The sequence below is a fragment of the Microbacterium gorillae genome, assembly GCF_050990725.1.
GTDB classification, from domain to species: domain Bacteria; phylum Actinomycetota; class Actinomycetes; order Actinomycetales; family Microbacteriaceae; genus Microbacterium; species Microbacterium gorillae_A.
Window position 1 is genome coordinate 3,140,257 of record NZ_CP158844.1, and the last position, 225,626, is coordinate 3,365,882.

Genomic DNA, 225,626 nt, shown 5'->3' on the forward strand with positions numbered 1-225,626 from the left:
TGACCCCGCCGCCGCGTCAGTCCCGCGGTGCGTGGAATCGCTGCTGGGCGGCGAGCAGTCCCTCGTCGACCGTCATCTCCACGGCATCGGCGGCGTCGGCAACCAGCATCGCGAGCTCCTGACGCTGCGATGCGGGGAAGGGTGAGAGCACCCAGTCGGCCGGATCCTGTCGTCCGGGCGGACGGCCGATGCCCACCCGCACACGCGGGAAGTCGGGCGTGCCGAGAGCCTTCGCGACATCGCGGACACCGTTGTGACCGCCGTGGCCGCCGCCCACCTTCAACTTCACGGAGTCGAAGGGGATGTCCAGCTCATCGTGGATGATCACCACGTGATCCGGCGCGATGCCGTAGAACTTCGCGAGCGAGGACACGGGTCCGCCGGAGACGTTCATGAAGGAGTTCGGCTTGGCCAGAATGAGCTTCGCGGCACCGGGCCGCAGCCAGGTCTCGGACACGCGCGCGCCGGCCTTGTGCGCGCTGAAGCGCTCGCTGCGGCGTGCGGCGAGTTCGTCGATCACCATCTGCCCGATGTTGTGCCGGGTCGCCTCATACTGCGGTCCCGGATTTCCGAGCCCGACGATCAGCCAGGTGTCGGCCATGTTCCCTCCCCGAATAGCGCGGATCCAGTCTGTCAGCACGCGGTGCCGACGGAAAAACAGAGGGGGTGCGCGATGCGCACCCCCTCTGCGTGAACCGAAATTACTCGGCGGACTCCTCGGCGGTCTCCGCCTCGTCGGTCGCCTCGGCAGCCGGGGTGGCCACGGCGACGATCAGCGTCTCGGGGTCTGCGATCAGGGATGCCCCCTTCGGCAGGGTGAGGTCGGCGGCGGTGATGTGCGTGCCGTCCTCCAGGCCCTCGACGGAGACCTCGACGCTCTCGGGGATGTGCGTGGCCTCGACCTCGAGCGAGATGCTGACCGCGTCCAGGTTGGCCAGCGTGCCGGGAGCGGACTCACCGACGAGCACGACGGGGACGTCGACGGCGATCTTCTCGCCCTTCTTCACCACGAGCAGGTCGATGTGCTCGATGATCTGGCGCACCGGGTCCTTCTGGACGTCCTTGACCAGCGTCAGCTGGTCCTTGCCGTCGACCGACAGGTCCAGCAGGGCGTTCGCCTTGCGGATGATCAGGCTGACCTGGTGACCCGGCAGCGCGACGTGCACCGGCTCGGTGCCGTGGCCGTAGATGACGGCGGGGATCTGGCCGGCCGCACGCAGACGGCGGGCGAAGCCCTTGCCGAAGTTGGTGCGGAGCTCCGCGATGACCTTGTTGTCCTCAGACATAGTGGTTCTCCTTCAAGCACACGGAATCGTGTGGTGGTCTGTGTTGGAGCCTCGACACGGGGGAAGCGGTCGTGGAGGCGTCCCGGGAAGGGCCACTCACCACGTCGATCACGGACGCACGAATGCGTCCCTCGCCGAGGCCGATTCACTATCTTACCCGACGAGCCGGTAGCGTGGAAACCACACCGAACCTGGAGGAGTGCGCATGACTGCCGCTGACGTCACCCACATCGTCTTCTGGGCGATTCTCGCTCTGACCGGCCTCGGCATCGTGGGCGCAGTCGGCGCCATGTTCTCGATGGGCCGCTCGAGCTACCGCAAGGACTGATGACAACGCCACAGGCCGCCGTCGACGACGGCGGCCTGTGGCGTTTCCACGTCAGCGCAGGTCTCGGATGACGCGGTCGATGAGCGTGTCGACGGGCTCCGCGACGTCGACCACGCTCGCGTGTTCGTCGACGTCCGGCCGCTCCAGGGTGTCCAGCTGAGACTGCAGCAGGGCGGGTGGCATGAAGTGCCCCGTACGTGCGGCCGCGCGCTCGGCCAGCAGCTCGGGAGATCCGTCCAGCAGCACGAAGTGCACGTCCGGCGCGATCGCCCGGATGCGATCGCGATACACACGACGTAGCGCGCTGCACGCGATCACCACACCGTCGCCGGCGTGAGCGGCGAAGGTCTCCCCCACCACGTCCAGCCACGGCCAGCGATCATCGTCGGTGAGCGGCGTGCCCGCGGCCATCTTGCGACGATTGGCCTCGGGGTGAAGGTCGTCGCCGTCGATGAAGGGGATACCGAGCTCGGTCGCGAGGAGCGCACCCACGGTCGATTTCCCCGACGCAGACACCCCCATCACGCACACCTGCGGAGTTGTCACCAGTCGTGCACCGTCCCATCGGCCAGTCGGTTGAACGGCAGGTAGGCCTGCTCGTAGGGGTACTTGCCCGCTTCATCCTGGTTCAACTCCACGCCGAGACCGGGCTGGTCACCGGGGTGAAGCAGACCGTCCTGCCAGGTGAACGACTGCTCGAACACCTGGTCGGTGGCCTCGGAGTGCTGCATGTACTCCTGGATGCCGAAGTTGTGGATCGCCAGTCCCAGGTGCATCTGCGCGGCCATGCCGACCGGCGAGATGTCGGTAGGGCCGTGGAAGCCCGACTTGATCTGGTACATCGCCGCGTAGTCCACCGTCTTCTTGAGGGGGCTGATGCCGCCCATGTGAGTGACGGCACCTCGAACATAGTCGATGAGCTGATCGCGGATGAGGTCCTTGAAGTCCCACACCGTGTTGAAGATCTCACCGATCGCCAGCGGGGTGGTGGTGTGCTCGCGCACCAGACGCAGGGCCTCCTGATTCTCCGCGGGAGTGCAGTCCTCCAGCCAGAACAGATCGTACGGCTCCAGCGACTTGCCGAGCTTGGCCGCCTGAATCGGCGTCATCCGGTGATGGCCGTCGTGCAGCAGCGGCAGGTCAGGCCCGAACTCGTTGCGGACGGCCTCGAAGACACCGGGCAGGTGGCGAAGATAGGACCGCGTATCCCAGTCCTCCTCCACCGGCTTCGCCCCCCGTCGCGCCGGCTCGTGGTCGTAGCGCGCATCGCCGCCGCCGGCATCCGCGGACTGCGAGGCGATGCCGTAGATGGCCTTCAGCCCGGGAACGCCGGTCTGGACGCGAATGGCACGGTAGCCCTGCTCCTGGTGCGCGCGGATCGAGTCGAACAGTTCCGGGATGTCGGTGCCGGACGCGTGTCCGTACGCGAGCAGCCCACGCCGCGAAGCTCCCCCGAGCAGCTGGTACAGCGGCAACCCGACCGACTTGGCCTTGATGTCCCACAGAGCCATGTCCACGGCGGCGATCGCCGCCATCGTGACGGGTCCCCGGCGCCAGTACGCGCTGCGGTAGAGGAACTGCCAGGTGTCCTCGATGCGATGCGCATCGATCCCCTGCAGCAGCGGCACGACGTGCTCGGTGAGGTAGGCGACCACGGCGAGCTCACGACCGTTCAGGGTCGCATCCCCGAGACCCGTGATGCCGTCGTCGGTGGTGAGCTTGAGGGTCACGAAATTGCGACCCGGGCTGGTGACGATCACTTCCGCGCGATCGATGATCATGTCAGTCTCCTTCTGCTGCGAAACGGCGCAGCACCTCGGTGCGTTGAGATGCGGACGGCAGCGCCCGCAGGTCGGTGGCGAGCGCGGCGGCCGCGTCGTCGGGCGGGGCGAGCTCGACGATCGAGCGCACCCAGGTGTCGATGGCGTGCAGCTGAGCGTCTCCCGCGGCGATGCCCGCGCGTTCGCGCACCCGTAGCGGAGTCAGCAGGCGCGGGCCGATCTTGTGCTCGCTCCCCCGCGCGATCTGCTCCAGCCTGTGGGAGATCCGCGGGTTGTCGAAGCGGGTGCGAAGCTCCTCGAGCCAGGCGTCGATGTCGTCGGCGGCAAGATCGATCGTGACCCGCTGCTCGGCCCACAACGCCTCGGTCTCTGCACGCAGGATCGGATCCGCGAATGCCTCGTCGACGGTCGCGAAGCCGGCGAGGCGACCGGCGGCGGCGAGATACGTGTGGCCGGCGTTCAACAGCCACAGCTTGCGCTCCTCATACGGCGTGACGTCCGCGGCGATCACCGCTCCCGCGTTCTCCCAGGCCGGTCGGCCGGCGGCGAACGCGTCGGCGATGACCCACTCGGAGAAGGGCTCACAGACGACGGGAACCCTGTCATCCTCGCCGGTCAGCGTGCGCACAGCGCGGATATCGTCGTCGGTGACTGCCGGGGTGATCCGGTCCACCACGGTGTCGACGAAGGAGACGTTCTCCGCGATCCACCCGGCCTCATCCCCGGCCGCTGCGAGAACCACGAGGCGCAGCGCGCGCCCGTTGCCGAGCAGGTTGTCGCAGCTGACGATGCTGAGCGGACCTCCACGCGCCCGGCGCCGGGCCGTCAGCCCTGCGGCGATGCGTGTTGGGGCCAGTGCGCCCGCGGCGTACCCGGCCTCGGTCACGGTGACGGTGAGCACCTCGACATCGCCGTTCGCGAGGGTGTCGACCCAGGACTCATCGGCCGCCACACCCGTGGCCGTGATGGACTCGATGACCGTCGCCGCATCGCCGTCCGCCGAGCGCTCCAGCAGCGTGTACACGCCGTCCTGCGCCCGGAGCGCCTCGGCCAGTTCCCTCGAGCGCGCACCGAAAGATGCGATACCCCAGCCGTCGCTCGCGATGGCCTCATTCGCCCGCTGGGTGTACCAGGCCTGGTGAGACCGGTGGAAGGCACCGAGGCCGAGGTGCGCGACCCGGAGCGGTGGCCTGCTGTCGCGCGCCCTCATGCGGCATCGGCGAGCTCGTCGCGCAGCGCGTGGAACAGGGCAAGCGAGTCGCGCAGGCGATCCGCCAGCGGAAGGTCCGTCGTGAAATCCTCCAGCGTCACCCAGCCGTCGTAGCCGAACTCGCGCAGCGCACGGAAGTAGTCCGGAACGCTGGCCTGACCGCCGCGCAAGGACGCCCACTCGGCTGCCCAGCGCACGTCACCGTGCGGTCCGACCTCGCCGGTGGGCTTCCACACCGCGTTCTTCACGTGCACATGGGCGAGGTGCTCGCCGAGGATCGACAGTGCGGCGCGGGTGAGTTCGTTGCCCTCGATGATGAGGTTGCCGAGGTCGTGAATCACGCCGATGTGCGCCGGATCGAAGCCCTCGATGATGCGCATCGCGGCAGAGGCCGAAGGGGTGATCGTCTGATGGTGCAGCTCGATGAGCACCTTGACGCCCAGCTCCGCGGCCAGCGCCGTGTGATCGGCGAGCTCTCCGCGCGTGCGGTCGGCGACGACACGGTAGTCGGCCACGTCGTTCGAGGGCATGGTGACGCGCACCTGACCGGCGCCCAGGGCCGCGGTCGCACGCAGCATGCGCTCGACATCGGTGGCGTTGGAGGACTGCGCGTAGCCGCCGAGGCCGCTGATCGCGAGCCCAGACTCCGCGGTGATCCGGCCGATCTCCGGCAGCGCCTCCTCCAGACCGGTGAGCGGCCAGGTGGAGCGGTTCCCCGCCCAGAAGCCCGGAGGCGTGGCGTCCTGCTGGTCGGTGATGCGCCACTCGATCCCGTCCCAGCCCTGGGCCGCGATGTTCTGTGCCGCCTCCTCCGGAGTCCAGTCCGGCGTCGATGCGGTGAAGACCGAGAACCTCACGCGATCACCCCTCCGGTGCGAACATCCTGGTCGCTGAGCTCCCCGCTGAGGATCGCGTCGATTCGAACCGGCTGGCCGCTCGTCGCCGACACGTACATCGCGCGAACGACAGCCAGAGACAGCAGAGCCTCCGGGACGCCGACCCGCGGGGCGCGCTTCTCGCGGATCGCCGCGAGGATGTCGCGGTACTGCCGAGCATGTGCCTCGGCGAAGATGTCGGCGGGCTTCTCATCCCCCACGCGCTCGCCCGCGGGCACGGCCTCGGCACGGCGGTCACGGTCATCGCCGTCCGTGTAGAAGGCGCCGAGCTGGTCGTCCTCGACGGTGCCGGATCCGGCTGATCCGTAGACCGAGACGCGCACGGGAGCATGCGGGAACGCCGCGGTGGTCGCATGGAACACCGCGAGCGCACCCGACTCGAACCGGATGGTGGCCGTGGCCACGTCCTCGATCTCAATGCGCTCGTGCGCGAGCAGGCCGGTCTGCGCGAAGATCTCGACCGGTCGGCCCAGGAACCACACCAGCAGATCAACCGTGTGGACGCCCTGGTTCATCACCGCGCCCCCACCGTCCAGTGCCCAGGTTCCGCGCCAGGCACCGGAGTCGTAGTACTCCTGCGAGCGCCACCAGGGAACGCTGGCCACGGCGCTTGTCACCCGACCGAAACGGCCCGAGTGCGCGGCCTCCGCTACGACCATCGCCGCCGGGTCATGGCGGTGCTGGCTGATCACGGAGACGATCAGTCCGCGCTCGGCTGCGGTTTCGGCCGCACGTGCAAGGCGCAGGCCGCGCTCCATCGACACGTCCAACGGCTTCTCCAGCACGACGTGAGTGCCGTGCGCGAGGGCGCGCTCGGCGAGGTCGACGTGCGTGCCGCTGGGCGTGCAGATCGCGACGAGATCGACATCGGCCGGCAGGTCCTCGATCCGGGCGAACTCGGCCGGGCGATGCCCGACCTCCGCCTCGATCTGGTCCGCGAGCGCGGTCGCCATCGCGGGAACGTCGTCCACGAGCGCGGTGACTCGCAGTCCGTCCACGCGAGCGATCGCCTGGGCGTGGTTGACGCCGATGATGCCGCAGCCGACGATGGCGACAGACAGGGGTGTGGGGGTGGTCATGACAGCGTGACTCCGATCCGATCGGTGAGGGCGCGGAAGGCGCGACCCGCGCGACCGAAGGCCGCGGGGCCGGAGAAGCCGCCCAGCGCGTTGTAGTCGGCGAGGTGGGGCTCGAGGGAGGCGAATCCGGTGAAGCCGTCGTCGCGCAGCGCCGTGACGGTCTCCAGCAGCTCGCCGTCTCCTTCCCCGGCAGGCACGACGACACCGGTCGCGGCGATCGCGTCCTTCACCTGCAGGTACTCCAGGTGGGGGCGGAGCATCGCATAGCCGTCGCTGAACGGACGAACGCCCACCTGTACGAAGTTGGCGTTGTCCCACGCCACGCGCAGCCGGTCCGAGCCGACCGACTCGATCACGTCGAGCACCCGCTCGGGCACATCGCCGTAGATGTCCTTCTCGTTCTCGTGAACGAGCGTCACGCCCTCGCGCTCGGCGACGGCGGCGAGCGCCGCCATCCGCACGAGCACGTCGTCGCGAATGCTCTCCGCCGTCCGGTCCTCCGCACGGAAGAAGGAGAAGATGCGGATGTAGGGAGCCTCCAGCACGCGTGCCGCGGCGATGGCGCGCTCCAGGCGCGCCACCTCGTGCTCCGCGGGAAGGGAGATGTCGACCTTGCCGATGGGCGAAGCGATCGCCGACACCCCCATGCCGCGATCCACGAGCACGGTGCGCAGCTCGTTCAGCTGCTCGGCGGAGAGGTCGACGATGTTGACGCCCCATGCGCTGCGCACCTCGATGTGACGTGCGCCCAGCGCCTGCAGCACGCCGACCTGAAGCACGGGGTCCGCATCGATCTCGTCGCCGAATCCCGAGAGGGTCCAGGCGGGTGAGGTTTCGGTCATTTCACTCCTCCAGCGGTGAGGCCTCCGACGAGGTAGCGCTGGAACACGAGGTACAGCACGACGACGGGTGCGGCGCAGATGAGGGAGGCGGTCATCATCTGTCCGTACAGGGGAAGGGCGCCGGTCTCCTGCGTGGCGCCGAAGGTCTGCAGCGCCACGGCGGCGGTGCGGGACGTGGAGTTGGTCATCACCGAAGCGAACAGCACGTCGTTCCAGCCCTGCAGGAACGCGAAGATCGCGGAGACGACGATGCCGGGCCAGCTCAGCGGCAGCACGATGCGGGTGAGGATGCGGATGTTCCCGGCACCGTCCATGCGCGCGGCGTCCTCGAGCTCGCGCGGCAGACCGCGGATGTAGGTGACGAGGACCCACGTGGAGAACGGCAGAGCGAACGTGAGGTAGGTCACGAACACGGCCCAGTGCGTGCCGATCGTGGGGATCCGCAGCGCGGCGGACATCGTCGAGAACACCACGAACACGGGCAGCAGCATGAGCGTTCCGGGGACCGACTGCAGACCCACCAGACCGCGGAGGATGGTGATTCGGCCGATGAAGGTGAAGCGCACCAGCACCCACGCCATCGACAGTGAGACCGCGGCGCAGACGAGAGCGACGGCGCCGCAGATCAGCAGGCTGTTCGCCAGTCCCGTGCCGAGGTCGACGGACGACCACACCTTGATGTAGTTGTCCAGGCGCAGCTCGCGCGGCCAGAACTCGCCGGCAGCCACCGAGACGTCGGAGTTGATCGAGGCCAGCACCATGTAGAGCACGGGCCCCAGCACCACGACGCACAGCAGCGTGTTGACCACGGCCAGCAGCGGGGTGGGCAGCAGGCGCGTGATGTGGGACGAGCGGGGCGAGCGTCGCTGACGCGGATTGACCTGGGCGATGGTCGTCGTTGCGCTCATGACTTCGCCTCCTCACCGGTGTCGAGTCGGACAGCGCGGAGATAGATGAACAGCGGGATGGCGACCAGCGCCAGGGAGGCGACCGCCATGGCCGCGGACAGACCGAAGCGGAAGCTCTGGAAGCTGGTCATGTAGGTCAGCACCGGCAGCACTTCGATGTCCTTCGGTGCCGGAATGCCGAACAGCACGAACGGCATCGTGAACGCGTTGATGTTGTGCAGGAAGGTGAGCAGGAATGCCAGCAGCACCGATCCGCGCAGGTACGGCAGCACGACGCGGCGCAGTTTGATGCCCCATCCGGCACCGTCGATCGCTGCCGCCTCGTGGACCTCGGGATCCACGGCCTGCAGACCCGCGAGGGTCAGCAGATAGATGAACGGCCAGCTCACCCAGAGCTGTGCGATCACCAGCGTCCAGTAGCTCAGCGGCCCGTTCAGCCACAACCCCGGCTCCACGCCGATCAGGTTGAACATGTGATCCACCGCGCCCGCCGGCTGGAACATCGTGCGGAAGACGCTGGCCACGACGAACGCGGGAAGGATGTACGGGATCAGGTAGACGGAGCGGACCAGGCCCCGACCGCGGAAGGCGTTCTGGGTGGCGAGGGCGGCGAGCACGCCCACCGGCACACTCAGCACCGAGACGATGAGGGCGACGCTCGCGCTGATCGCGATGCCGTGCAGCAGCGGCGAGGAGGTGATGGCCTCGATGAAATTCTGGATGCCGATGAACGGCGCCGCGGTCCATTGCCGGATCGTGTACTGATCCAGATCCAGCAGGCTGATCCAGAAGGCGATGGCCAGCGGCACCAGGATCACCAGCGCCATCAGCAGGCCGCCGGGGGTGAGCATCCAGAGCGGACGCGGACGCTCCGCCGGTGGCACCTGGGAGCGACGCACGCGTGGCGTCGAGCCGCGTCGCGACGAGACGGTGACGGCGGCCGCCGTGTCGGCAGGGCTCTCCCCTGCCGACACGGGTGTCGCCGACGTGTCGGAGACGGTGTTCATCTCGAACTTCTCACTTGGCCTTGTCCAGCGAGGACTGCGCCGCCGAGTTCGCATCGGCGAGCGCGGCGTCGATGTCCGCGTCGGACACGCTGCCGGACTGCAGCTTCGGAAGGGCCTGCACCACGACGTTGGTCAGCGCGAGCTGGGTGTCACCCCATGCACCGGTGAACGGGGTGCCGACGGACTTCGCCGCGGCGTCCAGCAGGGGTGCCAGGCTCGGGTTGTCCTTCTGCACCTGCTCGGCCGCAGCAACCGTGGTGGGCATCTCGCCGAAGGTGGCGAAGTACTCCAGCTGGGCGTCCGGCTCCGTGAGGATGCGGATCAGCTCGAACGCCAGATCCTGGTTCTGGGAGTAGTTGGCCACCACCCAGTTGTCACCAGACAGGATGCTCGCGGCCTCGACGCCGTCGGCGGGACGTGCCGACTCCCCGGGCGGAACCGTGGGCAGCACCGCGTAGGCGTAGCTGTCCTTCACCGCCGAGGCGTCCAGTGCCACCTTCGAGCTGGCCGAGACCATCGGGAGGAATGCCGCCTTGCCGTCCGCGAACGCGGCGACGGCGTTGGAGTTCTTCCATCCGATCGACGCCGGATCCACGGAGCCGTCGCTGTACCAGCCGAAGTAGGTCTCGTAGGCCGCGGCCACGGCCGGGTCATCGATCGTGGCCTTCTTGTCCTTCAGGTCCAGGATCGGGTTGCCCGCCTGCTCGGCCATCCCCCAGATGAACTTCCACGGGTCGTAGCCGTCGGCGTATCCCACGGCCAGGCCGTAGACGCCGTTTCCGGTGAGCTTCTTCGCGTCCGCGGTGAGGTCATCCCACGTGGTCGGCGGTTCGGTGATGCCGGCCGCCTTCAGCAGCTCGGTGTTGTAGGCCATCACGAACGGGCGGCTGGCGAACGGGATGCCCACCTCCTCGGACTCGCTCGGACCGGAGATGCCCAAAAGCGATTCCACGAACTTGTCGCGACCGCCCAGCTTCTCCCATTCGGCGTCGCCGAGCGTGACGAAGGCGCCGGTCGAGAACGCGGTCGGCGTGAAGGTGGTGCCGAGGCCGTAGATGTCCGGCCCCTGACCGCTGAGGACGGAGGTCTGGATCTTCGTCAGCTCGTCGTTCGCGGAGGCAAAGGTCTCGAAGGCAACCTTCGCACCGGTCGCCTCTTCGAACTTGGCGCTGACGGATTCGAACCACGCCTTCTGCTCCTCCGGGTACAGACCATTCGCGCCGACCAGGACGTTGAGGGTCTTGCCGGTGCCGTCGATCTTCGTGGTGCCGGACGAGGCGGCGTCCCCGCTTCCGGACGTGTTCGGATCGCTGGATCCGCTGCAGCCGGTGAGCGCGAGCGAAGCGATCGCGAGACCGGCGATACCGGTCACGGTGTGCCGCAGAACATGCCGTTCTTTCATCGGAACTCTCCCTTGAGTGTGCGAGTGCTGTGCCATCACAGTACGAACATGGCAAGCATGCCGCAAGCGCTTGCCAAACTTTGCCACCGTGTGGTTATGTGTTCGCATGCCCACCGAATCCGCCGGTCAGCGAGGCCCGCGCGCGACTCTCGCCGACGTTGCCGCGGCCGCCGGAGTCAACGCCTCCACCGTGTCTCGCGCGCTCGCAACGCCCGGGCGCGGCAACCCGGAAACACGCGAACGGATCATCCGGATCGCCGAAGAGCTGAACTACACCCCCAGCCCCTCCGGACGCGCCCTCGCCTCGGGACGGACCAGCGCGGTCGCCGTCCTGGTGTCGGATGTCACCAACCCCTTCTACTTCGGGATCATCCGCGGCACCCAGCACGAGCTGCGCACCGCGGGCTACTCGCAGCTGCTGGTGCACACGGAGGAGGACCCCGGCATCGAGGAGAGCACGCTCATGCGGATGCGCGGCTCGTTCGACGGCGCGATCCTGGCCGCGCCGCGTCTGTCGGACGCCCGACTGGCCGAGTTCGCGGCAGAGATCCCGCTGGTCGTGATCAACCGCCCCACCGCCGGCGTCCCGTCGGTGTTCATCGACACTCCGCGCGGATTCGAGCAGTCCATCGAGCACCTGGTCTCCCTCGGACATCGACGCATCTGCTACGCCGCTGGCCCGACGAACAGCTGGGCCAGCGACATCCGCTGGCGTGCGGTGCGTGCCAGCGGGGAACGACTGGGGATCGAGACCATCCGCATCGGTCCTTTCGAGCCCCGCACCCGGTTCGGAGGGGCTGCCGCCGACGCCGCGCTGAACACCGGGGCGACGGCGTGCGTGGCGTTCAACGACCTCCTCGCCATCGGCATGCTGTCCCGATTCGCCGAGCGCGGCGTTCGTGTGCCGGAAGACATGAGCATCGTGGGATGCGACGACATCTTCGGTGCGGATTTCTGCTCCCCGCCGCTCACGACTCTCACCGCTCCGATCGAACGGGCCGGTCGCGTCGCCGTGTCGATGCTCATGGAGATGATCTCCCCCACCGCCCCGCAGGCCCCGGCACGCACCGGCGTCCTGCTGGCCACGCACCTCACCATCCGTTCCTCCACCGGCCCCTACACCCCGACCGAACAACCCACCCCGTCTGGAGCGTCATGACAACGCTGTCCCCGCACCCCGACCGCCTCTTCCCCGCGGACGTCGCCACCCGAGATCTCGCTCGCAGGCTCTATGAGTCGGTCCAGGCGGCGCCGATCCTCTCGCCGCACGGACACGTGGATGCGGCGCTCCTGGCCGACAACAACCCCTTCCCCGATCCCGCGACCCTGTTGATCACCCCCGATCACTACGTGCTTCGACTCCTGCACGCCACCGGCGTCTCCCTCGACGCGCTGGGTCGCGGCCCTGCCCCCGCCGACCCCCGCGAGGTATGGCGAGCGTTCTGCGCGAACTGGGACGTCTTCCTGGCAACGCCCGTGCGCTTCTGGTTCGAGAGCACGTTCGCCGATGTCTTCGGCATCGACCAGCACCCCTCCGCGGCGAACGCCGACGAGCTGTACGACCACATCGACGCGCTGCTGCAAACCGACGCGTACCGTCCGCGCGCGCTGTTCTCCCGGTTCAACATCGAGGTGCTGGCCACCACGGATGACCCCGCGGACGATCTCGAAGCGCACGCCCGACTCGCCGCCGACCCGACATTCGCCGGCCGTGTGCTGCCGACATTCCGGGCCGATCGCTACATGACGCCGACCGCTGCGGATTGGCCTGCGTCGCTGGACCGACTGGCCGCGAGCGCGGGGATCGCGTGCGACACCCACGCCGGACTTCTCGCGGCCCTGCGCGCGCGACGCGAGGCCTTCCGCGCCGCGGGTGGAACGGCCACAGACACCGGGGTCGCCGATGCCGGATCCGAGCCGCTCACCGACGCCGAAGCCGAGCGCATCCACGCTGCCGCGCTGCGGGGTGAGGCAACGGCGGCCGAGGGTGTCGCGTACCGACGCAGCATGCTCTACCGCCTCGCGGAGATGGCGGCCGAGGACGGCCTGGTCATGCAGCTGCACCCGAGCGTGATCCGCAACCACCACGAACCCACGTTGCGCCGCTTCGGGCCCGACACCGGACATGACCTGCCCGACGTGGCGTCGTACACCCGACCGCTGACGCCGATTCTGCGTGACTTCGGCACATCGGAGACGTTCCGCCTGGTGCTGTTCACGGTGGATGAGACCTCGTTCAGTCGGGAGATCGCTCCGCTCGCGGGGTTCTATCCGAGCGTGTATGCGGGCGCACCGTGGTGGTTCATCGACACCCCCGACGCGATCCTGCGCTATCGCCGAGCCATCACCGACAGCGCCGGCTTCACCAAGACCAGCGGTTTCATCGACGACACCCGGGCTTTCTGCTCGATCCCCGCACGTCACGACATGTCGCGTCGCGTGGATTCGCGGTATCTCGCCGAGCTCGTCGTGGAGCACCGACTGGACGAGGAGACCGCCTTCTCCGTGGCGCGCCGACTGGTGGACGACATCCCGCGCACCACCTTCCGCCTGTGACGGGCGGGCGTCACATCACCCGGCCCGCACCGGCGGGCGCGGTAGCCTGAAAATCCACCTTTCACGTCTGGAGCAATTGCGTGCCTGAAACCACTCCTCGTGCCAACATCGGCGTCGTCGGCCTGGCCGTCATGGGATCGAACCTCGCGCGAAACCTCGCCAGCCGCGAGGGGAACACGGTCGCCGTGTTCAACCGCAGCTACGAGAAGACCGCCGACCTCATCGAGACGCACCCGGAGGCCGGTTTCATCCCGGCGAAGGACTACGCCGAGTTCGCCGCGTCCCTGCAGACCCCGCGCACCGCGATCATCATGGTCAAGGCGGGCCGCCCCACCGACGCGGTGATCGAGTCGCTGCTGGAGGTGTTCGAGCCGGGCGACATCATCATCGACGGTGGCAACGCGCTGTTCACCGACACGATCCGTCGCGAGCATGCGGTCCGTGAGACCGGCGTGCACTTCGTGGGCATGGGCGTCTCCGGCGGCGAAGAAGGCGCTCTCAAGGGCCCGTCCCTCATGCCGGGCGGCTCCGACGAGTCCTGGATCACCCTGGGCCCGATCCTCCGCTCCATCGCGGCGGTCGCCGAGGGCGAGCCGTGCGTCACGCACGTGGGGCACGACGGCGCGGGCCACTTCGTGAAGATGGTGCACAACGGCATCGAGTACGCCGACATGCAGCTCATCGCCGAGGCCTACGACCTGATTCGTCGCGGCACCGGCAAGACCCCGGCGGAGATCGCCGACGTGTTCGCGGAGTGGAACACGGGTGAGCTGGAGAGCTACCTGATCGAGATCACGGCCGAGGTGCTGCGCCAGGTCGACGCCGCCACCGGGCAGCCGCTCGTCGATGTGATCGTGGACGAGGCCGGCGCCAAGGGCACCGGTGCCTGGACGGTGCAGACCGCACTGAACCTCGGCACCCCGGTTTCGGGCATCGCGGAGGCGACCTTCGCGCGCTCCCTGTCCTCGCACCGCGAGCAGCGCGACGTCGCGGGCGTGCTGCCGAGCTCGGCAGAGCCGCTGACCATCGATGACGACGCCGCGTTCATCGAGGACGTCCGCCTGGCGCTGTACGCCTCGAAGATCGTGGCGTACTCGCAGGGGTTCGACGAGATCCGCGCGGGTGCCGCCGAGTACGACTGGAACATCGACCTGGGCGAGATCGCCAAGATCTGGCGCGGCGGCTGCATCATCCGCGCGCAGTTCCTGAACCGGATCACCGACGCGTACCGCTCGGGTGAGGACCTGCCGGTTCTGATGACGGCGCCGTACTTCGTGGAGGCCCTGGAGCGCGCTCAGGCGGCCTGGCGCCGTGTCGTGGTGGCGGCAACCCAGTCCGGCATCCCGGCGCCGGCGTTCTCCTCCTCCCTGGCCTACTACGACGGCCTGCGCGCCGAGCGCCTGCCGGCGGCCCTGATCCAGGGCCAGCGCGACTTCTTCGGCGCGCACACCTACCGCCGCACCGACAAGCCCGGCACCTTCCACACTCTGTGGTCCGCCGATCGCTCCGAGGTCGAGGCCGAAGACACGCACTGACCCGGCCCCGCCACGACAGGACCCCGGCGAGTCCGAGAAACCCAAGCAAGTCCGAGAAACCCTGCACCGCAGGGTTTCTCGGACTTGTTTGGGTTTTTCGCGTACTCGATATCCGCGTGAGAACACCCTCATGCGGGAACTCGTGCCATATATACGAGGCCTTGCTAATGTTCCTGACACCCCATCCCACGCATCCACGGAAACACCTATCAAGGGAGATAGCCATGTCCACAGCGGATGTGAATGACCGAATTTCCACAGCGATGCTGGAGGCGATCGTCGGGGGCGAGATGAGGGTGCACCGCTACCTCACCGTCCGCCAGGACCGCGCCGTCTGGCTGATCATCATCGCCATCGCCGTCGTCATCCTGATGGGGCTCATGGCCGCGTGGTTCGCCTACTGCCGTTGGCAGGGCGGCTGGCCGGCGCTCAGCATGCCCAGCTGGACCACCGGCGGGGTCTGGAAACTGTACTGCGCGAACTGATGCGAGGTGATGACGTGGTGGCAGCGGAAACGCGATCCGACCCGATCCTGCACGTGCGAAGCATCGGCAAGAGCTATCGGCGTGCGCCGGTGCTCGTCGACTTCTCCCTCGAGGTCGCCGCCGGTGAGATCCACGGTCTGCTCGGTCCGAACGGATCCGGCAAGACCACCTGCCTCCACGTCATCACCGGACTCATCGCGGCCGATACCGGATCTGTCACGATCGGCGGCATCGGCGTCGCCGACAAGCGCAGTCGGCACAGCTTCGGCTTCGCACCGGATGACCTTCCCCTCCCGGAATCCCTCACGGGTCGCGAGTTTCTGACGTTCCACGATGCGCTCCGTGGCCGCGACGACCGGGACCGAGCCGCGGAGTTCGCCGAACTGCTCGGGCTGGACGAGGCCCTCGATCGGCCGGTGGCGGAGTACTCGCACGGCATGCAGCGGAAGGTCCAGCTCATCGCCGCCACCATGCACGATCCGGACCTTCTGATCCTGGACGAGCCTTTCCGCGGCCTGGATCCCGAGGCCTCCGCCACGCTGCGCACCCTGATCACCGCCTTCGCCGCGTCCGGCCGTGCCGTCCTGATCGCCACGCACGACATGCTCCGCGCCGAGCGCGACTGTGATCGGGTCACGATCCTCTCCACAGGCCAGACCGTCGCCGCCGGTTCTCCACAACAGTTGATCCGCGCGCACACGGGTGCGGTGACATTGGAGAACGTGTTCATGGCGGCCACCGGACGAGCCGAGACCGCGACCCAACGTGCCGCGGCGATGTCCATCGCCTTCCGACAGAAAGAGACCAGCAGATGAGCACCGCCCTCCGCATCATCTCGCACGCCATCGCCGGTGTCGTCATCGGGTTCAGCAGCGTGTTCATCGCGGTGGCCGCCTGCCTGGTGGCCGCCTTCGTCGGCAACACCCGAGTGGTGCTCCCAGGAATTATCGACGCTTGGACCACCACCGAGAACGGTGCCGCGGCCATCAACATCGATCCGAATTTCGCCGGGATGCTCATCGCCGCACTCGTCATCGCGGCGCTGTACACGGCGCTGAGCGCCGCTGCAGTACTGCGGCGAGCACGACGGACACCGGAAGCGCCATGAGCGCGCGCACCGCGACCGGAGCGGTGGCTCGAGCCACCCTCACGCTGTGGCTCCGCGACGTGGCCCGTGTGACGCACTCGTCGACGCGTCAGGTGATCATCGGAGTCACCATCTCCGGAGTTCTGGCCGCCGCCCTCGGCGCAATGCTCGCCCTGATCGCCGCCGGCCAGGTGGTCAGCGATGTGCCGCCAGAGCTGCGCACCTCGATGCTTCGCAGCTCGTTCGGCGGCGGCACCATCACGGCAGCCGCGATCGCCGTGGCCGTGGGAGCTTCCGCCCCACCGCGAACAGCGCTGCAGAATCTGATGGATCTGCTGCCCGTGAGCAGGGCGCAGGCGAGGCTCGGTCAGCTGATCCCCACGTTCGCCATCAGTCTGGCCTACACCGTTGCGCTCTCGACCAGCGGCGGACTCGTGCTCGTCCGACTCAACCCTGAGCCCGCCATGCGAGTGGCCGCGATAGCGCTGTACGGAGTGATGCTCGTCACCGCCCTGGTGCTCTCCACCGCCCTCATGGCGCTGCTGTACAGCGCAGCGGGCGCCCTGCGACTGCCCCATCAGTACAGCATCGCGATCGCGGGTGCCCTCACCCTGGGTGCCGCGATGGCCGCCTCCATTCCCGACATCTTCGCCACGCAGCCAGCGGATCGAACCCTGCGAGACCCACTGGATCTCCTTCCGCATCGTGCCTTCGCGAGCCTCGCCGACGGATTCGCTTTCTTCGATGCTGTGCTTCCCGCACTGTGGGTCGTCGCCGCCGGCGGGCTGATGTGGGCAGCATCGCGCACCCGGACGGTCGCCGCGGCATCGAAGCGCCCGGCACTGCCCCGTGGCACCCGGCCGCCGATGCTGACGCCGTTCTGGGGACATGTCTGGACGGAATCGCTCATCGCCATGCGCAGCCCGCAGTTTCTGACAGTAACCCTGCTCGCACCGGTTGCGATGGCGGGGCTCTGGGCCGCTGCGCGGCACCCTGTCGTGGCGATGCTCGCGCCGTCACTGTCCGCCGCGATCGTGGTGCTGCCGTTCATGCTCGCTCTCTACGCGGTGGGACGCACCGCCCCGTTCGGATGGATCGCCCGTGCCGCAGGGGCGGGAGCGGGGGCCCACCTCGGCGCACGGCTGGTCGCCTCCCTCGCAGTGCCGGCCCTGCTGGCCGTGCCGCTCACGATCATCGCGGCAGCGGCGGGCCTGTTGCCGCTCGAGAACATCGCGACCACTGCACTGCGGTGCCTTCTCGCAACCGTGGCTGCGCTGGTGGCCGGCTCACTGGTTCCCTACAGCGAGCAGCAGCCGCTGTCGGCCACCGCCGGCGGGTTCGTTCTGGCCGTGATGTACCTCCTGGTCTCACTGGGCATCACCTGGGTGTCCACCGATGTCCTCCCCGGTGCGGAGCTCGGCCTCACGCTCGCCGCCATCGCCCTGTTCGCCGGAGGGTATGTGTTGCTCGCGGACCGCGGCCGGGGGATCCATGAGCTGCGTGCGTCGTGACCACGTCCTGACCGCCGGAGTGCAACACGTCGATGGACAGCTGGTCCATGCGGGTTGGGGAGTCCGCTTCCCCGACGAGACTGCGCTCGCGAGAGATCTGGGGCTTGTCTCGACTGTCATCCGAGTGAGGTTCGGTTCGTGGTGGCTCCGGCTGCCGCCCTGGTGGCATGCCGCCGCCCGCCCGCTTCCCGCAGGCTGCGCTCAAGCCGTGCTGGCGTCGATGGCGCACAATGCGTCCGGTATGGCACCGCTGCTGGTGCTCGCCGTCACAGCCGCGGTGGTCGGGAGCCTCACCTCGGCCACCGCATTGCTCGCCCTGGGAACGGTGGCTCTGGTGTGCCTCGGCTCTGTGCTGATCCACGAGGCAGGACACGTCGCCGCGTTGCGCATTCTCCTCCCCCGCGATACGCCGGGGATCCTCGTCGTCCGCGGTCTGTCCTGCCGTCTCGTGCGACCCAGCGGAGGCAGCGCCCGTGACGTGGCGATCGTGGCCGCCGGGGCCGCAGCGCCGATGGTGGTCGCCGTGATGCTCCTGCCGGCCGTCGCGCTCGCTCCGCTCCTCGTCGCCTTCGCCGTGATGGTGGCGCTCGCTCATGCCGCCGCGCTCCTCATCCCCGTCGGCGATGGTGCCGCGCTGCGTTCCGCGATGCGCGCCGGGCGCAGATCAGAGCCAATCGTGACGCTTGAAGACCGCATAGAGCCCGGCGCCGACGCCCACCATGAGCAGGAGCGCCGCCGGATATCCCCACGGGAAGGCGAGCTCCGGCATCGTGTGGAAGTTCATGCCGTAGATGCCGGCGATGAGCGACGGGGCGAACCCGATGGCGGCCCACGATGAGATCTTCTTCACCTGATCGTTCTGCCGGATGGAGAACTCCGTCATCTTCGCCATCTCGACGTTGCTCTGCTCGCCCACGAGCGTCGCATGAACCGACAGCGCGTTGTCGAGGGTCTGCCGGAACCCCACCACCCGACCATGCGCGTGCTGCGCGTGATCCGACGACGACCGGAAGGCCGAGCGCAGGAACGCCGCCTCCTCCGGCACGGAGTCCCCGAGATCGTCGAGCATCTCGGGGACGGGAGACGAAGCGTGCTGCAGGCGGATGAGTTCGCGCTGCAGCGCGAAGATGCGCCGCGAAACATCGGTCGCGTCCGCCGCGAACAACTGCTCCTCGATCTCGTCGATGTCCTGCTCCACGCCCTCGATCACCGGAGCGCTGCCCGCGAGCACCGTCTCGCAGATTCCCCACGTGATCCCGTAGGGCCCCGCGCCGGCGGCAACGGGATGGGCGGCGAGGAAGTCCCGGGCGGCGCTGACGTCCACCCAGTCCGCACCGCGAAGAGTCACCACGCTGGCGGGGCCGATGACGATGGCCAGGCTGGACAGTTCCACCTCTTCGGTGTCGTCCAGGTATCGCGCCGGCAGCAGGACGAGCACGGTGGCCGACTTGGTGTGCTCCAGCTTCGCCCGTTTATGCGCCTGTCGCAGGGTCGCAGGAATCACCTCGTGCCATCCGAGGGCGGAGGCGACGTCCGTCAGCGCATCCTCGTCATCGAGGAGCAGATCGGCCCAGACGACCCCCTTGCCCGCGCTGGCAGCCGCAAGGGCGTCAGCGTAGTCGTCCGCGGCCTGGGCCACACCGTCAATGTAGGTCTGCACGTCGAGCATGGGCACACCCTACGCGCCCTCGACGGAGCGAATCGAAGGGTGGGGGTGCCCGCCGGCGCCCCCACCCTTCGATTCAGCGCGTGATGTCGCGCACCACGCCGTTCTCCAGCCGCAGCCGCCGCGTGGCGCGGCGGGCGACGGCGGAGTCGTGCGTCACGACCACGAGGGTGAGCCCGTCGCCGTGCAGGCGCTGCAGCACGTCGAGGATCTCGTCACGCATGCTCTCGTCAAGGTTCCCCGTGGGCTCGTCGGCCAGCAGCACGCGCGGGCTTTTCACGATCGCCCGCGCGATGGCCACACGCTGCTGCTGACCGCCGGACAGTTCGCTCGGCCGGTGATCCGCCCGCTCGGCGAGACCCACATGCTCCAGTGCCTCGCGCACCCGCTGCTCGCGCTCCGCCGACGGCAGGTGCAGGGGCTCGAGCGCCATGTCGACGTTCTCGTGGGCGGTGAGGGTGGGGATCAGATTGAAGGCTTGAAACACGAAGCCGATCTCCTGGGCCCGCACCTCGGTCAGTCGTCGATTGTTGGCGCGAGCGACCTCCGCTTCTCCGATGCGCACCTCGCCGGTGGTCGGACGATCCAGCGCTCCCAGGATCTGCAGGAAGGTGGACTTGCCGCCTCCGGTCGGCCCCTGGATGGTGACGAACTCCCCCGCGGCGATCTCCAGATTCGTGCTGCGCAGCGCCGTGATCTCGCGCTCCTTCTGACGGTAAGTCCGGCTCACATCGGTGAGGCGGAACATCGGGCGCGGAAGCTCGACCGCGGTGTCCGAGGTGGTGGTCTGGGTCATGGTCATGATGTGCTCCTGAAGAAGTGACGGTCAGTTGACGGCGCGGAGCGCCTCGGACGGGCTGAGACGGGCGGCACGCCATCCGCCGAAGACTCCGGCGACCAGGCCGCCGAGGACGGCGACACCCACGGCCGCGAGAATCACCCACAGCGTGATCGGTGCGGACAGCGTGATCTCCGAGGCCGTCTGCGCGGCACCCGGAAATCCGCCCCCGCCACCGGGGAAGCCGCCCTGGCCGCCGGGGCCGCCCATGCCGGTCGTGGTCGCCGGTGCGGAGGAGATCGTGGGCGAGATCACGTTGATCGTGATGATGGCTGCCAGGCCGAGAACGATGCCGATCGCCCCGCCGATCAGACCCTGCACCAGGGATTCGCCCGCGACCTGCGACACCACGCGAGCATCGGACCAGCCGATGGCCTTCAACGTGCCGAACTCACGCGTGCGGCGGGTGACGCCGCTCACGGTCAGCAGGACCGCCAGCAGCAGCGCGACGGCGAGGACCAGGATCGACAGCCAGAGACCGAGGTTGGTGATGAGCGACGTCGCGCTGGAGAGCGATCCGCTCACCGTCTCCGCGAGGTCGGACTGGGAGTTGACGGTGGCGTCCGGGAGTGCGGCCGCGAGCGCGGTCTGCACCGTGCTGATCTCGCTCGCAGAGGCTGCCTGCACGTAGACGGTGGAGACCACGTCGCCGGCTTCGGAGAGAGTCTGAGCGGTGGTGAGCGGCAGAAAGACGTCGGCGGCCGTCTCGGCCTCCGAGGAACCCGAGGCGACGATGCCGACGACCTCGACGTCGGTGCCGCCGACATCGATCGTGCTGCCGACGGTGATCTCGTTCGACGTCGCGTAGGTGGCATCGACCACGGCGACGTTCGCGTCATTGTCGTCCGTGGTGAGCAGTCGGCCATCGAACAGGGTCACGGAGGACAGCGGGCCCACGGTCGTCGCCGCAGGGTCCACACCGAGGACGCTGAAGCTGTCGACACCGAAGCTGCTGCCGCCGGCGCCGTCCGGACCACCCTGCGGCGGCGTTCCACCCTGGGGCGCCTGACCCGCGCCGGCATCGCCGCCGGTGGTGCCGTCGCCCTGGTTCTGCTGCATCTGCGAGAAGTCGGGAAGCTCACCGCTGAACGTGGTGTTGGTGAGGCTCAGGGTGCCGGTCGCTGCGGCCACTCCGTCAGTGTCCGCGACCGTCGTGACGGTGGACGCGTCGAGCGTCCCCCGCATCATGTCCGTCATCAGTCGTGACGAGCTGAGGGAGGTGGTTCCGTCAGCCGTCTCCCCCGCGCCGGAACCGAAGTCGAACCGCTGTCCGCGCTGGCCCTCGCCGGGCTGCGCGGCGGCACCCGTGACCGTGAGGTCGGTGCCCACGCCGTAGACGCTGGACAGCGCCTGCGCCTGTGCTTGGCTCACGCCTCCAGACAGGGCATTGACGACCATCACCAGCGCGATCGCGACGGCGAGTCCGATCGCGACGATGACGCTCTGCTTCTTGCGCCCACTGAGTTCGCGGCGCAGGTACGTGAAGTACATCGTTCTCCATCTCTGCTTCTGCGCCTGCTGTGATCCGGCGCCCTTCGACGCTAGGGATCCCTCTCATGCGTTCCGCCAGCGCCCGTTATGAGAGACCTATGGATGTCGTTCGTCCCACTCACAGCGAGGACATAGGCTGCTCCACAGGAATCGCATAGGTTGGCGCGCAGAATACCCACATGGCACACACGACTTCCGCACTCACCCGGCCCGACGGCTCACCGGTCCGCGTCGCCGTCGTCGACGACGAACAGATGCTCACCGACCTGCTCTCCATGGCGCTTCGCATGGAGGGTTGGGACGTCAAGACGGCCGCATCCGGCCTCGAGGCACTCACGCTCGCTCGCGATTTCACCCCGGACGCCATGGTGCTCGACATCATGATGCCGGACCTCGACGGCATGGGCGTGCTGCAGCGCCTGCGCCAGTCCGGCAACGAGGTGCCGGTGCTGTTCCTCACCGCGAAGGACGCGGTCGGCGATCGCGTCGCGGGTCTCACCGCGGGCGGCGACGACTACGTCACCAAGCCGTTCAGCCTCGAAGAGGTGGTCGCGCGGCTCCGGGCGCTGATGCGTCGCGCCGGCACCGCGCTGTCTGCCGAGGCCGAACCGATCCTCCGCGTGGCGGATCTTTCTCTCAACGAGGACAGCCACGAGGTCATGCGCGGCGACGACGAGATCGAGCTGACGGCGACGGAGTTCGAGCTGCTGCGCTTCCTGATGCGCAACCAGCGCCGCGTCGTCTCCAAGGCGCAGATCCTCGATCGCGTGTGGAACTACGACTTCGGCGGCCGCTCCAGCGTGGTGGAGCTGTACATCTCCTACCTGCGCAAGAAGATCGACGCGGGCAAGGAACCCCTCATCCACACCGTTCGCGGCGTGGGCTACATGGTCAAGGCACCGCAGTGAGCACGACCGACGCGGCACAGCCGCGGGCCACGGCGCCGCGTCGGCACTGGACTCTCCAGACGAGGCTGATGGCCACCGTGCTGAGCATCGTCTCGGTGCTGCTCATCCTCGTCGCCATCGTCGTCAGTGTCGTGCTCCGCGCCACGCTCGACCAGCAGCTCAGCGACCGGGTGAAGAGCACCTCGGATCGCACCTCCGGCCAGATCGCCAGCGCGATCTTCCAGGGATACACCGACCCCGCCCAGATTCTCGCCGGCGTGCACGCCCAACCGGGCACCCTCCTGATCCTTCCCGACCCCGACGGATCCTCGTACAACGGTGCCGTGGTCGGCGAGGAGAGCATCACCACGCTGGATCCTGAGGCCGTCACCAGCGGTATCCGCGATGCCGTCGCTCGCCTGATGTCCTCGGATCGCCCGCAGCCACGCAGCACCGTCGACGTCCACATCGACGGTGGGGGCAGCTATCGCGTCACCGCGATCCTCATCCCCAGCGCACAGGTCAGCGGTCTCATCGGCCTATCGGTCTCCAGCGTCGACGAGCAGGTCACGATCCTGCTGTGGGCCGTGGCGATCGTCACGATCGGCGGGCTCATCATCCTCGCTCTCGCCACCGTGCTCGTGATCCGCTCCGGGCTGCGGCCGCTGCGCGAGGTGGTGGCCACCGCCGAGCAGGTGGCCCATCTGAAGCTGGACGAGGGTCGCGTCGCGATCACCGATCGCGTGGCCCCGGAATCCGTCGACGATCACACGGAGGTCGGCCGCGTGGGTGCCGCGCTGAACACGATGCTCGACCACGTCGACGCGTCGCTCCAGGCCCGTGCACGCAATGAGGAGCTGATGCGACGGTTCGTCGCCGACGCCAGCCACGAGCTGCGTACCCCGCTCGCCTCCATCCGCGGCTACTCGGAGCTGTCGCTGCGCTCAGCCGAGAATCCCGAGACGACCACGGCGGCGCTGGAGCGGATCCAAGCGCAGTCGGTGCGGATGACCACCCTCGTCGAGGACCTGCTCCTGCTGGCCCGACTCGACGAGGGTCAGGAGCTCGTCGTCGGTGAGGTGGACCTCACGCCGCTGGTGATCGATGCCGTCTCGGATGCCCGAGCCGCCGGCCGCGATCACGTCTGGAGCGTCGACGTGGAAGGGGAGTCGGTGATGGTGAGGGGCGACGCGGGACGCATCGCCCAGGTCATCACCAACCTCCTGGCAAATGCGCGAACGCACACGCCGGAGGGCACGGCCGTCGCACTCGGCCTGCGCCGCGAGGGACATGAGGCGGTGATCACCGTGCACGACAACGGCCCCGGTATCGATCCGGCGGTGCGCGATGAGCTGTTCGAGCGCTTCGCCCGGGCCGACCGCTCCCGCGCACGCAAGACCGGCGGCACCGGGTTGGGGCTGTCGATCGCCCGAGCCATCGCCGATGCGCATCATGGTTCGCTGTCGGTCGCGAGTGAGCCGGGCGACACCACGTTCACGCTGCGTCTGCCGCTGGTTCCCGTCACCGGCACCAGCGTCGCTCCTCCGGCTTCGCTCGCCGACTGACCCGCGCCACCGTCCCCCGCGTCAGCAACGCTCCACCGGCCCCTGCGTTAGCAACGCTCCGCCGTCCCCTGTGTCGGCAACGCTCCACCGCCCCCCGCCAATCCCGCGTGCCGTCCCCGCGATGGATTCGATCCGCCACGATGCGTTCGCGATCGCTCTCTCGCGGCCCCGATTCGGCGCCGGTGGATCCCGCGAGACTTCCGTCTGTGGGTGAGAATCACCGCAACGCGACGTTTGTCGCCCACAGACGGAAGTTTCGCGATGGGTGGCGGGGCGGATTGGGCAGCGGCCCCCTTGCGGCGGCGGACCCGTCGCGCGGGGGGCACCGGCGCTGCGGCGCATCGGCACTGCGGCGCACCGGCGCCACGGCGCACTGCCCGCGGAGGCGGGCGCACGGGGGCCGGTAGGATCGAGGGGGCGCGGGGACACCGCGCCGCAGAGAAAGGACAATCGTGCTGCGCACGCATGACGCGGGAACCCTCCGCGCTGAGCACATCGGACAGACCGTCACCCTTGCGGGTTGGGTTGCCCGTCGCCGCGATCACGGCGGAGTCGCCTTCCTGGATCTGCGCGATCGTTCGGGCATCGCCCAGATCGTGGTCCACGACGAGTCGGTGTTCTCGCCGCTGCGCAATGAGTTCGTCATCTCCGTCACCGGAACCGTGTCTCGTCGCCCCGAGGGCAACGAGAACGCCGATCTGCCCACGGGCGAGATCGAGATCAGCGCCGACGAGCTGACGGTGCTCAACACGTCCGCTCCGCTGCCGTTCCAGCTGGACGACCACGCGGAGATCGGCGAGGAGACCCGCCTCAAGCACCGCTACATCGACCTGCGCCGCGCGAAGCCGGCCGCCAACCTGCGCCTGCGCTCCGAGGCGAACCGCGTCGCTCGCGACTTCCTCTACGAGAACGGCTTCCTTGAGGTCGAGACCCCCACGATGACCCGCTCGACGCCCGAGGGCGCGCGCGACTTCATCGTGCCGGCGCGACTGGCTCCGGGCAAGTGGTACGCGCTGCCGCAGTCGCCGCAGCTGTTCAAGCAGCTGCTGCAGGTGGGCGGCGTGGAGAAGTACTTCCAGCTCGCCCGCTGCTACCGCGACGAGGACTTCCGCGCCGACCGCCAGCCGGAGTTCACGCAGCTGGACATCGAGGCCTCGTTCGTGGAGCAGGACGACATCATCGCGCTGGGCGAGGAGATCGTGAAGCGCCTGTGGGCGCTCATCGGCGTCTCCATCGACACCCCGATCGAGCGCATCACGTACCACGAGGCGATGCGCCTCTACGGTTCGGACAAGCCCGACCTGCGCTTCGGTCTGCCTCTCGTGGAGCTCAAGGACTTCTTCAAGGACACCGAGTTCCGCGTCTTCCAGTCGCCGTACGTCGGCGCCGTCGTGATGCCCGGCGGCGCATCCCAGGCACGTCGTCAGCTGGACGGCTGGCAGGAGTGGGCCAAGCAGCGCGGCGGCAAGGGCCTCGCGTACGTGCTGGTCCAGGAGGACGGAACGCTCACGGGCCCCGTCGCGAAGAACCTCACCGAGTGGGAGTCGGCGAACATCGTCGAGGCCGTCGGTGCCGCCCCCGGTGACTGCATCTTCTTCGGTGCGGGCGAGGCGAAGCCCACCCGCGCGCTCCTCGGTGCCGCCCGTGTCGAGATCGGTCACCGCACCGGCCTCATCAAGGACGGCGACTGGGCGTTCGTGTGGGTCGTCGACGCGCCGATGTTCGAGCCCGCCGCTGACGCTGTCGCCTCCGGTGACGTGGCCGTCGGTGCCGGCTCCTGGACGGCGGTGCACCACGCGTTCACCTCTCCCAAGCCGGAGTTCTACGACACCTTCGACACCGACCCGGGTTCCGCGCTCGCGTACGCATACGACATCGTGTGCAACGGCAACGAGATCGGCGGTGGATCTATCCGTATCCACGACCGCGAGCTGCAGGAGCGTGTCTTCACGATCATGGGCGTGACCGAGCAACAGGCCACCGAGCAGTTCGGCTTCCTGCTCGAAGGTTTCAAGTACGGCGCTCCCCCGCACGGCGGCATCGCGTTCGGCTGGGACCGCGTGGTTTCGCTGCTGGCCGGTGAGGACTCGATCCGCGAGGTCATCGCGTTCCCGAAGACCGGCGGCGGCTACGACCCGCTGACCGCTGCCCCGGCCCCGATCACCGAGCTGCAGCGCAAGGAAGCTGGCGTCGACGCCAAGCCGGACGAGGCGAAGGCCGACAAGGCCGCAGCCGAAGCCTGATTCCGCAGTCACGACGAAGGCCGGGTCCCTCAGGGGCCCGGCCTTCGTCGTGCACGGGCGCTGCGCGGCGGTGGGGCCGGCTGCATCCAGCCACCACGGTCATCGCCGCTGGACGCCTCACGCGCCGACGCCTGTCGGCCGTCGGAGGCCGGTGCCACCGAGATAGGACAATGACCTCAGGTGAGGCCCGTCACCCGCACTCGGCCCTACGCGGACGACAATCCCCTACGTTCACGACGCACGCCGCGCGCCGGCACCACCCAGGCCACGCACCCGGTGTCCGGCACCAGGCACGACACCAAAGTAGGACGACGACGCCAAGCGAGGGCGCTCGTGAGCACCGGGCCCTTGGCAGACTGCACTCTCCTACCTTCACGACGCGCGACCCACGCTGCTCCGACCACACCGACCAGGCCTGCGCGCGGCGCTTGCCACCGCAGGACACCGAAATAGGACAATGACGCCGGATGAGGCCTGTCACCACCACTCGGCCCTACGCCGACGACAATCCCCTACCCTCACGACGCGCGACCCACGCTGCTCCGACCACACCGACCAGGCCTGCGCGCGCGGCGCTTGGCACCATGCACGGCACCGAAATAGGACAATGGCGCCAGATGAGGCCCGTCACCACCACTCGGCCCTACGCCGACGACAATCCCCTACCCTCACGACGCACGCCACACCACGCTCAGCCCGCACCGCCCCAGCCACGCACCAGGCACCGCACGGCACGGCACGGCACGCACGGCACCGAAGTAGGACAATGACGTCAGGTGAGGATCGTCACGAGCACTTGGCCCTACGCAGACGGCACGCTCCTACCCTCACGCCACTCGACGACGGCGGGAAGGGTTGCACACGCGGCTCGGGGATCGGAGGCGGACGGAATTCAGTACCCGGCGAAGGCGTCGGTGCGGACGGAGCGAGCGTCCGAGAGCGCCGGCGCCAGCTCCGCGATCAGCCGCGGCGGACCCGAGATCATCGCGTGGCGCAAGCCCAGGTCGCTGACCAACGCCGGCAGAGACGCCGCGGTGAGCCGTTCGGTCACCGTCTCCCACCCCGCCGGAACCGTGCCTGTCGACGCATCGCGCGCCACCACGATCACCCGCGCACCTGTCGCCGCGAGCTCCTCCGCATAGGCGAGCTCGCTGACCGATGAAACCACGTACAGCAGCACCGCATCGCGCCGAGGCTCACTGCGCAGCTGCGACACGAAGGGGGTGACGCCGATGCCCGCCGCCACGAGCAGCACGGGTGTATCACCTGCGGGCAGCGTGAAGTCACCGTGCACGCCCGTGGTCGCGACGCGTGCTCCCGCATCGAGAGCGCCCAGCGTCCGCTTGAACGACGACTGCCGACCGTCCGGAACGCGGTACGCGATGCGCACGTCCTCCCCCGGCAGGGAGACGATGCTGAACTCCCGCCGCGTGCCGCGCGCGTCCGAACGACGATGCGGCACCTCCAACTCCAGGTACTGACCCGGAACGAAGGAGATCGGTGTGCTCGGGTGCAGCACGACCTCCTCGATGGACGGCGTGACGCGTCGTCGGGAGGCAAAGGTGAGCCGCACGCCGCGACGAGCGCGGAACGCCAGGGCGAAAGCCAGCAGGTTTCCGACCAGGATCGCCACTTCGGGGAACATCACGAACGATCCGAGCGCGAACGGCCACCCGGCGAGCGCGCCCGCGACGACCGCCACGATGATCTGATCGCGACGTCGAGACGGCAGGGTCAGCGGCTCCGTGATCATGAAGAGCCCCGCGAACAGGACGGGCGAGGATGCCACGGCGGTCCAGATGATCTGACTGGGCGTCTGTGCGAGCCCGAACTGCGCGGCCGTGATGAGGCCGCGGACCGACCCCACCACGATCGCCACGACGATGAAGAGCAGAGCGATGCGCAGCTTCTCCGCCCGCCACACGACGATGAGCCCCAGCACGAGTACCGCGATGGCCAACTGCGGAGTCCCGACCCACCACATCGACGACCCGAGTCCCGTGACGGTGACGAGGGCTGCACCGAACGCCGCCGGGTTCAGCAGATGCCGCCCCCACGGCGCGAGGACGAACTTTGACGCACTGGCCGCCGCGCCCGCCAGAGCGAGCACCGCGAGCCCCGCCGGATCGGTAGTGGGAAACAGCACGAACAGCAGGATCAGGGCGGTGATGGCACCGGATTCCAGCCGCAGCGGCCGACGGATGATCGCATGACCGATGACATCGACGACACCGACCGACACCAGCAGCACGAGCGCCGACAGCGCCAGGGAGGCGGGGGTCGCCACCACGCGGCCGGTGAAGGAGACCGCGAAGGCGATGGCCGTGAGCAGGATCAGGGCGAGCAGGACGAGGCGGTACATACCGACCCGTCCCAGCACCGCGAGGATCCGCGTGCGGACGGAGGCGAGGAGTGCTCTCATGGGGGCTCCTGAAGGATCAGCGGAAGAGTTCGATGTTCGCGTCGGTGAGCTGGTATTCGGCGCGCCCGTCGGAGAGCACGCGGATCCACTGTGCGCCCCACGCCTGAGCCAGCTCCGGCCCGCCGTCGAAGAAGAGCGCGGTGGCAAGCGCGTCGGCGTGCATGGCGTCCGGCAGGAAGGCCCAGGTCGCCACCACGACATCGACGGGGAGTCCGGTTCGGCCGTCCAGCACGTGATGAAGGCCGTCACCCCATGCGCGCCGGTTGGTCGCGGAGGCACACACCGCGCCGGTCGTCAGGGACGCGACACCGATCGCCCGAGTGGGATCGTACGGATGCTCCAGCGCGATGCGCACGGGTTCGCCCGCGCAGTCCAGACGGACGTCGCCGGACGCGTCGACCACCACAGCCCCCGACAGCCGGGAACGGAGGAGGTCGAACACGCGGTCCGCCAGGCGCCCCTTGCCGAGCGCACCGACGTCGATCACCGCGGGCGCGGACAGGACGAGGTCGTCGTGCCAGCGCAGGGTGTCGCGCCACGACGGCGCCGGCGCAGGCGCACCGGACGCCACGGGCCGCGCGCCGTACCCGAGCGCTTCCAGCGATCCACCGATCAGCGGTGTCACCGCGTCGTCGGTCGCGTCAGCGAGTTCCCGATACACGTCGAGCATCGCCGCCGTGTCGACGGGAGCCGGTGCTTGTCCGCCGCTCGCCAGCGACGACACCAGCGAATCTGCGCGGAACCGCGACCACTCCCGATCGAACGCGTCGATCAGGCCCAGCACGTCACCGCGCAACTCCGCAGGGACATCCTGCTCGGTGTGGACGGTCCACGTCGTGCCGATCGCGTCGAATCGCCACGACGCGTCCGCGCTCATGCTGCGGCTTCCGCCTCGATGGCGTCGACCGCCTGCATGAAGCCGCCGCTGGTCAGCGACGATCCGGAGACGACGGTGACGTTGAGCTCGTCGATCTTCTTGCCCACGACCTCATCGGAGATGCCGCTGATGAACAGGCCCTGGTACTGAGCGCTCTCGGCACCGTCGGTGGTTCCCGTCACGTCGACGGACTCGATGGTCCCATCGGCGGTGATCGTCATGCTGACGTGCACCTTCTCGATGTTTCCCCGCGGGTTGGAGTAGCTGCCGTCGCCCTCGTAGGTTCCGGCGACATAGGCACCGGTCGCGGAATCGCTGTTCCCGGAGTCAGTGGTCGCGGCCGCCGTGGGCTCGGTCGTGGTCGAGGTACTCGTCGACGTGTCGCTGGTGGTCGCCGTGTCGGCTTCGGCTGCGCCTGCGGAGCAGCCGGCGAGCAGCGCGATGCCGGCGACCGACGCCAGCGTGGCGGCGGTGCGGACAGGTCGGTTCAGGTGGAGCGGGGTACGGGCCATGGGGTCCTCCTCAGGTCTTCTCCCTCAGATTAGGGATCGGAGCACTCCGCTCCCCCTGAACGACCTATGCGTCTGCTGTGTTTCTCAGGCCGCGCCGTCGAACATGCTGGTGACGGAACCGTCTTCGAAGACCTCCTGGATGGCGCGCGCGAGCAGCGGCGCGATCGGGAGGATGGTCAGTCCCGGGAAGACCTTGTCCGCGGGCAACGGCACGGTGTCGGTGACGACGACCTCGTCGATCGCCTCACTCTGCAGGCGCTCGACGGCGGGGTGGGAGAAGATCGCGTGGGTGGCCGCGACGATGACGCGCTCGGCACCGTTGGCCTTCAGAGCCTCGGCCGCCTTCTGGATGGTGCCACCGGTGTCGATCATGTCGTCCACCAGCAGGCAGACGCGGCCGTCCACCGAACCGACGATCTCGTGCACCGAGACCTGGTTGGCCACCTTCGGGTCGCGACGCTTGTGGATGATCGCGAGCGGCGCGTTGAGGCTGTCGGACCAGGTGTCGGCCACGCGCACACGACCCATGTCGGGCGAGACAATGGTGAGCTTGTCGCGGTCGGCTGCCGACAGCGTGCGCTCGAAGTAGTCCAGCAGCACGGGCTTGGCGAACAGGTGGTCGACGGGACCGTCGAAGAAGCCCTGGATCTGGGCGGCGTGCAGGTCCACCGACATCACGCGGTCGGCACCGGCGGTGGCCATGAGGTCGGAGACGAGGCGGGCGCTGATCGGCTCGCGACCGCGACCCTTCTTGTCCTGACGCGAGTAGGGGTAGTACGGAGCGACCACGGTGATGCGCTTGGCCGAAGCACGCTTGAGGGCATCCAGCATGATCAACAGTTCCATGATCTGCTTGTTGACCGCGCCCTCGAAGGACTGCACCACGAAGACGTCGCAGCCACGCACCGAGACCTCGAAGCGCGTGTAGAGCTCACCCGACGCGAAGGTGCGATGCTCGGTTGGGGCCAGCTCCGTGCCGAGCTGGGTGGCGACCTGCGCGGCGAGCTCGGGGTGCGAGCTTCCGGAGACGACCACCAGACGCTTCTTGGTCTTTACCTCGAGACCGGGCGCGATGTCGTTTTCGCGATCGAGATTAACGGTCTTCTTCTTGCCCTTGCCTGCCATCTGCAGCCTTCTGTGCGTTTCGGGCGTCCTCGGCTGCCGCCGCGGCACGGGTGCCCTGCCTGTTCTTCTCGACCCAGCCCTCAACGTTGCGCTGCGGCGCGACACTCAGGGCCAGCGCGCCCGCGGGGACATCCTTGCGGATGACCGCCCCAGCTCCGGTCTTCGCGCCTGCTCCAATCGTAACGGGCGCGACGAACACGTTGTGCGAGCCGGTGTGGACTTCATCGCCGATCACCGTGCGGTGCTTGGTGATGTCGTCGTAGTTGGCCGTGATCGCGCCGGCGCCGAGGTTGACGCCGGTGCCGATCGTCGTATCGCCCACGTACGACAGGTGCGGCACCTTCGATCCGGCACCGATCTGCGAGTTCTTGATCTCCACGAAGGTGCCGATCTTGCCGTCTTCCGCGAGCGTGGCACCGGGACGAAGGTACGACCACGGCCCCACGGTGGCGCGATCGCCGATGACGGCGAGCGTCGCATCGGTGCGCTTGACGACGGCGTCCTCGCCCACCTCGCAGTCGACCAGCGTGGTGTCGGGGCCGATGGTGGCGCCCTCGGCGATGGAGGTGGCACCGAGCAGGTACGTGTTCGGCAGGATCGTGACGTCCTGCGCCAGCGAGACCTCATCGTCGATCCAGGTGGTCGCCGGATCCATGATGGTCACGCCATCGCGCTGCCAGCGGCGCACGATTCGCGCGTTGAGGATGCGCGCGACGTCGCTCAGCTGCGCACGGTCGTTCACGCCGAACGTGACGCGAGGGTCGCCCGCGACCTCCGCCGAGATGCGCTCGTTCGCTTCCCGCAGCATGCCGATGACGCTGGTGAGGTACTTCTCGTTCTGCGCGTTGTCGGTGCCGATGCTCGGCAGGGTGCGTCGCAGGGCCGCGGCCGAGAACACGTAGACGCCGGCGTTGGTCTCGGTGACGGCGGCTTCCTCCGGGGAGGCGTCCTTCTGCTCGACGATGCGGGACACGGAACCGTCCACGTCACGAATCACGCGGCCGTAGCCGGTGGGGTCATCGAGAATCGCCGTCAGCAGCGTGGCGGCGGCGTGGGTGGCGCGGTGCGCCTCGACGAGTTCGCGCATGGTGTCGGCCTCAAGCAGCGGGACATCCCCCGAGAGCACGAGCACATCACCGTCGAAGCCCGCGGGCAGAGCGTCCACGGCGACCTCGACCGCGCGGCCAGTGCCCGGGATCTCGTCCTGGTCGACAACCGTGACGCTCGGGAAGAGGTCGGCGAGGTGGGCGACGATGCGATCGCGCTCGTGACGCACGACTACCTCGACGTGCTCCGCCGCGAGCTTCTCCGCGTTGACCACGACGTGGGCCAGCAGGGAGCGTCCGCCGATCTCGTGGAGCACCTTGGGCGTCCGCGAGCGCATCCGCGTCCCCTGCCCTGCCGCGAGGATGACGATGGCGAGATTGTTCTCCGACATGCTCCGCCGCCAGGACTCGAACCTAGACCTCACAGCTCCAAAGGCTGTCGTGCTGCCATTACACCACGGCGGATCCGCGACGTACGTCGCGGGTCCAGTCTGCCATGCGCGGCGACCTCCGACTGCGCATGGCTGGCCCATAATGGACGGATGACGGGCAGCACAGACGAGGTGGATCGCATCGTCGACGCCTGGCTCGGCCAGCGCCCGGATCTCGATTTCTCTCCGCTTTCCGTGCTCTCGCGGGTCGATCGACTCTCCAAGCATCTGGATCGCGCACGGCGGGAGGCGTTCCGTCGCAGCGACCTGGAACCCTGGGAGTGGGATGTGCTGTCTGCCCTGCGGCGCGCGGGCGAGCCGTTCCAGCTCAGTCCGAAGCAGCTGCTGCAGCAGACCCTCGTGTCGTCCGGAACGATGACCAACCGGATCGACCGGCTCGTGGGCCGTCGCCTGGTGCGTCGCGAGGCCGATCCCGGAGACGGTCGCAGTGTGCTGGTGACGCTCACCGACGACGGACGCATCCGCGTCGACGCCGCGATCACTCGGCTCGTCGACGCGGAGGCTCACATCCTGTCGGTGCTCACACGTGCTGACCGAGAACGACTGGCGACTCTGCTTCGGAAGCTGAATCTGGAGTTCGACTCGGAGTGACGCCCTGGGCGGCGCGCCGACGTTCCCGCACGCGCGACACCAGATCGACGCCGAGTCCGAGCACGAGCGACAGGACGATCCCGACCCCTGCGGCCAGCAGCGGCGAGTGGCCGAACCAGGTGGCGGCGAGCACCGACAGCAGCAGGCACATCGCCGACCACAGCACCGCGCCGACAATGCTGATCGGCAGGAAACGACGGTACGGAAGTCGTGTGGCTCCGGCGGTCATGTTCACGGCGACGCGCCCGATCGGGATGTAGCGGGCCGTCAGGATCAGCAGTGCCGGGCGTGCCGCCATGCGCGCACTCGCCCAGGTCAGTGCCGCCTGAACCCGCGGGCGACGCATCCACGCCCACCGATCGGTCCCGCACGCGCGTCCGATCGCGTAGGCGATCGAGTCGCCAGCGGCGGCACCGATCGCGGCGGCGAGGAGCACTCCGGCGAGGAAGAGCGGGTTGCCGCCCGAGGCGAGACCGAGGGTGACGGCGGCGATCACGGCCGTCTCGCTGGGCACCGGCGGGAAGAAGCCGTCGAGCAGGCAGAACACGAGCACCGCGAGTGGCACCCAGGGAGCGGTGCCGACGGCGGTGAGGATCTCGACGAAGTTCATGATTCCACGCTAGGAATCGCGGCCCGCGTGCACGTCCGACCAGGGTAGGTGCACACCCCCTACTGGAGGATGATTCCTCCCGTAGGTGGGAGGATGGGACGATGCCCATGCCCTCTCCCCTGCCCGTCCGAGACGGCGTCGGAGCCACCCGACTGCATGTGCCGATGACCGGTCCGTGGTCGACGATCGCCGACCACATGGTGGAGCGGTTCGGGCATCTGGATCCGGAGGGGCTGTATGCACGGTTCGATCGCGGTGAGATCGTCGCCGCGGACGGCTCCGCGGTGTCGCGCACCGCGCCGCTGGGCTCCCACGAGTTCGTCTGGTACTACCGGGAGCCTCCCGTGGAGAAGGAGATCCCCTTCGCCGTGGACATCCTGCACGTCGACGACGACCTGGTCGTCGTCGACAAGCCCCACTTCCTGCCGACCACGCCGGGCGGCAAGTACCTGCAGAACTCCGCGCTGGTGCGCCTGCGAAACGCGTTGGACAATCCCGAGCTCACCCCGATCCACCGGCTCGACCGGGCCACCGCGGGGCTGCTGATGTTCTCCGCACGCCCGGCAACGCGCGGTGCGTATCAGCTGCTGTTCGAGAACCGCGTGGTGCGCAAGACGTACGAGGCCGTGTCACGATTGACCGGCGCGGCACCCGAGTTGCCGCTCACCTATCGCAACCGCATCGACAAGCTGCGCGGCAATGTGTGCGTGCAGGTGGATCCCGATGCGGAACCGAACTCCGAGACCCTCATCGAACTCATCGCGTCCGGCGAGAGTCGGGGTACCGATGCGGGAACCCGGGTGATTCATACGCTGCTGCACCCGCACACCGGGCGGATGCATCAGCTGCGCGTGCATCTGGCGGCTCTCGGCATCGGCATCATGAACGACGGCTTCTACCCCGTGCTGCTGCCCGAAGTTCCCGACGACTTCTCACGGCCGCTACAGCTGTTGGCGCGCGAACTGCGCTTCACCGACCCCCTGAGCGGCGACGAGCGCGTGTTCCGCACTCGTCGCACGCTTCAGGAGGCGCCGCTCAGCTGAGCCGGCGCGTCAGTCGATCTCCTCGACGCCGCGGAGCTTCACCTCGACCAGGTCCAGCTGGCCCTGGATGCGCCAGGCCACGAGGTCATCGATCGTGCCCTCCCGTCGCAGACGCAACAGCACCTCACGGCGACGGTCCATCAGTGCCAGCCGGAGCCGCGTGGTCTCCTCTCGCAGCGTGATCGGCGAGAGGGCGATCGTGTCGATGTCGGAGCTCACCGCGAGCATCTGCAGCCCGCCGCTCGCCGCACCGCCGTCGTCGAGGACGCGCCCCGGGGGCACCTGATCGTTCGTGGCCGCCACATCGATCATCGTCTCCAGCTCCGCGTCCTCGCTCAGCTCGGTGCCAATGTCAGCCGCGTACACGAGTCCGCGCTGACGTGCCAGCGCCCGGGCGTTGGCGTATTCCAGCATCTCGTATCCCTCGGCGCGGACGCGGTCCCGAACGGTATCGCTGACACCGTGCTCGAGGGCGAGGTCGTCGATAGCCGCCAGCGCGGCACCCGAGATCGCGCGCTCCGCGATCTCGTACTCCTCATCGGCCGCCGTATCCGCCGGCAGCTTCGCCCAGCGGGCGATCGCCGGCAGCATCGGCCCCTGCACCAGCAGGCTGAACATGATCACACCCGCGGTGATGAAGATGATCTCGTCACGAGCGGCGATCGACTCCCCCGACGCGTTCACGAGCGGAACGGACAGGGCGATCGCCAACGACACGGCGCCACGGAAGCCGGCGAAGGTCGACACGATCCACATCCGCAACGGCATTGTGCGATCCCCCGTGCTGGTCGCGGCGCGCAACGCACCACGGGGCAGCGTGAACGGGGCGGAGAAGAGCTGGAAGAGCAGACGCACCGCGATCAGGACCACCCACACGGCCACGGTGATCATGACGAGGCGGCCGACCTGACCCCACGAGCTCTCGAACAGCACGTGCATGACCTCCGTGCCGATGAGCACGAACAGCGCACCGTTGAGGATGTACGTGAGCACGGGGTAGACGGACTCCGCCTGACGACGAGATGCCGGCGTCGTGATCCGTGGCGACACCCAGGCGACGATGAGACCGGCGATCACGACGGCGAGCACCCCGGATGCACCGATCAGCTCCGCGATCAGGAAGGCCACGAAGGGCACCAGCAGCAGGGTGAGATTGATCTCCAGCGTGCCGCTCAGCCGGCGCAGCAGCAGGTAGGCGAGCGCCGCCACGACCACTCCCGCGAGCGCACCGCCGAGGTAGGAGTTCACCACGGTCCAGGTGACCGACAGCGGCGACACCTGGTCCCCCACCGCCAGCGAGACCGCGATGGCGTAGAGCACGAGCGCCGTGCCGTCGTTGGTCAGCGATTCCGCCTTGAGCTTCATGAACATCCGCTGCGGCAGCATGCGGCCGAGAGCGGCCACGGCCGTCGCATCGGGCGGAGCGACAGCGGCGCCGAGGATGAGAGCCGCCTCCCACGGCAGCCCGAACATCACGGCGACTCCGGCGACGGCGAATGCCGACGCCACCACCAGAAGCGTGGACATCGGCGCGATGTAACGCAACGAGCGGCGAATCGCCCGCAGCGACGTGGTCATCGACTCCCAGAACAGCATGACCGGGAGGAACAGCAGCAGCACCACCTCCGGCGGCAGCTGGATCTCCCGTGCCTGTGGCACGAATCCGATCACCAGGCCCAGTACCAGCAGCACCAGCGGCGTCGCGATGCGCAGACGCGGTGCCAGCACCGTTCCCACGAGCACCGCCATCCCCAGCAGAACGGTGACTTCAAGCCCTTCCATACGGCTTCCTCTCCCCGGAGCGTCCGCGTGATGCGAACCGTGCGCAGCTCAGTCTGCGCTTCCTCGGCCCCAGACGGAACAGAAATTTCCGCGGGGCGACGCAGGGATGCAACGTCGAACGGCCCCGTCGTATTCCCGAACCCGATACATTCGAATCGAATCGATTCAGCTTCGACCCTCCAAGGACACCCCCACCGCCATGGACGCCGCCCTTCGCCGCCGCCGCATGTCCCTGTTCGTGCTCTTCTTCGTGCCCGGCATGATGTTCGCCTCCTGGGTGACGCGCACGCCCGATGTCCGCGACCTCCTGGAGGCGTCGACGGCCACGATGGGACTCGTCCTGTTCGGGCTGTCCGTGGGCTCGATGATCGGAATTCTCTCCTCGGGTGCGCTCACTGCGCGCTTCGGCACCCGCCCCGTGATCATGGTCGGGATCTCGCTCCAGCTGCTCGCGACCCCCACGATCGGTGCCGGAGCGGCCATCGGCAGCGAGTGGCTCACGGCGGTCGGCCTCGGGCTGATGGGACTCGGCATGGGTGGCGCGGAAGTCGCGATGAACGTGGAGGGTGCCGAGGTGGAGCAGCTCGCGAACGTTCCCGTGCTGCCGGCACTGCACGGGTCGTTCAGCCTCGGCACCGTCGCCGGCGCGGTGATCGGCCTCGGCGCCGTGGCGCTCCAGCTTCCCATTCTCTGGCATCTGCTGGCTGTGACCGTGATCGCCGTGCTCGGCGCGCTGTGGGCGCTGCCGGGCGTGCCGCGGTCGGCTGCCGCCGGCACCGTGGAGAAATCGGCGGATCACACGCCGGTGTGGCGCGATCGACGACTGCTGATCATCGGTGTCATCGTCCTGGCGCTCGCGCTGGCGGAGGGCTCGGCGAACGACTGGCTGCCACTGCTGATGGTGGACGGGCACGGATTCGACCCGGCGTGGAGTTCTGGGCTGTTCGCCGTATTCGCCGCGATGATGACGATCGGTCGTTTCTCCGGCGGCCCGCTCATCACCCGGTTCGGGCGCGCCGCGGTGCTCGGCGGGAGCGCCGCGCTCGGCGCCATCGGCCTCGCCCTCGTGATCTTCGCCGACAACCCGGTGATCGCCGCGTGCGCCATCCCGCTCTGGGGTCTGGGCGCCGCTCTCGGCTTCCCGGTCGCGATCTCGGCCGCCGGCGATTCCGGCCCGAACCCCGCCGCGCGCGTCTCCCTCGTCGCGACGCTCGGCTACGTCGCCTTCCTCGCCGGCCCGCCTGCGCTCGGCTTCCTCGGCGAGCATTTCGGCCTGCGCCTAGCGATGATCCTGGTCCTGGTCCTCGTGGCGCTCGCGGTCACGCTCACTCCGGCGCTGCGCGGCATCGGCACCCCCGAGCCGGAGGACGCCGCTCGGGCGTGAAGATGGAAAACGCAGCTCCGAACCTCGTCGGAGCTGCGTTTTCCATCTTCTGAGCGGATCAGCCGAGGGACTCGGCAAGCTCCAGCCAGCGCATCTCGAGCTCGTCGGCCTCGCCCTCCCAGCCGGAGATCTCGGTCATTCGGTTGCCGAGTGCGACGTAGTCGGACTGGTCCATGTCCGCGAGCTTCGCGCGGGCGTCCGCGGCGGTCTGACGCAGCTTCTGGACGCGACGCTCCAGCGAGGCCATCTCCTTCTCCGCCTCCCGCGCCTCCTTGCCGGTGAGGCCGGTCGGAGCCGCGGCGGCGGGAGTCGACGAGGCGGACGACGTGCCCTGCGCCGCCCGACGCTTCAGGTACTCGTCCACGCCGCCGGGCAGGTGACGCAACTGCTGGTCGAGGATCGCGTACTGCTGATCGGTCACCCGCTCCAGGAAGTAGCGGTCATGGGAGACGACGATCAGGGTGCCAGGCCACGAATCGAGCAGATCCTCCAGCGCTGCCAGCATGTCGGTGTCGAGGTCGTTCGTCGGCTCGTCGAGGATCAGCACGTTCGGCTGATTGAGCAGGATCAACAGCAGCTGGAGGCGGCGCTTCTGGCCACCCGAGAGGTCCTTCACCGGGGTCGAGAGCTGCGCGCTCTGGAAGCCCATGCGCTCCAGGAGCTGGCCGGGAGAGAGCTCCTGTGCCTTCGATCCCGCTCCGAAGGTGTACGTGGTCTGCAGTCGCCCGACGACCACACGCACCGGCTCGTTCAGGTGTTCTTCCAGCTCATCGAGACGCTGGGTGAGGGTGGCCACGTGCACCGTCTTGCCGCGCTTGACGGTGCCCGACGTGGGCTGGGTGGTGCCCGCGATCAGACCGAGCAGCGTGGACTTGCCTGCGCCGTTCACACCGAGGATGCCCGTGCGCTCGCCCGGGGCGAGTCGCCACTCCACGTCCCGCAGCACGACCTTGTCACCGTACGAGACGCCGGCGTCGAGGAGGTCGACCACGTCCTTGCCGAGTCGCGACACCGCGAGAGCCGACAGTTCGGTCTTGTTGCGGATCTCGGGAACATCGGCGATCAGGGCGTTCGCCGCGTCGATGCGGAACTGCGGCTTGCTGGTGCGGGCAGGGGCGCCGCGGCGCAGCCAGGCGAGTTCCTTGCGGGCGAGGTTCTGACGCTTCGCTTCGATGGTGGCGGCCTGGCGGTCGCGCTCCACGCGCTGCAGGATGTATGCCGCATAGCCGCCCTCGAAGGGTTCGACGATACGGTCATGCACCTCCCACGTGTTGTTGGCGACCTCGTCCAGGAACCAGCGGTCGTGCGTCACGACGAGCAGCCCACCCTGATTCGCCGGCCAGCGTCGCTTCAGGTGCTCGGCCAGCCACGCGATCGCCTCGACGTCGAGGTGGTTGGTGGGCTCGTCGAGGAAGATCACGTCGTGGTCGCCCGCGAGAAGATGTGCCAGCGCGACCCGACGCCGCTGCCCACCGGACAGGTCACCGACGCGGGCGTCCCACGGCAGATCGCCGAGGAGACCGGCGATCACGTCGCGGATCTTGGCATCGCCCGCCCACACGTGCTCGGGGGTGTCCCCCACCACCGAGTGCGCGATGGTCTCGTCGTCGTCGAGCACGTCCTCCTGGCTGAGCACGCCGATCCGCGTGCCACCGCGGACCGTGACACGACCGCCGTCGGGCTCGACGAGACCGGCCAGCATGCGCAGCAGGCTCGACTTGCCGTCGCCGTTGCGACCGACGATCCCGATCCGGTCGCCCTCGTTCACGCCCAGCGAGACGGAATCGAACACGACTTTGGTCGGGTATTCCAGGTGCAGGGCCTCGGCCCCGAGAAGATGTGCCATCCCCTCCAGGGTACGGGGTGCGCCCGTGTGCCCGCCGGTAGGCTGGGAGCGCCGATCGGCCCGACGGAAGGAATCCCATGCCCACCGCTCACATCAGCGCCCAGCCCGGTGACTTCGCTCCGTCGGTCCTCATGCCCGGCGACCCCCGTCGCGCGCGCCGCATTGCCGAGACGTTCTTCGACTCCCCACGGCTGGTCACCGAGGTCCGCGGCATCGAGGGATGGACCGGAACCTGGAACGGGCACGACATCTCGGTGATGGCCTCCGGCATGGGTATGCCCTCGATGAGCATCTACGCCACCGAGCTCATCCGCTTCTACGGCGTCAAGCGCCTCGTGCGCGTCGGAACGGCGGGCGGCATGGCCAACGAGGTGCAGCTCGGCGAAGTCGTCATCGCCAACGCCGCCCACACCGACTCCTCCATGGCCGACTTCCGCGTCCCGGGGGTGCGCTTCAGCGCCGTCCCCAGCTACGACCTGCTGGAGCGCGCCGTGGCGACCGCGCGTTCGAAGGGGCTCGCTCACCGCGTCGGTCCGCTGTTCAGCTCGGACACCTTCTACTCCGACCGACCCGAGCAGACGAAGGGCCTCATCGAGCACCACACGCTGGCCGTGGAGATGGAGGCCGCCGCGCTGTACGGCATCGCCATGCGCGAGGGTGTCGAGGCGCTCGCGGTCTGCAACATCAGCGATCACATCATCCGCGGCGAGGAGATGAGCTCCGACGAGCGGGAGACCCGCTTCGGGCCGATGGTGGAGGTCGCGCTCGGCGCGCTGTTCAGCTGAGACGTGCCACCGCGCGCCCGTGAGGTCACGCGCAGATCACGAGGTCGTCACAGGTTCATCACGGGTACCTGAGCCGGACCTGTCCGCCGCGATCGGCCTCGTATGCTCGTGGTTCCGGTGGACTTCCCCCGCCGGTCGCGACGCGTCGTTCCCCCTGACGACGCGGAGATGACACGAACTTGCCCGCACAGTGCGGTGCCCGACGCGGAGGCCCTCCACTCCATGCGACGACCCATCCGACACGCCCTCGCGATCTCCGCGCTCTTGCTCGGCATGGCGCTGACCGGCTGCGGGGCACAGGCGACGGCCAGCACGGCTGCACCGACGAGCACCACGAGCACGATGGATGCCTCCAGCGGAGCGTTGCTCGACGTGCCCACGCCGTCCGCCACCCCGGTGGTGACGTTCGACCTCCTCGTCGACACCGAAACCAAGACCGTGCTGGGGCTGGATTGTGATTCGCTGGCTGCTCTGACCGGTGTCGAGTCGGTGCCGGGTGAAGAGGACACGGTGGCGGCGGTGCTGACGGACCCGAAGACATGGCAGGCGCACGACGCCACAACCGCTTATGCCGACGCCATCGCGGAAGCGGCGATGACCGAGACACAGCCGATTCGTGCGGCCCTCACCAACATGAGCACGGACGACACCGCCATCCTCAAGCTGATCATCACCCACACGCCGGCAGTCACCGAGGTGCACCTCGGCGTCGGTACCGCGCCCTAGCGAGCGTCGGCACCAGCGCATCAGGACTTCCTCCGGTGGGGCGGCGCTCTCACCAGCCCGCTGCGCAGGCCGGCACCAGCGCAGCGCGAACGCCGAACGGCGTCCGCGCTGCGGGACTCAGTACCAGAAGGTGAGACGGGGAGTCACGGCGCCACGGAACAGCGCGTCGGCTTCCTCCACCGCGTCGGCGCGAACACGTCCGGCGGCAGCGAGCGTTTGCACCCGTACGCCTCCGAGGTAGATGGCCGACAGTTCGCCGATTCCCAGCGCGAGCACGGGAGCGGCGTTCGTCGTCTCGCTGTCCGCGAGAACCCGGACGCGCGCAGCACCGTCATCCGCCGCCTCGAGGAGGTAGCGTCCGGACGTGATGCCCAGCGGGTCGGTGACATCCAGGATCACGGAGCCGGCGACCTCATAGTGGCGAGCCTCCAGCGCGGCCACCACGTCCACGATGCGGACGTACTGGTGATCGCGCAGCTTGATCTCCGCGGCACGCTGATCGGCGACCAGCCACCACAGCGGCTCGTCGATCGCGCGCTCCGTGGCCACGACCGTTCCCACCAGATCGTGCTCCAGGAGGAAGCGCCAGAGGGCGGCGTACGCGTGGTCGGTGGCCGCGTGGAGGAAGATCACGCTGACGGTGCCGGGGGTCGGTGGCGTGCGGTCGAGCGTGAAGGCCGCGAGGCCCTGGATCTCCCCCGTCTCATCACGATACTGGATGGCGCGCACGGCGCCCGCAGCCTCCGCGTCCGACCGCAGACGCAGCATGTCGTCCCAGTGCGGACCCGGCACTATCACCTCGCCTGGCAGTCGGTGCCGGATGCGCTCGTGCAGCTCCGGCGCGATGCGGCGGGCGTCCGCGCGGGATACGTAGTCGATCCGCCCCGGAACGTCTCCTCCCAGCCACCCCGCGCGCAGAGTGTCGATGCGCCAGGTGGCCGCAGCAGCAGCCGCGGCGAAGCCGAACCGCCCGTAGATGGTCGCCTCCGAGGCGGTCAGCATCGCCACGGGGAGTCCGGCCTGCACGGCCTGTCGAAGTTCTCCCGCCATGAGAGAGCGGGCGAGGCCCCGGCGGCGATGCGTGGCGGCCACGGTGACGGAGCTGATCGCGCTGGCCGGGACGGCGCGACCACCGGGCACGGTGAGCTCGCTCAGCCAGGTGGCGAACGTGGCCACCGGCAGATCTGGCAGAGCACCCGCGGGGTCGTAGACGCCGAGGCGGCGGCGATACGCGGTCCCCGGACGCCCCGCCTCGTGGTTGCGCTCTTCCAGTTCGGGACCCTGGAACCCGCGCGCGACGGCCGCCCGCCAGGCGAGTGCGGCGGCGTCGTCCTCGGCCAGGCGCACCTCGAGACCGCGCGCCGCGATCTCGGAGGCCGCTTGCTCATCGAGCGGTGCCGTGCGGAAGGTCTCGGCGTCAACTGTCATGTGTTCCTCCAGCGTTGTGAGCTCACTTCACGCTAGCGGGTGCTTCCGACATCGAGATCAGACGACGCGTGCTCCGGGAACGGGCCCATGGGCGTGAACCCCGACGTAGCCGACCAACGCCAGCTCATCGCGCACCGCGAGCGCCGCCGTCGCGTCGGCACACAGCAGCGCGATGGTGGGACCGGACCCCGAGACGATCCCCGCCAGGGCACCGGCGCGCAACCCCGCGTCGATCGTGTCGGCGAGATCGGGCCGCAGCGACAGCGCGGCCACCTGGAGATCATTGCCGAGCGCTTCCGCGAGACGTCGGGAATCCCCCGCACGCAACGCATGCAGCACCTCGTCATCGACGCGCGGGCGCACCGGTACCACGGGGAGGTTCGCCCGGTGTCGGATCCGAATCTCGTCAAGGGTGCCGTAGACCTCGGGCGTGGACATGCCGATCTCACTGGGAACGAGAACCCAGTCGAATCGGCCCTGCGTGAGGGCAGGGGTCAACTCGTCGCCGCGGCCGGTGCCGATGGCAGTACCGCCGAGCAGAGCGAACGGAACATCGGCCCCGAGTCGTGCCGCCAACTCGTGCAGCTGGGCCGTGGTCTGCCGCGTGTCCCAGAGTGCGTCGCAGGCGACCAGTGCGGCTGCGGCGTCAGCGGAACCGCCGCCCATGCCTCCGGCCACCGGCACGCCCTTGCGGATGTGCAGGCGGACGCCCGCGGTGACGCCGGTGCTCTCTGCGAGCAGGCGCGCGGCACGCAGCGCGAGGTTGGAATCGTCCACGGGCACACCGGAGACGTCGATGAAGCCGTCGCTCTCCACTGTCAGCGAGAAGTCGTCCGCCGCGGTGGCGGTCACCTCCTCGTACAGCGACAGCGCCTGAAAAGCGGTCGCCAGCTCGTGATAGCCATCGTCCTGCAGTTCGCCGACACCGAGGTGGATGTTCACCTTCCCCGCCGCGCGCACGCGGACCGGGCCGATGCCGGGCTCGTACGCGCCGATGCTCACAGATCCGCCGATGCTGCCCAGAGGTTCACATCGATGGCGTCGGAGAGGGCATCGATCTGCTCGAGTTCCTCCGTGTCGAACGCGGGGCCGTCCAACGCTCCCAGGTTCTCGTCGAGCTGCTCCGGGCGCGATGCGCCGATGAGAGCGGAGGCCACCACCTCGTTGCGCAGCACCCACTGGATGGCCATCTGCGCGAGCGACTGCCCGCGCTCGCGGGCGATCGTGTTCAGGGAGCGCAGGGCCTCGCGCTCGTCCACGGTGATCTCGCGGAGCGATCCGCGCTGCTGCGACCGATTCGCTACGCCGTCGCCGAGGTGTTTGTCGGTCAGGAGCCCCTGAGCGAGCGGAGTGAACGCGATCGCGCCCATCTGCTCCTGCCGCAGCACCTCCGTAAGGCCGTCCTCGATCCACCGGTTGAGGATCGAGTAGGCGGGCTGGTGGATGACCAGCGGCGTGCCGAGCTCTCGTGCCACAGCCTTCGCCGCGATCGTGCGCTCCGCGCTGTAGGAGGAGATGCCGACGTAGAGCGCCTTCCCCTGTCGCACCAGGGTGTCCAGGGCGCCCACCGTCTCCTCGATCGGAGTGTCGGGATCGACGCGGTGCGAGTAGAAGATGTCGACGTAGTCGAGGTTCATGCGGCTGAGGGAGGCCTCGGCGCTGGCGATGAGGTACTTGCGTGTGCCGAGGAAGCCGTACGGACCGGGCCACATGTCCCACCCGGCCTTGGACGAGATGATCAGCTCGTCGCGGTAGGGCGCGAAGTCCTCGCGGATCATGCGGCCGAAGTTCGTCTCCGCCGATCCGTACGGCGGACCGTAGTTGTTTGCGAGGTCGAAGTGGGTGATGCCGGAATCGAAGGCGTGACGCAGGAGGGCGCGCTGGTTGTCGAACGGGACGTTGTCACCGAAGTTCCACCACAGGCCCAGCGAGATTGGCGGCAGGTACAGTCCCGACTCCCCGACGCGGCGGTAGTCGCCGCGATCGTAACGCCCTTCGGCAGCGACATACGGACGATGGGTCTCGGGAGTGCCGGGGCGGAAGCGGGGATTCTCAGTCACCTCACCAGGCTAGCGGCCCTGTGTTTCACAGATGTCACGCGGGCTGGCTCCCGCTTCATGGTGCGCAACATCGTTCTGTCGGCGACGCCGACGAGGGTTTCGCGCGGCGGGCAACGCCTTGCGTGCAGCGGGCACAAAGCGACCGCAGTTCGTACAGAGCGCGGGTCGTGCACTCAGCGCGCGGGGCTGTGCGATCAGCGCGCGCGGGCGATGCGGAGGTAGTCCTCGACGGTGAGCGCCTCGCCGCGCGCCGTGGGGTCGACACCGGCGCGCTCGAGCACCTCACTCGCCGCCGCGGCCGAACCGCCGAGGACGCTCGACAGCGCCTGACGCAGCATCTTGCGACGCTGACCGAACGCCGCATCGATGATCTCGAAGGTGGCGCGTCGTTCGTCTTCGGTTCCTCGCGGCTCCTCATCGCGGTGGAACCCGACCAGCAGGCTGTCCACGTTGGGAACCGGCCAGAAGACCTGACGTGAAACCGTCCCCGCCAACGCGAACGAGCCGTACCAGGCGGCTTTGACGCTCGGCGAGCCGTAGACCTTGGAGCCTGGTCCTGCGGCGAGCCGCTCAGCCGCCTCGGCCTGCACCATCACCACGCCGCGACGGATCGTGTCGAACGTCTCCATGAAGTGCAGCAGCACCGGAACGGACACGTTGTACGGCAGGTTCGCGACCAGCACCGTCGGATCTCCGGGCAGCTCGGTCACACGCAACGCATCCGCGTCCACGACGGTGAGCGCGCCGTCAGGAACCCCGCGCTCGCGCGCCGTCTCCGGCAGTCGCGCGGCCAGACGGTGGTCGATCTCCACCGCCGTCACGCTCGCGCCGGTCTCCAGGATGGCAAGGGTGAGGGAGCCGAGCCCCGGACCGATCTCGACCACGCGCTCGCCGGCCTGCACCCGCGCCGCGGTGACGATCTTGCGCACGGTGTTCGCGTCGACGACGAAGTTCTGCCCCAGCTTCTTGGTCGGGGTGACGTCGAGTTCGGCGGCCAGGCGGCGGATCTCGGCGGCTCCGAGCAGGGACACGGTCATGTGTCCATTCTCCCGTACCGATGCGGTGCCGCCGACACACGGGCGCGAAGCCCGCACGCCCCGTCCCTGTACGCCTTCGTCCGCCTCGCTCGCTCTGAAGCCGCGCGAGGCTCGCAATGTCCGCGACCCTTCGTAGGATCGACGGGTGAGCTGGCTTGGAGAACGCATCGCCCCCGCGCGGCTCGGTCGCGATTTCCGCTGGCTGATGACGGCGTCGTGGTCGAGCAACCTGGGCGATGGCATCATGCTGGCGGCGGGTCCGCTGCTGATCGCGTCCATGACCACCTCCCCCGTGCTGGTGGCCTCCGGTGCCATGCTGCAGTTCCTGCCGTGGCTGCTGTTCGGGCTGCACGCCGGCGCGATCGCCGACAGTTTCAACCGCCGCCGACTCGTCATCGGTGCCAATGCCGTGCGCGTGGTACTGATCCTCGGGCTCGTGGTATTTCTGTTCACCGGCACGGCCAATATCTGGATCGTGCTGGCCGCCGCCTTCCTCTACGGGTGCGCGGAGGTGTTCGCCGACACCACCAGCCAAACGCTGCTGCCGATGTTCGTGCAGAAGCAAGACCTCGGCATCGCGAACTCGCGGCTGCAGGCCGGGTATCTCGTCGCGAATCAGTTCGGTGGTCCGCCGCTGGGAGCATTCCTGTTCGCGATCGGGTCGTTCTGGCCGTTCCTCCTGCAGGCGCTGTGCGTTGCGCTGGCCGCCATCCTCGTGTCGCGTATCGCTCACACGCCGATCCCGCCGCGCGAGAACGCCGAGCCGACGTCGGTGCACACGGATATCGCCGAGGGCGTGCGGTGGCTCTGGCGCAATCCGCCGGTGCGGATGCTGGTGATCATCATCCTCGTGTTCAACGTCACGTGGGCGGCCCCCTGGGGTGTGCTGGTGCTGTACGCGACCGAGCACCTCGGCATGGGCGAGGTGGGCTACGGCGCCCTGACCACAGCGTCGGCCATTGGCGGCCTTCTGGCTACCGGCATGTTCGGCTGGTTGGAGCGCCACGTGTCGTTCGCCACCCTGATGCGCGTCTGTCTTGCCCTGGAGGTGGTGATGCACCTCGCGTTCGCCCTCACCACCTCGGGCGTGATCGCGCTGGTGATCATGTTCGGGTTCGGCCTGTACTCGTTCATCTGGGGAGCGATCTCCACCACCGTCCGTCAGCGACTCGTCCCCCACGAGCTGCAGGGGCGCATCGGCGCGGTGAACATGGTGGGAGTGTTCGGCGGGATGATCATCGGCCAGGGCATCGGCGGTGTCCTCGCGCAGACCTGGGGGCTGACTGCGCCGTGGTGGTTCGCCTTCGTGGGCGCGGCGATCACGCTCGTGTTCGTCTGGCGACCCATCTCGCAGATCGCGGCCGCACGACCCGCCGCTGAGAAGGCTCAGTCGTCCGACGAGCCGTCCGACGACGGCGACTGATCACCGACGCGAGGTTCCCGTTCGTCATGCGCTTCGTGCCGCTCCAGCGCGCGCAAATGCAGCGTGTAGCGCTGCACTGACGCATCGAGACTGCGGGCGGCGACACCCGACAACGCTCCGCCGAGGCCCACGCGAGGAGAAAGCACCGCCACGAGCGGCAGTACCACGACGAGCAGAACGATCACGGCGACCGCCCAGCCGCCGAAGTCCGAGCGATCCCCTAGCGCAAGGGCGGCAACCACTGCCAGCAGCGGACAGATCACCGCGAGCAGCACCGCGCGGCCCGCCGGTGGGAACCAGCCGCCGGCGCTCGGGCGACGCACTTCGAGATACCGGTGGAAGGCCAGCAGCACCGTGTAGCCCGCCTGCAACGCGACGATCGACACCGCACGCAGCGCGATGCCCTCGGGCCGGGCATCGCCATGGAAGACGATGAAAGCCGCCGCCACGTCGATCACCAGAACCACGCCGGTCCAGGCCAGCAGGCGGGGTGCCAGCGGATGCTCCCGCGCGTCGCCACGAAGATCATCGCGCAACGCCGTCTCGGCCTTGATGACGCGTCGCACCTGTGACAGCCGCATGCCGGTGTTGCCCACCACCAGATAGAGCGCGGACAGGGTGGCGAAGGCAGCTGTCAGCATCAGCTGGACGATGGCGATCAGCAGGATCGGCCACGGGTCGACGCCGCTCAACGCGACGAGGACGCCTAACGCGGTGATCAAGGTCCACCCGACCGCCAGGATCATCTGGACCACGGAGCGCAGCCGCAGCAGGATGGCGGTGCGCTCCGCGGAGTCGGTGGAAGCCAGGGCGGTGAACATGACGATCGTGACGAACACCGTGAAGGCTCCCACGGACACCGGGATGTAGATGCGAGAGGCGTCCACCGCGTCGACGACCAGCTCGGACACGCGCTCGACGGGCACCACCTCGGCGATGGCGCGCAGGGTGAGCGGACCGGATCCGGACTCCGCGATGGTTCCGAGGAGGAGCAGCATGCCGACGACCGTCACGAACACGGGCACCAGAGCCGAGTTCAGCCAGGCGCGTCGCGACTGATCCGCCCACAGCGATCCGAACGCGTCCGACGCCATGCGGATGTCAGACGCGGAATCCACCCGTGGTTCCTGTCGCATGACCCCATTGTCACTGTTTCCAGGTTCCCCCCGAAACACCCAAGCAAGTCCGAGAAACCCTGCAACGCGGGGCTTCTCGGGCTTGCTTGGGTTTCTCGGGATCAGTCCGTGAAGGAACCGTAGGCCCGGACGGTGTTCTCGGCGACCTGCGCGGCGAGAGCCTCCTCATCCACGCCGAGCTCTGCGGCCATCGCCCGCAGAGTGATCGGGATCAGGTAGGAGGCGTTGGGACGCCCGCGGTACGGCGTGGGCGTCAGGAACGGCGCATCGGTCTCCACGAGGATCCGCTCCAGCGGGGTCACCCGGAGGGCATCACGCAGGTTCTGCGCGTTCTTGAAGGTGATGTTGCCGGCGAAGGACAGGTAGTAGCCAGCCTCCGCGCACTCGCGCGCCATCTCCTCGTCGCCGGAGAAGCAGTGGAACACGGTCCGCTCCGGAGCGCCGACACGAGCCAACGTGTCCAACACCTCGCGATGGGCGTCGCGATCGTGGATCTGCATCGCGATATCGTGCTTCTTCGCCAGCGCGATGTGGGCCTCGAACGAGCGGTACTGCGCGGGACGGCCGTCGTCGTCGGTGCGGAAGAAATCCAGTCCGGTCTCACCGATCGCGCGCACGCGTGGCTGAGCGGCGAGTTCGTCGATCACCGCGATGGCCTCGTCCAGCTTGCCGGCTGCCTCGTAGAGCGGGGCATCGTTCGGGTGGATCGCCACGGCGGCAAGCACGCGCGGATGCGTCGCCGCCGCGTGTGCGCACCAGCGCGAGGACTCGATGTCACCGCCCGCATTGATCACGCCGGCGACGCCGGCGGACGCCGCGCGCTCCAGCTGCTCGTCGAGGCTCAGCGGCTCATCGCCGTCGAGGATCTCCAGGTGGGCATGGTTGTCGTACACCGGCACGCGCAACGGCTCCGGCGCCTCCGGGTAGCGGAGGTCGCGACCGTCGGCGCGGCGCTGGGTGACGTAGTTGCTGATGCCGTCGCCCGTGCCGCCGTTTCCGCTTGCGGTCACGCCGTCTCCACGCGCGGGAACAGCGGCGCGAGTCCGTTGACCGAAGTCCCGGGCTTCAGCACTCCCCACGTTCCGGCTTCGCGTAGCGGCTGGTCCTGCAGACGGCCGAGCGATTCCGCCGCGCCGAGCGCGACCCACAGCTTCTCCGTGGCCTTCGGCATCACCGGGCTGAGCAGCACATCGAGCGCGCGCAGACCCTCCGCCGCGGTGTACAGCACGGTGCCCAGGCGCTCACGCTGCGCGTCGTCCTTCGCCAGCGACCACGGCTCGTTGTCGGTGATGTACTGGTTCAGCGCATCGACGATCGTCCAGATGGCGGCGATCGCCTCGTCCGTGCGGAAGCGCTCGATCGCTGCGTCCGCGTCACGAACGGCGTCCGCCACCACACGCTGGATGTGCAGATCGCCCTCCGCGTACGCGCCGGGTGCCGGAACGATGCCCTCGAAGTAGCGCTCGATCATCGCGATGGTGCGCGAGGCGAGGTTGCCGAAGCCGTTGGCGAGCTCGGCCTGATAGCGCGCGGCGAGGTCCTCCCAGGAGAACGAGCCGTCCTGGCCGAACGCGATGGCCGAGAGGAAGTAGAAGCGGTACGCGTCGGAGCCGAACACGTCGGTGATCTCGGTGGGTGCGATACCAGTGAGCTTCGACTTGGACATCTTCTCGCCGCCCACCAGCAGCCAGCCGTGCGCGAACACGCCCTTCGGCACGTCCAGTCCCGCGGCCATCAGCATGGCCGGCCAGATGACAGCGTGGAAGCGGAGGATGTCCTTGCCCACCACGTGGTAGCCGGGCCAGCGACGGTCGAACTCGCCGTCGTCGTCTCCGAAGCCGATCGCGGTGGCGTAGTTGAGCAGCGCATCGACCCACACGTAGATGACGTGCGACTCGTCCCAGGGCAACGGAATGCCCCAGTCGAACGCGGAACGCGAGATGGAGAGGTCCTTGAGGCCCGACCGCACGAACGACACGACCTCGTTGCGCGCGGACTCCGGACGAATGAAGTCGGGGCGCTCCTTGTACAGATCCAGCAGCTTGTCCTGGAACTCGCTCAGCTTGAAGAAGTAGTTCTTCTCCTGCAGCAGCTCCAGCGGCTTGGAGTGGATGGCGCAGACCTTCAGCCCTTCGAAGGGACCGGTGCCGTCGACGATCTCCGACTCCGGCTTGAACTCCTCACAGCCCACGCAGTACAGGGCCTCGTACTCGCCCGCATAGATGTAGCCGCGGTCGTAGATGGCCTGCACGAACTTCTTGACGCGCTCCTCGTGGCGCTCCTGCGTGGTGCGGATGAAGTCGTCGTTGGCGATGTCAAGGGTTTCCAGCTGCGGGAACCAGGCCTCGGTGACCAGCTTGTCGACCCACTCCTGCGGCGTCACGCCGTTGGCAGCGGCGGCGCGGAGCATCTTCTGACCGTGCTCGTCGGTGCCGGTGAGCATCCAGGTGTCATCCCCCGCCTGGCGGTGCCAGCGCGCGAGCGTGTCGACCGCCACGGTCGTGTACCCGTGTCCGATGTGAGGAACATCGCTGGGGTAGTAGATCGGGGTGGTGATGTAGAAGGAATCGCCGGTGCTCACCCCTCGATTCTAGGCGGTGGCCCGCGGGGCTCCCGTCGTATGACGTCCGGCGCTCAGCTGCGTGCCGCGAGGGCCGCCTGGTACAGCTCACGGGACGAATGGCCGGTGAGTCCGGCCACTTCGGCGCACGCCTCCTTGAGCCGGATTCCCGCGGCAGCCAGGCTCTGCACCTGCGCGACGGCGTCAGCGAACGGCACGTCCGCGACCGTGGCGCCCTCGATGACGACGGCGATCTCCCCGCGCACGCCTTCGGCCGCCCACGCGGCCAGTTCCGCGGCCGTGCCCCGACGAACCTCCTCGTGCAGCTTCGTCAGTTCGCGAGCGACCACCACGCGCCGGGAGTCACCCAGCTCGGTCGCAACATCCGCAAGCGAGGCGGCGAGGCGCTGCGGTGATTCGAAGAACACCATGGTGCGGGTCTCGCGAGCGAGCCGGCGAAGAGTCGAGCGCCGCTCCCCCTGCTTGCGCGGAAGGAAGCCCTCGAAGCTGAAGCGGTCCGTCGGCAGGCCGGAGACGGCAAGTGCCGTGATGACGGCGCTCGGTCCGGGAATCGCGGTGACGGTGACGTCTGCCGCTGCAGCAGCTGCCACCAGGCCGTATCCCGGGTCGCTCACGGTGGGCATCCCGGCGTCGGAGAGCACGAGGAGGTCTGTGGTGCGCGCAAGGGCGACGAGTTCGGCGGCCTTCGCCTTCTCGTTGTGGTCGTGCAGGGCCAGGAGCCGAGGCCGGTTCTGAATGCCCAGTGCTGACAGCAGGCGGATGGTGGTTCGGGTGTCCTCGGCGGCGATCACCTCGGCGTTCTCGAGCGCCTGGACCAGTCGGGTCGAGGCGTCGGAGAGATTGCCGATGGGCGTGGCCGCGAGGATGATCACCGTTCCAGCTTAGGCTGGACGCCGTGACCGAACCCCGTGACCGCGATGAGCTGCTGCCTGCGGCCGCCGAGAGCGCTGCGCCCGTGACCCCGGACGCGGATTCCGGCGCGACGGAGGTCGCAGCGACCACCGGCCAGACGACTGTCCTCTCCGCGGAGGATCACCCCGCAGCGGAAAGCACGGAGAGCCCCGCCGGAGAAGCCGCAGCGCGCCCCGAGTACGTCGCCCCCGGCATCCGCGAGGCCTGGTCGCGCTGGTGGGCCCGCCGAGCGGACACCCCCGTCCTGCGAGACATCCCCGACCAGTGGCGCGGCGCGGTGGAGTGGGTGGTGCCGGGTCTGCTGATGCTGGTCGCGGCCCTCATCCGGTTCACCGGCCTGGAGAACCCGCACCAGCTGGTGTTCGACGAGACCTACTACGTCAAGGACGCCTGGTCGCTGTCTCACCTGGGCTACGAGGCGAACTGGCCCGAGGGAGCGAACGAGAAGTTCGCGGCCGGGGACACCGACATCTTCGAGACCAGCGGTGCCCGCGTGGTGCACCCGCCGCTGGGCAAATGGCTGATCGCGGCCGGGATGTGGATGTTCGGGGGCGGCTCCAGCTTCGGGTGGCGCTTCTCCACCGCCCTGTTCGGCGTGCTCACGGTGCTGGTGGTCTACCTGATCATGCGCCGGATGACCCGCTCGATCGCGTGGGCGGCCATCGCCGCCGGCTTCGTCGCCATCGACGGCATCGCGATCGTGATGAGCCGGGTGTCCCTGCTGGACGGCATCCTCACCTTCTTCGTCCTGTTGGGCGTGTACTTCATCCTGCTGGATCACCGCCCCACGATGGCGCGCATCGCGCGGTCGACGGATTCCTTCACCGGTCCCACGATGTGGAATCGTCCCTGGCTGATCGCCGCCGGCATCGCCTTCGGTGCCGCCGGAGCGGTCAAATGGAGCGGCTTCTACGCACTCGCCGGCTTCGGCATCTATCTGGTGGTGGCCGACGCGTTCGCTCGTCGCCGGGCCGGGGTGAAGATGTGGGGTTCCGCCGCGATCGGCCGACAGGCCCCCGCGACATTCGTGCTTCTCGTGCCGGTCGCGTTCGTCGTGTATCTGGCCTCCTGGACCGGTTGGCTGACCACCACGGGCGGCTACATGCGCGATTCGGATCCCAACCCGTTCGTGGCGCTGTTCAAGTACCACATGGACTCCTACTCCTTCCACGTGGGGCTCAGCACACCGCACAGCTACATGAGCCCGGCATGGCAGTGGCCGTTCCTCGTGCGTCCCACGTCGATGTTCTGGGATTCCACCAGCTGCGACCCGAACGAGACGAACCCGTGCGCCGCGGCTATCACCTCGATCCCGAACCCCGCGCTGTGGTGGATCGGCGTGATCGCGGTACTGGTGCTGCTCTACGGTCTGGTCCGCTTCCGCGACTGGCGCTACGCCATCGTGCTGGTGGGCTTCGCCACCTCGTACCTGCCGTGGTTGGCCGTTCCCGAGCGCACGATCTTCCAGTTCTACACCGTGATCATGGAGCCGTTCATGATGATGGCAATCGCGCTCGTACTGCAGCGGCTGAGCGAATCCGGACCCCCCGAAGAGCGTCGCGCCTGGCGGATCGTCACGGGCGTGATCATCGCGCTGGCGGTGGCGCTGTCGGTGTTCTTCCTGCCGCTGTGGACCGGCATGGCGACCTCTCGCGATTACTGGCAGCTGCACATGTGGCTGCCCACCTGGATCTGATCAGGAGAGGTCGGCGGGATCCGTGATGGGCAGTCGACAGACGAACTCCTCGCACACGTAGGCCGCGGGTCCAGGGCGTCCGGCAAACAGCGAGAATCCCGCTGCGGCGAAGGCTTCGGCCTGCGTCGGGGTGACGCACACCACCAGATCCGCGCGCAGGTCGCGGGCCCGACGGCTGAGCGGCCCCGCATCGGGTTCCACCACGACGATCTGCCGCGACGGCCGGTTCAGGTCGGCAGCGACACGCAGCAGCGCGCCGTGGGCGAGCGGTGCCGCTGCGGCCGCGGCGAGACGAGGCGCGATCAGCTCTCGCGCTGCGGAGCGATGCTCCTCCCCCGCACCGAGGATCCAAGCGAGCAGGTGAGCGTCTGCGAGCGCGGCGAGCGCCGACGGCTCGTCTCCGTCGGAGGCATCCGCGGGAACGGCAATGCCCAACGATCCCAGCACCGCATCGCCCGTCAGCGTCGGAGCTTCGGCGAGCAGGTCCCGTGCCCGCACCGCCCACTGGCTCTCGCCGGTGGCGATCGCGAGTCGGAACAATCCCCCGGCCAGTTGTGCGAGGTCCGCCACGCCGGCGCCGGCACGGCCCCGGATCTCGTCGACGGAGGCGCGCACCCAGGCGCCATCGGCACCGTTGATCTCCAGTACGGCGAGCGCAGCGCGTTCTGCGGCACCGATGAGCTCCGGATCATCCAGGCGCGCTCCGGCCTCGGCCAGGGCACCGATCGCGAGGCCGTTCCAGCCGGTGATCACCTTGCCGTCGACTGCGGGGCGATCCAGGCCCGCTCGTTTCGCCGCCGCGCAGGTGTAGTACCCACCGGCTGACGGCTTGCCGTCCACGATGGATTCCGCGTCCTGGGCCGCGCCGAATCCGCCGCCGGGCTGCTGCAGCACGTCGAGCAGGAAGCGGCCGAGGTGGGCGGCGAGCCCCGCCTGCCGCGCGGCTGTCGCCACCTGCAGCAGCTGTGCGTTGTCGGTCAGCATCCGCTCGTAGTGCGGCTCGGTCCAGTCACGACGCGTGGCGTAGCGGAAGACACCGCCGTCGATCGGGTCGAACAACGGCGAGCGTTCGATGGCGTTCAGCGCCCGGTGCAGCATCTCTGCCGCTGCCATGGGCAGATCCGGAGCCTGCAGGAAGCGCAGTACCGTCGGCAGGGGGAACTTCGCTCCGCCGCCGAAGCCGCCGTAGGGAGCATCTTCGGCCTCACGCAGGTGATCCAGCGCGACGCGCAGAGCCGCCGCCGTATCAGTGGACTCAACCGCGTCTGGGACGGCAGCGGCCGCGAGCGCGGCGCGGATGGAACGACCGACCGACTCCGCCTGGTCCCGCCGCTGGGTCCAGGCCTCGCTCACCGCACCGAGCACCGTGCGGAAATCCGGACGTCCGGCGACGGGAACCGGCGGCCAGTAGGTGCCGGCGTAGAGCGGAAGGCCGTCCGGCGTGACGAACACGTTGAGCGGCCAGCCGAGATCCCGCGTGAAGGCGGCGGCCGCTGCGAGGAAGGCCGTGTCGACGTCCGGATGTTCCTCGCGGTCCACCTTCACCGCCACGAAACCGGCATTGAGGATCGCCGCGGTCTCCGGGTCCGCGAACGACTCCCGAGCCATCACGTGACACCAGTGACAGGTGGAGTAGCCGATCGAGACGAGCACGGGGACGTCCCGGTCTCGCGCGTGCGCGAAGGCCGCCTCGCCCCACGGGAACCACTCGACCGGGTGGTCGGCGTGGGTGCGCAGGTAGGGGCTGATCGCGTCGGCGAGCCGGGACGCCACGGGTGTCAGTTGACTTCGTCGGGGTGCGAGGCCACGCGGCCGGCCGCTCCCTCGTCCAGGGCGGTGATGGCGGCGACCTCTGCGTCGCTCAGCGTGAAGTCGAACACGTCGAGGTTCTCGCGGAGGCGCTCGGCGCGCACGGACTTGGGGAAGACGATGCGCCCGTCCTGCAGGTGCCAGCGCAGCACAACCTGCGCTGCCGACTTGCCATGTGCCGCGGCGGCGTCGCTGATGGGGGCGAAGTCCTGCAGGTCGTACTTGCCCTGGCCCAGCGGACCCCAGGCCTCGATCTTCACGTCATGCTGTGCAGCCCACTCGGCGATCTCACGCTGCTGGTATCGCGGGTGCAGCTCGATCTGGTTGACGGCCGGAACCACACCGACCTCGGCGACCGAGCGCTCCAGGTGCGGAACCAGGAAGTTCGAGACACCGGCGCTGCGCGTGAGGCCGGCGTCGCGGATCTCGACGACCTTCTGCCAGGCGTGCACGTAGTTGTCCTTCGCCGGCGTGGGCCAGTGCACGAGGTACAGGTCGACGAAGTCGAGACGGAGCTTGGCGAGGCTCTCCTCGATGGCGCGGTTCGGCTCGTCGCCGTCGTGGCGGTCGTTCCACAGCTTCGTGGTGATGTACAGCTCGTCGCGCGCGATGCCGGACGCGGCGATCGCGGCGCCGACGCCCTCCTCGTTGCCGTAGATGGCCGCGGTGTCGATGTGGCGGTAGCCGATCTCCAGCGCCTCGCTCACCGCCCGCTCGGTGTCTGCCGGCGGCACCTTGAAGACGCCGTAGCCGAGCTGGGGAATCGTGTTGCCGTCATTGAGGGTGAGGGTGGGAATGCTCATCGTTCTATGCAACCACCGTTTCCGCTCCGGCACGACGGCTTCGTCGCATCCGGTCATGCTCGAAGCGGCGAGTCAGAGGTGCGTCTGGATCTCGATGTCCATACGGACCGCGGCGAGCGCGTCGAGCTCCGACACGTTGATCACGAGACCGGCGATTCCCCCTCGCGGGAACAGGTCGAGGCGGAGTGTCGAGCCCGCGGCGGCGGTCTTCGTCGTCCCGTGGATGAGCGTGGCCAAGCGCTCTTGCCGCTCGTCATAGTCGTTGCCTCGCGTCTCACCCTCGGCGATTACCTCACCGCCCGGGTCGATGCAGGAGATGCGGATGACGTCCTCGTCGCCTCCCTGCTCCGGTGGGGTTCCCTCCAGCCAGAAGCCGCCCATCACCCGGGCCCAGGGCGCCCACGACGACCACGGCAGCCGGACCACGGACGGTGCCGGGAGCATCCAGAGGGCGACGGACAGACGATCACGGTCGAACCCATCGATCTGCGCGATGGTGTGCTCCCACGCCGGCAACACCTCGGCGAGAAAGCGCGCGAAGGCGAGCGGATCGTCGCCGGGGACGGTGAAGCTGGTCTCCACGAACGTGCCGCGAGCGCGTGAGGACCGCACCCTGACCCCCGCGGGCACCCGGGGCGCAGGCACGTCAGCGGGCAGGTTCAGCGAGATCAGCCCGTGCGGGCCCTCATCGTCCGCGCTCATGACCCTCCGCCCATGCCCCGAAATGAGGGGAATGCGCCGAGGTTAGTACCGAATCGGGCGCCACGCCCTCGCCGGGCGTAAATCTCCTCGTTTCGTGCCTGCGCCGCCGGCACGGCGCGTGCGTGAGAGACTGGAGGGCTATGTCTGCGCCCGTCATCGTGTATCCCCCGGAGCTGCCGGTCAGTGCGGCGCGCGACGAGATCGCCGCCACGATCCGCGACCACCAGGTGGTGATCGTCGCGGGCGCCACGGGGTCGGGAAAGACCACCCAGCTGCCGAAGATCGCGTATGAGCTGGGTCGGCGCCGCATCGCGCACACGCAGCCACGACGACTCGCCGCCCGCACCATCGCCGAGCGCATCGCCGAGGAGATGCGGGTGCAGCTCGGCACCGTGGTCGGCTACAAGGTCCGCTTCACCGATCAGGTGTCCGAGGACACCGCGATCGCCCTGATGACCGACGGCATCCTGCTCAACGAGATCCATCGCGACCGGCTGCTGCGTCGCTACGACACGATCATCATCGACGAGGCCCACGAGCGCTCCCTCAACATCGACTTCCTCATGGGCTACCTCGTGCGGATCCTCCCCGAGCGGCCCGACCTCAAGGTCATCATCACGTCGGCGACCATCGATCCGGAGAGCTTCGCGAAGCACTTCGGTCAGGCCGACTCCCCCGCCCCGGTCATCGAAGTGTCCGGACGCACCTACCCGGTCGAGATCCGCTACCGGGCTCCCGAGCAGGACGAGGACGACGACGAGAGCGGCGACGACATCGACGCGATCGTCGCGGCGCTGAAGGAGCTCGACCGCGAGGCCCCCGGCGACGTGCTCGTGTTCCTCCCCGGCGAGGCGGAGATCCGTGACGCCGCCGACGCCGTGCGCGGCGCGTTCCGCAGCACGACGGCACCGGTCGAGGTGCTGCCGCTGTTCGGCCGTCTGTCCGCCGCCGATCAGCACCGGGTGTTCGAGCCCTCCCGCGTCGCCGGTGTGCGTCGGCGCGTGATCCTCGCCACCAACGTCGCGGAGACCTCGCTCACGGTGCCCGGCATCAAGTACGTCATCGACACCGGCACGGCCCGCATCTCGCGATACTCGACGCGCTCGAAGGTGCAGCGGCTGCCGATCGAGGCGGTCTCCCAGGCCTCGGCGCAGCAGCGCTCCGGACGCGCGGGTCGCACCAGCGACGGCATCGCGATCCGCCTCTACGCCGAAGAGGACTTCGAGCGTCGCCCGGAGTTCACCGATCCCGAGATCCTCCGCACGAACCTCGCCTCGGTCGTGCTGCAGATGCTGTCCCTCGGGTTCGGCGACATCGCTGCCTTCCCCTTCCTCACCCCGCCGGACTCGCGCAACATCAAGGCCGCGATCGATCTGCTCACCGAGCTCGGCGCGGTGCGCGAGGGTCGCGACGGACCGCAGCTCACGCGCATCGGCCGTGATCTGTCGCGTCTGCCGATCGAGCCGCGGTTCGCCCGCATGCTCCTGGAGGGCGCGCGCACGGGTGTTCTCGGCGACCTCCTCGCCATCGTCGGCGGGCTCTCGATCCAGGACGTCCGCGAGCGCCCGGAGGAGAAGCGGGAGCAGGCAGACGCGAAGCACGCGCGCTTCACCGATCCGACCAGCGATTTCCTCACACTGCTGAACCTCTGGAATCACCTGACCGAACAGCGCGACGCGCTGGGGTCGTCGGCATTCCGCCGGCTCTGCCGCGACGAGTTCCTCAACTACGTCCGCGTGCGTGAGTGGTTCGACGTGCATCGCCAGCTCACCAGCCTCACGCGCGATGTGGCGCGCCGCGAGCGGGACCGTCCCACGGACCGCGCCGCGTCCGGTCGGCGCGCGCCGAGTCGTCGAGATTCTCGAACCTCGGATTCTCGATCCGCCGAGTCCGCGCCGCGCGAGGGAAGCCGGATCCCGGGCGCGCAGGCCGACGCGATCCACCAGGCGATCCTGGCGGGTCTGCTGAGCCAGATCGGCGTGCTCGATGAGCGGTCGGCACCGAAGCAGGTGCCGGGTCAGCGTCCCGAGAAGGGCCGGAAGATCAGCCAGTACCGCGGCGCGCGCGGCATCACCTTCTCGATCTTCCCGGGATCCGGGCTGCGTAAGCGTTCGCCGCAGGCGGTGATGGCGGCGGAGCTGGTGGAGACCTCACGGCTCTTCGCCCGCACGGTCGCCGCGATCGATCCGGCGTGGGCGGAGGCGCTGGCCGGCGATCTCGCGCACCGTTCCGTGAGCGAGCCGCACTGGTCCAAGCAGTCCGGTGCCGCGATGGCGTACGAGAAGGTCACGCTGTACGGCGTGGAGATCATCCCGCGCCGCCGCGTGCAGTTCGCGCGCGTGGATCGTGCGGCCGCGCGGGAGATGTTCGTGCGGCACGCGCTGGTGGAGGGCGAATGGGATCCCACGCGGCTCCCTCAGAACCTCACGCAGTTCCTCCGGCAGAATCACGAGCTGCGTCGCCGACTCGAGAAGCAGGAGGAGCGCGAGCGCCGACGCGACATCCTCGTGGGCGATGAGGCCGTCTTCGACTTCTATCAGGCGCGGATCCCTGCCGAGGTGTTCGACGTCCGATCCTTCGAGGCGTGGTGGCGCGAGAGCATCGCGCGCACCCCGAAGCTGCTCACCATGCGTGAGGACGACCTCGTCGATCGCGCGCACCGCTCCGACGCGAACGACTTCCCGTCGCGCTGGACGCAGGGCGATCAGACGCTGAATCTCGCCTACCGGTTCGAGCCGGGTGCCGCCGATGACGGTGTCTCCGTGGTCGTCCCGCTTCCGCTGCTCGCGGGACTTCGGCCCGACGGTTTCGACTGGCAGGTCCCGGGAATGCGGGACGAACTCATCACGGCGATGCTGCGCGCCCTTCCCAAGGCGATCCGCCGCAACGTCGTCCCGGCCGCCGACTGGGCCGAGAAGTTCTCCGCGGAGCTGGCCGGCACCGGCCCGGAGGACACCGATGGGCTTCCGGCGTCGAGCCTTGCGGCCGCACTCGCGCGGCGCATCCAGCCCATCGCGAACCAGCCGGTATCCGCCGACGCGTTCGAGCTGGAGCGCGTGCCGGCACACCTCATGGTGTCGTTCCGAGCCGTGGACGCACGCGGACGAGCCATCGACTCCGACCGTGACCTCGCGGCCCTGCAGTCCCGTCTCGCCGATCGCGCGCGCGACTCCGTCGCCTCCTCCCTGCAGCGGACGCCGTCCTCTGCTCCGGATCGTGTCGCGGCCGCGCCGCAGCGCACCATCGAGCGCAGCGGGATCACCGACTGGGACTTCGACGATCTTCCCGTGCAGGTGGACACGAAGGTGGCCGGCGGCGTGGTGCGCGGCTATCCGGCGCTGTCCGACGACGGGGAATCCGTGTCGATCCGCGTGCTGACCGATCCGGCAGAGGCCGAGCGCATGACCCGTGCGGGCGTGCGTCGGCTGGTCCTGCTGCACGTCGCGACGCCGGTCTCGTACGTGCAGGAGCATCTGACCTCGAAAGAGAAGCTGTCCCTGGCGGCTTCCCCGTACTCGGGCGTGCGCGCACTGATCGAGGACGCACGCGTCGCCGTCGCCGACGACGTGATCACCGCCACCGTACCCGGCGTCGTCCGCACCCGCGCGGAGTTCGAACGGGCGCGCGATGCCGTCTCCGCGGCCGTCATCGATCGCACGTTCCAGACGGTGAGCCTGATCTCCCGCATCCTCGATCTGCACCGCGAGGCAGGAAAGCTCCTCAAGGGCACGACCAGCATGGCCCTGCTCGGTGCTCTCGGCGACATCCGCGCGCAGCTCGATGCGCTCGTGCGCCCCGGCTTCGTGTCAGCCACAGGCCTCGCGCGTCTCGCCCATCTGCCGCGGTATCTCGAGGCGGTGAAGATCCGGCTCAAGCAGCTCAGCGAGAACGCCGGCCGCGATCGCGCCTGGATGACCGAGTTCGAGCGTGCGCGCACGCTCTACGAGGAAGCCGGTGGCACCCTCCCGGAGACGCCGGGGATGGCGGCATCCCTGGTCCACGTCCGCTGGCTTCTGGAGGAATTCCGGGTGTCGCTGTTCGCCCAGCGTCTCGGCACGGCCGAAGCGGTGTCCGCACAGCGCATCGCGAAGGCCCTGCGCGAGCGCGCCTGAGTCGTACGTCCTTCACCCGTGCGCGTGCGTCCGCGCGAATAGCACCCCGCCCTGATCAGCGCCTTCAGAGCATCGGCGTACGGTGGAATGCGGCCATCAGCCGCGAAGGGGAACGTATGAACGTCGACCAGCAGTCCAACACGCCACAACCCGGAGAACCCGGGGACCGAGCACCGCATCCGACAGCGGTGCTTCCCACCACACCACTGCGCCGCCGCGACGCCGCGAAGCGCATCTTCCGCGAGGTGAACACGCCATACGGCGTGCACCCCGCGTTGATCCCCGGGATCGGGGTCGATGACACCGGTCGGAAGTTCAGCACCAACTGGTGGGTGTTCGTGATCACCGCGGCGTTCACCGCCGGCTTCATCACGTGGGGTCTCGTGGACACCGACGGGATGGGCCGCTTCGCCACCGCCGCACTCGGTGCCGTCTCGACGAACTTCGGCTGGCTGTTCTCGCTTCTCACGCTCGTGGTGTTCGTGTTCATGCTGGTGGTCTCGTTGAGCGCGCGCGGTCGGATCCCGCTGGGCGCGGATGGCGAGAAGCCGGAGTTCTCCACCATCTCGTGGATCACAATGCTCTTCGCAGCAGGGATGGGCATCGGGCTGTTGTTCTACGGCCCGTATGAACCGCTGGTGTATTTCCTCGAACCGCCCACCGGCTTCCACGTGGACGAGGGCTCCCGCGAGGCCATGCTCAGCGCGATGGCGCAGACCATGTTCCACTGGGGTCCGCTCGCCTGGAGCTACTACGCTCTCGTCGGCGGTGCGATCGCCTACGTCGCCTACCGCAGAGCGCGCTCTCCCCTCATCTCCTCGATCTTCGATCCGATCTTCAGCGAGCGCACCAAGGGTCCGCTCGGCGCGATCATCGACATGCTGGCGATCATCGTCACCCTGTTCGGAACCGCGGTGTCCCTGGGCATCGGTGCGCTGCAGATCGCACGCGGCATCGAGATCGTCGGCGGCATCGGCCCGGTGGGCAACGGCGTGATCATCGGCATCATCGCCGTGCTGACCTGCGCGTTCATCCTCTCGGCGGTCTCCGGGGTGAAGCGCGGCATCCGCATCCTCTCCAACATCAACATGCTCATGGTGACGGTGCTGGCCGTGTTCGTGTTCGTGGTGGGCCCCGCGCTGTTCCTGCTGAACTTCATCCCCACCGCCGGGGTCGCCTTCCTCACGGACCTCGGCACCATGCTGCAGCGCTCCAGCGCCGAGGGTGCCGACACCGCCGAGTTCATGAAGACCTGGACCACCTACTACTGGGCGTGGTGGGTGTCGTGGACTCCCTTCGTGGGCATGTTCATCGCGAAGATCTCCCGCGGACGCACCATCCGCCAGTTCACCCTCGTGGTCATGATCGTGCCGTCCCTGGTGTGCCTGATCTGGTTCGGCGTGTTCGGCGGCACCGCCATGCGCATGCAGGAGTCGGGCCAGGATGTGGCCGGCGCGGGTGACGCCCAGGACATCCTTTTCAACGTGCTGGGGCAGCTGCCGCTGTCCACCGTCACCGCCGTGGTCGCGATGATCGCTGTCGTGATCTTCTTCGTGACCAGCGCCGACTCGGCATCGATCGTGATGGGGCAGATGAGCCAGCGCGGAAACCCCACGCCGGCCCGCTGGGTGACGATCACCTGGGGTATCGCGCTCGCGGCCATCGCCACCACGCTGCTGTTGGCGGGAGGCAAGGATGCGCTCACCGCGTTGCAGTCGCTCGTGACCGTGTCGGCGCTGCCGTTCGCGATCATCGTCATCGGCATCATGTTCGCGTGGTGGAAGGAGTTGTCCACCGACCCGCTCATCCTGCGCGCCCGGTTCGCGAAGGTGGCCATCGCGCAGGGTGTGCGCCGCGGCATCGAGGAGCACGGCGACGACTTCGTGTTTGAATCTTCGCCCACGGAACCTGACGAGGGTGCCGGCGCCTGGCTCGACAGCACAGCACCCGCGCTCACCGAGTGGTACGAGGAGGCGAAAACCGGCGCGATCGACGTGATCCTGCAGCAGGTGGATGACGCAGCAGCTGCGGAGAACACCGCGGCGGCCGCGCTCGCGGAGGCAGCGGCCGAGGTGGCCGAGGCGAGCCCTGGTGCCGACGACGCCGCGCTCCCGGAGGCCGAGGGCGCGCGGGCTTCGGATGGCGAACCCGTAGACGGCGACCCTGCCGACGCTGCACGGCGTTCGGAGGGCGAAGACTCGAACGGCGACGCTGCGAGCCACCACACCGCTGGCGGTGCGCGGCGTTCGGAGGAAGAAGAGCCGCGTCATCCACAGCGCCCCGACGCCTGATCTCCGCTTCGCCTACGCTGTCCGGATGCCTCCCGCACGTTCCGTCCGCTCGCCGCGCGCCCGGATCCTCGGGTTCGTCCGGCGCCACGGCGGGTCGGTGCTCGGGTCGATCACGGCGACCACTGCGGATTCCGTGGTTCTCACGTTCGACGACGGCCCCGATCCGGATCAGACGCCGCAGGTGCTCGAGGCCCTCGCCGAGCACCGCGCCAGCGCCACGTTCTTCGTGCTCCTCACCCGGGTGCGGGAGCACCCTGAACTCCTGCGGGCGGTGTCCGCGGCGGGGCACGAAATCGCGCTTCACGGCGGCGATCACCGAGCGCTGACGAGCTTCTCGGGAGCGGAGGCGGCGTCCCGACTCGCGCGAGCCCGCATCGAGCTGGAGGCGGTGACCGGAACTCCGGTGCGGTGGTACCGACCGCCCTACGGCGCACAATCCCCCACCAGCTGGCGTGCGGTGCGTCGGACAGGACTCGTGCCGGTCCTGTGGTCCGGCACCCTCCACGACTCCGCCGCGGTCGACGCCGCCCGACGCTCTGAGGCCGCCGATCGTGCCGCCGCGGCGGGCCGGATCGTCCTGGCCCACGACGGCATCGCCGACGAACGCGATGGTGTGACGGATCCGCCGGCCCCCGTCGCGGACCGCGCCGCGCTCGCGCGCGAGTTCCTCCGTCTGTGCCGCGACCGCGGACTTCCGGTGCGCTCCCTCCGTGATGCGCTGGGGTCGGGTGCCGCTCCCGTGCGCACGTTGGAGCTCACGACCCTCCGCTCCCGCTGACCTCATCGCGAGACACCCAAGCAAGTCCGAGAAACCCTGCGTCGCGGGGTTTCTCGGACGTGCGTGGGTGTTTCGCGGCGTGACGACGTGCGCGAGTGGCGGCCCGGGCGCGTGCGCAGCGTGCCTAGATATCCCAGGGGTGTAGTTTGTCAAGCGGCGAGGGCGTGGCGGTGTGCCCAGGCGATGGTTTCGTCGTAGGGGGTGTGGTGGCGGAGGCAGCCGTCGAGGATCCCGACGAGCCGGTTCGAAAGTGCGCGGAGCGCGGCGTGGTGGGTGGCTCCGGCGGCTCGGTGGGCGTCGTAGAACGCGCGGGCGCCGGGTGATGTGCTGAGCGCGCAGAACGCTTGCTGGTGCAGTGCGTCGGCGAGGCGCCGGTTGCGGGCGTAGCGGGCCAGGACGATGCGGCGGGTGCCGGATGCGCGGGTGATGGGGCTGGTGCCGGCGTAGTTTCGGCGGGCTTTCGCGTCGGTGAAGCGGTCGGGGTCGTCTCCGAACTCGGCGAGCACCCTCGCGCCGAGGATCGTTCCCAGGCCGGGCTGGCTGGTGATGATCTCAGCGTCCGGGTGCTGGCCAAAACACGACTCGACCTCTGCTTCCAGGGCGGTGATCTGATCGGTCATCGCGTGCAGCACTGTCGCGATCGCGGTGATCGAGGTGCCGTAGGCGGCCGCGACCGGTTCGGGTAGCTCGAGCTGCTCGGATCGGAGGACGGTGAGGATCTCGAGGGCGCGGTGTTCGAGGTTGCGTTGTCGTCCCGCTCGGCGCAGCACCGTGACGAGCCGGGTGCGAGTCAGGGCCCGCCCGGCGGCCGGTGTCGGGGCGACGGCGAGGACGGCGAGGGCGTCTCGCCCGGCGAGGTTGTCGCTGAACGCGGTCAACGCGGCAGGGTAGAACTCCCGCAGCATCGATCGCAGCTGGTTGGCCTGCCGCTGTTTCGACCAGATCATCGTCTGATGCGTCCTTGCCAGCGCTTTCACCGCCTCGGCGAGGTCGCTGTCGCCGGTCGCGGGTCGGTGATGGTCACGGTCGGTGCGGACGATCTCGGCGAGCACGTGCGCGTCTCCGGGGTCGCTTTTCGCACCCGAGGTCGAGTGCCGCTGCCGATACCGGGCCGACTGTTGCGGATTGATCGGATAGACCGTGTAACCAGCCGCGATCAGCGCCTGCACCCACCCGCCCCGATCAGTCTCGATCCCCACGAACACCATGCTCGGATCGTCGCCGTCGTCGAGATGATCTGCGATCAGCGCGTGCAGTCGCGCCAGCCCCGTCACGCCCTCTGGCAGGCGACGGCGGACCAGCACCGCACCCTGCTCGTCTTGCAGTTCGATGTCGTGATGGGCTTCAGCCCAGTCATCACCGAGGAACAGCATCGTCCCGACTCCCTTCACGAACCTGATCAACACAAGTCCCGGAGAAAGCTCGCAGCGCCCTAATGGTTCAGTGCTCGAAGCACGTCATCCCAGCAGCCATCACCGCTTCCCCACCAACCAATGAGGGCACGATCTAGGCGTAGACCTCATGACGGTCAGGCTGAACGAGTGCTCACTCACTGGCAGACTTGCACACCACACTGCCCCAACGGAGCCGCGTGATACACCCCCATTAGGCTGAAGGACATGACTCAGGCGATCCAGTACGAACAGCTCGGCGGCCCCGAAGTCCTCTCGCTGCGCGAGGTCGAACTCCCCGCGACCGGACCGGACGAGATCCGGATCCGTGTCGAGGCCGCGGGAGTGAACCCCGTCGACGGCAAGCTGCGGTCCGGACTTCGGGCATCGCCGCCGTTCACCGGTCCGCGCGGCACGGGCCACGACGGAGCGGGCATCGTGACGGAGGTCGGTTCCGAGGTCGACGGCTTTCGCGTGGGCGACGCCGTCGCGTTCGGCAACGCGCACGGCGCGTACGCCACGGACGTGATCGTCGCCGCGATCGACGCCGCGCCGCGCCCGGCCGCGGTCTCCGCGTCCGCCGGTGCCGCCCTCGGCATCCCCGCCGGCACCGCGTATCAGACGCTCCGCTCGCTCGCGGTCAGCGCGAACGACACCGTGCTGGTGCACGGCGGCTCCGGCTCGGTCGGGCAGTTCCTGATCCAGTACGCGCGGCTGCTCGGTGCCACGGTCATCGCCACCTCCAGCGAGCGTCGTGCCGACGTGGTCCGCGCGCTCGGCGCCACGCAGGTGACCTACGGCCCCGGGCTCATCGAGCGCGTGCGCGCCATCGTCCCGGACGGCGTGAGCGTCGCGATCGACGCGGCCGGCACGGACGAGGCGAACGAGGCGTCAGTCGCGCTGGTTCACGACCGCTCGCGCGCGGCCACCCTGGTACGTGGTGCGGATGCCGCCGGCTGGGGCATCCGCTCCTTCCGCGGCGGCGGACCGTCTCCCCTCACGGCGCAGGAAGAGGCGTGGCGGCGCGAAGCCCTGCCGCTGACGCTTTCGCTTCTGGCAGCCGGTGCATTCCAGGTGGAGCTGGGCGCGAGCGTCCCCCTCGCCGACGCGGGAAAGGCGCAGGAAGCCGTCGACGCGGGCACCGATGGCAAGGTCGTCGTCGTCCCCTGAACCCCCGTGGAAGATCAGGAACGCACCTCCAGCCGGGCTGGAGGTGCGTTCCTGATCACCGATCGACCTCAGGCGTTCCCGGTGGCGACCGGAAGTCCTGGGGTGTTCGACCAGGCACTCCACGACCCGAGGAACACCGACACGGAGCGCCCCGCGACCTCCGCCGCCAGCGCCGCCTGGGCCGCGGTGATCCCCGACCCGCAGTAGGTCGCCACCTTCGTATCGGCCTTAGCTCCCACCGCGTCGAACGCGGCGGCGATCTCGGCGGGCGAGCGGAAGGTGCCGTCCTCGCGGAAGTACGAGACCGAGGGGAGGTTGACCGCTCCCGGAATGTGGCCGGCGATCGGATCGAACGGCTCGACATCGCCGCGGAACCGTTCGGCGGCACGCACGTCCACCAGCACCCCGTCAACGGGCCAGGCGGCCGCCGTGTCGATGTCGATGCCGGTGGGAATCTCGCCCAGCGTGATCGTGCCGGGGATGGGCACGACGTCGTCGGTGGCGAGCTCACCGCCCGCCGCGATCCAGGCGGGAAGACCACCATCCAGTACGCGGATATCGACGCCGGCACCACGCAGCGTCCACCAGGTGCGACCTGAGGCCAGGGTGGATCCGCCGTCGTAGACCACCACCCGATCACCGTCGTTGAGGCCCCAGCGGCGCGCCGCGTTCTGCAGCGTCTCGTGCGACGCCTGCGGGTGACGGCCCGCCGAGGGCGCTCCGTGAGAGGTGAGTTCGTCATCGAGGGGCACGTACACCGCGCCGGGGATGTGGCCGGCGAGGTAGTCGTCACGACCGTCGGGCTTGACCAGCTGGTAGCGAACGTCGAGAAGTCGCGGTGGCTCCGCGCTGGCGAGTTCGGTGATGAGTTCTGCGGCGGAGACCAATGCGGACATGGCTCCATCCTGCACCCTGGTCACCGCACGGACGAACACCGCCCCGCGCGCGCCCGTGGCCGATAGGCTCGGCTGCATGACTGCTTTGCGATGGGGAATTCTGGCCACGGGCGGTATCGCTCATTCCTTCATGTCGGATCTTCGCCTCGCGGAACGCGAAGTCGTCGCCGTCGCGTCGCGGACCCAGGAGAGCGCCGACGCGTTCGCGTCCGAGTTCGGCATCCCGCGCGCGCACGGGTCGTGGGCGGACCTGGCCGCGGACCCCGACGTCGACATCGTCTACATCGCGACCCCGCACCCGCAGCACGCCGAACCGGCACTCATGATGATCGAGGCGGGAAAGCACGTGCTCATCGAGAAGGCGTTCACCGTCAACGCCGCCGAAGCCGCCCAGATCGGTGACGCCGCCGCCGCGAAGGGCGTCCTGGCGATGGAGGCGATGTGGACCCGCTATCTCCCCCACATGATCCGCATCCGGGAGATCCTCGCCGCGGGAACGCTCGGCGAGGTGCGCAGCCTCACCGCCGATCACACGCAGTCGATCACGGCCGACCCCACCCACCGGCTGAACGCACTGGAGCTCGGTGGTGGTGCGCTGCTGGATCTCGGCATCTACCCCATCTCCTTCACGTGGGACGTGTTCGGCCGTCCCGACCGCATCCTCGCGGCCGCACGCAAGATGGAGACGGGGGCAGACGAAGAGCTCGCCACGATCTTCACCTATCCGGACGGTCAGATCGCCACCACCTTCAGCTCATCGCGCACGAAGGGTCGCAACACCGCGACGATCCTCGGCACCGACGCCCGCATCGAGATCGCTGGTGTCTGGTACGCGAAGACCTCGTTCCAGGTGATCGCGAACGACGGCACGGTGCTGGAGAGCTACGAGTCCGACTACGACGGTCGCGGCCTATACTTCGAGGCGCTCGCCGCCGAACGTCTCGTGGCGGCCGGCGAACTCGGCGGGGACATCCTGACCATCGATGAGACGGTCGCCATCATGGCGTGCCTCGACGAGATCCGCTCGCAGATCGGCCTGGTGTACCCGGGCGAGAGCACCGACTGAGAGGCTGACCCATGGCTGACGCTTCCGGCCGCGTGGCGGTGTACCTCGACTTCGACAACATCGTGATGAGCTGGTACGACAGCGTCCACGGAAGAAACTCCTACGGACGCGACCGCCAGCGCATCGCCCAGGATCCGAGCGATCCGGAGATCGTCGAGCGCCTGACGGAAGCCCGTGTCGACATCGGCGCGGTGATCGACTTCGCGGCCAGCTTCGGGACCCTCGTGCTCACTCGCGCCTACGCGGACTGGTCCTCGCCCGTGAACGCCGAGTACCGCGACCAGCTCGTCGCGCGCGCCGTGGATCTTGTGCAGCTGTTCCCCGCGGCGGCGTACGCCAAGAACGGTGCCGACATCCGCCTCGCGGTCGACACGGTCGAGGACATGTTCCGCCTGCCCGATCTGACGCACGTGGTGATCGTGGCCGGCGATTCGGACTATGTTCCACTCGCGCAGCGCTGCAAGCGACTCGGTCGCTACGTGGTGGGAATCGGTGTCGCGGGCTCTACCGCCAAGTCGCTGGCGGCCGCATGCGACGACTTCGCCACCTATGACTCGCTTCCCGGCGTGCTGCCGGATGAGCCGACTGCTCCCGCGGAGCAGGCGGTCAAACGCCCCACGCGGCGGACGAAGAAGGACGACCCGGAGGTGCTCGCCACGCAGCTGCTGGAGCGGGCGCTGCGCACCGGACACGAGAAGGACGACGCGGATTGGCTGCACTCGTCCGCCGTGAAGCAGCACATGAAGCGGATGGATCCCTCGTTCAACGAGAAGGCGCTCGGATACTCGTCGTTCTCGGAGTTCGTGAAGGCTCGCGATACGGTGGCCGAGCTTGAGGAGACCGGCCACGAACGGCTCGTGCGGCTGAAGCCCCGCCCGGGTAGGGGCTGAGTGGCTGACTCCCCCGAGGCCGAGTACGGGCTCGAGGAGACCGGGCTGCGCGAGCTGTTGCGCGCCAATGGTCTGGCTTACGCGGAGGATCCGCTCACGTTGATCACGTCCGGATGGGACAACGACATCTGGCGTCTCGGCACCGAGCGCGCCGTACGCGTGCCACGACGCGGGCTCGCCGATCAGCTCATCCTCAATGAGCAGCGGGTGCTGCCGACCATCGCGGAGCGGCTCGCACCCAGCGGCGTCGCGGTGCCTGCTCCTCTTCATGCCGGCGCTGAATCGGACCTGTTCCCCCATCCGTGGTCGGTGGTGCCGTGGATCAGCGGCGTCGCCGCGTGGGACGTGCCTCGACAGGCGCGGACGGCGTGGGCGACGGATCTCGCCCACGCCCTTCACCTGCTGCACGTGCCGTGTGGGCCCGATGCGCCGACGAATCCGTACCGTGGCGTACCGCTGGCGCAGCGCGCGGAAGCCATCGCGGCGCGTTTCGCCGCCGTCGACGCACCGGCGGCCGCGCGGGCCGCGTGGGAGTGTGCTGTCGCCGCACCCGCGCACGCGGGGCCGCCGGTATGGATCCACGGAGACCTGCACCCGGGAAACCTCGTCGTCGACGGGTCTCGACTGGCGGCGATCGTCGACTTCGGCGACGTCGCCGGTGGCGACCCGGCCTACGATCTCGCGGCGGCCTGGCTGCTGTTCGATGCCGACGGTCGGCAGCGCTTCATCGAGCGCACGGCCGTAGCCGACGACGCGCTCTGGATACGCGCACGCGGGTGGGCCGCAGCGGTCGGTGCGATCCTGCTGTCGCAGAGCGATGATCGTCCCGATTACGCGGCGCTGGGCACCGAGATCCTGGCCGAGGTGGCCGCCGACTGAAACCGGCACGACCTCGCCCATAGACTGGGCGCATGGGCTGGTTCGGACGCAAGAAGAATCTGGAGACTCCCGAGGAGATGCTGGCCCGGTTCCACGCCGAGTCGCCCAACCCGTCGTCGGTCGCCCCCGTCGAGGCGGCGAGCGGCGGGATGCTGACCGTGGAGGACGTATTCCAGATCACCGGTCGCGGCACCGTCGCCACCGGGCGTGTCCAGTTCGCTCGGCTGTCCGCCGGGGATCGCATCACCATCAACCATGCGGCGGGTGGCTCGGAGCAAGCAACGGTGAAGGCCATCGAGACCCGCGGGCGTCGATCCGCGATCGCCGAGCCCGGCACCCTGGTGGGCGTGCTCTTCGTCGAACGCGTCACGGTGGCCGCCGGCGACGCCATCACCTTCTGATCGGAGCGTCATGACCGTTCCCCGCATCCTTACCGATGACACCACTCTCGACGTCGATCGCAGCGACACCGACTACGAGGCCTGGCTGACCGAGGCCATCCGCGCCGTCGACGCCGACGCCGTGCGCAGCGCCGACACGCACCTCCTGAAGTTCCCACTGCCCATCGGCTGGGGCATCGACCTGTACCTCAAGGACGAGTCGACGCACCCCACCGGTAGCCTCAAGCACCGGCTCGCGCGCTCCCTCTTCCTGTACGGCCTCGTGAACGGCTGGATCCGGCCGGGTCTTCCCGTCATCGAGGCCTCGAGCGGATCGACGGCGGTGTCGGAGACATACTTCGCGCGGCTGATCGGCGTGCCGTTCATCGCGGTGGTCCCCCGCAGCACGAGCGCCGAAAAGACGCGACTGATCGAGTTCGCCGGCGGTCGCATCCACTATGTGGACGAGCCGGGAGCGGTGTACGCCGAGTCTGCGCGGCTGGCCGCGGAGACCGGCGGGCACTTCATGGATCAGTTCACCTATGCGGAGCGCGCCACCGACTGGCGCGGCAACAACAACGTGGCGGACTCCATCTTCCGCCAGATGAAGGCTGAACGTCATCCGATCCCGGCCTGGGTGGTGACCACGGCGGGCACGGGTGGCACGTCGGCCACCATCGGCCGCTATGTCCGCTACACCCGCCGCGACACGCGCGTGTGCGTGGCCGATCCGGAGAACTCGTGCTTCTTCGAGGGCTGGCGCACCGATGACCCCGCCGTGCACTGCTCCACCCCGTCCCGTATCGAGGGAATCGGTCGCGGCCGGATGGAGCCCAGCTTCCAGCCCGGTGTGATCGATCGCATGATGAAGGTGCCGGATGCGGCCTCGATCGCCGCGATCCACGAGCTGCAGCAGCGGACCGGATGGCAGGCGGGCGGATCGACCGGAACGGGTCTGTGGGCGGCGCTGCGGATCGTCGCGCAGATGCGCGCGGCGGGCGAGCGCGGCAGTGTCCTCACTCTGCTGTGTGACGGCGGCGAGCGTTACGCCGACCGGTACTACTCCCCCGACTGGCTGGCCGAGCAGGGGATCGATCCCGAGCCGTATCGCCTGATGATCCGGGAGCTGCTGGACAGCTGAGTCCGCCCCCGTTCTTCGCGCGGGCTGCTCACGCGAGGGTGAGGAAGAGCTTCTCCAGCTCCTCAGTCTGCGCTGTCTGGTCGGCATCGGAATCGCTCAGGCAGTCCTTCAGCGCCGTCGAGATCATCAAGAATCCCGCGCGATCGAGCGCTTTCGACACCGCGGCGAGCTGCTGGACCGAGTCACGACAGTGCGCGTCGCCTTCCACAGCGGCGATCACGGCGGCGAGCTGCCCTTGCGCGCGTCGCAGACGATTGACAATCTTCCGCTTCGCCTCTGGATCGTGGGCGGCGGCACCGGTCGCTTCGCTCATCATCTCTCCTCCTCGATTTGACAACAACTATACCCCGGGGAGTATCTTCGACGGATACTCCCCCGGGTATATACGAGAGAGGCGAAGACATGTGTCGAGCAACAACATGCCGCGTGTGCGGCAACACGACGTGGGCGGGATGCGGTCAGCACATTGCTGACGTCAAGCGAACGGTCCCCGCAGGCCAGTGGTGTGGCGGATCACACTCCCCCGCTCAGATCGCCGAGTCGAAAGCCGCGCGCGGTGGATTCTGGTCGCGCATTCTCCGGAAGTAAGGAGCTGAACATGTGCATGCAAGTGATCTGCCACGAATGTGGCAAGCCCACCTGGGACGGCTGCGGCCAGCACATCGAGCAGGCGCTGGCCGGCATCCCGGCCGCTGAGCGCTGTGCATGCCTCGAGGTGCGGCGCTGAGATGAAGGTTGTCATCATCGGCGGTGTCGCGGGCGGCATGTCCGCCGCAACGCGCCTTCGCAGGCTGGACGAGCAGGCGCAGATCGTTGTGTTCGAGCGCGGCCCCGAAGTGTCCTACGCCAACTGCGGCTTGCCCTACTACGTCGGCGGGATCATTCCCGACCGCAAGGAGTTGCTGTTGCACACCCCGGCGTCACTGCACCGACGTTTCCGCCTTGACGTTCGCGTGAACCATGACGTCGCCGCGATCAACACACGCAGGAAGATCGTGACCGTCACCGATCCGACGGGGGCCGCGTTCGAGGAGTCTTACGACTATCTCCTCCTCGCGGTCGGGGCGCGGCCACGCCCCTCCCTTGCTGGATCGGCTCTTCCCGTCTTCCCGCTGCGCACCGTGCAAGATGCCGATGCTGTTCACGGCGCGGTCACAGAGCCGGGTACGCCGGTGGTCGTGGTCGGTGCCGGCTACACCGGCCTGGAGGCCGCCGAGAATCTGACGATTCGCGGCGCGAAGGTCGCCGTCGTCCAGCGCGGTGCCCAAGTGCTCGCACCCCTGGACCCGGAGATGGCAGCGCCCATAGCCGATGTCCTGCGCGCCTCCGGCGTTGACCTTCGCCTCGGCGTCGAGATCATGTCGGTGGACGACCACGGAGTGACGCTGACCGACGGCTCTCGCATCCCCGCAGCACTTGTCGTGGACGCAGCCGGCATCGTGCCGGAGACCTCCCTGGCGCATGATGCTGGTCTTCGGCTGGGGGCCGCCGGCGGCATCGCGGTCGACGAACAAAACCGGACCAGCGATCCTGACGTGTTCGCCGTCGGGGACGGAGTCGAGAAGTCGGATCTGGTCGGCGGCGCCGCGGCACTCATCACCATGGCGGGTCTCGCCAATCGGCACGGGCGATCCGTCGCGGACGTGATCAGCGGCCGTTCCGTTCACGCACGCCCAGCGCTTCGCACCGGAATCGTCGGGGTTTTCGGCCTTGTGGCCGCCACGGTGGGGTGGAGCGAGAAGGCTCTCGTCGCGGCGAAGCGCGCGCACTACATCGTGCACGTCCATCCGTCCTCGCATGCGGGCTACTATCCCGGGGCCGAGGTCCTATCGATGAAGCTCATCGCTGACCCGAGCACCGATCAGATTCTCGGCGCACAGATCGTCGGCGGCGAGGGCGTCGACAAGCGAATCGACGTCATCGCGACCGCCATGCACGCTGGCCTTCCGGCGGCTGAACTGGCGCATCTGGAGCTCGCCTATGCCCCGCAGTTCGGATCAGCGAAGGACCCGGTGAACATCGCCGGGTACGTGGCCGAGAATGTGCGCACCGGAACGACTCGCACCGTGCAGTGGCATGAACTCGACGCGATCCGGGCGGCCGGTGCGGTTCTCATCGATGTCCGCTCCCCCGCCGAGTTCGCGGCCGGCGCGATCCCCGGAGCGGTCAATCTGCCGCTTGACGAACTGCGGGATCGGCTGAGCGAGGTTGAGCTGCTCGCCGAGAAGGGGCCGCTTGTCGTTCACTGCCAAGTGGGCCTCCGTGGACATGTTGCTAGCCGTCTGCTCTCCGAGCACGGCTATGCAGCACGCAACCTTGACGGCGGCTACCGCACCTGGATTGCCGGTCACACTGCGTGACCCGACGAGCGAGGACGCATCACATCGACCGTCCTCGTCAGGAAGACGGATCCGGTATCGAAGACGCCGATGTGGACGACACCTCACGACGGCCCACGCCGCTCAGCAGACAGATCGCCACGACCACAACCACCGCAAGTGCGCAGGCCAACAGCTGAAGCGGCTCTTGCAGGGTGGGAAGAATCAGCACGATCACCAGGGAGAGCGCTGCACAGACGACGCCTGCCAACAGCGCGGAGACGACGCCCGCCCAGACCGGGGAGGTGCGAACCCATCGATGCCCGAGGACAAGGCTCCCCCAGACCGCGAGCGTGATGAGCACGCAGATCGGGATAGCCACCACCGCTCCGAGCAGCGGAAAGAACACGAACGAGAGGAGGGGGTCGTACCGGGACTCCGTTGTGATCGCGGGGACGATTTCGACGAGATAAACCACCACGACGCTGCCCAGGAATGCCAGGAAGAGCGACCAGGCGGTCGCACCGGGTGAAGTCCTTCTTGTCGTATCCATGTGAGTGGGAATGCGAGCAGGACCGCTGTGAGACGACGTGCGCTCAGGAACCAGGGGCGTAGAGGTCGAAGCCGGGGGCGAAGCGGACGGTCTTCTCGCCGGCGCGAATCGGGAAAGGCAGCCGGTTCGTCAGCGGCGGCAGCGGGCAGTTGAACCACATCGAGAATCCGCAGGGCGGAATCACCGAGCGGTTGAAGTCGATCTCGACCGGCACGCTCTCCCCCGGGCGCAGGTCACGCCACTGCGGCGGCAGATCGACCCAGAGGAACCTGCCGGTGCCGTAGGTCTCGGTGCCGTTCGTCGTGTCGGCGAAGACCAGCTGCACGGAGTCATCGTCGTCCGCGTCGAAGGCGGCCAGTCGGTATTCGACGCCCTCATGGCTGAACACGACGTCGCCGGCGGCACCGTGCTGACGCAGCCGCCCGCCGTCCGCGATGTGCTCGAACGGCACCAGCCGCTCCTCGGCGACGAGTTCGAAGCGACCGCTCACCACCCAGGACTCGTCATAGTCGTACGCATCGATGTCCTCGAAGGCCGAGCGCGTGGACGCCTCGTCATCCCAAATCCGGTAGCCGCGCTGCAAACCGCCGTGGTCGAGGTCCTCGCGCTCCAGCGTCGTGAGCCGCACGGTGTCGGCCGCGGCGCGTTCCGTCGGGATCTCGGTCTCGCCGGGGGCCAGCCAGGTGGTCTCGACCAGCGCCAGCGGACCGGTGGGGCCGGTCACGTAGGCGCGGCGCTGCCGGCGGAACTGGGCGTACTCGTCGCTCTGGATGCTCACCCGTTCAGTCTTCCACTTCCGCGGGGCACGGGGCTCGACCCCCGTAACCCAGCGAAGGACCGGACGATCGTCCGGTCCTTCGCTGTCGGCCTCAGACCAAGGCCACGTGTCGTGCGAGAACGCGCAGCTCCTCGTCGATCACATCCACCACCACCGTGTCTCCGGCGCTCACGGCGCCGCCGACCAGAAGATCGGCGAGCCGATCGTCCACCTCACGCTGGATCAGGCGACGCAGCGGCCGAGCACCGTACTCCACCTGGTGTCCATTGCGGGCGATCCACGCGGTCGCGGCCTCGGTCACCTCCAGCGCGATGCCCTGGCTCTCCAGCCGCTCGTGTGTCTCACGCATGAGCAGACTCACGATCTGCTGGAGCTGCTCGGGGTCGAGCTTGCGGAACAGCACGATCTCGTCGATCCGGTTGAGGAACTCGGGCCGCATCTGCTCGCGGAGCCGACCCATGATGCGCTCGCGCAGCTCGCTCTGCGAGCCGAACCCAGTCTCGCCGCCACCATCCGCGAGGAAGCCGATGGCCCCGCCACGGCTCGCGAGCAGTTCGCCACCGATGTTGCTGGTCATCACTACGACGGTGTTGCGGAAGTCCACGGCGCGTCCCTGACCGTCGGTCAGACGGCCATCGTCCAGTACCTGCAGCAGCAGGTTGAAGATGTCGGGGTGCGCCTTCTCGATCTCGTCGAACAGCACGATCGAGTACGGGTTGCGCCGCACGCGCTCGGTGAGCTGACCGGCATCGTCGAAGCCGACGTATCCGGGAGGGGCACCGATCAGCCGCGACACGGTGTGGCGCTCGCCGAACTCGCTCATGTCGAAGCGGATCACGGCGTCGTCATCGTCGAACAGGCTGGCGGCTAGCGCCTTGGCCAGCTCGGTCTTGCCGACGCCCGTGGGGCCGAGGAACAGGAACGAGCCGACCGGTCGGCGCGGATCGCTCATGCCGGTGCGGTTGCGCCGCACGGCGCGCGCGACCGCGGAGACCGCATCGTCCTGTCCCACCACGCGGCGGTGCAGCTCCGATTCGAGCTCCGCCATACGCTCCCGCTCGGTCTCGGTGAGCCGGGAGGCCGGGATGCCGGTGGCACGCGAGATGACCGCGGCGATCTCGGCTTCGCCGATCACCGGCAGCACACCGGTCCGGGAAGCAGTCGACAGCTGCGCTTCCACCTCCGCGATGCTGTCACGCAGCGTGCTGGCCTCCTCGTAGCGTTCAGCCGTGACGGCGGCGTTCTTCGCCGCCTCCAACTCGCCGAGTCGTGTGCGCAGCGCTGCCGTGTCCACAACCGCGCCGGACCGCAGCCGTACCCGAGCGCCGGCCTGATCGATCAGGTCGATGGCCTTGTCGGGCAGCACACGATCGGTGAGGTACCGGTCACTCAGCTCGACCGCAGCTCGCAGCGCGTCGTCGGTGTAGGTGACGTGGTGGTGGTCCTGGTACGCGTCGCGCAGCCCGTGCAGGATCGCAATGGCGTCCTCGATGCTCGGCTCCCCCACCCGCACCGGCTGGAAGCGGCGCTCCAGCGCGGGGTCCTTCTCGATGGTGCGGTACTCGGCCAGCGTCGTGGCACCCACGAGGTGCAGCTCACCACGCGCCAGACGCGGCTTCAGGATGTTGCCCGCGTCCATCGCACCCTCACCGCCGGCACCGGCTCCCACCACCGTGTGGATCTCATCGATGAACACGATGACGTCGTCCTTGCGCTCCGCGATCTCCTCGAGCGTCTTGGTGAGTCGTTCCTCGAAATCGCCGCGATAGCGCGTCCCCGCCAGCATGGCCGGCAGGTCCAGCATGATGACGGAGCGTCCGCGCAGCTGCACCGGGACGGTGTCCGCGACGATCGCCTGCGCGAGTCCTTCGACCACGGCCGTCTTGCCGACGCCCGCCTCGCCCACCAGCACCGGGTTGTTCTTGGTCCGACGGCTGAGGATCTCGATGGTCTGCTCGATCTCGTCCTCGCGGCCGATCACGACGTCGAGTTCACCCGCGCGAGCGCGCGCGGTGAGGTCGGTGCCGTAGGTGTCGAGCATGCTCTGCTGCGAGGGTGTCGACTCCGCCGCGGCGGGCGCCTCGGAAGCGGCCACGGATTCGCGGACACCCTGCACGAGGGCGTCGGCGGTCACACCGTGCTCGGCGAGAACCGCACCCGAGGGCGTGTCCTGCCCCAGTACCAGGGCGAAGAACAGGTGTTCCGGATCGATATACGTGGATCCCGAGGAGCGCGCCACCTGCAGCGCGTGGAACAGCGTACGGCGAACGGACGGCGTGATCACCGCGCCATCGGCGCTGATCGGCTCCGCCGCGGACGGCAGGCGGGACTCGACGGCACGCACCAGGGCGGCGACATCCGTGCCGATGCGGCGCAGTGCGTCGTGAGCGGGGGTCGTGTCCAGCAGGACGCGCAGAATGTGCAGGGCGTCGAGTTCGCTCTGGCCCCGACCCAGCGCATACCGGCCGGCGCTCTGCAGGAGCTCCTGGGTTCCGGCGCTCAGGAAGCGCGCGAGATCGATCGATCGCGCGGCGCGGGCGCGCTCGCCCTCCAGGTAGCGGGCGAGGAAGTCGTCGAACGAGTTGCCGCCGTCGGCGGCGCGGTCTTCAGGCACGATACCTCCAGGTTGAAACTTGAGTTGCCTTCACTCAAGTTTCAACGCCAGGGAGGTTCAGCTATTCCCGACCTCCGCCACGATCACCTGATAACCCGCTGTACGCAGCGCCTCCACCTGTTCGTCGCTGACGGCATCGTCGGTGATCACGGTGTCGAACAGCTCCGCTCCTCCGATCGCCGCGAAGGATCGCGTGCCGATCTTGGACGAATCGACCACCAGCACCGCACGCTCGGCACGCTCGGCCATGAGTCGGTTGACCGCGGCCTCCCGCTCGTCGCTGGCGGAGGCGCCGACCGCCGCATCGAGGCCGTTGGCACCGATGAACGCGATGTCCAGGTTCATCGCCCCCAGCACTGAGTCGGCGTAGCTGCCGACCACCTCGTACGAACGCGCGTGCAGCACGCCGCCGGTGATGACCGTCTTGATCTGGTCGCGCGCGGCGAGGTGCATCGCGATGTTGATCGCGTTGGTCACCACGGTCAGCCCGGGTTCCGGCGACGGATCCTGCAGATCGGCGCGGGACATCAGGGCGTCGGCGATCGCGGTGGTGGTCGTTCCCCCGCAGAGGCCGACGACCGCGCCGCGCGGCGTGAGCTCGGACGCCCGTGCCGCGATCGCGGCCTTGCTGTCGACGTGCCGCTGATTCTTGTAGCGCAGCGGAAGATCGTAGGCCACGGAGTGTGCCACCGCACCGCCGCGGGTGCGGTTCAGCAGCTGCTGCTCGGCGAGCGCATCGAGGTCGCGCCGCGCGGTCGCGGGCGACACGGCCAGCCGCTCGACGATATCCTCCACCTCGATCCGGCCCGTCTCGCCGAGCAGATCGAGGATCGCGGAGAGCCGCTGATCGCGATTCACGACCGGTGTCCGTGGAACAGGAGAAGGAGTCGCTCCGCTTCGGCGGACAGTGCGGCCCGTCCTGCGGCGACGTACTTGCGGGAGTCGACCACGGCGGGGTTCTCCGCGAGGTAGGCGCGAACCGCACCCGTGAAGAACGCGTTCAGGTGGGTCGAGACGTTCACCTTCACGAGCCCCGCGCGGATTCCGGCGACGATGACCTCGTCCGCGACGCCCGATGAGCCGTGCAGCACGAGCGGGACCGGAACCGCGGCGGCCAGCCGCTGGATGAGCTCAAGGTCGAGCGACGCGGTGCGCTCGGTCATCGCGTGCGAGGAGCCGACCGCCACGGCCAGCGAGTCCACACCAGTCTCAGCGACGAACTGCACGGCTTCGTCGGGATCGGTGCGCACACCCGGCGCATGAGCGCCGTCCTTGCCGCCGATCTCGCCCAGCTCCGCCTCGACGGATACCCCTGCGGCGTGCGCGGCGGCCACCACGCGACGAGTCGCCGCGACGTTCTCGGCGAACGGGAGCTTCGCTCCGTCGTACATCACCGACGTGAAGCCGAGATCGATCGCGGCGAGGGCGAGTTCCTCGCTCTCGGCATGATCCAGGTGCACGGCGACCGGCACCTCGGCGGCACGCGCGAGCGCCAGACTGGCGCGGGCGACCGGCTCCAGCGAACCGTGGAACGAGACGCAGTTCTCCGAGATTTGGAGGATCACCGGCAGCCCGCTGCGCTCAGCGGCCGCCACCAGCGCCTCCGCCGTCTCGAGATGCAGCACGTTGAACGCGCCGACGGCGACGCTCTCTGCTGCCGCGGCGGCGAGCAGGTCTGAGGTTCGGGCGAGGGTCATGAGGCTCCTTCGAGAGGTGACGCTGCGGATACCGGGGTGATGATGACGTCGGCGGTGCGGCGGGCGAGGTGGGGATCCAGTTCGCCGGCCTGCGGTGCCGCGACCGCGGCCGCTCCCCACGCCGCCGCGCGCCGGGCGAGCACCTCCAGCGCATCGGGAGCGGTGAGGTCGGGATCGTCGGCGAGCGAGACGGAGATCGCTGCCGAGACGGCATCGCCCGCTCCGGTGGCGTTTCCCCGCACAACCTCGGGGAAGCGAGCGCGGACGACGCGACCGTCGCGATGGACGAGCAGCATGCCCTCTTCGGCTTGCGAGACGAGAACCAGCACGGGCCCGCGACGCAGCAGCTCCCGCGCCCCCAGGATCACGTCGGTGGCCCCGGTGGCTTCCGCGAGTTCGTGGTGGTTGGGCTTCAGGGCCGTTGCGCCCGCTTCGGCTGCGTCGATGAGAGCGGCACCGCTCGTGTCCACGAGGACCGGGACTCCGAGAGCTCGGAACTTCGCGATGGCGGAGGTGAGGACCACCGGGTCGGCGCCCCGCGGCTGGCTGCCGCTGATGACTACCGCGGATGCCTCTGCGGCGGCGCCGAACACAGCGCCCCAGAGCTCGCCGGTCTCCGCCGCCGTGGGTGCTGTGCCGTACTCGTTGAGGACCGTTGCCGAGGCCGCCGTCTCATCGACGAGCGTGAGGCTGCGACGGGTCTCGGCGACCACCGGGATCAGTCGATGCGGCACACCGGAGGCCTCCAGCTCGGCGCGGAGCTCAGCACCGACCGCGCCACCGGCCGTGGTGAGCGCGGTCACCGGCTCACCCTGCTGATACAGGACGCGGGCGACGTTGAGCCCCTTCCCACCGGCGCGCGACAGCGCGGCGTCCACCCGGTGCGATTGTCCCGGCTCCAGCCGGTCGACGCGCCAGGTCATGTCCAGCGCCGGGTTCGGCGTCACAGTGACGATCACGACAGCACCTCCCGAGCACGCAGAGCTGATCCGAGCAGCCCGGCATCTTCACCGACGGCGGCCGGGATCAGTCGGGGCCGACGATGGAACGACAGCAGTGCGTCCACCCGCTGAGCGAGGGGGTCGAACAGCAGCGGACCGGCTTGAGCGAGACCTCCGCCGATCACGATCGCCTCGGGTGCCAGGATCCCGACCAGCCGCGCAATCTGCTGGGCGAGGGCATCGAGTGCCTCAGTCCACACGGCGTCGGCGACGGAATCGCCCGCACGGGCCGCAGCGAGCACATCGCGCGCTCCCGGGAGGGATGTTCCGCTGCGCGCGGCATAACGACGCACGATCGCACCGGCAGACGCCACGGTCTCCAGGCAGCCGACGGCGCCGCAGGGACAGGGATCGCCGTTCGGGTCCGCGAGGGTGTGGCCGAGTTCTCCGGCGTAGCCGCCGGAGACGAGAATGCGCCCGTCCGTGACGATCGTGCCGGCGATGCCGGTGCCGATGGGGATGATCACGGCGTCCCGGAGGCCGCGGGCAGCGCCCAGCTCGAGCTCGGCGCGTGCGGCAGCGCGGACATCATGTCCGAAGCCGACGGGCAGATCGATGGCGGCCTGCAGCAGTGCGGCGATCGGTGCTTCGCGCCAGCCGAGATTGGCGGAGAACACGCCGATCCCCATGGCCTCGTCGACGAGCCCCGGGACGACGACTCCCACCGCCGCGATGGCGGTCTCCGGGTGGCGGTCGCGCAACTCGGCGGCCAGTCGCGCCACGTCCGCGACCACGGCCCCGGCCGGGTCCTCGCCGCGAGCCGTCGCCGTGCGGCGAAGGTCACGGATGGCTCCGGTCTCATCGATCAGCGCCGACTTGGTGTCGGTGCCGCCGACGTCGAAGGCGAGGACGGCGGCACCGGGGCCGAGGGATGTCATGCGTCGAGGATCACGGCGCGCGTCAGGTTGCGCGGCTTGTCTGCGTCCAGCCCGCGACGGCGCGAGCGCTCCAGCGCCACCCGGTGCAGACGCACGAGGTCGGCCATCGCGTCGATGTCGCGGTGCTCGAAGCGCGCGCCCGTGCGGGCGACGTCGGCGGCGATGCCCTCCGGCACCTCACCGAACGCCCACGTCACGCGCCCAGGTGCGGCGATCGCGATCGGGCCGTGGCGGTACTCCATCGCGTAGTAGGCCTCTGTCCACGACTGCGACGACTCGCGCATCTTCAGCGCCGCCTCGTTCGCCAGCCCGTAGCTCCAGTGGGTGCCGAGGAAGCTGAACTGCTCGGCGTTCACCAGCTCGTCGTCGACGTCCTCAGCCAGCACGGCACGTGCATCGGCGATCGCTGCCGTGAGGTCCTCACCCAGCGATGCGCGGAACAGCGCCAGCGCCGTGGTGGCGAACCGGGTCTGGACCACGGAGCGCTCGTCGGCGAAGTCGAGCACCACGACCTCGTCGACCAGATCCACAAACGGCGAGGTCGGGTCGCCGGTGACGCCGATCAGCGGAACGGTGCCGCGCAGCTCGCGGGCGATCGCGAGGATCTCGGAGGTGGTGCCGGAGCGCGTGAGCAGGACGACGGCGTCGTAGCCACGGACCAGCGGCGCCTCCGTCGCCGTGAAGGCATCGGTCTCGCCGTGTCCGCCGCGCTCACGCAGGTCGGCGTACGCCTGGGCGATGAACCAGGACGTGCCGCATCCGACGACCGCGACACGCTGCCCGCTCGTCGGGAGCTTCTGCTGCTCTGCCGTCATCGCGCTTGCGCGCGCCCAGGTGTCGGGCTGACTCGTCAACTCTTCCTCCATGAATGCGCCCAGAGTGGCCTCGGTCATCATCGCTCCCATCGTGAATGCGTCCACTCATGATTGCAGATGATTGATCACGCGCGCAAACGATCATTTGCAATCGCGAGCTGGCTCACTTCTCATCGATGGCAGGCCACTCGGTGGCGCTCCACGTCACGGTGCCGTCTGCCGGGGCGGGATCACTGGAGTTCATGGATCGAATCACGTCCTCGCCACGCCCCCACCAGGACGGAGACGTCACGGTCACCCGTATGCCGTCATCACCCGCATACTGGCCCACCCTCACCGTGAATCCTTCCGCGTCCACGCCCGTGAGCTCCCAGCGGTCCTGCTGCCGGTCGGGCCGGCCGTCCCACCCCGCGGCCCGCAGTGACTCCTCGAGCGCGAGCAGTTCGGCATCGCCAAGACGGTGCGCAAGACGGAACGAGACTGTCACGTGGTAGCAGTCGAAGTTGTCCGTGTTGCACGGGCGGGCGCGCTCGTTCGCGACCGCAGCGAATCCGCCGTCGACATTCCCGCGATACAGCCAGCCGTCGGCGGCGATGAGGCCGCGAACGCTGGAACTCACCTGCTGCGTCCGTTCGAAGTGCGCCCGGACGAGCTCTGCCTGTGCAGTCGACGACAGGTCTGAGACGTCGGCGGGGGTCCGACCGTCGGCGTCGACCAGCTGCACCTCGGCGTTGTACACGTGTGCATCCGCCGACGCGGTGATGAGCGGAGCGGCGATCACGGCGGCTGCGACGACGACCACCGCCACCGCGCTCGTGACGATCGTGCGCGGCCCCACCCCGCGCATGCGGTCGGCGTCCGTCGGCGTCACGAAGAGTCCGAGCCACGCCACAAACGCGAGCGCGAACATCACCCAGGCGATCCACGGCGCGACGGACGGGCCGAACATCTGCTCGATGAATGAGGGTCGCCCGCCGCGCTGCGGATCGGAGTCATACGTGAGCAGTCCCGCGATCACGAACCCCCAGTGCAACAGGAGCACGGGAATCGCGGCCGCGGGGGCAGCCGTCCACCCTGCCCGCCTGAGTCGACGACGCGGGAGGTTCCCCGCAAGCACGAGCACCGCGACCGCGACCACGATGCCGACGATCGGCATCATCGCCAGCATCGCGGCGACCTGGATCAGCCATCGCTCGGCCGATACCAACACGATTGCCGTGACGATAGGCAGCGCCCACACCATCACCAACCAGAGATGCCAGACGACGATCGCGAACATGCGCGCCGCATCGCCGGATCTCTCCTGCCGCTCCCCCACGGCACGAGGATATGCCGCAACGGAGCGCGGCGCTCATATCGGACTCAGCGACCGCCGGGAGGACCCACCAGCAGCAGAACGACGTAGAGCGCGACGATCGCACCGACGATGACGACGGCCAGCAGCCACGCACGGTTCAGGAAGAAGCGCATGCAGCGGTCATACCAGGCGGCGTCCCGAGGATCGTCCGTCGCCTCCAGACGCCACTGACCCTCGAGGCGCCCGGAGCGCTGGAGCCAGACCTCGACCGGGATCGTCGCATACGGGATCACCGCGCTCGCGATGGCGAGGACGGCGGGCCCCACTCCCCAGCGCTGGTTGAAGGCGACGAGAATCGCCGTCGCGCCGTAGGACAGGAAGATCAGGCCGTGGATGCCACCCGCGATCGTGACGACGAGGGGGTTGACCCCCATCGCGCGGGCGATGAGCGCGCCAATCAGGAGCGTCCAGGTGATCGCTTCGGCGATCGCGAGAACGCGGAACAGGGAACGCGGGGTGCGGAACATCTCCACCTGCTTCGTCACATTCCTTCAGGCCACCTGAAGGTGCTCTCAGTTTAGCTAAAGGAAGGTCGTCAAGCTGGGGACCGACTGCGAGTCAGCGCGCCAGGTGCGGCTCGTCATCTGTGGTGACGAGCGCTGCGGCCAAAGCCGGTGCGGACTGGTGCAGGCGTGCGTCCAGAGCCGCGACGCGCTCGCCCGCCTCGCGCAGCGCGGCCTCGCCGGCCGGCGTGGAGCGGAGGTTCGATGCGGCACCCGCATGAGCGGTGGCGTCCTGCACCAGCTTGTCGGCAACAAGTGCCTTCACTGCCGTGTGGGCGGACTGCACGGTGATCTGGCTGCGCCGGGCCAGCTCGCTGAACGAGATCCCTGGCGAGCCGTGAATGTGTGCGAGCAGAGCGTACTTCCGCGTGGTCAATCGCAGATCCGACAGCGCGGCTCCGAGCTCCGCGTCCCACACCGACGACAGCGTCAGCAGCGCCACCACCGGACTCACCTGTTCCGGGCGTCGCTGTCGTCGATCGGGCCCGGTGCTCATGGCACCACGTGCCCCGCCGCAGTGAACAGCTCGTACCATTCGGCGCGCGTGAGGGGGATCTCGGAACCGAGCGCGGCATCGGCGATCCGCTGCGGGCTCGTGGTGCCCATCACCACCTGGATGTTCGCGGGATGACGCGTGATCCAGCCGGTCGCGACCGCGATCGGCGGTACGTCGTACTTCTCGGCGAGCCGGTCGATGACCGCGTTGAGCTCCGGATGCGCGTCCGAGCCGAGGAACACACCGTTCGGCCCCTGCATCGGCGACCATGCCTGGACGGTGATGTTCTCATCGCGGCAGTAGTCCAGAATGCCGCCCCCGTCGCGGTCGACGGCCTGGTCGTACGCGGTGTTCATCGCGATGGCCTGCGCGATCATCGGCGCGTGCATGAGCGACAGCTGCAGCTGGTTGGCGACGATCGGCCGGCGGATCCAGCGCGAGAGGTACTCGATCTGGCGCGGGGTGTGATTGGACACACCGAAGGCACGCACCTTGCCGGCGTCGTAGAGATCATCGAACGCGCGGGCCACCTCGTTCGGCTCCATGAGAGCGTCGGGGCGGTGCAGCAGCAGGATGTCGATGTAGTCCGTTTGCAGTGCCTGCAGCGATCCCTCGACCGACGAGACCAGGTGCTCGTAGGAGAAGTCATAGCCCGCGCCCGGAACGATGCCCGCCTTCGTCTGCAGGGTGATCTGCTCTCGCTCGGAGGGAGTGAGAGCCATCGCCTCGGCGAAGCGCCGCTCGCTCGCGTGGAGAGCGCCGCCGTAAATGTCGGCGTGATCGAAGAAGTCGATTCCGGCGTCACGAGCGGAGCCGACCAGCTCGCGAACCGCGTCGTCCGACATCTCGGCGATGCGCATCATTCCTGCGACGATGTTCGGTCCGGTACCGGCGCCGATGGTGATCCTCTTCATTGCCATCCTCTCCGTGTTCCACGCTACCGCGCTCGCTCGCCGACGGTCGTTACGCCGCGATCGCCGAGCCACGTAGGGTGTGTGGCATGCAGCGTTTCCTCCAGGGTGCCCTCGACCTGTTCCGCGCCGCGAGCTGGTGGCAACGCCAGCCGAAGGCGATGGCGCTGGCGCTCGTACCGGCCGTGATCGCGGGAGCTCTGCTGCTGGCGGCGTGGATCTCGGTCGCGCTGACGGTGCCGGCATTCATCGATGACTGGACGCCGTTCCTCGACTCGTGGCCCGCCGTCTGGTCGGGAATCGTGCGCGTGGCGGCGACGCTCGCCGTGCTGGTGGGAACAGCCCTGCTGGCCAGCGTGGTGTTCGTCGCCCTCACGCTCGCGATCGGCGACCCGTTCTACGAGCGGGTGTGGCGCGCCGTCGAGACCGACGACGGCGCGGAGGCACCCGATCGCCCGTACGGTGTCGGCCGGAGCATCGCAGACGGCATCGTCCTGGTGCTGAAGGGCATCGTCGCGTCGTTGATCGCCGCGATCGTCGGCTTCATCCCCGTGGTGGGCCCCGTCCTCGGCCCGGTGGTCGGAGTGCTGTTGACCGGTCGCGTCCTCGCCGACGAGCTCACCTCGCGCGCGCTCACCCACCGCGGTCTCGATCGGCGTCAGCGTCGCGAGGTGCGCCGACGCGACCGTCCGCGCGTCTGGGGATTCGGGGCGATGACGCAGTTGCTGATGCTGATCCCGCTGGCGCCCATCGTGGTGCTGCCCACGGCGGTCGCCGGGGCCACCGTGCTGTGTCGCCGGTTGCTGGGTGAAGACGGGTCCCGCGCGCGCACGACGGGTGAGCCTCCGCGACACGCCCGCTAGGAACGCCGCCGGTCCCGGACATGGGACAGGACGAGGACGAGGGCGTAGCCGAACAGCAGGAACGCGGCGAGCGGAATCGCCCACGTCTTCCACGGACCGGTCAGCCAGGCACTGACCCATCCCAGATACGGCACCGCGTACCAGAGCGTTCCGCGAATCTGCACCTCCTGCACGGGAGTCTCGTCGGGCATGGGATTCGCGTCGCCCTGGGTGATGAAGATCAGTTGCCCATCCGCGAGCGCTGTGCGCTGGATCACGCGGTGCGTGACGACCTCGGGCTCGTCGCTGCGGAGCTGGTAGGTCACCACGTCGCCGGGATGGATGTCATCGGGGTCGGTGGGGCGCACCACGATGAGGGTGCCCGGCGGCAGGTTCGGCGTCATCGACGAGGTCAGCACCGTGAGTGCCGTGGATCCGGTGAGCGCGGGGACCACGATGGCGGCAGCCGCGATCGCGAGGACCACGACCAGGATGACCGTCATCGCCGCGCTGCCGAGATACGACAGCAGACTGCGCTCACGGCTCTCACGTCGCCGCTCCCGCAGGTCGCGGCGGGAGGTCTGCAGGGCCTGGGTCATCGCTGCCTCCGGCTCCGCAGCGTGACCGCGCCGACGACGGTCGCGGCGGCAGCGAGGATGGCCAGGACCGCGAGCGAGGGCGCACCGGTCTGCGGGAGCGTGCCGGGCTCGGTGGTCGGGACCGCTCGGCACGGCCCCGGCCCCGCGGCGGGCATGGCTGCATCGGTGAGGGTGACGCGAACGCTGAAGCCGACGCTCCCGTCCTGCCCGCCCGGCAGCGACTCCTCGCCGAGGTGATCGGACACAGTCAGCTTCGCGTCCACGCGTGCCGTGTCCCCTGGCTGGATGAGGGTCGAATCGTCGATCACCACGCAGGTGGTCGTCGCGTCGCCGAGCGCGACGGATCCGACGAGAACTCCGTCCACCTGGAGATCGATGCTGATCGCCTGAGCGAGCGCGCGATCGTCGGCGACGACATCAGTCAGTTCGATGCCCAGCCGTCCGGCCGTCGAGGCGGTGCTCCGCGCCCACAGAGACTCGGTGAGTCGATCCCCCGGTACGACGCGCTCGATCTCGTCGAACATCACGTCGTCGGCGTCGACGGCGAAAATGACTCCGTCGTGAGAGATCTCCAACGGTCCGCTGTCGGGAAGCGGCGACGCGCGCGCGGCAGACGGCGCGAGCACCACCGCCGCGGCGACGACGGCAGTCGCGACCAACCGGCGCGCGCTCACCGGCGCACCTCACTCACGGTGGGGTCGGAGCAGACGAGCGTGAGCACGGTCGTGCAGGTGAGTTTCGTGACGAACTGCATGATGATGTCGCTGTCCGAGCCGGCATCCGTCACGCGGATGTAGTTGGCCTGACCCGCGGTGAGCAGCATCACGCAGGAGACGGAGCTGCTCCCCGGCTGAACCACTGCCTGGCCGAGATTGAGCAGCACGCAGGAGTTCCAGGTGCCGGGGTTTGCGGTGTTGGCGATCTGCACTTTGTACCCGGGTGCCGTCGACGTGGCCCGAACGGCCCCGATGTCCAGGATGGCCGAGATGTTCAGTCCGAGCAGGCCCAGTCCGGCGCTCGGCACGACGGCTTCGGGAGTGGTCAACACGATCGTGGCGGAGTCCGTGCACTCGACGAGCCGGCCGACGCCCGCCACCAGGCCGAGGCACTTGCCGTTGAGCATCGAGACGAGCTGGTACTGCTGAGCCTGCCGCTCCTGAACGAACCAGCGCTGATTCTGCGCGCTGCCGCCCGCCCCGAGCACGGTGTTCGCGGTGGCCGGACTCACCGAACCGTCGGTCGCCGCGGCCAGGCGCGCGGTGGTCGCGGTTCCCGGCCGCAGCGTGAGGATCGTGTTGTTCGCGATGGCTCCCGTCAGCTGCCAGATCGAGCGGGTGTAGGGCTTGGTCTGGCCGGCCGCGACGCAGGGGCCGACGTTCACGGCTCCGCCGACGCCGCCGTCGCCTGCCATCTGGAGGCAGGTCGTGGGGTCGCTCGCGAGGCGGAGCTTCATCCAGCCGAGCTGGCTGTTGTCCGGGGTGATGGTCGCCGTGAGCGGATACACCGCCGCGGTCTTGAGCGTGAGAGTGTCCGTCGCGGGCGTCGCGGTCCACCCCGCGGCGGACAGCGTCGCGGAGATGTTGGCCGACACCGTCTGCGCGCCGCTGGCGTGCGCCAGTGCCGTGCGGTCCGCGAAGGAGCGCACGCAGTAGACGGCCGAGGCGCCGGGAGCAAGCGACGCCGTGGTGAACGATCCTCCCGATGCCCAGGTGGTGCCGATCGTCGAGATCGCGGAGCCGACCGCGGACTGCGGCGTGCAGTCGCTGGACTGCGCGACGGGCCAGACGCTGCGGTTCAACACCGTTCCCAGCGCTCCGTTTCCCGCCGCGAGGGTAATCGTCGCGACACCGGCAGCGGCGCCGGTGTTGGTCACCGTGACCGCGCCGGTGCTCGCCAGGCCGGGGGCTTCGAAGCCGGCGGCGAGCGGGTTGATCGAGCTGTTCAGATAGGTGGCGGAGAGCGCGCCGAAACCCTGTTGGGTGATTGCGACGCGGGTGGTCGTGACGGTGCCGGTTGCCGTCACCGCGGTTGTCCAGGACGCGACCGATGTGCTCGCGACTCCGGCGAGGAGCACCGTCATCACGGTGATGACGAACGCGACCCAGGTGCGTGAGCGACGTGCAGCGGTCATGTCCTCACCCCGCCTGCTGCTGCGCTGAGATGGTGAGCTGGAATGCGACGGCCTGCCCGCTCCGGTCGGCCGAAGTTCCGGGACGAAGCCCGATTTCCAGGCACAACACGGTTCGCGCCCCGGGAGCAAGGGATCCGGCCCCTGTGGTGAAGCCCGTGAGCGGTGTCGTCGGCACGCTCGCGCCGGCAGCACACGATGATCCGAACGGCACTGTCGTGAGCCGCGCGACCGCATCCGCGGACAGCGGGTCGGTGCTCGTGATCGCTGCCGAGGCCGTGAGGGCGGCTGGCGCATCGCCGGTGTTCATGACGGTCACGGAACGCACCTGCCAGACATTCGGCGCGAGCGGGAAGGCCGAAATCGCAGCACTCTGCCCGCCGTCCACGGTGAGGCTCAGCGAGCCCGCCTTCACCACGCTCGTCGGTGAAGTGACGCGAGCCGAGAGAAAGGAGTAGGTGCCACCGACTCCGGCCAGTCCCACCACGACGCCCGCAGCAATGACCGCCGTCACTGTCAGAGTGCCGCGCCGACGCGCACGCCGAGCAGCGAGCGCGCGTCGAGCGCGTTCGCTGCGTCGCGAGACACCCCCGACCGGGATCGCCCGCGTGCCGGATTCTTCAGCCGTCCTCATGTGCGAAAGGCGGGCGCCGTCGGTCGGTCCCGGCGGCGCCCGCATCCGATCAGGAAGCCGCGACCTGATCCACGAGGATGGCGAACTGCGACAGGTTCACCGCGCCCGTCTTGTTCGCGTTGTCCGAACCGGAGGTGCCGAACGGCCAGGTGATGGTCGCGGTGACGGTGACCGGATAGGTCTTCTCAGCCGCGCCGACGTTGCTGATCGTGAACGAGTTGTTCGTCACGGTCACTCCGGGCGCGGTGCTGGAGACGGCGTAGGTGACGGCGCCGGAGAGAGTCGCAGCCAGCGCCGTGTCTGCAGCGCCCGCCGTCGCACCGGTGATGGAACCGGGCGTCAAGCCCACCGTGAAGCCGAGGTTGTCGCCGCGGGCACGAACGGTGGCTGTCGACGTGTAGATGAGGATGTCACCCGGCACGGCGCGGAACGTGCTGATGTCGGCGATGGCGACCGCGGTGGCAGCGGCGTTCTTCTTCACCTGCCAGGTGCCGGTGGGTGCCGTCTCGACGAAGGCGAGGTCACCGGCGGTGATCGTGGCGGAGCCGGCGGAGACGGAGGCGTTCCAGGAGGCGAGCGTCCCGCCCGCACCCAACAGCAGGGCTGTGCCCGCGGCGGCGGCGACGGCGGCCTTGGTGAGTTTCTTCATGATTCCTCGGGTTCTCGGAGTGGGGGAGTTTCCGGGCACCCCACACAGAACCTTTCGGATGCTCATCCCCGGGTGGGTGGCCCGGAGATTCGCGCGGGGAGCTTGCGGCAATTGTGCACGAGACCGAGCGCCATTCCCAGCGTTTCCGCCCGGTTTTTCCAGGATTGTGCAACATGCACAAGAGTGGAGGTGTTCGCTGGCAGAAAAGTGTGGATCAGAGCTGAGACAGAGCGTCGACGGCACGCTTCGCCTCGGCCAGCCCGAGGCCCGGGTGCGCGTCACGCAGCACCTTGATCGCCTGGATCTTCTCCCCCTGCCGCGCCAGCGCCACGACCTCGGCGGGCACCTCGAATGTGCTATTGCTCTCGGTCACGTGCGGAGCTGTCGAGTGCGGAGCCGTCGCGGGCGGGACCGAACTCACCCCGGGATTGAGCACCGCACCGCTCGGAAGCGTGCGCGTCGCGCTCTCGCTGCGGTGGCGCGACGTTCGCACCGCCGTCGCCAGCGCGAGCAGCGAGATGACGAGCGCGGCGAGCGACACGAGAAAGGTGACGGTCTGCAGTTCCATGGTTCGAGGGTAGTCAGCAGCGGATCGACGGGTCAGCCGCGTCGAAGCTCCTCCACCACCTGTCGATTCACCTCCGCGGCCGCTCGAAGCATCTCCGCAGCGAACTCCACCTGCTCCGTCGTCAACGAGTCGAGATACTCACCCCACAGTTCGGACACCCGACCGTACGCCGGGCCGACCTCCCGCATGAGAGTGTCAGCATTGGCGGAGACGATCACCCGGCGACGGTCCTGCTCATCGCGTGAGCGCGCCACGTAGCCCGCGCGCTCCAGTCGATCGATCATCGCCGTGACCGCACCACCGGCCGTCAGACCGGTGCGCATCGCCAGCTCCCCCGGCGTCGCCGGCCCCTCACTGAGGAGAAGACCCACCGCTTGCAGGTCCGTGCTGTTCAGCGCGACCGAGCGCGCCACGGCGTCCTGGAACATCACCGATCGCGCCTGAAAATCACGCATCGCTTCCGTCTGGCGAGCGATCGCGCGAGCGCGACGAGCGTCTTCATCCATCATCTGTTATTCTCTCTAAATCCGAGAGACTCTAGAAACGAGACTCTCTGTACTTCACTTCACTCTATCGAAGGGGCGATCATGCCAAAGGCACTCATCATCGGCGGCGGCGTGGCTGGACCTGCCACAGCACTGTTTCTGCAGCGCGACGGCTGGGAGGTGGAGATCTTCGAATCGCGGCCGGAGCCGGACGCGTTCGGCGGCCTCTTCCTGAACGTCGCAACGAATGGCCTCGCAGTGCTGGAGACGCTGGGCGTCCGCGAACATCTGCTCAGCGATGCCCACCACTCCCCCTACATGCAGATGCGTGGAGCGAGGGGCCAGCTGCTGGCGACCGTGCCGAACGGACCGGCGGGCGAGCCGGAGCGCGGGAGCGCCGTGGTACGGCGCGAATGGTTGAACCTCGTGTTGCGCGAGGCCGCAGAAGCAGCGCAGATCCCCACCCGCTGGGGCGCTCGACTCGATCGAATCGAGGAGGGCCCGACCTCCGTGACGGCGCACTTCACGGACGGCACGTCCGCCGTCGGCGACATCCTCATCGGCTGCGACGGCGTCGGCTCCGTCACCCGTCGCTGGATCGATCCACAGGCTCCGGAGCCGCGATATGCGGGCCTGCTCAGCGTCGGCGGGTTCGCACGAGTCGAGGGGCTGGAACCGACGCCCGAGACACAGGCCATGGTGTTCGGTGAGCGCGGATTCTTCGGCTACCTCGTGCGCGAAGACGGCACCGTGTACTGGTTCGCGAACCCCACGCACGCGGAGATCGATCGCGAAGCCCTCCGAACCTGGCCGCGCGACGAACTCCTGGCGGAACTGCGCGAAGCGCACCGGAACGATCCGTATCCCGTGCCGCAGATTCTCGACGCGGTGGTCGGCGCGGTCGGTGCGTACGGGGTCTACGAGCTGACGCACGTCCCGTCGTGGCACCGCGGCCGCGTGGTCGCCCTCGGCGATGCCGTGCACGCCACCTCCCCCAGCGCCGGGCAGGGCGCGTCGCTGGCGCTGGAGGATGCGGCGACTCTCGCGCAGTGCCTGCGGTCGGGATCGTTCGAGGACGCGTTCTCTCGATTCCAGCAGCGTCGACAGCCGCGGGCGGAGAAGGTCGTGGCCTACGCGGCTTCGATCAACCGCAACAAGCGGGTACCGCGGTCCCGCTTCGCCCGGGCCGTGCGCGATGCGATGCTGCCGCTCTTCCTGCGTGGTGCGATGACCGACACCCGCAACAACGACCTGTACAACTACGTCGTCGCCGATGACACTGTGCCTCATTCGCGTCGCTAGCCTGAAGGCATGACCCGCAGCACCGAGGACACCGTTCGCGCCTTTCTGGATCAGGTGCGCAGCGGTCGCTCGCCAGAGGCCGCGTGGGATTTCCTCGCGCCCGTCGTGCTGGCCCACCAGGTGCGCGCCGGAGCGCGCGAGGTTCTCGAGCGCTCACCCGCGAACTACGCCGAGCACGTCGAGGAGATGATCGAGATGTTCGGTGACTTCACCTTCACGGTGGAGGAGCTTCTCGTCGACGGCGATCGGGCGTATGCGCGATGGACGCAGCGCGGCCACCACGTCGGCGAGATCGACGGTCATCCGCCCACGGGGAAGCCGATCGAGACCGTCGGAAGCGCGGTGTATCGCGTCGCCGACGGACGCATCGTGGAGTACTGGATCCAGCAGGATGCGGCTGGCCTCGCGGCGCAACTCGAGTAGTCCTCCGGCTCCGAGCGGAAGCGCTGGCTCGGGCTCCCGCTCGGAGGGTGAGTCAGGACAGCGCGCCGTCGGACTCGGCTTCGAGGCTGGATCGGTCGCTGGTCGTCGGCGCGTCCACGGCACGTGACGCGCGACGCTTGTCGGCGCGCGCCCGTGCGGCGAGATTCAGCGTCTCCACAAGAATCGCGAAGGCCATCGGCCCGTAGATGAGCGCCTTGTCGATCTTGATTCCGAACCCCTCGGCGATCAGGAAGACGGCGATCAGCAGCAGGAACGACAGCGCGAGCATCTTCACGGTGGGGTGACGGTTCACGAAGGCGAAGATGGCGCCGGACGCGAACAGCATGATGCTGAACGAGATGAGCACAGCGGCGATGATGACGATCATGTTGGCGGTCATGCCAACGGCGGTGATCACCGAGTCGAGCGAGAACACCAGGTCGAGCGCCAGGATCTGGACGATGACGGCGCCAAAGGTGGTCGCGACGACGCCGGGGCCCTGGACCTCGGTGTCATCGCCCTCCAGCTTGTGGTGGATCTCCTGCACCGCCTTGAACAGCAGGAAGAGACCACCGGCGATGAGGATCAGGTCCTTCACCGAGAAGCCGAGGGTTCCGATGTGGAACAGGTCGTTGGTGAGGGTGATGATCCAGCCCGCGAAGAAGATGAGCACGATGCGCATCAGCATGGCGAGCGTCAGACCGAGTTTGCGAGCCCGCGCCTGCTGATGCTGCGGGAGCTTGCCCGCGAGGATGGAGATGAAGATCACATTGTCGACACCGAGCACCACCTCCAGCAGAAACAGGGCCAGGAAGACGGCGATGAGATCTGGGGACAGGGGTAAGTCGAACTCCATGGCCCGAGCGTAGGGCACGTTTTCGGCGAATTCTGCACCCGTCGGGTTGCTTCGAGGCGGATCATCGGTGCCTTCCCGGCGGATTGCCGGGTATTCGACCCAAGCGCTCCCGACGTCGGGGCTCAGGTCGGAATCGGCGTCCGCCTCATCGTGTCGAGGTCGGGCGGCTCAGCGGTGCGCGTCAGCGCTGGCGACGTACGCCCACGCGCTCGCCCCGGACGCGAGCGTCACGAGAACGCGCACGTAGTCGTCGACTTCGTAGTCGTCGGTCGCGGCGAGATCGTCGTCCGTCAGCTCCAGGTATGCGCCAGCGACAGCGGGTCCGTCTCCGCCGCGTCGGAGAATCGGGTGGCGATCCAACCCGCTTTTCGCGATCACGTCCGGGTCGGTGATCTGCACCCATTCGAGGGCGTAGCCGGGAAGCTCGTCGGCGACGGTCGGCACTTCGCGTCCGTACAGCGCCCGCTGCACCTCGGGAAGACGAAGCGTGCCGTAGGAGAAGACGCGGTGGCTCACGTGCTGATCATAGAGCGCAGGAGGAACTCGACGCCCTCCGGGTCTTCGAGGATCGTGGTCCCCGCCGCGCTGGTGCCCGTGACTCGAGCACCGAGCGATGTGAGACGCTCGAGTTCTGTGGCGAGGTCGTCGGGCTCGCAGACAAGCACGAACGCCTGGCGTGATGGATCGCGCGCGGGGTCGACGCGGTCCCCGCTCCACGCCAGCTTCGTGCCGCCGGCCAGTGACTGGATGGCTGTCTCCTCCCCCTCGTCCCAGACCAGCGGCCATCCGAGCGCTGCGGACCAGAACAGCCCGGAGGCACGCGTGCCCTCGCAGGTCGCCTCGCCGAGCGGACCACAGCCGGCAAGGTACGAATTGTTGTCTTCGATGACGCAGAACTCGTCGCCGGCCGGATCCTCCATCACCGCATAGCTGCCCGCGGGCACGTTGCCGCTGCCCAGCAGTCGGCCTCCGGCCTGCTGTGCGGCCTCGATCGTCTGGCGCTGGGTCCGCTCCGCGCGACTCAGGTGGAGGTGCACGCGGTTCTTGAGTGGCGAGTGTGCGGCCCCCGGGGCGAAGCGGACCCCGATCTGAGTCGGCGACCCGGGAAGGAGGATCCCATCCGCGTCCTCCTGCGGTTCGCGCTCCAAGAGTGCGGACCAGAACGCCGCCGCACGGGCGGGTTGCGTGCCGCGCAACATCACCGATTCGAGGGTGAGCACCATGCTTCGACCGTACAGCGCACAGGCGTTGACTGCCGCATGCCCTTGACGCTGCCCAACTGTTCGCGGCCGCAGGCCGCTCATGTTTGTATGTGCGGGAGAGCATATGGACAGCGCACCCGGGATGGGCTCACTGCGCTCGCTCGTGAATGTCAGGAAGGGCCGCGCCCAACGTGCTCACCGATCTCAGGCAATCGATTAACATCGATAATGGAAACAAAGCTCGGCAGGGCCATTGCACTTGCTTCTCCAAGCTCCATGGTGATCCTGGGGATCGGCGCCGCTTCTGCTTCGTCCGTGGTACCGATAGTCCAATTCTCAACCATCTCTCGAGAAGGCCTGTTCTCCAAAAGATCTCTGTCGGCGCGCAGCTTCGCCTCGGCTGTGATGGACCCTCGCTGGGGTGAGACGCTAATTCCCAAGGTCGCTAACTGTGATGAGGCGAAGTCCCTGTCATTGCGAGCATCGACAATCTTCTGCAGATAGCCGGGAAGTTCACCCCCACACAGGCCATCATCGATCCTCACATCCCAGAAGTCATCGATTCTGGATGCATTGGCAGGGAATCGCCTGTTTGCCAAACTATCAACAATATCCACCAACGATTCGCTCTCAAGCCGCGTAATCAGGCCGTCGAAGATTCCCGACCACGGGATACTCGTAGGCACGTGGGGCGCCGACTTTGGCACATGCAAGTGATCGATCGCCCGCTTTCGCGCATTCTTACGTGGAGGCCGCCCCCGGTTGTAGTTCTCGCTAACCACGCGAGCCAGTTGCGCGCTACATCCTTCATGCCGCAGAAGACTTGCAACCTTCGCGGCCGGCTCTGCCGCATAGAATACATAAAGAGGCATCCATCTGCAGGACACCGTATCACTCGGTGGATTGAGCAGTTTTCTCATCTGATCGCCGCTTGAGCGGGGATGCCCAAGTTGGTCGAAACTCCCGCTAGCGTTCATCATTTTTGCCTGGACACGGATCTGCAGCCATTTGTCGTCGTGGCCTATAACCCACTCCCAGTCTGCACCAGTGGCATTTTCCTCTGGTTCGTTGATGTCAATGTATACGCGCTGCGACCAAAAGTCCCTGAGCCGGAAGAAGTTCAACTCAGTCGTGGTGACTTCGCCGAGGCGTAGGCGGTATCCCTGATCTCTCGAGTACTGAACCATCTCCCAGACATCTTCGGCCTGTCTGTCCATCGCGTCTTTCAGACGTTTGAAGAAGTTGAGTGCCGTCATACGAGTCAGCATGCCAGATAAGAAGAGCGGTCGCCGTGCGATTGACCGACGATCCGCGTTGCGCGAGATTACAGTCCGACTGGTACTGCGCGGCACGCCGCCGCTGGAAGTGCGGTGCTGCATCCAGCTCGCGGAGCAAGAGGTACAAAACCGGAGAGGCCCGAGACTGCAGCACCCTGCAAACTCGAGCCTCCCTTCGCTTCTTGCGCCAAAGAGAACTGTGACTCAGAAGTCCCAGTCGTCGTCTTCCGTGGCCACGGCCTTGCCGATGACGTAGGACGAACCCGAACCGCTGAAGAAGTCGTGGTTCTCGTCCGCGTTCGGCGACAGGGCCGACAGGATCGCCGGGTTCACGTTGGTGACAGTCGAGGGGAACATCGGCTCGTAGCCGAGGTTCATCAGCGCCTTGTTGGCGTTGTAGTGCAAGAACTTCTTGACGTCCTCGGTCAGTCCGACGCCGTCGTAGAGGTCCTGCGTGTACTGCACCTCGTTGTCGTAGAGCTCGAACAGCAGGTTGAAGGTGTAGTCCTTCAGCTCCTGACGACGCTCCTCGGTCTCCTTCTCGAGACCCTTCTGGAACTTGTAGCCGATGTAGTAGCCGTGCACGGCCTCGTCACGGATGATGAGGCGGATGAGGTCGGCCGTGTTGGTGAGCTTCGCCTTGGACGACCAGTAGATCGGCAGGTAGAAGCCCGAGTAGAAGAGGAACGACTCCAGCAGCGTGGAGGCCACCTTGCGCTTGAGCGGGTCGTCGCCCTGGTAGTAGTCCATGATGATCTGAGCCTTCTTCTGAAGGTTCGGGTTCTCCGTGGACCAGCGGAAGGCCTCGTCGATCTCCTTCGTCGACGCGAGCGTCGAGAAGATGGACGAGTAGCTCTTCGCGTGCACCGACTCCATGAACGCGATGTTGGTGTACACCGCCTCCTCGTGCGGGGTGATGGCGTCGGGGATCAACGACACCGCGCCGACCGTGCCCTGGATGGTGTCCAGCAGCGTCAGACCCGTGAACACGCGCATCGTCAGCAGCTGCTCATCCGGCGTCAGCGTGTTCCACGACTGGATGTCGTTCGACAGCGGCACCTTCTCGGGCAGCCAGAAGTTGTTGACGAGGCGGTTCCACACCTCGACGTCCTTCTCGTCCTCGATGCGGTTCCAGTTGATGGCCTGGACCGTGGAGACCAGCTTCAGCTTGTCGGGAGTCATCTCTTCTTCTCTGGGTGATTCAGCGGTGATGGGCGAGGATCCGGGGCGTCACAGCATGCAGCTGACGCAGCCCTCGACCTCGGTGCCCTCGAGTGCCATCTGACGCAGGCGGATGTAGTAGATCGTCTTGATCCCCTTCTTCCACGCGTAGATCTGGGCACGGTTGATGTCGCGCGTGGTGGCGGTGTCCTTGAAGAACAGCGTCAGCGACAGTCCCTGGTCCACGTGGCGGGTGGCCGCCGCGTACACGTCGATGACCTTCTCGTAGCCGATCTCGTAGGCGTCCTGGTAGTAGTCCAGGTTGTCGTTCGTCATGAACGGCGCCGGGTAGTAGACGCGACCCAGCTTGCCTTCCTTGCGGATCTCGATCTTCGACGCGATCGGGTGGATCGAGCTCGTCGAGTTGTTGATGTACGAGATCGATCCGGTCGGCGGGACGGCCTGCAGGTTCTGGTTGTAGATGCCGTGCTTCTGGACGGACTCCTTCAGCGCGGCCCAGTCCTCGCGGGTGGGCAGCTGGTGCCCCGCGAACAGGGAGGCGACCTTCTCGCTGGTGGGCAGGAAGTCGTTCTCCAGGTACTGGTCGAAGAACGTGCCCGACGCGTACGTGGAGTCCTCGAAGCCGTCGAAGTGCTCGCCGCGCTCGATGGCGATCTTGTTCGATGCAGTGAGCGCGTGGAACAGGATCGTCGCGAAGTAGACGTCGGTGAACTCGATCGACTCCGGCGAGCCGTAGTAGACGTGCTCACGAGCCAGGAAGCCGTGCAGGTTCATCTGGCCGAGGCCGATGGCGTGCGAACGGTCGTTGCCGTCCTCCACGGAGCGCACCGAGGCGATGTGGCTCTGGTTGGAGACGGCGGTCAGCGCGCGAATGGCGGTGTCCACGGTGCCGGCCAGGTTCTTGCCGTCCATCGCCAGGGCGATGTTCATCGAACCCAGGTTGCAGGAGATGTCCTTGCCGATCACGTCGTACGACAGGTCGGTGTTGTACGTGGTGGGGGTGTTGACCTGCAGGATCTCCGAGCAGAGGTTGCTCATGTTGATCCGGCCCTTGATGGGGTTGGCCTTGTTCACCGTGTCCTCGAACATGATGTACGGGTAGCCCGACTCGAACTGGATCTCCGCGAGAGTCTGGAAGAACTCGCGTGCGTTGATCTTCGTCTTCTTGATGCGCGGGTCGTCCACCATCTCGTGGTACTTCTCGGTCACCGAGATGTCACCGAACGGGACGCCGTACACGCGCTCGACGTCGTAGGGCGAGAACAGGTACATGTCCTCGCCCTTCTTGGCGAGCTCGAAGGTGATGTCGGGGACCACGACACCCAGCGAGAGCGTCTTGATGCGGATCTTCTCGTCGGCGTTCTCGCGCTTGGTGTCGAGGAACTTCATGATGTCCGGGTGGTGCGCCGACAGGTAGACGGCACCAGCACCCTGACGCGCACCGAGCTGGTTGGCGTAGCTGAAGCTGTCTTCGAGGAGCTTCATCACGGGGATGATGCCCGAAGACTGGTTCTCGATCTGCTTGATGGGAGCACCCGACTCGCGGATGTTCGACAGCAGCAGAGCCACGCCACCGCCGCGCTTGGAGAGCTGCAGCGCGGAGTTGATGCCGCGGGAGATGGACTCCATGTTGTCTTCGATGCGCAGCAGGAAGCAGCTGACGAGCTCGCCGCGCTGCGCCTTGCCGGCGTTGAGGAACGTAGGGGTGGCCGGCTGGAAGCGACCCGAGATGATCTCGTCGACGATCTGCTCGGCGACCTTCTCATCGCCGTCCGCGAGCGCGAGCGCGCTCATCACGACACGGTCCTCGAAGCGCTCCAGGTAGCGCTTGCCATCGAAGGTCTTCAGCGTGTAGCTGGTGTAGTACTTGAACGCGCCGAGGAAGGTCTCAAAGCGGAACTTGGCCGCGTACGCGCGGTCGTTGAGCTTCTGGATGAACTCCAGCGAGTACTTCTCGAGCACGGCCGGCTCGTAGTACTCCTTCTCCACCAGGTAGTCCAGGCGCTCCTTGAGCGAGTGGAAGAACACGGTGTTCTGGTTGACGTGCTGCAGGAAGTACTCGCGCGCAGCGCGGCGGTCGGCGTCGAACTGGATCTTGCCGTTCGCGTCGTACAGGTTGAGCATCGCGTTCAGCGAGTGGTAGTCCATACCCTCGTACGCGGGGTTCGCCTTGAAGTCGCTGACCTCGGTCACTGCTGCTTCCACCATCGTTCCAATCCGTCGCTCACCTGAGCCACGTCATCCGGCGTGCCGAAGAGTTCCACTCGATACAAATGCGGCACGTGGCACTTGCGGGAGATGATGTCGCCGGCGAGGCAGTACGCCTCACCGAAATTGGTGTTGCCCGCGGCGATGACACCGCGGATCAGGGACCGGTTGCGCGCATCGTTGAGGAACCGGATCACCTGCTTGGGGACCGCACCGTGCCCGTCACCTCCGCCGTAGGTGGGGGTGACGAGCACGTAGGGTTCTTCGACGATGAGCGGCTCATCGGCTCGGTACAGCGGGATCCGAACAGCCCGCATGCCCAGCTTCTCGATGAAACGTGCCGTGTTGCCGGACACGCTGGAGAAGTAGACCAGCAGCGGTGCGTCCGCCGAGGGGCGGGAAGGCGTCGTGCCGAGACCCGGCGCCTGTGGAGCCAGCAGGACCGACATGCGCCGATCCGATCAGGCGAGGCGGGCGGCGAGCTCGTCGATCTTGTCGGGGCGGAAGCCCGACCAGTGGTCACCCTCGGTGATCACGACCGGAGCCTGCATGTACCCCAGAGCCTTGACCTGCTCGAGAGCGTCAGCGTCCTGCGTGACATCGAGGACTTCGTACTCGATGCCCTTGGAGTCGAGTGCGCGGTAGGTCGCGTTGCACTGGACGCAGGAGGGCTTCGTGTAGACCGTTACAGACATTTTGACCGTCTTTCCCCTCTGATGATCTTGGTGTGTGGCCGGCAACCAGTGCCGGAGCTCCAATACTACATATAGGTGTCGACATTGGAAGTGACCACAAGAGGTAGTAGTTACATTCGTGTAGTTATCCACCGTCCTCCACAGGGTTCAACACAGGTTGTCCACGTTTTCATCCACAACCGGCGAACGAATCTGGGAGCCTGAAACCCGCGTGAAAGCCGGGGTGTCGGACGTCACGGCCTCGTCCTTCCACAGGGTGGACGTTACGCCGGGCCTCCGACATTGGAATCCGGTGGACAGATCCGATCTCGGCGTGTCGCGGCGTGTCGTGTTCGACGCGCCGTACGTGGTGCCCGCGCCCCTCCAGAACGCCTCGCCGAACGGTAATCTGGACTCTCGTGGCCGGGTACAAGGATCTGCTGCGCACGCCAGGCGTCGCGCGCATCATCATCGCTCAGCTCGTCGCGCGCTTCCCCAACGGGATGACGAGCCTGGCCATCCTCATGCACGTCGAGCAGATCACCGGCTACTACGCCGCCGCCGGTCTCGTGCTGGCCGCCACGTCTGTCGGCCAGGCCATCGCCGGCCCCGTCGCGAGCCGCTGGATGGGCCGCTGGGGCAGTCGCCCGGTCATCGGCACCATGATCGGCGTGTGCGCAGCGGCTCTCATCGCGATCACCACGCTGCACCTCGTCGTGCCGGAAGCGGTCGTGCGCGGTGACGGTGGTGTGTTCCCGCCGATCGTGTTCATCTACATGGTGCTGGGCTTCATCGCGGGTCTGTCGACTCCGCCGATCCAGTCGGCCGTGCGCACCATCTACCCGAAGATGGTCAACTCCCGCCAGCTCACACCGTTGTTCTCCCTGGACGCCTCGCTGCAGGAGATCATCTGGATCATCGCTCCGGTGCTCATCACGCTGGTGAGCACGCAGATCAACACCATCGTCGGTCTCTTCACGATCGTGGCGATCCTGGTGGGTGGCGGCACCTGGTTCCTGGTACTGCCGGAAGTCGGACGGGTGCGCATCCCACAGAGCCGGCGCAGCTTCGGCAAGGTGCTCAGCAAGCCCGCCGTCCTCCTCGCCACGCTGGTGGGCTTCCTCCTGATCGGGGCCTGCACCGCGGTGGAGGCGGGTGTGATCGCGACCTTCGGACACGGAGGCGTCGAAGCCGGCCTCGTGCTGGCGGTCTTCTCGGTGGGTTCGCTCGCCGGCGGACTTGTGTCGGGCGCCATCCCGATCAGCCGCTGGGCGATGGCTCGCCGGCTCCTCATCGTCACCGTGGGCCTTGCCGTCATCCCCTTCTTCGTGAACCCCGAATGGGCGGGTGAGCCCTGGGCGATCGGCACGGCGCTCACGCTCGCGGGCATCGGTGTGGCGCCGGCGCTTGCGGTGCTGTTCGCGATGACGACCGCCAGTGTGAAGTTCAGCGACACGGCCGAGGCGTTCGGCTGGGTGGCCACCGGCCAGCTCATCGGCGGTGCGGCAGGATCAGCCCTCGCCGGCTTCCTCATCGACGGCATCGGACCGGCCGGGGCATACATCGCGGCCGCCGGGCTCGCCCTGGTGGGAACCGTGGTCTCCACCGTTTTCGTCCGCGGATTCCCGGATCTGCGTCATCGCGACGCCGCGCCGATTCCCGACACGGCACCGATCCAGACCGTCTCCTGACACGCGAAGACACGGCGGGAATAGCCCGCGGCTGATCCCGCGTTGCCCGCTGCATGAGCAATCGCACCGTGTGGCAGACCGCGTTCGGCGGGCCGGAGAACATCGAGATCGTGGATGCGGACATCCCGGTTCCCGGGCCGGGAGAGGTCCGCGTGCGCGTCGCGGCCGCCGGACTCAACCCCGTGGACTGGAAGCTGGCGGCATACGAACAGATGGCGCAGGCGTTTCGTGTGAGCATCCCGGGCGGATACGGCAGCGACTTCGCCGGTGTGATCGACGCGATCGGTGAGGGCGTGGAGTCCTGGAGCGTCGGTGACCGCGTGCTCGGTGCCGCCCGTGGACGTGCGATCGCGGAGTACACCGTGACGCCCGTGACGAAGATCGTCGCGGTGCCTGACGAGGTCAGCCTCGACGTGGCCGCAACACTGGACATCGCCGGACGCACCGCGGCCGCCGCCGTGGACGCGCTTGATCTCACCGCCGACGACGCCGTCTTGATCGGTGGAGCGGCCGGAGGTGTCGGTGTCATCGCGGTGCAGCTGGCCGCCGCAACGGGAGCGCAGGTCATCGCCACGGCATCGGAGCGCAATCACGACTTCCTGCGCGAGCTCGGTGCGATTCCCGTCACGTACGGCCCCGGCCTCGCAGACCGCGTGCGCGAGGCCACGGATCGACCGGTGACGGCCGCGACCGATCTTCAGGGCACCGAGGCCGTCGAGGCCGCGATCGAGCTGGGCGTCTCCCCCACCCGGATCACGGCGATCGCCGCGGGCGGAGCGTCACTCCCCGCGGGCGTGATCGCCACGGGCGGAGGCAACGCTCGCCCGGACGCGCTCACCGACATCCAGCGCCGCATCGCAGACGGGACGCTGCGTATCGAGATCGCCGGAGCATATCCGCTGGAGGACACCGCTACCGCCGTGGAGCGACTTCGCGAGGGCCACGTCCGAGGCAAGCTCGTGATCGCCGTGGACCCCACGTTGTTCTGACGCCGGGTTCGTGACGCGTCAATGGCCCTGATCCGCCGTCGATGAGGCTCGATGCAGTGCCGCTATAGTCCCGCACCGCGTCGAGCCTCATCGACGAGCTCGTCCAGGACCGGGATCAGAGCTGGGACACTGGTCGTCGCCGCGCGCCAAACGATCTCATAGTCGATGTCGCCATACTCGTGAGCAAGAATGTTCCGCATTCCGACGATCCTGTCGAGGCCTGGTACTCGAGCCCCCGTGTCCGCGTCATCCCGGCGGAGTCGGTTCAGCGCTTCGCCGAGAATCTCCAGCTGACGCTCCACCGCTGAGCGGACGATGAGGTCTGAGATGAAGTCGACCTCACTCCTGCCACGGGTGAATTCGTCGACAAGCCTGGCCGCGTCGGCCGCGTCCCAGAGATGCGCACCTGCCTCAGGCCGCATACAGTTCCTGCGCACTCCCGAATGCAGCCGCCTTGAAAAAGGGGTTCCTCACCGAACGCTCCACGACGAGATCGACTCCCCGGCCGACGATCCGTTCCAACTCGAACTTCAGATCGAAGTAGTCGTGAAAGAGGTTCTCCCGCTCCGGCTGAAAAGTCACGAGGAAATCGATATCGCTCGTTTGGGGGTTGAACTGGTCGGTGAGCACCGAGCCGAAGACACGGAGCCGCGCAACACCATAGCGCTCGCAGGCGCGCCGGATCGCCTCAGCATCGAGAACCACGGCGGTTTCCATGCCCTCATTCTCTCAGATCGGCTGCAACTCAGTGAGACCCATCTCCGGGAGTGATCATCGAGGAGGCCGGGCCAGCTCCCCCTGCGGCACCGCGCCACGGTTCTCATCGATCAGATGCGTGCCGAGAATGACAGGCTCAGTCGGAAGGCAGTCGGCGCCTGAAGTGCCTTTCGAGACATACATCCCGCACGGAGCGGGCGGGGACAGAATGGAGGCATGAGCGTGTTCGATCCTGCCGAGTACCTTCCCGACGATCTTCTGGAGCGCATCCGGTCGCGCGCGGCTCAGGTGGATGCCGACAACGTGTTTCCGCAGCAAGACCTCGACGAGTTGCGCAAGGTCGGATACCTGAAGATTCTGGTGCCCGCCGATCGCGGTGGGTCCGGGCTGTCGCTGGAGCAGGCCGCCGTGCTGCAGCAGCGCCTTGCCGGCGCCGCACCCGCGACCGCGCTCTCCATCAACATGCACCTGGTGTGGACCGGGGTCGCGAAGGTGATGCGCGATCGCGGTGTCGACGCGCTGTCGTTCGTGCAGGAAGGAGCCGCGCGCGGTGACGTGTTCGCGTTCGGGATCAGCGAGGCGGGCAACGACCTCGTGCTCTTCGGCTCCGACACCGCCGCAGTGCCGCAACTCGACGGTGGATATGCGTTCACGGGCACGAAGATCTTCACGTCGCTCGGCCCCGTGTGGGATCAGTTGGGCCTGCACGGGCTCGACGAATCCGACCCCGAGAACCCGAAGCTGATCTACGCCTTCGTGCCTCGATCGGAGCAGGTCGTCACCCGCGACGATTGGGACACCCTGGGGATGCGAGGCTCGCAGTCGCGCACCACCGAGCTGCACGGCGCGATCGCCCCGGCCGACCGGGTCGCGCGGATCGTGGCGCCCGGGCCGAACCCGGATCCGATCGTGTTCGGGATCTTCAGCGTGTTCGAGGTGCTGCTCGCGTCGGTGTACACCGGCATCGCTCATCGGGCCATCGAGCTCGCGGTGGAGACCGCCGGAAAGCGTCGCTCCAAGAAGACCGGGAAGTCGTACGCCCAGGACCCGGACATCCGCTGGCGCATCGCGGAGATGGCTCTCGCCTATGACGCACTGCCGCCGCAGATCGCCGCGATCGCTCACGATGTCGATGAGCTCGTGGACAACGGAGCGCGCTGGTTCGCCATGCTCTCCGGCGTGAAGCATCGGGCCGTGGTCATGGCCAAGGAGGTGGTGGACAACGCGATGCTCGTTGCCGGTGGATCCAGCTTCTTCACCCGCAACGAGCTCTCGCGCCTCTACCGCGACGTGCTGGCGGGGATGTTCCACCCCTCCGACCCCGAATCCGCCCACGCGACCGCCGCGTCCGCCCTCCTCGGCCCCGTGGAACCATGACCCGCGAGACTTCCGTCTGTGGGCGACAATCGACGCGTTGCGGTGATTCTCACCCACAGATGGAAGTCTCGCGGGATATGTGGAACGCCGAATCCGGGCAGGAGGTAAGACGATGACGAACGATCCTCGAGATGCCGCGGCGGAGTACCGGGCGGCGCAGGCAGCGAAGGGCGACGGGCCGATCGACGGCAACGCTGAACGGGACGGCGACGAAAAGGCGGCAGGACCGGCGAACGGGCAGCGTCACGGATCACAGGGTTCCGAGGCGCAGCGGACGTGGACGGCGGCGGACCGCGCGGCGTATGTGGAGACCGCGATCCAGCGAGCGATTCGCGAAGGTGCGTTCGACGATCTGCCGGGGGCCGGGAAGCCCATCGAGGGCCTGGGCACCCATCACGATCCCGACTGGTGGATCCGCCGCAAGATCCAGACGGAAGACCTCCGCGGGCTCGGTCCCGCCGCCCTCACGCTGCGCGTCGAGGATCGCGAGTTCGAGGAGCGCATGGACGCCCTCACCCGCGAATCAGACGTCCGGGAGGCGGTCGAGGACTTCAACCGTCGCGTGAAGCACGCGCGCCTGCAGCTGTTGGGTGGGCCGCCCGTTGTCACGGCGTTGCGGGACGTCGACACCGAGGTTCAGGCGTGGCGAGACCGGCGCGCGCAGCGCACCACGGAAGTGCCGCCTCCGCCCACGTCATCGCGGGGCTGGTTCCGCCGCAACCGCTGACACGCGAGCCGGCCGGCACGTTCACGGAACGTCGCGACGTCCCTCGTGAGTGTGGGGCCGCCGTCTCGCGGCGCGGAATCTGAGCCCGCGGCGGGTCGCTACTTGCCGGTGACTTCGAAGGCTTTGAGCATCTCCTCGATGGCCTGCTCGCGCTCGTCGCCGCCGGATTCCATCATGTGGCTGACGTGGGTGCGGAGGTGATTCTCCAGCAGCAGGCGATTGAGGGATTCCAGGGAGCGCTGGATCGCACGGGACTGCGTGATGATGTCCATGCAGTACTCCTCGTTGTCGATCATCTTCGCGACGCCGCGCAGCTGACCCTCCAGGATGGCGGTGCGGTGCAGTGCGCGCTTCTTGATGTCCTCGATCACGTCTTCAGCGTACCGCCGAGGCGCACCGCCCCGACCGTCCCGAGCGATGCGAGGATGTGGCCATGGCGCGCACACCCATCGAACTGCTCTCTCCGGCCGACCAGGAGCGACGCCGTGCCCTCTCCCGGATGAAGACCATCGCCCTCGGAGCGCTGATCGCGATGGCCGTCCTGTTCTGCATCGGCTTCGTGCTGCAGGAGCGTTATCCCGCGTGGGGCTACCTTCGCGCGGCGGGCGAGGGAGGCATGGTGGGCGCGCTCGCCGACTGGTTCGCCGTCACAGCGCTGTTCCGTCGTCCGATGGGGCTGCCCATCCCCCACACCGCGATCATCCCCAACCGCAAAGATGAGATCGGGCGCACGCTGGGCGAATTCGTGGAGACCAACTTCCTCGCCGGCGACGTCGTGCGCCAGAAGCTGGACACCACCCCGATCGCAGCGCGGCTGGGGGCCTGGCTGCGCGAGGAGCCGAATGCCCAGCGCGTCGGCAGTGAACTGTCCACCGCCGCGGCGGGAATCCTCCGGGCGCTGAGCGATGACGACGTTCAGGATCTCATCAGCGATCTCGCTCGCCGCCACCTCATCGACCAGGACTGGGCGACCCCGGCCGGGACCTGGCTCGGCCGCATCGTCGAGACCGACGCCCAGCGCCCCGCCGTCGACCTCGCCGCCGACACGATCGCGAACTGGCTGAGCAGCAATCATGCCGCCTTCCAGGGGCTCATCTCCCGTCGTCTGCCCGGCTGGGTGCCGAAGCTCGCCCACCGCTTCGTCGACGACACTGCGTACAACGAGGCGGTGAAGTTCGTCGACGCGGTCCGCGAGGACCCGAACCACCCCGCGCGGCACGCGATCGACGGCTATCTCGCCCGCCTCGCCGACAATCTGCAGCACGACCCGACGACACGCGCCAAGCTCGAGGGGGCCAAGAGCGGCGTGTTCGACAGCCCCAAGGTGCGGCAGCTGGCGAGCGACGCCTGGCAGACGGTCAAGACCGGGCTCATCACCGCTCTGGAGGACGAGGACAGCGCCCTGCGCGCCCGCATCAACGCGGCCCTCGCCGACATCGGCGCTCGCCTCGCGGACGACGCATCGCTGCAGCGCCGCGTGGACGGCTGGGTCACCAACGCCGCCGTCTTCCTCGTGGACCGCTATCGCCACGACATCGCCAGCATCATCACCGACACCGTGGAACGGTGGGACGCCAGCGAGACGACGGAGAAGATCGAGCTGATGGTGGGCCGCGACCTGCAGTACATCCGCCTCAACGGCACCGTCGTGGGCGCACTCGCCGGCGTCACGATCTTCGCGGTCGCGCACGCAGCGGTTCAGCTGTTCGGCTGATCAGGCCCGGCGGGTCCAGGTCTCGAAGCGATACGCGGGGCCGCGATCGGACGGCGCGAAATCGGGAACACCCGGCGATGCCGCCGTGAGCTCGAACTCCGACGGGAGCTGCGGAGCATGCGTGTCACCGTCCGGGATGTCCAGGTCCAGCACGGTGACCAGCACCTGGTCGGCTTCGGGGAGAAACTGCTCGTAGACGGACCCGCCGCCCACCACCCAGATCTCCTCGCTCCCGTCCGCGTCACCGGCGAGAGCGAGCGCTTCGTGGACGTCGGTGGCGACCAGCCCGCCCGCCGCCCGCACGTCGGCAGCAAGCGCGTCGTCGTGGGTCAGCACGATGTTGGTGCGATCCGAGAACGGGCGGAAGCGCGGCGGAATCGACTGCCAGGTGCGCCGTCCCATGATCACCGGGTGGCCCACCGTGGTGCGCTTGAAGTACGCCATGTCCTCCGGCGCGCGCCAGGGCATATCACCGTCGCGTCCGATGACGCCATCGACGGTCTGCGCCCAGATCAGTCCGATGCGGGCCACCTCACACCGCCACCGGCGCACTGATCTGCGGGTGGTGCTGGTAGTCGTGCACCGCGAAGTCCTCGAACTCGTAGTCGAAGATGCTGTCCGGGGTGCGCGTGAAGGTCAGCGTCGGTGACGGATAGGGCTCGCGTTCCAGCTGCGTGCGCACCTGCTCGAGGTGGTTGTCATAGATGTGGCAGTCGCCACCGGTCCACACGAACTCCCCCGCCTCGAGCCCCGTCTGCTGGGCGATCATCCGCGTCAGCAAGGCATAGGAGGCGATGTTGAAGGGGACCCCGAGGAACATGTCTGCGGAGCGCTGATAGAGCTGGCACGAGAGGCGTCCGTCCGCGACATAGAACTGGAAGAAGGCGTGGCACGGCGGCAGCGCCATGTTCTCGATCTCCGCGACGTTCCACGCCGACACGATGATGCGACGCGAGTCGGGATTGCTCTTCAGCTGGTCGATCACCTGGCTGATCTGGTCGATGTGGCCACCGTCGGGGGTGGGCCAGGAACGCCACTGGACGCCGTACACCGGGCCCAGTTCCCCATCCTCATCGGCCCATTCGTTCCAGATGCGCACGCCGCGCTCCTGCAGCCATCGTGCGTTCGAGTCGCCGCGCAGGAACCAGAGCAGTTCCAACGCGAGCGACTTGAAATGCACGCGCTTCGTGGTGATGAGCGGGAACGCGTCATCGGCGAGATCGAAGCGCAACTGGCGTCCGAAAACGCTCGTCGTCCCCGTTCCGGTGCGGTCCGTCTTGTGTGTGCCGTTCTCCAGCACGTCGCGCAGCAGGTCCTCGTACGGGGTCGGGATGCTCATGCTCCGATCCTAGTTCGACCGGCGCAGGACGGGCTCAGCGGGCGCGGATCACGAGCTCCGGAGTGACGAGCTTCGTGGCCCGCTGGCGATCCGAGGACGCCGGCAGCACGTGACGACCATCGGGTCCCATGAGCAGGCGCAGCACGGCACCGGCCACCTTCTCCGGTCGCTGCTCGACACTCGACAAACCCAGCGCCTCGGCGGCCGGCGTGTTGTCGAAGCCGATGATCGGCAGGTTCCCGCGACCGGCCGATGCCGCCGCGAGCAGTGCTCCGATGGCCAGTGAATCGCTGGCGCACACCACCGCATCGACGTCGTGAACGCCCGCCGCCGCTGCCTCACGAGCCGCGGCGACATCGTCGATGCTCCACCATCGCGGACCCGTGGCGGACGCAGCCGTCATCGCCTCGCGCCAGCCGCGTTCGCGATCGTCACCCGTTCCCGATCCCTCGGGCCAGCCGAGGAACGCGACCCGGTCGCCGTGTGTGAGCGCATGCTCGGTGGCCTGTCGGGTGCCCGCGGCGCCGTCGACGTCCACCCACGGGTGCGAGGGCTCCACACCGTCGTCCCAGGGCCGGCCGAAGGCCACAAACGGCAGCCGACGCGACACGAGGAAGGAGGTACGCGGGTCGCCGCGGAACGTGCCCGTGAGCACGGCGGCGTCGATCTCACCGCCATCGGTGATCTCCGTGAGCCGGGCAACCTCCTCCTCCGGCGTGCGCGCCGCGTACACGAGGATCCGCATCCCGCGATCGCTCGCACGCTCGGCCAGTGCGTGGACGAACCGGTCCAGCACCACGCCGGACACGCCGCCGACATACGGGTCCAGGTGGATGCCGATAGTGGAACTGCGCTGCGTGCGGAGCATACGCGCCGCGGCGTGGGTGCGGTAGCCAAGCTCCTCGATCGCCGCGGCCACCCGCTCACGCGTGGCGGGGCGAACGATGTCCGGCGAGTTGAGGACGTTCGAGACGGTCTGGCGTGACACACCCGCACGGCGAGCGACATCCTCCACCGTGGGAGCACGACCCATCGCGCCCCTCCTCTCCGATCCGGCACCTGCCTGCACATCATATGCGCCACACGGATGGGCTTGACACGACCGGACCGGTCTGCTTACTGTTTGTCCAACCTGAATTTGATCGTTCAAATTGGCCGTGTGCACATGCGCGGCGATGAATGATCGATCCTGCACCTGAGCTCCCGAAGGAGAGAGTCATGACAAAGAACGCACGCACCCTGATCGGTGCCGGTGCCCTGATCGCGGTGAGCGCCCTCACCCTCACCGCCTGTGGATCCGGATTCTCATCCGGCGACGACGCCACGGGCGACACCGGCTCCTCCGCCGGCGCAGAGGGCGGCCTGACCAGCTCGGACAGTGCCCTCACCGTCCTCATCGGATCGTCGGGCGACGCAGAGACGAAGGCCGTCACGGACGCCGTGGCCGCGTGGTCGAAGGAATCCGGCACCGAGGCGAGCGTGCAGGTGGCCAGCAACCTAGGTCAGCAGCTGTCGCAGGGATTCGCTGGCGGCAAGCCGGCCGACCTGTTCTACCTGTCCACCGACCAGATCGCCGGCTTCGCGCAGAACGGGTCGCTGAAGGCCTACGGCGACGAGCTCTCCAACAAGAGTGACTTCTACCCGTCGCTGGTTCAGAACTTCACGGTGGACGGGCAGTTCTACTGCGCTCCGAAGGACTTCTCCACCCTGCAGCTCGTGATCAACACCGACCTCTGGAAGGCCGCCGGCCTCACCGACGCCGATCTGCCGAAGACATGGGATGACCTCGCGGCCGTCGCGAAGAAGCTCACCACGCCCGAGCACGTCGGCCTCGCCTTCGGTGGCGAGTACGCCCGCGTCGGCGCCTTCATGGCCGAGGCCGGTGGCGGACTCGTGAAGGATGGCAAGGCCATCGCCTCGGACGAGGCGAACGTCACCGCGCTCGACTACGTCAAGACCCACCTCGCCGATGGCACCTTCGCCTTCGCCAAGGACGTCGGAGCCGGCTGGGGCGGCGAGGCGCTCGGCAAGCAGTCGGCTGCGATGGTGATCGAGGGCAACTGGATCACCGGCGCCATGAGCAACGACTACGCGAATGTGAACTACCAGGTGGCCGAGCTGCCGGAAGGTCCCGCGGGCAAGGGCACGCTGCAGTTCACCAACTGCTGGGGAATGGCGGCTGACAGCCCCAACCAGAAGGCTGCCCTCGATCTGGTGCAGTACCTGACCAGCTCGGACAGCCAGCTGGCCTTCTCGAAGGCCTTCGGCCCGATGCCGTCGATCCAGTCCGCCGCTGACGCGTGGAAGACCGCGAACCCGGAGCTGGTGCCGTTCCTGGCCGGTGCCGAGTACGCAGGCTTCGTGCCCAACGAGGCCGGTGCCGCGGATGTCGTGAGCGACTTCAACTCCCAGCTGGAGTCCCTGAAGACCACCGAGCCGAAGACGATCCTCGATTCGACCCAGTCGAACCTCGAGGCCATCCTCAAGTAAGACGATGGCGACCCCGACCGCAGCGCCTCGCCGTGCTGGAGCCCGTGGGCTCCGGCGCGGCGAGGCCGCCGCCGGGTGGCTGTTCACCGCACCGGTGATCATCATCCTCGGCGTGTTCATGCTCGTCCCGGTGCTCATGGCCGTATGGGTGAGCGTCTCCGACTGGGGCGGCCGCGGCAGCCCCCTGTCGAGCAGTGTCCGCTTCGTCGGTGGGGCCAACTACGCGGCCATCACCACGGACGGCGGGCTAGCCACGAAGGACTTCGGCACGGCTCTGCGCAACAACGCGTGGTACGTGCTGCTGGTCGTTCCGCTGCAGACCGCGCTCTCGCTCTTCCTGGCGGTGCTGGTCAACCGCGCTGTGCTACGCGGTCGCGGCTTCTTCCGCACCGCCTTCTACTTCCCCTCCGTCACCAGCTCGGTGGCCATCACCGTGCTCTGGCTGTTCCTGTTCAACGCCTCGGGTGCCGTGAACGCCGTACTCGCCTGGTTCGGAATCAACGGACCGAACTGGTTCAACGACCCGTCCGGCATCCTGCAGAACTTCCTGCGCCTGTTCGGCGTGGAACAGGGACCGCAGGCCCTCACCAGCGGCGGCTTCCTCGGCATCACGTGGTGGGACTGGCTGGCGGGGCCGTCGGTGGCGATGACCGCCTACATCCTCATGGCCGTCTTCACCACGAGCGGAACGTTCATGCTGCTCTTCCTCGCCGGCCTCCAGAACATCGGCGGCGACGTGGATGAGGCCGCGATGATGGACGGCGCGAACGGCTGGCAGCGCTTCTGGCGGATCACCCTCCCCCAACTGCGGCCCACGCTGTTCACGGTGCTGACGCTGGGACTCATCGGCTGCTGGCAGGTGTTCGACCAGATCTACACCGGAACGCAGGGCTCGCCGAGCAAGACCACGTTGACGCCCGCGTTCCTCTCCTACCAGGCCGCTTTCAAGAACCAGGAGTGGGGCCAGGGTGCCGCGATCGCGTTCATCCTGTTCGGGATCATCGTGATCTTCACCCTGGTGCAGCGCTGGGTGCTGCGGGATCGCCCGGTCTCGAAGCGCCGCATCCGCGCCTACCAGGTGCGGCCCTCTTCTACGACGGGAGTATCGAAGTGACCGCCACCTCTGTCGTCACGATCGCGCCCGCCTCCCGACTGCGACACCTGCCACCGCGGCGGATCGTCGGTCAGGTGCTCCTCTACGCGCTGCTGCTGTTGATGGCGCTGGTGTACATCTTCCCGTTCCTGGTGGAGATCTCGACCTCGTTCAAAACCGATGGCGACGCCGCGCAGAACCCCGTGTCCCTGGTTCCGTCGGTGTTCACGTGGGCCGCCTACGAGCGGCTGTTCGCGAACTCCGACTTCCCGCTGTGGTTCGCCAACAGCGCGATCGTGACGATCTTCGTCACCCTCGGACGCGTGTTCTTCGACTCGCTCGCCGGCTACGCCCTCGCCCGCTTGCAGTTCCGCGGCCGGGCCATCGTGTACGGCGCGCTGGTCGCGGTGATGTCGGTGCCCGCGGTGGTGCTGCTGATCCCGAAGTTCCTCGTGATCAATCAGCTGGGCATGTACGACTCCTACGCCGGCATGATCCTGCCGCTACTGGTGGATGCGGCGGGAGTATTCATCATGAAGAACTTCTTCGAGTCCATCCCGGTCTCCGTTGAGGAGCAGGCGCGCATCGACGGCGCGGGATCGTTCCGCCTGTTCTGGTCCGTGGTGCTGCCGATGGCACGCCCCGCACTGATCACCATTATCATCCTGTCCTTCCAGGGCTCGTGGAACGAGCTGAGTCACTTCATCGTCTCCACGCAGTCCCCCGAGCTCACCACCCTCACCAAGGGTGTCGCCTCCCTCGCCAGCGGCCAGCTGAGCCAGGGCAGTCAATACCCCATCAAGCTGGCGGCAGCGCTGATCATGACCATCCCTGTGGCCGTCATGTTCTTCGTCTTCCAGCGCCACATCATGAACTCCAGCGAGGGGGCGGTGAAGGAGTGATCCGTCGCTCCTTCACGCTTCCCGCACGATCTCCGAGGCACGCATGACTTCCCCCGCAGTACCCCGTCAGCCCCTGCTCGATGACGCCATCATCGCCCTGCACGCGCCCACTCAGGCGTGGTCGGGACGCGATGGAGACATCGGTGACGCCGCGATCGACGGCATCTACCACGGCGACATCCGCCACATCCGCTCGGTGCGGATCCGCGTAGCCGATTCGAGCATCGAAACCATCTCGCGCTCGATCATCGATGCCGCCACGGTCGAGTTCGGCAGCGTGCTGCGTGGGCTCGATGATGACGGCGCCGACCCGAAGGTGCGTCTGATCCGGCACCGGGCGCTCAGCGCCGGCGTGATGACCGAGCATCTTGGGCTGCACTCGCATCGGGATGTGCCGCTGAGCGTCGCCGTCACGGTGGAGGTGGCACCGGAGTTCGCACCGATGCAGGATGTGAAGGCAGGTCTCGCCGCTACCGAGCCGTGGCACGCGGAGGCGATCGCCGCCTCCGATGGAACCCCGGGTCGTATCGAGGTGCGCTCCTCGGACGGGCACCGTTCGTTCGTGGTGGAGGCGGCGGGGGCCGCAGCCACGGTGGCCGACACGATCGTGCTGCGCTGGGACATCGAACTGGATCCGCGTTCCGTGGTGGAGATCGGGTGGAGCGCCACGCTCACCGACGACACGCTGGTCGTAGCGGCGGCCGCGAACTCAGAGATCGCGGTCCCGTCGACCGACGACCCGCGGCTGGCGCGATGGGTCGAACAGGCGACGCGGGACCTGGCCGCGCTGCGTCTCGTGCTGCCGGATCATCCCGAAGACGCGTTCTATGCCGCGGGAGCGCCCTGGTTCTTCACACTGTTCGGTCGCGACTCGCTCTGGGCGGCACGGCTGGCGCTGGCGACCGATCCGGGGATCGCCGCTTCGACCCTTCGCGTGCTTGCGCGGTTGCAGGGGACGAAGACGGATCCCGCCACAGCGGAGCAGCCCGGGAAGATTCTGCATGAGCTGCGCAGCGCGCCCCTCAGCCTGCCGAACGAGGGGGTGCACCTGCCGCCGCTGTACTACGGCACCGTCGATGCGACCCCGCTGTGGGTGTGTCTGCTGGCGGACGCGCGCGATGCCGGCATGCCGGAGGCCGAGGTCCGCGAGCTGGTTCCTGCCCTCCGTGCGGCTCTGACGTGGATCACGGACTTCGGTTCGGGGACCGGGTCGGGGTTCCTGGACTACGTCGACGAGACCGGCCACGGATTGGCCAATCAGGGCTGGAAGGACTCGGGAGACTCGATCCAGTGGCGCGACGGGCGCCTCGCCGAGGGGCCCATCGCCCTGTGCGAGGTGCAGGCCTACGCCTACGAGGCGGCCGTGCGCGGTGCGCAGTTGCTGGATGACCTCGGCGAAGGCGGTGGCGATGAGCTGCGCGAGTGGGCCGCGGTGCTCCGCGATCGCTTCCGCGATGCGTTCTGGGTCACGACGCCGGAGGGGCGATACCCCGCCATCGCGCTCGACGCGCACGGTGCTGCGGTGGACTCGCTCACCAGCAACATCGGTCACCTCATCGGCACCGGGATCCTCGATGCGAATGAGGAGCGTGCGTGCGCGGACCTGCTGCTCGGCGCGTCGATGTCGAGCGGTTTCGGCATCCGCACCCTGTCGCTCGGGGCCGCGGGCTTCTGGCCGCTCAGCTACCACGGCGGCAGCGTGTGGGCGCACGATACCGCGGTGGCGGTGCACGGCATGCTCCGCAGCGGCCTCCTCGCCGAGGCGCGTGAGGTCGCCGGGCAGCTGGTCGATGCGGCCGAGGGCTTCGCGTATCGGATGCCGGAGTTGCACTCCGGCGACAGCCACGACGCCGTCCCGTTCCCGACGCCGTATCCCGCGTCCTGCCGACCCCAGGCCTGGTCCGCCGCCGCCGCCATCGTCTGCGCCGAGGCGTACGCCGCCGCGCCCTGACCGCACCTCGTCAGCGGTTTGACACCGTGGGTCTCGCGTCTGATACCCCAGACACGAGACCCACGGTTGGCGTCGCCCCCGCGGGACCCCGCCACTACCGTGGCGCTATGGCTCTCTCGCATGATCCGCTCTGGCCGCGCGCCGGTTCGTGGCCTCTGGAATCGCACCACTCGGCGCTCACGCTGCTGGGTGTTCCCGCGCATCTCACGTCCCTTTCGCCGACAGGGGCGCACACCACGCCGGCCGCGATCCGAGAGGCTCTGCAGCGCTACTCCCCCGCCCTGGTCACCGACGTGCTCGCCGATCTCGGCTCACTGCTCGTCTCGGACGCCGGCGACATCACCGATCCGGATTCCAGCGAGGGCGAGGCACGTACTCGGGCGCGCGTCGCCGAGCTCGCGGCGCGCACCGATCTCCTCGTCGCCCTGGGCGGCGATAACTCCGTCACCTACGCCACCGCGCAGGGGTCCGGCGCGGAGGCGTTGATCACGCTGGACGCCCATCACGATCTCCGTGACGGCGTCTCCAACGGCTCTCCCGTGCAGCGACTGGTCGAGGCCGGACTGGTCGGCACGCAGATCGTGCAGATCGGCATCGCCGATTTCGCGAACTCCGTCGCCTACGCCCAGCGCGCCCGCGACTACGGGATCACCGTGATCGGAGTTGACGAGGTGCGTCGGCGGGGCGTCGACGACGTGATCGCCGAGGCTCGCGACATCGTCGGTTCCGCGCGCACCCACCTCGATGTCGATGTGGATGTGTGCGATCGATCCGTCGCCCCCGGGTGCCCCGCGAGCATGCCCGGCGGACTCGCCGCCTGGGAGCTGCGTGCGCTGGTGCGGGGTCTATCCGCGCATCCGACGGTGGTGTCCGCCGACATCACCGAGGTCGACGCGACCGCGGACGCTCCCGATGGCCGAACCGTGCGCCTGGCCGCTCTCTGCGTCCTCGAGATGCTGGCCGGGGTCGCCCTGCGGTAGTCCGTTTTCATCGCGATCTCGTTCCGCAGCCGCAGTTTCGGGGCACGGAAGCGACGATCCACCACCGTACGCCGGAGTGGTGTTGCACACCCGCAGAACGGCCGGGGGTGCTCGTCGCGATGCAGATCATCGCCGCAGGCTGTGATCTTCTCGCCCTCGGTTGCGAGTGGGCCCACAATGGAGCCAGGTGTGCACGACGAAACGGAGACGCCATGGTCACTCTCGCTCTGATCCGACACGCGAAGTCCGAGTGGGATGATCCTTCGCTCAGCGATCACGACCGGCCCCTGAATCCGCGCGGACGTCGTGATGCACCGCGCATGGCGGCGCTCGTCGCCGCACGCGCATGGCGACCGGAGCTGATCCTCGCGAGCACAGCGGTCAGGGCTCGGACGACGGCCGCCGAGTTCGCCGCCGCTCTCGACGCCCCGCTGGACCTGCGAGAGGAGCTGTATGGCGCATCGTCCAGCACGCTGTGGTCTGCGGCGGCGAACTCCGGTGCCTCCGACGTGGTGGTCGTCGCACATGATCCGGGCATCAGCATCCTCGCTCGACAACTGTCGGAGGAGGCACCGCTAATGCCGACCTGCGCGGTGGCGGTGTTCGAATGGCACGGCGCGGCCTGGACCGAAGCCGCAGACCGCGACCCTGACGTCGTGCACTACGACATTCCCCGCGACGAATCCTGACCGATCCATACCGTCAGCACGTGAGTGAATCCCCCGAGTCCTTCGTCATCCCTGCGGAGGTCCTCCGTGCGTTTGACGCCGAACAGACCCATGCCTGGGCGACCGATCTCTCGGCGACGGCCCGCCACTTCCTTGAGATGTGGGAAATCCGCCCGGAAGGTGTCGTGCGATCGGGTGAGGCCGGGATCGTCGTGCCGGTGCGTCGCGCCGACGGCTCACCGGCCGCGCTGAAGCTCCAGCCGCCGCGTGCCGAGACGACCGCCGCCATCCTCGGCCTTGCCCGGTGGGATGGTCGCGGGATCGTGCAGCTTCTGGCGAGCGACGCGGATCGTGGTGCGATGCTCCTGGAGCGACTCCACGCAGACCGCAGCCTGCAGGCCGTGTCCGATGACGAAGCAACTCGGGTCGTCGCCTCCCTCCTCTCGCGCCTCCACAGCGCACCCGCGCCCACCGGGCTCCCGCAGCTGGCAGCGGTTTTCGACGAGATGATGGCGAACGCACCCGGGGCCCTGCGGCTGCTGACACAGGACGATCGTTTCCGCGTGGATCGCTGGCTGCAGGTGATCGCCGAGGTCCGCGCCGAACCCGGCGACCGTCTGCTGCACTGGGATCTGCATTACGGCAATGTGCTCGCCGCGGATCGTGAACCTTGGTTGGCGATCGATCCGGAACCCCTGGTCGGCGACCCCGGGTTCGATCTGTGGCCCGCTCTCGACAGCGGGTGGAGCGCCGATGAGACGGTCACCGACGCGGGTCGGATCGTGCGACGACGCTTCGACGTCCTCACCGAAATGCTGGGCCTGGACCGTGCCCGTGCGGCCGCGTGGACTGCGGCACGCCTCCTCCAGAACGCGCTGTGGGACATCGAGGACGGTCACCCCGCGATCAGCGCGGCCGCCATTGTCGTCGACGACGCCCTCAACACGTCACGCCAGTGAAGCGAGCACCGATTCAAAGCGGGCGAGCGCGGCGCGACCTTCCGGGATCGGCAGCATCACATGCACGTGCATCATGTGTGCGTCCTCGAGGTATGTGACGGGCGATCCGGCCTCCGCCATCGCCGCCACAAGCGCCCTGCTCTGGTGCACGAGCACATCGTCCGTACCGGTGATCACCCACGTGGGTGGAAGCTGGCCGAGGTCGCCCAGAATCGGGCTCACGCGCGGGTCGCTCAGCGGCGCCTCCCCGGCGTACGCATGAGCCGCAGCAGACAGCCAGCCGTAGTCGAGCATCGGATCGGCTCGGGTATCGCGCTCCTCCGGCCGCTCCATTCGCAGATCGACCCACGGCGCGAACAGGCCGAGGAGGGCGGGCACCTTCACACCGGCAGCACGAGCTTCCTGCACCACCGCGAGCGCGAGCCCACCACCAGCGGAATCGCCTACTGCGGCGACCCGGTCGGCCGGCCACTGCGCGAGCACCGCCTCGTACACATCGCGCATCCGCGGCACGGTCGCTGACGCGGTCTGCCGCGGCGCGAGGCGATAGGCGGGAACCCACACCTCGGCGTCGAGCCTGCGCACGAACCGCGTCACAAGCTGCCAGACACCGGCGTGGGAATCCTCGATGTAGCCCCCGCCGTGCAGAAAGAGCACCGCAAATCGTGGCGCCCGTGCCCGCGGCCGCAGCACGTGCACGTTCGTACCGGCGAGATCTCGCACCTCCCCGACGACGCCGCGCATCGCGGAGCGCGGCGGTTCCGGCGCGGGACGACCGTCGACTTCGGCTCGAGCGGCTGCCTCGACCGTCGCTTCGATCGGCTCCGTGTTCTTCATCGCGGACACGATGCGCCGCAGAATCCTGCTGCGTAGTGACGGTCGCACGCTCATTCGCGGAACTCGTGCTCTCCCGCGAGCACCGTCTGCTCTGTACCGCCGGGAAGCACCACGGTGGCGGTGGTGCCCGGGGGAACGGTCACGGACAGCGTGAAGACACCCGCCACGATCTCCCACGCCGACACGATGCGCCCGTGGCGCGTCACCAACTCGGCGCGCGCCGAGCTCAGCCCGCCGCCGGGACGCGGAGCGACCACGAACGTGCGGTACCCAGGATCCACCACCTGAATCCCAGCGACATGTTCATGCAGAAACGTGATCACCCCGCCGATCGAGTAGTGATTGAGGGAACCGTGTGGCACACCGTGCTCATCCACGCCGTTCCAGGACTCCCACACCGTCGTGGCGCCCCGATCCAGCATCGTCATCCATCCCGGAGCCCCGTCGCGCAGCAGCAGCTCATACGCGAGGTCCGTCTCGCCGTGCCGGGCAAGCACCGGCAGGAGCAGTGCCGTGCTGAGGAAGCCGGTGGACAGATGCGTGTCGCGGTCCCGAATGAGCTCCACGAGGCGAGCGACGGCGATGTCCCGGAGATGCTCCGGCATGAGATCGAAAGCCAGCGCGCGCACATAGTTCGCCTGCGACTCGACCGTGAGACGCCCGGTCGAGTCGATGAACTCGCTCTGCCAGGCATCCCGAACCTTCCCCGCCAGCGCCGCGTAGGTGCTCTCTGCCTCGCGGTCACCGAGCACGCCCGCGGCGCGACTGGTGATCGACGCGGAGCGGAAGAGATACGCCGTGGCGATGATGCCGGGGTCGGCGAGGGGATCGAACACGGTGTCCGGTTCCAGCCACTCCCCCCAGTGGAAGCCAGAGTCCCAGAGGTAGCGCTCGTGCGGGGCAGGATCGGGGCGACTGTCTACGCGGGTGCTGTGTCGTGCCGTCGCTGCGACGCCGGCGGCATAGTCGACCCATCGCGACATCATCGGGAAAACCTCGGCCAGAACGGCAGGGTCGCCCGAGTTCAGGTACACCTGCCAGGGCACGATGGTGGCGGCATCGCCCCAGCCCGCCGACCCGTCGAACGAGAACGGAATCGCGGGGTTGATCACAACCCCGTTGTTGGGTGCCACGTTGGTCACACAGCCGTCGTCTCGCTGATCGTCGGCCAGCGAGCCCAGCCACTTCCGCGCGAACCCCTCGATGTCATCGAGGAACGCTGCGGCACGGGCGAAGATCTGGAAATCACCGGTGTAGCCCCACCGCTCCCGCTGCGGACAGTCGGTGGGGATGTCGCAGGTGTTCGCGTCCCAGCTGGCCACGGCGATCTCATGCAGGCGGTTCACGCGCTCATCGGACGATGAGAACGACCCCGTGCGCCGCAGATCACTGCGCACGAGAATCGCGACGATGTCATCGGGGGCGAGATCGTCGTCCAGCCCGTCCACCGCGACGTAGCGGAAGCCGTGCGTGGTGTGCCGGGGCTCGAAGACGTCGCTGTCCACCCCGCGGGAGATCACGCGGTCGATCTGGCCGGTGGGCAGCGGTGTGGGATCGGGATACGACACGAACGCGAGATGATCCAGCGTGAGGTCTCCGTCACTGTCCAGCGCTTCGCCGTGGATCAGCGTCATCGTGTTGCCTGCCGGTCCGAGCCGGTGCAACCGCACCCAGCCGTTGAGGTTCTGTCCGAAGTCGACGATCTGCCGTCCGCCGGGCAGCCGCGTGATTCGGACGGGCGCATACTCCCGCACTCTCCGGACCGGCGGGGACGGCGAGTGTTCCAGGCGTGTCCTGTCGGCGGTAAGTGGATCACCCGCCAGCACGGCACGTGCCCACTCCGCCCTGTCGCGTCGTCGGAGATCGACCGTCTGGCCGTCCATCAGATCCGCCGCCACGATCTCGCCGATCCGGACCTCCCAGGTGTCGTCCGTCACGACGACGTGCTCCTGCTCATCGGTCACGAGAGCGGCAATCAGGGCGGTGTGCTCACCGTAGTTGTCGCCGACCCGGCTGGGACCGCACCGGCCGCGGAACCAGCCGTCCGTCACGACGAATCGAAGCTCGTTCACGCCGACGCGAAGCAGATCGGTGACCTCGTAGCGCTGGACGAAGAGCGTCTTGTGATAGCTGGTGGCACCGGGGGTCAGTTCCTGGTCACCGACGCGCCGATCGTTGAGGTACGCCTCATAGATACCGTGCGCGGTCGCCGTGAGCACAGCGTCCGCGGGAGCGGAGGTCACCTCGAAGGTGGTTCGGAATTCATAGCCGGGCCGCTCGCCCCAGCGGAACGGCTGCGGTTCGTGCGCCTGAATCCAGTGGGCTCGATCCAGCGCGCGGGCTGCTGTTGTCGTCATGAGATCTCTCCGGAACGGGGTGCGGGCGAAAGCACAGGCTTCCGCCCGCACGGGAATCAGTGCTGCAGGCTCAGCGCGATGAGCTGCTGCAGTGCCTCATCGGGGATGTCAACACCGGGGAAGCGCGCGAACTGTCCCATCGGCATCGACTCCACCATCCGCAGCATGTGGGAGTTCTCCTCCGCCGCCTGCTGCTGCTCTGGTGGGGCTGCGGCCATCATGGCCGCGGTGAGCGCGGGCCCCACGGTCGGGTGCCCGAACCACTCCGCCACCGTGGAATCGAGCCCGAGCGGACCAGGGCGCTCCACGTCTCCATCCAGAAGTGCCTCAGCACTGTCGATGACCTCGGCGGACGAACATGCAAGCTCGATCCGGTATGTACCCGGCTGCACCCACCAGCGCGACTTCGGCGTGTCCCAGAAAGCGAAGGAACGGCTGTCGAGTTCCACCTCGACGATCGCCTCCGCCCCCGGCTCGAGATACACCTTGCGGAAGGCTGCGAGCTCGCGTACCGGCCGACGGACCGCAGACGGCGCGGGAGCGACATACAGCTGCACCACCTCCGCACCCGCGACTGCCCCGATGTTGCGCACGGTGACCCGCACCGTCACGCTCGCGGCACCGGTCACCTCCACCCGCACGGGGTCGTATGCGAATCGCGTGTAACTGAGGCCGTGTCCGAACGGGTAGCGCACGGCCGTCCGTGTGGTCGTGTAGTAGCGGTAGCCGACGAAGATGCCCTCGCCGTAGCGCACCGTCTCGTTCTCCCCGGGGAAGGTGAGGAAGGACGGGGTGTCCTCCAGCCGGAACGGGATCGACTCCGCCAGACGTCCGGACGGATTCACCGCACCGGTCAGGATGTCCGCGATCGCGCCGCCGCCGGCCTGGCCGAGCGCCCAGCCCTCCACGATCGCATCCACGCTGTCGTGCCAGGGCTCCAGCGTGACGACGCCGCCGTTGGAGAGGACCACCACGGTTCGAGCCGAGCGCGACGCGACGGTCTCGATGAGCGCGGCCTGATCGGCAGGAAGGTCGAGATCGGTCCGATCGAACCCCTCCGACTGCTCTGTCTCGGACAGTCCGACGAAGATCACCGCGACGTCAGCGGCCTCCGCGGCGGCCACGGCCTCCTCTCTCAGCTGCTCGACACGCGCGGCGTCGCCATAGCCGGGCGCATAGGACACGGCGTTCGCACCCAGCAGCCGACGAAGCTCGTCCAACGGGATGTCGACGCGCGTGGGGTTGACGTGCGAGCTGCCGCCGCCCTGGAACTGGGGCTCGACGGCGAGCGCGCCAAGCACAGCGACGCGCTCGCCCGCACGCAGCGGCAGCGCATCGTTCTCGTTGCGCAGCAGCACGACAGAGCCCGCGGCCGCTCGACGCGCGAGAGCGTGATGCTGGTCGGCGTCCAGGTCCGGAACCTGTTCCGGAAGGCTCGTGCGCTGCACGAGCGCTGTCACGCGAGAGATCGCGCGTTCCACGACTGCCGGTTCCAGACGCCCGTCTCGCACGGCGGCCAGGATCGCCGCGGTGCCTTCGTCGCCCGTCCCGGGCATCTCCAGGTCCAGACCGGCCGCGAGCGCCACCACGCGGTCCTTAATCGCGCCCCAGTCGGAGACGACCGCACCGTCGAAGCCCCACTCGCCACGCAGGAGTTCGGTGAGCAACCACGTGTTCTCCGAAGCGAAGACACCGTTGATGGCGTTGTAGGCGCTCATCACGCTCGTGGGCGACGCCTGCGTGATCACGCGCTCGAATGCGGGCAGGTAGATCTCCCGCAGCGCGCGTTCGTCGACCTCAGCGCTCACCCGCATCCGGTCGGTCTCCTGGCTGTTCACCGCGAAGTGCTTCACTGACGTGCCGACGCCCGTCGACTGCACGCCGTGCACATACTCGGTGGCCAGCACACCGGCCAGGTGCGGGTCCTCGGCGAGATACTCGAAGTTACGACCACCGAGCGGTGAGCGCTTGATGTTGATCGCGGGGCCGAGCAGCATGTTCACCCCGAGGGCACGTGCTTCGGTTCCGAGCGCCACACCGACCTCTCGAATCAGCTCGGAATCCCAACTGGAGCCCAGGGCGGCACCCGTCGGGAAGCACGTCGCCGGGACAGATTCGTAGATCCCGAGGTGGTCGGCGGTGTCCTTCTGGCGACGCACCCCGTGCGGACCGTCCACCATCACCATGGACGCCACCTCATCCGTCTCGCGCGTAGACCAGAAATCCCGACCGGATAGCAGGGCGACGCGCTCCACGAAGCGCGGATCAAGGTCATCCTGGGGTGCCACGAAGATGTCGGCGGGGATCTCCGTGCCCGCCGACAGCGCGGCGAACCCGCGCTCCAGGTCGGCGAGCACGGCAGCAGGGTCGGGAAGCATGCCCGTGATCTGCCGCGGGGTGGTGTCCTCCTGCCCTCGCAGACCGCCGGACATGTGTTCTGCGGCACCCGGCACCCATTTGCCGATCACCCCGGTGAGAATCGCAAGCGCAGCCTGGTCGTCGACGATGTCGGCCATCCGCGAGTCCACGGTGAAGACGCGGGCGACAACTGCATCCACCTCGAACGGCTCCGCGTACTCGTGCTCGCCGGGTCCGACCTCGACGACCGCGCCGGAGGGCAGCACGATCTCCGCGGTGGTGCCGATCGGCACCGTCGCGCGCACGGTGACGAGCCCGTCGTGCAGGACCCACCCCGCGGCGGCGATGCCGTAGGGGGTTCGCAGCGTGGCAGAGGCCCGCGTCAGCCCGCGCCGCGGGGGCTGCGGGGCGATGCGGAGAGCACGGTATCCCGGCGCGGCGGAAGCGAGACCGGCCACCACACGATGCATCCAGTCGGCGACCGCTCCGAACGCGTAGTGGTTGAACGACGTCATCCCGCTGGGATTCACCGTCCCGTCCGGGAGGAGCGAGTCCCAGCGCTCCCAGATGGTCGTCGCGCCGTGCGTCACCGCGTAGAGCCACGACGGTGCCTCCGTCTGCATGAGCAGGCGATAGGCGACATCGACGTGTCCGTTCGCGCTGAGCGCGTCGGTGATGAGGGGGGTGCCGATGAACCCGGTGGCGATCCGATACCCGTTCGCGGCGACGATCTCCGCCAGCCGATCGGCGGCGTGCCGGCGCTCGGCGGCGTCGTCCAGCAGGTCGAAGGCCAGGGCGAGCGCGTACGCGGTCGCCGAGTCGGACAGCAGCCGACCGGAGCGCGACACGTACTCGCGCTGGAACGCCGTCCGCACCTTGTCCGCGAGAGCCCCGTACGTCGTGGCGTCTTCGTCGCGTCCGAGCAGCGCCGCCGCGTCGGCGACGATCCGCGCCGAGCGGGCGAAGTAGGCCGTCGCGACGATCTCGGGATAGGTCTGCGCCTGCTCGGGACGATTCGCCGGTGCGGTGGGATCCAGCCAGTCGCCGAACTGGAACCCCGCGCTCCAGATGCGGTCGCTGCCCGCCGCGGCCGTGACCTCGTCCACCCAGGAGCGCATGCTGTCGAACTGCTGGTCCAACACGCCCAGGTCACCGTAGGCCTGGTAGAGCACCCACGGGACGACCGTGGCGGCGTCCGCCCAGCCCGCTGTGGGCCCGGTGTACCCGGTGACGATCGCGGGGACCACCATCGGGGTTCCGCCGTAGTGTCGCTGCTCGGCGGCCAGATCCTTCAGCCAGGAGCTCAGGAATCCCGCCGAGCCGTACAGGTAGCTCGCGGTGGGAGCGAACACCTGCAGATCACCCGTCCACCCCAATCGCTCGTCGCGCTGCGGGCAGTCGGTGGGGATGTCGACGAAGTTGCCGCGCATGCCCCACACCACGTTCTCGTGCAGTCGCGCCACCAGCTCGTCGTCGGTATCGAACCATCCGGTGCGCTCCAGGTCGGAGTGCAGCACCTCGGCGACGACAGACTCCGGATCGAAGGGTCCCGGCCACCCGGTGATCTCCGCATAGCGGAAGCCGTGGAAGGTGAAGCGCGGCGCCCAGGTCTCGGTCTCGCCACCGCCGAGCACGTAGACATCCGTCGCCTTCGCGGCACGCAGCGGTTCCGTGGCCAGCTCGCCGTGCTCCAGCACCTCGGCGTGGCGCAGCGTGATCGTGGTTCCCGCCTCGCCGGAGACCCTCAGCCGCAGGCGACCCACCAGGTTCTGGCCGAAGTCGAGGATGGTCGCGCCCGACGGCGAGGTGAGCACCTGCTGCACCGCACGGGTCTCGACCACGCGCACCGGGGGTCCATCGGGAGCCACGAGCTCGGCGTCCCCGCGCTCTCGAACGGCGACAGGCATCCAGTCTGCAGTGTCGGCCCCGGGGCAGGACCACGACGGATCGTGCAGCCGTGCATCGAAAGTCTCGCCGTTGTAGATGTCGGCCGCGGTGATCGGCCCCTGCCCCGCCGACCACTCGGGCCCCGTCGCCACCGTCTGCACGGTGCCGTCGGCGTATTCGATCTCCAACTGCGCCAGCAGGCTCAGCTGCGAGCCATACAGCGCCTTCTTGTCGCCCCAGCCCAGATAGCCGCGCCACCAGCCATCACCGAGCCACGCTCCGATGACGTTCTGTCCCGGCACCAGGAGCGGTGTCACGTCGTACGTGGTGTACCGCAGGCGTGACTCGTACGCCGTCCAGCCCGGTGCGAGCTCGTCGTCGCCGACGCGCTCACCGTTGATCTCCACCTGGAACAGTCCGTGCCCGGTGGCGTAGAGGCGCGCACGCACGATGTCACCGTGCTGAGAAATGAACTCGGTACGCACCCGCGGGGAAGGGATCGCGTCGTCTCCGGGTCCGATGAACTGCGCCGACCAGTCGCTCGCGTCAAGCAGGCCGGCCTCTACGACCGACCACTCGCTCCACTCGCTCGCCTCTCCCCCGTCGTCGACGACTCGAACGCGCACCTCCCGACGCTCGCGTGAGGTGAGGTCGGCAAAGGGCCACGCCACCAGCACGGACTCAGCGGAGGCGACACGGATAACGTCGCCACCGCGCTGCTCCACCTCGTAGGCGCTCTGCACCCACTGATCGGGGGCGGTAGTGGTCCACGAGAGCCGCGGGCGGGACTCTCCGATCCCGAAGGCGTGACGGTGGTGTTCGAATCGGACAGGAGTGACGTGAACAGACATCTGGAAGGGCTTTCGGTGATCAGCGAACGGAGCGGATGCGGAGCACGGCGGAACCGGCGAGGATGACGGCCACAGCGGCCACGATGAACAGCAGGGTGTAATTGCGGTCCGTTCCGGTGACCCCGATGAGGAGGATGCCGGAGGCGGCCAGCGGTGCGAGCGATTGCGGGATCGATGTCGCGAACCCGGTGATTCCCATGAAGCGGCCGGCATCCGTCTCTCGTTCCGGGAGCACGTCCAGCAGCAGGGCCTGGTCGACCGCAGCGAACAGGCCGAGACCGATGGAGCTCAGCAGCGAGCCGGCGACGAGCATCACCAGGTCCGAAGCGAAGGCCTGCAGGAGCATGCCCGCCGCCATGATCAGGCCGCCGAGCAGCACGAACAGCCGGCGGCGCTTGAGCTTGTCCGACAGGAATCCACCGCCGACCGCGCCGAGGGTGACCGCGAGAATGCCACCGAGACTCAGCGAGGCGATGATGCTGGCGACCGCTTCCACAGCGATACCGAGGCGGTCGGCGAAGAAGTAGGCGGTGTACGTCGTGTTGAGAGTGATCCCCGTGTAGAAGAAGAAGCGACCGACCCAGTTCCAGGAGAAGTCCGGGTACTTGCGCGGGTTGTACAGGTACTTCGCCAGCAGCTGACCGACGGTGAGCGGCTCCTTCGGCAGACCGCGAGAGTCGTCCTCGTGCACGAGTGTGACGAACAGCACCACGAACAGCACGCCCACGGAGCCTGGGACGAGGAACAGCAGCAGCGGATCGCCCGTGAAGAACTGCGCGAGGACGACACCGAACACCGGCGCGATCTGGGTCGCGAAGCTGGTGAGACCGGCCACCTTGCCGCGCTGGGCTTCGGGGAGACGATCGGCGGTGGAGATCTGCAGGTTGGACAGGGTGGTTCCCCAGCCCCACTGCGCGAGGATCCAGCCGAAGCCCACCACCAGGACGTTCGGTGCCGTCGCCATCACCAGAAGGGAGATGACGCCGACGATCATCCCGCCGATCATGAACGGCCGACGGCGGCCGATGCGGGTTCGCGTGCGGTCACTCCAGATGCCCATGAACGGCGAGGTGAGCATCACGAAGAGGGCACCGGCACCGGTGATGAAGCCGAGGTACTCGGGGTGGCCCGGAGCCAGCGTGTTGACGCGAATGGTGAGCGAGATGGCCATCGGCGTGATGAACGCCATGAAGACGCCGAACTGCGCGAGCACCATGAACCAGATGTAGCGACCGCTCACCCGGGGAAGCTCGGCCCCGCTCTGGGCCGAATCGGCGACGCCGGTCGCGGCGGCGGCAAGCGAGCTGTCCCCCGGGACGGGGGTGAGGACCGGCTCATCATTGATCGGTGGCATGGGAGGACTCCAGTGTCAAATGGGAACTAGCACGCGCTAGTGGGTGATCTGGATGCTACGGTACTTCTACTAGCGCGCGCAAGTGCACGGCTCGAATTCAGGAGGATCAATGTCGACCAAACGGGTCACCGCGGCGGACGTCGCGCGCGCGGTGGGCCTGTCTCGCGCGACCGTCGGCTTCGTGCTCAACGACACGCCCGGACAGACGATCCCTGAAGCCACCCGAACGCGTGTCCTCGCCGAAGCGAAGCGCCTCGGTTACCGCGCGAACACCGCGGCGCAGGCGCTCGCCAGCGGCCGATCCCGCATCATCCTGCTCGTCCTGCCGGATTGGCCGCTGGATTACAGCATGCGCACGCACCTCGACGAGGCATCACTTGCCCTGGACGAGGCCGGATACTCACTCGTGACGATGACGCCCCACCCGGGCGGTCAGGCGCGTCCCCTGTGGGAGACGCTGCGCCCGGACGTCATCCTTGGTATGCAGCCGTTCACGCCGGAACAGCTGGCCGAGATGCGCGCCAGCGGGGTAGAGCACATCTTTCCACCCACGGCCACCCGCGATGACGCTGACTCTCTCGGGTTCGCGGACGGACCGCGTCTCCAGGTGGAGCACCTCATCGCGCGGGGACGACGACGCATCGTCTTCGCCGGCTCCCGGGACCCGCGGCTGGCCGGACTCGTCGCCGAACGGCGGGAACTGGCGGCGGCCACTCTGCATGCGGCAACCGGTGACGGCTTCGCGTCCACCGGCGACATCGACGAGACGGCCGCCTCCGAGACGGTGCGTCGGTGGATCGACGACGGGGTCGATGCCGTGGTCGCGTACAACGACGACATCGCGGCCCTCATTCTGCAGGCGGCGCTGCGCGCGGGCATCGCCGTGCCCACCGCGCTCGCGATCGTGGGGCACGACGACACGCCGCTGGCGGGTCTGCTGACCCCGTCGTTGTCCACGGTCCGCGTGGACAACGCGGGTCTCGGACGCTACCTCGCCGCGCTCGCTCTCAGTGCTGTGAACGACGGTCCGCCACCGGTGGCGGGCCCCGAGACCGAGGCGCGCCTGATCGTCCGGGAGACCACCTGACGCCGCATCGTGCGCTCAGCCGCCGATGACCTCCGACACCAAAGGGACGCCGGGACGGTAGGCCAGGTGGATGCGACTCGGCGCGTTGAGCACCGCGAGGTCACCGCGCGCGCCCACACGCAGCACCCCGACATCGTCACGATGCAGCGCCCGGGCGCCACCCGCGGTCGCGGCCCACACCGCCTCGTCGGGACTCATCCCCATCTCCCGCACGGCGAGCGCCACCATCAACGGCATGGACGTCGTGAAGCTCGTGCCCGGGTTGCAGTCGCTGGCCAGCGCGACGACCACGCCGGCATCCAGCAGTCGCCGCGCGGACGGGTAGGGGTGCTTCGTGGAGAACTCCACGCCGGGCAGGAGGGTGGCCACGGTGTCGGAGCCCGACAGTGCGTCGACATCGGAGTCGCTGAGGTACGTGCAGTGGTCCACGCTCGCCGCACCGACCTCCACCGCCAGCTGAACTCCTGCCCCCTCGCCGAGCTGATTGCCGTGCACGCGCGGGAGCAGGCCTACCGCGATCCCCGCTTGCAGCACGGTGCGCGACTCATCGGGATCGAAGGCTCCCCGCTCGCAGAAGACATCGATCCATCGGGCGAACGGACGCACCGCGGCGAGCATTGCGCCCGCCACGAGCGCCACATAGGCGGCGCGGTCCTCGGCGTACTCGGCCGGCACCACGTGGGCACCGAGGAACGTGACCTCAGAGGTGACCTCGGCGGCGATGCGCGCGAGGCGGGTCTCCGTCTCGACGTCCAGGCCATAACCGGTCTTCACCTCCTGTGTCGTGGTTCCCTGCGCACGGCTCTCGGCCCGCAGCGACCGCAGGCGTGCCCGCAGTTCACCGTCGGTCGCGGCGCGCGTCGCGGCCACTGTCGTTCGTATGCCTCCCGCGGCATACGGCGTTCCGGTCATGCGCGCCGCAAACTCTGCGGCGCGGTCTCCCGCGAACACCGTATGGCTGTGACTGTCGACGAAACCCGGGATGACCGCCGCCCCGTCGACATCGCGCACACTGTCAGCCGCGGGCGCGGAGGTTGCGGGTCCGATCCACGCCACGCGACCGTCGTCGATCACGACGGCCGCATCGTGCAACGTGCCGAGGGCGTCCGCGCCGACATCGGGATCGTTGGTGGTCAGCTCCCCGATGCCGGTGATGAGCAGCGATGTCATTCTGCGTCCAGCATCGGAATGGTGAGCCCGCGCTCGCGCGCCACGTCGGCGGCGTGCTCGTACCCCGCGTCCACGTGACGCATGACGCCGGTACCGGGATCGTTGGTGAGCACGCGCTCGATCTTCTCCGCGGCCAGCACGGTGCCGTCGGCGACCGTCACCTGACCCGCGTGGATCGAGCGTCCGATGCCGACGCCGCCGCCGTGATGCAGCGAAACCCACGACGCACCGGAGGCCGTGTTGAGCAGGGCGTTCAGCAGCGGCCAGTCGGCGATCGCGTCCGATCCGTCCTTCATGGACTCGGTCTCCCGGTACGGGCTCGCCACGGAACCGGAGTCGAGGTGGTCACGCCCGATGACGATCGGTCCAGACAGTTCGCCGGATGCCACCATCTCGTTGAACTTCAGCCCGGCCAGGTGGCGCTCCTTGTAGCCCAGCCAGCAGATGCGCGCCGGCAGGCCCTCGAAGTGCACCTTCTCCCCCGCCTGGCGCAGCCAGCGCTGCAGATGAGCGTCCTCAGGGAACAGTTTCGCGACCGCGCGGTCGGTCTTGGCGATGTCCTCCGGGTCACCCGACAGCGCCACCCAGCGGAACGGGCCCTTGCCCTCTTCGAACAGCGGACGGATGTAGGCCGGAACGAATCCCGGGAAGGCGAAAGCGCGGTCATAACCGCCGAGCTCGGCTTCGCGACGGATCGAGTTGCCGTAGTCGAAGACGGCAGCACCCGCGTCTTGGAACTCCACCATGGCCTTCACGTGTGCGGCCATCGACTCCCGCGATCGCCGCGTGAAATCCTCTGGATCTGCCTCGGCCTGCGCCTTCCAGTCCGCGGTGCTGACGCCGATCGGGAGGTACGCCAGCGGGTCGTGCGCGCTGGTCTGGTCGGTGACGATGTCGATCGGCACCCCGCGGCGCAGCAGCTCGGGGAAGACCTCCGCGGCGTTGCCGACGACGCCGACAGACAGCGCCTCGCCGGCTTCCTTGGCCGCGACCACTCGGTCGACGGCGGCGTCCAGATCGGCGGTGTACTCGTCGAGATAGCCGTGCTCCACGCGGCGAGCCAGGCGCGTCTCGTCGACGTCGACGATGAGAACCGCGCCGCCATTGAGCGTCACAGCGAGCGGCTGTGCTCCGCCCATGCCGCCGGCGCCACCGGTGAGGGTGAGAGTGCCGGAGAGCGAGTCGCGCCCGAGCGACGCGGCGACCGCGGCGAAGGTCTCATACGTCCCCTGCAGGATGCCCTGCGTTCCGATGTAGATCCAGGACCCGGCAGTCATCTGCCCGTACATCGTGAGGCCCAGCGACTCCAGACGGCGGAACTCGGGCCAGGTGGCCCAGTCCCCCACGAGATTGGAGTTGGCGATCAGCACGCGTGGTGCCCACTCGTGGGTGCGGAAGACACCCACGGGCTTGCCGGACTGCACCAGCAGCGTCTCATCGGCGTCCATCTCGTCCAGCGTGCGGACGATGGCGTCGAATGCCGCCCAGCTGCGGGCCGCGCGACCGGTGCCGCCGTAGACGACCAGGTCCTCGGGGTGCTCAGCGACCTCAGGATCGAGGTTGTTCATCAGCATGCGCTTGGCGGCCTCGGCACCCCAGGACTTCGCGGTGCGCTCGGCTCCGCGCGCGGCGCGGACAGTGCGGGGTTCGTGCGTCGACATCGACAGCTCCTTCGTGTGGATCCGGTGTGCGGATCAGATCGTGGTGGTGTGTTCGCGCACGATGCGCGCGAACGACCCGTCCTGGACCATCGTGGTGACGGCCTCGATATCGGGCGAGACGAAGTGGTCAGGGCCGGGGCCAGCCACACTCGTGCGCACCAGGTCGCGTGCGGCGCCGGTGGCAGCACCGGGCTGCAGCGGTGCACGCAGGTCGAGAGCCCGCGATCCGGTGATCAGCTCCACGGCGAGCACCCGGCCCAGCCCATCGATCGCTCGGCGGAGTTTGCGAGCGGCGGACCAGCCCATCGACACGTGATCCTCCTGCATCGCCGACGACGGAATCGAGTCGACCGACGCCGGGACGGCGAGGCGCTTCAGCTCCGACACGATGCCGGCGGCCGCATACTGCGCGATCATCAGTCCGGAGTCCACGCCGACCTCGTGCGCGAGGAACGGCGGCAGATCGCGGTTGCGGGCGACGTCGAGGGCCCGATCGGTGCGGCGCTCGGAGATGGATGCGAGATCCGCAACGGCGATCGCGAGGAAGTCCAGCACGTACGCTACGGGGGCGCCGTGGAAGTTCCCGCTCGACTCCAGCCGGCCGTCCCCGGTGAGGATCGGGTTGTCGACGACACTCGCCAGCTCGCGGTCGGCGATCAGGCGGGCATGGGCCGCCGTGTCGCGGCCGGCGCCATGCACCTGTGGCGAGCACCGCAGCGAGTACGCGTCCTGCACGCGGCCATCCTCTGGCCCCGCGTGGCTGGCGACGATCGGCGAGTCCGCGAGGATCGCGCTCATCCGGGCGGCGGACGCCGCCTGACCCAGCTGCGGGCGCAGGGCCATCAGGTCCGGATCGAACACACGCGCGGTACCGAGCTGTGACTCCACCGACATCGCCGCAGCGAGGTCCGCCGTGTCGAAGAGGTCCTCGAGGTCGGCCAGCGCGAGCGAGAGCATGCCCAGCATGCCGTCCGTGCCGTTGACGAGGGCCAGCCCCTCCTTCTCGCGGAGCACGATCGGCTCGATTCCCGCGGCCCGCAGCGCATCGGCGGAATCCTGCTCCACACCGTCGACGCGGACGCGCCCCTCGCCCATGGCCGCCAGCGCGACGTGCGACAGCGGTGCGAGATCCCCGGAGCAGCCGAGCGAACCGTACTCGCGGACGATCGGAGTGATGCGGGCGTTCAGCATCGCGGCATACGTGTCAACCACCTCGGGACGAACACCCGTGTGACCGGAGGCGAGGGTGCGCAGCCGCAGCAGCTGCAGCGCGCGCACCACCTCCTCCTCCACCTCAGCGCCGGTACCTGCCGCGTGGGAGCGGATGAGCGAGGCCTGCAGCTGAAGCCGACGGTCCGGAGTGATGAAGGTCGTGGCCAGCGCCCCGAATCCGGTGGAGACGCCGTAGTGCGGGTGGGGGTCGTCCGCGAGCGCATCGATGCGGGCACGCGATGCGGCGACCGCGGCGCGCGCCTCGGCGGTCACCTCGACCGGCGCGTGATGGCGGGCGACCGCGACCACCTCTTCGATGGAGAGGGGGTGCAGGCCGACGAGGACGGGGGCGGAAGTGCTCATGGATCCGATTCCACACCGCCGACTCCCGCAGGAACAGGCGGCTCGTGGATATGCTGTCTGGCATGCCAGACAAGCCCCGGGTACCAGCCGCGGATCAGACGCTGCGCATCCTCGCGCTGCTCGGTCGCTCGCGTGGACCGGTGGCGGCGAGTTCGATCGCCACCACGCTGGGGCTGCCGCGCTCCAGCGTCTATCACCTGCTCGCGACGATGCAGGAGCACGGCTTCGTGGTGCACCTGCCCGAACAGCGCCGGTGGGGACTCGGCACAGCGGCGGCGGAGCTGGCCGGCGGATTCAACCGTCAGCAGCCTCTCGCGCGGCTCGGCGGCCCGGTGGCGGCCGCGCTGGCCGACCGCACCGGCGAGAGCACGCACATCGCGATGCTCACCGGGCGCGACGTGATCTACATCGTCGAGGAGCGCGCCCCTCGCCGCCCGGCACTCGTCACGGACGTGGGTGTGCGCCTGCCCGCTCATCTGACCGCGACGGGTCGGGCGATGCTGGCCGGCGTCGGTGCCGCGCAGTTGCGGGCCCTGTATCCGGATGCGGCGTCATTCAGCACGAGGACCGAGCGGGGACCTCGATCTCCACGGGAGCTGCGAGACCTGCTGCGTGAGGTGCGCCGGGTCGGATATGCCTTCGAGGACGGCGAGGTGACCCTCGGGATGCGATCCGTGGCGGTCGCGGTGCGTGATCACACCGGTTGGCCGATCGCCGCGGTCGCCGTGACCTGGGCGGACGATGCCGAACACGACGCGGACGCCATGGTCGCCGCCGTGCAGGATGGGGCGGAGCGGCTGGCTCGCCGCATCGGCTGACGGAGCTTAGACTTCCATCCATCTGCGCCAACGCGCCGGAAAGGGGACGACATGACCGATCCGCAGCAGCCCACCTGGCCCGCGCCACAGCCCGATGTACCGCAACAGCAGGTGCCGCACCAGGGCCAGCAGCCGTCCTGGCCGACACCGGGATCGTCGGGCCAGCACACCGGCTCCCCCTCCGTGCCGCAGGCCTCCCCCGCCGTGCCGCAGGCCTCGCCCGCCGCACCGGCCTACACCGGTGGTCCGCAGACACCTCCCGGCACGCCCCAGGGATACCCCACAGCGCAGAGCTACCCCGGCGCGCCGCAGGTTCACGCGGCCCAGCCGATCCAGCCGTGGCCCGCGGCCCAGAACGCAACCGCCGGACCAGCACTCACCGGAAACACACCCTGGGCCTGGCTGATCGGGGCTCTGGCCTTCGTCCAGATCCTCGCGTACCTCGTGGTCGACTGGCAGGCCGTGATCGAGCTCAACCTCGCCCTGGTCGCGGTCAGCTTCGGGGGAATCTCACCCGCGGCGATGTCGACCTACGTCGGCGCTGTCGTTCCGAGCCTCGTGCTCGCCTCAGTGATCGCCCTCCTCTGTTACGCCGCCAGCGTGGTGTTCGCGTTCCTCGATCAGCGCGCTCTCACTCGAATGGGAGTCGTGAAGGCGTTCCCGTGGGGCTGGAACTTCCTGGCTCAGCCGCTGGTCTACGTGATCGGCCGCACCGTCGTGCTGAGTCGGAACGGTCGGCGAGCGATGGGACCGCTGTGGCTGGCGATCGGCGGCACTGTTGCGTCGTGGGTCATTTCGACAGTGGTGACGTTCTCAAGCTTCTACAACATGGGATGACTCTTCGGGCACATGATTCCCACACCGCCCGGCCCGAGCACGGGGCACTCACGAATCCGTATCCGCTTCCACGGAGTGCACAGCACCGCCGGTGAGCCGCACGAGTTCGTCGAACGTGAGCGGGAACACCGCGTGGGCGGTGCCGCCGGCCGCCCACAGCTGGCCGTAGCGGGACAGTGATTCATCGATGATCGTGCGCAGCCCCGCGGGATGTCCGGTGGGCGAGACGCCGCCGACCCGCTGCCCCGTCGCCTCCAGCACCTGATCCGCGCTGGCGCGACGGATGCGCTGCACCCCGATACGACGTGCCAGTGCGGCCGTGTCGACACGGTGTGCACCCGAGGTCATGACCAGAAGCGGCTCGTCGTCGGCGACGAACACGAGGCTGTTGGCGATGGCACCCACCTCGACTCCCAGAGCCTCCGCCGCGAGCGCAGCCGTCGCTGCCGAATCGGGCAGGGTCACGATCTGGGCCTCGATGCCAGCCGCAGCGAGACCGGCCGCGACGCGGCGGGTGCGTTCCTCGTCCTCGGGAGAGTGATCGTTCACGGGTGATTCCCTTCGTTCCGGTATGACATCGTAGGCAGGCCACGGCGTCCCTCTTCCAGCCGATCCAGCAGTGAGCCCAGCTCAGCGTGCAGGCGACGAGCGCCTTCGGGCGTCAGCTCCAGGAGGTCAACGTCCGTCGTGACAGCCACCCATGGTTGCGCCTCTCCGACCTGCTGCACCGCGATCACCGCCATCTCGGTCGGCTCGACCACACGGCTAACCTCCCCTGATGGCAGGACCTGTCGGCGCTGCACCAGCTCAGTCCACCACGCCGCGGTTGACTGGTGGCGGCGATCGTCGGGCAATTCTTGACCACCATGGTCGCCACTACACCAGACGGGGCACCACTCCGCGAGCCAGGCGGGTCGTTCAGTATGCATGCGGGACTCCCTCCGATCTGGCGGGGCACACGCCGTTTCTCGGATTACATCACCCGCTTCAGACATTCACGCCGATCTCCCGCACAGCACGACGTGGACGCGATGCAGGGCCGCGAGAGACTAGCACGCCGAGTTTGCCATATGAAGGAGGCTGTATAGGAGAGGTCTCCCGCCGAGTGTGGAGGGGTGGCGAAACAACGACCGAGTGGCGAGTGGACGCAGTTCGCGCGCGAACTCGGCGCCAACATCCATCGCCTGCGCATCGACCGCGGCTTCACCCAGGAACAGGTCGCATACTCCGCCGGAATGACCCGCTACACCTTCCAGAAGTTCGAGAAGGGCGAGTCCATGCCGGGCAGCCCCGCCAACCCCTCGCTGCGCAACGTCATGGCCATCGCGCAAGTGCTCGGCGTCACGCTGGACGAGCTCGTCCCCACGCCGTGGCCCGATCTCCGCGCCGGCGGCATCTGATTCGACACTCTGCCGCTAGGGTGTGTCGGATCAATGGGGCGAGGTGTGTTGGGAGTGCTGAAGGCGTGTCGCGTTTTCCGTTGCTGTCGGATACCCCGTGAGTGTTGATCGAGTCGATGCTGCCGCGTCCGACGGGTCGGAAGGGTAGGCCGTTCTCGGATGCGGGGACGATTCTCGGCGGGCTCATTTGCCGTGTCGGTGCGGGATAGCGTGGCGTGATCTGTCGGAGATTCTCGGTCCATGGCAGACGGTGCGAACGTGGCATCACCGCATGGCGACCGACGGAACGTGGGACCAAGTGGTCGCGGAGCTGACCGGAGCGGCGGCCGCGGCAGGTCAGAGCGATTGGTCCCCCTCCGTGGACTCCACCACCACTCGGGTGCATCAGCTGTGGGCGAAGGATCTCGGCTCACCATCGAGTCTGCCCCGACGTCTGGAAACACCTGATTCGATCAGGTACCGACAACTCGCAGGCCCCTGGTCACTGACAAGCGAGAGAGACGACTAAGGGCTCGCGAGTCCTGTCAGGAAGGCAAGTGCGACCTGGGCTGAGGTGCTCAGCGCGAAGCCCACAATGCTGGTCAGGGCGGTGGCGACCGCGGCTCCAGCAATGACTGAGGAACGGGGGCTTGATCCTCCGCGCGTAGTTTTTACCACCGCAACAACGCCCAAAACTAGACCCAGAAACAGGAGCGGAAGGAAGACGCACGTCATAATGAGCGTGAAGGCCGACGGATTTCCCGTCGTCGCGTGCGCAATCATCTCCCGAGCGACACGTGGTCCGACGACGAGCGTCGTCCAGTGCATCACCGTTCCTACGAGAGACGCAACGAGTGCCACACTCGGGAGCGTTGCGACTGTTGCTTGCTCTTGGCTCTTCATGTCAAATTCCTTAGCTAGTTCTCCCGGAGTGTGTATCCCGCCTTCACTGAGGCGGGATACACACCGGACTACTCGTCATCGATCGTGAAGTACGCGAATCCGGCTTCGTACAGGCAGTCGTTGCTCTGAAGGTCACTTGCATCGAATGGCATCCTGTCCTTCGACCAATCTTCAGCAAGTTGGTTGGCACTGTAGGAGGCATCTACCACACCCACCTGCTGAAGGCAGCTGATGGCTGTTTCGTACGGGTTCTCGGTCAACTTGGCTCCCGCCTGCTGCGCTCGGAAGAGCGCTTGCACGGTTGCCGACTCCGCTCCGCAACGCGCTGTGGCCTCGTTGAGTTTCTCGGTGTCGCCCACGTCGCGATATGGCATTTCTACATACACGCCGTGCGACGTCGTCCGGAACTGAGGATCGAATCCAGCGTCGATGACGCATTGGACGTAGCGCTCATGCAGCGCCTCGTAGTCACTGTGCTGGATGGACCCCGTTGCCAAAGCCGTGCGCAAGGTCGGGATCTCTGCCGCGGACGGATTCGATAGTGTCAGCGCATCAGCCGCCATCGACGAGATGGTCGTCGCAGTGAGATTCTGCGCATTGGCTGCAGTTGCGCCCACCAATCCAATGGCGGCTGCGATGACGCAGGTCAGCGAAGCGGCGATGCTTCGGTTTCTCGTGTTCATGTGCTTCTCCTTTCTAGCCGAGGTTCTTGCATCGCCACGTGCCGGAGTAAGTCCCGATCTTCCGCAATGTGACCGCGGAATTATCGCCAGTTGCGACGGTGCCGGTGCCGCCATATGCGACGTCTGATCCCAGCGTCACCTCGCCGCGATAGCGCCACGCGACGGGCGTGCCACCTGGTTCGGCTTGACATTGAGTCACAACCGCATAGGAGATGAACGGCGACACCGTCGGGTAGATCGTGTAACCGTCTCCAATTGTGCCGGCGTCTGCGCCGGCGAAAGCAGCGGTCGATGTCCCTACGACGCCGGTCAGGACGAGCGCTCCTATTGCAAGGTATCCGCCAATCTTCTTTGATTTCTTCATGATACTTCCCTTCCCTTTCCTTTCCTTTCCTTCGCGGACGGTTTGTACGTGGGAGGCTATTCCCCTCACCGTCGATTGTCAAGGGTCGTTCGAGTAAACTCGGGCGACATGTCATTGTTTGGATTAGCGTTGGTGCGACCGGCTATAAATCCCAGAGCAAATGGCTGTTCATGAGAAACGAGAACCAGCGCGGCGCGCGCGGACATTACTTATTACCAAACCAGAACAGAAGTGAGAAGGTGCATATTTCACAATGCCTATACCGAGGTGTTTTTTGAGTCGCCCAGGGTGCTCCGTGATCCCCCGCCAGCGTGAGAGATTTCTCATGCTGGCATAACGCGCCAAGATCCGTGCGCCCGCGGAGGAGCAATTTGAACTCACCCTGGCCGTGTTTGTGAGGCGGATCACTCATGCCGGCTCAGGGAGTGGACCGAGGGCGATGGTGTGGCGTCTATTCCGTCTCCGCACGAGCCGAAGAAGCCGCAGGCTTCTGGTGGAATCGGGAAGATCAGGCAGACAGCGACATCCAGGCCATGGAGCTCTCTTTCACCTCCCGATACAACATGCTCCGTCAACATTTGATGGCACCATGTAGTCCCGGCGTAGAGCATCGACGTCAGCCTTTGCGCTGAGGGCGGTGATGCCACGTTCGCGCCGTCTGCCATGGACCGAGAATCTCCGGCAGATCACGCCACGCTATCCCGCACCGACACGGCAAATGAGCCCGCCGAGAATCGTCCCCGCATCCGAGAACGGTCTACCCTTCCGACCCGTCGGACGCGGCAGCATCGACTCGATCAACACTCACGGGGTATCCGACAGCAACGGAAAACGCGACACACCTTCAGCACTCCCAACACACCCCGCCCCATTTGATCCGACACACCCTAGCTCGTACCCGCGAGCGGTGCGCGCAGCGCCGCCACCACTGCCTCCGGATCGGCGACCGCGAAGTAGTGTCCACCACCGGGGATCTCGCGAAGCACGGCATCACGCAACTGCGACCTCCCCCATCGCGCCACATTCACAGGCACATTCCCGTCGGCCGTGCCGTGCAGCAGATCCACCCGCTGCTGGACCTGTGTGAGCGGGAAGGGACGCGAGTACTGACGGAGGTCATCGACGGCGGCCCGCGACCCCTGCTTCGCCGCGGCGCGGCCGTCCGGTGCCGTCATCGCCCGCGCGCGGGGATCGGCCATGATCGCTTGATCCGCGGCCGGCCACGCGGACAGGTTCGCCTCACGCGTGGACGCGAAGGGACCCCGCCCATCCAGCATCATGACTGCCAGTGGTGGCAGCACACGGGCGACCCGGTACAGAGCCGAGACGATGGGGATGCGCCCGCGCAGCGCGCGCCGCGGCGCACCGGGGATCATGCCGCAGGCGAGCACGACGCGGTCGATCCGATCGGGATGCGCGAGTGCCAGTGCGAGCGAGTATCCGGCGCCGCCGGAGAAGCCGAGCGCGACCGCCCGCGAGATCCCGAGCACGTCCAGCAGCGCGATCGCGTCGTCCGAACCGGTACCGAAGCCGCGCCGGGGCTCCGGGGACGTGTCTCCAAACCCCGGACGATCCGGGCAGATGATGCGCACGTTCGCTCGGAGGGCAGCCTGCTCCAGGGCGAGCAGCTGGTAGCGCGACCCGGGCGAGCCGTGCGCGGCGATCACCGGTGTCCCGGTGGGATCCCCCAGTTCGCAGTACGCGATCGACCGCGCACCACGAGTGAGCCTGTGGGTGGCCGGCAACGACACCTCCAGATCCTCCGTCATGCCCGCCCTCCCGCAACTCGCTGTGCGATGCCGTCCAGCAGCAGGTCCAATCCGATTCGGAATCGGCGCTCGGGATCGTGATGGAGGTCGAAGACGGACGCCGTGCGCCGCGACGCGGGAATCTCGTCCAGCTCATCATCGCCACGACCGAGCCGGATGGCGACGTGGCCGGTGACGAAGTCGTGCACGGCGGCGTAGGCGTACACCGCCTCCTCCTCATCGAGTCCGGCATCGCGCAGCGACGCGACGATCCGGTGAGCCACATCATCTGCATCGGGAGTGTCCAGCGATGCGCGTCGATGCGCCTCCAGCACCAGCGGGTGGCGCATGAGCAGGTCGCGCAGCCCGAGCGCAAACATCTCGAGCCGTGGCCGCCAATCGGGATCGGTCCAGTCGAGCGCGGCAACGGCCTCATCGACGACGCGCGCAATCAGCCGATGCCGGAGCGCATCGATTCCCCCGCTGGCCCGATGAACCGCCATGGCTGACACCCCGAGACGATCGGCGAGCGCCCGGAAGGTGACGGCCTCGAGGCCGGCTTCATCGGCCAGCTCTGTCGCTGCCTCGATCATCGCGTCCTGGTCGACGGCGGCAGGCCGACCCGCCCGCTTGGGTGTATCCGCTACCATGCGCTCCACAATATCGTTACGCGTATCGAAATAGAAGCCCCGCATCGACGATGATCGCGGTGCCCCGATTCGAGGAGCCCCATGTCCACGCCATCTTCGCTCGAGCCGGCGACGTCCCGTCGCCGGCTCGCACTCTGGAGCCTCGCCGTCATCGTGCTGTCCGGGGCTTCACTCGAAGGGTTCATCATTCCCGTCCTCCCCCGACTGCAGCAGGACTTCGCGGTGACGGCGGCCGTCGGAGCGCTGGCGACGGTCGTCCCGACGGTGGTGACGGTGATCGTCACACCGATCGCGGGGACACTGGCCGATGTCCACGGAGCGGAACGCGTGTTGCGCTGGCTTGTCGCCATCACTGCCGGTGGTGGCCTGCTCAGCGCGCTCGCTCCCGAGTTCTGGCTGTTCATCGTCGGCCAGGCGCTGCAGGGCTTTGCGCTGGGCATCATCCCCGTGGGTTTCGTGATCATCCGTCGCCTGCTGCCCGCGGATGCCGTCCGCACGGCCTCCGGAATCCTCGTCGCCATGAGCGTGGCGGGCGCCGGCATCGGCGTGCTGCTGGCCGGCCCCATCCTGGAGGCGAGCTCGCGAGCGATCCTCTACGGCGTGCCCACGGGCCTGGTGGCCGTCGGCGCCCTCGGCTTCTTCGTCGCGCGTGGGCGCATCGCTCGTGAGGCCCACGCCGCCACTCGTCTCGACTGGCTCGGCGCTGGATTGCTTTCGACCGCCCTGCTGCTGCTGGTGATAGCGTTGGCGAGTTCGTCCGCCAGTGGATGGCTCTCACTCGCCACCCTCGCGCTGCTCGCACTCACCATCACGACGGGAGTGGCGTGGGTGCGCGTGGAGGGCCGCGCACGAACACCGATGATCGATCTCACGACCCTCCGCTCGCGAGGGGTCGGCGGTGCCGTGCTGGTCGGGGTCGCGATCGGCGCGAGCTATGCGCCGATGGTCTTCCTGGTGCCACAGCTGATCGCCCAACCCGCATCGTCGGGATTCGGCTGGGCGGCCTCGCCGAGCCAGACCAGCATCATGCTGGCCGTCGCGTACGGCGCCGGGATCGTCGCCTCGCTGGTGGCCGGACCGCTCTCACGCCCGTTCGGAATCCGAAGCTCGGCGATCGTCGCCCTGCTCGTGCTGGCGATCGGCGCCCTGATCGGCATCGCCACTCCGACGCCCGCGAGCCTCGTGATCTCGTTGATCCTCGCGGGGATCGGGGCGGGCGCCGGGTCCACGCTCGTGTTCGCCTCCGCCGCGGCCGGCGCGCCAGTGGACAAGGTGGGAGTCTCCACGGCACTGATCACGATCTCCCGCGCCATCGGAGGAGCACTCGCCACGCAGGTGGTGGCCGGCGTGATCTCCACCGGTGCGTCGTTCGTCGATTTCCAGGCCGCCTTCCTCATCGCCGCAGCGGTCTCCACCGCGGGAGCGATCGCGGCGGCGTTGCTCTTCACGCGCGGCACACCCCGGGCGGCACTCCCGCATGTCATCCCCGAACAGTGAGTGGCAGGATCACACGAGCCGCAGTGGCGCCGTCGCGATCGCGCGCCGCAGTGCGTCAACGTGGCGCCGTCGTGCGGCGCTCGCCCCCACCACCAGCGACAGGATCCACCGCTCCGACAGATCCGTGATCGGCAGAGTCACGCACCCGGGCGACTGCACCCCCTCGGGAATCAGCGCCACGCCGAGCCCCGCCGCTACATACTCCGGAATGCTCGGCATCGCCTCGATCTCGGCGACGACGCGACGGGAGAGTCCGCGCTGCGCCAGCACGCGATCGATCTGCACTCGGTTGCCGTAGCCGGGCAGCACGTCCACCCACGGCTGCCCCGCCAGGGTGGCGAGGTCCACCTCGTCGGCTTCCGCGAGCGCGTGCCCCTCCGGCACCAGCGCCACATACGGCACCTGCGCGAGCTCGTGTGCCATCAGCCCTGCGGGCGGCGGCACCGTGGTGAAGGCGAGGTCCAGCCGCCCCTGCAGCACGTCATCGACGAGTCCGGTCGACCCCGACGGCGAAGCGGTCAGATGCACATCGACCAGGGGGAAGTCCCGCCGGAACTGCCCGAGCACCCGCGGCAGATCCATCAGCGGCATCGCCGTGAACGTCCCCATCGAGACGCGACCACGAATACCCGCTGTGGATTCTGACGCGGCCTCGCGCATGCCCGCCCACTCGTCGACGATCGACCGCGCCGAGACGAGGAGATCCTCTCCCGCTGGAGTGAGGCTGATGCTGCGCGTGGTGCGCTCCAACAGCGCCACGCCGAGCTCCTGCTCGAGACTGCGCAGCCCGGCGGAGACGGTTGACTGCGCAGCGTAGAGGCGCTGGGCGGCTCGGGTGACATTGCGCTCGTCGGCGACGACGACGAAGTACTCCAGCAGGCGAATATCCATGGTCGATTCTATCGATCACGTCGATTGATGTCATCCAATCTATCCGTTGGACACGATCAATGAACGGATCGACCATGGAGTCATGTCCACGATCTCCCTCGAGCAGCGCCGCCTGCTCGCCCCGGGTACCGCCTTCTGGGTGGTGGCCGCTTCCTTCCTTCTGATGATGGCTTTCGCGACGGTGCCCACTCCGCTGTATGCGCTCTACCAGCAGCGCGACGGCTTCCAGACCTTCACCGTCACACTGATCTTCGCCGCCTACGCGGTGGGCGTCATCGTCGCCCTGAGCTTCGGCGGCCACATCAGCGACTGGGTCGGTCGGCGCCGGATGCTGGTGATCGCCGCTCTGATCGAAGCTCTCTCCAGCATCATCTTCCTGCTGCCCGGCGCGGTTCCCACGCTGCTGGTGGCCCGCTTCGTCTCCGGTCTCGCCGTCGGACTCCTCACTGCCGCCGCGACCGCGGGCCTCAGCGAGCTGCGCATCCACCACTCGGGTCACGTCGGTATCGCGGCAACCGTCGCGACGGTCGCCAACCTCGGCGGGCTCGCGCTCGGCCCGCTCATCGGCGGAATCTTCGCCGAGTGGGCTCCCTGGCCCCTCGTCACGCCGTACGCGGTCTTTCTGGCCGGGCTCATCGGCGCCGCGATCCTGCTCACGCGAATTCCGGAGACCGTCACGACCGTTCCGCTGCGCGCCAGCTATCGACGCCAGCGCGTCGCGGTCCCGCGTGAGCGCCGCTCCGCGTTCCTCCTCGCCGGTGCGGCGGCCTTCGCCGCCTTCGCGATCACGGGCTTCTTCGGATCGGTGTCCCCCGCCTTTCTGGCCCAGATCGGCAACGTGCACGACCACCTCGCCGTCGGCGCCACAGCCTTCGCGGTGTTCGGGGCGGCAGCGATCGCCCAGCTGATCTCCGGAAGGCTGTCTCCGCGCCACCAGATCGTCGCCGGCGCGACGACTGTCCTTCTGGGCATGACGATGTTCGCCGCTTCCGCGCTGACCGCCTCGATCGCGCTGTTCATCGTCGGCGGAGTCGTCGCGGGCTTCGGCGTCGGATTCCTGTTCCGCAGCGCCCTGATGACGGGCGCTTCGCTCGGCGATGCAGCACATCGCGGTGAGGTGCTCGCGGGCGTGTTCCTGATGGCCTACGCGGGCATGACCGTTCCTCCGGTACTCATCGGACTCGCCCTGCTGTGGCTGCCGATGATCCCGGTGCTGCTGGTGTTCGCCACCGCCACCGTGGTGCTGTCCACCGCTGCCGCAGCCGGGCTCGCGCGGGTGGTGCGAACGCTCTGAGCAGCGTGCGGCGCGGACGCGGGAGGCGACGCCTGCGTCAGCCCTGGCGCGCGTCCCCCAACACGTGTTGCGCATGTGTGCGAACCACCAGCCAGGGCGAGTCCAACGCGGCCTCGGCGATCGGAATCTCCTCCGCCGTCACCGCGCAGTACCCGACTCCGGGCTCGAGTTCCTCCTCGAATGCGTCTTCCAGGTCCGGATGCTCACGCAGCACCTGCTCCAACGGGGCGTAATCGAGGAGACGGTGCGCGCCGCGGTCGCGGAACGACCGGAACGGATCGCCGATCCCCCGCGTCACGACCTCGACGGGCAGCTCGGCGACCCGAGCAATGATCAGATCGGATCGGCCCAGGCGCGCGAGCGCCGACGCCGCCCAGGCCCGGGAGTTCACCGGTCGCTTCCTACGACGCATGAGCTCATCCAGTGCGCTGACCGCATCGGCGTCATCCACGTTGATCTCGGCGAGAAGACGCGCGGCCGTGACATCTCCGTTGCCGAACACCTCGCCACGGACGACGCGCACCAGGGCCGGAACGGCGGCTACACCACAGGCGACCAGCAGTTGCTCGTGCTCTCCGATGAGTGGACCCTGATACCGGGGTGCCACGGCTTCGGGAAGCAGCTCCGCCACGCGCTCGTCGACCGGCAACGCGGACAGTCGTCCACGTTCCTGTTCGGCGGCGTCGTACTCCGGGAAGTGGGCGAGAACCTGCGTCTTGGTGAGACTCAGCGGGATCAGCTCACCGCCCTCGTCGTCGGCGATCGCGATGAAGTCCTCCGTGACGACCCCGTCCGCCAGCAGCTGCTTTCGAGCGGCCTTCGCCGCGCGGGGGAAGCACCGGAGGAAGCGTTCGTAGAGCCGCCCCCACCTCTCGAATCCGGGCCCCGCCTCCGCCTGCAGCACGTCGGCGAGCGCCTGATCATCGTCATCCGGGTCGAACCCGTGCTCCAGATCGGGCCCCGACCAGCGCAGCGACGCCACCAGGTCATCGGACTCTCCGTGCCGATCCGCGTACTCGGCGACGACCCCTGCGAGCGATTCCTCGGTACCCACCGTGACCATCGGCCACGCGATCGTCGACCCGTCGCCGTAGAACTCGTGGAACATCGCACCGTAGACCGTGTGATCGGGATGACGCTCGCGAACCGTGCGCACTGCCCGAACGAGCTGAGCGGCGGCCGCCGCCTCGATCGCCTTTCCATCCATCGCTGTGGCGTCCTCTCGCGCGGGGTCGGTGCCATGCTATCGACCGCGGCCGACGCCCGAGCCAATCGATGCCAACGGGACTCAGATCACTGACAGGGACCCACTACACACTGAGTGTATAGTCGCTCACGTGGACACATCACAGGCATTCCTGGGGCTCATCGAGGCCCGGCCGGGATACGGCTATGAGCTGAAGCAGCGCTACGACGACTACTTCGGCGCGGAGCGCGCCCTCAAGTTCGGACAGGTGTACGCCATGCTCGCCCGCCTGGAGCGGGACGAGCTGATCGTCATGGACGGCGTCGAGGAGGGCGGCGGCCCCAACCGCAAGCGCTATCGCGGACTTCCGGCCGGCCGCGAGCGCGTGCTGCAGTGGCTCACCCAGCCCGATGAGGAGGTCACGGGACGCAGCAATCTCTTCGCGAAGGTCGTGGTCTCCCTCCTCCTCGATGAGGATGCGGTGCGATTGCTCGCCCTTCATCGGAGCACGCTGCTCAACGCGATGCGCCGCCTCACCCGCGCGAAGCAGGGCGCCGAGCTTCTGGACGTCCTCGCCTATGACCAGTCCCTCTTCCGAGTCGAGGCGGATCTCCGCTGGATCGACACGACCGAAGCCCGCCTGACCGATCTGAAGGAATCCCTGCGATGAGCACCATCACCACCTCGGAGTCCCGACCGCTGGCCATCACCGCGCGCGGGCTTCAGAAGCACTACGGAACGGCGCACGCCCTGCGCGGCGTGGATGTGGAGATCGCCCGCGGCGAGATCGTCGCCATCATGGGCCCCTCCGGATCCGGCAAGTCCACCCTGCTGCACTGCCTGGCCGGAGTGATCGCCCCCGACACGGGAGAGGTGCGCGTGGGCGACACCGTCGTCAGCGCGCTGGACGAAGCGGGCCGAGCGCGCTTCCGTCTCACGCGGCTCGGCTTCATGTTCCAGTTCGGTCAGCTCCTGCCGGAGCTGACCGCGGAAGACAACGTCGCGCTGCCGCTCATGTTGGCCGGCATGAAGCGCAAGCTGGCGCTCGCACGAGCACACGAATGGCTCGGCCGCCTGGAGCTGGACACGTTCGCGAAGCGGCTGCCGGCGGAGCTGTCCGGTGGACAGGCGCAGCGTGTCGCCCTGTCCCGCGCACTGGTCACGAACCCCGAGGTGCTGTTCGCCGACGAGCCCACGGGAGCCCTCGACTCGCTCACCGCGGAGAAGGTCATGCAGACCCTCACCGAGGTCGTCCGCACGACCAGCACCACCCTTATCCTCGTCACGCACGATGGTCGCGTCGCCTCCTACAGCGATCGCGAGATCTTCATCCGCGACGGTCTCGTCCTCGACCCGGCGAGTGCCCGTTGATCGGGGCGATGCGGCTGCTGACCTTCGGCAGTCGCGGAATCTGGGGCAGGCTGGCGGCGATCGCGGCCGGTGTGGCGGCGGGCGTCCTGGTCGTGTTGATGCTGATCGCCGGCGCGGGCGCGATGGAAGCTCGCGACCTGCGCGGTGCGTGGCTGCATCCCTCCGGTACAGCGGTCTCCGCTCCGTCGGCGGATGAGACGGTCGTGGCGACGGGGACCGACATCTTCCAGGGACACCGCATCAGTCGGATGGATGCGTCGGTTCCCGACTCGGGGATCCCCCTTCCCGGAATCAGCGCGCCACCCGCGCCCGGCGACTACCTCGCCTCCCCCGCGCTGGTCGAGCTGATCACGGCGACCCCCGCCGACCGTCTCGGCGATCGCTACGGCACGTTCGCCGGCGAGATCCCGGCAGAGCTGCTGCCCAGCCCGGACACGCTCGCCGTCATCGTCGGCGCGACGCCGGAGTCGGTCGCGGTCATGCGCTCGGCGCTGGCCGTGACGCCCTTCGACGGTCAGACTTTCGGAGGCAACGAGAACTATCAGGCCCTCGCCGTCGTCGGCGCGATCGCCCTGCTGATGCCGGCGTTCCTGCTCGTGAGCGTGGCCACCTCCCTCGGCGCCGCCGCGCGCTCCGAGCGCAATCAGACCCTGCGGACCATCGGCGCCTCGGGACGATTCCTGGTGCGGACGGCCGCGGCGGAGGCGGGGCTCAGCGCCGCGATCGGCGCCGCCGTGGGTATCGCCCTGTTCTTCATCACGCGCCCCCTGCTGACGCTGCTGCGCGTGGCCGGCGAACGATTGACCCTCGAGGATCTCACCGTCGATATCGGCACCCTGGTCCTGGTGACTCTCGTCGTCATCGTCGGGTCGGTCTTCGCGGCGACCTGGTCGGCGCGGCGCTCGGGAGCACAGGCCACCACCACGCAGGCCGTGTTCGAGCGCGCCCCACGGTTCTGGCGCGTCGTGCCGTTCCTCGTCGGTCTGCTCGCGCTCATCGGGGTGCGCGTCGCGGGCTCCGCTCTCCCGATCCCGGCCACGATCGCCGTCATCGCCTGCTTCGCCGTCCTCGCGGTCGGCCTCGTCATCGCGGGGCCGTACATCACGTATCTCACGGGACGCGTGTATGCGGCGACGGCCACGAGCGGTGCCGGTGTCCTCGCCTCGCGACGGATCGTCCGCACTCCGGCCGCGGTGTTCCGCTCCGTCGCGGGCCTGGTCGCGGCGACATTCCTCGTGTCCCTGTTCGCCACCGCGGTCACCGCACGCGCCGACGCCGATTCCTTCGGCAGCGATGTGCTGCTCCCCTCCGACGCCGTCGCGGTGGAGTTCAACCCGGCCGCCGAGCATCCGGTCGATGAGGCGGTGCTCGTCGACGTACTCGCCGCGGCCCGGCAGGCTCCCGGGGTACGCGATGTGATCGTCGCCCACGGGAACGTTGACGGCACTTTCCTCACCTCTGATGAGGCCGCGCGGCTCGGGGCCGCCGCGATCCCGGACGGTCCTGTCCTCTCCGTCGTGGGCGGCATCTTCTCTCTCGCACCGGACACGGCTGCGCTGATGAGCACGGACCTCACGCACGTCACCGGCCTGCCGGTTGCCGCGGTGATCATCCGCACCGACGGCACACCTGCGGCGATCGAGCGAGTTCGAACGATCCTGCTCACCCTGCCCGACGTGGATCCGAGCGCCGGGGCCTGGACGCGCGGTGAGTTCGTCTCCAACGCCGATACGAATCTGGCCATCCAGTTCGCCGAGATCGGCCGTTTCGCCATCGTCATCGCGACGCTGCTCGCGGCGTCCGTGCTCGTCATGGCGACGATTGCCGCGCTGTACGACCGCCGTCGCACGCTCGCTCTGCTGCGCCTGATCGGGATGCCCACCACCACCCTGCGTGGACTGATCACGCGGGAGACTCTCGTGCCTCTCATCGGCGTCACGGCCATCGCTGCGGGCACCGGCTACCTCACGGCGTGGCTGCTGATCACGTCTCTCTCCGCAGATCGCACGGTCGGCTGGCCCGACCCGCTGATGCCGATCGCTCTCATCGCGACGGCAGTGATGGCGGCGTTCGCGATCTGGATCGCCTCGTTCGCCGGCCGTCGGCTGCTGCGGCGGGAGCAGGTCCGCTACGAGTGATCCAGGCAGGGTCAGGAGCGGAACGCCGTGCGGTAGGCGCCCGGCGTCACGCCGAGCAGCTGTCCGAACTGGGCGCGAAAGTTGCTCGTTGTCGAGAATCCGGTCTGCGCAGCGATCCGATCGACGGTGTAATCGGTCGTCTCGAGGAGTTCCTGGGCGTGACGGATGCGCACCCCGGACACCCACTGCATCGGACTCTGCCCGGTCTCGTCCTGAAATCTCCGCGTAAGCGTGCGCGTGCTCACGCGAGCAATCGACGCGATATCGGCGAGGGTCATCTCACGGTGCGCGTTGCGCTCGATCCATGCGAGGGTCTCACCCAGCGACGACGACATCCGCGGGGTCGGACGATTGCGGACGATGTACTGCGCCTGACCACCCGGACGATGCAGCGGAGCGACTGCCAAGCGCGCGGCATCCGCCGCCACCGCAGAGCCGTAGTCACGCTCGACGATGTGCAGACACAGGTCGATGCCGGACGCCGCACCGGCGGAGGTGAGAACGGTGCCGTCATCGACGTAGAGCACCTCCAGGTCGAGGTGCACCTGGGGGAAGCGGGATGTGAACGCATCCGCGGCGACCCAATGAGTCGTCGCCGGCCGATCATCGAGCAATCCAGCCTCCGCCAGGGTGAACGCCCCCACGCAGATCGATGCGATCCGGGTTCCGCGTGCTGACGCTTCCCGTAGAGCCGCGAGGACCACCGGCGGCGTGGGAACGGAGGGGTCATTCCTTCCCGGCACCACGATGAGGTCCGCCCGCTCCAGTGCGTCGAGGCCCTCATCAACGGCAATCGTCAACGCCCCTGCCTGCACCGTCTGCTGGTGGCCGGCCACGAGCAGACGGTAACCAGGCCTGCCATCGGGGAGGCGAACGCGGCGAAAGGTCTCGATCGGTGTGGCCATATCGAATGCAATCGCATCCGGAAGCGCCAGCACGAAAACCGTGTACATGCCGGAATCATAGCCTGAGCGACGGATGGCGAGAAACAGGAGATATATGACTAGATCGCCATGGCCCTGGTGGCCAGGACGCGGGAACCATGAGGAGCGACCCCCGAAAGGAGCCCTCATGCCTCGCCCTCGCACTCAGATCGCCCCGTTCGACGGATCCGGTCCGCGTGACGTCGTCGCCCCGCTCGAAACCCTCGCGCTGGACGTGAGGATCGCCGCGTGAGCGCGTTCCTCCTCTCCGTCCACGTGCTTGCGGCGATCCTCACGATCGGCCCGGTCGCGATCGCGGCGAGCATGTTCCCGCGGTTCGCGCGTATCGCCTTCGATGGGCCCCACGACTCGAAGAACGTCGCCGTGGTGCGCATCCTGCATCGGATCACTCGCGTCTACGCAGTGATCGGGGTGCTCGTCCCGGTGTTCGGAGTTGCGACAGGTGCGAGCATCGGGGTGCTGGGTGACGCATGGTTGATCGTGTCCATGATCCTCACCGCAGTTGCGGCCCTCCTGCTTGCCGGCGTCATCCTGCCGAATCAGACCCGTGTCGTGGGTCAGCTCGATGCACGAGAATCGGCCGTAGTCTCCCCGATCCGCAGGTTGGGAATGCTGACCGGCGTGTTCAATCTGCTCTGGGCGGTCGTGGTCGTGCTGATGATCTATCGCCCCGGATCGACCACCGGGGTCGGGCTGTGAGCCCCCGCCGGATTCTGCAGATCGTCGGGACCGTCGAACTCGCCACTCTGGTGCTGATGCTGCTGAACCTCGCCACCGTTCACGCGCGCGAGGTGTCGCAGATCCTCGGCCCCGTGCATGGCCTCGCGTACACCGCCACGGTCATCGCGGCGGTTCTCGTGCATGGTGGCTCTCGTCGCGTCTGGCTCCGGGCGCTGATCCCCGGTATCGGCGGCCTCCTCGCGTCGCGTGCCGCCCCCGATCGCCCCGAGGCCTGACGCGCGGAGCTGGAAATCGCATCTCCGACGGTCGTTGGGGATGCGATTTCCATCTTTCGACGCGCGAAACTAGTTCCCTGAGGCAACTATTCAGCGTAGGCTGTGGTCATGACCACATCGCCGACGCCGGAGACCGTGCTGCTGTCCTCGCTCACACGACTGATGGCGCAGTGGTCGTCGACTGCCGTGCACGCCGAGTTCGCGCGCATCGCGGGAGTCGACATCGACGCCGGTGACGTGCAGCCGATCTACCTGCTGGGCTTGGACGGCCCGAAGCGCGTCAGCGACCTGGCCGTCATGCTGCGGATCACCCGTCCCACGATGACCAAGCAGATCGCGCGCCTGGAAGCCGCCGGCTTCATCGCGCGTAGCGATGACCCGAGTGACGGCCGGGCCGTCATCGTCTCACTCACCGACCGCGGCACCCGCGCGTTCGAAGCGCTGGTGGAGCAGGGTCTGGTCGCCGTGCACGCCGCACTGGGCGCGTGGCCGGACGCCGATCGACGACGGTTCGCCGACATGATGCACCGATTCACCGCCGGCCTCACCGGGCCGTCGGTTCATCCGAAAGAACACCGATCAGAGGAGATCTCATGACCCGTACCTACGTCATCACCGGTGCCGCGTCCGGCATCGGCGCCACCACCGCGCGGCTGCTGACCGAACGTGGCGAGCGCGTCATCGGCATCGACCTGCGCGGTACGGACGTCGACGCGGACCTCTCCACGCCCGCCGGGCGTCAGGAGGCCGCTGCGAAGGCCACGGAGCTTGCGGGCGGAACCATCGACGCCGTCATCGCGTGCGCCGGCATCTCGGCGCCGATCCCCGCGACCGTCGCCGTGAACTTCTTCGGCGTCACCGAGCTGCTGGAGGCACTGCTTCCCGCGCTCGCCGGCTCCGACGCGCCTCGCGCCGCCGTCGTGTCCTCTATGGCCTCGCTGCAGCCCAACTCCCCGGAGATCGTGGCCGCCGCACTGGCCGGCGACGAAGCCACCGCCCTCGCCGAGGCGGAGAAGCTCACCGCACAGGGTCCCGAGATCGGCTACCTCGTGTACCCGTCGTCGAAGCGCGCCCTCGCCCGCTGGGTGCGCCGCGAGTCCATCACGCCGGCCTGGGCCGGCGCCGGCATCCCGCTGAACGCCGTCGCACCCGGCACGGTCCTCACCCCGATGACCGCCGGGCTCCTCGCAACCCCCGAGGGCGCAGCGATGGTCGATGCTTCGGTGCCGATGCCCCTGAACAGCCACCAGCCGCCGGAGTCCGTGGCGAACCTGCTCATCTGGCTCACGAGCGTGGAGAACACCCACATGGCCGGCCAGGTCGTCTACGACGATGGCGGTGCCGACGCCACGCTCCGCGGCGACGACATCTGGAGCTGGGCCGACCAGCACTGACACCCGGGAACGAGGGAACCTTCGCCACCACGGAGGTTCCCCCGTTTCGCCGTGCACGCGTGGGACAGTGCCGACCGGATATGGCCCCGCAACACCGCGGAGGGGCGTGCATCGCTGATAACGTTCCCTACAGATCGGCGGCACCGTGGGCCGATGGGCAGGGACGAGTCGGAGGGCACGATATGGGCGAGAGGGCTCACCGTCCCACCATCAAGGAGGTCGCGCAGCGCGCGGGCGTGAGCCCGATGACGGTATCGCGCACCCTGTCCGGCGGCCTCAACGTCAAACCCGATGTGCAGGAGCGTGTGCTCGCTGCGGTCACCGAGCTCGGCTATCACCGCAACGAGAACGCCCGGAGCATCCGTCCGGGCCACTCCAGCGGACTCATCGGCGTCGCGATCACGAACATCGCCAACCCGTACTACAGCACCTTCGCCCTGGGGGTCGAAGAGGAGGCAGCGCTGGCCGGTCGGCGCATCCTGCTCGGCAACACCTCCGAAGACGTGGGTCGGGAGGTCGCGCTCGTGAACGACTTCCTCGGTCGCCGCGTCGATGGTCTCATCGTGGTGCCCGCGGGATCGGCATCCGAGCATCTCGCCCATTCACAGAACCAGGGCGTTCCGGTCGTTCTGGCCGCCCGACGCATCGACGCCCTCACCGCGGACAGCGTGGTCCTCACCGACGATGACGGTGCTCACCGTGGCACCATCGCCCTGATCGATCGCGGCCACACGCGGATCGGCTACCTCGGAAACGCCCTCTCGATCTTCACGGGCGAGCGTCGCCACGCTGGATTCCTGCGGGCGATGGAGGAACGCGGCCTCCATCCCGATCCACGCCTCATCGCCACGAACCAGCAGACCGTCGAGCAGGCGCGCGAGGCGATGCGTTCGCTGCTGCACGCCAAGAACCCGCCGACCGCGGTCTTCTGTGCCAACAACCGCAACGCCATCGGCGCGGTCAAGGAGATCCACCAACAGCTGCACACGGGGCTGCGCTCGGTCGGCGACTTCCCCGAGATCATGAGCTTCGACGACTTCGAGCTCGCTGAGCTCTCCCCCGTGCCGATCAGCGTCATCGATCACGATCCCCGTGAGCTCGGGCGCACAGCGGCACGCCTGCTCCTCGACCGCCTCGAGGGCGCTCATCGCGATGCCTCGCCGCGCGCGATCGAGCTGCCGGTGTCGCTGCGCGTCGGCGTGCGCTGAGCGCCCCTGCTCACATCGGGACACCACCGACGCGGAGCTTCCCGTCGACCGACGACGCTCCCGCGCCCTCTCCCGGGCGCAATGACACACCTCCAGAATTCAGTGTTGACACCATCGAAAGTAGCTTGGTAACGTTACCAACCACGAAGGAGGAAGCAATGGAGCTGTGCATCGACTTCGGCGGAACCGAGATCAAACTCGCCGTCACCGTCGACCACCGCGTGGTCGCGTCTCGTGCGGCAGCCGTCCGCAGCGGTGCGGAAGATCTGACGACCGCCGCGACCGAAGCACGTGCCCTCCTTGCGCGAACGGGTGCACGTCCGGATGCTGTCGGCATCGCCGTCCCCGGCGTGGTCGATCCGGCCACGGGACGGATGGTTCATGCCAACGCGAAGTACGACCACCTGCGCGATTTCGACCTGAGCGCCTGGTCGCGCCACGAGTTCGGCGTCGGGGCGGCCGTCGAGAACGACGCTCGCGCTGCCCTCATCGGTGAGACGACGACGGGAAGTGCCGCCGCCGACCGGGACGTCGTGCTCGTCACGCTCGGCACCGGCATTGGGACCGCCGCCATGATCGACGGCATTGCGCTCCGTGGCCAGAGCGGCCACGCCGGCATCCTCGGCGGGCACGTGACGGTGGACCTCAACGGTCCCGTCTGTCCCTGCGGGAACATCGGCTGCGCCGAGGCGTGCGCCAGCGCGTGGGTGCTGCGCGAGTCGACGGATCTCAGCATGAGGGACCTCTTCACCACCGCCCCCGATGACATCGACCGCGACCGCATCCGCAACCGATTCCTGCACGTGTGGGGCGCGACGGTCGTGACCCTCGTGCACGTGTATGACCCCGCGGTCGTGGTCCTGTCGGGCGGCGTCCTGCGCGCCGGGGACGCCGTGCGCGAGCCGCTCGAGGCGTACGTGCGCTCGCACGCCTGGCCGTCGATCAGGACCCCCCGCTTCGTCGTCCCGTCCGAACCAGAACTCTCGGTCGTCCGCGGCCTGAGCGTGCTGGCACGCTCGCGCGGCAACCGCCACACCCAGGAGGAACAGTGAGCACCCCGATCAGTGACATGCACGAAGGCCACACCGTGCGGGGCCGCTACGACACTCAGCCGACCGTTCCGCTGCCGCCGGGAGAGCGCATCCTGCGCGGCGCCGATGCCTGGCAGGCGGCGGCAGCGCTGGCCGAGGATCGCCACGTCGATCCTGTGCTGCTCGTCGACACCTACCCCGGCGTGGACCTGCGCGAGCTGACCGCACAGATCTCCACTGCCCTTCCCGAGTGGACGATCGTCGATGTCGAGTCCGCCGCTCGGCCACTCGCCGAGATCGAACAGCTCATCGCGCCTAACCTCACCGACGACCGGGTGTTCGGAGTCATGAGCCACTTCGTGCTCACCGACTTCTATGACTCCGCTCGACTCGAGGATCTGGCCGCCACCACCGGACCCCGCACCGTCGTCCTCGGGTGGGGGGCCACCCTCCTGCGCGAGCGCCTCGTCGCGCGGCCGGTAACGGTGCTGGTCGATCTGGCGCGGTGGGAGATCCAGCTGCGCCAGCGCGCCGGAGCCACCAACTGGCGCGCAGACAACGCCGGCGAAGACAATCTCCGCAAGTACAAGCGCGGGTTCTTCGTCGAGTGGCGCGTCGCGGATCGCCACAAGCGCACCCTCTTCGAATCGGTCGATTTCGTCCTCGACGGCAACGCGATCGCCCCGGCCGAACCGCACCCTGATTCTCCGGATGCCGGCATGATCACCGGTGACGCCTTCCGCGTGGCGCTGCAGAACGCGTCGAGCCGCCCCTTCCGTGTCGTGCCCTTCTTCGACCCCGGCGTCTGGGGCGGCCAGTGGATGAAGAGCCTCATCGGGCTCGATCCATCGAAGGCCAACTACGCCTGGTGCTTCGACTGCGTGCCCGAGGAGAACTCGCTGCTCCTGGAGGGCGAGGGCGGGGTGATCGAGCTTCCCGCACTCGACCTCGTCTTCAGCCGCCCGGTCGACCTGCTCGGCGCGAAGACATTCGCACGATTCGGCGCCGAGTTCCCCATCCGCTTCGACTTTCTCGACACGATGGACGGCGGCAACCTGAGCCTGCAGGTCCACCCGCTCACGGACTACATCCAGAACACCTTCGGCATGCACTACACGCAGGACGAGAGCTACTACCTGCTGGACGCCGGTGACGATGCGATGGTCTATCTCGGCACGAAGGAGGGCATCGATCGGGAGGAGATGCTGCGTGACCTCGCCGCCGCGCAGGACGGCGATCACCCGTTCCCGGCTGAGAAGTACGTCAACTCCTTCCCAGCGCGCAAGCACGACCACTTCGCCATCCCTGCGGGCACCGTGCACTGCTCAGGTGCGAACTCGATGGTGCTCGAGATCTCGGCCACGCCCTTCATCTTCACGTTCAAGCTCTGGGATTGGGGCCGTGTCGGCCTGGACGGCATCCCCCGCCCGGTGCATCTCGACCACGGGGCGCGCAACATCCAGTGGGATCGCGACACGTCATGGGTGACCGAGAACCTCGTGGGTCAGGTCGAGACGATCCACGCTGACGGCGAGGTGACCGAGGAGAGCACCGGCCTGCACGAGCTGGAGTTCATCGAGACTCGCAGGCACTGGTTCACCGAGGGCGCGAACCACGACACCGACGGCACCGTCAACGTCCTGAATCTGGTCGAGGGAGACGAGGCGCGTGTGGTCAGCCCGACCGCAGCCTTCGAACCCTTCACGGTGCACTATGCCGAGACCTTCATCGTGCCGGCCGCGGTCGGACCCTACCGGATCGAACGAACCGAGGACTCACGCAGCCCCCGGTTCGCCACGGTCAAGGCCTTTGTGCGCGGCTCGCGCATGAGTGACAACTGAACACGTAGTCCACACACCGGGAGTCTCCACACGGGGTCTCTTGCACCGCACCGATCACCTTGGTACCGTAAACCCACGCATGGTGGTAACGATACCAATCGAACAAGGGAGTTCTGTATGTTTTCGCGACGCAGATTCGCCGCCGCCATGGCCGGCGTGATTATCGGCGGACTGGCACTCGCCGGATGCTCGGGTGACTCCGGCTCCGGCTCTGGCACCGGATCATCCGGCGAGGTCACCGGCACGCTCGACTTCTACACCGACAAGGCGGCTTGGAAGCCGGACTTCGAGTCGCTCAACAGCACAAGCGGCGACGCCGTCGACATCACGCTGAAGACCACCGGATACTCGGACGCCAACCAGTACGACGCCTTCATCAAGCAGTCCTTCCGCACCTCGAAGTCGCCGGGACTGTTCACCTGGCACACTGGCGACTCACTGACCCAGCTGGTCGACGAGGGGCTGGTCGCCGAGACCACCGATATCTGGAAGAAGGCGATTGACGAGGGGTGGGTGAGCGAGGATCTCGCCAAGAGCTACACCTACGACGGCAAGCAGTACTGCGTGCCGATGAACATCGCCTACTGGATCATGTTCTACAACAAGGCGGCCTTCGCCGACAACGGCATCGAGGTGCCCACGACGTGGGATGAGCTGGATGCTGCGGCCACGAAGCTGAAGGCTGCCGGAGTCACCCCGTACTACCAGACCAGCACGCTGTTCACCTTCCAGTGGTTCCAGCACCTCGTCGCATCCACCGACCCCGACCTCTACGCCGGGCTCGCTGACGGTTCGGTGAAGTACACGGACCCCAAGATCGTCGATGTCATGAACGTCTGGCTGGACGAGCAGAAGAACGGCTGGTTCAGCGACCCGGGCAGCACGACGGATCCTGCCGTTGCGCTCAAGCAGGGCGACTTCGCGATGATCAACTTCGGCACGTTCTTCGCGGGCAACCTCGAAGGCGCCGGAATGACCACCGACGACTACGGCATGTTCGCGATCCCCGCCGTGAACGACAGCCTCAGCACCACCCCGGTGGCCGTCGAGTCGGGCCCGATCTGCGTGGCGGAGAACTCCTCGCAGCGCGACCTTGGACTGGCGTACTCCGAGTGGTGGATGTCGGCCGACGCACAGACCGCGTGGAACGCTGCGCACGGCGACGTCGCGTTCAACCCGAAGGCGACTGTCGCTGACCCCGCTCTCGCCGAGATCGGTGAGCAGATCGCGGGCGACGGGTACTCGCTGTACGACCGCTTCTTCGAGGCGATGCCCACCGAGATCGTGACAACCGCGATCGAGCAGTTCGGTGCCTTCAACGCGAACCCCGGCGACCCGCTTCCCTTCCTCGAGAAGATCCAGGCGACCGCCGACAAGTACTGGGCCGAGCAGAAGTAGCGCGGCGGATGGCGACCCAGAAAACGCCCTATCAGTGGTCCGCCCGGGGTTTCATCGCCCCGGGCGTGATCCTGGTGGCAGTGCTGCTCTACCTGCCGCTGCTGTGGACGGTGTTCCTGAGTTTCACCAGGTACAACGGTCTCGGCAGTCCGAAGTGGATCGGGCTCGACAACTATGTCGAGATGTTCACCGATGCCGACTTCGTCGGCTCGCTGCTCAACACCGTGCTGTGGGTGATCGGCACGCTGATCATCCCGGTCGGCATCGGCCTCGCGATCGCCCTGCTCACGTGGAACCTGGGCGGCGGCATCTGGCTGCGCCTCCCCTTCCTCATCCCCTACGCTCTCTCCGGGATCGGCGTGGGTGTGGTGTGGTCGTTCATCCTGTCGTCGGGTGGAGCGCTGGATCAGGCTCTCGCCGTCTTCGGGATCACCGATCCCCCACGCTGGCTGCTCGATGCCCCGCTCAACACGCTGGTCATGATCATCGCCTCGGCGTGGCAGGGAGTCGGTGTGAACGCGCTGCTGTTCACGATCGGTCTGCAGGCGGTTCCGAAGGAGCCCCTCGAGGCCGCGCGCATCGACGGAGCCAGCGGCGTGCGCCTCTTCGGCAGCATTCTGTGGCCGATGCTGCGTCCCCTGACCGCTGTGGTCGTCGGACTCTCGATCGTCGCGAGCCTGAAGACCTTCGACATCGTCTGGGGCATGACCAAGGGTGGACCGGGAACCGTCTCGGAGACCCTGGCTCTCACGATGTACAAGGACACCTTCGTGAACAGCGACTACGGCCTCGGCTCGGCGATCGCGGTGTTCCTCACGGTCATCACCCTCGTCGCGTCCGTGCTGTACCTGCGTCAGCAGCTCTCTCCGAAGAACGAGATGTGACATGTCGAAGATCATCCGCACTGTCGTCCTGATCGTCCTGGGCATCATCTGGCTGCTGCCCGCCTACCTCCTCGTGGTCAACGCCATGAAGGACCCCACCACCTTCACGTCGAAGACGTCGTGGGTCCCCACCGACTTCCACCTGTTCGAGAACTTCGCCGATGCCTTCGCGCTGTCCGGCCTGGGCGACAGCATCCTGAGCACCCTGATCTACTCGATCGTGTCGCCCACCATCGCCGTCCTGATCGGTGCGGCAGCAGGTTTCGCGATCGTGGCCCTGCGCATCAAGCGCGGGTTCCTCTGGTTCGTCGTGATCTTCGGCGGCACAGTGTTCCCGTTGCAGATGGTGTTGCTGCCGCTGTTCGACGCCTACTCACGCACCGGTATGTTCGATACGCGCGTGGGCATGGTGTTGATCTACACCGTCATCTCGGTGCCGTTCTCCGCGTTCGTGATGCGCAACTTCTTCACGGGCGTCGCGCACAACGTGTTCGAGGCTGCCGTGCTCGACGGTGCCACCACCTGGCGGATCTTCACGCGCCTGTATCTGCCGATGGCGTCGAGCGCGCTGGTCGCGATCTTCATCCTGCAGGCGACCTTCGTGTGGAACGACCTGCTGCTCGGACTGACGCTCAGCCAGTCCGATGACATCCGCCCGATCATCACCACGCTGTCGGGCATGCAGAGCACGTACGGCGGCGCGCAGCTGTCGGTCGTGCTTGCGGCGGCCGTGCTGGTTTCCCTGCCCACCGTCGTGCTGTTCCTGTGCACCCAGAGGTTCTTCGCCAAGGGTCTCGCCCTGGGTCAGTACTGACCATCGAAAGGCATCATGCTCCCCCTCACTCCGACCGTCGACGACCTCGCCGCCGACCCGGTCACCCATCACGACGACGACATGATCGCGCCTTCGGGACTCACGAACCTGCTCGGAACGGTGCGGGTCGATCACGACCTCACCGCCATCAGCGCCGTGCAGTTCCCTCCGGTGTCGCAGGGACTGACCCAGACGGCAGTGCTCTTCGTCGACGGGCGACTATTCGCGTCATACGGTGTGCCGGTGACGCACGAGTGGCGGCCCGACCGCGTGGTGCGGCGAGCGTCGGTGGCGGGCCTCGAGATCGAGACGACCACGGTGTGCGTACCCGGGCGGACGGCCGTCGCGATGCACATCGCGGTGCGCAATCCGGGCCCTTCGCAGCGGACGGTACGTCTCGGCCTGTCGGCGGCCGCACGGGTCACTCGATCACCCGATGCCTGGCTCGACGCGGAATCTCCCTCGTCCCGCAACGCGGCGACGGTCGAGGGCGAACGCCTGGTGTTCTCCGCGGCGGATGGCACTGCGTGGAGCGTGCAGGGGCTCATCGGAGGAGCGGCGGCGCTGAGTGGTGTGGCCGAGCTCCCCGATCAGTTCGAAACCGGAATCGGTGGCAACGGCCGTGGGGGCGAGCTGGCCATCGAGCTCGCGGTGCCGTCCGGCGGCACCGCGAGCACCGGCTACGTCCACGCGATCGGCACCACGGAGCAGGCTGCCGCCGATGTCTATGCGGCGGCCGCCGCAGATGTGTCGGCCGCAGTCACCTCCGCCGAGGAGTTCTGGAACCGGCAGCTCAGCGCGGCATTCGACCCTGACGACGCGGAGTTCTCGGGGTCACTCCCGGTCTTGGAGACGACCTCAGCGCCGCTGCGCCGTCTGTACTGGTGGGCGGTGCTGGGCGTCATCTGGTTCCGGCGCGACTTCGAGGGCAACGTGCTCGGTCGCTCCTATGACACCCTCATGCCCAACTACTGGGGCACCACGACGTTCATCTGGGACTACAGCCTCAGCTCGGTCAGCCATGCGCTGCTGGATCCCGCCGAGATGCGGCGGCAGGTGCGGCACTGGATCTCACTCGATATCCACTCTCACTTCGGGACATCGTCGCTCACCGGAGGCCCGGTCGGGCGGTGGTACTCGGTGAACGACTACGCGATGACCCGCCTTGTGCACGACTATGTGCGTTTTACGGGCGACACGAACTTCCTCAGGGAGTTGGTGGGTGATCAGAGCGTCGCAGAGTCGGTGCGACAGTGGGCTACGGCGTGGGAGACGCTGCGCCAGGGCACGGCACTGGCCGATTACGGGGAGATCGACAACCTGCTCGAGTGCGTCAGTTCCTACACCCACGAGGTGGCGAGCCTCAACGCGGCGAACGTGTGGAGCATGCGCGCTGCCGCCGATCTGCTCGACCTGCATGGCGATACCACCGCGAGCGCGGAGCTGCGGGCCCAGGCCGACGCACTGGTGCCGGAGGTCACGAGCCGCTACCTCCCTGGCACGGGCGTCTTCGCCGCCGGACAGCCCGACGGCACGCTGCTGCCGGTACGCCACTGCTACGACTTCAGCATCGTCGGCACCACGATCGCCGCCGACCTCGCTCCCGACGTGCGTGCCGAGATGGTGGATTTCTTCCGTCGAGAGCTGCAGACGGACAACTGGATGCGGGCGCTGTCACCCTGGGATCCGGACGCGAGCTACAGCGTGCGTCCCGACCATCAGTGGAACGGCGCGTACCCGGCGTGGCCCGCGGATGCGGGTCGAGCGCTCGCCGCGCTGGGTGCTCCGGACGTCCTGACCGACTGGATCGAGGGCTTGTCGCGTACCGCCAACCAAGGCCCGATGGGACAGGCGCATTTCGTGGACGAAGCCGTGCCGAGTATCAACGGCGGTGCCCGCAAGGCTCCGCCGCAGCTGCCGTACATCATCGACTGGGCCTGCTCGTCGTCGGGTGCCTGGATCGAGTTGGTGTTGGAGGGGCTGTTCGGTGTCGAGGTGACCGTCGACAGCGATGTGCGCGCTGCGGGATGCGTCAGCGCTCTCGATCCGCACGCGGTGCTTCACGGGCTTCGCGTTCATGACCGCGTGTACGACGTGCATGCCGATGGCCGCGTCGAGCGGACGTCCCCGACGCGGTGAGATCCGCGACAACACAACGGAAAAGACCACGAAGGAGTGATCGCATGAGAATCCGCACGATCGCGGCGACCATCGCCGCCGCCGCGCTCTGCGCAGGAACCGTGGGAGCGATTCCCGCCGCTGCCAGGCCTCCGTCGGGAGCGGACAGCGCGGGGGCGTGCCACCTGGTCGATCGCACACTGACGGCGACCGCATCCGTCAACCAGACGCTGACCTCGCAGTTCACGAGCTACGGCAACACCGGCGGCGCGTGGACGGGCGGTGACAGCACCTTCTCCCTGCCGCTGGACAAGGGTACGACGGGCTGGTTCTTCTCGGACTCGTTCCTCGGAACCGTGAACCCCGACGGCTCCCGCCCGCAGGACTCCCCCTTCGTCAACAACTCGGTCGTCGTGCAGAACCGTCATGGCGAGTTCACGACGATCACCGGAGGAACGGCCGACGAACCGGCAGGGATCATCCCGCCCGAAGCGGACGGACGCTGGTACTGGATCGGCGACCCCACTCCCGGCCCCGGTGACACCGTGCAGGTGCCGCTGCTGCAGTTCGCGCGCACCGGCGCTGGCCAGTGGGATTTCGCCTGGACCGCGAACCGACTCGCCACTCTCAACGGCGACACCCTGCAACTCGAGTCGATCGTCGACCGGCCGTCGGCCACCGGCATCAACTGGGGCTCGTGGACGCTCGAAGAGGGCGATACCACCTACATCTACGGCATCGCCGATCCCGGCGGCGTGCGCTCCGCGTACGTGGCCCGCGCGCACGGCGACGGCATCGGCGGTGATTGGACGTACTGGGACGGAACTGGCTGGTCGACACAGGAGACGAGCGCCGTCCCCGTGGTGCCGTACGTCGCCAACGAGTTCAGCGTTGCGTCGTATCGTGACGGGTACCTGCTCGTGACGCAGGACACGTCCGAGCTGTTCAGCACGCGCATCGTGGCGCGCACCTCGTGCTCGCCGATCGGTCCGTTCACGGAGCCGGTCGAGCTGTATCGAACCCCGGAGACGGGGCTGGTCGGCAGCTATGGCGATGCCGATGTGTTCACCTACAACGCGCACGAGCATCCGAACCTCCGCACCGGTAACCGCATCCTCGTGTCGTACAACGTCAACACCTTCGACAACGTGGGTGATGTCTTCGACGACGCGTCGATCTACCGTCCCCGGTTCATCGACGTCCAGCTCCGGGTGACGGGATGACGCGCGACATTGCCCGCCTGATCGGCTCCCCTCAGCCGCTCACCTGGGTGTTCACGGGCGATTCGATCACGCACGGCCTCATCCATACGCGGGGTGCGCGGAACTACGTCGATCACCTGCACGAGCTGATCCGGGGCGACCTCGGCCGCGTGCAGGACATCGTCATCAACACCGCGATCACCGGGTGGCGGGCCGATCTGGTGCTCGGCGATTTCGACCGTCGCGTGGCGAACTGGCGGCCCGATGTCGTCACGCTGATGATCGGCACGAATGACTGCACCACGGAGTGGTTGGACACCGTCATCGATCCCTCGACCTTCGAGGCATCTGTCGCCGCGTTCGTGCGCAGCGTGCGAGAGATCGATGCTGTCCCCGTGCTGCAGACGCCGCCGACCATCGACCTTCTGCGTGCGCCGGATCGGGAGCGGATCGGCGAGTTCGCGCAGCGCATCCGCGATGTCGCGGCCCGGGAAGACGTGGTGCTCGTCGACCAGCACGCGCGATTCACGGAGTTCTCGGCGGGCACGGGCCCCGGCAATGAGGGAATGCCGTGGGGACTGCTCGACGACGCCTTCCATCCGAACGCCGCCGGCCACGCGCTGCTCGCGCTGGAACTCGCGCTGGGCCTCGGACTCGACGCGCTCGTGCCGCGCTCGCCTGTGCTCATCGACCTCGCCGCCCGCGTCGTGGTGGCCGAGCATCCCGCGTGGCCGCCGGTGTGACGTGGGCGCTCTCGAACGTCAGGCGAGGCTCGCGAGCGCTCCGCGCACCTGCGCGAGCGCGTCGCGAATGGCGCGGGTCGGGGTCGCCTCATCGCTGTCCGACGCTGACCACTCCGTGAACCCGAGCCCGAACGCCAGCACGCCCAGTTGGGCCGCGACCCGAGCGGTCGCGAGATCGATCCCGCGTAGGACCAGCGCTTCGGAGATCGCCGCGGCGAGACCGGCGCTCTTGGCCGCATCCCGCGCCTGCAGCTCTTCACTCGCCGCGATCGCCGCCTTGAGGCGCGGCCCGAGCTCGCGGTTGAGCGGACCCATGGCGCTTGCGGCGTTGTCCAAGCCCGCGGCGACGAGGTCCAGCGCCGCCGCGCCGGCAGGCGCATCGGCGATGCCCTCGGCGAAGAGCCGGGACAGCGTCTCCTGGCCCGCTGCGAGCACATCGCGTTTGTCGGGAAAGTAGCGGAAGAAGGTGCTGCGAGCGACGCCCGCCCGCTCCACGATCTGCGCCACGGTCGTGTTGTCGTACCCCTGCTCGGTGAAGAGGTCGACTGCTGCGAGCACAAGCCTGTCTCGCGCGCCGGGATCCCATCGTGCCATGCCTCCAGTCTAGTGATGAGACTTTAGTCCGATAAGTGGTACGGTGATGGGACTAACGTCTCATCACTAGGAGTATCCATGAACGTATTCGTGACCGGCGGTACCGGCTTGGTCGGATCAGCCGTCGTCTCGGAACTCGTCGCGCACGGCCATGCCGTCACAGCCCTCGCCCGTTCTGACGCGTCGGTCCGCGCCGCCGAGGCGGCGGGCGCGACGGCCGTTCGAGGCGATCTTGCGGACCTCGATCTGCTTCGTCGCGAGGCGGACCATGCCGAGGGCGTGATCCACCTCGCTTTCCGCAACGACTTCAGCAGTCAGCAGGCTCTCGCCGAAGCCGTGGCCGAGGAGGCGGCAGCACTCGACGCACTGGGGACGACTCTCGTAGGCACCGACCGACCCCTCGTCACGGTCGCGGGAACCCCGCTCGTCCCCGGCCGCGCGTCGCAGGAAACCGATCCGCTCAACGTCGAGGGCCCAACCGGTGGGCGCGCCCTGGCGGTCAACGCCGTCCTCGATCTTGCCTCGCGAGGCGTGCGCAGCTCCGCGATCCGCCTCCCCCGCACGGTGCACCGTGACGGCACCGGTGGTTTCGCCGGCATCCTCACCGAGGCCGCCCGTCGCGCCGGCGCCGCGACCTACCCCGGCGACGGCATGCAGCGCTGGCCCGCGGTGCACGCACTCGACGCCGCCGTCCTCTTCCGCCTCGCTCTCGAGAATGCTCCGGCCGGCACGTCGTGGCATGCGGTCGCGGACGAGGGAGATGCCGTCGCGGATATCGCAGCCGTCATCGGCCGCCGCCTCGGCGTTCCGGTGGCGTCCCAGCCGATCGAGACATTCGGCCCCCTCGGCCCGATCTTCGCGGCCGATCAGCCGTCGTCCTCCGCCATCACCCGCGCAGAGCTCGGCTGGACTCCGACCCACCCCTCGCTCCTCGAGGATCTCGAGCTCGTCCAGCCCTGAGACGCCACGGAAATGCACACACCCCTGCTCGCAGACCGCGAGTGGGGGTGTGATGTGCTAGTGAGCCAGGCCGGACCCCAATCGCATGCACTGAGGTGCGTCGAGTGACCGAAAGCCCTGTTAGAACACAGGACGCGGTGCTCCAGCCGGCCTGGGAACACGGGCGGTTCGGCGTTACTTGAAGCAGGGACAGGATCGACTAGACGGAGCCGAACACCACTATCCCCTCACCAGATAGACCGCACTCACACGCCGCACGACAGCAGCGAAAGCGTCGTCTCGACCTTCAGACGGTTTGGGGGACACGCCGTGCGACTGTATCGGAGAAGACGACATGGCGCATGCTTCCTGGGGCATCGCCTCAACACGTACTCAACTCATCGAAATGCCTCGGCCCCGCCCGTTGCCACTTCAATCCAGTATCTTCGATACATGTCAGACGATGAGAGCCCAGCCTCCGCCGCCGCGGAGCCTACTGTCGAGGACGCCGGCGCGAACGGTTCATCCTCACGGAAGAAGCGTACCGTCCGGCCGTTTCCGGCCACATCCTTCAAAGAGGCTCTGTTTCTTGCGCAGGCGATACAGAAGCACGGTGCTGGCCAGCGCACTCGCCGGCTAACGTTGTTCGAGGCACTGGATCGCTCTCCCGACAGCGGTCCAACGCGGAAACTGATCACCAGCAGCGTTCAGTATGGAATCACCACCGGTGGATATTCCGCGGAGTGGCTTGACCTGACCCCCACTGGGAAAATCGCTTCGAATCCAACTGCACCCGATCGTGCACGACTGGAAGCAAGCCTTGACCTCGCGATCATCAAGATCGCGCCGTTCAAAGCAATATATGATAAATACTCCGGCAGTAGGCTCCCCACCGCCGAGGTTCTTCGCGATTCGGCTCGCGAGTCAGGTGTCGATGAGAGTTTCGTCGCAGAGTGCGTGGAGACCTTCCTGGCCAATTCTCGAGAACTCGGTCTAATCAGGAACATCGGCGGCTCGGAACACCTCGTAACCGTCGACGCCGCGATTGATGCGCTTAGCGATGCCGAGCCCGGAGACCGAGATTCCGAGAGCGGTGAAGAGTACCAGCAAGCGGAGCTATCTCAACTTGCAACCCCGCCGTCAAGGGTCACGCGAAAGCAGCCATCGACTGACGGCCTCGAAGACGTGTGCTTTGTCATATCTCCGATTGGCAGTTCCGACTCGGAGGAAAGAAAGCACGCCGACCTGATGCTCTCGGCCTTGTTCGAGCCAGCACTAGCGGAACTCGGGCTCCGCGCAATTAGGGCAGATGGAATCAGCAAGCCAGGACTGATCACGGGGCAAGTGATGGACCACGTGGCGCGCGCTGCTCTCGTGATCGCGGACCTCAGCTTTGGCAACCCAAATGTCTACTATGAGCTAGCGCTCAGACACGCCACGCGAAAGCCGATCGTCCAGATCATCCGCACATCCGACAAGCTCCCTTTCGACGTGGGCCAGTACCGAACCGTCCACATTGACATGACTGACATCTACACGCTCGTTCCTCAGATTGACCTGCATCGCCAAGAGATCACCAGGCAATGTCGCGCTGCTCTCGAAGAAGGCGCTACCTCGGAGAGCCCGCTGTCCCAGTTCTACCCACAGTTCTGGGAGCAGGTCAGCACGAAGTAGAGCTCGGTCGGTCCACACGTCTTTCCGAGGACGCACGTAGCCTTCGATGCGCTTTTCTACCGGACTTGCTTCTTACTGCCACCCCTCGTGCAAGTCGAGGTCGGCCGCCTGACAACGCTTGTCAGACCATCAGGCACCGACTCGCCCCTCATTCAGTCGCCGCGTGATAAGCGTCTCGGAGACGCCAAGCGCGGCCGCGAACCAGCACCGGATTAGAACTATCCCCTCGCGCGCCCGCGTCCAGGCTTCTCGTCCATCCGTCAGATCATTGTCGGCGTGTTTGACTCCTTTGTAGGCCTCATTGAAGGCCTTGCACCAGGCGTCACGGCTGCCGCCGTCACCGACAACAGCGCCAGGTTCGTATCCTAGGAAGTCGAATATGTTCTTGAGCAGCGTTTCGTACGTTCCCGAGACTCTCTTGGCGGGATTGGCTTTCTCAGCGATCGCGTAGCCCAATGCTTCGAGCGCCACCGCAACCTGGAGAAGCTGCGACTCGACGGGGAGCGTGCGATGGAAGAGGGCACTCATGGCGATCCAGGTAAGTCGAGACCAGTACGAGTACTCAGATAGCCACTTCGCAACAAGATCCACGTTGGCCTCATCAAGGAAGAAAAGCGGCCTGTCATCGTCGGTCAACTGTTGGTCAGGATCAACGGCCCGACCGAAAGACGGTTGGTATGCGTCCCTCCAGTGGCGACGTTCATCCGTCGGCGGCAACTCCTGGTCATCTTCCCTCATCACCGAGATCAGCCGCGATCCACAAGGCTTGCCATATACAAGGCACATGAGGTCTTGTATCATTCGATGGGTCTGCTGGTGTGTCTGCCAGCTTTCAAGCTCAGAGCTACGAGTGCGCACCAGCAGGGCCGTTGAGATTGTGAAGACTCCGCCCTTCGGCGTGGGGCTGTGACGATACGAAGTTTCCAGTCGCAGATCGAGCGGGCCTCCCAGCGGCAAGGAATCCAAGTTCTTCGCCACAACCGAGACTCCCTCGATACCTCTCCCCTCCTCACCCAGCGTCAATTGCGTTGTCACCGGAACCCGCTTCGCCCACTTCGCCAATCCGTCGATCTCCGAGGTCATCCCATTGACCCCTGCATAATCGACCCCGTGTGCTCCAGTATGGATCGCGCGACTGTAGCGGAGGCGCTCTAGCGAGTGCCCGAGAGACGAAGCAGACGCACCCACGGTATAGCCATCAGTAAGAGTGACCCATCCATTGCCATCCCGCAGAATAAGCGGTTCTGGAATTTGCCGACCGTCGTCATTGAGTTGGAAAGCGTCGACGAAACTCAGAGCTCGCGGCCAGCTCAAGAGCACGCCCCCGGCGTCAAACTCCGCAACAACTACTTCGTCGGAACCTTCACCGCCCGACCGCGTGTGTGCGATCCTAACAACGCCGGGTTCCAGCTTCGTCACCACGTGTCCCACCGCCGATCTTCCCTTGGATGCCGTCCTGCAGGCACAGCGCGGCTACGAGAACTATTCTCTCCGATGCCGGGGCCACCATCATGACCTTCATGGGACCGCTGTGAAGTCGTGTCCTATCTGTAAGACGCAAGCAGGTTGCCTGCGCATTCTGGCTCCTCGTGGGCTGCCGGCAGCGCTACAAGACCATCGACCGCCGCTGGAAGCGCCTGTCAAACCAGACCTTCGCGACCAGTATCGAGATCGACGGCAAGGAACACACGAAGCTCCGCCTCGCGGAGCCATTGGCTACCGCATCAAGCAATAACACCTACCTCAGGGTGTCTGGGTGCACGACATTGGTCACGGGTAGTGCGTCTCTGGCGAGTTGTGACATAGTTCAGCGTCGGAGGCGTGTCGAAGAACAGTGTGATTGTGCTCAGGATCGTCGCGGGCGAGCTGACGATCACGCAGGCTGCTGTGTGATGCGGAGCATCCCGCCGTCATCTCCACCGTCTCCTCGACCGCTACCTGCACGGTGCCGGATTGATCACTCCGCAACCCCCACGAACGCCCCCGCTCGTCGTACATCCGCTTCCAAGCCGCGCATCCGAACGAGACTTGGCAGTCCGGCTTCACCCACTGGCGACTCGCGGACGGCACCAAGGCCGACATCCTTAACTGGCTCGACGATCACGCCCTCTTCCTGCTGTCATCCACCGCTCACAGGCCGGTGACCGGCGACGACGTCGTCACCGGGAGCAAGCCCGCATCGACACTTACGGGTCGCCGGCGTCCACCTCGCCAATGACGGTCGTGTCCCCACCGCCCGCCATGGCGGCGGACGCACCGCCTTCGAATACACCCTCGCCGCTCTGAATATCACCCAGAAGAACGGCGCTCCGAACTACCTGCAGATCCAGGGGAAGGTCGAACGCTTCCACCAGACCCTGAAACTCTGGCTCATCGCCCGGCCTCGAACCACCACGGCCACCGGACTACAAACCCAGCGCGATGCCTTCCGTAAGCAGTACAACCAGCGCCGGCCACACGGCACCCTAGACGACCGAACACCAGCACACGCCTATGCTGCGACCCCGAAAGTCGGCCCCGCAGGCAGCAGCGCCGACAGTGTGATCCACCTGAACGCCCGCGAGATTCTCGCGACCAACGCCTTTGACCCCACACGGACCTACTGACGCAACAACGAGAAGGAGCCCGGCCGCTGGCCTGGCTCCTTCTGACTGACGTATCTCACGACTCATCCGAGACCTATGTCCCGACTCATCACACGGTGGACCTAAGGGGATTCGAACCCCTGACCTCCTCGATGCGAACGAGGCGCGCTACCAACTGCGCCATAGGCCCGTGAACGAATTCAGCCTAGCACGCTCGCGAGGGTGATCCCGACCGACCAGAATCGAACCATGACCTCCACGCTGTTCCCTCCCGTCCGTCTGCTCCGCAACGTCCGCCCCTGGGGTCGGGAGGCGTCCGACATCAAGATCGACGAGACCGGCGTCATCGTCGAGATCACGCCGACCGTGGCTCAGGACTACGCGACGGGCACGGTCGACGGACGCGGTCTGCTGGCGATCCCAGGTCTCATCAACGCGCACGCTCACGTCGACAAGTCCTGGTGGGGGCACCCGTGGCAGTCGTACGGCGGGGAGCAGAGCACCGAGGGCCGCATCCGCCACGAGCGGGAACGCCGCGGCGAGCTGGGCATCCCCAGCACCGACATCACCCGTACGGTGCTGGACCAGTCGGTACGGACGGGCACCACGGCGTTCCGCACGCACGTGGACGTGGATCTCGGCCTCGGCTTGGACGGCATCAGCATCATCCGGGACGCGTTCGCGCAGTTCGATGGGGCGCTCGGGCTGCAGATCGTCGCGTTCCCGCAGGATGGCGTGTTGCGTCGGCCGGGCGTCATCGACCTGCTCGCTCAGGCTGCAGCGTCGGGCGTCGAGTTCATCGGCGGACTCGACCCCGCCGCCATCGACCGGGATCCGGTCGGCCAGCTCGACGCGCTGTTCGACATCGCCGCCGAGCACGGGTGCGGCATCGACATCCACCTGCACGACGGCGGTGAGCTCGGAGCCTTCGAACTGGAGCTGATTGCGGAGCGCACCGAACGGTACGGCTTCCAGGGCCGCGTCAACATCGCGCACGGTTTCGCCATCGTGCAGATTCCGGAGAGCCGGCGACGCGACCTCCTCCAGACGTTCGGACAGCTCGACGTGACCTGGACCACTGTCGCACCGCTGCGCCTCCCCCAGCTGCCGCTGCAGGAGTTCGCCGATGCCGGAGTCGATTTCGCCTTCGGCACCGACGGCATCCGCGACCTCTGGAGTCCCTACGGCACCGGCGATCTGCTCGGCATCGCATGGCAGTACGGCCGCGCCGGCGGAGTGGTGCGCGATGCAGACCTGCTGCGGGTGGTGGAGCTCGCGACCTCCCGCGCCGCGCGCTTCGTCGGACGCGAGGTGCACGACTTGGTGGTCGGCTCACGTGCCGACATCGTGCTTCTCGACGCGGAGAACCCGATGGACGCTCTCGTGCGCACACCGCCGCGCGAGGTCGTCATCGGCGGCGGTCGCCTCCTCCACGCCTGAGACGCACGACGAGCCGACCTCTCACTCACGACCGACGTCACGAGGGCGCCTTCGCAAGGAGTCAGGCGTATCGGTTCAGCCGGCTGCGCGGCGGGCGAGGAGCGTGCGCACGTGCGCCTCGATCTCCTCGTCGCTGACCACGCCCATGCTCGCGTACGGCGATGCGGCAGCAGGACGTTGCGGGGCCGCGGGACGAACCGGACGAATCGGCACGGGCGCAGCCTCGGCGGCCCGCTGGCGTGCCGCCTCTTCCATCGCAGCGCGGCGCAGCGCCTCACGAGCGTCCCGTGCGTCCTGCGCTGCGGCGGCAGACGTCCCCGTCACCGTGCCGAGCGGACGGGGCAGCACGCGCGGCTCCCACTCCGGCACTCGCTCGACGATCGGAACCACGACGGCCGGACGGGACACAGCCACAGGCGCCGACTCGACAACCACCTCTGCCGACGACCGCACCACCGTGCGACGCGCGACACGGTTCATCCGCTGCAGCACCGAGACGCCGATCGCCACGGCCACAACACCGCCCGCGATCACCAGGCCGCCGAAGCCCGCACCCGCTGAAACGACAAGCTGCCACACTCCCGCGGCGAGAGCCCCCAGCCCGGCGACCGTCAGAATCGTGGCGACAAGACGCGTGATTCGCCGCGCACGAGCACGACGCTCCGCCGACGCACGCCGCTCCGCGACGAGCCGCTCACGCTCTGCGATGAGCTCGGCCCGCTGACGTTCTTTCTCGATCCGCGCCTGCTCGGCAGCGACGCGGTCGCGCTCCTTCTGCACCAGGGCCTCGGCCCGCTGCTGCTCACGAACCGCCTCCGCAGCGGCGCGAACACGGTCACGCTCGGTTCGGACGCGCTCAGCTTCCAGAGCTCGCGCCAGGCGAGCCTGTTCGTGCGCGGTCCGCGCGTTGAGTTCCAGCTGCAGCTCTTCCGGGTTCTCCGCCGTCTCGGCCAGCACCCGCAGAGCCTGATTCAGTCGGACGGCATTGCGCTCGGTCGCATTGAACCGGCTGCGCGACTGCCACACGGGCACGAGGTACACCAGCCAGAGGACGAGCGCGATCGCCAGGATCACGCCGCCGCCGAGTACCGTTCCGCCCATGCGTCCACGATATGGGAGCCGGACAAGGCTCCCCGTGATGTGTTGGGCGTGTCGGACTAGGCGGGACCGATCCGATCCGCTGCCGGAACGGTGGCCGCGTCCGGTGGGACGGCGCCGAGGAGATAGCGATTCAACACACCGCGCGGCACATCCTCCGTGGTCAGCGCGTAGGCATAGTGGTCACGCCAGTCGCCGTCGATGTGGATGTACCGACGGCGAAGGCCCTCATAACGAAAGCCCAGTTTCTCCACGACGCGCCGGGACGGATGATTCTCGGGCCTGATGCAGATCTCCATCCGGTGCAGCCGCAGCTGTGTGAACGCGATATCGGTCGCCAGAGCCACACCGATCGTCGTGATCCCGCGCCCCGCGAACCGCTCCGACACCCAGTACCCGATCGTCGCGGATGCCAGCGAGCCACGAGCAACGCCCCAGATGTTCAGCTGACCGGCGATCTCACCGTCGTACTCCATGACGAACGGCACGCCGGCTCCCTCCCGATACTGCTGGAGGAGCCGACGCACACCGCTTCGCATGTCGAAAGACACCGGACCGCCGGGAAGGGTCGCCTCCCAGGGGCTCAGCCACGAGCGATTCGACAGGAGCTCGTGCTGCAGGGTTCGTGCATCCCGCGGCTTCACCAGCCGCAGCGACACGGATCCGTGCCTGCTCGCGATCTGCGGTTCCACGGGAGCGACGGTGCCGGACTCAGAGGGTCTCGGCGAAGTCCTTCAGCCAGTCGCGCAGCTCCGGGCCGAGGTCAGGGCGCGCGACCGCGAGCTGGACGATGGCCTGGATGTAGTCGATCTTGGCACCCGTGTCGTAGCGACGGCCACGGAAGACCACACCGAACACGCCGTTTCCGTTCGGGTCCGCTGCCTGCTCCTGAAGTGCGTCGGTCAGCTGGATCTCGCCGCCCTTGCCCGGCTCCGTGTGCTCCAGCACATCGAAGATGTCCGGACCGAGCACGTAGCGGCCGATGACGGCGAGGTTGGAGGGAGCGTCCTCGGCGGAGGGCTTCTCCACCATGCCGGTGATGCGGACGACACCCTCATCATCGGTCTCCTCCACGGCGGCGACGCCGTAGAGGTGGATGTGCTCGCGCGGCACCTCCATCAGCGCGACGACCGCCGCGCCGCGCTTCGCGTGCTGCTCGATCATCTGCGGCAGCAGCGGGTCACGCTCGTCGATGAGGTCATCGCCCAGCATGACCGCGAATGAGGACTCACCCACGTGCGCCTTCGCACGCAGCACCGCGTGTCCGAGGCCCTTGGGCTCACCCTGACGCACGAAGTGGATGTCGGCGAGATCGCTGGAAGCAAGAACCTGCTGCAGCTTCTTGTCGTCGCCCTTCTCCACGAGCTTGCTTTCCAGCTCCGGGACGGCGTCGAAGTGGTCGGAGATCGCGTTCTTGTTGCGCCCGATGATCACCAGCACGTCATCGATTCCGGCGTTGACCGCCTCCTCCACCACGTACTGGATAGCGGGCTTGTCGACGACCGGAAGCATTTCCTTCGGCATCGCCTTGGTGGCGGGAAGGAAGCGCGTTCCAAGACCGGCGGCAGGGATGACCGCCTTCATACGAGACTGAGACATTCAACCACTCTAAAGGATGGGCCGCCGTGCGCCGTAGAATCGGGGTATGGCGAGACATATCGCGGATGAGAAGCAGGCCCTGCGCGCAGACATCCGCACGCGGCGACAGTCGCTGTCGGAATCCCAGCGCGATCAGGCCACGGCCACGATCGCCGAGCGTCTGGACGAGCTGATCGAGCGCACCGGCGCCCGCACCGTCTCCTGCTACCTCTCCTCAACAGCCGAGCCCGGCACCCGCACTTTCATCAACGATGCGATGGATCGCGGGATCCGCGTGCTGCTGCCCGTCACGCGGGCGGACGGCCTCCTCGACTGGACGGTCGCGACACCCGATGGCGGCGAGTACGAGGGACTCTTCGGCCTGTCTGAGCCCGAGGGCGAGCTGCTCGGTCCGATGGCGGTCGACGATGCAGACCTCATGATCGTGCCCGCGGCCGCGGTCGGCACCGATGGCACGCGGCTCGGCTGGGGACGCGGCTACTTCGACAAGACCCTCGGCTCGATGCAGAAGTGCCCGCCGGTGTACGCCGTCGTGTACGACAACGAGGTGCTCGACGCGGTTCCTCGCGAGCCGCACGATCAACCCGTCACCGGCATCGTCACTCCCACGCGCATCATCACCCTCACCTCCAGCGCCCGCTGATCCTCTCGCGGCGCGACTCACGAAAGAACGCTCACCTATGCCCACCTACGCCTATGCCTGCACGCAGTGCGGCCACCGTTTCGATGCCGTTCAGTCTTTCAGCGACGACGCCCTCACCGCCTGCCCCGAGTGCGGCGGACAGCTGCGCAAGCAGTACGGCTCCATCGGGGTGACGTTCAATGGCGGCGGCTTCTATCGCACCGACTCCCGCGCGTCCTCTGGTGGCGGCGAAAGCACTGCGACATCATCGAAGGCTGAGACGGGTTCGTCTTCCGCTACGACCTCCGCGTAGCGGTCTCGCACGGTGATTGGGTAGGGGAAAGAACATGATCAAGGGATTCCGGCAGTTCATTCTGCAGGGAAATGTCATCGATCTCGCGGTGGCGGTCGTCATCGGCGCCGCGTTCGGCGCGATCGTCACGAAGCTGGTCGAGGGGATCATCAACCCCCTGATCGCTTTCTTCTTCTCGGTCAAGAGCCTGGATGCCCTGACGCTGGAAGTTGCGAACTTCCAGGGCGGCACCACCATCTTCGGCATCGGATCGGTGATCGGCGCGATCATCAACTTCCTCGCCGTGGCGCTGGTCGTCTACGTCTGCCTCGTGCTGCCGATGAACAAGTGGAAGGAGCGCCAGGCCGCGAAGGCCGGCACTTCCGTCGAGGAGGAGATCGCGCTTCCCAGCGAGCAGGAGCTGCTCTCCGAGATCCGCGATCTGCTCGCGAAGGATCGCGCTTAGTCGCACCCCTCAGAAAGGCGTCGATCCCCCGGGTCGGCGCCTTTCTCTTGCTCAGTAGTGCGGCGGGACGTCCTGACGCAGCCGCGCATCGTTCGGCCCTTCACCCTGTCGAACGGGAGCCACGGTCTCGTCGTCCGTCACCTCCGGCTCGGCGAACGTGCCAGGCGCGGCCGTCAGCTTCGCGCGCCGGGAGCCGACCCGCACGACGCGCTGCCGCGGGTTCGCCGGGTCACTCGCCATCGCTGGGCTGCAGATCGATCGGCTGCGTCTCGTCGCCGCGAGCAGGCGCAGGCTCCACGCCGAGCAGCACGGCGATGCGCTGCGCCACTCCAGCGGGATCGCTGTACAGGTCGAACGCGTGCACGCGCACGTAGTGCCAGCCGAGTTTGCGTAGCGCCTGCGGACGCAGCCGCACGCTCTCGCGCAGCGACTGGTCGGCGACATCCGGGTCGCTCTCCACCACCACGGCCTTGCCGCCGTGACGCGCGACAAGCGGCAGAATTCCGCGATAGTTCAGCTCGACATCCGCACCGAGTTCGCGCAGCTCCCGTGCGAGTCCCCGAGTGAGCACATCGACGTCCTCTTCCGGATACACCGCGGCGGCACGCTCGTCGACGCCGGCCAGAATGCCCATCAGGGTCGCGGCGCCGTGCTCCAATCGCCCGTCGTCGAAGGCGGAGGGCTGGATGCAGGAGACGATCACCATGGATCGGCGTGCCCGTGTCATTCCGACGGTCAGCAGTCGTTCACCATCGGGCGTCGAGAGATCGCCGAAGTCGCTCAGCACGCGACCGTGCTTGGTGAGGCCGAAGCCGAGCGAGAAGATCACGCGGTCACGGCTTTCCGCCACCGACTCCTCGAGGGTCAGCACCGCGAACGGCTCCCCCGCATCGCGCGAGACGAAGTCGGCAACGTCGGATCGACCCGCGAATGCCGCAGCGACGGAACGACGAACGCGCTCCGCGTGGCGACGGCTGGCGGTGACGACCATCAGCGACTCACGCGGGCGCTTCACCGCGTGCTGGACCACGAGAGCCACGACACGAGACACCTCGGCATCCGTGCTCTCCACCGCTCCGGAGTCGGGATCGGGGGCACCGTAGCCGCCCTCCACGTAGTCGACGCTGAGACTGCCGCGACCGAGATAGGACCCCGCCCACGGCAGCGAGACGATCTCTCCGCCGTAGAACGCGTCGTTCACGAGCTCGGCGAGATCCTCACCACCGGCGCGGTAGCTGCGGGTCAGCGTCTCCACCGGGACCACTTCGGCCAGGCGCTCGAACACGCTCGTCGTGTCGAACGGGTCTTCGCTCTCCCACTCGCCGTCATCGGAGGTGGCGATGCGGAACGGCGTCGGCGCCTGGGTCGCGGGGTCGCCGAGGGCGACGATCTGGTGGGCGCGCCGGATCGCTGGCGCGGCTTCCGCGAGGTTGATCGCGCCGGCATCGGCGATGATCGCCACGTCGAAGCGGACGTCGTCACCCAGCGACGGGACCTCGTAGGGCGAGGCGATCCAGACCGGCGCGACGATGTCGGCGAGGTGCGGGGCCACACGCACCAGCTCGCCCGGGCTCGGCGTCCCGCGCGTCAGTGTGTGCTTGAGACCGATCGCCTCGTCAGGATGATCCACGATGCCGATGCGCCAGTCGGTTGCCAGCCGCGCGGCCAGCAGCGGACCCGATGCGGCGTTGTGCGCTTCGTCGACGAGACGGAAATCGCGCTCCAGACGGTCGACGATCGACGTATTCGCGCCGAGGAGCCTGCGGTCATTCTGCAGCAGGTGCTCCAGCACGGACTGCCACCAGGTGAACTCGAGCTCGTCGCTCACCCGTTCCTCGTCGACGTGGCGGACCGACAGCTCCTCGAGCAGCGGCTCCAGGCCCAGGCGGGCGAGTTCGGTGCGCAGGCTCGCGCGCTCGACGAGGTTGTCGAAGTACTTGGACTCGGCAGCAAGTCCCGCCAGCGTCCGCACCAGCTGCGCTACGGGCATCGCCGACAGCCGTGCGGTGCCCGCGCGCCCCAGCACGGTGTCGAGGGAGGCCAGATCGGCGTGGACCCGCTGCCAAGCCACGGTGACGTCGTGCAGTCCGACGGGAACCTCGGGAACCGCACCCTGTTCCACATAGCGCTGCCACTGCGTACGCTGCTGCTGGATGCGCTGCAGGCCCGCGTGCATATCGGCAACATGCACGCCGGGGCGAACCAGATCCCGCGAGAGGTTCTTCAGCCGACGACGGTTGGCGTTGCTCATCTCGGCCGTGCTGCGGCGCGGGCCGTGGGCGTCGATCATCTCGCCCAGCGGGCGCTCGAACGCGGTGGGGAGGAACTTGTCGAGAGATTCGCCGATCCCCTGCAGGAGGCGAAGGTACTCCCCCAGCTCATCCACCGTGAGGAACGGCCGCATGCGCGTCTGCGCGATCAGCTCGTAGCCGCGCTCCAACAGGCTGGACACGTCGCTCTTGTGCAGGCGCGCAGCGAGAGCGTGCGCGTCGGTGGCGGATGCCGTCGTGCTAAAGGTCACGCCGTACCAGGGCGAGTCATCCGGCCCGAAACGGAACTCACCCAGTCGCGCGGCAAGAGTCAGCTTCTCCGCCGCTTCCCGACGCCCACTGGCGAGTGCCTGCAGGGCACGGGTGTCCAGGCGCGCGGCGGTGTTCGGTGCGGTGGGCTTCTGGGCCAGCGCGGACAGCGCGCGGGTGGCGTCCAGCGCGGAGACACCGAAGACGGGGTGCGGCGCAGACAGCGCAGCGCGATAGTCCGTGAGGATCGCCCGCAGGCGCACCAGCGCCTCGTCCACGTCCGCGACCTGCGGCTGCTCGGCTTTCTCGTTGCGGCCGATGGCGCGGATCAGATCCTTGCGCACGGCGGCCGGGGCGATGGCCAGCGCATCCAGGCCGACGCCGGCCAGGCGATGACGGATGCCGTCAAGCGTGGACCGGCGTGCGCTCACGACGAGCACCCGCTTGCCGGAGTCCACGAGCGAGCCCACGGCGTTGATGATCGTCTGCGTGCCGCCGGTGCCCGGGAGGGTCGTGATGGCCAGCGACTGCCCGGCCATGATGCGAGCGAGCACGCGCTCCTGCTCGGAATCCGCGTCGAGGAGGAGGGTGTCGGCAGCGGGTGCTCGCGTGTCGGGGTTGGTCGGCACCACGTCGCCGCGCGCCGCGCGCAGACGCGCACGATCATCCTGGTGACCACCGAGCGCGTTGAGCACGGGATGATCCAGTGACCCGTCACGCGACATCGCGCTCGCAACATCGGCGAACACGGACACCACGAGGCGCGGGTGCACGGAGAACGTGTCGATGCGGGCGGTGGCGCGGCGGAGGTGATCGATCACCGGCTGCGGCTTGAACACGCCGCCGTCATAGGCGAGCGCGGCCAGCCGCGGCCCGTCGATCGTGATACCGAAGTGCTCCTGCGCTGCTCGCACGAGTTCCGGGTTGATCTGGAAATTGCCGTGCAGCTTCAGCTCGAAGTCGTGCTGGTGTCGCCGAATGGCGAGCGGTCGCAGCAGTACCGGGGCGGTGTATCCGACGCCGCCGATACGCCACGAGGCGAGACCGACGGCAAGGTGCACCGGATCCAGGCCCCGCACCGCGCGCAGTTCCAGGTTCTTCGTCGTGATGCGCTCCGCGGCGATGCGGGCCGTGCGCAGCGCCACCTCATCGCGGAACAGGCCGGAAAGCAGCGTGGAGCGACCGGTGATGAACTGCGGAAGGCTGCCCGGGTGCGCCTTCGTGATCTCGATTCCTGCTTCGGGGATGTCGTGATAGCGCAGCAGCGGGGAGGGACCGCCGAGATCTGCCGCCTGACGGACGATGGCCTCTCGCGTGGGCTGAGCGGCGTGGGTCACATGCACACCGGGCGCGAGCGAGTCGATGTCGCCCGGGACGATCGGTTTCACCGTCGCGCCCGCACGCTCGTCGTCTTCGGTGTTGTCGTGCCGCACACGACCAGACTAGGTCGACAGCCCGCGGATTCGCCGTATTCCGCGCCGCACGCACCCGATCCCTCACCTTCTCCTCCCCCGTGCCGATAACGCAGCGAGTTGTTCGAGTCAGCCGAACGGGCGCACTTCACGGCTCGAGCGACGAAGATGATGTGGTCATGGAATACACCTGGGACGTCATATCAACCCCCTTCGGCGCAGCGGTGGGAGTCACCGGCGAGCACGGACTCGTCTGGTTCCACCTGATCGACGGGGATCCGCAGTGGGAGATCGAGCGGGTCGCCGCTCAGCTCGGTGCCGTGCCGGAGAGCAGTCCGGGATCCCTCGCGGATCTCTGCGAGCAGATCGAGGAGTATGCCGACGGCACGCGCCGAGAATTCGACGTGGCGTTGGATTGGAGCCTGGTGACCGGGTTCGCTCTGGATGCTCTGCAGGCGATCACCGAGATTCCGTATGGCGCCACGGCATCCTACGGAGAGATCGCGCTGGTCGCCGGACGCCCACGAGCAGCGCGCGCTGTGGGCACCGCCTGCCGGCTCACGCCCTTCTCTCTCATCGTCCCCGTCCACCGTGTGGTTCGCTCCGACGGATCGGTGGGTGAGTACGGTGCTCATCCAGAAACCAAGCGCGCCCTGTTGGAGCTGGAGGGTGCGATCGCGCCACGGGCAGCGCCGCACCGCACCGCCCGAATCGACGACGCGGAGGCGGAAGACGCCTTCGATCAAGCCGCGCGAGGCTGATGCGGCGATATCCTCGATTGCTCGCCCCTCTCGGCAGTCTCGGCGCTCTCGGGACGAATGCCCGGAGACCCAGAGGCACCACGGAGGCACGGTGAACGCACGCACGGCACCACCCAGCGAGGCGGAACTGGTGGCGCACGCCGTGCGCGAACTCTCGCGCCGCACGGGCTTTCCCGTAGCGTTCGGCGGCCTCTTCCACGATGGGGAGGTGTCCATCACCGCCGTGCACGGCGCACGTACTCGCAGCCTCGACGGATTGCGCGTGCACCCGGAGCGCGGACTCGGCGGCCGTGCGGTGGTCGAACTCCGCCCCCGTATGACGAGCGACTACGGTGCCAGTCGGTCGATCACGCACGACTACGATCGAGCGATCCTCGGCGAGGGGATCTCCACCCTGCTCGCTGTCCCGATCATTGTGGGCGGAATCGCACGAGGCATTCTGTACGGCGGATCCTGGAGCGGTCAGCCGGTCGGTGAGGTGAATGCCGCACCGGCTTTCCAGGTGGCCGAGGCACTGGCGTCGGAATTGCGCGTACGCGATGAGGTGGAACGCCGGATTCGCATGCTGGGAACATCGACTCCGCTTCCAGTGGTCAGCGATCCACTTCCCATGGCACACCGCGAGGAATTGCGATCGATCTATGCGGCTCTGCGTCCATTGATTAATCGCGCAACGGACGCAGATGCACAACAATTGCGCACGCTCTCTGAACGATTGGCATCACTCGCCGGCGATCAGCTTCCCCTGCCGTCCGCCGAAACGCCACGGCTCGCGCCGCGCGAGGTGGACGTGCTCGCCTGCGCCGCACTCGGCGGGACCAATGCAGATATCGCGCGGCAACTCGGGCTCATGCCCGGGACAGTGAAGGCCTATCTCGCCACCGCAATGTCCAAATTGGGAGTCTCCACCCGTCTCGCCGCGGTAACCGAAGCCCGGCGGGCGGGAATCATTCCCTGATCACCGGCGAGCGTGACTCATACGTGTTCCCACATCGCGACTCACGCGATTCATGTGAAGATCCTCATGTGGATTCGATCTTTCATCTTCTATTGTTATGCATATGGCAAAGAAAATAGTTCACCAGATCATCGACGACCTCGACGGAACTGTCCTCGAAGTCGGTGACGGCGAGACTGTTCATTTCTCGCTCGATGGCGTCGCCTACGAGATCGACCTCACGGATGACAACGCCGCAGCGCTTCGTGCCGCTGTAGCCCCGTTCATCTCCGCCGGCCGTCGTCTCGCACGCACCGCAGCCGTTTCCTCCCCCGCCCCCAAGCGCGGCTCCGGCCGCACCGACCTGGCCGCCGTGCGCGCCTGGGCCAACGACAACGGCCACTCGGTCTCCGATCGTGGTCGCGTGCCGGCCAGCGTTCTCGAGGCCTACGACGCCGCGCACTGATCTTCACCGCATTCGGGCCGTTCTGCTGAGATTGCAGAACGGCCCGAATGCTGTCCGGATCGCAGATCGTCTGACCTGCTGATCCGGCGATCTCTCCCCGCGGTGACGCTCGAAGCGACTGACCTCGGTCCCGTCGTATCAGGAAGTGACCCTCGTGAGGAATCGGGTCAGCGCCACGCGACCATGGCCGGTCACGACGCCGTCGCCCCCGCTGCCGACCAGCACCGTGGTCGTCGGCTCCAGAGCCTGAGTCTCCAGGGAAGCCGCCCCGGCGATGACCGTGATCGAGGTGACATCACCGGTCAAGCCCGTCGGCTCGCTGACGGTGACCGTAGACAGGGTGGCGATGGCCTCCCGCTGGTCGAGACTCAGACAGAGAAGTCGGCTGATTCCCCGAGATGCCCAGCGACGCAGCTCGACCGTCTCCCCCGCGGACCGCAGGACCTCCCCGGAGCGCAACGGCCGATACGAGCCCCGCTCCCCGATGGCGATCTGGGCACCCGACAACCCGACCACCTGATAGCTGGCGTGACGTTCGGGAAGCACGAACGTTCCGTTTCGTGAGCGCAGCTCAATGACGTGCAGACCGGCATCCGACCACCGCTCATCCTCGGAGAGCGCCGTGAGGTGACGGATTCGTCCGTCGCCGGCATCGAGCGGTCGTACCGCAACCGCCTGGTTGATCGGAGTGAACATGTTCCTGCCTCTGCGGTCCCGGTGAAATGCCGGGGCGGGAGCCGCGTTGTGCGCGGCCCCCGCCCCGTCTGGCCTTGCTCAGTGATCGACGATCAGCGATCAGCGAGCACGTATCCCGCCTCACCGTGGATGACCTTGTCGATACCGGCGATCTCGTCCTCGTCCTTGATGCGGAAGCCGAGGGTCCGGTCGATCACGAATCCGATGCCGTATGCGAGCACGAAGGAGTAGATCAGCACCGCGAACGCCGCGATCGCCTGAACCAGCAGCTGCGTGCCGTCACCACCCAGGAACAGGCCGGTGCCGTTGGCGAAGAAGCCCAGGTAGAGCGTTCCGATGAGGCCACCGATCAGGTGGATGCCCACCACATCCAGCGAGTCGTCGAAGCCGAACTTGAACTTCAGCTCGATCGCGAGGGCGCACACAGCGCCGGCGATGAGGCCGAGCAGGATGGCCCAGATCGGCTGCAGAGAGCCACAGGCCGGCGTGATCGCGACGAGGCCGGCCACCGCACCCGATGCCGCACCGACGGAGGTCGGCTTCTTGTCCTTGATCTTTTCGACCACGAGCCACGCCAGCAGGGCTGCGGCAGGAGCCGCGATCGTGTTGATGAAGGCCAGGGCAGCCGTGCCGTCAGCAGCGAGCTCCGATCCCGCGTTGAAACCGAACCAGCCGAACCACAGCAGGCCCGCACCCAGCAGCACGAACGGCGGGTTGTGAGGCACGTGCGCGCCCTTCTGGAATCCCTGGCGCTTGCCGAGCACGAGAGCGAGAGCGAGAGCCGCGGCACCGGCGTTGATGTGCACTGCAGTACCACCGGCGAAGTCAATCGCGCCCACACCGAAGGTCTGCTGCAGACCGTGCGTGATCCAGCCGCCGTAGGCGAAGCTGCCGTCATCGGCCAGGCCGAAGTTGAACACCCAGCTGGCGACCGGGAAGTACACGACCGTCGCCCAGATCGCCGCGAAGATCATCCACGACCCGAACTTGGCGCGGTCGGCGATCGCACCGGACACGAGTGCCACCGTGATGATGGCGAAGGTCGCCTGGAAGGCCACGAATGCCAGCGGCGGGTAAGCAGCACCCTCCGGCACCTCGATCAGGCTCTCCAGCCCGATTGCCGACCAGTCAATCGCCCAGGGCGCAAGCGTGCCCTCCGCGCCGGGGAACGCAATGGCGTAGCCGTAGAGCACCCACAGCACACCGATGAGTCCCAGCGCACCGAAGCTCAGCATCATCATGCTGATGACGCTCTTCGCCTTCACGAGCCCGCCGTAGAAGAACGCGAGGCCGGGAGTCATCAGGAGCACGAGTGCTGCCGCGATGAGAATGAACGCTGTATTTCCCTGGTCCATCCGAGTCCACCTTTCCGAGAGGTCGCGATCTGCGCGGGTGCGCTGCGACACGCCCTAATCTGGCGCACATGAATTTCCCAGCCGCTACGCGGTTGTTTCCAACACGTGACGTTTTGCGCGGCGGCCGTCGGCGATGAAGCGCTCGAGGGTCAACTAGGCTGGGGAGTCGCGCCCCTGTAGCTCAGTGGATAGAGCGTCGGTTTCCTAAACCGTGCGTCGCTGGTTCGAGTCCAGTCAGGGGCACCGGAAGATCCTCGCCCCTCACCCCAGGGTGTAGATGTGGAATCCCACTGCTGCACCGAGGGTGACCATTCGCTCATGCTCCGCCCGCGGCACCAGATACAGATGGTAGCTGTCGCTCTCCGTGTCGATGACCGTGAGGGTGTAACCGCGTTCACTCACGTGCTGAGCGATCTGGCGCAGTGCCGCTTCCGTGTCCTCATCGCCGGGGAATGCAATCTCGGCGAGACCGAGCGCGACGCCGAGCGAGGTCGTCACCCGCTCCAGCTGCCAGACGATATCCCCCGTCTCTTCTTTCCAGTCGATGTACGCGCCGTAGGCGTACGGGGTGTTGTAGCCGACGAGCCAATAGACGAAGACGTCACGAATCGTCGCGTCGTAGTGAGCCGGCTCGACGTCACCGAACTGCATCGTCGCACACCACTCGGGGTGCGCTGCACGAAAGGAGTCATATCCCGCGGCGAGAAGTGTCATGTCTGCCGCGACCCGAGGGTCGTCGTTGCTGATCAGCGCCGCCATCGGCACGAGCGGGCTGTAGTCCACCGCCGCGGTGGCCCGCTCCCCGGATCCCACAGACGGTTGTTCTGTCTGCCGGTCGCGACGGTCGCGGGAGAAGACGTCGAAGAGGCCCATGGGGGAACCCTATCGACGAGTCAGAGCGAGACGGTGCGGAACCCGGCGTTGCCCATCGACGAGTCCGGGGTGTTCTGCGAACGGGCGGAGTTCCGGTAGCGGTTGCAGTACGAGATGTGACAGAGGTAGCTGCCGCCGCGTAGAACGCGGGCACCACCTTCCCCGGGTCCCGGAGGATCCGCTTCGGGAGACTGTGCGTAGTAGCTCGGGTCGAATCGGTCCTCGCACCACTCCCAGACGTTGCCCACCGTCTGCCAGAGACCGTAGCCATTCGGTGCGAATGTCCGCACGGGCGCGGTCGTCGCCCATCCGTCTTCGCCCGTGTTGTGCGCGGGGAACCGTCCCTGGAAGATGTTGGCCCGCCAGCCGTCCTCGTCGACCTCGGCATCGCCCCACGGGTACTTGGCGCCGTCCAACCCTCCGCGCGAGGCGTACTCCCACTCCGCCTCGGTCGGCAGGCGCCGCCCGGCCCAGGAGCAGTACGCCTGGGCGTCATTCCAGCTCACGTGGACCACCGGGTGATCGCCGCGGTCCGTGATGTCCGAGCCCGCACCACCGGGGCGTCGCCAGTCTGCACCGCGGACGCCTCGCCACCATGGCGTCTGCGGAGGAATCCCGACGATGTCCGCTTCGGGCGCTGTGACGGCGAGGTGGAAGACGGCCGAATATCCGAACTCCTCCGCCTCGGTGCGGTATCCGGTGGCGTCGACGAAGGCGGCGAATGCATCGTTCGTCACGGATGTGGCGTCGATCGAGAACGCCGACAGGCGAACGACGTGGCGGGGCGTCTCACCGTCGGCGGGGTTCTCGTCACCCGACGAGTCACCCATGGTGAAGGTGCCTGCGGGAACCGCGACCTGCTCGATCGGATGCTCCCCGCGAGCCGAAGACGCAGCACTCTGGGTCACCGAACCGATCTGGAGCAGCGACGACCGAGACGGGGCCCCACACCCGCAGCCACAACCATCCTGCTCGCTCATGCGCGTCTCTCCGTTCGTCTCAGCCGCGCGTCGCCGGCTCGACGCTGGGCCCTGTTGCGAGCCTATCGGGCGCAGGCACGGTACGAATCCGCGGTTGACGTGTGCCGATGACGACGCCCGCGATGACCAGCGCCATGCCGATCGCCTGTGCCGGTCCGAACACCTCGCCAGCGAAGGCGACGCCGAGAATGACTCCGGATACCGGGTTGAGGAGCCCGACCGCCCCGATGGCCGCTGCCGGTAGCCGCTGAAGCCCGGTGAACCACGCCGCGTACGCCAGAGCGGTGGCGAACAGAGACACGTAGAGGAATCCCAGCCACTGCTGCGGTCCCTGCGGCATCGGCGGCAGTCCCTCCACCAGCGCGGCAACGGGGATCAACGCCGTCGCCCCAGCAATGAGCTGCCAAGAGGCCAGCGTCACCGGAGGGATCTTCGCCCCCCACTTGGCCGTGAGAACGAAGCCGATGTTCGACGAGAGCATGGCGGCGAGGGACGCGAGCAAACCCCAGCCGTTCACGGCTGACGTCCCGATGCCGATCATGACGACGACGCCGAGGATGCCGATCAGCGCACCGGCGACGGCCATCAGGCGCGGGCGCTGGCCCAAGAACCCCCAGCCGAACAGCAGCATCGTTCCCGCCGACGCCGACATCACGGTCGCCGCAAGGCTGGAGGGCAGCAGTGTGCCTGCGAGGTAGATCAGCGCGAAGAAGCCGCCCACATTGAGCAGGCCCAGAACGATCGACTTCCACCACCAGTCACCGCGCGGCAGGCGACGCGCGATCAGCAGGAGAACGATCCCCGCCGGGAGCGCACGGTATACACCGCCCCAGAGCGGCGTGCCTGCCGGGAGGAAGTTGCGCGTGACGAAGTACACGCTTCCCCAGGCGAGCGGCGCGATCGCCGCAATCAGGATCCACTTCCAGCGCGAATTATCTTCCATGGAAGATAGATTACACCTTCCGAGGAAGATAGATTGATCGAATGGCAGAAGATCCTCGCGACGAAGACCGCGTCGACCGCATCCTCGCGGAATGGCGCCGCGAGCGACCCGACCTGGACACCACCCCGCAAGCAGTGATCGGCCGCCTCCACCGGCTCGCGATGATCCTCGATCGCGCGATCGACGATGAATTCGCGCGCTTCGGCATCTCGCAGGGCGAGTTCGACGTCCTCGCCACCCTCCGCCGCGCGGGCAGCCCCTACCGCCGAAGCGCGGGCGAGTTGGCCGAGCACACGATGATCTCGACGGGCGGGCTGACCAAGCGCGTCGATCGCCTCATCGCCCGCGGACTCGTCGAGCGCGAGGGCGACGCCAGCGACGGGCGCCGCCGCCACATCCGCCTTACCCCAGCGGGGTTCGAGCTGGTCGAACGCGCCGTCGAAGGGCACACCGCGAACGAGCACCGCCTCATCAGCGGGCTCGACGGTGATGCCCCGCACCTGGCGGAACTGCTCAGCCGCTGGCTACGCGCGCTCGACGTCGACTGACGCGGGTCACGCCGCAGCGCTGAGGTACGGCGCCCAGGCCGGCTCAGCCCGCTCGGTACCGCGCACCGTCCACTGCGAACCACGCGGCGGCTGCGGGATGAAGCGCAGCTCCCAGCCCATCTCGTGCGGCGTGCGATCGCTCTTGACGTTGTTGCAGCGAAGACAGCACGCCACGAGGTTCTCCCACGAGTCCGCTCCCCCGCGAGAGCGTGGCATGACGTGATCGATGGTGGCTGCGGGCTTGGCGCAATACGCGCACCGATACCCATCGCGGCGCAAGACTCCACGTCGGGTCACCGGGACATTGTAGGTCGTCGGCACCCGCACGTAGCGGGACAGCACGATCACCGCCGGGCGATCGAACACGCTGCTCGTTCCCCACACCGGCGAGTCCTCGACCCGTTCGATAATCGTCGCGCGGTCGTTCATGACCAGCAGCAGCGCTCTCTTGAATGAGACCACTGCGAGCGGTTCGTATCCTGCGTTCAACACCAGCGTGCGCATCCGTCATCCTCTCGATTCGCCCCGGCTGGTTGCCGGGTTTCACGATGCGTGCGACGCGGTCGATTCACCCCGGAACGACACAGGGCGCCATCCGAACGGATGGCGCCCTGTGAGAGTTCGCGGACATGCTCGATTGCGGCAGGCGATGCTCATGCACGCGCGACTGACCCACACCCGTGGTTCGGATGCTCGTCGTCGTATGCATGTGCGCCCTCCGCGTTTCGACCGGCGTCAGGACACAGCGTAACCCCGACACGCCCGGGAGGCATACGACGCGCAGGTGAACATTCCAGGTCCGGCACGAACGACGAGGGGCACCGCACTCGTGCGATGCCCCTCGGGAGTTCTCGTTGCGTCAGCCCGCGTTGGCCACAAGGAACGCGTAGGAGTCCACCAGCGAGCCGTCCAGACGGACTTCCAGGTGGAGGTGGTTGGCGGTGGAGCGGCCCGTGCTGCCCACCAGACCGATCAGCTGTCCGGCCTCGACATGGTCGCCCTCCGACACCACGCGGGAACCGGAAGTCATGTGACCGTAGCGCGACTCGACCGACGTGCCGTTCACGTCACCCGTGATCTCGACGAAGTTCCCGTACCCGCCGTAGCTCTCGGCCGAGATGGTGACCGTGCCGGCGTTCATCGCGTAGATCGGCGTACCGGCGGCGATCAGCAGGTCCGACCCCTCGTGTCCACGGCCGGCACCGAGGGTGTCGCCGAGAACGAAACCGGTGACGGGCCAGACGAAGGTTCCGGTGGCACCGGAGAACGTCGGCACGTTCGAGAAGTCGATCGAGACCTTCTTGTCGGCCGCAGCCTTCTTCGCCGCCTCAGCGGCAGCGGCGGCCTCCTGGGCACGACGCAGGGCTTCTTCTTCCGCCTTCTTCTGCGCGATCTCCGCGGCGGTCGTCGCGGCATAGGCGTCGCGCTGGACGGCATCTCCGGTGACGTCGGAGGCGACGACAAGCGCCTGCGCACCATCCGCAGCGGCCTGCTGCAGGGTGAGACCCTTGTTGTCCGCGGCGGCGCTGTTGGCACCGTTGTACGCACCATAGGCCGACAGTCCGACCGTGCCGATCAGACCGGCGACGATCACCAGGCTGCCGAGAATGCGAGCCGGTCGAGCTCGTCCTCCACTCGCGGGGCGGGGCTGGCGGCGTGCGCGACGCACCACCGCTGCGGTCGACTCCGGCGCCCCCTTGGACTCGGGCGGGTTCGACTCGTTCACTGCACTCAAGCTGGTTCCTCCGTCGCCTCCACGCCGAAGCGTCCGGCTCGTCGGCACTCGGTTCAGGGCACTTTGTGCATCGGGACCCACGGAGGTGACGAGCCGTTGAGGCAATTCCGGGGTGTCCTTCGGCCAGCTTGCGCCGACGGACATTTCCAGAGTACGGGAATGTAACGATTCTGTCACTCTGAATCCCAAACTCTCAGCTTGAGCCTCACGGATGCCCGGCGGATCAGGCTTTTTCTCGCCTACTTCAGTTGGAACTGGGACGCCACCGCATCCAGGGCCTCCTGCGGAACCTCTGTGCCATCGCAGCGCACCGCGATCTCATACGTGCGATCCCCGGCCACATCGACGCGGGTGAAGTTCACGGAGGCCTTCTCGTAATCGCCCGTGCTGATCTCGGAGTATCCGGAGAACTCGTACAGCACCCCGTCCGGCCCGGGCACCAACAGCGACGCGATCGGTGAGGCCGTCGTCCCGGGTGGCGCGTACTTCTGGGCCAGTTCGCCCCAGTACTCGCTGCCGTCTCGGTCATCATCGCCGTATGCACCCTCGTTGGAGTGCAGGGCGAAGTAGCACGGACTGCGCCACGCGTCCTCTCCGGCGGGAGCAGCAGGCCCGAGCAGGTGCTCCGGATCAACGGTGTCATACGGCGCCCAGTCCGCCGTGGCCGCCATGTCGAGCACCGTTCCAGCCGGAAGGTTCGCCGACATGTCCAGCGTCACCGTTCCCTCGGGCGCGGGCGCCCCCAGGGACGGGGCGGGCGAGAACGTGGCCCCGCCCGCGGGCGTTGCGGGGTCGCCGGCGGGCGATGTCGTGAGCACACGCGCGGCGGCACCGACGACAACGACGACGATCACCAGCGCGACGCCGGCGACGATGGCCCACCCCCAGCGGGGAAGACCGCCCGCGCGCGGCGCGACGGCGGCATATCCGGGCGGCGGAGCGTACACGGGGTGAGAGGCGTACGCGGGGAGCCCGATCGGCGGCTGTGCCGCAGGCGGAGCGGCAGCGTGTGACTGGGGCACGGAGCCCTGGGGCACGGCGGCGTGCGACGGAGCGGCATATGCGGCGGGGTCGTTTGGCGCAGAACCGAACGGCGCGGCAGCATGCGGTGCGGCGGCATACGGCGGCGTGGCGGGCGAGGTGCCCGTCGCCGGCGCTCCCCCTCCGGAGGGTGCCGTATACACCGGAGGAACGTAGGGCGTGCCGTAAGGCGGCAGACCGCCGTACTCCGGACGGCCGTTGGGCCAGACCGGCGGAGCGGACGGCCCCAGTCCGAGTTCCTCGGATGAGCGCTGTCCGAGGGGCATCGGCGCGTAGCCGTCGTACCCACCGGAGTCCGCCGGTGTGCCGTCCGTGTTCTGTTCACCCGCCATGTCGTCCCCCTCGGACCTGCCGCGTGCGGTTATGAGACGGGTCAGCGCCGATCGTCGACGAGGAAGATATGCCCTGCGATCTCCACCGGGAGCTCCAGTCCGTCCTCGTGACCGTCCATCTCGACTAGCACGTAGCCCTCGTTGAAGCGGAAGCTGCCGTGCGCTCCGGGAAGCACACCGGCGTCGCGCAGCTGCTCGAGCAGTTCCGGATCCACCTGCGCAGGCTCCGCGAGGCGACGAACTGTTCCCTCGATCGGCGTTCCGGCATCGGTGAGCCGGTTGACCAGTCCGATGACGCCCTGCTCGAAGTCGGTCGCGACCTCGCTTCCCAGCACGTCGAGCCCCGGAATCGGGTTGCCGTAGGGCGACTCGGTCGGGTGACCCAGCAGTTCGATCAGCCGCCGCTCGACCTGCTCGCTCATCACGTGCTCCCAGCGGCACGCTTCATCGTGCACGTACGCCCAGTCCAGACCGATGACGTCCGAGAGCAGGCGCTCCGCGAGGCGGTGCTTGCGCATGACGTCGACGGCCTTGCCGCGGCCGCTGTCGGTGAGCTGCAACCGACGATCGTCCGACACGACGACGAGGCCGTCGCGCTCCATGCGACCGATGGTCTGCGACACCGTCGGCCCGGAGTGTCCCAGCCGCTCGGAGATCCGCGCGCGCAGCGGCGTGATGTTCTCCTCCTCCAGCTCGAGGATGGTGCGCAGGTACATCTCGGTGGTGTCGATGAGATCAGTCATGTGCCCCTCACGATCGCGACGATTGTCACCCTCAGCCTATCCGTCACCGGGCGTCACGCGGTCGGGAACGCCCCGACGCCCGCCCTAGAATCTGTTCATGGCGAGCGTTGAGATCCCCCGTGACCTTCTCCCCTCCGACGGACGCTTCGGCTGCGGTCCGTCCAAGATCCGCCCCGAGGCGGTGTCCGCCCTCGCGAGTGTGGGATCGTCGCTGCTCGGCACCAGCCACCGGCAGGCGCCCGTCAAGAATCTCGTCGGCTCCGTTCGTTCGCAGCTGGCGGATCTGTTCCAGCTGCCCGAGGGCTACGACATCATCCTCGGCAACGGCGGCTCGACCGCGTTCTGGGATGCAGCGGCGTTCGGTCTGATCGAGAACCGCGCCCAGAACCTCGTGTTCGGCGAGTTCGGCGGAAAGTTCGCTTCCGCAGCGAAGGCACCCTGGCTGCAGGCGCCGGACGTGCGCACCGCGGAGCCGGGTTCGGTGGCGTTCGCGGAGGTGGTCGAGGGTGTCGACGTGTACGCCTGGCCTCACAACGAGACGTCGACGGGTGCCGCGGCTCCCGTGACCCGCGTCAACGGCGATGACGGCGCACTGACCGTGATCGACGCCACGAGCGCGGCCGGCGGACTGAACGTCGATATCGCGCAGACCGACGTCTACTACTTCGCGCCGCAGAAGAACTTCGCCTCCGACGGCGGGCTCTGGTTCGCCGCCGTGTCGCCGGCCGCACTGGAGCGCATCGCCCGCATCAACGCCAGCGACCGGTACATCCCGGAGTTCCTGAACCTCCAGACGGCGGTCGACAACTCGCGCCTGAATCAGACGTTGAACACCCCGGCGCTGTCGACCCTGCACCTGCTGGACAGCCAGCTGCGCTGGATGCTGGAGAACGGCGGGCTGAACTGGGCGGCTTCGCGCACGGCGGAGAGCTCCGGCGCGATCTACGACTGGGCCGAGGCATCCGCCGTCGCCTCCCCCTTCGTCACCGACCCGGCCTACCGCTCCGGCGTGGTGGCGACCATCGACTTCGACGAGAGCGTCGATGCCGCAGCCGTGGCCGCGACACTGCGCGCCAACGGCATCGTCGACACCGAGCCGTACCGCAAGCTCGGTCGTAATCAGCTGCGTATCGCGACGTTCGTGGCGATCGACCCGGACGATGTTCGCCAGCTGCTCCGATCGATCGACTACGTGCTCGCGAACTCCTGATCCACGAAGAAGAGAGGCCGGACGATCGATCGTCCGGCCTCTCTTTCGTCAGTGCTCGTCACTCCTCTTCGGAGTCGTCGTCCTCAGACTCCTCGTCATCGTCCGAGTCGTCATCATCATCGTCTTCGGGATCCTCGTCGTCCGAGTCATCATCATCGTCGGATTCGTCATCGTCGGATTCGTCATCGTCCGCCTCGTCGTCGTCATCGCCGAGCTGGGGGTCGAGCTCGTCGATGTCGACGCCGTCGACGTCACCCGAGTGAAGGATCGGCGACCCGTCGGAGTCGAAATCCGCCTCGTCCAGGTCGTCGTCATCATCGTCATCATCGTCGTCGAGGTCCGACATCGGAGCGTCTTCGTCGGCAAGATCGACGTCTTCATCATCGCCGGCCGTCTCGGCCGCTTCCGCGAGGGCCACTTGCGCGGCCTGGTACTCGGCAAGGCGCACGGCCCACGGCACCCAGTCCGGCGCGAGGAGGGCGTCCTCTCCTGGCAGCAGTTCCGCTTCCAGGACGGTCGGCTCCGCGTCGGCGACGCGCGCGACCGACACTGTCCAGAACCAGCCCGGATACCCCAGCAGGTTGTTCGCAAACAGCAGCGAGACGACCCCGTCCGCTTCCACGCGATGACCGACCGGAGCGCCGATGGAGGACTCGGCGGTGATCTCGCGCAGGGCGACGAGGGCGACATCGTGGGCGGCGAGCAGCGCCGGATCGGCGACGAGCTCGGCAGCCTCGGCAGTCGCATCGACCGACGTCTCGGCGGCCCCGACGGTGACGGCGTCGGGTGTGGCCCCAGCGGCGCTCTCCGGAGCGTCGACGGCTGACTCCGTCGCCACCTCGTCCGCGGACTCCGCCGCGTTCGCGTCGATCTCAGGCATCAAGTTCATCCGCAACCTTGCGCAGCACGGTCGCCACCTTGCGCGCGTGCGAGGACGACGGGTAGCGGCCATGACGCAGATCGCCGCCGATGCCGTCGAGGAGGCCCACCAGGTCTTCGATGATGATCGCCATGTCGTCGGCGGGCTTACGGTTCTTCTTCGCCAGGCTGACGGGCGCTTCGACGATGCGAACGGCAAGGGCCTGCGGGCCTCGCTTACCCTCCGCGACGCCGAACTCGACGCGTGTTCCGGGCTTGGGTGCGGGAGCTCCCGCAGGAAGAGCTGTGGCGTGCAGAAAGACGTCCTGGCCGTCCTCGGACGTGATGAATCCGAAGCCTCGGTCCTCGTCATAGAACCTGACCTTGCCGCTGGGCATGCTGACCCCTTCGAACTGGTGCACGGCGCGGCGTGCTGATGGTAACAACGGCCCGACAAATCGTGTGGGGCCGCCTCTTCAGCCTAGCGGTCCCCGGGGCGACTACGCTGGGACTGATGAATACCCAGAATCAGACCGACGACCTCCCCGTGAAGCGGATTGATCGCATTCTCGCGTTCAGCTCGGTGGTTCTCATCGGCGTGTCGATTCTGTGCTTCATCGCGATCATCGTGGCCACTGTCGCGCACGCTGACTTCGCGGTTCCGATCTGGGGCATCATCTTCACGTTCATCAACGTGGCCCTTCCCGTCGGCGTGCTGCTGTTCTTCGTGCTGCTGATCATGAACATGGTTCGGCGCTCTCGAGCCGCCAAGCAGTCCCGGAAGGGCTGACCCGGGGGATGTCCCTGGACGCACGGGGTCTGGCCGGTGCGCTCGCTGCACTGAGCGACACGGAACTGCGTGCCGTGCTCCTCGAGCGCGGCGCCTCCCCCACGGCGTCCTGGCGCGATCCATTCGATGCGGCCGAGGCACTGCTGGAACCAGCCTCCGTGCGTGCCGCACTCACCACTCTGACGGCCGCCGAGGCCGCTGACCTCTCCTCTGCGGTGCGGCACGGCACCCCGGCGACGGACGGCACCGGGCGCCTGGAAGCGCTGGCGCTCGTGGCTGCCGGTGTGCCGTATCCGAGTGTGGCTGACGTGGTGCGCTCGCTCCCCGACGTCCCGGTGCCGAACCCCACCAGCGCGATCGCCCGAGATTCTCCCGCGGCCGCCGAGCACGCCTTCACCGCGGCCGGGCAGCTGGCCGACCTCCTTCTTGCCTCCTATGTCCGACCACTGACGGTGATCGGCACGGGATCCATCGCCGCCGGCGATCGCAAGCGCCTTGTCGAGGACGGGCTGGTGCGCGATCCCGACGACATCGATGATCTCGTCTGGATCGCCGGCGCCGCGGGACTGCTCCGGCTGGTCGAGCGCGAGTGGCTCGTCTCCCGGTTCGCCGCCGAGTGGCTTCGCGCCAGCACGGCCGAGCGATGGGCACATCTGGCCCGCACGTTCCGTGATCGGCTGCCGGCCGGGCTCCGGCGGGATTCCCGCTGGGCGCTGCCCGAGGACTGGGAGCACGCGTATCCGTGGAATCCGGACTGGGATGCGAAGACCTGGTCTTACCGCGCGGTGCTGCTCGGACTGATCGATTCCGAGACGCTCCTGCCCACGCCGTGGGCTCAGTCCGACGACGACGCGTCGCAGGAGCTCCTGGCCGGACATCTGCCGCACGAAGTGGACCGCGTGTATCTGCAGAACGATCTCAGCGTGATCGCGCCGGGACCCCTCGCGCCGGCGCTGGACATCCGCCTGCGCAGCGCAGCCGATCGTGAATCGCACGCCCAGGCCTCGACCTACCGTTTCACTCCCGATTCGCTGCAGCGTGCGCTGGCGCAGGGCGAGACCGAGGAAAGCCTGCGCGACTTCCTCACGGGCCTCTCCCTGACCGGCATTCCCCAGCCGCTGTCGTACCTCATCACCGAGACCGCGCGCCGCCACGGAACGATCACGGTGGGCGCGGATCCGGTAAGCGGGCGCACGCGCGTACGCGTCGGCTCCGTCGCACTGCGTGACACCCTCAGCATCGATCAGACGCTGCGCCCGTTGGGACTGCTTCGCGACGGGGACGATCTGATCTCGCGCGTCGGGCGCGACAGCGTGGCGCGAGCTCTCGCCGAGGCGCACTATCCGGTGGCGGTCGTGAACTCTGCGGGTGAGCCCGAGCCGCTTCAGGCGGGACGACTCGCACCCGAGGACGCGACCGATACGCTCCCCCCGGACCTCGATCCGCTGGTCGCTCGGCTGCACTCTGCTGATGCCGAAGACCTCGAAGCCGCGTGGATGCAGCGCGAGCTCGAGGCAGCTGTTCATGCCCGGGCCCTTCTGCACGTCACCGTCTCCCTCCCCGACGGCGCCGAGCGCACGTTCACCCTGGAAGCGTCGGGCATCGGCGGTGGACGGCTGCGCGGCCTGGACCGCGCGGCCGACGTCGAGCGTGTTCTGCCGATCTCCCACATCACCCACCTCGCCGTCGCGAGCTGATCCCCTGCTCTCGGCGCCGCCTCGTGCCGGGACGGCTAAAATGGAACGCTATGGCTGACGGACCCCTCATCGTGCAGAGCGACCGCACCGTGCTGCTGGAGGTGGCGCACCCGGACGCCGAATCCGCGCGCCACGACCTGGCGGTCTTCGCTGAACTGGAGCGTGCTCCCGAGCACATCCACACGTATCGCGTGACACGTCTGGGCCTGTGGAACGCGCGCGCCGCCGGCCATACCGCCGAAGACATGCTGGCAACGCTGGAGCGCTACTCGCGCTTCCCCGTGCCGCCGTCCGTCTCGGTCGACATCCGTGAAACCGTGAACCGCTACGGCCGACTCGTCATCGAACGCGACGACGAGGGACAGCTCATCCTGCGCTCCAGCGACGTGCCCGTTCTCGCCGAAGTGACGCGCAACAAGCGCATCCAGCCGCTGCTGATCTCCCACCCCACCCCCGACACCTACGTGATCGACACCTGGGCGCGTGGGCAGATCAAGCAGGAGCTGTTGAAGATCGGCTGGCCGGCGGAGGACTTCGCGGGATTCACCCCGGGAACGCCGCACCCGATCGGACTCGTCGAGGACGGCTGGCAGCTTCGCCCCTATCAGCGCCAGGCGGTCGACACGTTCTCCGATGGCGGCTCCGGCGTCGTCGTGCTCCCCTGTGGCGCCGGCAAGACGCTGGTGGGCGCCGGGGCAATGAGCGCCACCCAGACCAACACGCTGATTCTGGTGACTAACACGGTGAGCGCCCGCCAGTGGCGCGACGAACTCCTCAAGCGCACCACGCTCACCGCCGAGGAGATCGGCGAGTACTCCGGCCAGACCAAGGAGGTCAAGCCGGTCACCATCGCCACGTATCAGATCCTTACGGCGAAGCGAAAGGGCGACTACGCCCACCTCGCGCTCCTGGACGCACTCGACTGGGGCCTCATCGTCTACGACGAGGTGCACCTGCTCCCGGCACCGGTTTTCAAGCTCACTGCGGACCTGCAGGCGCGCCGTCGCCTGGGTCTCACCGCCACGCTGGTGCGCGAGGACGGCCGTGAGGGTGACGTGTTCAGCCTGATCGGTCCCAAGCGCTTCGATGCGCCCTGGAAGGAGATCGAGGCACAGGGGTTCATCGCACCCGCGGCCTGTTATGAGGTGCGCGTCGACCTGCCCGACGACGATCGTCTGGAGTACGCGGCAGCGGCGGATGACGAGCGCTATCGCATGGCGGCGACCGCTCCCGCGAAGATCCGTACGGTGAAGGACCTGGTCGCCAAGCACGCCGGCGAGCAGATTCTGGTCATCGGCCAATACCTCGACCAGATCGATACGCTCTCCCAGGCGCTGGACGCGCCGCAGATCACCGGGGCGACCCCGGTGGACGAGCGGGAGCGGCTCTTCAACGCGTTCCGCACCGGCGAGATCTCCGTGCTCGTGGTCTCGAAGGTGGCCAACTTCTCGATCGATCTGCCTGATGCCTCCGTCGCCATCCAGGTGTCGGGTTCCTTCGGCTCCCGCCAGGAGGAGGCCCAGCGCCTCGGCCGATTGCTGCGTCCGAAGGCCGATGACACGACGGCGAGCTTCTACACGCTGATCGCTCGTGACACGGTCGATCAGGACTTCGCTCAGAACCGCCAGCGATTCCTCGCGGAGCAGGGTTACAGCTACACCATCCTGGATGCGGATTCGCTGACGCCCGCCTGACACCGGGCTGTTCGACTGCTGTGTACGCCCTGTCTTTCGCCCTCGGCGTGACCGATTTCCCGCGCTCCACTGCCGATTCATAGGCACGGGTGGCCATAATGGGGGGCATGACAGCACCGCGCATCCTCATCGTGGACGACGAACCGAACATCCGGGACCTGCTGACGACGGGCCTGCGTTTCGCCGGTTTCCAGACCCGTTCGGTCTCCAACGGCGCGCAGACGATCTCCGCCGTTCTGGAAGAAGAGCCCGACCTGATCGTGCTCGACGTGATGCTTCCCGACATGAACGGATTCAGCGTCACGAAGCGACTGCGTGAGGCGGGCTACACCGCGCCGATCCTCTTCCTGACCGCCAAGGACGACACCGAGGACAAGATCGCCGGTCTCAACGCCGGCGGCGACGACTACGTCACCAAGCCCTTCGCGCTCGACGAGATCGTCGCTCGCATTCAGGCCATCCTCCGTCGCACCATGCAGGCCGATGAGGAGTCCGTGATCCGTGCGGGCGAGCTGACCATGGATCAGGACACGCACGACGTCTTCGTGGGCGACGCGGCCATCGACCTCAGCCCCACAGAGTTCAAGCTGCTGCGCTACCTGATGCTGAACCCCAACCGCGTGCTCAGCAAGGCGCAGATCCTCGACCACGTCTGGGAGTACGACTTCAACGGCGACGCGGGCATCGTCGAGAGCTACATCTCCTACCTGCGCCGCAAGATCGACCCGCACACCGAGGAGTCGCTCATCCAGACCAAGCGCGGATTCGGCTACATGCTGAAGACCGCCAAGTGACGGGTATCTCCTGGAAGAACACAACGACGCCCTGACCCGGTGGTGGCGCGGGATCAGCCTGCGCGCCAAGATCACCGGTGTCACGGTCACCATCCTGGCGATTGGTCTGCTCTCGGCCGGGCTCGGCTCGGTTCCGCTGCTGCGCTCCGCCTTCGTCACGCAGATCGACGAGCAGCTGCGACAGTGGTCGAGCAATGAGCTGGTGGACCAGCTCTTCGACGTGTCGACAGACGGCTCGAAGCTCCAGGTGAGCCCCAAGGCGTCCATGGCCGTGGCCAACCCGCCCTATGTCGTGATCTACGGCCCCGACGGCACCCGCTACGCCAGTGGCGGCCCGGAAGGCGAGCTGCAGCCGGCGTACTGGGAGTCGATCACGCTCGACAAGTCGCTGAACCTGACGGGCACCCCTCTGGACCTCTCCAGCGATGACGGCGAGGCGCATGCCTTCCGCGCCCTGATGAGCAACGTCACGATCACGGTCGGCGACGCCCAGACGATGATCACGCTGGTGGTGGCGCTGCCCACCAATCAGGTGGATGCGTCGATCGGAACCTACCTCTCGATCTTCCTGCTGCTCGCCGCCATCACGGTCGTCGTCGCTGCCCTCGCGACCCGCTGGATCGTGACGCTCGCGTTCCGCAGGCTGGGCCAGGTGGAGACGACGGCGATGGCGATCGCGGCGGGCAACTTCAGCCAGCGCATGCCCGGCGCCGAGCCTCGCACCGAGGTCGGTCGGCTGAAGCTCGCCATCAACACGATGCTGGGCCGACTCGACGCGGCCATCGCGCAGCGCGACACCACGGTTAAGCAGATGCGTCGGTTCGTGGGCGACGCCAGCCATGAGCTGCGCACGCCCCTCGTGACAGTGCGCGGCTACGCCGAGCTGTACCGCATGGGCGCGATCCGCGGCGAGGAGGACACCGCGGCGGCCATGGATCGCATCGAGAAGGAGGCGATCCGCATGGGGACCCTCGTCGAGGATCTCCTCGCCCTGGCTCGCCTTGATGAGCGTCGCGAGCTGGTCTTTTCGGCGGTGGACCTGCGCCCCATCGGCCGTGACGCCGCCATGGACATTCGTGCGGCGGCCCCCGAGCGGACCGGCACTTTCATCGACGCCACGTCCCAGCAGGCGACGTCCACTCCGCAGGTGCCTCTGCCCACCGACACGGGCGAGACCTCGAAGCGGCGCACACCGACGACGACGGCCATCCTCCAGGTCGGTGCCACGATCGGTCGCCGGCTCGGACGTCGCCGCGCGGCGGACGGAACGGAGCTGGAGCGCACGCCCACGGGCGAACTGGCGCCACTCCCGCCGATCACCTACGCGGCACCCATCATCCCCGATGCCGAACCGATCGTGCTCGGCCAGGAGGACAAGATCCGTCAGGTCGTCACCAACCTCGTGGGCAACGCCCGGCGATACACCCCGGACGACTCCCCCATCGAGATCGCCGTGGGCGTCGATGATGCTCGCGAGTTCGGCTGGATCGCCGTGATCGACCACGGTGACGGCATCCCAGATGAGCTCAAGGCGCAGATCTTCGAGCGGTTCTGGCGCGCCGACACGTCGCGGACCCGGGAGACCGGCGGAAGCGGTCTGGGGCTGTCCATCGTGGCGTCCATCGTCGAGGCCCTGCATGGTGCCATCACCGTCGAGGACACCCCGGGCGGCGGCGCCACCTTCCGCGTGAGCATCCCCCTGGTGCGTCAGCGCACCCCCGAGGAGCACCTGTACGTCGAGACGCAGCCGCTGGAGCGGCTGCCGCTGGACGAGAACGGCGAGCCGTTGCCGCCCGTCACTCCCCCTCGTCGCTGACGCTGTTCCTCCCCAGTCGCCTCGGTCCGCTCTCTCGTCCCCATCGGCGCGATTGCACTCTCACGCCTCCGCCCCGGTTCCTACCGTGGAACGCAGAGAGAGAAAGGAACGGGACCATGGCTGTGTTCTCGGTTGACAGTGAAGCAGTGATGAGCGCGACGGGTGCGGCCCGCGCGTCGAGTGATCGGATCCGAGCGGAGGTGGCGGGGCTCTCGGCCTCGCTGACGGCGCTCCGCGATTCCTGGACGGGCAGCGCCTCCGCGGCCTTCCAGACGACCGTCGAGGAGTGGCGCGGCACGCAGCAGATCGTCGAACGCTCGTTGGATTCCATCCATCAGGCGCTCGACACTGCGGCGCGCAACTACGCCGATACGGAGCAGGCTGCCCTCAGCATGTTCCGCTGACCGCACGCAAAGGCACGGGGCCCCGGCTTACGCCGAGGCCCCGTGCCTTCAGAAGTGCTGGATCAGAAGTCCATGCCACCGGTCGGGTCGCCCGCGGGAGCGGCGGCCTTCTCCGGCTTGTCGGCGACGACTGCCTCGGTGGTGAGGAACAGCGCGGCGATCGACGCGGCGTTCTGCAGAGCCGAGCGGGTCACCTTGGTGGGGTCGATGATGCCCTGCGCGAACAGGTCACCGTACTCACCCGTGGCAGCGTTCAGGCCGAAGCCCGAGGGGAGCTCCGCGACCTTGTGCGCCACGACGCCGGCCTCGAGGCCTGCGTTCACGGCGATCTGCTTCAGCGGAGCCTCGATGGCGACGCGCACGATGTTCGCACCCGTGGCCTCGTCACCCTCGAGCGACAGACCCTCGAAAGCGGTCTTGCCGGCCTGGATCAGGGCGACGCCACCACCGGGGACGACACCCTCCTCGACAGCAGCCTTCGCGTTGCGGACGGCGTCCTCGATGCGGTGCTTGCGCTCCTTCAGCTCCACCTCGGTGGCAGCACCGGCCTTGATGACCGCAACACCGCCGGCGAGCTTCGCCAGGCGCTCCTGCAGCTTCTCGCGGTCGTAGTCGGAGTCGGTGTTCTCGATCTCACGACGGATCTGCGTGACGCGACCCTCGATCTGAGCCGAGTCTCCGGCACCCTCGACGATGGTGGTCTCATCCTTGGTGACGATGACCTTGCGAGCGCGGCCGAGCAGGTCGAGGGTGGCGTTCTCGAGCTTGAGACCGACCTCCTCGGTGATGACCTGGCCACCCGTGAGGATGGCGATGTCCTGCAGCTGAGCCTTGCGACGGTCACCGAAGCCCGGAGCCTTGACGGCGACGGACTTGAAGATGCCGCGGATCTTGTTCAGCACGAGCGTCGCGAGAGCCTCGCCCTCGACGTCCTCAGCGATGATGACCAGTTCCTTGCCGTCCTGGATCACCTTGTCGACGATCGGCAGCAGGTCCTTGATGTTGCCGATCTTCTGGTTGGCGATGAGGATGTACGGGTCCTCGAAGACAGCCTCCTGGCGCTCCGGGTCCGTGACGAAGTACGGGTTCAGGTAGCCCTTGTCGAAGCGCATACCCTCGGTGAGCTCCAGCTCGGTGCCGAAGGTGTTGGACTCCTCGACGGTGACCACACCCTCCTTGCCGACCTTGTCGATCGCCTCGGCGATCAGCTCACCGATAGCGGTGTCAGCAGCGGAGATCGACGCGGTTGCAGCGATCTGCTCCTTCGACTCGATCGGCTTCGCGTTGGCGTGCAGCTGCTCGATGATGGCAGCAACGGCCTTCTCGATGCCCTTCTTGAGCGAGATCGGGTCGGCGCCGGCCGCGACGTTGCGCAGACCCTCGCGAACCAGAGCCTGAGCCAGAACCGTCGCGGTCGTGGTGCCATCACCGGCGACGTCGTCGGTCTTCTTGGCGACCTCCTTGACGAGCTCCGCACCGATCTTCTCGTACGGGTCGTCCAGCTCGATCTCCTTGGCGATGGAGACACCATCGTTGGTGATCGTGGGGGCGCCCCACTTCTTCTCGAGCACGACGTTGCGACCGCGCGGGCCGAGCGTCACCTTGACGGCGTCGGCGAGAATGTTCAGGCCGCGCTCGAGGCCGCGACGGGCCTCCTCGTCGAAAGCGATCATCTTTGCCATGTGTGTGTCGTCCCTCCCGGACGTAGGCGAATCTTCGTTAGCACTCGATGAGGATGAGTGCTAATCCTCATTCTGGCACTCGACCTAGGAGAGTGCAAGCGACGCACACCGCCTTCCCAGAGACACCTCGGAGGTCGCAGAAAGGCGCTCAGCCGGCGTCGGCGCCGAAGTCCACGCCCAGCACCACGGTCAACTGACGGCCGGCGGAGTCGTCGATCGGCTTGTAGGCATCGGTCTGTGCGACCTGAGAAATGCCCAGTGCGGCAGCCAGCGCTCGCGCGGGACCTTCATCAGCCGCGTCACTGAAGTAGACCGCGGAGGTCTGGAAGTCCTTCTGGTCCGCTTCCGACGTGGACACCGCGTCCTCGGCGTACCCGACGCCGACCACCAGCGACTTCGCGCGATCCGTCTGTGCGGGATCGGGACCCGCGTTGAGAATGAACACGGTGTAACTCGTGTCGATCGACTCGGTCGGCGCCGTCGACTCCGCGACGGTCGGCGTCGTCGGCTCAGGACCGAAGGAGATGCGATCCGTCCACAGCAGCGACAGGAAGACCCCGACGGCGAACAGGATCACCGCAGCGACAGCCGCCCAGAGGATGATCAGCCCGGCGCGCATGCGCGGGTTCTCTGCGCGATGCGCGCCCACCCGGTGGCGTTCGCGAGGCACGTCGTCGAAGCGGTCGCGCTGCTGAGTGTTGGTGGGCACCCGACGATGCTACCGGGAGTGTCCGAGAGCCATGTACAGGAAGCGCCCGACCGCGTCAGGCGATCGCCGCGCGAGGCTGCAATGCGCGGCGCGCCCGATCCGCGTCACGGAGCTGGCGCAGCCGACGGATGAGCAGAGGATCGTGGGCCAGCGCTTCCGGAGCGTCCATCAGGCGGCCGAGAAGCTGGTAGTACCGCACAGCCGACAGGTCGAGAGCGGCCTCGATCTCCTCCTCCTTGCGAGCCGAATGAACGGGCAGGCGCGATTCCAGGTCGAGGATAGCGATATCTCGTGGGCTGAGGGCGGCGGAGTTCATGCCACCCACGCTAGGCGGGGGTTCGGACATTCAGTCCAGCATCCGCACCCACCGACCGAGCGGATCGACCTCCGCGATCACGCGGGCGTCGAGCGCCAGCGCGAACCCGTCATCGATCCCCGACACCGGCGTGGTCCACGCCGCGTGAAGGCCGGGGGCATCCATCGTGATCCATCGCGCTCCCGACGCCCGGATCGCATCGATCAGCTCGGCGCGGGCGGCTCGCGGAAGGAACGGCAGGATGCCCGGGGTCGAGATCACGGGACTGAGCCCGGCCGGCACCGCGGCGAGGAGCGCCGAGATGGCCGCGGGCCCGTCGACTGCAAGATCGAACGCGTGCAGCACCGGAGGATCCATCGCTGCCACGTCCAGCGCCGCGTCGATTCGCTCCGTCCGTCCTGTCTCCCCGGGCCACACCAGCGCGGTGAGCCACGCACGATCCTCCGGGTCCTGCGCGTTCAGAGGATCCCGGTCAACGCCGGCGCGCCAGCCGATCGTCGGAACCTGCTGCGGCACGGGCCCGGATGAACGCCACTCGCTCGTCAGGACGACAGCGCTGGAACTGTCCCCCGCGATCGCTGTGCCGTCGCGAGTGGCGAATCGGTAGGCGTAGCGATCCGGGAAGAGACAGAGGCCGGCCGCAGCGCCGAGCTCCAGCAGCGCGATGGGACCCTCGATCCGCGCCAGCGCCGGCAGCAGCGCGGCACAGCGCAGGGGTTCGTTGGTCTGCACTGAGCGTCGCTCGGCAAGCTCCCTCAGCTCGGCGCTCTTGGTCCGCAGCACCGCGGTGAGATCGTCAGTGCTCTCCCTCGCCCCGAGAACACGCACCAGCGCGAACACCAGCGGAGGCTGACGGCGCTGCTCCGGCAGCGTGGCGATGACCGCAGCCAGCGCAGAGTCCTGGGCGACGGCCCGCGCCCAGCGTTCATATACCTCGCTGCGACCGGGTGCGTCCTCGCGCGCGAACCTGGCGTAGCGCTCCTGCACGTCCGAGACCGTCACCCGCTCATTCTCCCCCAGCACACAGGTGCGCACGGAACAGGAGACGGGTCAGCGGTGTTGAATGGAGTGAAACCAGGAGGACACATGTCGCACAGCGAGAACAACGCGTCGTACACCGTGAACAAGTCCCAGCAGGAGTGGCGCGAGGAGCTGGATCCGGCACGCTTCGCCGTGCTGCGAGAGGCCGCAACCGAGCGCGCCTGGACCGGCGAGCTGCTGGATGAACACCGTGCCGGCCTCTACACCTGTGGCGCCTGTGGTGCCGAGCTGTTCCAGAGCGGAACGAAGTTCGACTCCGGCTGCGGATGGCCGAGCTTCTACGAGTCGGTGCGCCCGGAAGCCGTGGAGCTCATCGAGGACACATCACTGGGAATGGTGCGCACCGAGGTCCGCTGCGCCACCTGCGGATCGCATCTCGGTCATGTCTTCCCCGACGGCTTCGGCACGCCCACCGGCGACCGCTACTGCATGAACTCCCTCGCTCTGTCGTTCACGCCGGAAGCCGAGTGAGCGCATACGAGGCGGCGCTGCGCCGCCGATCCGCCTCGAAGGTGACCGATGCCGCGCCCGATCGCGCCGAGCTGGTTCGCCTCATCGAGGCGGCCGGCCGCGTGGCGGATCACTCCAACCTCCAGCCGTGGCGGCTCATCGAGCTGCGTGGTGAGGACCGCGTGCGTCTGGGCCGCGCCATTCACAAGGCGGACGGGCATGACGGCGTCTCCACCAAGCCGTTGCGGGCTCCGCTGCTGATCGCCGTGGTCTTCTCCGAGAAGCCCAGCGGGAAGGTTCCCGCGTGGGAGCAAGAGGCCGTAGCCTCGGGCGTCGCCCACATGCTGAGCCTGCTGCTGGACGAAGCCGGCTGGGGCGTCATCTGGCGCACCGGCGGCTACACGCGCTCCAAGGCCGTCGCCAAGGCGCACGGGCTGCGCTCGGGTGAGCAGCTGCTGGGGTGGTTGTACGTCGGCGGAAAGCCGGATGAGCGACTCCGGACGCGTCGTCCGATCGATGCCGCATCGTTCCTGTCGTCGATGCCCACGGGCTCCGGTGGCGCCATCGCGAAGGCCGCCACGCCCGCCAAGTCGTCGAAGAAGTGCAAGAAGAAAAAGAAGAAGTCGAAGAAGAAGTGACGGCGTCGCGCGCGTCTTACCGGCGCGCGCGACGGCCCCACGGCACGGCGGCCACGATGACCGACGACAGCGCCAGGATCACCATCGTCACCGCCTGCCAGGCCCACCCCGCGCCGGGCACCGGCCAGATCAGGTCGATGACGACCGACGTCAGAATCTGGCCCACCACACTGCCCAGACCCAGCAGCAGCACCCCGGTGCGTGCGACGATCGCCGCGCTGAGGAAGATGTAGATCACTCCCATCGTGCCGCCCAGATACAGCCAGGGATCGGTGGGCCAGGGCTCCGTCGGCCCCATCACGATGACGGCGATCACGGCCGCCAGCACGAGCGCCGCGGTGCCGCCGATGAAATTGACGAGGGTGGCCGTGAGCGGCGTTCCGACCTGAGCGCGCAGTCGGCCGTTGACCGCCTGCTGCCATGCGATTCCGACGCCCGCGGCGAACGGCATGACGAGCATCCACAACGGCACCCGACTGAGGGCATCGCCCCCGAGTGATACCGCCACGGCCGCCAAGGCGAGCACGGCGCCGCCGATACGTCCGAGGCTGAGCGCGACGACTCCCGCGGGCCCGAACCCCATGCGATCGATCACCAGGCCGCACAGCGCCTGTCCCGCGATCACCCCCACGGTGAACAACGAAACTCCGATGATCGCGGCAGTCAGGCCCTGGGTGGACACGGTGAGCGCGCCGGCGAGGCCGCCGAGAATCATCCATATCGGAATCGTGCGGTCGCGCAGGCCTCCGGCCAGGGTCCGAAAGCCGCGTCGCCCCTCGGGCAGGATCAGAGAGATCACGATCATGAGGACCAGGCCTGAGCCGAACGAGATGGCCGCGGCGACGAATCCGTCCTCCAGGCGCGCTCCGAGCAGGCCGTTCACTCGAGCCTGAATCGCCGTGAGGGTTCCGATGAACACGGCACCCGCGATGGCGAGCCACAGCGGCAGGCGAGGACGGGTGGAGGATGTCACCCGACAACGCTACGCGAACGGCGAGCGCGGGGCGGCCGGCGCGACATTCCGGCGTCGGATTCAACCGCTCTCCGAAAGAACACAAGAATCTTTTTATCGGTCCATTGACGGAAAAATTCCGGCTCCCTAGCGTGGCCATGTGCAACAGCCCAATGGAGTGCATCCCATCACCGCAGCCACGCACGAGGAACGTGCGATGCAGCTGCTGCGCTCGCACGGAGCGCTGACCCGCGGGGAGCTCGCCGACGCCCTCGGCCTCTCGCGCACGACGATGTCCGGCGTGGCCGCGGCTCTGCTGTCGCGTCGTGCCGTCGTCGTCGTCGACACCGACGCCGCCGGGCGGCATGGCAGTGGCCGTCCGGCCGAGCGCCTGGCTCTCGACCCGCGCGCCGGACAGTTCATCGGCGTGGAGTTCACGCATCGCCGAGTCCAGGTGGTGATCGCCGACGCATCCCACGAGGTGGTCGGATCCGGCTCGGCGTCGTTCGACACCACCGCGTGGGACGAGCGCCTCGACATCGCGTTCGCGCTGGTCGACCAGGTCCTTTCCGACGCCGATCTTCATCTCGGCAACCTCCAGGCCATCGGCATCGGTGTGCCCGGCCCCGTCGCGCAGCAGGGATTGGATGTGCCCGCCGGATGGGGCCGCTCCCCCGCCGGCGAGGAGGTGCGCCGCGCCTTCGCCGACCGGTACGCCGTTCCGCTGCTGATCGACAACAACACCCGCTTCGCCGCATTGGCCGAGGCGACGTGGGCGCCCGGTGAGGGTCAGGACATCATCTACGTTCGCCTGGGCGAGGGAGTCGGTGGCGGTGTCATCGTCGGCGGCCGGCTCGTGACGGGGTCCGCCGGCCTCGCCGGCGAGGTCGGACACGTCCGTGTCGTCGACAGCGGTCCCGCCTGTCGATGCGGCAAGCACGGCTGCATGGAGGCCGTGGCGAGCCTGCCCGCGATCCTGGCTGCGTGCCGCGGGCGCGGTCACGATGTCGCGTCCCTCGCGCAGCTCGTGCCTCACATCGAGCGACGGGACCCCGTGGTTGACGAGGTGTTGCGAAACGCGGGAGCGGCGGTGGGACGCGCCCTCGCCGGCCCTGCGATCGCGCTCAATCCGGCCCAGATCATCATCGGCGGCGACATCGTTGCGGCCGCCCCGACCCTGCTGCGCGCGGCCGCCGACACGCTGCACTTCGAGCTCTTCCCCGTCATCGAATCGAGTCCGGAGATCCGCGCCGCTCACGGCGGGGACGAAGACGGCGCGCTCGGCGCCGTCCTCGCCCTCTTCCATCAGTCGCCCCTGCTGGCCGCCTATCCCGCCCAGCCGTCCCGCGACGACCACGATCATCCCCTGTCACCCCGAGCGCGAAGGAGCGCGATATGACCTGCACCGTCCCCGCCTGTACCGGAGCGCCGCGATGACCGCGCTGGAGTCGACGCGATCCATCACCATCCGATCCCGGCGCCGCGCGCGGCCGCGCTCCCTCTCCGCCCGATCGCTGATCCTCGGCTCTGTGTCGGTGATCGGCGGTATCGGGATCTGGTGGATCCTCGCCCTCGCCGGGTTCCAGCTGCCGACCCCGCCCGAGGTGGTGGCCAAGGGTCTCGCCCTCGCGGAGAACGGCGCCCTGTACAAGGACGTCGGCATGTCGCTCATGCGCGTGCTGAGCGGCTTCATCCTCGGTTCGCTCGTCGCGATTCCGGTCGGTTTCCTGATGGGCTGGTACCCGATCGCCCGGGGACTGATGGAACCGTGGATCCAGTTCTTCCGGACCATTCCGCCCCTGGCGCTGCTCCCGCTGGTGATCGTGCTCCTCGGCATCGGTGAGGTCCCGAAGATCTTCGTCATCTTCCTCGCCTCGTTCCTGGGTTGCGTGATCTCCACGTTCCAGGGCGTCGTGAGCGTTGATCGCACCCTCATCAATGCCGCTCGCGTCCTGGGCGCGAATGACGCGACCATCTTCCTGCGGGTCGTGATTCCCGCGTCGGTGCCCTTCATCCTCGTCGGCATGCGCGTGGGGCTCGGCTCCGCGTGGGCCACGCTCGTGGCGGCCGAACTGCTGGGTGCATCCGTCGGCCTCGGCTATCGCATGCAGCAGGGCCAGCTGTTCTACGACCTCCCGTCGATCTTCGTCGGGATCATCATCATCGGCGTTCTCGGCCTGGTCATGGACCGGCTCCTGCTCGCCGCCGAGAAGAAGCTCACCTCATGGCAGGAGCGCCGCTGATATGACGACCCTCCCCACCCCCAAGATCAGCGTCCAGGACGTCAGCCGCGTCTACCCGCTGAAGGACGACGACTTCGTCGCGCTCGATCATGTCTCCCTCGACGTGGGCGACAACGAGTTCATCACCGTGGTTGGCCCATCCGGCTGTGGCAAGTCCACGCTCATGAACATCCTCGCGGGACTGGAGACGCCGTCCGGTGGCGGCGCCTTCGTCGACGGCGTCCCGGTGCGCGGCCCCGGTCCCGACCGCGGGATGATCTTCCAGCAGTACGCGCTGTTCCCGTGGCTCACTGTCCGCAAGAACGTCGAGTTCGGGCTCCGCGTCGCGAAGGTCCCGGCGGCGGAGCGCCGCGAGCGCGCCGAGCACTACATCCGCCTCGTCGGTCTGGAGCAGTTCGCCGACGCGCTGCCGAAGATGCTCTCCGGCGGGATGAAGCAGCGTTGCGCGATCGCGCGCGCCTACGCGGTGAACCCTTCGCTGCTGCTGATGGACGAGCCGTTCGGCGCCCTGGATGCCCTCACCCGGGTGCGTCTGCAGGAGCAGCTGCTGGACACCTGGAACCAGGACAAGCGCACCGTGATGTTCATCACGCACGACGTGGACGAGGCCGTCATCCTCGCCAACCGTGTCGTGGTGATGGCGGCACGTCCCGGACGCATCCACGAGGTGATCGACGTCGATCTCCCCTACCCCCGAGACGAGTCCGTGCGTCTCAGTCCCGAGTTCGCCGAGCTGCGCAACCGCGTGTGGCGAGCCGTCTACCACCAGAACCCGACCGCCCCCGCGGTCTGATCGGAAGAGAGATCATGCGAATCACGAACAGGTTCCTCGGCGCGCTCGCGCTCGCCGCGTCGGTCGCCCTCATGGCCACAGGATGCACGGGCGGCGCGGCCTCCCCTGCGCCCGCGGGCGGCAGCGGATCGGCGGATGCCCCGCTGGAGACGATCGATGTGAACTTCGGCTACATCGGAGACTTCAACGGCACGAGCCTGCTCGCCGTCGCCGAGGACCAGGGCATCTGGGCCAAGCACGGCCTCGCCGTCAATCCGGTCGTGTTCACCAACGGCCCCCTCCAGATCCAGGCGATGGGCACCGGTGACCTCGACTTCGGCTACATCGGACCCGGCGCCGTCTGGCTGCCCGCATCGGGCAAGGCCACCATGGTGATGATCAACTCGCTCGGCCAGGCCGATCGTGTGATCGCGCAGCCCGGCATCACGAAGATCGAGGATCTGAAGGGCAAGAACGTGGCGGTGCCGGAGGGCACCTCCGGCGACATGATCCTCACCCTGGCGCTCGAGGAGGCGGGGATGACCAAGTCGGACGTCACCGTCATCCCCATGGACCCCGCCGCGGTGGTCACCGCGTTCGGCTCCGGGCAGGTGGATGCCGCCGGCCTCTGGTACCCCGCGATCGGGACCCTGAAGAAGCAGGTGCCGGATCTCGTCGAGCTGGCCCAGAATTCGGACTTCGAGGACCAGATGGCCTTCCCGTCGTCGTTCGTGGCGGGACCCGACGTCATCGAGAAGAACCCGGAGATGGCCGAGCGCGTGGTGGCGGCGTTGAAAGAGGCCAACCAGTGGCGCTACGACAACACGGATGAGACCATCGAGCTCGTCGCGAAGTTCCTGGCTCTCGATGTCGAAACCGTGAAGGCCGATGCGGCCAACGTGAAGCTCATGTCCACCACAGAGCTCGAGACGCTGAGCACTGACGGCACCGCCGAGACCTGGCTCACCGCGATGAATGACTACTTCACCGACTCCGGAAAGCTCGACGCCACGGCGCTGGAGCCGTCGGCGTACTACGACTCCGCACTCTTCACGGGCGCGGGCAAGTGACCACGACACCGCGCAACATGCTGTTCCTGATGACGGACCAGCACCGGGTGGACACGCTGGGCGCCTACGGCGCTCAGCGTGTCCCCACCCCGGCGCTGGACCGTCTCGCAGCCACGGGTGCCCGGTTCGACAGCTGGTACACCCCTACCGCGATCTGCACCCCATCGCGGGCGAGCCTGCTCACCGGGCAGGCTCCGTTCCGCCACAAGGTGCTCGCCAACCACGAGCGCAACGTGGGCTACATCGAAGACCTCCCCGACCACACGTTCACGTTCTCTGAGCAGCTGCGCGGGGCTGGCTACAACGTCGGGCTGCTCGGCAAGTGGCACGCGGGAACGGAGCGGCTGGCGAGCGACTACGGATTCGAGGGAATCCCGATCGATGGCTGGCACAACGACGTCGAGCACCCCGATTACCTGGCCTACCTCGCCGAGGAGGGCCTGCCGCCCTATCGCATCACCGACCGTATCCGGGGAGTGCTCCCCAACGGCGGACCCGGCAACCTGCTCGCGGCTCGACTGCAGCAGCCGTTGGAGGCCACGTTCGAGCACTACCTCGCGACGCGCACCATCCAGATGATCGAGCGCTACGCGGACGAGTTCCGTAGCGGCGAGCGGCCCTTCTTCGTCGCACTGCACTTCTTCGGTCCACACCTGCCCTACATCGTGCCGGACAAGTACTTCGACCTGGTCGACCCTGACACCGTCGAGCTGCCGGTGTCGGCCACGGAGAACTTCCATGGCAAGCCGCCGGTGCAGCAGAACTACTCCGCGCACTGGGGTTTCGACACCATGACCGAGGCGCAGTCGCGCAAGCTGATCGCCGTCTACCACGGCTACGTCGCCATGATCGATCATGAGATCGGCCGGGTGATCGCAGCCGTGGAGCGCCTCGGGCTGGCAGACGAGACCGCGGTGTTCTTCACGTGCGATCACGGCGAGTTCACCGGCGCGCATCGCCTGCATGACAAGGGCCCGGCGATGTATGAGGACATCTACCGCACACCGGGGATCATCCGCGTTCCCGGTGCACCCGAGGGGGTCGTGCGTGACGAGTTCGTGAGCCTCACCGACTGCACCGCGACGATCCTCGACCTTGCCGGGCTGGACACCTCCGGGGCCGTCGATTCGCGTTCACTGCTGCCGCTCGTGGCTGGTGACGAGGTTGCGTGGCAGGAGGACATCGTGTGCGAGTTCCACGGACACCACTTCCCGTACCCGCAGCGCATGCTGCGTACCCGTCGTTACAAGCTGGTGGTCAACCCGGATTCAGTGAACGAGCTGTATGACCTCGAACGCGATCCGCACGAGCTCCAGAACGTGTACGAGCTGGCGGAGAACGCACCGCTGCGCACCCAGCTGCTGACGCGCCTGTACCAGTTGCTGCGCGAGCGCGGCGACAACTTCTATCACTGGATGACCGCGATGTACGACGTCGGCGGGCTGGATTATGACCCCAGTCAGTCGGTGCTCGACAACGAGACGTACCAGCCGAGCGCGTCATGACCCATCGCACCACACGGGTCGGAAAGGACCACAGCGCATGACCGAGACCACGACCACACCGCGTCGGCCGAACATCGTGATGATCCTCACGGACGACCACGCCGCCCACGCGATCGGCGCCTACGGATCCGTGGTGAACACGACGCCGCGCATCGATGAGATCGCCCGCGCGGGCGTGCTGTTCACGAACTGCTTCGTGACCAATGCGCTGTGCTCGCCCAGCCGAGCATCGATCCTTACGGGGACCTACAGCCACGTGAACGGGGTGACCACCCTCGTCACCCCGATCGATGCGTCACAGCCGACGTTCGTGTCGCAGCTGAAGGCGGCGGGATATCGTACGGCGATCGTCGGCAAGTGGCATATGGGGCACGGCGACGGACACGACCCGCAGGCGTTCGACTACTGGGACGTGCTGGTCGGGCAAGAGGGCCAGGGCGAGTACTGGAACCCGCTGTTCCTGTCCGCCGATGGCGAGCGGGTCGAGGAGGGATATGCCACGCGGATCATCACCCGGCTCGCAACCGAATGGGTCGACTCGCTCGACACCGATGATCCGTGGTGTGTGCTGATCTATCACAAGGCACCGCATCGGCCGTGGGAGCCCGACGACGTTCATCGGGAGGACTACTCGGCGCCGATCCCCGTCCCCGTCACCTGGGACGACGACTACGCGACGCGGTCGGCTTCGGCTCGACGCTCGGCGATGCGCGTCGCTGACCATCTCACCCTCACCGACCTCAAGCAGATGCCTCCGGAGGGGCTGAGCTATGAGGAGGAGGGCCTGTGGAAGTACCAGCGCTACATGGAGGACTATCTGCGCTGTGTTGCCAGCGTGGATGACGCGGTCGGCGAGGTCATCGATTGGCTGCGCGAGCGCGGGGATTTCGACGACACCCTGCTGATGTACGCCTCCGATCAGGGCTTCTTCCTCGGCGACCACGGATGGTTCGACAAGAGGTTCATGTACGAGGAGTCGCTGCGCATGCCGTTGGTGATGAGCTATCCGCGCGCGATCGCCGCTGGTCAGGCGCACGACGGGATCGTCACCAACGTGGATTTCGCGCAGTCGATCCTCGCGTTCGCCGGCGTGGCGTCGCACGAGCGGATGCAGGGTCGCAGTTTCGCCGGCGACATCTCTCCCAATCACCCGAGTGCCCCGCCGAGCGCAGGCATGTACTACCGCTACTGGGAGAACGACGATCACAACCACATGGCACCGGCGCACTACGGCTACCGCGACGCCCGCTACAAGCTGATCTTCTTCTACAACGACGGATTCGGCCTGCCGGGCACGAGCGGGGCGCAGTATCCGACGGACTGGGAGCTCTACGATCTGGAGTCGGATCCGACCGAGGTGCGCAATGTCTACAACGACCCGGCGTATCTCGAGATCCGTGAGCGTCTGAAAGTCGAGATGTGGCGTGCGCAGGCAGCAGTGGGAGACGCGCCGCACCCGCTCCAACCCGTTCCCGACGGCGTCTGAACACAAAGGGCCGGGCCCGCGAATGCGCGGAGCCCGGCCCTTTTTCTGATCAGCCGCGCAGGCCGTCGATGATGCCGTTCAGTGTCGCCGACGGGCGCATGACGGCGAAGACCTTCGCCTCGTCCGGGTGGTAGTAGCCACCGAGGTCCACCGGCGAGCCCTGCACACCGTTGAGCTCCGAGATGATGACGTCCTCGTTGGCGACCAGCGCGGAGGCGACCGGTGCGAACGCCGCAGCCAGGTCGGCATCGTCGGACTGCGCCGCGAGGGCCTCAGCCCAGTAGCGCACCAGGTAGTAGTGGCTGCCGCGGTTGTCCAGCTCGCCCGCGGAACGCGACGGCGACTTGTCCTCGTCGAGGAAGCGACCGGTGGCCTCGTCCAGCGTGACGCCGAGGATCTTCGCCTTCGGGTTGTCGTTCTGCTTCGCGTTCTTCTCGAAGGAGACAGCGAGTGCGAGGAACTCACCGAGCGAGTCCCAGCGCAGGTGGTTCTCCTCCTGCACCTGCTGCACGTGCTTGGGCGCGGAGCCACCGGCACCGGTCTCGAACAGGCCGCCACCGGCGAGCAGCGGGACCACCGACAGCATCTTGGCGGAGGTGCCGAGCTCGAGGATCGGGAACAGGTCGGTGTTGTAGTCGCGCAGCACGTTGCCGGTGACCGAGATGGTGTTCTCGCCGCGGCGGATGCGCTCGATCGAGTACTTCGTGGCGTCGACCGGCGACATGATCTCGATGGTGAGACCGTCGGTGTCGAGGTCGGCGAGGTAGGTCTTGACCTTGGCGATCAGCTGCGCGTCGTGGGCGCGGTTCTCGTCAAGCCAGAACACGGCGGGGGTCTGCGAGTCGCGGGCGCGTTCGACGGCCAGCTCCACCCAGTTGCGGATCGGGACGTCCTTGGTCTGGCAGGCGCGCCAGATGTCGCCCGCACCGACGGCGTGCTCGATCAGCACGTCGCCGGCGCTGTTCACGACCTGGACGCGACCGGCGGCCGCCAGCTGGAAGGTCTTGTCGTGCGAGCCGTATTCCTCGGCCTTCTGCGCCATGAGCCCGACGTTGGGGACGTCGCCCATGGTGGCCGGGTCGTAGGCGCCGTTGGCGCGGCAGTCGTCGATCACGGCCTGGTAGACACCGGCGTAGGAGGCGTCGGGGATGACCGCGAGGGTGTCCTGACGCTCGCCCGCGCGGTTCCACATCTTGCCCGAGTCGCGGATCATCGCCGGCATCGAGGCGTCGACGATCACGTCGCTCGGAACGTGGAGGTTGGTGATGCCCTTGGCCGAGTCGACCATCGCGAGCGCGGGACCCTCCTGCAGGCCCTTCTCGATGAGAGCGCGCACGCCGTCGGCCACGTCGGCCGGCAGAGCGTCGAGGCCGCCGATGATCGCAGCGAGACCGTTGTTCTCGGAGAGACCGGCAGCGGCGAGCTGGTCGCCGTACGTGTCGAACAGCTCCGAGAAGTAGGCACGCACCACGCGACCGAAGATGATCGGGTCGGAGACCTTCATCATCGTGGCCTTCAGGTGGGCGGAGAACAGCACGCCCTCCTCCTTGGCGCGAGCGACCTGCGCCGCGAGGAACGCGTCCAGGGCAGACAGGCTCATGACGGTGCCGTCGACGACCTCGCCTTCGAGGACCGACAGGCCGCTCTTGAGCACGGAAGTGGTGCCGTCTTCGGCGACGAAACGAATCTCCAGGGTGTCTGCTGCCGGGAGGGTGACCGACTGCTCGTTGCTGAAGAAGTCGCCCTCGCCCATCGTCGCCACGTTGGTCTTGGAGTCGCTGCTCCACGCTCCCATGCGGTGCGGGTGCTTCTGCGCGTAGCTCTTCACCGACAGGGGTGCGCGACGGTCCGAGTTGCCTTCGCGGAGCACCGGGTTCACAGCAGAGCCCTTGATGCGGTCGTAGCGCGCCTGGATGTCCTTGTCGGCGTCGCTCTCGGCGGCGTCGGGGTAGTCGGGCAGATTGTAGCCCTGCGCCTGCAGCTCGGCGATGGCCGCCTTCAGCTGCGGCACCGAGGCGGAGATGTTGGGGAGCTTGACGATGTTCGCGTCCGCCGTCTTGGCGAGCTCACCGAGCTCGGCCAGTGCGTCGCCGATCTGCTGCTCCTGCGTCAGGAACTCCGGAAACGCTGCGATGATGCGCCCCGACAGCGAGATGTCCCGCGTCTCCACGTCGATGCCCGCCTGGGAGGCGAAGGCCTCGACCATCGGCAGGAACGAGTGGGTCGCCAGCATCGGCGCCTCATCGGTGTGGGTGTAGATGATATTTGCCATGAACAGGCGTCTCCCTCAGCGGTACGGCAGCGGTGAGGTGGGCAGAACCCACCGTTTCGATTCTATGCCAGCGCGCCGCTCGTGCCCGCGGCTTGTCCCCGACCGCTCCGTTGTCGGCAGTGGCCGGTACTGTCGTCCCGGAGCACGGCGCGGGTCGGTGCTGGAACATCGGGAGAATGTGATGGCGGAGGACGCGGTCGTCTGCGTGTCCGTCGCACCCTGTGATCTGGCGGACGCTGAACCGCTGGGCCGCGCGTCCATCTATGTCTGGGCCCTCGACACTCCCCCGACGACGGGACTGCGGGTCTTTGTGCAGACGCCGCAGGGGCTGATGCCAGGCGTGGTCGTCGCCCTTCCTGAGCATCCGGATGTCCTGTCGCCCGACCTGGCTCCGGTCGCGCGCCTCGCGATGCTGTCCGAGATCGACGATGCCATGCACTGGCGGGAGCACTTCGGTCGCGAGGAGGCGATCCGCCGCGCCGCTGCCGAGGCCGATCGGCTCGCTCGCGCCGCGGCGTTCGAGCGGGAGTCCCGCCGACGTGCCCCGTTCGCTGCCGACCCCGACTACGTGTGGCTCTGCACGCTCGCCCGGACCGCGGGAATCGGCCTGCACCCGACGGATCCGCGCAGCAACGAGACGGTGACCGCGCCCCCCACGTCGGGAACGGCAGGGTACGCGGTGGCGGGTCGGCACGCACGCACGTGGTGGCGCGCGATGAAGCTCGCCGAGGCGTACCGATGGCCGGCGGCGGATGTGATCCGGCTCCGGGAGATCGCCGACCACTGGTTCCTGCTGCGCGACCGGCCGCTGTGAGCGACGTCCGGGTGCATGAACCGCGGAGCGTGTCGGTCTGCCCCGGTTCCGACTCAACGCCGACCGGCGGGCGGACACGAGAATAGGTCTGTGTCGCGAATGTAGGACGACGCTGGGCCAGCCGTCCTACATTCGCAACGGAGCCCTAGTTTCAGCACGTAGCTCCCTCGTGCACCCGAGACGCCGTTGCGGCTGCCGCCCTGGACCGAGGCCTATCATCGTGCGCATGACAGACCCCGTCAGGCCTCCCGAGGGAAACGTCTACTACTTGTTCCCCGAGTGGTTTGGAGGTGAGCGCGTGCCGGAAACACTCAGCCCAGAGTTGAAGGCCCGGTTCGCGCAGTGGAATCAGGTGTGGGAGAACGACCTGAATCCGATGACCGAGATCCGCTGGTCCACGGCGGAGATGGGGTGAGAATGGATCGCCGAAGGTGACGAACTCGTGCGCCTCATCCAAGCGGAGCTCGGCGACGGCGTGAAGGTCATCGAACGCTTCCACATCTACGCCCCCGAGCCCTGATCTGCGCGTAGCTCACTCTGTGGGGCGCTCATGTCAGGCGTGCAATCGAGTCTCGTGCTCCCAGCGCTGTGCAGTCATCGCGGTGCTCCCGACGGCACGGCAATCGAAATGTCGATCGCCTCCACGACGTTGTCCGCGCGCCGCGTCACCACCGCCTCCGCCCGGCCGCCACGCCACACGTTGCGTTCCGGAACGGTATCCGGGCCATACAGCGGCGGCGCGGTGACTGACTCCGACGGAATCTCGATGCGCCAGTGGACTCGGCCGTCAGCGCCCGACGATTCCGACCGCGTCAGGGTTCCACGAATCGCACCACACCCGATGTGCATCGACGTGCAGAGTAGGAAGATGCTCGTCGGCTCGTCCTGCTCGTCAAGGACCACTTCGATCCACCAGAGCTCGTCGAAGATGATGTCCCGTGCCCGCGCACGCGCCGGTTCGCCCACGGGATCGAACACAAGATGCGCACCGCCGGTCGCGTCGATCGCCGCTTGGGTCTCCGCTGTTGCGATCTCGGGGCCACCCGGGTTGTCCACGACATAGGTGCCGGAGATCGGTTTCATCGCAGCTCCTCGCTCCCCTGTGCCGTCGGTATGCCGTCCGAGTATTGTCCTGCCTCTGCGACCCGATGCCTACCTGGCAGGGCAGGAGAACCAGGCGCACGGAGACCAAAAGTGTGGGCAAAAAGCTGGGCAGAACTCGTTCAGCAGACATGACGAAGGCCCCACCTCCCCAGTGTTTTATAGGGGAGGCGGGGCCTTCGAACTTGAGCCGACTACGGGACTTGAACCCGTAACCGCCCGATTACAAGTCGGGTGCGCTACCAATTGCGCCAAGTCGGCGGGTGCGACCAGCCTATCGGCTCATCGCGACCGGTGTCATCCGGCGGGGGTGGTCTCGGTCGGCGGAGTGGTCTCGGTCGCCGGAGTGGCCTCCGTCGCGGGCGTGGCCTCCGGTGCCGGAGTGGGCTCCGGAGTCGGCGTCACCGTGGCGGACGGCGACGGGCTCGCGGTCTCGAAGTAGGCCTTCGACTCGGCGGCCATCACTGCCTGCAGCAGCTCGGCGGGCTGATCGAGCGAGCCGACGTACGGAACGCCGTTGATCAGCACGAGGGGCAGCTCGCCGATCGCGGCCTTCGTGCCGGGCAGCGGGCCCTCGACAGCACGCTCCGTCGCGGACTTGACCCAGGGCTCGTACGTCGCGTTCGCGATGCAGGTACGCAGGCCGTCCTGGTTCGCGATGCCGAGCGCGATGGCGAGGTCGGCGAGATCCTCATCGGTGGGACCGTCGTCGTCGAGACCAGGCTGCTTGAGCATGAGCTCGTAGCTGTACGCGAAGAAGAGGTCCGGGGCGTAGCTGGCCACGCAGGCCGCCGCGCCCGAAGCCCGCAGCGAGTACTTGGTGCCGTTCGACTTGTGCGCGAGGGTGGCGAGTGGGTGATAGCTCAGCGTGATCGCGCCGTCGCTGACCAGCTGCGCCAGCTGGCGGGCGTTCGCGGTCTGGAACGTGGCGGCCTTCGCGTCGAGGTAGTCGGAGTAGATGACCACCGAGACGGGAGCGGTGGTCGGAGCAGCGGTGGACGGGGCCGACGTGGGCGTGAGGGTTCCGTTGCCGGCAGAGGTCGGCAGGTTCACCGCAGAGGCGCCGATCTGGACGCCGTCATCGACGACGTTCGCAGGAACAGGAGCCGGCTTCGTCGCCGCGCTGCTGACGACAAGCGTGACGGCAACGATGATCGCCGCGACGACAGCGAGAGCGAGAACGATGAGGATCGACACGCGCACCGCGCGCCATCGCTTCTGGGCAGCCTGCACCCGCTGGGCCTTGGCACGTACGGCCTGCCGCTGCTCGGTGCTCTCCAGCTCGCTGTGATCGTCGTTCGTCATGAAGTCTCCGCTTCCTCGCCCGGTCAGGACCCGGGTCCGTCGCCGTGGCGACAACCAAACGATGGTACCCACCCACACTGAGAAATGCCCAGACGGGGGTGCGGGAGGAGCGCCACCGTACATGAGTAAACATGTGGTGACCGGGGCATGAGCGATCGGTGACAACGGCATCGTGGATCAAATCGTGCGTTATCACGACGCGCGTGCCATACTGAACGCGACCCGACGACGGGTCACGGCGGCTCACCCCCGTCGCTCATTCACAACGGATCGTCCGGCACGTACCTGCCGGTGAAGGAGAAGAACAGAATGGCGTCTGTAACTTTCGACCAGGCCACTCGTCTGTACCCGGGGGGCACACGTCCCGCCGTCGACAAGCTCAACCTCGAAGTCGGTGACGGTGAGTTCCTCGTCCTCGTCGGCCCGTCGGGTTGTGGTAAGTCCACCTCGCTGCGAATGCTCGCCGGCCTCGAAGAGGTCAACGCCGGCCGCATTCTCATCGGCGACCGCGACGTCACGGACGTCCCGCCGAAGGACCGCGACATCGCGATGGTGTTCCAGAACTACGCTCTGTACCCGCACATGACCGTCGCCGAGAACATGGGCTTCGCCCTGAAGATCGCCGGCGTCAGCAAGGACGAGCGCGCCAAGCGCGTTGAGGAGGCTGCCAAGCTCCTCGACCTCACCGACTACCTGAACCGCAAGCCGAAGGCCCTCTCGGGTGGTCAGCGTCAGCGTGTCGCCATGGGTCGCGCCATCGTGCGTCAGCCCCAGGTGTTCCTCATGGACGAGCCGCTGTCGAACCTCGACGCCAAGCTCCGCGTCCAGACCCGTACCCAGATCGCGTCGCTGCAGCGTCGCCTGGGCGTCACCACCGTCTACGTCACGCACGACCAGACCGAGGCTCTGACCATGGGTGACCGCATCGCGGTCCTCAAGGACGGCCTCCTCCAGCAGGTCGGCACGCCGCGTGACCTGTACGAGCGTCCCTCGAACGAGTTCGTCGCCGGCTTCATCGGCTCGCCGGCCATGAACCTGTTCACCAGCGACATCACCGACGGTGGCATCGTCTGGGGCGACGAGATCGTTCCGGTCGAGCGCGAGGTTCTCGCCAAGGCCAACGGCAAGCAGGTCCGCGTGGGCATCCGTCCCGAGGACCTCGTCCTCGGCTCCGCCACCGACAAGGGCCTCAAGGTCCAGGTCGACCTCGTCGAGGAGCTGGGTGCCGACGGTTACCTCTACGGTCGCGCGAACGCGAACGGCGCTGCCGAGCACGACATCGTCGCTCGCGTCGACGGCCGCAAGCACCCGTTCGCGGGCGACACCGTCACGCTGGCCGCCGTTCCGGGCCACGTGCACGTGTTCGACGCCGAGACCGGCGAGCGCCTCACCGAGAAGGCCATCGCTTCGGCCTGATAATCGAAGTACCGCACCGATGCGGCGCGGTGGAGAAATCCACCGCGCCGCATCGGCGTTTCACCCCGGCGAAAGGGAGCCCGTGTCCGAAGCCCTCACCATCACGGCCAGCACGGTCGATCCCGGATTGCTGGAGCTGCCCTGGTCCACCTCGCTCGCCACCTGGCCGAGCTCGGCGATCGTGTCCCTTCCCAAGGGCCTTTCCCGCCACCTGGTGCGCTTCGCCAACCTCTCCGGTCGCGTCATCGCGGTGAAGGAGACCACCGAGGCGATGGCGCGGCGCGAGTATGAGATGCTCGGAAACCTGCACCGTCTCGCGGTGCCGTGTGTCGAACGTGTCGCCGTGATCGCCGGACGCACCGATGACGACGGAAACCCGCTCCCCGCTGCACTCGTCACGGCACACCTGCGCTTCTCGATGCCGTATCGCGCGCTCTTCACACAGGTCCTCCGCCCCGACACGGCCGGTCGTCTCGTCGACGCTCTCGCCGTCCTGCTCGTCCGCCTGCACAACATCGGCTTCTTCTGGGGCGATGTCTCGCTGTCCAACACGCTGTTCCGTCGCGACGCCGGCGCCTTCGCCGCCTACCTGGTCGACGCCGAGACCGGCGAACTCCACGAGGGCGGTCTCACCGAGGGGCAGCGCAACCACGACCTGGACGTCGCGCGCACCAACATCGCCGGCGAGATCATGGACCTCGCCGCCGGTGGACGCCTCGAACGCGGCGTGGACGCCGTCGATATCGCCGACCGGATCGTGTCCTCGTACCGCTCGCTGTGGGATGCGCTCACGGTCGAGGAGTCGTTCGGCGCGAACGAGACCTGGCGACTCACCGAGCGGGTACAGCGACTCAACGCACTGGGGTTCGACATCGACGAGATGGCCATCCAGACCGCCGCCAACGGGTCCCGTGTGGTCATCCAGCCGAAAGTCGTGGACGCCGGGCACCATCAGCGCCGCCTCATCCGTCTGACGGGTCTGGACGTGGAGGAGAACCAGGCCCGCCGCCTGCTCAACGATCTCGACGAGTTCCGCGCACGCGTGAGCCGCGTCGGCTCCGACGAGGAGATGGCGGCACACGAGTGGCTCACGCGGGTGTTCGAGCCCGTGATCAAGGCAATTCCGTACGATCTGCGGGCCAAGCTCGAGCCGGCCGAGGTGTATCACCAGGTGTTGGAGCACCGCTGGTACATGTCGCAGGCACGCGGCCAGGCGGTACCGCTGGCCGAGGTGCTCTCCAGCTACATCAAGGACGTGCTGCGCCACCGCCGCGACGAGGCCACCATCATGGGTCCGCCGACGGAGACACTGGCGATGCCGGTGATCACGTCCTCCGGATCCGTCGTCGATGACGACGAGGACGAGGGCGTCGACTGGCGCGACCTGGTCTGACGCCTTGGTCTCCGATACTGCTGCGTCCCGGCGCGGGGTGGGCCGGTGGCGAGACCCCGAGGGTCGGCGCTCTCACTTTCGGCGCTGACTCGACGCCTGAGCTGCACCAACGCAGAGCCGCGCCTCCGCCTCAGGGCCCGACGTATCGTCCCTGCGGACGCAGACGCATCGGTGCACGCTGATACTCATCGGCGATGTGCGCGATCCACCCGACCACGCGGCCGATTCCGAACAGCACCACACCCGCGTCATCACGCAGACCGCCGGCGAGCACGAGCGCCGCCAGCGCGAGGTCGATGTTCGGGTGCAGTCCGACGCGGTCGTACACGGCGGTACGCAGCTCCGCGACAGCGTTGAGAACCGAGCCGTCAGAGTCCAGCACGGCGACGTCCTCCAGGAGTGCGACGGCACGCGGGTCCGGTCCGCGGTAGATGCGGTGTCCGAACCCGGGCACCCCGGCTCGCGAGCTCGCAGCCGTTCGCATCGCTCTCGACGGCGACTCCCCCGCATGCACCCGCCGCAGAAGTGCGACGGCGTCGCGGCTCACCGTGCCATGCAGCGGCGAATCGAAGGCCGCCAACGCCGCCAACACGCTGGAGTACGCCGATCCGCGAGCACTGGCGGCCACGCGCGCGGCAAGCGTGGATACCGCGAGGTCGTGATCCACGGCCAGCGCCAGCGCGCGATCCACGACGCGCACCAGCGTCGGATCCGACGTGCCGTCATGGACCAACGCCGCAGCAAGGATCTCGGCAACCGATGGGGCCCTGTCGTCGGGAACGGAGTCACCGACGACTCGCGGCAGCACCGCGAGCAGACGCTCCCCGGCGCGAAACGCTGCCTCCGGCGTGGCGACGGCGTCTGCCGCACCCGCTCGCGCCCCCAGCGCCAGCACCGCCGCCTGCAGCCTCGCCAGCGAGTCCTCACCGGGCACGGCGGACGCCAACTGCTCAGCTGCCGCCAGCGCATCCGGCTCGACGGCGAACGCGCCATCGGCGTCGTCGGGTCGCCCCCAGATCCACCGTGCGATCCGCTCGAAGGACCACTCGCGTGTCAGTTCGAGGGCATCGCGGCCGCGGAAGTACAGATTCCCGTCTTCGATCAGGGCGATATCGGTATCGAGCACCATCAGCGGTGAACCCGGAACCACGCCGACGGGCTCCGCGCGTCGGCGTGAACGGGCGAACCGTTCGATCTCCAGCGCGTCGAAGCGCGAACCGTGTGCCGTTCGCACGCTGACCAGCAGACCGCGCGAGACGTATGCATAGAGGCTGGCGGGCTTGACGCCGAGACGCGCGGCTGCTTCTGCGGTGGTGAGCTGAGGCAGGTCGTCCATGTTGATCGAATCAATAGTGCTCCTCCGCTGGTCACGGAACAAGCTGAGGCGACACACCAGCAGAGGAGAGAATCATGCGAATCGATCGAATGGACGACACCCTCATCGAGGTGCCCCGCGGCTTGACGAATGTGGCCGTGACCGACACGTCGATCAGCCGAGTGGACGGCAACGCGGGGCGGTACCAGTACCGTCAGCACGACGCCGCGGTACTCGCGCGAACGGTCTCGTTCGAAGACGCCTGGTTCCACCTGGTGCACGGGAACCTTCCCGATACCGCAGAGAGCGCCGACTGGAGCGCCGCACTGTCGGCAGCCCAGCAGGATCCCGCCGTGACTGACGTGCTCGCGGCGCTGCCGCCCGTCGACGCGGCGGCACGTCTCACGGCGGCCTGGCCTCTGGCAGCTGCGGCGTGTGGCTTCGGCGCGCTCTACGATCTGGCCGCTGACGAGCGGACACGCCAGACGGTGGCCCTGGCGGCGATCACCCCGGTCATCATCGCCGGATCCGCGGACGACGATCGTGGTTTCGTCGCGCGCTACCTGCGTGCCGTCGGCGGATCGAGCCCCTCCGACGCTCAGGTCTCGGCCTTGTCCGCGTATCTGGTGGCCGCGATGGACCACGGATTCAACGCCTCGACCTTCACGGCGCGCGTGATAGCCTCCACCGGTGCAAGTGCGGCCGCGTGCTTCGCCGGTGCCATCGGCTCCCTCACCGGCCCGCTGCACGGGGGCGCGCCGGCACGCGCGCTGGAGGCGCTCGACGAAATCGGAGACGGCGATGACGCCCGCACCGAACGGCTCCTGCGCGAGAAGGTCGCCGCCGGAGAGCGCCTCATGGGGTTCGGACATCCCGTGTATCGAACGGTCGACCCGCGCTCGGAACTACTGAAGGAGGTCGCCCTCGGCCTCGGCGGGGCGCGCGTCGAGCAGGCGCTGCGATTCGAAGCCGTCGCCGAGCGTGTGCTCGCCGAACTCAAGCCGGGACGCGCGCTGCATATCAATCTCGAGTTCTATGCCGCCGTGGTGATGGAGGCGTGCGGCGTGCCGCGTGAGATGTTCACGCCCACGTTCGCCGTGGCACGCGCCGCGGGTTGGAGCGCGCACATCCTCGAGCAGGCCGCGGAGTCGAAGATCATCCGACCCTCCGCGCGCTACGTCGGTCCCGAACTCGCCTGAGAAACGTCGAAGGGCCGCTCCCTGTGGAGCGGCCCCTCGATCCGTCTCGGCTCAGTAGCCGACCGTGAAGCGCTCCGCGACGTACTTGCGGTTCTCGATCTCGTCCACGACCGCGATCGCGAAGTCCTCGCCGCCGATCTTCGACTCGCCGTTCTCATCCACGACGATGACGTCGCCACCGATGCGGTACGAACCGGTGCGCTCACCGGGAGCCCACGAGCCGTAGCTGCCGGCCGGGTGGACGAAGAACCACTCGTTGGCTTCACCGCGCTCGCGCAGGTCATCCAGCACGCCGCCGATCTCGGTGGCCTCGGGAAGGATCTCGGGCGGGAAGCCCTCATCCATCACGCGCGGGCCGCCCGGGGCGACGAGGGATGAACCGGCACCGCCGATGACACCGACGCGCACCGATGCGGGAAGCAGCTCGACGGTCTCCCGGATACCGGAGCGCGTCTTGCCCTCCATGCCGCCGCGAGGAGACACGGCGAAAACGACGACGTCGACATCGCCGATCGCGTCCACGAGCGCCTGCGGCTGCTCGATGCTGCCGGTCTGGTACGCCACGCCCTCGAGCGGCTCAGTGGGAGCCGAACGGGAGAACGAGGTGACCTGGTGACCGCGAGCTACGGCCTCTGCGGCGATGTGGCTGCCGGAGTAACCGGTGCCACCGATGACGGCGATGCGTGCCATGGGGAATCCTTTCGTCGATCCGAGGACTCCAACGCGACCTCGACGCCGATTCATTCCCCGTTCGGCATATCCTCAGAATTCGCGCGGGCAGGAGGACGCAGTTGCCGCAGCCAGTGCTCGGTCTGCGCCGCGTGCGCCACCGCGGCCGCGGCCGCTGACGGAGCGTCACGGCGGGCGATCGCATCGAGAATCGCGCGGTGGCCCTCGTTGGAGAGCCGCTTGATCTCCGCCGCCGATGCGCTTTCGAAGATCCGGTACGAGCGCGACCGCGAGCGCAGCACACCGAGCATCGCCTCCACGGCCGGGACGCCCGCGATCTCGGCGATCCGCATGTGGAAGCTGTGATCCAGCAGGGAGTGGACGTTGTCGTCGTCGCTGCCTTCCATCTGCTCGAGATAGCCGCTCAGCTCGTCGATGTCGGAGGGTACGTGTCGGGCGGCCGCGAGCGACGCGGCGTGCGCGTCGAGCACCTTCCGCAACTCATACAGTTCGATGACGGATTCCAAGGGCAACAGGCCGACCGTGAGCGTCATGCTGCTGATCACGTCGGCCGCTGTGAGAGAGCCCACATAGGTGCCGGAGCCGTGGCGTGTCTCGACCACCCCGAAGGCGGCCAGCATGCGCGTCGCCTCCCGGATCGATCCGCGCGCGACGCCGAGCCGCTCGCTCAGTTCACCTTCCGACGGGAGCCGATCTCCCGGTCGCAGCGTGCCGTCGGCGATCATCACGCGTAGGCCGCGAAGCGCGGTGTCCACGGCACCCATCCGCCACCTCCCTCTCCCCCTGTGACCCTATCGTCACACGGATTTAACAGAAGTCATCGGACAAATCTCAAAGTTTGAGCTATGTTTTCACGCATAGCCCCCGTTCAACACCGATGTTGTCCGATGACAGAAAGGCCGGCATGCCCCCTCTCCCCGACCGTCCCGCCCCGGTCATCCTCCGCTCCGGTATCGCCGCACGCGACGCCTGGCCGCTGGATC

Annotated in this window: 213 protein-coding genes, 4 tRNA genes and 2 pseudogenes (2 of these 219 only partly in view); 101 read left to right on the forward strand and 118 right to left on the reverse strand. The window is 67.8% G+C overall.

Features of this window, described 5'->3' with window-relative positions; all coding sequences use genetic code 11:
• Positions 1–3, forward strand: partial view of a DUF4064 domain-containing protein gene (locus tag ABTV68_RS14495; RefSeq protein WP_433674415.1) — the 3' end only. The gene continues 750 nt to the left of window position 1, outside the view; the window shows 3 of its 753 coding nt (coding positions 751–753); the start codon falls outside the window, past its left edge; it ends in the stop codon at positions 1–3.
• Positions 4–16: 13 nt separating this feature from the next.
• Here ABTV68_RS14495 and pth read toward each other — a convergent pair whose 3' ends face one another.
• Both pth and ABTV68_RS14505 read right to left on the reverse strand, forming a co-directional pair.
• Positions 17–601 (reverse strand): aminoacyl-tRNA hydrolase, encoded by a 585-nt coding sequence (gene pth / locus ABTV68_RS14500; protein ID WP_433674416.1) that lies wholly within the window; start codon positions 599–601, stop codon positions 17–19.
• 100 nt (positions 602–701) lie between these two features.
• Complete coding sequence (locus tag ABTV68_RS14505) at positions 702–1,286, reverse strand: 50S ribosomal protein L25/general stress protein Ctc (protein WP_433674417.1); 585 nt, start codon at positions 1,284–1,286, stop codon at positions 702–704.
• A 205-nt stretch (positions 1,287–1,491) separates the two neighbouring features.
• Here ABTV68_RS14505 and ABTV68_RS14510 point away from each other — a divergent pair, with 205 nt between their 5' ends.
• Positions 1,492–1,614, forward strand: coding sequence for a hypothetical protein (locus ABTV68_RS14510; protein WP_433674418.1), 123 nt, complete (start codon positions 1,492–1,494; stop codon positions 1,612–1,614).
• Between the two features lie 51 nt (positions 1,615–1,665).
• Here ABTV68_RS14510 and ABTV68_RS14515 read toward each other — a convergent pair whose 3' ends face one another.
• Genes ABTV68_RS14515 through ABTV68_RS14555 form a run of 9 tightly spaced genes read right to left on the reverse strand, consistent with a single transcriptional unit; the run spans position 1,666 to position 10,739 of the window.
• A complete protein-coding gene (locus tag ABTV68_RS14515) occupies positions 1,666–2,160 on the reverse strand; it encodes a gluconokinase (RefSeq protein WP_433674419.1) in 495 nt (164 codons plus the stop codon).
• Positions 2,157–3,395 (reverse strand): D-mannonate dehydratase ManD, encoded by a 1,239-nt coding sequence (manD, locus tag ABTV68_RS14520; protein ID WP_433674420.1) that lies wholly within the window; start codon positions 3,393–3,395, stop codon positions 2,157–2,159. Before manD ends, ABTV68_RS14515 begins: the two co-directional genes overlap by 4 nt.
• A 1-nt stretch (position 3,396) precedes the next feature.
• Positions 3,397–4,605, reverse strand: coding sequence for a mannitol dehydrogenase family protein (locus ABTV68_RS14525; RefSeq protein ID WP_433674421.1), 1,209 nt, complete (start codon positions 4,603–4,605; stop codon positions 3,397–3,399).
• Complete coding sequence (locus ABTV68_RS14530) at positions 4,602–5,462, reverse strand: sugar phosphate isomerase/epimerase family protein (RefSeq protein WP_433674422.1); 861 nt, start codon at positions 5,460–5,462, stop codon at positions 4,602–4,604. The genes ABTV68_RS14525 and ABTV68_RS14530 overlap by 4 nt, the downstream gene beginning before the upstream one ends.
• On the reverse strand, positions 5,459–6,580 hold the full coding sequence (locus tag ABTV68_RS14535; protein ID WP_433674423.1) for a Gfo/Idh/MocA family protein: 1,122 nt from the start codon (positions 6,578–6,580) through the stop codon (positions 5,459–5,461). Before ABTV68_RS14535 ends, ABTV68_RS14530 begins: the two co-directional genes overlap by 4 nt.
• Positions 6,577–7,422 carry a sugar phosphate isomerase/epimerase family protein gene (locus tag ABTV68_RS14540; RefSeq protein ID WP_433674424.1) on the reverse strand — a complete coding sequence of 282 codons (846 nt, stop codon included), beginning with the start codon at positions 7,420–7,422 and terminating at the stop codon, positions 6,577–6,579. Before ABTV68_RS14540 ends, ABTV68_RS14535 begins: the two co-directional genes overlap by 4 nt.
• Positions 7,419–8,330, reverse strand: a complete 912-nt coding sequence (locus ABTV68_RS14545) for a carbohydrate ABC transporter permease (protein WP_433674425.1) — start codon at positions 8,328–8,330, stop codon at positions 7,419–7,421. The genes ABTV68_RS14540 and ABTV68_RS14545 overlap by 4 nt, the downstream gene beginning before the upstream one ends.
• Positions 8,327–9,337: a carbohydrate ABC transporter permease gene (locus ABTV68_RS14550; RefSeq protein WP_433674426.1), complete on the reverse strand. Its 1,011-nt coding sequence runs from the start codon at positions 9,335–9,337 to the stop codon at positions 8,327–8,329. Before ABTV68_RS14550 ends, ABTV68_RS14545 begins: the two co-directional genes overlap by 4 nt.
• Before the next feature lie 10 nt (positions 9,338–9,347).
• Positions 9,348–10,739, reverse strand: a complete 1,392-nt coding sequence (locus ABTV68_RS14555; protein ID WP_433674427.1) for a sugar ABC transporter substrate-binding protein — start codon at positions 10,737–10,739, stop codon at positions 9,348–9,350.
• A 106-nt stretch (positions 10,740–10,845) separates the two neighbouring features.
• Here ABTV68_RS14555 and ABTV68_RS14560 point away from each other — a divergent pair, with 106 nt between their 5' ends.
• The 7 genes from ABTV68_RS14560 to ABTV68_RS14590 all read left to right on the forward strand — a co-directional run bounded on the left by ABTV68_RS14560 (position 10,846) and on the right by ABTV68_RS14590 (position 17,913).
• The gene (locus tag ABTV68_RS14560) at positions 10,846–11,898 is read left to right on the forward strand and encodes a LacI family DNA-binding transcriptional regulator (RefSeq protein WP_433674428.1); all 1,053 of its coding nucleotides are present in this window, start codon (positions 10,846–10,848) and stop codon (positions 11,896–11,898) included.
• Entirely contained in the window at positions 11,895–13,295 is a 1,401-nt protein-coding gene (gene uxaC, locus ABTV68_RS14565) for a glucuronate isomerase (protein ID WP_433674429.1), read from the forward strand. Before ABTV68_RS14560 ends, uxaC begins: the two co-directional genes overlap by 4 nt.
• 131 nt (positions 13,296–13,426) lie before the next feature.
• Positions 13,427–14,830, forward strand: coding sequence for an NADP-dependent phosphogluconate dehydrogenase (gndA, locus tag ABTV68_RS14570; RefSeq protein WP_433677621.1), 1,404 nt, complete (start codon positions 13,427–13,429; stop codon positions 14,828–14,830).
• 224 nt (positions 14,831–15,054) lie between these two features.
• Positions 15,055–15,315 (forward strand): hypothetical protein, encoded by a 261-nt coding sequence (locus ABTV68_RS14575; RefSeq protein WP_433674430.1) that lies wholly within the window; start codon positions 15,055–15,057, stop codon positions 15,313–15,315.
• 14 nt (positions 15,316–15,329) lie between these two features.
• Positions 15,330–16,130 (forward strand): ABC transporter ATP-binding protein, encoded by an 801-nt coding sequence (locus ABTV68_RS14580; RefSeq protein WP_433674431.1) that lies wholly within the window; start codon positions 15,330–15,332, stop codon positions 16,128–16,130.
• Positions 16,127–16,423: a hypothetical protein gene (locus ABTV68_RS14585; RefSeq protein WP_433674432.1), complete on the forward strand. Its 297-nt coding sequence runs from the start codon at positions 16,127–16,129 to the stop codon at positions 16,421–16,423. Before ABTV68_RS14580 ends, ABTV68_RS14585 begins: the two co-directional genes overlap by 4 nt.
• Complete coding sequence (locus tag ABTV68_RS14590; protein ID WP_433674433.1) at positions 16,420–17,913, forward strand: hypothetical protein; 1,494 nt, start codon at positions 16,420–16,422, stop codon at positions 17,911–17,913. The genes ABTV68_RS14585 and ABTV68_RS14590 overlap by 4 nt, the downstream gene beginning before the upstream one ends.
• Positions 17,914–18,577: 664 nt before the next feature.
• Here the strand turns inward: ABTV68_RS14590 and ABTV68_RS14595 are convergent.
• From ABTV68_RS14595 to ABTV68_RS14605, 3 genes are all read right to left on the reverse strand, one after another.
• Positions 18,578–19,582, reverse strand: a complete 1,005-nt coding sequence (locus ABTV68_RS14595) for a magnesium and cobalt transport protein CorA (protein WP_433674434.1) — start codon at positions 19,580–19,582, stop codon at positions 18,578–18,580.
• 73 nt (positions 19,583–19,655) lie between these two features.
• Positions 19,656–20,381, reverse strand: coding sequence for an ABC transporter ATP-binding protein (locus tag ABTV68_RS14600; protein WP_433674435.1), 726 nt, complete (start codon positions 20,379–20,381; stop codon positions 19,656–19,658).
• A gap of 24 nt (positions 20,382–20,405) precedes the next feature.
• The gene (locus ABTV68_RS14605) at positions 20,406–21,908 is read right to left on the reverse strand and encodes an ABC transporter permease (protein ID WP_433674436.1); all 1,503 of its coding nucleotides are present in this window, start codon (positions 21,906–21,908) and stop codon (positions 20,406–20,408) included.
• 179 nt (positions 21,909–22,087) lie between these two features.
• Between ABTV68_RS14605 and ABTV68_RS14610 the strand changes: the two genes are divergently transcribed.
• The 3 genes from ABTV68_RS14610 (at position 22,088) to aspS (ending at position 26,603) form a co-directional block, all read left to right on the forward strand.
• Positions 22,088–22,816 (forward strand): response regulator transcription factor, encoded by a 729-nt coding sequence (locus ABTV68_RS14610; protein WP_433674437.1) that lies wholly within the window; start codon positions 22,088–22,090, stop codon positions 22,814–22,816.
• Entirely contained in the window at positions 22,813–24,360 is a 1,548-nt protein-coding gene (locus tag ABTV68_RS14615; RefSeq protein ID WP_433674438.1) for a sensor histidine kinase, read from the forward strand. Before ABTV68_RS14610 ends, ABTV68_RS14615 begins: the two co-directional genes overlap by 4 nt.
• A gap of 452 nt (positions 24,361–24,812) precedes the next feature.
• Positions 24,813–26,603 (forward strand): aspartate--tRNA ligase, encoded by a 1,791-nt coding sequence (gene aspS / locus ABTV68_RS14620; RefSeq protein WP_433674439.1) that lies wholly within the window; start codon positions 24,813–24,815, stop codon positions 26,601–26,603.
• Between the two features lie 892 nt (positions 26,604–27,495).
• Here aspS and ABTV68_RS14625 read toward each other — a convergent pair.
• From ABTV68_RS14625 to ABTV68_RS14650, 6 genes are all read right to left on the reverse strand, one after another.
• Complete coding sequence (locus tag ABTV68_RS14625; protein ID WP_433674440.1) at positions 27,496–29,025, reverse strand: ferredoxin--NADP reductase; 1,530 nt, start codon at positions 29,023–29,025, stop codon at positions 27,496–27,498.
• Positions 29,026–29,041: 16 nt separating this feature from the next.
• The gene (locus ABTV68_RS14630) at positions 29,042–29,902 is read right to left on the reverse strand and encodes an FAD:protein FMN transferase (RefSeq protein ID WP_433674441.1); all 861 of its coding nucleotides are present in this window, start codon (positions 29,900–29,902) and stop codon (positions 29,042–29,044) included.
• Positions 29,899–30,414 (reverse strand): FMN-binding protein, encoded by a 516-nt coding sequence (locus ABTV68_RS14635; protein ID WP_433674442.1) that lies wholly within the window; start codon positions 30,412–30,414, stop codon positions 29,899–29,901. The genes ABTV68_RS14630 and ABTV68_RS14635 overlap by 4 nt, the downstream gene beginning before the upstream one ends.
• An 84-nt stretch (positions 30,415–30,498) precedes the next feature.
• Positions 30,499–31,539, reverse strand: coding sequence for a ribose-phosphate diphosphokinase (locus ABTV68_RS14640; protein WP_433674443.1), 1,041 nt, complete (start codon positions 31,537–31,539; stop codon positions 30,499–30,501).
• A complete protein-coding gene (glmU, locus tag ABTV68_RS14645; protein WP_433674444.1) occupies positions 31,508–32,977 on the reverse strand; it encodes a bifunctional UDP-N-acetylglucosamine diphosphorylase/glucosamine-1-phosphate N-acetyltransferase GlmU in 1,470 nt (489 codons plus the stop codon). The genes ABTV68_RS14640 and glmU overlap by 32 nt, the downstream gene beginning before the upstream one ends.
• Position 32,978: 1 nt before the next feature.
• A tRNA-Gln gene (locus tag ABTV68_RS14650) sits at positions 32,979–33,050 on the reverse strand.
• A gap of 77 nt (positions 33,051–33,127) precedes the next feature.
• On the opposite strand from ABTV68_RS14650, the gene ABTV68_RS14655 reads away from it, so the two are divergent.
• Positions 33,128–33,628, forward strand: a complete 501-nt coding sequence (locus ABTV68_RS14655) for a MarR family winged helix-turn-helix transcriptional regulator (protein WP_231092316.1) — start codon at positions 33,128–33,130, stop codon at positions 33,626–33,628.
• Here ABTV68_RS14655 and ABTV68_RS14660 read toward each other — a convergent pair.
• Entirely contained in the window at positions 33,558–34,238 is a 681-nt protein-coding gene (locus ABTV68_RS14660; RefSeq protein WP_433674445.1) for a DedA family protein, read from the reverse strand. The two genes, ABTV68_RS14655 and ABTV68_RS14660, sit on opposite strands and share 71 nt — an antisense overlap.
• Positions 34,239–34,339: 101 nt before the next feature.
• Here ABTV68_RS14660 and ABTV68_RS14665 point away from each other — a divergent pair, with 101 nt between their 5' ends.
• Complete coding sequence (locus ABTV68_RS14665; protein WP_433674446.1) at positions 34,340–35,281, forward strand: pseudouridine synthase; 942 nt, start codon at positions 34,340–34,342, stop codon at positions 35,279–35,281.
• Positions 35,282–35,290: 9 nt separating this feature from the next.
• Here ABTV68_RS14665 and ABTV68_RS14670 read toward each other — a convergent pair whose 3' ends face one another.
• On the reverse strand, positions 35,291–37,063 hold the full coding sequence (locus tag ABTV68_RS14670; RefSeq protein WP_433674447.1) for a Na+/H+ antiporter: 1,773 nt from the start codon (positions 37,061–37,063) through the stop codon (positions 35,291–35,293).
• 199 nt (positions 37,064–37,262) lie between these two features.
• Here ABTV68_RS14670 and ABTV68_RS14675 point away from each other — a divergent pair, with 199 nt between their 5' ends.
• Positions 37,263–38,447, forward strand: coding sequence for an MFS transporter (locus tag ABTV68_RS14675; RefSeq protein ID WP_433674448.1), 1,185 nt, complete (start codon positions 37,263–37,265; stop codon positions 38,445–38,447).
• Between the two features lie 58 nt (positions 38,448–38,505).
• On the opposite strand, the gene ABTV68_RS14680 is transcribed toward ABTV68_RS14675, so the two are convergent.
• On the reverse strand, positions 38,506–40,293 hold the full coding sequence (locus ABTV68_RS14680) for an ABC-F family ATP-binding cassette domain-containing protein (protein ID WP_433674449.1): 1,788 nt from the start codon (positions 40,291–40,293) through the stop codon (positions 38,506–38,508).
• Positions 40,294–40,370: 77 nt separating this feature from the next.
• Between ABTV68_RS14680 and deoD the strand changes: the two genes are divergently transcribed.
• The gene (gene deoD, locus ABTV68_RS14685) at positions 40,371–41,078 is read left to right on the forward strand and encodes a purine-nucleoside phosphorylase (protein ID WP_433674450.1); all 708 of its coding nucleotides are present in this window, start codon (positions 40,371–40,373) and stop codon (positions 41,076–41,078) included.
• Between the two features lie 222 nt (positions 41,079–41,300).
• Positions 41,301–41,804, forward strand: coding sequence for a hypothetical protein (locus tag ABTV68_RS14690; RefSeq protein ID WP_433674451.1), 504 nt, complete (start codon positions 41,301–41,303; stop codon positions 41,802–41,804).
• A gap of 117 nt (positions 41,805–41,921) precedes the next feature.
• On the opposite strand, the gene ABTV68_RS14695 is transcribed toward ABTV68_RS14690, so the two are convergent.
• The 4 genes from ABTV68_RS14695 to rsmA all read right to left on the reverse strand — a co-directional run bounded on the left by ABTV68_RS14695 (position 41,922) and on the right by rsmA (position 46,329).
• Positions 41,922–43,232 carry a GNAT family N-acetyltransferase gene (locus tag ABTV68_RS14695; RefSeq protein WP_433674452.1) on the reverse strand — a complete coding sequence of 437 codons (1,311 nt, stop codon included), beginning with the start codon at positions 43,230–43,232 and terminating at the stop codon, positions 41,922–41,924.
• Positions 43,233–43,289: 57 nt separating this feature from the next.
• On the reverse strand, positions 43,290–44,234 hold the full coding sequence (locus ABTV68_RS14700; protein WP_433674453.1) for a 4-(cytidine 5'-diphospho)-2-C-methyl-D-erythritol kinase: 945 nt from the start codon (positions 44,232–44,234) through the stop codon (positions 43,290–43,292).
• Positions 44,231–45,292 (reverse strand): aldo/keto reductase, encoded by a 1,062-nt coding sequence (locus ABTV68_RS14705; RefSeq protein WP_433674454.1) that lies wholly within the window; start codon positions 45,290–45,292, stop codon positions 44,231–44,233. The genes ABTV68_RS14700 and ABTV68_RS14705 overlap by 4 nt, the downstream gene beginning before the upstream one ends.
• Positions 45,293–45,486: 194 nt before the next feature.
• The gene (gene rsmA, locus ABTV68_RS14710) at positions 45,487–46,329 is read right to left on the reverse strand and encodes a 16S rRNA (adenine(1518)-N(6)/adenine(1519)-N(6))-dimethyltransferase RsmA (RefSeq protein WP_433674455.1); all 843 of its coding nucleotides are present in this window, start codon (positions 46,327–46,329) and stop codon (positions 45,487–45,489) included.
• A gap of 205 nt (positions 46,330–46,534) precedes the next feature.
• On the opposite strand from rsmA, the gene ABTV68_RS14715 reads away from it, so the two are divergent.
• Positions 46,535–47,752: an MFS transporter gene (locus tag ABTV68_RS14715; protein ID WP_433677622.1), complete on the forward strand. Its 1,218-nt coding sequence runs from the start codon at positions 46,535–46,537 to the stop codon at positions 47,750–47,752.
• Here the strand turns inward: ABTV68_RS14715 and ABTV68_RS14720 are convergent.
• The 4 genes from ABTV68_RS14720 to rsmI all read right to left on the reverse strand — a co-directional run bounded on the left by ABTV68_RS14720 (position 47,716) and on the right by rsmI (position 52,341).
• A complete protein-coding gene (locus ABTV68_RS14720) occupies positions 47,716–48,888 on the reverse strand; it encodes a hypothetical protein (RefSeq protein WP_433674456.1) in 1,173 nt (390 codons plus the stop codon). The genes ABTV68_RS14715 and ABTV68_RS14720 overlap by 37 nt on opposite strands.
• Before the next feature lie 101 nt (positions 48,889–48,989).
• Entirely contained in the window at positions 48,990–49,898 is a 909-nt protein-coding gene (locus ABTV68_RS14725) for a TatD family hydrolase (RefSeq protein WP_433674457.1), read from the reverse strand.
• Positions 49,895–51,469 (reverse strand): methionine--tRNA ligase, encoded by a 1,575-nt coding sequence (metG, locus tag ABTV68_RS14730; protein WP_433674458.1) that lies wholly within the window; start codon positions 51,467–51,469, stop codon positions 49,895–49,897. The genes ABTV68_RS14725 and metG overlap by 4 nt, the downstream gene beginning before the upstream one ends.
• Positions 51,470–51,522: 53 nt before the next feature.
• A complete protein-coding gene (gene rsmI, locus ABTV68_RS14735) occupies positions 51,523–52,341 on the reverse strand; it encodes a 16S rRNA (cytidine(1402)-2'-O)-methyltransferase (RefSeq protein WP_433674459.1) in 819 nt (272 codons plus the stop codon).
• A 23-nt stretch (positions 52,342–52,364) separates the two neighbouring features.
• On the opposite strand from rsmI, the gene ABTV68_RS14740 reads away from it, so the two are divergent.
• Positions 52,365–54,077 (forward strand): dolichyl-phosphate-mannose--protein mannosyltransferase, encoded by a 1,713-nt coding sequence (locus tag ABTV68_RS14740; protein ID WP_433674460.1) that lies wholly within the window; start codon positions 52,365–52,367, stop codon positions 54,075–54,077.
• On the opposite strand, the gene ABTV68_RS14745 is transcribed toward ABTV68_RS14740, so the two are convergent.
• The 3 genes from ABTV68_RS14745 to ABTV68_RS14755 all read right to left on the reverse strand — a co-directional run bounded on the left by ABTV68_RS14745 (position 54,078) and on the right by ABTV68_RS14755 (position 57,391).
• Positions 54,078–55,850 (reverse strand): thioredoxin domain-containing protein, encoded by a 1,773-nt coding sequence (locus ABTV68_RS14745; RefSeq protein ID WP_433674461.1) that lies wholly within the window; start codon positions 55,848–55,850, stop codon positions 54,078–54,080.
• A 5-nt stretch (positions 55,851–55,855) separates the two neighbouring features.
• Complete coding sequence (locus tag ABTV68_RS14750) at positions 55,856–56,689, reverse strand: aldo/keto reductase (RefSeq protein WP_433674462.1); 834 nt, start codon at positions 56,687–56,689, stop codon at positions 55,856–55,858.
• A gap of 72 nt (positions 56,690–56,761) precedes the next feature.
• Complete coding sequence (locus tag ABTV68_RS14755; protein ID WP_433674463.1) at positions 56,762–57,391, reverse strand: hypothetical protein; 630 nt, start codon at positions 57,389–57,391, stop codon at positions 56,762–56,764.
• Positions 57,392–57,531: 140 nt separating this feature from the next.
• Between ABTV68_RS14755 and hrpA the strand changes: the two genes are divergently transcribed.
• The 3 genes from hrpA to ABTV68_RS14770 all read left to right on the forward strand — a co-directional run bounded on the left by hrpA (position 57,532) and on the right by ABTV68_RS14770 (position 64,572).
• Complete coding sequence (hrpA, locus tag ABTV68_RS14760; RefSeq protein ID WP_433674464.1) at positions 57,532–61,503, forward strand: ATP-dependent RNA helicase HrpA; 3,972 nt, start codon at positions 57,532–57,534, stop codon at positions 61,501–61,503.
• Positions 61,504–61,619: 116 nt separating this feature from the next.
• Positions 61,620–63,794: a BCCT family transporter gene (locus ABTV68_RS14765; protein ID WP_433674465.1), complete on the forward strand. Its 2,175-nt coding sequence runs from the start codon at positions 61,620–61,622 to the stop codon at positions 63,792–63,794.
• Positions 63,795–63,819: 25 nt separating this feature from the next.
• Positions 63,820–64,572, forward strand: coding sequence for a polysaccharide deacetylase family protein (locus ABTV68_RS14770; protein WP_433674466.1), 753 nt, complete (start codon positions 63,820–63,822; stop codon positions 64,570–64,572).
• A gap of 149 nt (positions 64,573–64,721) precedes the next feature.
• On the opposite strand, the gene ABTV68_RS14775 is transcribed toward ABTV68_RS14770, so the two are convergent.
• Complete coding sequence (locus ABTV68_RS14775; protein WP_433674467.1) at positions 64,722–65,945, reverse strand: IS110 family transposase; 1,224 nt, start codon at positions 65,943–65,945, stop codon at positions 64,722–64,724.
• A 246-nt stretch (positions 65,946–66,191) separates the two neighbouring features.
• On the opposite strand from ABTV68_RS14775, the gene ABTV68_RS14780 reads away from it, so the two are divergent.
• Entirely contained in the window at positions 66,192–67,133 is a 942-nt protein-coding gene (locus ABTV68_RS14780; RefSeq protein ID WP_433674468.1) for an NADP-dependent oxidoreductase, read from the forward strand.
• A 68-nt stretch (positions 67,134–67,201) separates the two neighbouring features.
• Here ABTV68_RS14780 and ABTV68_RS14785 read toward each other — a convergent pair whose 3' ends face one another.
• Positions 67,202–68,029 carry a sulfurtransferase gene (locus ABTV68_RS14785; RefSeq protein ID WP_433674469.1) on the reverse strand — a complete coding sequence of 276 codons (828 nt, stop codon included), beginning with the start codon at positions 68,027–68,029 and terminating at the stop codon, positions 67,202–67,204.
• 76 nt (positions 68,030–68,105) lie between these two features.
• On the opposite strand from ABTV68_RS14785, the gene ABTV68_RS14790 reads away from it, so the two are divergent.
• Genes ABTV68_RS14790 through ABTV68_RS14810 form a run of 5 tightly spaced genes read left to right on the forward strand, consistent with a single transcriptional unit; the run spans position 68,106 to position 72,385 of the window.
• Positions 68,106–69,095, forward strand: a complete 990-nt coding sequence (locus ABTV68_RS14790) for a Gfo/Idh/MocA family protein (RefSeq protein ID WP_433674470.1) — start codon at positions 68,106–68,108, stop codon at positions 69,093–69,095.
• An 11-nt stretch (positions 69,096–69,106) separates the two neighbouring features.
• Complete coding sequence (locus tag ABTV68_RS14795) at positions 69,107–69,985, forward strand: NYN domain-containing protein (protein ID WP_433674471.1); 879 nt, start codon at positions 69,107–69,109, stop codon at positions 69,983–69,985.
• Positions 69,986–70,864 (forward strand): aminoglycoside phosphotransferase family protein, encoded by an 879-nt coding sequence (locus tag ABTV68_RS14800; protein WP_433674472.1) that lies wholly within the window; start codon positions 69,986–69,988, stop codon positions 70,862–70,864.
• Between the two features lie 32 nt (positions 70,865–70,896).
• Positions 70,897–71,265 (forward strand): hypothetical protein, encoded by a 369-nt coding sequence (locus ABTV68_RS14805; RefSeq protein ID WP_433674473.1) that lies wholly within the window; start codon positions 70,897–70,899, stop codon positions 71,263–71,265.
• A 10-nt stretch (positions 71,266–71,275) separates the two neighbouring features.
• The gene (locus ABTV68_RS14810) at positions 71,276–72,385 is read left to right on the forward strand and encodes a PLP-dependent cysteine synthase family protein (protein ID WP_433674474.1); all 1,110 of its coding nucleotides are present in this window, start codon (positions 71,276–71,278) and stop codon (positions 72,383–72,385) included.
• A 28-nt stretch (positions 72,386–72,413) separates the two neighbouring features.
• Here ABTV68_RS14810 and ABTV68_RS14815 read toward each other — a convergent pair whose 3' ends face one another.
• On the reverse strand, positions 72,414–72,698 hold the full coding sequence (locus tag ABTV68_RS14815) for a metal-sensitive transcriptional regulator (RefSeq protein WP_433674475.1): 285 nt from the start codon (positions 72,696–72,698) through the stop codon (positions 72,414–72,416).
• Between the two features lie 285 nt (positions 72,699–72,983).
• Between ABTV68_RS14815 and ABTV68_RS14820 the strand changes: the two genes are divergently transcribed.
• Positions 72,984–73,112: a hypothetical protein gene (locus tag ABTV68_RS14820; RefSeq protein WP_433674476.1), complete on the forward strand. Its 129-nt coding sequence runs from the start codon at positions 72,984–72,986 to the stop codon at positions 73,110–73,112.
• 1 nt (position 73,113) lies between these two features.
• Entirely contained in the window at positions 73,114–74,745 is a 1,632-nt protein-coding gene (locus ABTV68_RS14825) for an FAD-dependent oxidoreductase (RefSeq protein WP_433674477.1), read from the forward strand.
• A 37-nt stretch (positions 74,746–74,782) separates the two neighbouring features.
• On the opposite strand, the gene ABTV68_RS14830 is transcribed toward ABTV68_RS14825, so the two are convergent.
• From ABTV68_RS14830 to ABTV68_RS14885, 12 genes are all read right to left on the reverse strand, one after another.
• Positions 74,783–75,256 carry a hypothetical protein gene (locus tag ABTV68_RS14830; RefSeq protein ID WP_433674478.1) on the reverse strand — a complete coding sequence of 158 codons (474 nt, stop codon included), beginning with the start codon at positions 75,254–75,256 and terminating at the stop codon, positions 74,783–74,785.
• Positions 75,257–75,299: 43 nt separating this feature from the next.
• Positions 75,300–76,034: a DUF1684 domain-containing protein gene (locus tag ABTV68_RS14835; RefSeq protein WP_433674479.1), complete on the reverse strand. Its 735-nt coding sequence runs from the start codon at positions 76,032–76,034 to the stop codon at positions 75,300–75,302.
• 91 nt (positions 76,035–76,125) lie between these two features.
• Positions 76,126–78,648 (reverse strand): ATP-dependent Clp protease ATP-binding subunit, encoded by a 2,523-nt coding sequence (locus tag ABTV68_RS14840; RefSeq protein ID WP_433674480.1) that lies wholly within the window; start codon positions 78,646–78,648, stop codon positions 76,126–76,128.
• A 57-nt stretch (positions 78,649–78,705) separates the two neighbouring features.
• Complete coding sequence (locus ABTV68_RS14845) at positions 78,706–79,506, reverse strand: DeoR/GlpR family DNA-binding transcription regulator (protein ID WP_433674481.1); 801 nt, start codon at positions 79,504–79,506, stop codon at positions 78,706–78,708.
• The gene (locus tag ABTV68_RS14850; protein ID WP_433674482.1) at positions 79,503–80,345 is read right to left on the reverse strand and encodes a class II fructose-bisphosphate aldolase; all 843 of its coding nucleotides are present in this window, start codon (positions 80,343–80,345) and stop codon (positions 79,503–79,505) included. The genes ABTV68_RS14845 and ABTV68_RS14850 overlap by 4 nt, the downstream gene beginning before the upstream one ends.
• The gene (locus tag ABTV68_RS14855; protein WP_433674483.1) at positions 80,342–81,304 is read right to left on the reverse strand and encodes a 1-phosphofructokinase family hexose kinase; all 963 of its coding nucleotides are present in this window, start codon (positions 81,302–81,304) and stop codon (positions 80,342–80,344) included. The genes ABTV68_RS14850 and ABTV68_RS14855 overlap by 4 nt, the downstream gene beginning before the upstream one ends.
• The gene (locus ABTV68_RS14860) at positions 81,301–82,224 is read right to left on the reverse strand and encodes an ROK family protein (protein ID WP_433674484.1); all 924 of its coding nucleotides are present in this window, start codon (positions 82,222–82,224) and stop codon (positions 81,301–81,303) included. The genes ABTV68_RS14855 and ABTV68_RS14860 overlap by 4 nt, the downstream gene beginning before the upstream one ends.
• The gene (locus tag ABTV68_RS14865; RefSeq protein WP_433674485.1) at positions 82,221–83,117 is read right to left on the reverse strand and encodes an SIS domain-containing protein; all 897 of its coding nucleotides are present in this window, start codon (positions 83,115–83,117) and stop codon (positions 82,221–82,223) included. The genes ABTV68_RS14860 and ABTV68_RS14865 overlap by 4 nt, the downstream gene beginning before the upstream one ends.
• Before the next feature lie 85 nt (positions 83,118–83,202).
• Positions 83,203–84,357 carry a hypothetical protein gene (locus tag ABTV68_RS14870; RefSeq protein WP_433674486.1) on the reverse strand — a complete coding sequence of 385 codons (1,155 nt, stop codon included), beginning with the start codon at positions 84,355–84,357 and terminating at the stop codon, positions 83,203–83,205.
• A 44-nt stretch (positions 84,358–84,401) separates the two neighbouring features.
• Positions 84,402–84,863, reverse strand: coding sequence for a DUF3817 domain-containing protein (locus tag ABTV68_RS14875; protein WP_433677623.1), 462 nt, complete (start codon positions 84,861–84,863; stop codon positions 84,402–84,404).
• A gap of 91 nt (positions 84,864–84,954) precedes the next feature.
• Complete coding sequence (locus ABTV68_RS14880; RefSeq protein ID WP_433674487.1) at positions 84,955–85,395, reverse strand: MarR family winged helix-turn-helix transcriptional regulator; 441 nt, start codon at positions 85,393–85,395, stop codon at positions 84,955–84,957.
• Positions 85,392–86,309, reverse strand: a complete 918-nt coding sequence (locus tag ABTV68_RS14885; RefSeq protein WP_433674488.1) for an aldo/keto reductase — start codon at positions 86,307–86,309, stop codon at positions 85,392–85,394. Before ABTV68_RS14885 ends, ABTV68_RS14880 begins: the two co-directional genes overlap by 4 nt.
• Positions 86,310–86,395: 86 nt before the next feature.
• On the opposite strand from ABTV68_RS14885, the gene ABTV68_RS14890 reads away from it, so the two are divergent.
• Positions 86,396–87,169 (forward strand): EI24 domain-containing protein, encoded by a 774-nt coding sequence (locus ABTV68_RS14890; RefSeq protein WP_433674489.1) that lies wholly within the window; start codon positions 86,396–86,398, stop codon positions 87,167–87,169.
• On the opposite strand, the gene ABTV68_RS14895 is transcribed toward ABTV68_RS14890, so the two are convergent.
• The 7 genes from ABTV68_RS14895 to ABTV68_RS14925 all read right to left on the reverse strand — a co-directional run bounded on the left by ABTV68_RS14895 (position 87,166) and on the right by ABTV68_RS14925 (position 92,235).
• The gene (locus ABTV68_RS14895) at positions 87,166–87,747 is read right to left on the reverse strand and encodes a signal peptidase I (RefSeq protein ID WP_433674490.1); all 582 of its coding nucleotides are present in this window, start codon (positions 87,745–87,747) and stop codon (positions 87,166–87,168) included. The two genes, ABTV68_RS14890 and ABTV68_RS14895, sit on opposite strands and share 4 nt — an antisense overlap.
• Positions 87,744–88,421, reverse strand: coding sequence for a hypothetical protein (locus tag ABTV68_RS14900; RefSeq protein WP_433674491.1), 678 nt, complete (start codon positions 88,419–88,421; stop codon positions 87,744–87,746). Before ABTV68_RS14900 ends, ABTV68_RS14895 begins: the two co-directional genes overlap by 4 nt.
• Positions 88,418–89,878, reverse strand: coding sequence for a hypothetical protein (locus tag ABTV68_RS14905; RefSeq protein WP_433674492.1), 1,461 nt, complete (start codon positions 89,876–89,878; stop codon positions 88,418–88,420). Before ABTV68_RS14905 ends, ABTV68_RS14900 begins: the two co-directional genes overlap by 4 nt.
• A 4-nt stretch (positions 89,879–89,882) precedes the next feature.
• Entirely contained in the window at positions 89,883–90,509 is a 627-nt protein-coding gene (locus tag ABTV68_RS14910; protein WP_433674493.1) for a hypothetical protein, read from the reverse strand.
• Between the two features lie 49 nt (positions 90,510–90,558).
• Positions 90,559–91,158, reverse strand: coding sequence for an alternate-type signal peptide domain-containing protein (locus ABTV68_RS14915; protein WP_433674494.1), 600 nt, complete (start codon positions 91,156–91,158; stop codon positions 90,559–90,561).
• Positions 91,159–91,372: 214 nt separating this feature from the next.
• A complete protein-coding gene (locus tag ABTV68_RS14920) occupies positions 91,373–91,726 on the reverse strand; it encodes a hypothetical protein (protein ID WP_433674495.1) in 354 nt (117 codons plus the stop codon).
• 32 nt (positions 91,727–91,758) lie between these two features.
• Entirely contained in the window at positions 91,759–92,235 is a 477-nt protein-coding gene (locus ABTV68_RS14925; RefSeq protein WP_433674496.1) for a MarR family transcriptional regulator, read from the reverse strand.
• 78 nt (positions 92,236–92,313) lie between these two features.
• Here ABTV68_RS14925 and ABTV68_RS14930 point away from each other — a divergent pair, with 78 nt between their 5' ends.
• Positions 92,314–93,513, forward strand: coding sequence for an FAD-dependent oxidoreductase (locus tag ABTV68_RS14930; RefSeq protein ID WP_433674497.1), 1,200 nt, complete (start codon positions 92,314–92,316; stop codon positions 93,511–93,513).
• Positions 93,514–93,522: 9 nt separating this feature from the next.
• Positions 93,523–93,936, forward strand: a complete 414-nt coding sequence (locus tag ABTV68_RS14935) for an ester cyclase (protein WP_433674498.1) — start codon at positions 93,523–93,525, stop codon at positions 93,934–93,936.
• A gap of 52 nt (positions 93,937–93,988) precedes the next feature.
• Here ABTV68_RS14935 and ABTV68_RS14940 read toward each other — a convergent pair whose 3' ends face one another.
• From ABTV68_RS14940 to nrdH, 8 genes are all read right to left on the reverse strand, one after another.
• A complete protein-coding gene (locus tag ABTV68_RS14940; protein ID WP_433674499.1) occupies positions 93,989–94,792 on the reverse strand; it encodes a TerC family protein in 804 nt (267 codons plus the stop codon).
• A 168-nt stretch (positions 94,793–94,960) separates the two neighbouring features.
• Positions 94,961–95,308: a gamma-glutamylcyclotransferase family protein gene (locus ABTV68_RS14945; protein WP_433674500.1), complete on the reverse strand. Its 348-nt coding sequence runs from the start codon at positions 95,306–95,308 to the stop codon at positions 94,961–94,963.
• The gene (locus tag ABTV68_RS14950; RefSeq protein WP_433674501.1) at positions 95,305–96,015 is read right to left on the reverse strand and encodes a VOC family protein; all 711 of its coding nucleotides are present in this window, start codon (positions 96,013–96,015) and stop codon (positions 95,305–95,307) included. Before ABTV68_RS14950 ends, ABTV68_RS14945 begins: the two co-directional genes overlap by 4 nt.
• 149 nt (positions 96,016–96,164) lie before the next feature.
• Complete coding sequence (locus tag ABTV68_RS14955; protein ID WP_433674502.1) at positions 96,165–97,250, reverse strand: DUF6615 family protein; 1,086 nt, start codon at positions 97,248–97,250, stop codon at positions 96,165–96,167.
• A 225-nt stretch (positions 97,251–97,475) separates the two neighbouring features.
• The gene (gene nrdF, locus ABTV68_RS14960) at positions 97,476–98,453 is read right to left on the reverse strand and encodes a class 1b ribonucleoside-diphosphate reductase subunit beta (RefSeq protein ID WP_433674503.1); all 978 of its coding nucleotides are present in this window, start codon (positions 98,451–98,453) and stop codon (positions 97,476–97,478) included.
• 48 nt (positions 98,454–98,501) lie between these two features.
• On the reverse strand, positions 98,502–100,661 hold the full coding sequence (nrdE, locus tag ABTV68_RS14965) for a class 1b ribonucleoside-diphosphate reductase subunit alpha (RefSeq protein ID WP_433674504.1): 2,160 nt from the start codon (positions 100,659–100,661) through the stop codon (positions 98,502–98,504).
• Positions 100,643–101,110, reverse strand: a complete 468-nt coding sequence (gene nrdI / locus ABTV68_RS14970) for a class Ib ribonucleoside-diphosphate reductase assembly flavoprotein NrdI (protein ID WP_433674505.1) — start codon at positions 101,108–101,110, stop codon at positions 100,643–100,645. The genes nrdE and nrdI overlap by 19 nt, the downstream gene beginning before the upstream one ends.
• Positions 101,111–101,122: 12 nt before the next feature.
• Complete coding sequence (nrdH, locus tag ABTV68_RS14975) at positions 101,123–101,356, reverse strand: glutaredoxin-like protein NrdH (RefSeq protein ID WP_231092262.1); 234 nt, start codon at positions 101,354–101,356, stop codon at positions 101,123–101,125.
• Between the two features lie 398 nt (positions 101,357–101,754).
• On the opposite strand from nrdH, the gene ABTV68_RS14980 reads away from it, so the two are divergent.
• Positions 101,755–103,026, forward strand: a complete 1,272-nt coding sequence (locus ABTV68_RS14980; RefSeq protein WP_433674506.1) for an MFS transporter — start codon at positions 101,755–101,757, stop codon at positions 103,024–103,026.
• A 53-nt stretch (positions 103,027–103,079) separates the two neighbouring features.
• On the forward strand, positions 103,080–104,015 hold the full coding sequence (locus ABTV68_RS14985) for an NADP-dependent oxidoreductase (protein WP_433674507.1): 936 nt from the start codon (positions 103,080–103,082) through the stop codon (positions 104,013–104,015).
• 62 nt (positions 104,016–104,077) lie between these two features.
• On the opposite strand, the gene ABTV68_RS14990 is transcribed toward ABTV68_RS14985, so the two are convergent.
• Together ABTV68_RS14990 and ABTV68_RS14995 are read right to left on the reverse strand one after the other, a co-directional pair.
• Entirely contained in the window at positions 104,078–104,437 is a 360-nt protein-coding gene (locus ABTV68_RS14990; protein ID WP_433674508.1) for a HepT-like ribonuclease domain-containing protein, read from the reverse strand.
• The gene (locus tag ABTV68_RS14995) at positions 104,427–104,732 is read right to left on the reverse strand and encodes a nucleotidyltransferase family protein (protein WP_433674509.1); all 306 of its coding nucleotides are present in this window, start codon (positions 104,730–104,732) and stop codon (positions 104,427–104,429) included. Before ABTV68_RS14995 ends, ABTV68_RS14990 begins: the two co-directional genes overlap by 11 nt.
• A gap of 216 nt (positions 104,733–104,948) precedes the next feature.
• On the opposite strand from ABTV68_RS14995, the gene ABTV68_RS15000 reads away from it, so the two are divergent.
• Positions 104,949–106,109, forward strand: coding sequence for an acyl-CoA dehydrogenase family protein (locus ABTV68_RS15000; RefSeq protein WP_433674510.1), 1,161 nt, complete (start codon positions 104,949–104,951; stop codon positions 106,107–106,109).
• 112 nt (positions 106,110–106,221) lie between these two features.
• Positions 106,222–106,836, forward strand: a complete 615-nt coding sequence (locus ABTV68_RS15005) for a DUF1992 domain-containing protein (RefSeq protein WP_433674511.1) — start codon at positions 106,222–106,224, stop codon at positions 106,834–106,836.
• A gap of 98 nt (positions 106,837–106,934) precedes the next feature.
• On the opposite strand, the gene ABTV68_RS15010 is transcribed toward ABTV68_RS15005, so the two are convergent.
• Positions 106,935–107,207, reverse strand: a complete 273-nt coding sequence (locus tag ABTV68_RS15010; RefSeq protein WP_231092257.1) for a metal-sensitive transcriptional regulator — start codon at positions 107,205–107,207, stop codon at positions 106,935–106,937.
• A 62-nt stretch (positions 107,208–107,269) separates the two neighbouring features.
• Between ABTV68_RS15010 and ABTV68_RS15015 the strand changes: the two genes are divergently transcribed.
• A complete protein-coding gene (locus ABTV68_RS15015; protein WP_433674512.1) occupies positions 107,270–108,550 on the forward strand; it encodes a DUF445 domain-containing protein in 1,281 nt (426 codons plus the stop codon).
• Here the strand turns inward: ABTV68_RS15015 and ABTV68_RS15020 are convergent, their stop codons facing one another.
• The 3 genes from ABTV68_RS15020 to ABTV68_RS15030 are packed head-to-tail and all read right to left on the reverse strand — an operon-like array spanning position 108,551 to position 110,922.
• Positions 108,551–109,081, reverse strand: coding sequence for a dihydrofolate reductase (locus ABTV68_RS15020; RefSeq protein ID WP_433674513.1), 531 nt, complete (start codon positions 109,079–109,081; stop codon positions 108,551–108,553).
• A 1-nt stretch (position 109,082) separates the two neighbouring features.
• Entirely contained in the window at positions 109,083–109,889 is an 807-nt protein-coding gene (locus ABTV68_RS15025; RefSeq protein WP_433674514.1) for a thymidylate synthase, read from the reverse strand.
• A 34-nt stretch (positions 109,890–109,923) separates the two neighbouring features.
• Positions 109,924–110,922 (reverse strand): LacI family DNA-binding transcriptional regulator, encoded by a 999-nt coding sequence (locus tag ABTV68_RS15030; RefSeq protein ID WP_433674515.1) that lies wholly within the window; start codon positions 110,920–110,922, stop codon positions 109,924–109,926.
• A 185-nt stretch (positions 110,923–111,107) separates the two neighbouring features.
• On the opposite strand from ABTV68_RS15030, the gene ABTV68_RS15035 reads away from it, so the two are divergent.
• The 7 genes from ABTV68_RS15035 to ABTV68_RS15065 all read left to right on the forward strand — a co-directional run bounded on the left by ABTV68_RS15035 (position 111,108) and on the right by ABTV68_RS15065 (position 118,932).
• Positions 111,108–112,379: a sugar ABC transporter substrate-binding protein gene (locus ABTV68_RS15035; protein ID WP_433674516.1), complete on the forward strand. Its 1,272-nt coding sequence runs from the start codon at positions 111,108–111,110 to the stop codon at positions 112,377–112,379.
• A 4-nt stretch (positions 112,380–112,383) separates the two neighbouring features.
• Positions 112,384–113,493, forward strand: coding sequence for a carbohydrate ABC transporter permease (locus ABTV68_RS15040; protein WP_433674517.1), 1,110 nt, complete (start codon positions 112,384–112,386; stop codon positions 113,491–113,493).
• 20 nt (positions 113,494–113,513) lie between these two features.
• On the forward strand, positions 113,514–114,374 hold the full coding sequence (locus tag ABTV68_RS15045) for a carbohydrate ABC transporter permease (RefSeq protein ID WP_433677624.1): 861 nt from the start codon (positions 113,514–113,516) through the stop codon (positions 114,372–114,374).
• Positions 114,375–114,417: 43 nt separating this feature from the next.
• Positions 114,418–116,325 (forward strand): glycogen debranching N-terminal domain-containing protein, encoded by a 1,908-nt coding sequence (locus ABTV68_RS15050; protein WP_433674518.1) that lies wholly within the window; start codon positions 114,418–114,420, stop codon positions 116,323–116,325.
• A gap of 107 nt (positions 116,326–116,432) precedes the next feature.
• A complete protein-coding gene (locus ABTV68_RS15055) occupies positions 116,433–117,305 on the forward strand; it encodes an arginase family protein (RefSeq protein ID WP_433674519.1) in 873 nt (290 codons plus the stop codon).
• Between the two features lie 212 nt (positions 117,306–117,517).
• Positions 117,518–117,994: a SixA phosphatase family protein gene (locus ABTV68_RS15060; protein WP_433674520.1), complete on the forward strand. Its 477-nt coding sequence runs from the start codon at positions 117,518–117,520 to the stop codon at positions 117,992–117,994.
• A gap of 20 nt (positions 117,995–118,014) precedes the next feature.
• On the forward strand, positions 118,015–118,932 hold the full coding sequence (locus ABTV68_RS15065) for an aminoglycoside phosphotransferase family protein (protein ID WP_433674521.1): 918 nt from the start codon (positions 118,015–118,017) through the stop codon (positions 118,930–118,932).
• Here the strand turns inward: ABTV68_RS15065 and ABTV68_RS15070 are convergent.
• Genes ABTV68_RS15070 through ABTV68_RS15085 form a run of 4 tightly spaced genes read right to left on the reverse strand, consistent with a single transcriptional unit; the run spans position 118,921 to position 128,576 of the window.
• Positions 118,921–119,769, reverse strand: coding sequence for an alpha/beta hydrolase fold domain-containing protein (locus ABTV68_RS15070; protein ID WP_433674522.1), 849 nt, complete (start codon positions 119,767–119,769; stop codon positions 118,921–118,923). The genes ABTV68_RS15065 and ABTV68_RS15070 overlap by 12 nt on opposite strands.
• Positions 119,770–119,819: 50 nt before the next feature.
• A complete protein-coding gene (locus ABTV68_RS15075) occupies positions 119,820–122,126 on the reverse strand; it encodes a family 78 glycoside hydrolase catalytic domain (RefSeq protein WP_433674523.1) in 2,307 nt (768 codons plus the stop codon).
• A gap of 56 nt (positions 122,127–122,182) precedes the next feature.
• Positions 122,183–127,222 carry a family 78 glycoside hydrolase catalytic domain gene (locus ABTV68_RS15080; RefSeq protein WP_433674524.1) on the reverse strand — a complete coding sequence of 1,680 codons (5,040 nt, stop codon included), beginning with the start codon at positions 127,220–127,222 and terminating at the stop codon, positions 122,183–122,185.
• 19 nt (positions 127,223–127,241) lie between these two features.
• Positions 127,242–128,576, reverse strand: coding sequence for an MFS transporter (locus tag ABTV68_RS15085; RefSeq protein ID WP_433674525.1), 1,335 nt, complete (start codon positions 128,574–128,576; stop codon positions 127,242–127,244).
• A 109-nt stretch (positions 128,577–128,685) separates the two neighbouring features.
• Here ABTV68_RS15085 and ABTV68_RS15090 point away from each other — a divergent pair, with 109 nt between their 5' ends.
• A complete protein-coding gene (locus tag ABTV68_RS15090) occupies positions 128,686–129,663 on the forward strand; it encodes a LacI family DNA-binding transcriptional regulator (protein ID WP_433674526.1) in 978 nt (325 codons plus the stop codon).
• Positions 129,664–129,678: 15 nt separating this feature from the next.
• On the opposite strand, the gene hutI is transcribed toward ABTV68_RS15090, so the two are convergent.
• The 3 genes from hutI to hutH are packed head-to-tail and all read right to left on the reverse strand — an operon-like array spanning position 129,679 to position 134,069.
• Positions 129,679–130,833: an imidazolonepropionase gene (gene hutI / locus ABTV68_RS15095; RefSeq protein ID WP_433674527.1), complete on the reverse strand. Its 1,155-nt coding sequence runs from the start codon at positions 130,831–130,833 to the stop codon at positions 129,679–129,681.
• A complete protein-coding gene (gene hutU, locus ABTV68_RS15100; protein ID WP_433674528.1) occupies positions 130,830–132,494 on the reverse strand; it encodes a urocanate hydratase in 1,665 nt (554 codons plus the stop codon). Before hutU ends, hutI begins: the two co-directional genes overlap by 4 nt.
• Before the next feature lie 33 nt (positions 132,495–132,527).
• Positions 132,528–134,069: a histidine ammonia-lyase gene (hutH, locus tag ABTV68_RS15105; RefSeq protein ID WP_433674529.1), complete on the reverse strand. Its 1,542-nt coding sequence runs from the start codon at positions 134,067–134,069 to the stop codon at positions 132,528–132,530.
• 62 nt (positions 134,070–134,131) lie between these two features.
• Between hutH and ABTV68_RS15110 the strand changes: the two genes are divergently transcribed.
• Entirely contained in the window at positions 134,132–134,887 is a 756-nt protein-coding gene (locus ABTV68_RS15110; protein ID WP_433674530.1) for an IclR family transcriptional regulator, read from the forward strand.
• Between the two features lie 51 nt (positions 134,888–134,938).
• Positions 134,939–135,724, forward strand: coding sequence for a hypothetical protein (locus tag ABTV68_RS15115; protein ID WP_433674531.1), 786 nt, complete (start codon positions 134,939–134,941; stop codon positions 135,722–135,724).
• A 48-nt stretch (positions 135,725–135,772) separates the two neighbouring features.
• On the opposite strand, the gene ABTV68_RS15120 is transcribed toward ABTV68_RS15115, so the two are convergent.
• Both ABTV68_RS15120 and ABTV68_RS15125 read right to left on the reverse strand, forming a co-directional pair.
• Complete coding sequence (locus ABTV68_RS15120; RefSeq protein ID WP_433674532.1) at positions 135,773–136,273, reverse strand: YbaK/EbsC family protein; 501 nt, start codon at positions 136,271–136,273, stop codon at positions 135,773–135,775.
• Positions 136,270–136,719, reverse strand: a complete 450-nt coding sequence (locus ABTV68_RS15125; RefSeq protein ID WP_433674533.1) for a DUF6907 domain-containing protein — start codon at positions 136,717–136,719, stop codon at positions 136,270–136,272. The genes ABTV68_RS15120 and ABTV68_RS15125 overlap by 4 nt, the downstream gene beginning before the upstream one ends.
• 120 nt (positions 136,720–136,839) lie before the next feature.
• Between ABTV68_RS15125 and ABTV68_RS15130 the strand changes: the two genes are divergently transcribed.
• Entirely contained in the window at positions 136,840–137,124 is a 285-nt protein-coding gene (locus ABTV68_RS15130) for a helix-turn-helix domain-containing protein (RefSeq protein ID WP_433674534.1), read from the forward strand.
• 116 nt (positions 137,125–137,240) lie between these two features.
• Positions 137,241–137,512, forward strand: a pseudogene (locus ABTV68_RS15135) (transposase); the annotation flags it as partial.
• 562 nt (positions 137,513–138,074) lie between these two features.
• Here the strand turns inward: ABTV68_RS15135 and ABTV68_RS15140 are convergent.
• The 5 genes and pseudogenes from ABTV68_RS15140 to ABTV68_RS15160 all read right to left on the reverse strand — a co-directional run bounded on the left by ABTV68_RS15140 (position 138,075) and on the right by ABTV68_RS15160 (position 141,451).
• On the reverse strand, positions 138,075–138,689 hold the full coding sequence (locus tag ABTV68_RS15140; protein ID WP_433674535.1) for a hypothetical protein: 615 nt from the start codon (positions 138,687–138,689) through the stop codon (positions 138,075–138,077).
• 13 nt (positions 138,690–138,702) lie between these two features.
• Positions 138,703–139,053, reverse strand: coding sequence for a hypothetical protein (locus ABTV68_RS15145; protein WP_433674536.1), 351 nt, complete (start codon positions 139,051–139,053; stop codon positions 138,703–138,705).
• Between the two features lie 619 nt (positions 139,054–139,672).
• Positions 139,673–139,842, reverse strand: a pseudogene (locus ABTV68_RS15150) (transposase); the annotation flags it as partial.
• A gap of 98 nt (positions 139,843–139,940) precedes the next feature.
• Complete coding sequence (locus tag ABTV68_RS15155; protein WP_433674537.1) at positions 139,941–140,822, reverse strand: alpha/beta fold hydrolase; 882 nt, start codon at positions 140,820–140,822, stop codon at positions 139,941–139,943.
• A complete protein-coding gene (locus tag ABTV68_RS15160) occupies positions 140,819–141,451 on the reverse strand; it encodes a TetR/AcrR family transcriptional regulator C-terminal domain-containing protein (protein ID WP_433674538.1) in 633 nt (210 codons plus the stop codon). The genes ABTV68_RS15155 and ABTV68_RS15160 overlap by 4 nt, the downstream gene beginning before the upstream one ends.
• A gap of 81 nt (positions 141,452–141,532) precedes the next feature.
• Here ABTV68_RS15160 and ABTV68_RS15165 point away from each other — a divergent pair, with 81 nt between their 5' ends.
• Positions 141,533–142,948 carry an MFS transporter gene (locus ABTV68_RS15165; RefSeq protein ID WP_433674539.1) on the forward strand — a complete coding sequence of 472 codons (1,416 nt, stop codon included), beginning with the start codon at positions 141,533–141,535 and terminating at the stop codon, positions 142,946–142,948.
• A gap of 9 nt (positions 142,949–142,957) precedes the next feature.
• On the opposite strand, the gene ABTV68_RS15170 is transcribed toward ABTV68_RS15165, so the two are convergent.
• Positions 142,958–143,839, reverse strand: a complete 882-nt coding sequence (locus tag ABTV68_RS15170) for a LysR family transcriptional regulator (protein ID WP_433674540.1) — start codon at positions 143,837–143,839, stop codon at positions 142,958–142,960.
• 82 nt (positions 143,840–143,921) lie between these two features.
• Between ABTV68_RS15170 and ABTV68_RS15175 the strand changes: the two genes are divergently transcribed.
• A complete protein-coding gene (locus ABTV68_RS15175) occupies positions 143,922–145,133 on the forward strand; it encodes an MFS transporter (RefSeq protein ID WP_433674541.1) in 1,212 nt (403 codons plus the stop codon).
• A gap of 37 nt (positions 145,134–145,170) precedes the next feature.
• On the opposite strand, the gene ABTV68_RS15180 is transcribed toward ABTV68_RS15175, so the two are convergent.
• A complete protein-coding gene (locus ABTV68_RS15180) occupies positions 145,171–146,340 on the reverse strand; it encodes a DUF4303 domain-containing protein (protein ID WP_433674542.1) in 1,170 nt (389 codons plus the stop codon).
• A gap of 130 nt (positions 146,341–146,470) precedes the next feature.
• Here ABTV68_RS15180 and ABTV68_RS15185 point away from each other — a divergent pair, with 130 nt between their 5' ends.
• Genes ABTV68_RS15185 through ABTV68_RS15195 form a run of 3 tightly spaced genes read left to right on the forward strand, consistent with a single transcriptional unit; the run spans position 146,471 to position 149,828 of the window.
• Entirely contained in the window at positions 146,471–146,989 is a 519-nt protein-coding gene (locus ABTV68_RS15185; protein ID WP_433674543.1) for a PadR family transcriptional regulator, read from the forward strand.
• On the forward strand, positions 146,986–147,690 hold the full coding sequence (locus tag ABTV68_RS15190) for an ABC transporter ATP-binding protein (RefSeq protein WP_433674544.1): 705 nt from the start codon (positions 146,986–146,988) through the stop codon (positions 147,688–147,690). Before ABTV68_RS15185 ends, ABTV68_RS15190 begins: the two co-directional genes overlap by 4 nt.
• 8 nt (positions 147,691–147,698) lie before the next feature.
• Positions 147,699–149,828, forward strand: coding sequence for an FtsX-like permease family protein (locus ABTV68_RS15195; protein ID WP_433674545.1), 2,130 nt, complete (start codon positions 147,699–147,701; stop codon positions 149,826–149,828).
• Between the two features lie 11 nt (positions 149,829–149,839).
• Here ABTV68_RS15195 and ABTV68_RS15200 read toward each other — a convergent pair whose 3' ends face one another.
• Positions 149,840–150,781, reverse strand: coding sequence for a GlxA family transcriptional regulator (locus ABTV68_RS15200; RefSeq protein WP_433674546.1), 942 nt, complete (start codon positions 150,779–150,781; stop codon positions 149,840–149,842).
• A gap of 219 nt (positions 150,782–151,000) precedes the next feature.
• Between ABTV68_RS15200 and ABTV68_RS15205 the strand changes: the two genes are divergently transcribed.
• The 13 genes from ABTV68_RS15205 (at position 151,001) to ABTV68_RS15265 (ending at position 164,361) form a co-directional block, all read left to right on the forward strand.
• The gene (locus ABTV68_RS15205) at positions 151,001–151,471 is read left to right on the forward strand and encodes a hypothetical protein (RefSeq protein WP_433674547.1); all 471 of its coding nucleotides are present in this window, start codon (positions 151,001–151,003) and stop codon (positions 151,469–151,471) included.
• Positions 151,468–151,728, forward strand: coding sequence for a hypothetical protein (locus tag ABTV68_RS15210; RefSeq protein ID WP_433674548.1), 261 nt, complete (start codon positions 151,468–151,470; stop codon positions 151,726–151,728). Before ABTV68_RS15205 ends, ABTV68_RS15210 begins: the two co-directional genes overlap by 4 nt.
• Before the next feature lie 108 nt (positions 151,729–151,836).
• Positions 151,837–152,325 (forward strand): MarR family winged helix-turn-helix transcriptional regulator, encoded by a 489-nt coding sequence (locus ABTV68_RS15215; protein WP_433674549.1) that lies wholly within the window; start codon positions 151,837–151,839, stop codon positions 152,323–152,325.
• Complete coding sequence (locus ABTV68_RS15220) at positions 152,322–153,122, forward strand: SDR family NAD(P)-dependent oxidoreductase (protein ID WP_433674550.1); 801 nt, start codon at positions 152,322–152,324, stop codon at positions 153,120–153,122. Before ABTV68_RS15215 ends, ABTV68_RS15220 begins: the two co-directional genes overlap by 4 nt.
• Before the next feature lie 182 nt (positions 153,123–153,304).
• Entirely contained in the window at positions 153,305–154,330 is a 1,026-nt protein-coding gene (locus ABTV68_RS15225) for a LacI family DNA-binding transcriptional regulator (protein ID WP_433674551.1), read from the forward strand.
• Positions 154,331–154,488: 158 nt separating this feature from the next.
• Positions 154,489–155,382 carry an ROK family protein gene (locus ABTV68_RS15230; protein ID WP_433674552.1) on the forward strand — a complete coding sequence of 298 codons (894 nt, stop codon included), beginning with the start codon at positions 154,489–154,491 and terminating at the stop codon, positions 155,380–155,382.
• Positions 155,379–157,202, forward strand: coding sequence for a class I mannose-6-phosphate isomerase (locus ABTV68_RS15235; RefSeq protein WP_433674553.1), 1,824 nt, complete (start codon positions 155,379–155,381; stop codon positions 157,200–157,202). The genes ABTV68_RS15230 and ABTV68_RS15235 overlap by 4 nt, the downstream gene beginning before the upstream one ends.
• A 147-nt stretch (positions 157,203–157,349) precedes the next feature.
• Positions 157,350–158,600, forward strand: coding sequence for an ABC transporter substrate-binding protein (locus ABTV68_RS15240; RefSeq protein WP_433674554.1), 1,251 nt, complete (start codon positions 157,350–157,352; stop codon positions 158,598–158,600).
• An 8-nt stretch (positions 158,601–158,608) separates the two neighbouring features.
• The gene (locus ABTV68_RS15245) at positions 158,609–159,484 is read left to right on the forward strand and encodes a carbohydrate ABC transporter permease (protein WP_433674555.1); all 876 of its coding nucleotides are present in this window, start codon (positions 158,609–158,611) and stop codon (positions 159,482–159,484) included.
• 1 nt (position 159,485) lies between these two features.
• A complete protein-coding gene (locus ABTV68_RS15250; RefSeq protein ID WP_433674556.1) occupies positions 159,486–160,298 on the forward strand; it encodes a carbohydrate ABC transporter permease in 813 nt (270 codons plus the stop codon).
• A 15-nt stretch (positions 160,299–160,313) separates the two neighbouring features.
• Entirely contained in the window at positions 160,314–162,437 is a 2,124-nt protein-coding gene (locus ABTV68_RS15255; RefSeq protein ID WP_433674557.1) for a hypothetical protein, read from the forward strand.
• Positions 162,438–162,481: 44 nt separating this feature from the next.
• The gene (locus ABTV68_RS15260) at positions 162,482–163,639 is read left to right on the forward strand and encodes a DUF4185 domain-containing protein (RefSeq protein WP_433674558.1); all 1,158 of its coding nucleotides are present in this window, start codon (positions 162,482–162,484) and stop codon (positions 163,637–163,639) included.
• Positions 163,636–164,361: an SGNH/GDSL hydrolase family protein gene (locus ABTV68_RS15265; protein ID WP_433674559.1), complete on the forward strand. Its 726-nt coding sequence runs from the start codon at positions 163,636–163,638 to the stop codon at positions 164,359–164,361. Before ABTV68_RS15260 ends, ABTV68_RS15265 begins: the two co-directional genes overlap by 4 nt.
• Before the next feature lie 18 nt (positions 164,362–164,379).
• Here the strand turns inward: ABTV68_RS15265 and ABTV68_RS15270 are convergent, their stop codons facing one another.
• Positions 164,380–164,955: a TetR family transcriptional regulator gene (locus tag ABTV68_RS15270; protein ID WP_433674560.1), complete on the reverse strand. Its 576-nt coding sequence runs from the start codon at positions 164,953–164,955 to the stop codon at positions 164,380–164,382.
• A gap of 78 nt (positions 164,956–165,033) precedes the next feature.
• Here ABTV68_RS15270 and ABTV68_RS15275 point away from each other — a divergent pair, with 78 nt between their 5' ends.
• Positions 165,034–165,915, forward strand: a complete 882-nt coding sequence (locus ABTV68_RS15275; protein ID WP_433674561.1) for an SDR family oxidoreductase — start codon at positions 165,034–165,036, stop codon at positions 165,913–165,915.
• Between the two features lie 432 nt (positions 165,916–166,347).
• The gene (locus ABTV68_RS15280) at positions 166,348–167,568 is read left to right on the forward strand and encodes a hypothetical protein (RefSeq protein ID WP_433674562.1); all 1,221 of its coding nucleotides are present in this window, start codon (positions 166,348–166,350) and stop codon (positions 167,566–167,568) included.
• Positions 167,569–167,697: 129 nt separating this feature from the next.
• Here the strand turns inward: ABTV68_RS15280 and ABTV68_RS15285 are convergent, their stop codons facing one another.
• Complete coding sequence (locus ABTV68_RS15285) at positions 167,698–168,999, reverse strand: HEPN domain-containing protein (RefSeq protein WP_433674563.1); 1,302 nt, start codon at positions 168,997–168,999, stop codon at positions 167,698–167,700.
• Between the two features lie 893 nt (positions 169,000–169,892).
• Between ABTV68_RS15285 and ABTV68_RS15290 the strand changes: the two genes are divergently transcribed.
• Complete coding sequence (locus ABTV68_RS15290) at positions 169,893–170,174, forward strand: integrase core domain-containing protein (protein ID WP_433677625.1); 282 nt, start codon at positions 169,893–169,895, stop codon at positions 170,172–170,174.
• A 96-nt stretch (positions 170,175–170,270) separates the two neighbouring features.
• Here the strand turns inward: ABTV68_RS15290 and ABTV68_RS15295 are convergent.
• Positions 170,271–170,343: transfer RNA gene (locus tag ABTV68_RS15295), tRNA-Ala, on the reverse strand.
• Between the two features lie 59 nt (positions 170,344–170,402).
• On the opposite strand from ABTV68_RS15295, the gene ABTV68_RS15300 reads away from it, so the two are divergent.
• A complete protein-coding gene (locus tag ABTV68_RS15300) occupies positions 170,403–171,593 on the forward strand; it encodes an amidohydrolase family protein (protein WP_433674564.1) in 1,191 nt (396 codons plus the stop codon).
• 75 nt (positions 171,594–171,668) lie between these two features.
• Here ABTV68_RS15300 and ABTV68_RS15305 read toward each other — a convergent pair whose 3' ends face one another.
• Genes ABTV68_RS15305 through galU form a run of 3 tightly spaced genes read right to left on the reverse strand, consistent with a single transcriptional unit; the run spans position 171,669 to position 174,290 of the window.
• Positions 171,669–172,694: a large exoprotein gene (locus tag ABTV68_RS15305; RefSeq protein WP_433674565.1), complete on the reverse strand. Its 1,026-nt coding sequence runs from the start codon at positions 172,692–172,694 to the stop codon at positions 171,669–171,671.
• A gap of 56 nt (positions 172,695–172,750) precedes the next feature.
• Complete coding sequence (locus ABTV68_RS15310; protein ID WP_433674566.1) at positions 172,751–173,383, reverse strand: GNAT family N-acetyltransferase; 633 nt, start codon at positions 173,381–173,383, stop codon at positions 172,751–172,753.
• 19 nt (positions 173,384–173,402) lie between these two features.
• Entirely contained in the window at positions 173,403–174,290 is an 888-nt protein-coding gene (gene galU, locus ABTV68_RS15315; RefSeq protein ID WP_433674567.1) for a UTP--glucose-1-phosphate uridylyltransferase GalU, read from the reverse strand.
• Between the two features lie 46 nt (positions 174,291–174,336).
• Here galU and ABTV68_RS15320 point away from each other — a divergent pair, with 46 nt between their 5' ends.
• Genes ABTV68_RS15320 through mscL form a run of 3 tightly spaced genes read left to right on the forward strand, consistent with a single transcriptional unit; the run spans position 174,337 to position 175,670 of the window.
• Positions 174,337–174,933 (forward strand): 5-formyltetrahydrofolate cyclo-ligase, encoded by a 597-nt coding sequence (locus ABTV68_RS15320; RefSeq protein WP_433674568.1) that lies wholly within the window; start codon positions 174,337–174,339, stop codon positions 174,931–174,933.
• A 37-nt stretch (positions 174,934–174,970) separates the two neighbouring features.
• The gene (locus tag ABTV68_RS15325; RefSeq protein ID WP_433674569.1) at positions 174,971–175,225 is read left to right on the forward strand and encodes an FmdB family zinc ribbon protein; all 255 of its coding nucleotides are present in this window, start codon (positions 174,971–174,973) and stop codon (positions 175,223–175,225) included.
• Between the two features lie 34 nt (positions 175,226–175,259).
• On the forward strand, positions 175,260–175,670 hold the full coding sequence (gene mscL / locus ABTV68_RS15330) for a large conductance mechanosensitive channel protein MscL (RefSeq protein WP_433674570.1): 411 nt from the start codon (positions 175,260–175,262) through the stop codon (positions 175,668–175,670).
• A 51-nt stretch (positions 175,671–175,721) separates the two neighbouring features.
• On the opposite strand, the gene ABTV68_RS15335 is transcribed toward mscL, so the two are convergent.
• Together ABTV68_RS15335 and ABTV68_RS15340 are read right to left on the reverse strand one after the other, a co-directional pair.
• A complete protein-coding gene (locus ABTV68_RS15335) occupies positions 175,722–175,910 on the reverse strand; it encodes a hypothetical protein (protein ID WP_433674571.1) in 189 nt (62 codons plus the stop codon).
• Positions 175,900–179,622, reverse strand: a complete 3,723-nt coding sequence (locus tag ABTV68_RS15340) for an AAA family ATPase (protein ID WP_433674572.1) — start codon at positions 179,620–179,622, stop codon at positions 175,900–175,902. The genes ABTV68_RS15335 and ABTV68_RS15340 overlap by 11 nt, the downstream gene beginning before the upstream one ends.
• Before the next feature lie 158 nt (positions 179,623–179,780).
• On the opposite strand from ABTV68_RS15340, the gene ABTV68_RS15345 reads away from it, so the two are divergent.
• The 3 genes from ABTV68_RS15345 to ABTV68_RS15355 all read left to right on the forward strand — a co-directional run bounded on the left by ABTV68_RS15345 (position 179,781) and on the right by ABTV68_RS15355 (position 181,765).
• Positions 179,781–180,362: a methylated-DNA--[protein]-cysteine S-methyltransferase gene (locus ABTV68_RS15345; RefSeq protein ID WP_433674573.1), complete on the forward strand. Its 582-nt coding sequence runs from the start codon at positions 179,781–179,783 to the stop codon at positions 180,360–180,362.
• A 130-nt stretch (positions 180,363–180,492) separates the two neighbouring features.
• On the forward strand, positions 180,493–181,320 hold the full coding sequence (locus tag ABTV68_RS15350) for a LuxR C-terminal-related transcriptional regulator (protein WP_433674574.1): 828 nt from the start codon (positions 180,493–180,495) through the stop codon (positions 181,318–181,320).
• A gap of 103 nt (positions 181,321–181,423) precedes the next feature.
• On the forward strand, positions 181,424–181,765 hold the full coding sequence (locus tag ABTV68_RS15355; RefSeq protein ID WP_433674575.1) for a histone-like nucleoid-structuring protein Lsr2: 342 nt from the start codon (positions 181,424–181,426) through the stop codon (positions 181,763–181,765).
• A 138-nt stretch (positions 181,766–181,903) separates the two neighbouring features.
• On the opposite strand, the gene ABTV68_RS15360 is transcribed toward ABTV68_RS15355, so the two are convergent.
• Together ABTV68_RS15360 and ABTV68_RS15365 are read right to left on the reverse strand one after the other, a co-directional pair.
• Positions 181,904–182,461, reverse strand: coding sequence for a hypothetical protein (locus ABTV68_RS15360; RefSeq protein ID WP_433674576.1), 558 nt, complete (start codon positions 182,459–182,461; stop codon positions 181,904–181,906).
• Between the two features lie 92 nt (positions 182,462–182,553).
• Positions 182,554–183,816: an ammonium transporter gene (locus tag ABTV68_RS15365; protein ID WP_433674577.1), complete on the reverse strand. Its 1,263-nt coding sequence runs from the start codon at positions 183,814–183,816 to the stop codon at positions 182,554–182,556.
• 170 nt (positions 183,817–183,986) lie between these two features.
• On the opposite strand from ABTV68_RS15365, the gene ABTV68_RS15370 reads away from it, so the two are divergent.
• Positions 183,987–184,059 (forward strand) — tRNA-Arg (locus tag ABTV68_RS15370).
• A gap of 18 nt (positions 184,060–184,077) precedes the next feature.
• On the opposite strand, the gene ABTV68_RS15375 is transcribed toward ABTV68_RS15370, so the two are convergent.
• From ABTV68_RS15375 to ABTV68_RS15385, 3 genes are read right to left on the reverse strand one after another with little or no spacing between them, the layout of a single operon-like run.
• Positions 184,078–184,689: a DUF6630 family protein gene (locus ABTV68_RS15375; RefSeq protein ID WP_433674578.1), complete on the reverse strand. Its 612-nt coding sequence runs from the start codon at positions 184,687–184,689 to the stop codon at positions 184,078–184,080.
• 20 nt (positions 184,690–184,709) lie between these two features.
• Positions 184,710–185,669, reverse strand: coding sequence for a formylglycine-generating enzyme family protein (locus tag ABTV68_RS15380; protein ID WP_433674579.1), 960 nt, complete (start codon positions 185,667–185,669; stop codon positions 184,710–184,712).
• A gap of 19 nt (positions 185,670–185,688) precedes the next feature.
• Entirely contained in the window at positions 185,689–186,612 is a 924-nt protein-coding gene (locus ABTV68_RS15385) for a DMT family transporter (protein ID WP_433674580.1), read from the reverse strand.
• A gap of 41 nt (positions 186,613–186,653) precedes the next feature.
• Between ABTV68_RS15385 and ABTV68_RS15390 the strand changes: the two genes are divergently transcribed.
• Complete coding sequence (locus ABTV68_RS15390) at positions 186,654–187,160, forward strand: MarR family winged helix-turn-helix transcriptional regulator (protein ID WP_433674581.1); 507 nt, start codon at positions 186,654–186,656, stop codon at positions 187,158–187,160.
• Between the two features lie 6 nt (positions 187,161–187,166).
• Here ABTV68_RS15390 and ABTV68_RS15395 read toward each other — a convergent pair whose 3' ends face one another.
• The 4 genes from ABTV68_RS15395 to ABTV68_RS15410 form a co-directional block, all read right to left on the reverse strand.
• A complete protein-coding gene (locus ABTV68_RS15395; RefSeq protein ID WP_433674582.1) occupies positions 187,167–187,664 on the reverse strand; it encodes an HNH endonuclease in 498 nt (165 codons plus the stop codon).
• Between the two features lie 355 nt (positions 187,665–188,019).
• The gene (locus ABTV68_RS15400) at positions 188,020–188,886 is read right to left on the reverse strand and encodes a M23 family metallopeptidase (RefSeq protein WP_433677626.1); all 867 of its coding nucleotides are present in this window, start codon (positions 188,884–188,886) and stop codon (positions 188,020–188,022) included.
• Positions 188,887–189,134: 248 nt separating this feature from the next.
• On the reverse strand, positions 189,135–190,268 hold the full coding sequence (locus ABTV68_RS15405; protein ID WP_433674583.1) for a hypothetical protein: 1,134 nt from the start codon (positions 190,266–190,268) through the stop codon (positions 189,135–189,137).
• Positions 190,269–190,309: 41 nt separating this feature from the next.
• Positions 190,310–191,011, reverse strand: coding sequence for a metal-dependent transcriptional regulator (locus tag ABTV68_RS15410; RefSeq protein ID WP_433674584.1), 702 nt, complete (start codon positions 191,009–191,011; stop codon positions 190,310–190,312).
• Positions 191,012–191,108: 97 nt separating this feature from the next.
• Between ABTV68_RS15410 and serC the strand changes: the two genes are divergently transcribed.
• Positions 191,109–192,221, forward strand: coding sequence for a phosphoserine transaminase (serC, locus tag ABTV68_RS15415; RefSeq protein ID WP_433674585.1), 1,113 nt, complete (start codon positions 191,109–191,111; stop codon positions 192,219–192,221).
• A gap of 58 nt (positions 192,222–192,279) precedes the next feature.
• Here the strand turns inward: serC and ABTV68_RS15420 are convergent, their stop codons facing one another.
• Together ABTV68_RS15420 and ABTV68_RS15425 are read right to left on the reverse strand one after the other, a co-directional pair.
• Complete coding sequence (locus ABTV68_RS15420) at positions 192,280–193,101, reverse strand: DUF3027 domain-containing protein (protein WP_433674586.1); 822 nt, start codon at positions 193,099–193,101, stop codon at positions 192,280–192,282.
• Positions 193,094–193,477 carry a cold-shock protein gene (locus ABTV68_RS15425; RefSeq protein ID WP_433674587.1) on the reverse strand — a complete coding sequence of 128 codons (384 nt, stop codon included), beginning with the start codon at positions 193,475–193,477 and terminating at the stop codon, positions 193,094–193,096. The genes ABTV68_RS15420 and ABTV68_RS15425 overlap by 8 nt, the downstream gene beginning before the upstream one ends.
• Positions 193,478–193,593: 116 nt before the next feature.
• Here ABTV68_RS15425 and ABTV68_RS15430 point away from each other — a divergent pair, with 116 nt between their 5' ends.
• The 6 genes from ABTV68_RS15430 to ABTV68_RS15455 all read left to right on the forward strand — a co-directional run bounded on the left by ABTV68_RS15430 (position 193,594) and on the right by ABTV68_RS15455 (position 200,274).
• Positions 193,594–193,869: a multidrug ABC transporter ATPase gene (locus ABTV68_RS15430; RefSeq protein WP_433674588.1), complete on the forward strand. Its 276-nt coding sequence runs from the start codon at positions 193,594–193,596 to the stop codon at positions 193,867–193,869.
• Positions 193,870–193,877: 8 nt separating this feature from the next.
• Positions 193,878–195,566, forward strand: a complete 1,689-nt coding sequence (locus tag ABTV68_RS15435) for a helicase-associated domain-containing protein (RefSeq protein ID WP_433674589.1) — start codon at positions 193,878–193,880, stop codon at positions 195,564–195,566.
• A 50-nt stretch (positions 195,567–195,616) separates the two neighbouring features.
• Entirely contained in the window at positions 195,617–197,260 is a 1,644-nt protein-coding gene (locus ABTV68_RS15440; RefSeq protein ID WP_433674590.1) for a DNA repair helicase XPB, read from the forward strand.
• Between the two features lie 107 nt (positions 197,261–197,367).
• Complete coding sequence (locus ABTV68_RS15445; protein ID WP_231092197.1) at positions 197,368–198,054, forward strand: response regulator transcription factor; 687 nt, start codon at positions 197,368–197,370, stop codon at positions 198,052–198,054.
• A gap of 202 nt (positions 198,055–198,256) precedes the next feature.
• Positions 198,257–199,870, forward strand: coding sequence for a sensor histidine kinase (locus ABTV68_RS15450; RefSeq protein ID WP_433674591.1), 1,614 nt, complete (start codon positions 198,257–198,259; stop codon positions 199,868–199,870).
• A gap of 116 nt (positions 199,871–199,986) precedes the next feature.
• Entirely contained in the window at positions 199,987–200,274 is a 288-nt protein-coding gene (locus tag ABTV68_RS15455; RefSeq protein ID WP_433674592.1) for a WXG100 family type VII secretion target, read from the forward strand.
• Positions 200,275–200,336: 62 nt separating this feature from the next.
• Here the strand turns inward: ABTV68_RS15455 and groL are convergent, their stop codons facing one another.
• The 4 genes from groL to ABTV68_RS15475 all read right to left on the reverse strand — a co-directional run bounded on the left by groL (position 200,337) and on the right by ABTV68_RS15475 (position 203,983).
• The gene (groL, locus tag ABTV68_RS15460; protein WP_433674593.1) at positions 200,337–201,956 is read right to left on the reverse strand and encodes a chaperonin GroEL; all 1,620 of its coding nucleotides are present in this window, start codon (positions 201,954–201,956) and stop codon (positions 200,337–200,339) included.
• Between the two features lie 148 nt (positions 201,957–202,104).
• The gene (locus ABTV68_RS15465; protein WP_433674594.1) at positions 202,105–202,665 is read right to left on the reverse strand and encodes a LytR C-terminal domain-containing protein; all 561 of its coding nucleotides are present in this window, start codon (positions 202,663–202,665) and stop codon (positions 202,105–202,107) included.
• A gap of 55 nt (positions 202,666–202,720) precedes the next feature.
• Positions 202,721–202,981 carry a DUF3263 domain-containing protein gene (locus ABTV68_RS15470; RefSeq protein ID WP_433674595.1) on the reverse strand — a complete coding sequence of 87 codons (261 nt, stop codon included), beginning with the start codon at positions 202,979–202,981 and terminating at the stop codon, positions 202,721–202,723.
• 30 nt (positions 202,982–203,011) lie between these two features.
• Positions 203,012–203,983 carry a DUF2332 domain-containing protein gene (locus ABTV68_RS15475; protein ID WP_433674596.1) on the reverse strand — a complete coding sequence of 324 codons (972 nt, stop codon included), beginning with the start codon at positions 203,981–203,983 and terminating at the stop codon, positions 203,012–203,014.
• Between the two features lie 84 nt (positions 203,984–204,067).
• Here ABTV68_RS15475 and msrB point away from each other — a divergent pair, with 84 nt between their 5' ends.
• Together msrB and ABTV68_RS15485 are read left to right on the forward strand one after the other, a co-directional pair.
• Positions 204,068–204,493, forward strand: coding sequence for a peptide-methionine (R)-S-oxide reductase MsrB (gene msrB / locus ABTV68_RS15480; protein ID WP_433674597.1), 426 nt, complete (start codon positions 204,068–204,070; stop codon positions 204,491–204,493).
• Positions 204,490–205,110, forward strand: coding sequence for a nitroreductase family protein (locus ABTV68_RS15485; RefSeq protein WP_433674598.1), 621 nt, complete (start codon positions 204,490–204,492; stop codon positions 205,108–205,110). The genes msrB and ABTV68_RS15485 overlap by 4 nt, the downstream gene beginning before the upstream one ends.
• A 16-nt stretch (positions 205,111–205,126) precedes the next feature.
• On the opposite strand, the gene ABTV68_RS15490 is transcribed toward ABTV68_RS15485, so the two are convergent.
• Complete coding sequence (locus ABTV68_RS15490) at positions 205,127–206,083, reverse strand: DMT family transporter (RefSeq protein ID WP_433674599.1); 957 nt, start codon at positions 206,081–206,083, stop codon at positions 205,127–205,129.
• 139 nt (positions 206,084–206,222) lie between these two features.
• Between ABTV68_RS15490 and ABTV68_RS15495 the strand changes: the two genes are divergently transcribed.
• The 6 genes from ABTV68_RS15495 to ABTV68_RS15520 are packed head-to-tail and all read left to right on the forward strand — an operon-like array spanning position 206,223 to position 213,138.
• Complete coding sequence (locus tag ABTV68_RS15495; protein WP_433674600.1) at positions 206,223–207,461, forward strand: ROK family transcriptional regulator; 1,239 nt, start codon at positions 206,223–206,225, stop codon at positions 207,459–207,461.
• Positions 207,462–207,495: 34 nt separating this feature from the next.
• Positions 207,496–208,305, forward strand: coding sequence for an ABC transporter permease (locus tag ABTV68_RS15500; RefSeq protein ID WP_433674601.1), 810 nt, complete (start codon positions 207,496–207,498; stop codon positions 208,303–208,305).
• 1 nt (position 208,306) lies between these two features.
• The gene (locus ABTV68_RS15505; protein WP_433674602.1) at positions 208,307–209,098 is read left to right on the forward strand and encodes an ABC transporter ATP-binding protein; all 792 of its coding nucleotides are present in this window, start codon (positions 208,307–208,309) and stop codon (positions 209,096–209,098) included.
• 14 nt (positions 209,099–209,112) lie between these two features.
• Entirely contained in the window at positions 209,113–210,147 is a 1,035-nt protein-coding gene (locus ABTV68_RS15510; RefSeq protein ID WP_433674603.1) for an aliphatic sulfonate ABC transporter substrate-binding protein, read from the forward strand.
• Positions 210,144–211,652, forward strand: a complete 1,509-nt coding sequence (locus ABTV68_RS15515) for a sulfatase-like hydrolase/transferase (RefSeq protein ID WP_433674604.1) — start codon at positions 210,144–210,146, stop codon at positions 211,650–211,652. The genes ABTV68_RS15510 and ABTV68_RS15515 overlap by 4 nt, the downstream gene beginning before the upstream one ends.
• Positions 211,653–211,689: 37 nt before the next feature.
• On the forward strand, positions 211,690–213,138 hold the full coding sequence (locus ABTV68_RS15520; protein WP_433674605.1) for a sulfatase family protein: 1,449 nt from the start codon (positions 211,690–211,692) through the stop codon (positions 213,136–213,138).
• 49 nt (positions 213,139–213,187) lie between these two features.
• Here ABTV68_RS15520 and ABTV68_RS15525 read toward each other — a convergent pair whose 3' ends face one another.
• Complete coding sequence (locus ABTV68_RS15525) at positions 213,188–215,410, reverse strand: NADP-dependent isocitrate dehydrogenase (protein ID WP_433674606.1); 2,223 nt, start codon at positions 215,408–215,410, stop codon at positions 213,188–213,190.
• Positions 215,411–215,591: 181 nt separating this feature from the next.
• Here ABTV68_RS15525 and ABTV68_RS15530 point away from each other — a divergent pair, with 181 nt between their 5' ends.
• Complete coding sequence (locus tag ABTV68_RS15530; protein WP_433674607.1) at positions 215,592–216,224, forward strand: hypothetical protein; 633 nt, start codon at positions 215,592–215,594, stop codon at positions 216,222–216,224.
• A 226-nt stretch (positions 216,225–216,450) separates the two neighbouring features.
• Positions 216,451–216,639 (forward strand): hypothetical protein, encoded by a 189-nt coding sequence (locus tag ABTV68_RS15535; RefSeq protein WP_433674608.1) that lies wholly within the window; start codon positions 216,451–216,453, stop codon positions 216,637–216,639.
• A 179-nt stretch (positions 216,640–216,818) separates the two neighbouring features.
• Here ABTV68_RS15535 and ABTV68_RS15540 read toward each other — a convergent pair whose 3' ends face one another.
• The 3 genes from ABTV68_RS15540 to ABTV68_RS15550 form a co-directional block, all read right to left on the reverse strand.
• Positions 216,819–217,307: a hypothetical protein gene (locus ABTV68_RS15540; protein ID WP_433674609.1), complete on the reverse strand. Its 489-nt coding sequence runs from the start codon at positions 217,305–217,307 to the stop codon at positions 216,819–216,821.
• 206 nt (positions 217,308–217,513) lie between these two features.
• Positions 217,514–217,586, reverse strand: a tRNA-Thr gene (locus ABTV68_RS15545).
• 36 nt (positions 217,587–217,622) lie between these two features.
• Positions 217,623–218,630 carry a DsbA family protein gene (locus ABTV68_RS15550; protein ID WP_433674610.1) on the reverse strand — a complete coding sequence of 336 codons (1,008 nt, stop codon included), beginning with the start codon at positions 218,628–218,630 and terminating at the stop codon, positions 217,623–217,625.
• Between the two features lie 309 nt (positions 218,631–218,939).
• Here ABTV68_RS15550 and ABTV68_RS15555 point away from each other — a divergent pair, with 309 nt between their 5' ends.
• Positions 218,940–220,046 carry an ABC transporter ATP-binding protein gene (locus ABTV68_RS15555; RefSeq protein WP_231092177.1) on the forward strand — a complete coding sequence of 369 codons (1,107 nt, stop codon included), beginning with the start codon at positions 218,940–218,942 and terminating at the stop codon, positions 220,044–220,046.
• 82 nt (positions 220,047–220,128) lie between these two features.
• A complete protein-coding gene (locus ABTV68_RS15560; RefSeq protein WP_433674611.1) occupies positions 220,129–221,439 on the forward strand; it encodes a DUF4032 domain-containing protein in 1,311 nt (436 codons plus the stop codon).
• Between the two features lie 130 nt (positions 221,440–221,569).
• Here the strand turns inward: ABTV68_RS15560 and ABTV68_RS15565 are convergent, their stop codons facing one another.
• A complete protein-coding gene (locus ABTV68_RS15565) occupies positions 221,570–222,775 on the reverse strand; it encodes a citrate synthase (protein ID WP_433674612.1) in 1,206 nt (401 codons plus the stop codon).
• 74 nt (positions 222,776–222,849) lie between these two features.
• Here ABTV68_RS15565 and ABTV68_RS15570 point away from each other — a divergent pair, with 74 nt between their 5' ends.
• Positions 222,850–223,953, forward strand: a complete 1,104-nt coding sequence (locus ABTV68_RS15570; RefSeq protein WP_433674613.1) for a citrate/2-methylcitrate synthase — start codon at positions 222,850–222,852, stop codon at positions 223,951–223,953.
• Between the two features lie 51 nt (positions 223,954–224,004).
• On the opposite strand, the gene ABTV68_RS15575 is transcribed toward ABTV68_RS15570, so the two are convergent.
• Complete coding sequence (locus ABTV68_RS15575) at positions 224,005–224,643, reverse strand: NAD(P)-dependent oxidoreductase (protein ID WP_433674614.1); 639 nt, start codon at positions 224,641–224,643, stop codon at positions 224,005–224,007.
• A gap of 50 nt (positions 224,644–224,693) precedes the next feature.
• The gene (locus tag ABTV68_RS15580; protein ID WP_433677627.1) at positions 224,694–225,368 is read right to left on the reverse strand and encodes a FadR/GntR family transcriptional regulator; all 675 of its coding nucleotides are present in this window, start codon (positions 225,366–225,368) and stop codon (positions 224,694–224,696) included.
• A 179-nt stretch (positions 225,369–225,547) separates the two neighbouring features.
• Between ABTV68_RS15580 and ABTV68_RS15585 the strand changes: the two genes are divergently transcribed.
• Positions 225,548–225,626, forward strand: the beginning of a protein-coding gene (locus tag ABTV68_RS15585; RefSeq protein WP_433674615.1) for an aminotransferase class V-fold PLP-dependent enzyme. It continues 1,154 nt past the right edge of the window; 79 of the gene's 1,233 nt are visible here — the first part of the coding sequence; its start codon is at positions 225,548–225,550; the stop codon falls past the right edge of the window.

Excerpts from the sequence above, each read along its gene's own strand:
- pth (WP_433674416.1), bottom strand. The coding sequence starts at position 601 with ATGGCCGACACCTGGCTGATCGTCGGGCTCGGAAATCCGGGACCGCAG.
- ABTV68_RS14505 (WP_433674417.1), bottom strand. The coding sequence starts at position 1,286 with ATGTCTGAGGACAACAAGGTCATCGCGGAGCTCCGCACCAACTTCGGC.
- ABTV68_RS14510 (WP_433674418.1), top strand. The coding sequence starts at position 1,492 with ATGACTGCCGCTGACGTCACCCACATCGTCTTCTGGGCGATTCTCGCT.
- manD (WP_433674420.1), bottom strand. The coding sequence starts at position 3,395 with ATGATCATCGATCGCGCGGAAGTGATCGTCACCAGCCCGGGTCGCAAT.
- ABTV68_RS14525 (WP_433674421.1), bottom strand. The coding sequence starts at position 4,605 with ATGAGGGCGCGCGACAGCAGGCCACCGCTCCGGGTCGCGCACCTCGGC.
- ABTV68_RS14535 (WP_433674423.1), bottom strand. The coding sequence starts at position 6,580 with ATGACCACCCCCACACCCCTGTCTGTCGCCATCGTCGGCTGCGGCATC.
- ABTV68_RS14540 (WP_433674424.1), bottom strand. The coding sequence starts at position 7,422 with ATGACCGAAACCTCACCCGCCTGGACCCTCTCGGGATTCGGCGACGAG.
- ABTV68_RS14545 (WP_433674425.1), bottom strand. The coding sequence starts at position 8,330 with ATGAGCGCAACGACGACCATCGCCCAGGTCAATCCGCGTCAGCGACGC.
- ABTV68_RS14550 (WP_433674426.1), bottom strand. The coding sequence starts at position 9,337 with ATGAACACCGTCTCCGACACGTCGGCGACACCCGTGTCGGCAGGGGAG.
- ABTV68_RS14555 (WP_433674427.1), bottom strand. The coding sequence starts at position 10,739 with ATGAAAGAACGGCATGTTCTGCGGCACACCGTGACCGGTATCGCCGGT.
- ABTV68_RS14560 (WP_433674428.1), top strand. The coding sequence starts at position 10,846 with ATGCCCACCGAATCCGCCGGTCAGCGAGGCCCGCGCGCGACTCTCGCC.
- uxaC (WP_433674429.1), top strand. The coding sequence starts at position 11,895 with ATGACAACGCTGTCCCCGCACCCCGACCGCCTCTTCCCCGCGGACGTC.
- gndA (WP_433677621.1), top strand. The coding sequence starts at position 13,427 with ATGGGATCGAACCTCGCGCGAAACCTCGCCAGCCGCGAGGGGAACACG.
- ABTV68_RS14575 (WP_433674430.1), top strand. The coding sequence starts at position 15,055 with ATGTCCACAGCGGATGTGAATGACCGAATTTCCACAGCGATGCTGGAG.
- ABTV68_RS14585 (WP_433674432.1), top strand. The coding sequence starts at position 16,127 with ATGAGCACCGCCCTCCGCATCATCTCGCACGCCATCGCCGGTGTCGTC.
- ABTV68_RS14590 (WP_433674433.1), top strand. The coding sequence starts at position 16,420 with ATGAGCGCGCGCACCGCGACCGGAGCGGTGGCTCGAGCCACCCTCACG.
- ABTV68_RS14595 (WP_433674434.1), bottom strand. The coding sequence starts at position 19,582 with ATGCTCGACGTGCAGACCTACATTGACGGTGTGGCCCAGGCCGCGGAC.
- ABTV68_RS14600 (WP_433674435.1), bottom strand. The coding sequence starts at position 20,381 with ATGACCATGACCCAGACCACCACCTCGGACACCGCGGTCGAGCTTCCG.
- ABTV68_RS14605 (WP_433674436.1), bottom strand. The coding sequence starts at position 21,908 with ATGTACTTCACGTACCTGCGCCGCGAACTCAGTGGGCGCAAGAAGCAG.
- ABTV68_RS14610 (WP_433674437.1), top strand. The coding sequence starts at position 22,088 with ATGGCACACACGACTTCCGCACTCACCCGGCCCGACGGCTCACCGGTC.
- ABTV68_RS14625 (WP_433674440.1), bottom strand. The coding sequence starts at position 29,025 with ATGAGAGCACTCCTCGCCTCCGTCCGCACGCGGATCCTCGCGGTGCTG.
- ABTV68_RS14630 (WP_433674441.1), bottom strand. The coding sequence starts at position 29,902 with ATGAGCGCGGACGCGTCGTGGCGATTCGACGCGATCGGCACGACGTGG.
- ABTV68_RS14635 (WP_433674442.1), bottom strand. The coding sequence starts at position 30,414 with ATGGCCCGTACCCCGCTCCACCTGAACCGACCTGTCCGCACCGCCGCC.
- ABTV68_RS14640 (WP_433674443.1), bottom strand. The coding sequence starts at position 31,539 with ATGGCAGGCAAGGGCAAGAAGAAGACCGTTAATCTCGATCGCGAAAAC.
- glmU (WP_433674444.1), bottom strand. The coding sequence starts at position 32,977 with ATGTCGGAGAACAATCTCGCCATCGTCATCCTCGCGGCAGGGCAGGGG.
- ABTV68_RS14655 (WP_231092316.1), top strand. The coding sequence starts at position 33,128 with ATGACGGGCAGCACAGACGAGGTGGATCGCATCGTCGACGCCTGGCTC.
- ABTV68_RS14660 (WP_433674445.1), bottom strand. The coding sequence starts at position 34,238 with ATGAACTTCGTCGAGATCCTCACCGCCGTCGGCACCGCTCCCTGGGTG.
- ABTV68_RS14665 (WP_433674446.1), top strand. The coding sequence starts at position 34,340 with ATGCCCATGCCCTCTCCCCTGCCCGTCCGAGACGGCGTCGGAGCCACC.
- ABTV68_RS14670 (WP_433674447.1), bottom strand. The coding sequence starts at position 37,063 with ATGGAAGGGCTTGAAGTCACCGTTCTGCTGGGGATGGCGGTGCTCGTG.
- ABTV68_RS14675 (WP_433674448.1), top strand. The coding sequence starts at position 37,263 with ATGGACGCCGCCCTTCGCCGCCGCCGCATGTCCCTGTTCGTGCTCTTC.
- ABTV68_RS14680 (WP_433674449.1), bottom strand. The coding sequence starts at position 40,293 with ATGGCACATCTTCTCGGGGCCGAGGCCCTGCACCTGGAATACCCGACC.
- deoD (WP_433674450.1), top strand. The coding sequence starts at position 40,371 with ATGCCCACCGCTCACATCAGCGCCCAGCCCGGTGACTTCGCTCCGTCG.
- ABTV68_RS14690 (WP_433674451.1), top strand. The coding sequence starts at position 41,301 with ATGCGACGACCCATCCGACACGCCCTCGCGATCTCCGCGCTCTTGCTC.
- ABTV68_RS14695 (WP_433674452.1), bottom strand. The coding sequence starts at position 43,232 with ATGACAGTTGACGCCGAGACCTTCCGCACGGCACCGCTCGATGAGCAA.
- rsmA (WP_433674455.1), bottom strand. The coding sequence starts at position 46,329 with ATGACCGTGTCCCTGCTCGGAGCCGCCGAGATCCGCCGCCTGGCCGCC.
- ABTV68_RS14715 (WP_433677622.1), top strand. The coding sequence starts at position 46,535 with ATGACGGCGTCGTGGTCGAGCAACCTGGGCGATGGCATCATGCTGGCG.
- ABTV68_RS14720 (WP_433674456.1), bottom strand. The coding sequence starts at position 48,888 with ATGCGACAGGAACCACGGGTGGATTCCGCGTCTGACATCCGCATGGCG.
- ABTV68_RS14750 (WP_433674462.1), bottom strand. The coding sequence starts at position 56,689 with ATGAGCATTCCCACCCTCACCCTCAATGACGGCAACACGATTCCCCAG.
- ABTV68_RS14755 (WP_433674463.1), bottom strand. The coding sequence starts at position 57,391 with ATGAGCGCGGACGATGAGGGCCCGCACGGGCTGATCTCGCTGAACCTG.
- hrpA (WP_433674464.1), top strand. The coding sequence starts at position 57,532 with ATGTCTGCGCCCGTCATCGTGTATCCCCCGGAGCTGCCGGTCAGTGCG.
- ABTV68_RS14765 (WP_433674465.1), top strand. The coding sequence starts at position 61,620 with ATGAACGTCGACCAGCAGTCCAACACGCCACAACCCGGAGAACCCGGG.
- ABTV68_RS14770 (WP_433674466.1), top strand. The coding sequence starts at position 63,820 with ATGCCTCCCGCACGTTCCGTCCGCTCGCCGCGCGCCCGGATCCTCGGG.
- ABTV68_RS14775 (WP_433674467.1), bottom strand. The coding sequence starts at position 65,945 with ATGCTGTTCCTCGGTGATGACTGGGCTGAAGCCCATCACGACATCGAA.
- ABTV68_RS14780 (WP_433674468.1), top strand. The coding sequence starts at position 66,192 with ATGACTCAGGCGATCCAGTACGAACAGCTCGGCGGCCCCGAAGTCCTC.
- ABTV68_RS14785 (WP_433674469.1), bottom strand. The coding sequence starts at position 68,029 with ATGTCCGCATTGGTCTCCGCCGCAGAACTCATCACCGAACTCGCCAGC.
- ABTV68_RS14790 (WP_433674470.1), top strand. The coding sequence starts at position 68,106 with ATGACTGCTTTGCGATGGGGAATTCTGGCCACGGGCGGTATCGCTCAT.
- ABTV68_RS14795 (WP_433674471.1), top strand. The coding sequence starts at position 69,107 with ATGGCTGACGCTTCCGGCCGCGTGGCGGTGTACCTCGACTTCGACAAC.
- ABTV68_RS14805 (WP_433674473.1), top strand. The coding sequence starts at position 70,897 with ATGGGCTGGTTCGGACGCAAGAAGAATCTGGAGACTCCCGAGGAGATG.
- ABTV68_RS14810 (WP_433674474.1), top strand. The coding sequence starts at position 71,276 with ATGACCGTTCCCCGCATCCTTACCGATGACACCACTCTCGACGTCGAT.
- ABTV68_RS14815 (WP_433674475.1), bottom strand. The coding sequence starts at position 72,698 with ATGAGCGAAGCGACCGGTGCCGCCGCCCACGATCCAGAGGCGAAGCGG.
- ABTV68_RS14820 (WP_433674476.1), top strand. The coding sequence starts at position 72,984 with ATGTGCATGCAAGTGATCTGCCACGAATGTGGCAAGCCCACCTGGGAC.
- ABTV68_RS14825 (WP_433674477.1), top strand. The coding sequence starts at position 73,114 with ATGAAGGTTGTCATCATCGGCGGTGTCGCGGGCGGCATGTCCGCCGCA.
- ABTV68_RS14830 (WP_433674478.1), bottom strand. The coding sequence starts at position 75,256 with ATGGATACGACAAGAAGGACTTCACCCGGTGCGACCGCCTGGTCGCTC.
- ABTV68_RS14850 (WP_433674482.1), bottom strand. The coding sequence starts at position 80,345 with ATGACCCTCGCCCGAACCTCAGACCTGCTCGCCGCCGCGGCAGCAGAG.
- ABTV68_RS14860 (WP_433674484.1), bottom strand. The coding sequence starts at position 82,224 with ATGACATCCCTCGGCCCCGGTGCCGCCGTCCTCGCCTTCGACGTCGGC.
- ABTV68_RS14865 (WP_433674485.1), bottom strand. The coding sequence starts at position 83,117 with ATGACCGAGGCCACTCTGGGCGCATTCATGGAGGAAGAGTTGACGAGT.
- ABTV68_RS14875 (WP_433677623.1), bottom strand. The coding sequence starts at position 84,863 with ATGTTCCGCACCCCGCGTTCCCTGTTCCGCGTTCTCGCGATCGCCGAA.
- ABTV68_RS14880 (WP_433674487.1), bottom strand. The coding sequence starts at position 85,395 with ATGAGCACCGGGCCCGATCGACGACAGCGACGCCCGGAACAGGTGAGT.
- ABTV68_RS14885 (WP_433674488.1), bottom strand. The coding sequence starts at position 86,309 with ATGAAGAGGATCACCATCGGCGCCGGTACCGGACCGAACATCGTCGCA.
- ABTV68_RS14890 (WP_433674489.1), top strand. The coding sequence starts at position 86,396 with ATGCAGCGTTTCCTCCAGGGTGCCCTCGACCTGTTCCGCGCCGCGAGC.
- ABTV68_RS14895 (WP_433674490.1), bottom strand. The coding sequence starts at position 87,747 with ATGACCCAGGCCCTGCAGACCTCCCGCCGCGACCTGCGGGAGCGGCGA.
- ABTV68_RS14905 (WP_433674492.1), bottom strand. The coding sequence starts at position 89,878 with ATGACCGCTGCACGTCGCTCACGCACCTGGGTCGCGTTCGTCATCACC.
- ABTV68_RS14910 (WP_433674493.1), bottom strand. The coding sequence starts at position 90,509 with ATGAGGACGGCTGAAGAATCCGGCACGCGGGCGATCCCGGTCGGGGGT.
- ABTV68_RS14915 (WP_433674494.1), bottom strand. The coding sequence starts at position 91,158 with ATGAAGAAACTCACCAAGGCCGCCGTCGCCGCCGCCGCGGGCACAGCC.
- ABTV68_RS14920 (WP_433674495.1), bottom strand. The coding sequence starts at position 91,726 with ATGGAACTGCAGACCGTCACCTTTCTCGTGTCGCTCGCCGCGCTCGTC.
- ABTV68_RS14925 (WP_433674496.1), bottom strand. The coding sequence starts at position 92,235 with ATGATGGATGAAGACGCTCGTCGCGCTCGCGCGATCGCTCGCCAGACG.
- ABTV68_RS14930 (WP_433674497.1), top strand. The coding sequence starts at position 92,314 with ATGCCAAAGGCACTCATCATCGGCGGCGGCGTGGCTGGACCTGCCACA.
- ABTV68_RS14935 (WP_433674498.1), top strand. The coding sequence starts at position 93,523 with ATGACCCGCAGCACCGAGGACACCGTTCGCGCCTTTCTGGATCAGGTG.
- ABTV68_RS14940 (WP_433674499.1), bottom strand. The coding sequence starts at position 94,792 with ATGGAGTTCGACTTACCCCTGTCCCCAGATCTCATCGCCGTCTTCCTG.
- ABTV68_RS14950 (WP_433674501.1), bottom strand. The coding sequence starts at position 96,015 with ATGGTGCTCACCCTCGAATCGGTGATGTTGCGCGGCACGCAACCCGCC.
- ABTV68_RS14955 (WP_433674502.1), bottom strand. The coding sequence starts at position 97,250 with ATGACGGCACTCAACTTCTTCAAACGTCTGAAAGACGCGATGGACAGA.
- nrdF (WP_433674503.1), bottom strand. The coding sequence starts at position 98,453 with ATGACTCCCGACAAGCTGAAGCTGGTCTCCACGGTCCAGGCCATCAAC.
- nrdE (WP_433674504.1), bottom strand. The coding sequence starts at position 100,661 with ATGGTGGAAGCAGCAGTGACCGAGGTCAGCGACTTCAAGGCGAACCCC.
- nrdI (WP_433674505.1), bottom strand. The coding sequence starts at position 101,110 with ATGTCGGTCCTGCTGGCTCCACAGGCGCCGGGTCTCGGCACGACGCCT.
- nrdH (WP_231092262.1), bottom strand. The coding sequence starts at position 101,356 with ATGTCTGTAACGGTCTACACGAAGCCCTCCTGCGTCCAGTGCAACGCG.
- ABTV68_RS14985 (WP_433674507.1), top strand. The coding sequence starts at position 103,080 with ATGAGCAATCGCACCGTGTGGCAGACCGCGTTCGGCGGGCCGGAGAAC.
- ABTV68_RS14990 (WP_433674508.1), bottom strand. The coding sequence starts at position 104,437 with ATGCGGCCTGAGGCAGGTGCGCATCTCTGGGACGCGGCCGACGCGGCC.
- ABTV68_RS14995 (WP_433674509.1), bottom strand. The coding sequence starts at position 104,732 with ATGGAAACCGCCGTGGTTCTCGATGCTGAGGCGATCCGGCGCGCCTGC.
- ABTV68_RS15000 (WP_433674510.1), top strand. The coding sequence starts at position 104,949 with ATGAGCGTGTTCGATCCTGCCGAGTACCTTCCCGACGATCTTCTGGAG.
- ABTV68_RS15005 (WP_433674511.1), top strand. The coding sequence starts at position 106,222 with ATGACGAACGATCCTCGAGATGCCGCGGCGGAGTACCGGGCGGCGCAG.
- ABTV68_RS15015 (WP_433674512.1), top strand. The coding sequence starts at position 107,270 with ATGGCGCGCACACCCATCGAACTGCTCTCTCCGGCCGACCAGGAGCGA.
- ABTV68_RS15025 (WP_433674514.1), bottom strand. The coding sequence starts at position 109,889 with ATGAGCATCCCGACCCCGTACGAGGACCTGCTGCGCGACGTGCTGGAG.
- ABTV68_RS15030 (WP_433674515.1), bottom strand. The coding sequence starts at position 110,922 with ATGGGTCGTGCTCCCACGGTGGAGGATGTCGCTCGCCGTGCGGGTGTG.
- ABTV68_RS15035 (WP_433674516.1), top strand. The coding sequence starts at position 111,108 with ATGACAAAGAACGCACGCACCCTGATCGGTGCCGGTGCCCTGATCGCG.
- ABTV68_RS15040 (WP_433674517.1), top strand. The coding sequence starts at position 112,384 with ATGGCGACCCCGACCGCAGCGCCTCGCCGTGCTGGAGCCCGTGGGCTC.
- ABTV68_RS15050 (WP_433674518.1), top strand. The coding sequence starts at position 114,418 with ATGACTTCCCCCGCAGTACCCCGTCAGCCCCTGCTCGATGACGCCATC.
- ABTV68_RS15055 (WP_433674519.1), top strand. The coding sequence starts at position 116,433 with ATGGCTCTCTCGCATGATCCGCTCTGGCCGCGCGCCGGTTCGTGGCCT.
- ABTV68_RS15060 (WP_433674520.1), top strand. The coding sequence starts at position 117,518 with ATGGTCACTCTCGCTCTGATCCGACACGCGAAGTCCGAGTGGGATGAT.
- ABTV68_RS15070 (WP_433674522.1), bottom strand. The coding sequence starts at position 119,769 with ATGAAGAACACGGAGCCGATCGAAGCGACGGTCGAGGCAGCCGCTCGA.
- ABTV68_RS15075 (WP_433674523.1), bottom strand. The coding sequence starts at position 122,126 with ATGACGACAACAGCAGCCCGCGCGCTGGATCGAGCCCACTGGATTCAG.
- ABTV68_RS15080 (WP_433674524.1), bottom strand. The coding sequence starts at position 127,222 with ATGTCTGTTCACGTCACTCCTGTCCGATTCGAACACCACCGTCACGCC.
- ABTV68_RS15085 (WP_433674525.1), bottom strand. The coding sequence starts at position 128,576 with ATGCCACCGATCAATGATGAGCCGGTCCTCACCCCCGTCCCGGGGGAC.
- ABTV68_RS15090 (WP_433674526.1), top strand. The coding sequence starts at position 128,686 with ATGTCGACCAAACGGGTCACCGCGGCGGACGTCGCGCGCGCGGTGGGC.
- hutI (WP_433674527.1), bottom strand. The coding sequence starts at position 130,833 with ATGACATCGCTGCTCATCACCGGCATCGGGGAGCTGACCACCAACGAT.
- hutU (WP_433674528.1), bottom strand. The coding sequence starts at position 132,494 with ATGTCGACGCACGAACCCCGCACTGTCCGCGCCGCGCGCGGAGCCGAG.
- hutH (WP_433674529.1), bottom strand. The coding sequence starts at position 134,069 with ATGAGCACTTCCGCCCCCGTCCTCGTCGGCCTGCACCCCCTCTCCATC.
- ABTV68_RS15110 (WP_433674530.1), top strand. The coding sequence starts at position 134,132 with ATGCCAGACAAGCCCCGGGTACCAGCCGCGGATCAGACGCTGCGCATC.
- ABTV68_RS15115 (WP_433674531.1), top strand. The coding sequence starts at position 134,939 with ATGACCGATCCGCAGCAGCCCACCTGGCCCGCGCCACAGCCCGATGTA.
- ABTV68_RS15125 (WP_433674533.1), bottom strand. The coding sequence starts at position 136,719 with ATGTCTGAAGCGGGTGATGTAATCCGAGAAACGGCGTGTGCCCCGCCA.
- ABTV68_RS15140 (WP_433674535.1), bottom strand. The coding sequence starts at position 138,689 with ATGAACACGAGAAACCGAAGCATCGCCGCTTCGCTGACCTGCGTCATC.
- ABTV68_RS15145 (WP_433674536.1), bottom strand. The coding sequence starts at position 139,053 with ATGAAGAAATCAAAGAAGATTGGCGGATACCTTGCAATAGGAGCGCTC.
- ABTV68_RS15155 (WP_433674537.1), bottom strand. The coding sequence starts at position 140,822 with ATGACGGAGGATCTGGAGGTGTCGTTGCCGGCCACCCACAGGCTCACT.
- ABTV68_RS15160 (WP_433674538.1), bottom strand. The coding sequence starts at position 141,451 with ATGGTAGCGGATACACCCAAGCGGGCGGGTCGGCCTGCCGCCGTCGAC.
- ABTV68_RS15165 (WP_433674539.1), top strand. The coding sequence starts at position 141,533 with ATGTCCACGCCATCTTCGCTCGAGCCGGCGACGTCCCGTCGCCGGCTC.
- ABTV68_RS15170 (WP_433674540.1), bottom strand. The coding sequence starts at position 143,839 with ATGGATATTCGCCTGCTGGAGTACTTCGTCGTCGTCGCCGACGAGCGC.
- ABTV68_RS15175 (WP_433674541.1), top strand. The coding sequence starts at position 143,922 with ATGTCCACGATCTCCCTCGAGCAGCGCCGCCTGCTCGCCCCGGGTACC.
- ABTV68_RS15180 (WP_433674542.1), bottom strand. The coding sequence starts at position 146,340 with ATGGATGGAAAGGCGATCGAGGCGGCGGCCGCCGCTCAGCTCGTTCGG.
- ABTV68_RS15190 (WP_433674544.1), top strand. The coding sequence starts at position 146,986 with ATGAGCACCATCACCACCTCGGAGTCCCGACCGCTGGCCATCACCGCG.
- ABTV68_RS15195 (WP_433674545.1), top strand. The coding sequence starts at position 147,699 with ATGCGGCTGCTGACCTTCGGCAGTCGCGGAATCTGGGGCAGGCTGGCG.
- ABTV68_RS15200 (WP_433674546.1), bottom strand. The coding sequence starts at position 150,781 with ATGTACACGGTTTTCGTGCTGGCGCTTCCGGATGCGATTGCATTCGAT.
- ABTV68_RS15215 (WP_433674549.1), top strand. The coding sequence starts at position 151,837 with ATGACCACATCGCCGACGCCGGAGACCGTGCTGCTGTCCTCGCTCACA.
- ABTV68_RS15220 (WP_433674550.1), top strand. The coding sequence starts at position 152,322 with ATGACCCGTACCTACGTCATCACCGGTGCCGCGTCCGGCATCGGCGCC.
- ABTV68_RS15225 (WP_433674551.1), top strand. The coding sequence starts at position 153,305 with ATGGGCGAGAGGGCTCACCGTCCCACCATCAAGGAGGTCGCGCAGCGC.
- ABTV68_RS15230 (WP_433674552.1), top strand. The coding sequence starts at position 154,489 with ATGGAGCTGTGCATCGACTTCGGCGGAACCGAGATCAAACTCGCCGTC.
- ABTV68_RS15240 (WP_433674554.1), top strand. The coding sequence starts at position 157,350 with ATGGCCGGCGTGATTATCGGCGGACTGGCACTCGCCGGATGCTCGGGT.
- ABTV68_RS15245 (WP_433674555.1), top strand. The coding sequence starts at position 158,609 with ATGGCGACCCAGAAAACGCCCTATCAGTGGTCCGCCCGGGGTTTCATC.
- ABTV68_RS15250 (WP_433674556.1), top strand. The coding sequence starts at position 159,486 with ATGTCGAAGATCATCCGCACTGTCGTCCTGATCGTCCTGGGCATCATC.
- ABTV68_RS15255 (WP_433674557.1), top strand. The coding sequence starts at position 160,314 with ATGCTCCCCCTCACTCCGACCGTCGACGACCTCGCCGCCGACCCGGTC.
- ABTV68_RS15260 (WP_433674558.1), top strand. The coding sequence starts at position 162,482 with ATGAGAATCCGCACGATCGCGGCGACCATCGCCGCCGCCGCGCTCTGC.
- ABTV68_RS15265 (WP_433674559.1), top strand. The coding sequence starts at position 163,636 with ATGACGCGCGACATTGCCCGCCTGATCGGCTCCCCTCAGCCGCTCACC.
- ABTV68_RS15270 (WP_433674560.1), bottom strand. The coding sequence starts at position 164,955 with ATGGCACGATGGGATCCCGGCGCGCGAGACAGGCTTGTGCTCGCAGCA.
- ABTV68_RS15275 (WP_433674561.1), top strand. The coding sequence starts at position 165,034 with ATGAACGTATTCGTGACCGGCGGTACCGGCTTGGTCGGATCAGCCGTC.
- ABTV68_RS15280 (WP_433674562.1), top strand. The coding sequence starts at position 166,348 with ATGTCAGACGATGAGAGCCCAGCCTCCGCCGCCGCGGAGCCTACTGTC.
- ABTV68_RS15300 (WP_433674564.1), top strand. The coding sequence starts at position 170,403 with ATGACCTCCACGCTGTTCCCTCCCGTCCGTCTGCTCCGCAACGTCCGC.
- ABTV68_RS15305 (WP_433674565.1), bottom strand. The coding sequence starts at position 172,694 with ATGGGCGGAACGGTACTCGGCGGCGGCGTGATCCTGGCGATCGCGCTC.
- galU (WP_433674567.1), bottom strand. The coding sequence starts at position 174,290 with ATGTCTCAGTCTCGTATGAAGGCGGTCATCCCTGCCGCCGGTCTTGGA.
- ABTV68_RS15320 (WP_433674568.1), top strand. The coding sequence starts at position 174,337 with ATGGCGAGACATATCGCGGATGAGAAGCAGGCCCTGCGCGCAGACATC.
- ABTV68_RS15325 (WP_433674569.1), top strand. The coding sequence starts at position 174,971 with ATGCCCACCTACGCCTATGCCTGCACGCAGTGCGGCCACCGTTTCGAT.
- mscL (WP_433674570.1), top strand. The coding sequence starts at position 175,260 with ATGATCAAGGGATTCCGGCAGTTCATTCTGCAGGGAAATGTCATCGAT.
- ABTV68_RS15335 (WP_433674571.1), bottom strand. The coding sequence starts at position 175,910 with ATGGCGAGTGACCCGGCGAACCCGCGGCAGCGCGTCGTGCGGGTCGGC.
- ABTV68_RS15345 (WP_433674573.1), top strand. The coding sequence starts at position 179,781 with ATGGAATACACCTGGGACGTCATATCAACCCCCTTCGGCGCAGCGGTG.
- ABTV68_RS15355 (WP_433674575.1), top strand. The coding sequence starts at position 181,424 with ATGGCAAAGAAAATAGTTCACCAGATCATCGACGACCTCGACGGAACT.
- ABTV68_RS15360 (WP_433674576.1), bottom strand. The coding sequence starts at position 182,461 with ATGTTCACTCCGATCAACCAGGCGGTTGCGGTACGACCGCTCGATGCC.
- ABTV68_RS15365 (WP_433674577.1), bottom strand. The coding sequence starts at position 183,816 with ATGGACCAGGGAAATACAGCGTTCATTCTCATCGCGGCAGCACTCGTG.
- ABTV68_RS15375 (WP_433674578.1), bottom strand. The coding sequence starts at position 184,689 with ATGGGCCTCTTCGACGTCTTCTCCCGCGACCGTCGCGACCGGCAGACA.
- ABTV68_RS15380 (WP_433674579.1), bottom strand. The coding sequence starts at position 185,669 with ATGAGCGAGCAGGATGGTTGTGGCTGCGGGTGTGGGGCCCCGTCTCGG.
- ABTV68_RS15385 (WP_433674580.1), bottom strand. The coding sequence starts at position 186,612 with ATGGAAGATAATTCGCGCTGGAAGTGGATCCTGATTGCGGCGATCGCG.
- ABTV68_RS15390 (WP_433674581.1), top strand. The coding sequence starts at position 186,654 with ATGGCAGAAGATCCTCGCGACGAAGACCGCGTCGACCGCATCCTCGCG.
- ABTV68_RS15395 (WP_433674582.1), bottom strand. The coding sequence starts at position 187,664 with ATGCGCACGCTGGTGTTGAACGCAGGATACGAACCGCTCGCAGTGGTC.
- ABTV68_RS15405 (WP_433674583.1), bottom strand. The coding sequence starts at position 190,268 with ATGGCGGGTGAACAGAACACGGACGGCACACCGGCGGACTCCGGTGGG.
- ABTV68_RS15410 (WP_433674584.1), bottom strand. The coding sequence starts at position 191,011 with ATGACTGATCTCATCGACACCACCGAGATGTACCTGCGCACCATCCTC.
- serC (WP_433674585.1), top strand. The coding sequence starts at position 191,109 with ATGGCGAGCGTTGAGATCCCCCGTGACCTTCTCCCCTCCGACGGACGC.
- ABTV68_RS15420 (WP_433674586.1), bottom strand. The coding sequence starts at position 193,101 with ATGCCTGAGATCGACGCGAACGCGGCGGAGTCCGCGGACGAGGTGGCG.
- ABTV68_RS15425 (WP_433674587.1), bottom strand. The coding sequence starts at position 193,477 with ATGCCCAGCGGCAAGGTCAGGTTCTATGACGAGGACCGAGGCTTCGGA.
- ABTV68_RS15430 (WP_433674588.1), top strand. The coding sequence starts at position 193,594 with ATGAATACCCAGAATCAGACCGACGACCTCCCCGTGAAGCGGATTGAT.
- ABTV68_RS15435 (WP_433674589.1), top strand. The coding sequence starts at position 193,878 with ATGTCCCTGGACGCACGGGGTCTGGCCGGTGCGCTCGCTGCACTGAGC.
- ABTV68_RS15440 (WP_433674590.1), top strand. The coding sequence starts at position 195,617 with ATGGCTGACGGACCCCTCATCGTGCAGAGCGACCGCACCGTGCTGCTG.
- ABTV68_RS15445 (WP_231092197.1), top strand. The coding sequence starts at position 197,368 with ATGACAGCACCGCGCATCCTCATCGTGGACGACGAACCGAACATCCGG.
- ABTV68_RS15455 (WP_433674592.1), top strand. The coding sequence starts at position 199,987 with ATGGCTGTGTTCTCGGTTGACAGTGAAGCAGTGATGAGCGCGACGGGT.
- groL (WP_433674593.1), bottom strand. The coding sequence starts at position 201,956 with ATGGCAAAGATGATCGCTTTCGACGAGGAGGCCCGTCGCGGCCTCGAG.
- ABTV68_RS15470 (WP_433674595.1), bottom strand. The coding sequence starts at position 202,981 with ATGAACTCCGCCGCCCTCAGCCCACGAGATATCGCTATCCTCGACCTG.
- msrB (WP_433674597.1), top strand. The coding sequence starts at position 204,068 with ATGTCGCACAGCGAGAACAACGCGTCGTACACCGTGAACAAGTCCCAG.
- ABTV68_RS15500 (WP_433674601.1), top strand. The coding sequence starts at position 207,496 with ATGACCGCGCTGGAGTCGACGCGATCCATCACCATCCGATCCCGGCGC.
- ABTV68_RS15505 (WP_433674602.1), top strand. The coding sequence starts at position 208,307 with ATGACGACCCTCCCCACCCCCAAGATCAGCGTCCAGGACGTCAGCCGC.
- ABTV68_RS15510 (WP_433674603.1), top strand. The coding sequence starts at position 209,113 with ATGCGAATCACGAACAGGTTCCTCGGCGCGCTCGCGCTCGCCGCGTCG.
- ABTV68_RS15520 (WP_433674605.1), top strand. The coding sequence starts at position 211,690 with ATGACCGAGACCACGACCACACCGCGTCGGCCGAACATCGTGATGATC.
- ABTV68_RS15525 (WP_433674606.1), bottom strand. The coding sequence starts at position 215,410 with ATGGCAAATATCATCTACACCCACACCGATGAGGCGCCGATGCTGGCG.
- ABTV68_RS15530 (WP_433674607.1), top strand. The coding sequence starts at position 215,592 with ATGGCGGAGGACGCGGTCGTCTGCGTGTCCGTCGCACCCTGTGATCTG.
- ABTV68_RS15535 (WP_433674608.1), top strand. The coding sequence starts at position 216,451 with ATGACAGACCCCGTCAGGCCTCCCGAGGGAAACGTCTACTACTTGTTC.
- ABTV68_RS15540 (WP_433674609.1), bottom strand. The coding sequence starts at position 217,307 with ATGAAACCGATCTCCGGCACCTATGTCGTGGACAACCCGGGTGGCCCC.
- ABTV68_RS15550 (WP_433674610.1), bottom strand. The coding sequence starts at position 218,630 with ATGACGAACGACGATCACAGCGAGCTGGAGAGCACCGAGCAGCGGCAG.
- ABTV68_RS15555 (WP_231092177.1), top strand. The coding sequence starts at position 218,940 with ATGGCGTCTGTAACTTTCGACCAGGCCACTCGTCTGTACCCGGGGGGC.
- ABTV68_RS15565 (WP_433674612.1), bottom strand. The coding sequence starts at position 222,775 with ATGGACGACCTGCCTCAGCTCACCACCGCAGAAGCAGCCGCGCGTCTC.
- ABTV68_RS15570 (WP_433674613.1), top strand. The coding sequence starts at position 222,850 with ATGCGAATCGATCGAATGGACGACACCCTCATCGAGGTGCCCCGCGGC.
- ABTV68_RS15575 (WP_433674614.1), bottom strand. The coding sequence starts at position 224,643 with ATGGCACGCATCGCCGTCATCGGTGGCACCGGTTACTCCGGCAGCCAC.
- ABTV68_RS15580 (WP_433677627.1), bottom strand. The coding sequence starts at position 225,368 with ATGATCGCCGACGGCACGCTGCGACCGGGAGATCGGCTCCCGTCGGAA.